168 protein-coding genes and 1 pseudogene are annotated in these 207,603 nt (G+C 58.6%); 87 read left to right on the top strand and 82 right to left on the bottom strand.

Features of this window, described 5'->3' with window-relative positions:
* The coding region (locus tag VFQ24_10455; GenBank protein ID HET9178763.1) for an MFS transporter at positions 1-474 on the top strand (474 nt) is incomplete at its 5' end.
* A gap of 496 nt (positions 475-970) precedes the next feature.
* Here the strand turns inward: VFQ24_10455 and VFQ24_10450 are convergent.
* The 14 genes from VFQ24_10450 to VFQ24_10385 form a co-directional block, all read right to left on the bottom strand.
* Positions 971-1,270, bottom strand: coding sequence for a hypothetical protein (locus VFQ24_10450; protein ID HET9178762.1), 300 nt, complete (start codon positions 1,268-1,270; stop codon positions 971-973).
* 74 nt (positions 1,271-1,344) lie between these two features.
* Positions 1,345-1,551 carry a cold shock domain-containing protein gene (locus tag VFQ24_10445; protein HET9178761.1) on the bottom strand — a complete coding sequence of 69 codons (207 nt, stop codon included), beginning with the start codon at positions 1,549-1,551 and terminating at the stop codon, positions 1,345-1,347.
* Between the two features lie 290 nt (positions 1,552-1,841).
* On the bottom strand, positions 1,842-2,504 hold the full coding sequence (phoU, locus tag VFQ24_10440) for a phosphate signaling complex protein PhoU (protein HET9178760.1): 663 nt from the start codon (positions 2,502-2,504) through the stop codon (positions 1,842-1,844).
* A 17-nt stretch (positions 2,505-2,521) separates the two neighbouring features.
* A complete protein-coding gene (gene pstB, locus VFQ24_10435; protein ID HET9178759.1) occupies positions 2,522-3,358 on the bottom strand; it encodes a phosphate ABC transporter ATP-binding protein PstB in 837 nt (278 codons plus the stop codon).
* A gap of 7 nt (positions 3,359-3,365) precedes the next feature.
* On the bottom strand, positions 3,366-4,214 hold the full coding sequence (pstA, locus tag VFQ24_10430; GenBank protein ID HET9178758.1) for a phosphate ABC transporter permease PstA: 849 nt from the start codon (positions 4,212-4,214) through the stop codon (positions 3,366-3,368).
* A complete protein-coding gene (pstC, locus tag VFQ24_10425) occupies positions 4,211-5,212 on the bottom strand; it encodes a phosphate ABC transporter permease subunit PstC (GenBank protein HET9178757.1) in 1,002 nt (333 codons plus the stop codon). The genes pstA and pstC overlap by 4 nt, the downstream gene beginning before the upstream one ends.
* Before the next feature lie 225 nt (positions 5,213-5,437).
* Positions 5,438-6,493 (bottom strand): phosphate ABC transporter substrate-binding protein PstS, encoded by a 1,056-nt coding sequence (gene pstS, locus VFQ24_10420; GenBank protein ID HET9178756.1) that lies wholly within the window; start codon positions 6,491-6,493, stop codon positions 5,438-5,440.
* A gap of 120 nt (positions 6,494-6,613) precedes the next feature.
* A complete protein-coding gene (locus VFQ24_10415; GenBank protein ID HET9178755.1) occupies positions 6,614-8,344 on the bottom strand; it encodes a hypothetical protein in 1,731 nt (576 codons plus the stop codon).
* Positions 8,345-8,844: 500 nt separating this feature from the next.
* Complete coding sequence (locus VFQ24_10410) at positions 8,845-9,975, bottom strand: mandelate racemase/muconate lactonizing enzyme family protein (protein HET9178754.1); 1,131 nt, start codon at positions 9,973-9,975, stop codon at positions 8,845-8,847.
* Positions 9,976-10,308: 333 nt separating this feature from the next.
* Positions 10,309-12,087: an ATP-binding protein gene (locus VFQ24_10405; protein HET9178753.1), complete on the bottom strand. Its 1,779-nt coding sequence runs from the start codon at positions 12,085-12,087 to the stop codon at positions 10,309-10,311.
* Positions 12,088-12,117: 30 nt separating this feature from the next.
* Entirely contained in the window at positions 12,118-12,831 is a 714-nt protein-coding gene (locus VFQ24_10400; protein HET9178752.1) for a response regulator, read from the bottom strand.
* Positions 12,832-12,967: 136 nt separating this feature from the next.
* A complete protein-coding gene (locus VFQ24_10395) occupies positions 12,968-15,379 on the bottom strand; it encodes a beta-N-acetylhexosaminidase (GenBank protein ID HET9178751.1) in 2,412 nt (803 codons plus the stop codon).
* A 49-nt stretch (positions 15,380-15,428) separates the two neighbouring features.
* On the bottom strand, positions 15,429-16,139 hold the full coding sequence (locus tag VFQ24_10390; protein HET9178750.1) for a formylglycine-generating enzyme family protein: 711 nt from the start codon (positions 16,137-16,139) through the stop codon (positions 15,429-15,431).
* A 134-nt stretch (positions 16,140-16,273) separates the two neighbouring features.
* Positions 16,274-17,197 carry a dihydrodipicolinate synthase family protein gene (locus VFQ24_10385; protein ID HET9178749.1) on the bottom strand — a complete coding sequence of 308 codons (924 nt, stop codon included), beginning with the start codon at positions 17,195-17,197 and terminating at the stop codon, positions 16,274-16,276.
* A gap of 212 nt (positions 17,198-17,409) precedes the next feature.
* On the opposite strand from VFQ24_10385, the gene VFQ24_10380 reads away from it, so the two are divergent.
* The gene (locus VFQ24_10380) at positions 17,410-18,198 is read left to right on the top strand and encodes a class I SAM-dependent methyltransferase (protein HET9178748.1); all 789 of its coding nucleotides are present in this window, start codon (positions 17,410-17,412) and stop codon (positions 18,196-18,198) included.
* Positions 18,199-18,210: 12 nt separating this feature from the next.
* Here VFQ24_10380 and VFQ24_10375 read toward each other — a convergent pair whose 3' ends face one another.
* The 6 genes from VFQ24_10375 to VFQ24_10350 all read right to left on the bottom strand — a co-directional run bounded on the left by VFQ24_10375 (position 18,211) and on the right by VFQ24_10350 (position 24,195).
* Positions 18,211-19,590 carry an APC family permease gene (locus VFQ24_10375; GenBank protein HET9178747.1) on the bottom strand — a complete coding sequence of 460 codons (1,380 nt, stop codon included), beginning with the start codon at positions 19,588-19,590 and terminating at the stop codon, positions 18,211-18,213.
* Positions 19,591-19,768: 178 nt separating this feature from the next.
* Entirely contained in the window at positions 19,769-19,996 is a 228-nt protein-coding gene (locus VFQ24_10370; protein HET9178746.1) for a hypothetical protein, read from the bottom strand.
* Entirely contained in the window at positions 19,978-20,559 is a 582-nt protein-coding gene (locus VFQ24_10365) for a sigma-70 family RNA polymerase sigma factor (GenBank protein ID HET9178745.1), read from the bottom strand. The genes VFQ24_10370 and VFQ24_10365 overlap by 19 nt, the downstream gene beginning before the upstream one ends.
* Before the next feature lie 124 nt (positions 20,560-20,683).
* Positions 20,684-22,057 (bottom strand): Gfo/Idh/MocA family oxidoreductase, encoded by a 1,374-nt coding sequence (locus VFQ24_10360; GenBank protein HET9178744.1) that lies wholly within the window; start codon positions 22,055-22,057, stop codon positions 20,684-20,686.
* Between the two features lie 147 nt (positions 22,058-22,204).
* Positions 22,205-23,572, bottom strand: a complete 1,368-nt coding sequence (locus VFQ24_10355; GenBank protein HET9178743.1) for a Gfo/Idh/MocA family oxidoreductase — start codon at positions 23,570-23,572, stop codon at positions 22,205-22,207.
* Positions 23,573-23,703: 131 nt separating this feature from the next.
* Entirely contained in the window at positions 23,704-24,195 is a 492-nt protein-coding gene (locus VFQ24_10350; protein HET9178742.1) for a GNAT family N-acetyltransferase, read from the bottom strand.
* Between the two features lie 169 nt (positions 24,196-24,364).
* Between VFQ24_10350 and VFQ24_10345 the strand changes: the two genes are divergently transcribed.
* Positions 24,365-25,237: a sugar phosphate isomerase/epimerase gene (locus tag VFQ24_10345; GenBank protein HET9178741.1), complete on the top strand. Its 873-nt coding sequence runs from the start codon at positions 24,365-24,367 to the stop codon at positions 25,235-25,237.
* Between the two features lie 122 nt (positions 25,238-25,359).
* Here the strand turns inward: VFQ24_10345 and VFQ24_10340 are convergent.
* The 4 genes and pseudogenes from VFQ24_10340 to VFQ24_10325 all read right to left on the bottom strand — a co-directional run bounded on the left by VFQ24_10340 (position 25,360) and on the right by VFQ24_10325 (position 27,686).
* Positions 25,360-25,710, bottom strand: a pseudogene (locus tag VFQ24_10340) (septal ring lytic transglycosylase RlpA family protein).
* 531 nt (positions 25,711-26,241) lie between these two features.
* Entirely contained in the window at positions 26,242-26,622 is a 381-nt protein-coding gene (locus VFQ24_10335; GenBank protein ID HET9178740.1) for a VOC family protein, read from the bottom strand.
* 166 nt (positions 26,623-26,788) lie between these two features.
* A complete protein-coding gene (locus tag VFQ24_10330) occupies positions 26,789-27,289 on the bottom strand; it encodes an SRPBCC domain-containing protein (GenBank protein HET9178739.1) in 501 nt (166 codons plus the stop codon).
* 13 nt (positions 27,290-27,302) lie between these two features.
* On the bottom strand, positions 27,303-27,686 hold the full coding sequence (locus tag VFQ24_10325; GenBank protein ID HET9178738.1) for a metalloregulator ArsR/SmtB family transcription factor: 384 nt from the start codon (positions 27,684-27,686) through the stop codon (positions 27,303-27,305).
* A 547-nt stretch (positions 27,687-28,233) separates the two neighbouring features.
* Here VFQ24_10325 and ggt point away from each other — a divergent pair.
* From ggt to VFQ24_10290, 7 genes are all read left to right on the top strand, one after another.
* Entirely contained in the window at positions 28,234-29,868 is a 1,635-nt protein-coding gene (ggt, locus tag VFQ24_10320; GenBank protein ID HET9178737.1) for a gamma-glutamyltransferase, read from the top strand.
* Positions 29,868-30,689 (top strand): sugar phosphate isomerase/epimerase family protein, encoded by an 822-nt coding sequence (locus tag VFQ24_10315; GenBank protein HET9178736.1) that lies wholly within the window; start codon positions 29,868-29,870, stop codon positions 30,687-30,689. The genes ggt and VFQ24_10315 overlap by 1 nt, the downstream gene beginning before the upstream one ends.
* Before the next feature lie 2 nt (positions 30,690-30,691).
* Positions 30,692-32,008: an asparagine--tRNA ligase gene (asnS, locus tag VFQ24_10310; protein HET9178735.1), complete on the top strand. Its 1,317-nt coding sequence runs from the start codon at positions 30,692-30,694 to the stop codon at positions 32,006-32,008.
* 512 nt (positions 32,009-32,520) lie between these two features.
* Entirely contained in the window at positions 32,521-33,270 is a 750-nt protein-coding gene (locus VFQ24_10305; GenBank protein HET9178734.1) for a carbonic anhydrase, read from the top strand.
* 275 nt (positions 33,271-33,545) lie between these two features.
* Positions 33,546-34,622, top strand: coding sequence for a prenyltransferase/squalene oxidase repeat-containing protein (locus tag VFQ24_10300; GenBank protein ID HET9178733.1), 1,077 nt, complete (start codon positions 33,546-33,548; stop codon positions 34,620-34,622).
* A gap of 337 nt (positions 34,623-34,959) precedes the next feature.
* Positions 34,960-36,909 carry an FAD/NAD(P)-binding protein gene (locus tag VFQ24_10295; protein HET9178732.1) on the top strand — a complete coding sequence of 650 codons (1,950 nt, stop codon included), beginning with the start codon at positions 34,960-34,962 and terminating at the stop codon, positions 36,907-36,909.
* A gap of 240 nt (positions 36,910-37,149) precedes the next feature.
* Positions 37,150-38,037: an HAD family hydrolase gene (locus tag VFQ24_10290; protein ID HET9178731.1), complete on the top strand. Its 888-nt coding sequence runs from the start codon at positions 37,150-37,152 to the stop codon at positions 38,035-38,037.
* 65 nt (positions 38,038-38,102) lie between these two features.
* Here the strand turns inward: VFQ24_10290 and VFQ24_10285 are convergent, their stop codons facing one another.
* The 3 genes from VFQ24_10285 to VFQ24_10275 all read right to left on the bottom strand — a co-directional run bounded on the left by VFQ24_10285 (position 38,103) and on the right by VFQ24_10275 (position 41,553).
* Entirely contained in the window at positions 38,103-38,762 is a 660-nt protein-coding gene (locus VFQ24_10285; protein HET9178730.1) for a hypothetical protein, read from the bottom strand.
* Positions 38,763-38,932: 170 nt separating this feature from the next.
* Positions 38,933-40,408 carry an NADH:flavin oxidoreductase gene (locus VFQ24_10280; protein ID HET9178729.1) on the bottom strand — a complete coding sequence of 492 codons (1,476 nt, stop codon included), beginning with the start codon at positions 40,406-40,408 and terminating at the stop codon, positions 38,933-38,935.
* A 2-nt stretch (positions 40,409-40,410) separates the two neighbouring features.
* Positions 40,411-41,553, bottom strand: a complete 1,143-nt coding sequence (locus VFQ24_10275; GenBank protein ID HET9178728.1) for a site-2 protease family protein — start codon at positions 41,551-41,553, stop codon at positions 40,411-40,413.
* A 225-nt stretch (positions 41,554-41,778) separates the two neighbouring features.
* On the opposite strand from VFQ24_10275, the gene VFQ24_10270 reads away from it, so the two are divergent.
* Positions 41,779-42,966 (top strand): pyridoxal phosphate-dependent aminotransferase, encoded by a 1,188-nt coding sequence (locus VFQ24_10270; GenBank protein ID HET9178727.1) that lies wholly within the window; start codon positions 41,779-41,781, stop codon positions 42,964-42,966.
* Positions 42,967-42,973: 7 nt separating this feature from the next.
* The gene (locus tag VFQ24_10265) at positions 42,974-44,080 is read left to right on the top strand and encodes a D-glycerate dehydrogenase (GenBank protein HET9178726.1); all 1,107 of its coding nucleotides are present in this window, start codon (positions 42,974-42,976) and stop codon (positions 44,078-44,080) included.
* A gap of 352 nt (positions 44,081-44,432) precedes the next feature.
* On the opposite strand, the gene VFQ24_10260 is transcribed toward VFQ24_10265, so the two are convergent.
* Together VFQ24_10260 and VFQ24_10255 are read right to left on the bottom strand one after the other, a co-directional pair.
* Entirely contained in the window at positions 44,433-47,417 is a 2,985-nt protein-coding gene (locus VFQ24_10260; GenBank protein HET9178725.1) for a protein kinase, read from the bottom strand.
* Entirely contained in the window at positions 47,410-47,997 is a 588-nt protein-coding gene (locus tag VFQ24_10255) for a sigma-70 family RNA polymerase sigma factor (GenBank protein ID HET9178724.1), read from the bottom strand. Before VFQ24_10255 ends, VFQ24_10260 begins: the two co-directional genes overlap by 8 nt.
* Positions 47,998-48,238: 241 nt before the next feature.
* Between VFQ24_10255 and VFQ24_10250 the strand changes: the two genes are divergently transcribed.
* Positions 48,239-48,742 (top strand): hypothetical protein, encoded by a 504-nt coding sequence (locus VFQ24_10250; GenBank protein HET9178723.1) that lies wholly within the window; start codon positions 48,239-48,241, stop codon positions 48,740-48,742.
* 180 nt (positions 48,743-48,922) lie between these two features.
* Here VFQ24_10250 and VFQ24_10245 read toward each other — a convergent pair whose 3' ends face one another.
* Positions 48,923-50,881, bottom strand: a complete 1,959-nt coding sequence (locus VFQ24_10245) for a mechanosensitive ion channel domain-containing protein (protein ID HET9178722.1) — start codon at positions 50,879-50,881, stop codon at positions 48,923-48,925.
* Between the two features lie 34 nt (positions 50,882-50,915).
* Complete coding sequence (locus tag VFQ24_10240) at positions 50,916-53,573, bottom strand: alpha-amylase family protein (GenBank protein HET9178721.1); 2,658 nt, start codon at positions 53,571-53,573, stop codon at positions 50,916-50,918.
* A 412-nt stretch (positions 53,574-53,985) separates the two neighbouring features.
* Here VFQ24_10240 and VFQ24_10235 point away from each other — a divergent pair, with 412 nt between their 5' ends.
* Entirely contained in the window at positions 53,986-55,128 is a 1,143-nt protein-coding gene (locus VFQ24_10235; protein HET9178720.1) for an amidohydrolase family protein, read from the top strand.
* Between the two features lie 259 nt (positions 55,129-55,387).
* Complete coding sequence (locus VFQ24_10230) at positions 55,388-55,882, top strand: isoprenylcysteine carboxylmethyltransferase family protein (protein HET9178719.1); 495 nt, start codon at positions 55,388-55,390, stop codon at positions 55,880-55,882.
* A 142-nt stretch (positions 55,883-56,024) separates the two neighbouring features.
* Here the strand turns inward: VFQ24_10230 and VFQ24_10225 are convergent, their stop codons facing one another.
* The 9 genes from VFQ24_10225 to treS all read right to left on the bottom strand — a co-directional run bounded on the left by VFQ24_10225 (position 56,025) and on the right by treS (position 64,925).
* Positions 56,025-56,432, bottom strand: coding sequence for a hypothetical protein (locus VFQ24_10225; GenBank protein ID HET9178718.1), 408 nt, complete (start codon positions 56,430-56,432; stop codon positions 56,025-56,027).
* 391 nt (positions 56,433-56,823) lie between these two features.
* Positions 56,824-57,795 carry a hypothetical protein gene (locus tag VFQ24_10220; protein HET9178717.1) on the bottom strand — a complete coding sequence of 324 codons (972 nt, stop codon included), beginning with the start codon at positions 57,793-57,795 and terminating at the stop codon, positions 56,824-56,826.
* Positions 57,796-57,808: 13 nt separating this feature from the next.
* Positions 57,809-58,078 (bottom strand): hypothetical protein, encoded by a 270-nt coding sequence (locus VFQ24_10215; protein ID HET9178716.1) that lies wholly within the window; start codon positions 58,076-58,078, stop codon positions 57,809-57,811.
* Between the two features lie 48 nt (positions 58,079-58,126).
* Positions 58,127-58,420, bottom strand: coding sequence for a hypothetical protein (locus VFQ24_10210; protein HET9178715.1), 294 nt, complete (start codon positions 58,418-58,420; stop codon positions 58,127-58,129).
* A gap of 182 nt (positions 58,421-58,602) precedes the next feature.
* Complete coding sequence (rpiB, locus tag VFQ24_10205; GenBank protein HET9178714.1) at positions 58,603-59,073, bottom strand: ribose 5-phosphate isomerase B; 471 nt, start codon at positions 59,071-59,073, stop codon at positions 58,603-58,605.
* Between the two features lie 248 nt (positions 59,074-59,321).
* Entirely contained in the window at positions 59,322-60,956 is a 1,635-nt protein-coding gene (locus VFQ24_10200; GenBank protein ID HET9178713.1) for an Hsp70 family protein, read from the bottom strand.
* 273 nt (positions 60,957-61,229) lie between these two features.
* Complete coding sequence (locus tag VFQ24_10195; protein HET9178712.1) at positions 61,230-61,937, bottom strand: hypothetical protein; 708 nt, start codon at positions 61,935-61,937, stop codon at positions 61,230-61,232.
* 8 nt (positions 61,938-61,945) lie between these two features.
* Positions 61,946-63,220: a glycosyl transferase family 2 gene (locus tag VFQ24_10190; GenBank protein ID HET9178711.1), complete on the bottom strand. Its 1,275-nt coding sequence runs from the start codon at positions 63,218-63,220 to the stop codon at positions 61,946-61,948.
* Between the two features lie 46 nt (positions 63,221-63,266).
* The gene (treS, locus tag VFQ24_10185) at positions 63,267-64,925 is read right to left on the bottom strand and encodes a maltose alpha-D-glucosyltransferase (GenBank protein HET9178710.1); all 1,659 of its coding nucleotides are present in this window, start codon (positions 64,923-64,925) and stop codon (positions 63,267-63,269) included.
* Positions 64,926-65,240: 315 nt separating this feature from the next.
* Here treS and VFQ24_10180 point away from each other — a divergent pair, with 315 nt between their 5' ends.
* The 4 genes from VFQ24_10180 (at position 65,241) to VFQ24_10165 (ending at position 71,014) form a co-directional block, all read left to right on the top strand.
* The gene (locus tag VFQ24_10180; protein HET9178709.1) at positions 65,241-65,606 is read left to right on the top strand and encodes a nuclear transport factor 2 family protein; all 366 of its coding nucleotides are present in this window, start codon (positions 65,241-65,243) and stop codon (positions 65,604-65,606) included.
* 219 nt (positions 65,607-65,825) lie between these two features.
* Entirely contained in the window at positions 65,826-66,635 is an 810-nt protein-coding gene (locus VFQ24_10175; protein ID HET9178708.1) for a class I SAM-dependent methyltransferase, read from the top strand.
* Positions 66,636-67,006: 371 nt separating this feature from the next.
* Complete coding sequence (locus VFQ24_10170) at positions 67,007-69,946, top strand: carboxypeptidase regulatory-like domain-containing protein (GenBank protein ID HET9178707.1); 2,940 nt, start codon at positions 67,007-67,009, stop codon at positions 69,944-69,946.
* Between the two features lie 549 nt (positions 69,947-70,495).
* Positions 70,496-71,014 carry a hypothetical protein gene (locus VFQ24_10165; protein ID HET9178706.1) on the top strand — a complete coding sequence of 173 codons (519 nt, stop codon included), beginning with the start codon at positions 70,496-70,498 and terminating at the stop codon, positions 71,012-71,014.
* 216 nt (positions 71,015-71,230) lie between these two features.
* Here VFQ24_10165 and VFQ24_10160 read toward each other — a convergent pair whose 3' ends face one another.
* From VFQ24_10160 to VFQ24_10150, 3 genes are all read right to left on the bottom strand, one after another.
* Positions 71,231-71,455 carry a hypothetical protein gene (locus tag VFQ24_10160; protein HET9178705.1) on the bottom strand — a complete coding sequence of 75 codons (225 nt, stop codon included), beginning with the start codon at positions 71,453-71,455 and terminating at the stop codon, positions 71,231-71,233.
* A 387-nt stretch (positions 71,456-71,842) separates the two neighbouring features.
* Positions 71,843-72,469, bottom strand: a complete 627-nt coding sequence (locus VFQ24_10155) for a cytochrome P460 family protein (protein ID HET9178704.1) — start codon at positions 72,467-72,469, stop codon at positions 71,843-71,845.
* 35 nt (positions 72,470-72,504) lie between these two features.
* Positions 72,505-73,563, bottom strand: coding sequence for a sensor domain-containing diguanylate cyclase (locus VFQ24_10150; GenBank protein HET9178703.1), 1,059 nt, complete (start codon positions 73,561-73,563; stop codon positions 72,505-72,507).
* Positions 73,564-73,800: 237 nt separating this feature from the next.
* Between VFQ24_10150 and VFQ24_10145 the strand changes: the two genes are divergently transcribed.
* Together VFQ24_10145 and VFQ24_10140 are read left to right on the top strand one after the other, a co-directional pair.
* Positions 73,801-74,631: a helix-turn-helix domain-containing protein gene (locus tag VFQ24_10145; GenBank protein HET9178702.1), complete on the top strand. Its 831-nt coding sequence runs from the start codon at positions 73,801-73,803 to the stop codon at positions 74,629-74,631.
* A 219-nt stretch (positions 74,632-74,850) separates the two neighbouring features.
* Positions 74,851-75,663 (top strand): hypothetical protein, encoded by an 813-nt coding sequence (locus tag VFQ24_10140; GenBank protein ID HET9178701.1) that lies wholly within the window; start codon positions 74,851-74,853, stop codon positions 75,661-75,663.
* Between the two features lie 192 nt (positions 75,664-75,855).
* On the opposite strand, the gene VFQ24_10135 is transcribed toward VFQ24_10140, so the two are convergent.
* The 4 genes from VFQ24_10135 to VFQ24_10120 form a co-directional block, all read right to left on the bottom strand.
* Complete coding sequence (locus VFQ24_10135; protein ID HET9178700.1) at positions 75,856-77,025, bottom strand: nucleoside transporter C-terminal domain-containing protein; 1,170 nt, start codon at positions 77,023-77,025, stop codon at positions 75,856-75,858.
* Between the two features lie 196 nt (positions 77,026-77,221).
* On the bottom strand, positions 77,222-78,262 hold the full coding sequence (gene aroF, locus VFQ24_10130) for a 3-deoxy-7-phosphoheptulonate synthase (GenBank protein HET9178699.1): 1,041 nt from the start codon (positions 78,260-78,262) through the stop codon (positions 77,222-77,224).
* A 336-nt stretch (positions 78,263-78,598) separates the two neighbouring features.
* Entirely contained in the window at positions 78,599-79,189 is a 591-nt protein-coding gene (locus tag VFQ24_10125; protein ID HET9178698.1) for a hypothetical protein, read from the bottom strand.
* The gene (locus VFQ24_10120) at positions 79,186-79,692 is read right to left on the bottom strand and encodes an RNA polymerase sigma factor (protein ID HET9178697.1); all 507 of its coding nucleotides are present in this window, start codon (positions 79,690-79,692) and stop codon (positions 79,186-79,188) included. The genes VFQ24_10125 and VFQ24_10120 overlap by 4 nt, the downstream gene beginning before the upstream one ends.
* Before the next feature lie 431 nt (positions 79,693-80,123).
* Between VFQ24_10120 and tdh the strand changes: the two genes are divergently transcribed.
* From tdh to VFQ24_10080, 8 genes are all read left to right on the top strand, one after another.
* A complete protein-coding gene (gene tdh / locus VFQ24_10115) occupies positions 80,124-81,152 on the top strand; it encodes an L-threonine 3-dehydrogenase (GenBank protein ID HET9178696.1) in 1,029 nt (342 codons plus the stop codon).
* 1 nt (position 81,153) lies between these two features.
* Entirely contained in the window at positions 81,154-82,338 is a 1,185-nt protein-coding gene (locus tag VFQ24_10110; GenBank protein HET9178695.1) for a glycine C-acetyltransferase, read from the top strand.
* 139 nt (positions 82,339-82,477) lie between these two features.
* Entirely contained in the window at positions 82,478-83,461 is a 984-nt protein-coding gene (selD, locus tag VFQ24_10105) for a selenide, water dikinase SelD (GenBank protein HET9178694.1), read from the top strand.
* Between the two features lie 49 nt (positions 83,462-83,510).
* Entirely contained in the window at positions 83,511-84,188 is a 678-nt protein-coding gene (locus VFQ24_10100) for a hypothetical protein (GenBank protein ID HET9178693.1), read from the top strand.
* Between the two features lie 117 nt (positions 84,189-84,305).
* Positions 84,306-85,523 carry a bifunctional glutamate N-acetyltransferase/amino-acid acetyltransferase ArgJ gene (argJ, locus tag VFQ24_10095; GenBank protein HET9178692.1) on the top strand — a complete coding sequence of 406 codons (1,218 nt, stop codon included), beginning with the start codon at positions 84,306-84,308 and terminating at the stop codon, positions 85,521-85,523.
* Between the two features lie 274 nt (positions 85,524-85,797).
* On the top strand, positions 85,798-87,672 hold the full coding sequence (glmS, locus tag VFQ24_10090) for a glutamine--fructose-6-phosphate transaminase (isomerizing) (protein HET9178691.1): 1,875 nt from the start codon (positions 85,798-85,800) through the stop codon (positions 87,670-87,672).
* Positions 87,673-87,886: 214 nt separating this feature from the next.
* Positions 87,887-90,199 carry a DUF5916 domain-containing protein gene (locus VFQ24_10085; protein ID HET9178690.1) on the top strand — a complete coding sequence of 771 codons (2,313 nt, stop codon included), beginning with the start codon at positions 87,887-87,889 and terminating at the stop codon, positions 90,197-90,199.
* A 107-nt stretch (positions 90,200-90,306) separates the two neighbouring features.
* A complete protein-coding gene (locus VFQ24_10080; GenBank protein HET9178689.1) occupies positions 90,307-91,227 on the top strand; it encodes a histone deacetylase in 921 nt (306 codons plus the stop codon).
* A 15-nt stretch (positions 91,228-91,242) separates the two neighbouring features.
* Here the strand turns inward: VFQ24_10080 and VFQ24_10075 are convergent, their stop codons facing one another.
* From VFQ24_10075 to dnaA, 8 genes are all read right to left on the bottom strand, one after another.
* A complete protein-coding gene (locus tag VFQ24_10075) occupies positions 91,243-92,181 on the bottom strand; it encodes a polysaccharide deacetylase family protein (protein ID HET9178688.1) in 939 nt (312 codons plus the stop codon).
* Between the two features lie 126 nt (positions 92,182-92,307).
* Positions 92,308-93,132 (bottom strand): ATP-dependent sacrificial sulfur transferase LarE, encoded by an 825-nt coding sequence (gene larE / locus VFQ24_10070; protein ID HET9178687.1) that lies wholly within the window; start codon positions 93,130-93,132, stop codon positions 92,308-92,310.
* A 66-nt stretch (positions 93,133-93,198) separates the two neighbouring features.
* Positions 93,199-95,712, bottom strand: coding sequence for a DNA gyrase subunit A (gyrA, locus tag VFQ24_10065; GenBank protein ID HET9178686.1), 2,514 nt, complete (start codon positions 95,710-95,712; stop codon positions 93,199-93,201).
* A 186-nt stretch (positions 95,713-95,898) separates the two neighbouring features.
* Positions 95,899-96,348: a hypothetical protein gene (locus VFQ24_10060; GenBank protein HET9178685.1), complete on the bottom strand. Its 450-nt coding sequence runs from the start codon at positions 96,346-96,348 to the stop codon at positions 95,899-95,901.
* Between the two features lie 438 nt (positions 96,349-96,786).
* Entirely contained in the window at positions 96,787-97,524 is a 738-nt protein-coding gene (locus VFQ24_10055; GenBank protein HET9178684.1) for a TIGR04255 family protein, read from the bottom strand.
* Between the two features lie 133 nt (positions 97,525-97,657).
* Positions 97,658-100,066: a DNA topoisomerase (ATP-hydrolyzing) subunit B gene (gene gyrB / locus VFQ24_10050; GenBank protein ID HET9178683.1), complete on the bottom strand. Its 2,409-nt coding sequence runs from the start codon at positions 100,064-100,066 to the stop codon at positions 97,658-97,660.
* Between the two features lie 98 nt (positions 100,067-100,164).
* Entirely contained in the window at positions 100,165-101,280 is a 1,116-nt protein-coding gene (gene dnaN / locus VFQ24_10045) for a DNA polymerase III subunit beta (protein ID HET9178682.1), read from the bottom strand.
* A 205-nt stretch (positions 101,281-101,485) separates the two neighbouring features.
* Entirely contained in the window at positions 101,486-102,808 is a 1,323-nt protein-coding gene (dnaA, locus tag VFQ24_10040) for a chromosomal replication initiator protein DnaA (protein ID HET9178681.1), read from the bottom strand.
* 793 nt (positions 102,809-103,601) lie between these two features.
* Here dnaA and VFQ24_10035 point away from each other — a divergent pair.
* The gene (locus VFQ24_10035; protein HET9178680.1) at positions 103,602-105,080 is read left to right on the top strand and encodes an ATP-binding protein; all 1,479 of its coding nucleotides are present in this window, start codon (positions 103,602-103,604) and stop codon (positions 105,078-105,080) included.
* A gap of 34 nt (positions 105,081-105,114) precedes the next feature.
* On the opposite strand, the gene VFQ24_10030 is transcribed toward VFQ24_10035, so the two are convergent.
* The 4 genes from VFQ24_10030 to VFQ24_10015 form a co-directional block, all read right to left on the bottom strand.
* Positions 105,115-105,423: a hypothetical protein gene (locus tag VFQ24_10030; GenBank protein HET9178679.1), complete on the bottom strand. Its 309-nt coding sequence runs from the start codon at positions 105,421-105,423 to the stop codon at positions 105,115-105,117.
* Between the two features lie 36 nt (positions 105,424-105,459).
* On the bottom strand, positions 105,460-108,318 hold the full coding sequence (locus VFQ24_10025; GenBank protein HET9178678.1) for a protein kinase: 2,859 nt from the start codon (positions 108,316-108,318) through the stop codon (positions 105,460-105,462).
* A complete protein-coding gene (locus VFQ24_10020; GenBank protein HET9178677.1) occupies positions 108,308-108,565 on the bottom strand; it encodes an ECF-type sigma factor in 258 nt (85 codons plus the stop codon). The genes VFQ24_10025 and VFQ24_10020 overlap by 11 nt, the downstream gene beginning before the upstream one ends.
* 351 nt (positions 108,566-108,916) lie before the next feature.
* Positions 108,917-109,609 (bottom strand): hypothetical protein, encoded by a 693-nt coding sequence (locus VFQ24_10015; protein ID HET9178676.1) that lies wholly within the window; start codon positions 109,607-109,609, stop codon positions 108,917-108,919.
* A 316-nt stretch (positions 109,610-109,925) separates the two neighbouring features.
* On the opposite strand from VFQ24_10015, the gene VFQ24_10010 reads away from it, so the two are divergent.
* On the top strand, positions 109,926-112,046 hold the full coding sequence (locus VFQ24_10010) for a winged helix-turn-helix domain-containing protein (protein HET9178675.1): 2,121 nt from the start codon (positions 109,926-109,928) through the stop codon (positions 112,044-112,046).
* 238 nt (positions 112,047-112,284) lie between these two features.
* Here VFQ24_10010 and VFQ24_10005 read toward each other — a convergent pair whose 3' ends face one another.
* Positions 112,285-113,307: an AIR synthase family protein gene (locus tag VFQ24_10005; protein ID HET9178674.1), complete on the bottom strand. Its 1,023-nt coding sequence runs from the start codon at positions 113,305-113,307 to the stop codon at positions 112,285-112,287.
* Here VFQ24_10005 and kdsB point away from each other — a divergent pair.
* Positions 113,238-114,173, top strand: coding sequence for a 3-deoxy-manno-octulosonate cytidylyltransferase (gene kdsB / locus VFQ24_10000; GenBank protein HET9178673.1), 936 nt, complete (start codon positions 113,238-113,240; stop codon positions 114,171-114,173). The genes VFQ24_10005 and kdsB overlap by 70 nt on opposite strands.
* 39 nt (positions 114,174-114,212) lie before the next feature.
* Here kdsB and VFQ24_09995 read toward each other — a convergent pair whose 3' ends face one another.
* Positions 114,213-114,479 (bottom strand): cupin domain-containing protein, encoded by a 267-nt coding sequence (locus VFQ24_09995; GenBank protein ID HET9178672.1) that lies wholly within the window; start codon positions 114,477-114,479, stop codon positions 114,213-114,215.
* Positions 114,480-114,685: 206 nt separating this feature from the next.
* On the opposite strand from VFQ24_09995, the gene VFQ24_09990 reads away from it, so the two are divergent.
* The 7 genes from VFQ24_09990 to VFQ24_09960 all read left to right on the top strand — a co-directional run bounded on the left by VFQ24_09990 (position 114,686) and on the right by VFQ24_09960 (position 119,637).
* On the top strand, positions 114,686-115,300 hold the full coding sequence (locus tag VFQ24_09990) for a hypothetical protein (GenBank protein HET9178671.1): 615 nt from the start codon (positions 114,686-114,688) through the stop codon (positions 115,298-115,300).
* Positions 115,293-115,682 (top strand): transcriptional regulator, encoded by a 390-nt coding sequence (locus VFQ24_09985; protein HET9178670.1) that lies wholly within the window; start codon positions 115,293-115,295, stop codon positions 115,680-115,682. Before VFQ24_09990 ends, VFQ24_09985 begins: the two co-directional genes overlap by 8 nt.
* A 31-nt stretch (positions 115,683-115,713) precedes the next feature.
* A complete protein-coding gene (locus tag VFQ24_09980) occupies positions 115,714-116,136 on the top strand; it encodes a hypothetical protein (GenBank protein ID HET9178669.1) in 423 nt (140 codons plus the stop codon).
* 75 nt (positions 116,137-116,211) lie between these two features.
* Positions 116,212-116,955 (top strand): polyprenyl diphosphate synthase, encoded by a 744-nt coding sequence (uppS, locus tag VFQ24_09975; GenBank protein HET9178668.1) that lies wholly within the window; start codon positions 116,212-116,214, stop codon positions 116,953-116,955.
* A gap of 162 nt (positions 116,956-117,117) precedes the next feature.
* The gene (locus VFQ24_09970) at positions 117,118-117,609 is read left to right on the top strand and encodes a transposase (GenBank protein ID HET9178667.1); all 492 of its coding nucleotides are present in this window, start codon (positions 117,118-117,120) and stop codon (positions 117,607-117,609) included.
* Between the two features lie 102 nt (positions 117,610-117,711).
* Positions 117,712-119,202, top strand: a complete 1,491-nt coding sequence (locus tag VFQ24_09965; protein HET9178666.1) for a DUF4173 domain-containing protein — start codon at positions 117,712-117,714, stop codon at positions 119,200-119,202.
* A 204-nt stretch (positions 119,203-119,406) separates the two neighbouring features.
* Positions 119,407-119,637, top strand: a complete 231-nt coding sequence (locus VFQ24_09960) for a hypothetical protein (GenBank protein ID HET9178665.1) — start codon at positions 119,407-119,409, stop codon at positions 119,635-119,637.
* 199 nt (positions 119,638-119,836) lie between these two features.
* On the opposite strand, the gene VFQ24_09955 is transcribed toward VFQ24_09960, so the two are convergent.
* Positions 119,837-120,379, bottom strand: coding sequence for a hypothetical protein (locus tag VFQ24_09955; protein HET9178664.1), 543 nt, complete (start codon positions 120,377-120,379; stop codon positions 119,837-119,839).
* 6 nt (positions 120,380-120,385) lie between these two features.
* The gene (locus tag VFQ24_09950) at positions 120,386-121,684 is read right to left on the bottom strand and encodes an HD domain-containing protein (GenBank protein HET9178663.1); all 1,299 of its coding nucleotides are present in this window, start codon (positions 121,682-121,684) and stop codon (positions 120,386-120,388) included.
* 612 nt (positions 121,685-122,296) lie between these two features.
* On the opposite strand from VFQ24_09950, the gene VFQ24_09945 reads away from it, so the two are divergent.
* The 4 genes from VFQ24_09945 to VFQ24_09930 all read left to right on the top strand — a co-directional run bounded on the left by VFQ24_09945 (position 122,297) and on the right by VFQ24_09930 (position 126,161).
* On the top strand, positions 122,297-122,869 hold the full coding sequence (locus tag VFQ24_09945; GenBank protein HET9178662.1) for a DUF1442 domain-containing protein: 573 nt from the start codon (positions 122,297-122,299) through the stop codon (positions 122,867-122,869).
* Between the two features lie 247 nt (positions 122,870-123,116).
* Positions 123,117-123,587, top strand: coding sequence for a hypothetical protein (locus tag VFQ24_09940; protein ID HET9178661.1), 471 nt, complete (start codon positions 123,117-123,119; stop codon positions 123,585-123,587).
* 171 nt (positions 123,588-123,758) lie between these two features.
* Entirely contained in the window at positions 123,759-124,856 is a 1,098-nt protein-coding gene (locus tag VFQ24_09935) for an MBL fold metallo-hydrolase (GenBank protein HET9178660.1), read from the top strand.
* Positions 124,857-125,084: 228 nt separating this feature from the next.
* Complete coding sequence (locus tag VFQ24_09930; protein HET9178659.1) at positions 125,085-126,161, top strand: YXWGXW repeat-containing protein; 1,077 nt, start codon at positions 125,085-125,087, stop codon at positions 126,159-126,161.
* A gap of 160 nt (positions 126,162-126,321) precedes the next feature.
* Here VFQ24_09930 and uidA read toward each other — a convergent pair whose 3' ends face one another.
* Positions 126,322-128,271, bottom strand: a complete 1,950-nt coding sequence (gene uidA, locus VFQ24_09925; protein ID HET9178658.1) for a beta-glucuronidase — start codon at positions 128,269-128,271, stop codon at positions 126,322-126,324.
* 260 nt (positions 128,272-128,531) lie between these two features.
* Between uidA and VFQ24_09920 the strand changes: the two genes are divergently transcribed.
* The 4 genes from VFQ24_09920 (at position 128,532) to VFQ24_09905 (ending at position 131,937) form a co-directional block, all read left to right on the top strand.
* On the top strand, positions 128,532-129,881 hold the full coding sequence (locus tag VFQ24_09920; GenBank protein ID HET9178657.1) for a hypothetical protein: 1,350 nt from the start codon (positions 128,532-128,534) through the stop codon (positions 129,879-129,881).
* A 249-nt stretch (positions 129,882-130,130) separates the two neighbouring features.
* Positions 130,131-130,916, top strand: coding sequence for an ADP-ribosylglycohydrolase family protein (locus VFQ24_09915; GenBank protein HET9178656.1), 786 nt, complete (start codon positions 130,131-130,133; stop codon positions 130,914-130,916).
* Between the two features lie 59 nt (positions 130,917-130,975).
* Positions 130,976-131,227: a DUF433 domain-containing protein gene (locus VFQ24_09910; GenBank protein HET9178655.1), complete on the top strand. Its 252-nt coding sequence runs from the start codon at positions 130,976-130,978 to the stop codon at positions 131,225-131,227.
* Positions 131,228-131,307: 80 nt separating this feature from the next.
* On the top strand, positions 131,308-131,937 hold the full coding sequence (locus tag VFQ24_09905; protein HET9178654.1) for a hypothetical protein: 630 nt from the start codon (positions 131,308-131,310) through the stop codon (positions 131,935-131,937).
* Between the two features lie 3 nt (positions 131,938-131,940).
* On the opposite strand, the gene VFQ24_09900 is transcribed toward VFQ24_09905, so the two are convergent.
* Complete coding sequence (locus tag VFQ24_09900) at positions 131,941-132,639, bottom strand: hypothetical protein (GenBank protein ID HET9178653.1); 699 nt, start codon at positions 132,637-132,639, stop codon at positions 131,941-131,943.
* Between the two features lie 297 nt (positions 132,640-132,936).
* Here VFQ24_09900 and VFQ24_09895 point away from each other — a divergent pair, with 297 nt between their 5' ends.
* Together VFQ24_09895 and VFQ24_09890 are read left to right on the top strand one after the other, a co-directional pair.
* A complete protein-coding gene (locus tag VFQ24_09895) occupies positions 132,937-133,131 on the top strand; it encodes a hypothetical protein (GenBank protein ID HET9178652.1) in 195 nt (64 codons plus the stop codon).
* 211 nt (positions 133,132-133,342) lie between these two features.
* Positions 133,343-135,571 carry an FdhF/YdeP family oxidoreductase gene (locus tag VFQ24_09890; GenBank protein ID HET9178651.1) on the top strand — a complete coding sequence of 743 codons (2,229 nt, stop codon included), beginning with the start codon at positions 133,343-133,345 and terminating at the stop codon, positions 135,569-135,571.
* A 55-nt stretch (positions 135,572-135,626) separates the two neighbouring features.
* On the opposite strand, the gene VFQ24_09885 is transcribed toward VFQ24_09890, so the two are convergent.
* The 5 genes from VFQ24_09885 to VFQ24_09865 form a co-directional block, all read right to left on the bottom strand.
* The gene (locus VFQ24_09885; protein HET9178650.1) at positions 135,627-136,298 is read right to left on the bottom strand and encodes a hypothetical protein; all 672 of its coding nucleotides are present in this window, start codon (positions 136,296-136,298) and stop codon (positions 135,627-135,629) included.
* A 59-nt stretch (positions 136,299-136,357) separates the two neighbouring features.
* Entirely contained in the window at positions 136,358-137,209 is an 852-nt protein-coding gene (locus VFQ24_09880; protein ID HET9178649.1) for a ParB/RepB/Spo0J family partition protein, read from the bottom strand.
* A complete protein-coding gene (locus VFQ24_09875) occupies positions 137,157-137,963 on the bottom strand; it encodes a ParA family protein (GenBank protein ID HET9178648.1) in 807 nt (268 codons plus the stop codon). The genes VFQ24_09880 and VFQ24_09875 overlap by 53 nt, the downstream gene beginning before the upstream one ends.
* Positions 137,964-138,114: 151 nt before the next feature.
* Complete coding sequence (rsmG, locus tag VFQ24_09870) at positions 138,115-138,741, bottom strand: 16S rRNA (guanine(527)-N(7))-methyltransferase RsmG (GenBank protein ID HET9178647.1); 627 nt, start codon at positions 138,739-138,741, stop codon at positions 138,115-138,117.
* Positions 138,742-138,995: 254 nt separating this feature from the next.
* Positions 138,996-139,958 carry a site-2 protease family protein gene (locus tag VFQ24_09865; GenBank protein ID HET9178646.1) on the bottom strand — a complete coding sequence of 321 codons (963 nt, stop codon included), beginning with the start codon at positions 139,956-139,958 and terminating at the stop codon, positions 138,996-138,998.
* Positions 139,959-140,336: 378 nt separating this feature from the next.
* On the opposite strand from VFQ24_09865, the gene VFQ24_09860 reads away from it, so the two are divergent.
* The 5 genes from VFQ24_09860 to VFQ24_09840 all read left to right on the top strand — a co-directional run bounded on the left by VFQ24_09860 (position 140,337) and on the right by VFQ24_09840 (position 143,642).
* Complete coding sequence (locus tag VFQ24_09860) at positions 140,337-141,017, top strand: cytochrome c oxidase subunit 3 (protein ID HET9178645.1); 681 nt, start codon at positions 140,337-140,339, stop codon at positions 141,015-141,017.
* A gap of 332 nt (positions 141,018-141,349) precedes the next feature.
* Positions 141,350-142,285 (top strand): heme o synthase, encoded by a 936-nt coding sequence (cyoE, locus tag VFQ24_09855; GenBank protein HET9178644.1) that lies wholly within the window; start codon positions 141,350-141,352, stop codon positions 142,283-142,285.
* Between the two features lie 5 nt (positions 142,286-142,290).
* Positions 142,291-142,710 carry a DUF420 domain-containing protein gene (locus tag VFQ24_09850; GenBank protein HET9178643.1) on the top strand — a complete coding sequence of 140 codons (420 nt, stop codon included), beginning with the start codon at positions 142,291-142,293 and terminating at the stop codon, positions 142,708-142,710.
* Between the two features lie 202 nt (positions 142,711-142,912).
* On the top strand, positions 142,913-143,347 hold the full coding sequence (locus VFQ24_09845; protein HET9178642.1) for a CopD family protein: 435 nt from the start codon (positions 142,913-142,915) through the stop codon (positions 143,345-143,347).
* Positions 143,348-143,399: 52 nt separating this feature from the next.
* On the top strand, positions 143,400-143,642 hold the full coding sequence (locus tag VFQ24_09840; protein ID HET9178641.1) for a CDGSH iron-sulfur domain-containing protein: 243 nt from the start codon (positions 143,400-143,402) through the stop codon (positions 143,640-143,642).
* Between the two features lie 68 nt (positions 143,643-143,710).
* On the opposite strand, the gene VFQ24_09835 is transcribed toward VFQ24_09840, so the two are convergent.
* The 3 genes from VFQ24_09835 to VFQ24_09825 form a co-directional block, all read right to left on the bottom strand.
* A complete protein-coding gene (locus VFQ24_09835) occupies positions 143,711-145,735 on the bottom strand; it encodes an amylo-alpha-1,6-glucosidase (GenBank protein HET9178640.1) in 2,025 nt (674 codons plus the stop codon).
* A gap of 183 nt (positions 145,736-145,918) precedes the next feature.
* Entirely contained in the window at positions 145,919-148,564 is a 2,646-nt protein-coding gene (locus tag VFQ24_09830) for a glucosidase (GenBank protein HET9178639.1), read from the bottom strand.
* An 85-nt stretch (positions 148,565-148,649) separates the two neighbouring features.
* Positions 148,650-149,288: a hypothetical protein gene (locus VFQ24_09825; GenBank protein HET9178638.1), complete on the bottom strand. Its 639-nt coding sequence runs from the start codon at positions 149,286-149,288 to the stop codon at positions 148,650-148,652.
* A gap of 297 nt (positions 149,289-149,585) precedes the next feature.
* On the opposite strand from VFQ24_09825, the gene VFQ24_09820 reads away from it, so the two are divergent.
* From VFQ24_09820 to VFQ24_09785, 8 genes are all read left to right on the top strand, one after another.
* The gene (locus tag VFQ24_09820) at positions 149,586-150,563 is read left to right on the top strand and encodes an aldo/keto reductase (protein ID HET9178637.1); all 978 of its coding nucleotides are present in this window, start codon (positions 149,586-149,588) and stop codon (positions 150,561-150,563) included.
* Positions 150,564-151,018: 455 nt separating this feature from the next.
* Entirely contained in the window at positions 151,019-154,276 is a 3,258-nt protein-coding gene (locus VFQ24_09815; protein ID HET9178636.1) for a carboxypeptidase regulatory-like domain-containing protein, read from the top strand.
* A 350-nt stretch (positions 154,277-154,626) separates the two neighbouring features.
* On the top strand, positions 154,627-157,950 hold the full coding sequence (locus tag VFQ24_09810; protein ID HET9178635.1) for a TonB-dependent receptor: 3,324 nt from the start codon (positions 154,627-154,629) through the stop codon (positions 157,948-157,950).
* Between the two features lie 187 nt (positions 157,951-158,137).
* On the top strand, positions 158,138-159,604 hold the full coding sequence (locus VFQ24_09805) for a tetratricopeptide repeat protein (protein HET9178634.1): 1,467 nt from the start codon (positions 158,138-158,140) through the stop codon (positions 159,602-159,604).
* 71 nt (positions 159,605-159,675) lie between these two features.
* Positions 159,676-161,661 carry an acetylxylan esterase gene (locus VFQ24_09800; protein HET9178633.1) on the top strand — a complete coding sequence of 662 codons (1,986 nt, stop codon included), beginning with the start codon at positions 159,676-159,678 and terminating at the stop codon, positions 161,659-161,661.
* Positions 161,662-161,804: 143 nt separating this feature from the next.
* Positions 161,805-162,110, top strand: a complete 306-nt coding sequence (locus VFQ24_09795; GenBank protein ID HET9178632.1) for a panthothenate synthetase — start codon at positions 161,805-161,807, stop codon at positions 162,108-162,110.
* A gap of 139 nt (positions 162,111-162,249) precedes the next feature.
* Positions 162,250-163,200, top strand: a complete 951-nt coding sequence (locus VFQ24_09790; protein HET9178631.1) for an NmrA/HSCARG family protein — start codon at positions 162,250-162,252, stop codon at positions 163,198-163,200.
* Between the two features lie 13 nt (positions 163,201-163,213).
* A complete protein-coding gene (locus VFQ24_09785) occupies positions 163,214-163,720 on the top strand; it encodes an OsmC family protein (GenBank protein ID HET9178630.1) in 507 nt (168 codons plus the stop codon).
* A gap of 79 nt (positions 163,721-163,799) precedes the next feature.
* Here VFQ24_09785 and VFQ24_09780 read toward each other — a convergent pair whose 3' ends face one another.
* Both VFQ24_09780 and VFQ24_09775 read right to left on the bottom strand, forming a co-directional pair.
* Positions 163,800-165,044 carry a Gfo/Idh/MocA family oxidoreductase gene (locus VFQ24_09780; GenBank protein HET9178629.1) on the bottom strand — a complete coding sequence of 415 codons (1,245 nt, stop codon included), beginning with the start codon at positions 165,042-165,044 and terminating at the stop codon, positions 163,800-163,802.
* Between the two features lie 258 nt (positions 165,045-165,302).
* The gene (locus VFQ24_09775; GenBank protein ID HET9178628.1) at positions 165,303-166,214 is read right to left on the bottom strand and encodes a TlpA disulfide reductase family protein; all 912 of its coding nucleotides are present in this window, start codon (positions 166,212-166,214) and stop codon (positions 165,303-165,305) included.
* Positions 166,215-166,358: 144 nt separating this feature from the next.
* On the opposite strand from VFQ24_09775, the gene VFQ24_09770 reads away from it, so the two are divergent.
* From VFQ24_09770 to VFQ24_09760, 3 genes are all read left to right on the top strand, one after another.
* The gene (locus tag VFQ24_09770; protein ID HET9178627.1) at positions 166,359-167,990 is read left to right on the top strand and encodes an MFS transporter; all 1,632 of its coding nucleotides are present in this window, start codon (positions 166,359-166,361) and stop codon (positions 167,988-167,990) included.
* Between the two features lie 543 nt (positions 167,991-168,533).
* On the top strand, positions 168,534-169,184 hold the full coding sequence (locus tag VFQ24_09765; GenBank protein ID HET9178626.1) for an aspartyl/asparaginyl beta-hydroxylase domain-containing protein: 651 nt from the start codon (positions 168,534-168,536) through the stop codon (positions 169,182-169,184).
* A gap of 342 nt (positions 169,185-169,526) precedes the next feature.
* Positions 169,527-170,441 (top strand): pirin family protein, encoded by a 915-nt coding sequence (locus VFQ24_09760; GenBank protein ID HET9178625.1) that lies wholly within the window; start codon positions 169,527-169,529, stop codon positions 170,439-170,441.
* A gap of 91 nt (positions 170,442-170,532) precedes the next feature.
* On the opposite strand, the gene VFQ24_09755 is transcribed toward VFQ24_09760, so the two are convergent.
* A complete protein-coding gene (locus VFQ24_09755; protein ID HET9178624.1) occupies positions 170,533-171,390 on the bottom strand; it encodes a GNAT family N-acetyltransferase in 858 nt (285 codons plus the stop codon).
* A gap of 154 nt (positions 171,391-171,544) precedes the next feature.
* Here VFQ24_09755 and VFQ24_09750 point away from each other — a divergent pair, with 154 nt between their 5' ends.
* Genes VFQ24_09750 through VFQ24_09735 form a run of 4 tightly spaced genes read left to right on the top strand, consistent with a single transcriptional unit; the run spans position 171,545 to position 175,624 of the window.
* Positions 171,545-172,345 (top strand): menaquinone biosynthesis protein, encoded by an 801-nt coding sequence (locus tag VFQ24_09750; GenBank protein HET9178623.1) that lies wholly within the window; start codon positions 171,545-171,547, stop codon positions 172,343-172,345.
* A 57-nt stretch (positions 172,346-172,402) separates the two neighbouring features.
* On the top strand, positions 172,403-173,440 hold the full coding sequence (gene mqnC / locus VFQ24_09745; GenBank protein HET9178622.1) for a cyclic dehypoxanthinyl futalosine synthase: 1,038 nt from the start codon (positions 172,403-172,405) through the stop codon (positions 173,438-173,440).
* A 48-nt stretch (positions 173,441-173,488) separates the two neighbouring features.
* Complete coding sequence (galT, locus tag VFQ24_09740; GenBank protein ID HET9178621.1) at positions 173,489-174,457, top strand: galactose-1-phosphate uridylyltransferase; 969 nt, start codon at positions 173,489-173,491, stop codon at positions 174,455-174,457.
* Between the two features lie 24 nt (positions 174,458-174,481).
* A complete protein-coding gene (locus VFQ24_09735) occupies positions 174,482-175,624 on the top strand; it encodes a galactokinase (GenBank protein ID HET9178620.1) in 1,143 nt (380 codons plus the stop codon).
* Here VFQ24_09735 and VFQ24_09730 read toward each other — a convergent pair.
* The 4 genes from VFQ24_09730 to VFQ24_09715 form a co-directional block, all read right to left on the bottom strand.
* A complete protein-coding gene (locus VFQ24_09730; GenBank protein HET9178619.1) occupies positions 175,582-176,289 on the bottom strand; it encodes a zinc ribbon domain-containing protein in 708 nt (235 codons plus the stop codon). The genes VFQ24_09735 and VFQ24_09730 overlap by 43 nt on opposite strands.
* A gap of 39 nt (positions 176,290-176,328) precedes the next feature.
* Positions 176,329-178,362, bottom strand: coding sequence for a PIG-L family deacetylase (locus VFQ24_09725; protein ID HET9178618.1), 2,034 nt, complete (start codon positions 178,360-178,362; stop codon positions 176,329-176,331).
* A gap of 276 nt (positions 178,363-178,638) precedes the next feature.
* Entirely contained in the window at positions 178,639-180,000 is a 1,362-nt protein-coding gene (locus tag VFQ24_09720; GenBank protein ID HET9178617.1) for a cytosine permease, read from the bottom strand.
* Positions 180,001-180,160: 160 nt separating this feature from the next.
* Complete coding sequence (locus VFQ24_09715) at positions 180,161-180,880, bottom strand: hypothetical protein (GenBank protein ID HET9178616.1); 720 nt, start codon at positions 180,878-180,880, stop codon at positions 180,161-180,163.
* A 320-nt stretch (positions 180,881-181,200) separates the two neighbouring features.
* On the opposite strand from VFQ24_09715, the gene purF reads away from it, so the two are divergent.
* The 5 genes from purF to tyrS all read left to right on the top strand — a co-directional run bounded on the left by purF (position 181,201) and on the right by tyrS (position 186,739).
* Positions 181,201-182,631, top strand: a complete 1,431-nt coding sequence (purF, locus tag VFQ24_09710) for an amidophosphoribosyltransferase (protein ID HET9178615.1) — start codon at positions 181,201-181,203, stop codon at positions 182,629-182,631.
* Positions 182,632-182,636: 5 nt separating this feature from the next.
* Positions 182,637-183,467, top strand: a complete 831-nt coding sequence (gene lepB, locus VFQ24_09705) for a signal peptidase I (protein ID HET9178614.1) — start codon at positions 182,637-182,639, stop codon at positions 183,465-183,467.
* 58 nt (positions 183,468-183,525) lie between these two features.
* On the top strand, positions 183,526-184,569 hold the full coding sequence (gene purM / locus VFQ24_09700) for a phosphoribosylformylglycinamidine cyclo-ligase (GenBank protein HET9178613.1): 1,044 nt from the start codon (positions 183,526-183,528) through the stop codon (positions 184,567-184,569).
* 112 nt (positions 184,570-184,681) lie between these two features.
* Positions 184,682-185,284 (top strand): phosphoribosylglycinamide formyltransferase, encoded by a 603-nt coding sequence (gene purN, locus VFQ24_09695; protein HET9178612.1) that lies wholly within the window; start codon positions 184,682-184,684, stop codon positions 185,282-185,284.
* Between the two features lie 213 nt (positions 185,285-185,497).
* A complete protein-coding gene (gene tyrS / locus VFQ24_09690; GenBank protein ID HET9178611.1) occupies positions 185,498-186,739 on the top strand; it encodes a tyrosine--tRNA ligase in 1,242 nt (413 codons plus the stop codon).
* A gap of 97 nt (positions 186,740-186,836) precedes the next feature.
* Here the strand turns inward: tyrS and VFQ24_09685 are convergent, their stop codons facing one another.
* Together VFQ24_09685 and VFQ24_09680 are read right to left on the bottom strand one after the other, a co-directional pair.
* A complete protein-coding gene (locus VFQ24_09685; protein HET9178610.1) occupies positions 186,837-187,136 on the bottom strand; it encodes a carboxypeptidase-like regulatory domain-containing protein in 300 nt (99 codons plus the stop codon).
* A 136-nt stretch (positions 187,137-187,272) separates the two neighbouring features.
* The gene (locus VFQ24_09680; GenBank protein HET9178609.1) at positions 187,273-187,479 is read right to left on the bottom strand and encodes a hypothetical protein; all 207 of its coding nucleotides are present in this window, start codon (positions 187,477-187,479) and stop codon (positions 187,273-187,275) included.
* A gap of 229 nt (positions 187,480-187,708) precedes the next feature.
* Here VFQ24_09680 and VFQ24_09675 point away from each other — a divergent pair, with 229 nt between their 5' ends.
* The 13 genes from VFQ24_09675 (at position 187,709) to VFQ24_09615 (ending at position 207,400) form a co-directional block, all read left to right on the top strand.
* A complete protein-coding gene (locus tag VFQ24_09675) occupies positions 187,709-188,890 on the top strand; it encodes a PLP-dependent aspartate aminotransferase family protein (GenBank protein ID HET9178608.1) in 1,182 nt (393 codons plus the stop codon).
* A 123-nt stretch (positions 188,891-189,013) separates the two neighbouring features.
* Positions 189,014-190,384 (top strand): alpha-L-fucosidase, encoded by a 1,371-nt coding sequence (locus VFQ24_09670; GenBank protein HET9178607.1) that lies wholly within the window; start codon positions 189,014-189,016, stop codon positions 190,382-190,384.
* Between the two features lie 720 nt (positions 190,385-191,104).
* On the top strand, positions 191,105-192,046 hold the full coding sequence (locus tag VFQ24_09665; protein ID HET9178606.1) for an energy transducer TonB: 942 nt from the start codon (positions 191,105-191,107) through the stop codon (positions 192,044-192,046).
* A 682-nt stretch (positions 192,047-192,728) separates the two neighbouring features.
* A complete protein-coding gene (locus VFQ24_09660) occupies positions 192,729-192,998 on the top strand; it encodes a type II toxin-antitoxin system HicA family toxin (protein HET9178605.1) in 270 nt (89 codons plus the stop codon).
* A complete protein-coding gene (locus VFQ24_09655; protein ID HET9178604.1) occupies positions 192,979-193,194 on the top strand; it encodes a type II toxin-antitoxin system HicB family antitoxin in 216 nt (71 codons plus the stop codon). The genes VFQ24_09660 and VFQ24_09655 overlap by 20 nt, the downstream gene beginning before the upstream one ends.
* A gap of 1,110 nt (positions 193,195-194,304) precedes the next feature.
* Positions 194,305-194,484 (top strand): hypothetical protein, encoded by a 180-nt coding sequence (locus tag VFQ24_09650; GenBank protein HET9178603.1) that lies wholly within the window; start codon positions 194,305-194,307, stop codon positions 194,482-194,484.
* A 1,473-nt stretch (positions 194,485-195,957) separates the two neighbouring features.
* Positions 195,958-196,863: an amidohydrolase family protein gene (locus tag VFQ24_09645; GenBank protein ID HET9178602.1), complete on the top strand. Its 906-nt coding sequence runs from the start codon at positions 195,958-195,960 to the stop codon at positions 196,861-196,863.
* 540 nt (positions 196,864-197,403) lie between these two features.
* Entirely contained in the window at positions 197,404-198,639 is a 1,236-nt protein-coding gene (locus VFQ24_09640) for an efflux RND transporter periplasmic adaptor subunit (protein HET9178601.1), read from the top strand.
* Positions 198,640-198,727: 88 nt separating this feature from the next.
* Positions 198,728-201,904, top strand: a complete 3,177-nt coding sequence (locus VFQ24_09635) for a multidrug efflux RND transporter permease subunit (protein HET9178600.1) — start codon at positions 198,728-198,730, stop codon at positions 201,902-201,904.
* 27 nt (positions 201,905-201,931) lie between these two features.
* Positions 201,932-202,543: an FUSC family protein gene (locus VFQ24_09630; GenBank protein HET9178599.1), complete on the top strand. Its 612-nt coding sequence runs from the start codon at positions 201,932-201,934 to the stop codon at positions 202,541-202,543.
* A complete protein-coding gene (locus tag VFQ24_09625) occupies positions 202,540-203,937 on the top strand; it encodes an efflux transporter outer membrane subunit (protein ID HET9178598.1) in 1,398 nt (465 codons plus the stop codon). Before VFQ24_09630 ends, VFQ24_09625 begins: the two co-directional genes overlap by 4 nt.
* Before the next feature lie 323 nt (positions 203,938-204,260).
* Complete coding sequence (locus VFQ24_09620; GenBank protein HET9178597.1) at positions 204,261-204,617, top strand: PadR family transcriptional regulator; 357 nt, start codon at positions 204,261-204,263, stop codon at positions 204,615-204,617.
* Entirely contained in the window at positions 204,614-207,400 is a 2,787-nt protein-coding gene (locus tag VFQ24_09615; GenBank protein HET9178596.1) for an ABC transporter permease, read from the top strand. The genes VFQ24_09620 and VFQ24_09615 overlap by 4 nt, the downstream gene beginning before the upstream one ends.
* Positions 207,401-207,603: the final 203 nt, after the last annotated feature.

The following is a 207,603-nucleotide window of genomic DNA, read 5'->3' as shown; positions in this document are numbered from 1 at the left end:
GCCATTCCCTTCACTTGCGGGGTTGTGGGCAGCTTGATCGGAGGCCGAGTTTGTGATGCCCTTTCGCGGCGCGGTTATTCCACGATCCAAAGCTGCAAGATTCCCCTGGTCTGCGCCTTGTCCGGAGTGGTCCTCTGCACGGTGCTGGCGGCATACAGCTCAAGCAGCTTTCTGGCGGTGGTCTATATCTCCATATCCATGTTTCTCATCATGGCTGGAAGCACTGCCGCTTGGGCTATGGCCACCGTCGCTGCACCACAAAACTACGCCGCGTCGCTGGGCTCCATCCAGAATTTCGGCGGGTACCTGGGGGGAACTCTGGCCCCCACGGTAACGGGCTATATGGTCCAAGCCACAAAATCCTTCCAGTCGGCACTATTGGTGGCCGCCGGGGTCGCCCTGTTAGCGGGTTTAGGGCACCTGCTCCTGGCGAGGAAGCCTATTTCGCTGGCAGAGGCCGAAAAATCGCACTGAAAGGAGCTAACATCTGCGGGCTGGGGGCATCTAAATAAACGGAGGATAGTTCAGGAAGAAGTCAGGCTCTGAAGACCCGTTGAACCTGATCGCAGCAGGACAGCCAGGATCCGGGCTGTAGCGGGCAGGACGGAGAGATAGCCAAAGTTGCCCAGCAGCATTGGGTGAGCGGCTCCCTAACACTGGGGAACTCCCCTGAGGCTCGATCACCGGGTCTCCGATAAAAAACGGGAAGGCCAAAAAAGGCGTCGCGAGACGCCTTTTGTTTTGAGTAGCTGATCGGCTGAATGGCGATAGCTGCCGTAGGACATCAGCATCACACCAACCCGTGCAAAGGGGACCGCCTGCCCTCAACCTTACGCCGGTTCAACACCCGATTTTCGGTGAGCGCTCACCCGCCCGCCGGCGGGATGAATGTCATACTCTGCAATACTGATAAACGCCGATAAGCGCGTCGGATCCAGGGAAACAAGAGACCCGCCCGGCGGCGCCGGAGCTACCAGGTGCGCTTTTTCGCGGGGCGGCGGCGCACCATGTACTCGTCGAGTTCCTGGTCAGACGGAACAGAATGGTGGGGGAGTGGTTGCTCGGGGCATTCCTCGTCCAGCGCCTTTTGCAATTTCTGATAGCAGAATGCGGCAGCATCCTGATAAGGGAAATGGTGTTCAGAAAAAGCACGGTTGGAAATACTTAGGACGAACTCGCGGTTCCCTTGTTTGTGGTCGACGAGACGGTAAGAGTACTCCCGTCCGCTCGACTTTAACTGGAATCCCAGGTATTGAATTTGGATGGACATTTTCCGGTCCGGGAAAGGCTCAGGCCCGCGCCTGGCCTGCCAGCCGGGACGCGGGCCTGATGGAAAGGTTCGCTCTAGAGCTTCGTTACGTTTTCCGCCTGGAGCCCCTTGGGGCCCTTGGTGACCGTGAATTGCACGGATTCACCTTCGGCCAGCGACTTGAAGCCTTCCGCCTGGATGGCGGAATGATGCACAAATACATCATCACCCGTCGCGCGCTGGATGAATCCATAACCTTTCGAGTCATTAAACCATTTTACGGTTCCTTGTTCTTTGTTCATAAATGTCCTGCTTTTCCTTTGTTTGCATTCAAATCAACTTGTTCTGCTCTCGCAACCACTCTCCAAAAACAAGAAACGCCACAAAATCGGAGATTCTGTGGCCAAGGTTCAATGGTGTTCGGTCACAAAAACTGATCAAGCATCTTTTAGTATATCACCTTAGCGCCAAGTATCGAGAAAAGGATTTTGCCGATCCGCGGCGAAGCGGCCCGACGTCAGGAGGATGGACCTGCCATGACCGCTGGTTTGGCTTGTCGAAGGGAACAGGGCTGGTAATCAATTACCGGCAGCTACTTGAAGGCTTCGGCATGATGGCGCACATCCGCGCCTTCTACAAGGAACACGACGTCTTCAGCGATGTTGGTGGCGTGATCGGCAATGCGCTCCAGGTTACGGGCAACAAACATCAGGTGGATGCATCCGCGAATGGCAGAGGGTTCCGCCTCCATATAGTGCACAAGTTCGTCATAAACGGTGTCTCGCATCTGGTCAACTGCGTCATCGGACTTCATGACATTGCGGGCCAGGCTCCCATCCCTTTTGATAAATGCATCGAGGCTCTCACGCAGCATGGACTGCACCAGGTTAGCCATCTGCGGCAAATCGATTAACGGCTTGATCGTCGGTTCGTGCATCAGCGAACTGGCGCGCTCCGCGATGTTCACGGCGTGATCGCCCATTCGCTCGAGGTCGCTGTTGATCTTGATCGAGGAAGTAATAAAGCGCAAGTCGGTGGCCATGGGTTGGTGCAAAGCCAGCAGGCCCGTGGCCAGATCGTCGATCTCGATTTGCATGCGATTGACGCGGCCTTCATTTTCCATGACCTGGCGGACCTGCGCCTCGTCCTTTTCCACCAGGGCAAGCACGCTGCGGTAGATGGACGACTCAACCAGACCGCTCATTTCAAGCAGCTTCTTCCGCAGCTCGTCGAGTTGGATTTCAAAATGGCGCAATGGCCGCTCCCCCGCCGTTAACCGAACCGGCCAGTAATGTAATCTTCAGTCTCTTTCCGCGCAGGATTCTTGAAAATGACATTGGTCTTGTTGAACTCGATGAGCTTCCCCAGCAGAAAGAATCCCGTCTGGTCCGCCACCCGCGCCGCCTGCTGCATATTGTGGGTAACAATTACAATGGTGCAGCTCCCCATGAGAGCAAAAAGCAATTCCTCAATCTTTGCCGTGGCGATGGGGTCGAGCGCCGAACACGGTTCATCCAACAACAGAACTTCCGGATCGATTGCAAGGGCACGCGCAATGCAAAGTCGCTGTTGCTGCCCGCCCGACAGCGCGTAAGCCGACTTGTGGAGATGATCTTTGACTTCGTCCCACAGGGCGGCGCGCATCAGGCTCCTCTCGACCACTTCTGCAACCTGCGCCCGGCGGATCGTTCCGTTGATCTTTAAACCATAGGCGACATTTTCAAAAATCGATTTTGGGAAAGGGTTCGACTTCTGGAAAACCATCCCGACGCGGCGCCTGAGATTGACGACGTCCATATCAAAGATGTTCCGGCCGTCCAGCAGGACCTCACCTTCTGCGCGGGTGCCGCGGACGGCTTCGTGCATTCGATTGAGGGTCCTCAGGAAAGTCGACTTACCGCAACCGGATGGCCCGATGAGGGCAGTAATTTTGTTCTCAAGGATCTGGAGGCTGACGTCAAAAAGGACCTGCCGAGGCCCGTAGTGGAAATTCAGCCGGTTGACAGCAATCTTCAGCCCGGACTCACGAGCCTCTTTCTCAGACTCCTCAAGCGGCCGTTCGTGCCCCGGCGCTCCGATCATCACCTCCGGCTCAGTCACCTTTCCCATAGCATTATCACCGCAGCGCCGGACTCTTTCTAGACAATATCAGTCGCGCCCCAACATTAGCAATAAGCACCAGCATCAGCAGGATGAAGCCGGCAGCCCACGCCTGCCGGTGCCAGTCTGGGTAGGGCGATATGGCGTATTGGTAAATCATGACTGGAAGCGAAGCTGTGGGCTGGTTCAGCCCATGGCTCCAGAACTGGTTGTTGAAACTTGTAAACAGCAGCGGTGCAGTCTCTCCCGCCACCCGGGCAAGCCCCAGCAGAGCGCCAGTGGCGATGGCGCGAATTGACGCAGGAATCACAATCGTGGCGATTGCTTTCCATTTGCTCGCACCCAGGGCCAGGGCGCCTTCGCGCAGAGGGTTGGGCACGGCCCTCAGGAAATCCTCCGTACTGCGCAGCACGATGGGAATCAGCATCACCCCCAAAGCCAACCCGCCGGCCAGCGCTGAAAAGTGGTGCATCGGCAGGACAACCACGGTGTAAGCGAAAATACCCATCACGATGGAGGGAACTCCGTTCAATAGGTCTGCCGAATACCGCACCAGGAAGCTAAACGTCCTGCCACCGAATTCAGCCAGGTAAATGCCCCCGAGCAGGCCCGTGGGAATACCCGTAATCGCCGCGATCAGAAGCAGCTTTGCGCTCCCCACGATGGCGTTTGCCATCCCGCCGCCCGACTCGCCCACTGGCGCAGGCAGATGGGTGAGAAAAGTCCAGGTCAGATACTGCCATCCGTTCCAGGCAAGATACCCGAGAACAATCAGCAGCACAGAGACGGACAGCAGGGCACATAACCCCGTGAGGGTAAGCATGAAGGCGTTGACGAATTTTCTCCAGCCAAGCCGGGAATTCATGGGTGCCCGGTTCCTCGTCTTGTGGTCACCACAATCAGCACACGTGCTAGGGCATTGATTATGATTGTCACCAGGAAGAGCACCAGTCCAAGTTCGATCAAGGACTGGAGGTAAAGGTTTCCCGTAGCCTCGGTAAACTCGTTGGCGATGACGGCCGCAATCGTATAGCCGGGGGCAAACAAAGAAGAGCTGATTCTTGGGTCATTTCCAATCACCATGGTGACTGCCATCGTTTCGCCCAGGGCCCGGGCCAGCGCCAGGAAAATCGACCCATAGATTCCCGTCTTTGCATAGGGCACCACCACCCTCCAGGTGGCCTCCCAGCGGGTTGCCCCCAATGCCAGGGCTGCCTCACGCTGGTCAACCGGTACAGCCAGCAGAACTTCTCTCGATATCGAAATGATGAAGGGGATGATCATGATGGTCAGGATTACACTTGCGGCAAGCAACCCAATCCCATAAATCTGGCCCTGAAATAATGGCAGAAAGCCCAGCGTAGCCTTCAGAACGGGTTCGACTTCCGTCCGGAGAAATGGTACTAGCAGGAAAATGCCCAGCAACCCGAGGATCACGCTGGGTACGGCGGCCAGAAGTTCGATCACAAAGGCCAGGCGCTGCGAAATCCGTGGAGGGGCAAGTTCCGCCAGAAATATAGCTGCTCCAACTCCCAAAGGCAGCGCAAGCCCCAGGCTCACTGCAGAGGTAACCAGTGTACCAAAAATGAACGGTAGCGCCCCAAAGTTCTCAAGGACGGGGTCCCAGGTGCTCGTCACAAGAAAGCGCCACCCGAAACGCTGGCGGGGTAACGCCGAATGGGTCCACAATTCATAGACCAGCAGGACTGTAATCAGAACAACGGCAGCGGCGAAGGCTAGGGTGATCAGATGAGCAATCTCGTCCCCGCTCCGGAGCCTCTGAATGTAGGAGCTTAAACGGCGTCTGGGTGCTCGGAACCGAGGCGGGATCGGAGTTTCGGCCGAAACAGGTATGATTGACATACTACGTGACCTGGCACAAGGATGAACGGCCCAACGGCTAAACACCTACCGCGTGCGGATTCGCGATGACGTGTCCCATTCATGGGAACCTGACAGGACGACTGCTGGCAGGCCGCAGCAGATTTCGAAAGCGGAGCCGCTGCTTCGAAGCTCACTAGGTTCCATGCAGCCACGTTCCGGCAATCCGGGCAAGCACACGCACTCCCTTCTCCAACCGGCGGTTGATTAATTGATCAGGGAAATGTGCTGCATATCGAGCTGCTTCACTGAGTCGGGCAATTGAGCGTAATCGAGACTCTCCACCATACCCTGGCCGTCAGTCAGCATCCAGCGCAGGAAGTCCTTAATCGCGTCCCGCTTGGTTGCGTCGGGAATGTGAATCGGGATCAGCAGATACGTAAAGCTGCAGATCGGGTAAGCGTTCTTCCCCGGTGGGTTGGTAATCGAGACCCGGACATCTTTCGCCATTTCACTCGCAGCACCTGCTGCCGCCTGCCCGGCTGTTTCCATACTGGCTTTAACGAAATTTCCCGAAGAGTTCTGGACAAGGCCGAAGGACATCTTGTTTTGGAGCGCGTAGATCAGCTCCACATAACCAATGGCATAAGGCGTCTGGCTGACCAGACCGGCCACACCTTCGTTGCCTTTGCCGCCCAAGCCGACCGGCCAGCGGACCGAAGTATTGCTGCCCACCTTTGATTTCCAATCCGGGCTGATCTTCGAAAGGTAGTCGGTCCAGACAAAGGTAGTCCCGCTGCCATCGGAGCGATGAACGACGGTGATATCTTTGGGTGGAAGCGCTACTCCGGGATTGTTCTTTTGGATCTCTGGCGCGTTCCATTTGGTGATCTTGCCAAGATAGATGCCTGCCAGGGCCACCGGCGTGAACCTCAACTGCTTGTCGATTCCTGGAATGTTGTAGCTGGGCACTACTGCACCCAGCACTGTGGGGAACTGTACGACGTGCAGGTTTAGTTCCCGCAGCATTTCGTCCGTGAGGGGAACATCCGATGCTCCGAAATCCACCGTGCCTTCGTGGAGTTGCCGGATCCCGCCCCCGGAGCCAATGGACTGGTAATTGATAGCCACGTTTGGATGAAGCCTTTGGTATTCGCTAAACCACTTGGAATAGATGGGATAAGGAAAGGTGGCGCCAGCGGCATTCAGCGTGAGCATACCTGAAGCTGAGCCGGAACCTGACCCCTGCCGGTTACAAGCACTGAGCAGCCCCATCAATGCCAGCGTCACAGCCAAGCCTGCGATAGTGCCTTTAAGTCTCATTTTGATATCGGTTCCTTCCATGAGATTGGTGGTCAATTGTTACAGGAATGTTAAGGCCGTGTTACGAGTTCATTAAAGTAGTGTGGCAGACTGGAACCTCTTCATATTGCACCCCAAGCTCTAGTAGTTGAACTGGGTCCAGATCACAATTCCGTTCGTGTCTGGCCCCGTCTGCCCCTGGGGATGGATCCAGTGAAAACTCTGGTCGCCGAACGCAACATCGAAGTGGTCGTTGACCTTGTAGGCGATGCCACCAACGGTGCGCTGGAAATCCAGCGGGTTATCCGCCAGGCCGACCGAAGAAGGCTGGAAGTTTGTGTTCGGCTGAATGTACTGAAAGAGGCCCCACAGTGAAAACGGCGAGTGGCCCAGGCGCGCGTGGCCGAAGACGTTGAAGCCTTGCTGCCGTGTGTGAGTTCCACCGAGAACGGTTCCCGCCAGGGTGTTGAAGGGGTCGCCTGCTGCCGGGCCGGCGCCTGAGAACACGTTGCCCGTACTCGTCGCGTTGCGCCCGAGCTGATACTCGAAGGCGATCTGGTATGCCTTGTCATGGCTCTGATAATGCACCAGCAGCGACAAGCGGTTGAGGGGTGTGCTTATCTGTGAGGGCAGCTTCGTGTTGTAACCGTAGTTTTCAAACGCCGTGAATCCCAGGCCCGTCCGGTCCTCGGTTGTGCCGAACGGATAAAAGGTCAGCCGGCCCATGACCTGCTTTTTGTCGCTCGTTTCGAGCGAGTGGAAGCTGGCCGTATTGAAGACTCCCAAATCGTAGTCCAGGTACTCTTTTCCATTCCATTCGAGGGGACCGTGCAGCTTGACTCCGTCATAAGTCGAGCTCAAGCTCAGGTAGTTCCAAGGCACGAGATACGTGTATCGGTGGCTGCTGAGAGCCTCTTCCCAGTCAACAAGGGGTTCCGTCGTCTGACCCAAGGTGAGCTTGGCCTTCTTGAATGCGCCATTGCCAAAGATATTTTGCAAGTCGACGAAGCCATATTTCAGGCGGAACGCGAGGCTGCCGTCACTTGCGCGATAGATGTCGGGAGTGATGCGCAAGGTGACCTTGTCATTTGGCGAGTAAAAGAAGTTGATGTAGCCCCGCGTTAATTCAAAGGCGTTGAACCCATCGTTTCCCGGGGCAAGGTGGGTAGTGGGCAAGTCCTGAAACGCTGGACCGAAGCCGGTCTCATTGTAGTGCGAGAAGTTACCGTAGAACGTAGCGCCGAGCTTGATGTCCTGCGTGGCAACGGGCCCCAGTTTTTCATGCTTCTCTGCTTGAGCCGGCACGGGTTGCGCGGCATTTGATGCGTTCAGAAGATTGCTGGATGACGTCTTCGAGGCCGTTTCGCTCTCCACTGTTTCGGAGTCGGTGGGAACTAATGGACTCAGGCTTGCCACCTCTGCCGCTGACGGGAATTGCGGAGCAGCTTCTGATGCTGAGGCCGTCGTCGCCGTGTTCGCTCGTCGTGCGGCTGATGCCGCCGCATTCGGCGCCGGCTGGGCGACGGGCGCTTCCGCAGTGGAATGCGCAGTGATTGCAACCTGCGCCTGCAACCGATTCATCGCCTGGAAAAGCTGTGCAATCTGTTCCTGCTGGAGCGCCAGTTGCTTCTTCAATTGGGCGATCTCGTCCGCCCGGCCAGCCGGACCTTTCTGACTTGCTTTCGCCGTGTTCTGGTCCCGCTTCTTCGATTTCGCGCGTTTGCGATGATTGAGAGGCTTCGTGGGAGCCTTTGGTATGTCTCCGGCCGGGCTCGGCTTTTCCGCTGCCCATGTGAGGACCGCGCCTGACAGGCAGGCGGCGAGGAGTGCAGCGCCCACGCGCGGCCATGACTTGTTCACTTTGGAATGCATGTCTGCTCCTTGTCTGTTCTCAGTACTCTCATATGGGCCGAGGCCGAAGAAAACTGAAAGTTTGTTGTCAGCACATGACTCGGCCACGCGGTGAAGGTGTAGAAAGGGTCGTTTCTGTGGTGAACCAATAGGGCGGTAATTTCACGCTTCGAAGCAAGGCCTCCTGGTACGTTAGTTCTTTTCACGCTCCCATCATGAAGGATGAGTGTTAAGGCTTGATGACAGATCGATGAACGTGCCGTTACATTCCAGGCCTGGGCTGCAGCCAGGGTTGAACCAAAGCGACGGCCTCGTGCGAGCAGGAGCAGAGAACCTGGAATCTATGCAGGTTGCAGGATTCCAGAAGGCACTTTAGAGCGAAAGCTGGCGCGGCAAAACAAAACACTCGAAGATGCGTTCTCGACGCGTCGTTTTTGGCCGGTAGCAACGGAGATCGTTCCGCGCTCGTTTCAGGCGGATCAGCCACTGACGCGAATTTCGTATTCTGGCGGGGTCCCGTCTTACCAGTTGGTAATCGATCCGTCAGGACGGCGGAACATGGGAATGGGACGCGAATTCTCCGTGATTTCAGCCGCCAGCCTGAGCGGTTTCGTGTCGAGCTCCACTCCAAGCCCCGGCCGGCGGTTGGGCCAGAGTTTACCGCTTCGAAAATCGTAGAATTGCGGCAGGTGGTCGTAATTGTGGACGCCGTTGCCCAGCATCTCCATCATCACTGGCCCGGCGAAAACTCCGCAACAATGGACCAATGCCGCTTCTGAAACCGGACCTGTAAAGTGGGGGATGAGCCCGACGTAATGCGCATCACACAGTGCGGCGATTTTCATATATTCGGTGATGCCGCCGACGTTCGGCAGCGTCACCCGCGCATAATCGATCAACTGGTTTTCGATGAGCCATCGGACGTCCCACTTGCTTCCAAACTGCTCGCCGACGGCGATGGGTACCTTGACGTGCGCGCGCAATTCGCGATAAACGCCGGGGTCCTCTGACCGCACCAGGTCCTCCGCAAAATACGGTTCCAGAGGTTCGATCAATGTGGAGAGACGGACCGCGTCCGGGAAATCCAGCCGGGTGTGATAGTCAAGCGCCCAGTCAGCGTCAGGGCCGACGCCGTCGCGAATTTCGACGCAGTCCTGATAGGTCTTACGGACCGCTTGGTGCGAATTGAAGGGCTGGCCGCTTGGCGGGTCAGCGGTGGCGTAGCGGAAGGCGCGGAACCCGGCTTCCACACAGGCGCGCGCAGTTTCCTTGAGGGTTCCCTGCTGAGGGAAACCGGTTGAGTAGCACTCCACGTGGTCACGCGAAAGGCCGCCGAGTAACTCATACACCGGAACACCCAGCGCCTTGCCCTTGATGTCCCAAAGCGCCAGGTCGATGGCCCCCAGGGCGTCCAGCTTTTCGCGGCCGGCAGGATAGAAGTAACCACGAAACATCATCTGCCACAAGTGCTCGATGCGCGCGGGGTCTTCGCCGATGAGCATGGCGGCGCATTGTTGGATGGTGTCCGGCGACCCGCCTTCGCCAATCCCAGTGATTCCCTGGTCAGTCTCCACGGTCACGATGTGGAAACTTTGATTGAAGGACGGCGGCGACTGGGGATTATGGTAAAAACGAATGCGCGTGATCTTCATTCCGGAACTCCTTGCCGGCGATGATGAGGAGGAAGGGCCCGCGGGCTTTGGTGTATCGGGCGCCGGTCCCGCACCTGCACTCCCGGCCACCGCAGCCGCACCGCCTAGTCCCGCTGTCTGAAGAAAAGTTCGGCGTTTCATCATTCGCCTCCCAGCTTCCAATGTGTAACGCCGCGCAACCCGTGCAGTCCTCCGAGTCGTCCATGCGTGCTTCCTCAGATAGCTGGCGGCACTGGCGAAAGCGACCTTAACCTTCTGCGAAGAAAATTGCAAGTCCGCGGGACAATGCCCCGGTTGACCCGCTCGAAGCGTGGGCCGCGGCGCCGGTCAGCACTAGGAGGTTTTAGGTGCCTGGGGCGGACAGGTGGGCAGAAGAATCGTGAACGTGGATCCTTTTCCCAACCGGCTTTCCACGCTCACAGCGCCGTTCATTCGCTCGACGGCATGCTTGACAATGGAGAGTCCCAGGCCTGTACCGCCCATTTCACGCGATCGCGCTTTATCCACCCGGTAGAACCGCTCGAACACCCGCGACAGATCAGTGGAGGGTATGCCAATGCCAGTGTCCGCGACGATGATGCGAACATGGCCACCGGCTTCTCTTCTGACCTCCACACGAACTTCGCCGGAGGGACGGTTGAACTTGACGGCGTTGTCGAGCAGGTTCACCAGCGCCTGTTCCAGGCGCCCTCTTTCCGCAAGCACTTCGGCTTCATCCAGTTCGCCGCTGGTAAGGGCAACCCCGCGAAGCCGGGCCGCTGGCTCGATCATCTTCAGGGCCGCATCAACAGCCGAGCGCACGGAAACGGGCCTTGATTCAGCGGCGGGCCTTTCCGATTCAAGCTCCGACAGCGCCAGCAGATCTGACGCGATGTTGCTCAGGCGGGTGGCGCGGGACTTGATGATCTCGACAAATTGTCTGTTGTTTTCCTCGTCTTCCAGCGCGCCGTCCAACAGAGTTTCGGCATAGCCGCTGATGGCGGTCAGGGGAGTGCGCAGTTCGTGCGAAACGTTGGCGACAAAGTCCCTCCTAACGCGCTCTAATCGCTCCAGGTCGGTGATGTCGTAGAAAATCGCAATGGCGCCGCCTTGAACCGTCCCTGCGAGCGGGGTCACCTGCACTTCAAAGGAGCGCCCTTCTGCGCCGGCAAGCCGGACCCGCCGCTTCAAGGGCTGGAAGGATTCCAGCACATGCGTAAACATACTCAGCAGTTCGGGGTCGCGCAAGACATCCAGCAGAGACTGGTTCTCCGGTATGGAGTCTGAAGTCCCCACGACGCGGCGGAACGCATTGTTGCAGAACGTGACCCTGAGCTTGCTGTCCACGGCCACCACTCCTTCCACCATGCTGGCAAGAATGCTTTCGCGCCGCGCGGATTCCAGACTCAGGCGGTCAACCAGCTCACGCAGCCGGGAGCCTGTCCGATCGAGCGCGCGCGCGAGGTCACCCAGTTCGTCGTTCCCGTACACCAACGAGCGCTGGGCGGAAGGCGTTTTGTCCAGGTCCTCAGCAAACGTTTTGAGGCTTTTGACGCGACGTGTAAAAGACCGCGAGAAGAAATATGCAATTGCCAGCGCGAGAAGCAGAGCAACCAGCGAGGCAATCCAGATTTCATTGTGCAAGGCCGCGGCCGCGGACGTGGCATCCGTCAGCGGGACTTGCAGTTGCAGAGCATATGCCGGTTTCCCCTGGTAGACAAGAGGTATCGCCAGGTAAAACTGCTCCTGGTTAAGCTCAGGGTCAGGCCGCACCGCCATCCCCGGCGTTCCCTGGAGGGCCTTTTGGACTTCCGCAAAGTCGGCGCGGCTGGCGAACCCCTTCGAGATCCCCTGCGAGTCAGCGAGAACGATACCCTGAGGATCGATGATCGCCACGCGTGCATGCGAACGGACCTGTGCTTCACGCGACCAGTTCTCGAGGGCCGACGGCGGGACCGTTGCCGCCTCCCCTGCAAGGACCTCCGCTTCCACCTGCAACCGGCGATGGATATTCTCAGTTTGAAGCTGGGCGGTGAAACGGATGAAATAAATATTCATGCCCAGCAGCGTTCCTGCCATCAGGAGAAAAGAGGCGATCAGCAGTTTGCGGAATATCGGGCTGGTCAAGGCCATGCGCGTCCGGAATAGGGGCCGGCTGTAAGCTCAATCCTCGCGAGAGTCTGCATCGCCGGGAAAGAACCGGTATCCGGACCCTCGCACGGTCTGCACGTACTGAGGCGACCCTCCACTTTTTTCGATCTTCTCTCGGAGACGCCGAATGTGGACGTCCACCGTGCGAGGGGTCACAAAGCGGTCCGCGCCCCAGACGTTGTCAAGCAACTGCTCGCGGGTGAACACACGCCGGGGCTGAGAAGCCAGAAAGTGAAGCAGCTTGAATTCGAGCGCGCTTAATTGAATGAGACGGCCGCGAACCTTCACTTCGCGCGTCCCCGAGTCCAGCCGCAACTCTGGCAGTTCAATGATCTCCGCCTTGCCGGGCACGGCCTCCCGGCGGCGCAGGACGGCCTTTGCACGAGCAACCAGTTCTCGCGGGCTGAAAGGCTTCACAACATAATCGTCGGCCCCAAGCTCCAATCCAACGACACGGTCAATTTCTTCACCTTTGGCCGTCAGGAAAATAATAGGCAGCCCTTTCAGGCGTTCATCCGCCCGCACCCGCCTGCAAATCTCCGTGCCGTCAACATCGGGCAGCATCACGTCGAGGAGGACCAGGTCAACGGAATTATGGCGGATGTATTCCAGTCCGTCCCTGCCGCTCGAAAAACTCTCGATGTCAAATCCTTCCTTCCGGAAATTGTACCGGACGAGATCGACAATATCTTTTTCGTCTTCTATGATGACAACTCGCTGACGCACGGAGGGATTATAGCATCCGCTACTTCTGCCAGATTGGAACTTGATAAAGCAAAGCCCGATGCTCGCGATCCGCGTAAACACATCCGGCGAAAAACGGGCGGTGGCCTGGCATGGCGCGCGGACACGTCACCACGTATCAGCTTCGTTTTTTCGCGAAGCTGATCGCTTTCAGCATCACCCCGTTGCTGGGGATGACATTCCCAAAATGGTTTTCAAATCCCTTGACCGCACCACGAAATCCTGTTGATCCCTTCAGATTGACTTCTCGGATCACTTGGCCCAGACGCGGACTTGGCCATTCGAACGCAAAAAAACTGATGGAATCTGTATCCTCTCTGCCGCAAGCTACTTCATCGGCTCCGTAGCAGTAGGCTCCCCGGCGGGGATGGCTACGCCAGTTCCATTCGAGAATGTTGACGCCGTAGCGAATGGGGATAACCTCAGGCAAGCCGTCGTCATAAACCACTTCATACCATCCCAAAAGGTCCGCGGAGTCGCGCATGTCCCAGATCAGGCGGTAGGCTTCTTTGTTGGTGGCGGGCCGAGCGCAGGCGTGCAGAAAAATCAGACCGGTGGCGTCTTCTCCAATTCGGATGCCTTGAACCTCGCGTGGTAATGGGTTCGGCGTTTCACCTTCCGCGCCCACCATCACGAGAGCATTGCCGCTGACAGCGCCAGGTGATTCCAGATCAAACACCCGGTTGCCCATCGTTATTCTTCCGCCGCGCATGCCGCTGAGGTCAACTGAGAAGACCAATTGCCGGAGGGGCGTGTTAAACGAGGGGGAGATGTTGATGGGCGACGCGGGATCGCCTGCTTCGCTGGGCGTTGTATCTCCGCTGAGGTCCCGCCGCAGACCCGGAATGGAGGCCTGGACGGTGGAAGAAAGTTGCGCAGGTTCCATAACGCCGGTTGACCAGAGAAGACTGCTGCAACCCAAAAAGCTATAAATCAGATCTTTCCCGAAGTTGAACTCGTTAGTCGCTTCCCAGGCTGACGGAGCGCCACCGATGATCGTGGAACGCTTGATGCGCTCAGGGTAGTTCTGTACGTCCGGCTCCATATTTCCATAAATCTGGCGAAATCCGAAATCATCCAGTTGTGCTTCGTTACTCCTGCCGTTCTCCTTCTCGGACCAGAACCAGTTGAAAATCAGGATGTCTTTGGGGACCAGTTCCTTCACCTGCTGCGGAGTCATAGCGCCGGGCGAGTGGTAAACCCATCCGTCGTGGGTAACGTGCCTGCGCAGCCCTTTGCCGCGTACGCTCTCCAGCAGATAATCGCCCCAGATTGCCATCTTGGTGTTCTTGTTTGCCAGATACTCATGGACCTTGATGAGATCATTGCCATAGACTTCTCCAGGATTTTTCGATTTGCAGCAGGGGCACAAGCCGAAAGGAGCGAACCATTCGTCATGACCTGCGTGGACCAAGCTGGGTTTCATCACCTCCAGAAATTCGTCCATCACTTCAAACAGGAGCTTGTAACTTTGCGGGTTCGACGCGCAGTACGTATCCGGCCATTTGTCGCCGGGAACCTCCGACAAATCTTTGTGCCGGGTCAACAGGTAGAAGGCATGGGTCAGCGACGGGATGGCAGGAATGACTTCAATCGAGTGATGCCGGCACCATTCAATCAGGTCAGCCACTTCAGCCTTCTCAAGGAATGCTCCGTCCCCGCAGTCCTGATGTGAAGAATTCTGTTCCCTGCCGTGCAAGGGGCCCGGCGGGTAATTGCGGCGGCTGTAGTTGGTGTCGCGCGTAAACTCCACCCAGCCTTCATTCAACTCCGGGTGGCTGTCGAAACGCATACAGGCGTTCATTTCCATAACAACTGTATTGAACTTGTACCGAGCCATGAACTCGCGCACAAAGCGCTTGAACATGGGAAGGTTGTCCCGGCCAGGCACGTAAAGGTAAATCCCCCGAAATGGCTTGTCAGGCCAATCCCGTACCTGCACGCAATTAACCTGGAGTTGGCCCTCCCCTTTCCCGATCAATTGCCGGAGTGACTGCAGGCCGTAGAAAGCTCCGCGGTCGTCAGACCCGGCGACCACGATTGAATGGTCATCAACCTGGAGGTAATATCCTTCGGGACCCGGACTGGTAGCGCTAACGTCCGGTCGATGCTGACGGCAAAACTCACGCACCAGGGGATTGTTAATCGATCCCATCAGGATGAAGCGATTGCCATTGGGCAGAGAATTTTCATTCCGGACACGAGGCTGGACTCCGTAGCGGTCGCTCAATTCCTCGACCAGATGACGCGCCAGGCGCTGATCATTTTCGGAAGCTGCGCCGGGAAGGATGATCGTGCTCTCCTCGTTCAGCAGGAAACGTCCAGTTGATTCGGTCATCTCATGGGGCTTGGGAAATATCCCTACCGGGTCCGCAGGGCCCATCGAATCTCCGCCTCCAAGTTGTGCGTCCGGCATTTCGCCCTCAAACGCGCTACCAGCGGCCCGGCTGGCGCCCGGAAGAATCGAGGTCGCCAGCAGCGAACCCGTCGTGCGGCCCAGGAATGAACGGCGATCGAATCTGTTTGGCATAGTGTCTCCTGCTCTTCGTGAGTTGTTTTACGCCGCCTTCTGAGTCGGGTTACGAGATGTTGCGGACCACTCGAAAGCCGTAATCCGTATACCGGAAATCTGGCGGAATGCTGGAGCGCGCGGCGCAACGGCTCGCCTTGATGTGGTGACGCCAGGCGCCTCCTCGCGATGCGCGCCGCTCACCGGACGGCGGACCCGCGGGATTACACTTCGGCGAGCAGGCATAGTATTCCTTCGAGTACCAGTCTGCACACCACTCGTGGACGTTCTCGCCCACATCATAAAGGCCAAATGGGTTGGGCGTGCCCTGGCCTACCGGCAGGGGCCCGGAAATCCTCCCTGCCCAGCGGCGAATGTATTCGCTGTGCGTCTCGGGCAAGTCATCGCCCCACGGATACCGCGCGCCCTCTTTCCCGCCTTGCGCGGCTTTCTCCCACTCGGCCTCCGTGGGCAGGCGATACTGCCGGCCACTCACTCGGCTCAACCAGCAGCAGTATTGATTGGCTTCAAGCCAGTTTACAGCCACCACCGGCTGGTCAGGATGGCTAAAGTCCCGACTCCGCCATTCGGGAGGCCCAGGATGGTCCGTGGCATCCATGAACACCGCCCAGTCGCGATTTCGGACCTGGAAAACCGCCATTTCAAACGGGTCGATCCAGACTCGATGGACGGGTTGCTCGTCGTCCCGACCGGCGGCGCAACCCATCTGGAAATCACCGGCAGGGACCAGGACGCAGCAAGGCTCAGCGAATTCGCTCATGCCTGTACACATCGTATTCGTTTCATGGACGTCTACGCATTTTGCGCCCTCACCTCTGGGGGTGCCGGCATCGTTTCAGCAGGACCGGAAATACAAATCCGGCGGTCAGCCGTTTAAGGGCCGGCGGTCGCCATTCACTTGAGTGCGGCCTCGCCCTTCAACAGCCCCAAGCCAGTAAGGATGGACCGCAACTCCTGGCGGTCTGCTTCAGGAAGCGGTGCAAGCGGTGGCCGAACGCGACCAGCATTCAGTCCGCAAAGATTCATGGCTTCCTTGATGACCAGGGTCCTGTAACCGGGTCTTTTGACGCGAAGGTCATAAACTCTCATCGTCTCCCGATCAACTACGCGCGCGGCGGTTTCCAACTCTCCCGCGCGAAGGTGCGCCAGAATCTTCCGGCAGGTCTCGGGCATAAAGTTCACGATGCCGCTGGTAAACGCTTTGACGCCCAGGGCGAAATAGCTGGGAGCGAGAATTTCTCCCACGCCGCAAAGCAGCGCCATCCGGTCTCCAACTGCTCCCCACTGGCGGACGAACTGGTCCATATCTCCGTGCTCGTCCTTCATCCCGACAATATTCTGAACCTTCGCCAGACGGCGGAGCAGCGAAGGGCTGAAATTGGTGGTGTGCGTCTGAAACAAGATCACTCCCAGCTTCGTCGCCGCCGCGATGGAGTTGTAGTATTCAAAGAGACCATCTTCGTTGGCGTGCGTGAAGTATGGTGGAAGCACCAGGACACCGTCGGCGCCATAGGATTCCGCGGCTTGCGCCAGATCGCGGGCGATGGGCACAGTGAACCCGACGCCCACCAGCACGGGCTTTTCGCCTTGGACCTCTTCCACCACGGCCCGCCCGATTGCTTTGTGCTCCTCGGGCGATAGCGCATAGATCTCGCCGTTGCCCGCCAGCGGGACCACCACCTCACAGTGCTCGGCCAGGTATGCCGCGTTCTGCCGCAGCGCCTCGAAGTCAACGTTGAGGTCTTCGCGGAACGGAGTCACGCCAAACCCGACGATTCCTTGCAGCGCTGATTTTAATTCTGTACTTTCAAGTGGCATTCTGGGCCTCCCGCTAACAAGAGTAAGGTCTTCTTAAGGTCGCATTGTCTGGCGAGGAAAATACTTCCTCAAATTCAAACGGCGCCTGGCCGTCCGCCCTGTGGCGAACAATTTGCTGCCCGTGGTAGTGAATTGCGTTAGTATTTCCCAAAGAAAGAGCATTCTATTACATTCAGGAAAGAAAGAGGAGCATCGGGGGAGCTGAAGAAAGAATGTCGAAGAAACACCAGGCAACGGTCCAGAAGCAATTTACGGACACAGCAGAAGCTTTCGCAAAGTTTGCCGTGCGGGACTCACCCGAGATCATTGCGGAGAAAGTCCGGTTCCTGAAGCCCCAGCCCGAAATGCTGTTCCTCGATGTGGCCTGCGGGCCAGGAGGCCTGGTTGTCGCCATGGCTCCGGGGCTTCGATATGCATATGGAATGGACCTGACGCCCGAGATGTTGCGCCACTCGCGCCAGTTCCAGGCCGAAAAGCAGGCCGGAAACGTGGCTTTTGTTCGCGCCGAAGGAGAAGCGATTCCTTATCCCGACGCCAGCTTCAGTCTGGTGAGCTGCCAGTACGCGTTCCACCATATACCCAAGCCCGAACTTGTCCTCCAGGAGATGCTGCGCGTGACCAAGCCGGACGGGAGCATATTTGTGGATGACACTCTGGGCCCGGAAAGCGACGATAAGTTCGACCTGCACAACCGGATTGAAGTGGTTCGCGATCCCTCCCACACGCGATCGTTGCGGCTGACCACCTTCTTAAGAATGTTTGACAACTTCGGCCTCGAAATCGTTTCCCAGTCCTTCAAGCGGCACCGGCGTTCGTTCGACCAGTGGATGCTCCGCGCGGGGCACAAGCCCGGCGACAAACGGTACCTGGAGACCCGCAGGCTCATGGAGAAATCCGCGGCAGGCGATAAGGCGGGCTTTTCACCTCAGGTCCAGGGAGATGACATCGAGATTACCCACAACGAAGGGATGTTTCTGGTCGCCCGGCGCGCGGAGTCGTGAACAAAACCGTCGTCACGATCCGTATTCATTCTTCACGCTGCCCGCCTTAAGGAAAGGCCACTCGCCGTTGGCGCGGGCCCGGAAAAAGTAAGCGGCGGTGCCAAGCACGAACACCACAAGCGCAAACAACAGCGCTCCCCGCGCTGAAGTAGACAGAATATACAGCCAGCCAAACAGAGAAATAACGCCTGGGATAGGATAAAACCACATCCTGAATGGGCGTTCCATGTCGGGCCGCCTGAAGCGGAGGACAAAGAAGCCAACCGCTTGCGGCAAATACTGCAGAAGCACGCGCGTCGCCACCAGGCTGACAATCACCTCCGGCAGTCGCAGCAGGCTGAAGCCGGCGGCGATCACGCCGAGCGTCACCAGCGACACGTGAGGAAAATCGTGCTGGGGGTGCAGCCGGGCAAAGACTTTGAAGAAATTGCCGTCGGCCGCGGCGGCGTAGGGAATGCGCGAATACCCCAGCAACAGCGAAAAAGCGGAAGCGAAGGCGATCCAGAGCATCAGCAGAGTCATCACCTGGCCGGCAAAACGCCCCTGGAGCTTCTGGATGTACTCGGAAGCGATAAAGTGGCTGTGCTGCGCCTCTCGCCATGGAACCACGCTGAGAATCGAGGTGTTCATCAGAATATAAACGATGGCCACAGCCGAAATGGAAAACAGTATGGCCAATGGAATAATGCGTCCCGGCTCGCGAATCTCCTCAGCCAGATAGCAAACGTTGTAATAGCCGAAATAGTCGTAAAGCGCGTAAAGGGTAGCGTGTCCGAGGCCCGCCCAGAACAGCACATTCAGGTGGAAGGCGCCGGGCGGAAAATCAAAAATATGCGAGGCGCTAAGGTGAGGCAGTCCGGAGATGATGACCCAGAAGCAGCCGATCATCACGCCGCCCAACATCACCACTGACAGGTTGCCGACCGCGCGGATCCGCCGGTACAGCAGGAGGATAAGAAAAAGGGGAATGGTGGACGCAAACACACGCACTTCCCAGGGCGTCATGCTGGGGACGAGGTAATGGAAATAGTTGGCAAATCCGATGCTGCCGCTCGCCACCGACAGCGGCGCCGAAAACATGATCTGCCAGACGACCAGGAAGGAAATCCAGCGGCCTGCTCCGGCCGGGCCGAATGCTTCTCGCAAGTAGTGGTAACTTCCGCCGGCTCTGGGCATGGCGGCGCCCAGTTCCGCCCACACCAGGCCGTCGCAGAAAGCCAGTGCCGCCCCGAGAAGCCATCCCAGCATGGCCTGTGGACCGCCCATTGTCGCCAAAAAAAGCGGGATGGTGATGAACGGGCCGATCCCCACCATGTCCGTAATGGCGAGAGACGTGGCATGGAGGAATCCCAGGTCGCGCCGCAGGCCCGTTTTGTGCCCAGGTTCTGCCATTGTTCGTCCCGCAACCATCTGAAAGCGGCTGCCTGCTCAGGATTCGTGGTCAGTTGCGCGCTCTTTGGAAGGTCATGGGGCCTGTTCAGGAATTTTCAAGTTCGGGACGGTTCGCATCGTCCTCGTCCACGGACCCGATCTGTTCCCACGGCCGTCAGGGACGGGGCAGAATTCCATCTCATTCCCGGTGGAGGCTGCGCAGAATCTCAGACTTTACCTGCTGCGGAGGCTTGCGGCTTTTTGACCCCGAGAGGAGGAAATAGACGGACTGGGCGGCCTCACGAAGATGGTCCATGCAGTACGGGCAGCCACGCTCAATGTGGTCCTTCACCGGCGCTGCCTCCTTCGGCTTCAGCAGGCCCAGCAGGAACAGTTCATAAACGTCGTCTAGATACTGACACTCCATGTTCCCATCACGGCGCGCAGGCGGTGCCGCAAAAAGCGCAGCCCGGCACGCAACTCATGCTCAACCCGCCCCGGCGGCTGCTCAACCTGCCGGGCTATTTCGGTCTCCGTAAAGCCTTTCACAATCGCCAGTGTCAGCAACTCGCTTTGGGGCCTGGGGAGACGGCGAACTAACTTCTCCAGAAGGTGCCGTCGTTTTTCAACGTACTCAATGTCAACCGGGCGGGGCATCCAGGAATTCGACTTCATCAGCCATTGCACGCGGGTATGGGCAGTGGTCCGCAACCCTGCTTTCGAGCGTTGCCAGTCGACAGCTCTTGCGCGGGCCTCCAGTACCAGCCAGACCCTGACGCTGCCTCCTCCCGCCTCGATCCGCTTTGCATCGCGCCACAGACGGATGAAAACGTCTTTAAGGATTTCCTGCGCAGCCTCGCTTTCAGAGATGATTTCGGTGATCAGCCCAAAGAGACCGGGCGCTGCCACGTCATAGAGCTGAGCCAGCGCCGACTCGTCGCGCTGCGTGATGCCTGCCAGCAATTGCCGAACTGTAGGATCCTGGGCCATGTTTTCCAACTCGCGGAGCCCAAGGTAGAGACGTGATTCGTGGGAGATATCTTGTTCCAGCCCGTCCGAGAGAGAGCGGTTGACCTAGCTCTCGCCAATGCCAAGTCGTGCCGAAGCCGCCCTGTCATAAACCCTTAATCGTCCTGCCCCCGGCATCCCACATAGCCTCTGCCTTGTGGAAATAAGAGTAATTCGCCAGGTGGCATCCGATGGCGGTGTTGTTCCCGAAAACCGGGTCCTCCACCGACGGCCGCCGCGTCCTGACCGACTGAAAGAAATTCCAAAGGTGCTGTGCGTCTTCATTATAACCGGGTGGAGTGTGGTAGCTGGCGCCCTCAATCGGCTGTGCCGTGCCCGGCGCGGTTTTATGCTCGGCTTCCCACTGCTTCACATATTCGGCGTGCAGTTTGGGAGGGAAGCTCGAGGCATAGTAGCAGGGCGCATGGTCCTTTCCATCCTGGGGTGAAACGGTGAGCCCGCGCCCCTGAATTTCAATGGTTCCGCGAGTCCCGAGGATCTTCACCACCTCATCCTCATCATTGTCGAGGGTGACGCGGATCATACAACGGAAATTCGGATATTCATAAACCGTGGACATCTGGTCAGGGTAGTCACGCCCATCAACATTCCACTGGAAAAGTCCTCCCTGGGAGTAGGCGCGCTCCGGAGGAGCGGTCACGCCCATGATGTAGTGGATCCCGGTGAGCAGATGCACGTAAAGGTCGCCCGGAATGCCTTCCCCATAGTCACGAAATGCTCTCCACCGGGCGAAGCGAATGGGAGAGAAAGGATGCTTGGGAGCCGAACCCTGCCACGTTTCCCAATCCAGGTTCTCAGTGGAAAGGCCGGGTGGCGGCGGATACACCCAGGCGCCGCAAGGGGAATTCCTGCCCATCGTGTCTTCAACCAGCCGGACATCTCCGATGGCCCCTGAGTCGATGAGTTCCTTGGCCTTGGCATAGATGATGGAACTTCGGCGCTGGCTGCCGATCTGCACAATGCGCTGGTTCTTGTTCGCGGCCTCGATGATGGGAAAGCCCTGGCTTACTTCGTGCGTCATGGGCTTTTCGCAATAGATGTCCTTCCCTGCGCTGCAGGCGTCCACGATGATGCGCTCGTGCCAGTGGTCGGGAACCGCCGCAACAATGCAGTCTATGTCCTTGTTTTCCAGCAGCTCCTTATACTGCCGGGTGGCGGGGACTGTTTTGCCGGTTTCCCTTTGAATAATTGCATTGGCAAGGGTGTGCCGCCCGTCGTATAGATCGCAGGCCGCCACGCATTCAACGCCGGGAAGCCTGATGGATGTACCCAGCAAACCCGAGCCCTGCATGCCGATGCCGACCATGCCAAAGCGCACCGTGTCGCTGGGCGGGACAGGACTGGGCGAAGCGGCAGGATTTTCAGCTTCGAGCAGGATCGATTTGCCAACCAGCGCCGCGCCGGCAGCAGTGGAAGTTCTGCGCATAAAATCCCGCCGCGATATCGACTCATTCCTCATGTCGATGCACCTCCCCTTCGTATCATTCAAATTATGACGATGCTTTGTCACTTGCCGGAAAACCGGCGCGCGCCTCGGTTGCGCGGCTGCGCTCATGCTGGCCGAAACGCAAGCCAGAGCCGCCGCGCTGACATCTGGTCTCCCGCGCTAAGTGCGGATGGTTTTTGCCTGTTCGTCCCAGACGGCCTCAGCCTTGTTGAAGTAGGAATGATTCGCCATGTGGCTCGCAGTAGCTGTCCAGTTGCCGAAGACGGGTCCCTCATCGTTGGGTTTCCGCGTCCTGACTGCGTTCAGGAAATTCTCCATGTGTACCAGGTCCTCATCGTAACCATCAGGCACGCGGAAGGTCTGAGACTGTTCGACAGCGGTCAGCGAACTCAACGGCGGGGCAGGATGCTCCTCCTTCCACTTCGCCCAGTACTCCTCGCGCAGCTTTTTCGGCCATCCATCCACGGAATACCGTTCGGGCTGGGGACGTGTATCCTGCGGGGCAAAAGTCACCGATTCCTCGCCACTGAACATCAGCGTTCCCTTGGTGCCATAAATGCGGGTGTCTCCGCCCTGCGAATCGTTATTCAGATTGCAGCGGACGGAAACCGTCGTTCCCGGAAAGGTATAGAGCGTCCAGATCAGGTCGGGCTCGTCACGGCCGTCTTTATAGTGATATAGACCGCCGCTGGCCACAGCCTTCTGAGGTGGCCCCTCGAATCCCATGGCGGTGTAAATTCCGGTCAGGATATGGACATACAGGTCGCCCGGCAGACCTTCACCATAATCCGAATAACCGCGCCAGCGGAAGAACCGCTTGGCGTCAAAAGGCCGCTTGGGCGCATCGCCGAGGAACTGCTCCCAGTCGATTGTCTGCTCGTTGGCGTCAGGCGGGATGGGATAGACCCAGGCGCCGCTCGGATCATTGCGATCGATCCAGCCCTCGACGGCGGTTATCTGTCCCAGCGCACCGCTCTCAACAATCTCTCGCCCCTTGGCAAAGACTATGTTGCTTCGCCGCTGGCTGCCCACCTGAACCATTCGTCCGTATTTCTGCGCCGCGTCAATGATTCTGAAGCCTTCCGGGACTTTGTGAGTCATCGGCTTTTCGCAATAAACGTCCTTGCCGGCAGCACAGGCGTCTTCCACAATCTTTGAATGCCAATGGTCCATGGTGGCCACAATCACAAAGTCGATGTCCTTGCGGTCAAGAATTCTGCGGTAATCTTTGGTGGTGTCCAGCTTCTTACCGGCGTGCTCCTGGGCAGCGATCAGTCGCCCGTCATAGAGGTCGGAGACCGCCACCATATCGACGCCGGGTGCGCGTAGCGCCGTCGATAAATCTTCGCATCCCCGCACTCCTGTCCCTATCGAGGCAAACCGCAGCCTGTCCGACGGTGGCACAGGCCGGGGCGACGCCATGGCGTGCGCCGGCTCCAGCAAGGTCACCTTGGCCGCCGAACCGACTGCGGCAGCCCCCGCTCCTACTCGCATAAAATCACGACGTGTCATTGAATCTCTAGACATAGAACACCTGCCCTCCTCGTGTAATTCTAAAAAAGAATCGATACAATTGAGATAACGGGCAAGTTTGACAGAAACGGGCGCAGAGGGAAAGGCTTTTGTTCACAAAACTTTCGCGGCGTCCGCCTCAGCCGTCAGGTGTGCGATTTGCTCAACAAAGCCAGCTTCCTGAGCGGTTCGCCTGTGATGCGCATGGTGGACCACTCCTCCATCACGCGTGCGCCGAGCGCCTTGTAAAACTCAAGCGCCGGAGTGTTCCAGTTGAGCACCTGCCATTCAAACCGGCCGCAGCCTTCGTCAACCGCCATCTTCGCCAGATGCGTCAGCAGAGATTTGCCGATTCCCCTGCCGCGAAACTCCGGCCGCACAAACAGGTCTTCCAGGTAAAGACCGGCACGGCCCATCCAGGTGGAGTAGTTATAGAAGAAGAGCGCGAAGCCTGCCGGATGGCCGCTCCATTCGGCAATGATCACGCGAAATTTCGGATTCGCGGAAAAACCGTCGCGCCGGATGTCCTGCTCCGCAGCTATGGCCTGTTGCGGCTCCCTCTCGTATTCGGCCAGCTCGTGGATGAGCTGGACAATCAGCGGAATGTCTTTGGTCACCGCCGGACGTATCCGGAGCATTGGATCCTCAATAAGAGTTCCAGAAACCAACCCAGGCTGAACCTTCACAATCGTAATTCATGACCCAGAAAAGACTCAAGCAGGCCGAGACCCGGCTTCTCCGGCTACCCACGGTTGACACAGGGTCGAGTCTGATATTAAATGACGGCCACAGACTGGGAGGTGAACAATGTTGACGCGGCGCAGTTTTCTTGGAGCGGTGGGAGGAGCGGCGGCAGGGGTGGTGATGCCCATTCGGGACGCTTGGGCTGCCGGAAAACCGGCATGGCCAGGTCCCATTGGGCTTGAGCTCTATACGGTTCGCGACCGCTTCGCCAAAGACCCTGCTGAAACTTTGGAGAAAGTTGCCGCTGCCGGTTACCGGGAGGTCGAGATCGGCCCCGGCAGCAAACCCGCCGCGCTGAGGCAAGACCTGCGGGCCGCCGGCCTGACCGCCCCAAGCGGCTATTTTGATGAACCCAAGACTCTTGAAGACTGGAAGAAAGCCGTCGGCCAAGCCCACGATTACGGCCTGCAGTACATCGTGGTCGGTGACAATCCTGTTCTAAACGCCGAAGCCTGGAGGCGCCGTGCCGATTTCTACAACCAGTGCGGGAGGGTGTCAAAGCAAGCCGGAATTCAGTTCTGCTACCACGCTCATTTCCATGAATTCGCCAAAGTGGGCGGCACCACTGGCTACGACATCCTGCTGAAGAACTGCGACCCTGATCTTCTGAAGATGGAGATGGATATCTTCTGGGTCACCTATGCCGGGGCTGATCCGCTCCACTACTGGCGGCTCTATCCCGGGCGGTTTCCCATGCTGCACATCAAAGACTTGCGCAAGGGCGTCAAGATCAGCCCTCAGAAAGACCCTGGAACAAGCGGCCCAAATCCCTTTGCTCCTGTGGGCCAGGGCCGCATTGATTGGCAGCGCATCTTTGCCCACGTGCATGAAGCCGGAGCCAAACATATCTTCGTCGAGCAGGACCGTTGCAATCTGCCGGAGTTCGAGGCCATCAGGATCAGCTACGAGTACCTCCGGAATCTCCGCCTGAGTTGATCGCCCCGCGCGCTCTAATGCGCTGCGGGCTGGCCCTTTGGAAAGCGCTTCTTTCAGTTTCGGTCAGGAAGGTCGAGGCTTCGTGCCGGTAGCCGCTACGGCATTACGGAACTGGCGCCTGGTTAGTTCGCTTGGGGCATTAAGGCCTGGGTAGCTGCCTGGCTGGCGGGCGAACCGGTCGCCTGAGGATACGACACCACCTGGATGCGGACAGGGGTCACCCCTGCGCCCATAAATCCCAACCGTTTTGCGGCCCCCATGCTGACGTCCAGCAGCCGGTTGGCCACCCATGGACCACGATCAGTCACTTCAAGCACCAGTGTCCGGGCGTTTAACAGGTTGGTCACCTTGATCCGGGTGCCCAACGGGAGCTTGCGATGGGCGCAGGTCATGGCCTTCATGTCGAAGGGATGCCCGCTGGCAGTTGGAAGTCCATGAAACTCCGGGCCATACCAGCTTGCCACGCCAAATTGCACCTTTGCACCTGCCGTCGTGTTTGACTGCAGCACTCTCAGCTCAGGCGACCTGGCTTCCGAGCGAGCAGAAAGCGCTACCAGAGCTGCCACTGCGCAGCCCATAACGAGGTTCCTCAATCCGCGACTCCCTTCAGTCCCCCCCGCCAGGCGAACCCGCGCCTAACGTACCCCGTCGTACCCGGTCTGTCTATGATGGCTCCAGCCTAGGAGGGTAGCAGTCGCATGTCAAGACGAATTATCGTTTCTAATTACCGGACGGTAGGTCGGCTAATTCGAAGATTATTAGGCTGAACGGACTGTAATTCGGATGGCAATCCTCGTATGTGGCCCACACTGAGCCCCGGATAGGGTGCGGGCAGCGGCCTGGTTCAATCGGTTACAATTTCACCAAGCGAGGGAATCTGATGTCCCTCGCGCCGTGGCGGACAAAGTCGCTCCTGAACTCACCCGCTGGTGCGTTGAAGAGAACCGCAGCGGTGGCAGCCCCGCGTCTGTGAGAAAGTGACCGCGGCTGGCAGATTCAACTTTTCAGCGACCTGATTGGAAAAGCTCTATCGGGTTTCCCGAGGGATCATTCAGCAGTATCTCCGATCCGCCCGGCCCGCTGACGATATCGTTCCGAAAATGTAAATCTGCCTTTCTGAGACGAGCGACTTCCGCTCGAAGGTTATGCACGTTTATGATGATGCGATTCCATCCGCCTGGTTCAGGCTTGCGGCCATCTGGCATGGGTTTTGCCGCTCCTCCTGGGCCAAACGGCGTGCTCAGCGCCAACTCCAAGTTTCCTCGGTTGAGCAACGCAAAGTTAGGCCTTGCCTCTTGCTCCACTTGAAAGCCCAGGTAGGTCGTATAAAACTTTACCGCCGGGTCAAGATCGTTGACCATATATCGAACCCTTACCGTATCCATATTCGTTCTCTCCTTTGATTGTCCCCGCATCGCAAGCTGTGGTGGACCAAACAACCCGATAAATAGAAATAACAACATTTTCTTTACCATCGCGTGGTAACCTCCTCCCATTCGGCTTGTCTGAAAATTTCCGCGCCAGCCGTACTCATCAGCGGTGAGCGCAGCGTTAACTCGATGAGTCCGGTTTCCGATCGCCCACAGTCTCGCCGCGCTCTAACAATGCCTGCAGCCACCCCAGCATCCTTGGCCAGCCCCGGTAACTCTGCGCCAATTCCGGGTGGGCCAGGAAGCCGCTGTGCTGAATTCTGACCAGCGTTCCTCCATCCGTTGCTTCGAGCTCCCAGCGGATGGTGGTTTTCGCAGGGCCGGTCCAGCTTGCGGTCCAGGTGGAAACCAGCAGCCGCGGACGGTCGATTTCCAGGTATTCGCCGGCCACCTCAAAGTTGTTGCCGGCGCCGTCCAATCCCGTGCTTTTCCACTTTCCTCCCACGCGCAGGGCAGCCTGGAAATTCGTGCAGCGGTAGATGCCTGGCTCGCCCCACCACTCGACCACCAGATTGGGGTCGACCAGCGCCTGAAACACCTGCTCCGGTGGCGATTCGATAAGAATTTCGCTGATGATGGCATCGGCGTCTGGAGTGACTCTTGATGTCGCCTTGGATTTCATTCTCACGGCCTCCTTATCGCGGACGTTTTTTCTTCTTCTCTGCCGGAGGGCGGCTGGCTTTCTTCTTGTGCTCGGATTCCGCCACTGCCTTCAGCCCGGTGAGGCTTGCCTGCCAGAACCTCTGATATTGCCTGATCCAGGAATCAACGGCCCGCAGTGGGGCGGGGTTCAGCTCGTAGAGACGGCGCCGGCCCTCGCGCCGCTCGCGCACCAGACGGGCGCGCCGCAGCAGGCGCAGGTGTTTTGAGACGGCGGGTCTGGAAACAGGGAAGGCCTCGGCGATGCGGCCCGCAGGCAGGCTTCCGCGTCGCAAGAGGTCCAGGACAGCGCGGCGGGTGGGGTCGGCGAGGGCGCTGAAGATGGCATCCGGAGAATATGTAACCGAGCGGTAACTCATAATATGTAATCATAAGGTTACATGTTCGGGCCTGTCAAGGCATTTTTGCCGAGGGCCGCGGTCCAGCATTTGAACTTTTCGTCGGAAATCGCTCGCGTCGCACACCCCGCGATGAACGCGCCATCCGCCGGAGGCCGAGCCAGAGAAAAAATCCTGGTGCTTGGTTTTCAACGGCGGAGCAAGCTTACGCTTCACCCGCCGTCGGACCTCCGGCACCCTCTCCCCGCGCTTCACCGTTATTTGGCGCCCCCCATGGCCGCCCGTCATTGGAAAATCAGACGGACGGACGCGCGCCGGTGCAGACGCTGCTCGTGCGAGCGGCCGGGCGAAAAACCGGAGAAGGTGGCGCCGCACAGTCGCTCGCTGCCAGTTGACGCTTGGCGGGTTTTCGCTTACATTACAGGTTCAAAAAACAGCGCCTTGAACGGTTGCTTCAGAAGCGCTGCCGGAGGGGTCCCGTTCCCGGTATGAACCGTAGTTCGCTTCTTTGACGCGAGGTTGCGTGCGCCTTCCATCCTTTTGTAAACTTTTTCTGCTGGCGATCCTTGTGCCTGCCGTTCCAGCCGTGGCGCTTACGCCCGTTGCCGCGCAGCACGGAATGGTGGTTTCGAGCGAACCACTGGCCACTCAGGCGGGAGTTGAAATCCTCGAGGCCGGCGGGAACGCCGTGGATGCGGCCGTGGCCGTGGGATTTGCGCTGGCCGTCACCTATCCCTTCGCCGGGAACATCGGCGGGGGCGGATTCATGATGGTCCGAATGGTGGGTGAACCGCCGGCGATGATCGATTACCGCGAGGAAGCGCCCGGCCATGCCACGCGCGACATGTATCTGGACAAAAATGGCCGCGTGATACCCGACGCTTCCATTGTGGGCGCCCTGGCGGCAGGCGTCCCCGGCACCGTGGCAGGACTCTCGACGGCCGAGCAGAAGTACGGCAAGCTGGGCCTTCTGCGCGTGATGCAACCGGCCATCCGCCTGGCCAGGGAAGGCTTTCCCGTCAGCTATTACCTGAGCCAATCGCTCAAAGCCCACCAGAAGCTGCTTTCGAAGTTTACCGGGAGTAGCCGCATCTTTTTGCGCTACGGGAACCTTTACCAGCCCGGAGAGATTTTCAAACAGCCCGACCTGGCGCGAACGCTGGAACGGATTGCCCAACACGGGCCCAATGCGTTCTATCTGGGCCCGGTTGCCGCCTTCATGATGTCCGCCATGTCGCAGTATGGCGGCATCATCGGCAAGGAGGACCTCTCGCAGTACCGCGCCAAGGTGCGCGAGCCGCTGGTGGGACATTTCCGCGGGTACGACATCCTGGCGCCGCCGCCGCCGAGTTCGGGAGGCGTGGCGTTGATTGAGATGCTCAACATTCTCGGCCCGCTTGACCTGGGGCCGCCGGAGTCCTACGACTCGATGCACCTGGTGGTCGAAGCCATGCGCCGCGCCTACGCCGACCGGGCTGCCTACCTGGGCGACGCGGATTTCGCTTCCGTTCCGGTGAAGGGGCTGACCAGCCCGAAATACGCCGACGAGTTGCGGAAAGACATCCTGAAATCAAAGCCTGACGCCGTGGTGAAACAGGGCAACCCGGCGCCGTTTGAGGGCCCGAATACGACGCACTTCTCCGTGGTGGACGCGGAGGGCAACGCGGTTTCAAATACCTACACGCTGAACAGCGGCTATGGGAGCGGGTTGCTGGTGGACGGCGCGGGCTTTCTGCTGAACGACGAGATGGACGACTTCACCTCCAAGCCCGGAACACCCAACATGTTTGGCCTGATCCAGAGCCAGGCCAATGCCATTGCGCCCCGCAAGCGGCCGCTTTCGTCCATGACGCCGGTGATCGTGCTGCAGAACAACAAGGTGCGGCTGGTGCTGGGGTCGCCGGGCGGCGGCACCATCATCAACACGGTGCTCCAGGTGTTGCTGAACGTGGTGGTTTACCACATGGACGTGTTGCGGGCAGTCGAGGCGCCGCGTTTTCACGACCAGTGGATGCCGGACCAGATAACGCTTGAGAAGTGGGGCTTTTCTGCCGACACACTTGATAAACTGAGAAGAGCCGGATACAAGCTCCAGGAGACGGACAGCCTGGGCGAATGCGAAGCCATCGACGTTAATCCCGAAACCGGCTGGCGCTTCGGCGCGGCGGACCCGCGGGGAACGGGAAAGGCGGCCGGCTACTGATGAAATTTGCGCTCTCCACTCACCTTTTTGCCAACGACCGGCTTTCCTCACACATCCTGGACGGAATTGCGGGCGCGGGCTTCCGCCAGATTGAAATCTTCGCAGCGCCCCAGCACCTGGATTATCGTGATCCCAACCACGTTCGCGACGTGGCGGACTGGTTCAGCGACCACGACCTTGAACTGTTTTCTCTGCATGCGCCGATCTACGCTGACAAAGAGTGGGGACGCGCCGGCGGGCTGCCCATCTCCGTGGCCTATCTGGAACGCCGCAAGCGCATTGAGAGTATGGACGAGATCAAGCGGGCCCTCGATGTGGCCGAGAAGGTCCCCTTCCGCTATCTGATCCTCCACTTGGGCCTGCCGAAAGACGAATTCAACCTGGAAAGGTTTGACGCCGCCTTCACTTCGATCGAACATTTGAACATTTATGCCAGGGAGCGGGGCGTCAGCATTCTGCTGGAAAATATTCCCAATGAACTCACGGTGCCCGAGCGGCTCATCCGCTTCATGCATTACACCCACATGGGAATGAAGGTCTGCTTTGACACCGGCCACGCCCACATGACCTGCGGCGTTGACCATGCCTTCCAGGTGTTGAAAGACCACATCGCCTCTACGCACGTCCACGACAACTGGTTTGAAAATGATGATCATCTGGTGCCGTTCACCGGGGGCATTGACTGGCAGCGGGCGGTGCGCCGCTTCCAGGGCCTCAACGGCCACGTTCCCATCATGTTTGAGCTGCGCAATTTCGGGCCCGCCGCCACCTGTTTCGACAAGCTGCGCGAAACCATGAAAAGGATGGAGGAAATCCGCTAGGCATGGGAACCTCTTCGCCGCCAGTCGTTGAGATCCGCAATCTGAGCCGGCACGTGGACCAGGAAGTCACGGTGGAAGGCTGGCTTTACAACCTGCGGGAGAGCGGCAAAATTCTCTTTCCGATTTTCCGGGACGGCACGGGCCTGGTGCAGGGCGTGGTGGTTAAAAGCGCCGTGCCGCCAGAACTGTTTGAAAGGGCGCGCGCGCTTACGCAGGAATCGTCCCTGCGCGTCACTGGCAAGGTTCGCGCCGAGCCCCGCGCTCCCGGAGGCTACGAACTGGGTGTCACGGGCCTCGAAGTCCTCCAGCTTGTTCCCGCCGACCAGCCGTATCCCATCACACCCAAGGAACACGGCGTGGAATTTCTGATGGACCACCGCCATCTGTGGCTGCGCTCCACGCGCCAGCGGGCCATTCTGGGCGTGCGGCACCAGATCATCCGTGCCTGCCGCGACTTCTTTGACGACCGCGGATTCGTTCTGGTGGATACTCCCATCCTTACTCCCAGCGCCTGCGAAGGCACCACCACGCTGTTTGAAGTGGATTACTTTGAGCAGAAAGCCTACCTGGCGCAGTCAGGCCAGCTCTATAGCGAGGCCGCCATCATGAGCGTGGGAAAGTCCTACTGCTTTGGGCCCACCTTTCGCGCGGAGAAATCCAAAACCCGCCGACACCTTATGGAATTCTGGATGGTTGAGCCGGAGGTCGCCTTTGCCGGGCTCAATGAGGTGATGCAGCTCGCTGAAGACCTGGTGGCAAACGTGGTTGCGCACGTGCTCGAAAAGTGCCGGCCGGAGCTCGAAACCCTGGGGCGAGACGTTTCAAAGCTTGAGCGCTGCACGCCCCCCTTCCCGCGAATTTCCTACGACGATGCCATCAAAATCCTCAAGGAAAAAGGAAGTGAAATCGAGTGGGGCGGCGACTTCGGCGGCACGGATGAAACTCTACTGGCCAAAAATTTTGATCGTCCTGTGCTTGTCCATCGCTACCCGAGCCAGGTAAAGGCTTTTTATATGAGGCCCGACCCTGGGCGCCCCGAGCTCGCCTTGTGCGTCGATATGCTGGCTCCTGAAGGCTATGGCGAGATCATCGGCGGCAGCGAGCGTCTGGCGGATTACGATCTGCTGGTGAAGCGCATGGAAGAATCGAAACTCCCGCGCGAAGCCTTCGAATGGTATCTCGACCTGCGCCGCTACGGCACCGTCCCGCACGGCGGATTCGGCATGGGCATCGAACGCGTCGTGGCGTGGATATGCGGCCTGGAACACGTCCGCGAAACCATTCCCTTCCCCCGCATGCTCTACCGGCTGACGCCGTAGCGGTCGTCCAAGGCGAGATCGCTCAGTTCGGCTTCCGGAGGGCCGGGTGCATCGGACGCGAAGAGGGCTTCGGGAGTTCGCCTGGCAAACCGGATACGGCGCCTTCAGCGTCAGCCAGTCGAGTGCCGCCTCGGTGGCGAAATACATTCGCGAGCAGGAGGAGCACCACCGGCGGGTTTCGTTCCAGGAGGAATTTAGCAGAATTTATCAGCTTTCCCATGGCTTACGCCATCTCCAGGGCTGGTGCAGGCGGGACAACTTTGCAGTACCAAACTTCTGCTTGCGGGTCTCCGAAGCGCGAATCTTCGCCGCGTCTTCCACCCAGAGCTCGTGCCCGCAAACTCGCAGAGTCTCAGAAAACGAGACTCTATGCTGCCCGCTCGGGTGAAAAATAAAAATCAAGGGCGGGTGCGATCCAGGTATATAGTAGTGGCTCAACCCATCTATCACAGATCCCGGTCTGGTTCCTGGACAATGGTCTTCGAGAGACGCTTCGTCAAGGAGGAGACACTATGGGAGCATCCACGAAATCACTGGTAAGCAGAAGAAACGTGTTACGGATTGGTGCATTCACGGGGCTCGGAACAGCTCTATGGCCCGCGTTTCGGACTGGTCAGGCGCGGCCCGCCGATTGTACGGAGGCGGACCCATGCTATGGAACCCGGCCAGCCACTCCCGCGGCCGCGCTCCAGGCGCTGGTAACGGGAAACCAAGAGTGGGCGGCGTTTACGCAGTCGCATCCGCACGAGGATGCAGTCCGCCGCGAGTGCGTGTTTAACCATGGGCAATCGCCTTTCGCGGCGATTATCTCCTGCTCGGATTCGCGTGTCCCGCCCGAACTGGTCTTCGATCAGGGAATCGGCGATCTGTTTGTGGCGCGTGTGGCGGGCAACGGCGCAACAGCAACGCTGGCCGAGTCCCTCTATTACGGGACAAGCCATCTTTGCGCGGGCCTGATCTTTGTGCTTGGCCACTCACAATGCGGTGCGGTCATAGCGGCGGTAGAATCCTTCCCGACCGGCCACAAACTTGAATTTGTCAAACTGATCTACCCGGCCGTCAAGGCGGCCAGAAAAATTGTGGGGCCTCCCTTCCCTGAGCAGCAGGTGGTTCAGGAAGCTATCAGACAAAATGTCCTGAATGTCGTGACGGGTCTGCGAAACAGTCCGGACTTCAAGCCAAGCGTTGATAACGGTACCCTGCTGATCGCGGGAGGCGTCTATAGTCTCGCAACATATCTCGTCGATGTAGTGATCCAGTAAGCGAAGCACCGATGCCCGCATCGACACCATTCTGAATCAGAGCCTCTCACTTCGCGGCTGGCGCATACATCGTGCCGTCTGCGATGTGTGCGAGGAACCGTAACAATGGTCCGGCTTCAGCCGTGGCAGGTATTCTTGTGCTGTCTGTGGTCTCCGTGTCAGGAAAAGATGCAACACAGAGCTCTCCGGGTGCTCTGTTAAAGCTTTTAACCCACAGAGAACACAAGACCCGCGGCACAAAAAAAGTTTGCCGTGGTAACCTGGGGAAAGAACTCATGATCCTCCCCATCTCACGACGCAAAGCTCTCCCCAAAACATTATTGGCCGCGGGCTCGTTAGGCGCGGCGGCGCTCTGGGGTAAAGCCCGCGCGCCGGAACAGGCATTCACTTCTGCCGAGGGCGCACGTATTCGGGACGAAGCCTTTGCCTTCCTTCAAAAGTGCGCCCGCAAAGACGGCGGTTACAATCCTTCCCCTGACCCTCGGTATCACGGCAGCTCTGACACGGCGGAAAGCGATCTGGCAGCCGTAACGTACGCCGCGGTGCTGACGAAAACTTTCCAGCGCAAGCTGCCCGCGGGTGCTCGCTCGGTTGAATTCATCCAGAGCCATCAGCAGCCGGACGGCGTTTTTGCCAACCGCGAAGGAAACCTGGACCCCAAAGCCGACCTCGCCATTCTCTACAACACCGTGCAAGGAGCGGTGGGCTTGCGGGCGCTAGGCGAAAAGCCCCGGATTAATCCCATCCACGCGCTTGACCGCTTTTTTGAGAACGGACGGTTCCGCAAGCTGCCGTTGTACACCATGAGTTTTTATCCGCTGTTCTACGCGGCACTGGGAGCGCATTTCCCCGACGATCACCGCAACGCGATCGAAAGCTGGCTGCAGAGCCATCAGGCTTCCGATGGCTACCTGGGCGATCATGTGGCGTCCACTTTCCACCTGGTACACTTCTTCCGATTGATTGGCCGGCCCGCGCCGCGCTCTTCGGCCCTTGTTGCGCGCGTGCTCAAGGATCAGCGCCTCAACGGCGGATGGCACCTGAAACCTCCCGACTGGGACGTCCACGCCTGCTTTGACGCGGTTTTCCTTCTGCGGCAACTGGGCGGCAACACGGCACAGTGCCGGGCAGCCATCAGCCGCGGAGCCGACTGGGCGCTCACCTGCCGCACGGCGGATGGCGGATTCAGCCACTATTCCGGCGAGCACTCGGATGTTGACGCGGCCTATTTCCAGTTGGGAACGCTGATCCAGGCGGGCCGGATTCCCGGCGCTGACTTCAACCTGCCGGATGCCGAAACGCTCGGCTGGGGCCACGCCATGAAGCCCGGCAAAATCTATTCGGCTGGCTAGCAGATCCGATAGCTGAGATTTGAGCGCTCTGGCAGTAAATCTTGCCCACTGTATCGGGAAGAAGCAGCTCTGTCGGCAACGCGGTTTGCACACGCCGTTGCGAACTTGTGAGTGGCTGATATGAGTAGTCGCCAGCTCTCACCCATGTGCAGGCTGGCCGCGAGCACGTCAATCAAACCTCTAAGCTGCCATGTTCTCGATTACAAAATCGTGGTTGCGATCCAACCAGCGGGGTGTAGACTGTGGCGGACAGCCGCAGCACGATAGCTACATTGCGGTGAAAGTGACTGAACCATTTTCCTGAAGCCTGGGAAGCCTGTGGAAAGGACCGAACAGCATGAGCAAATGTCCTCACCTCGATAAAATCCTCGGTATGAACGAGCCAATCACTCGCCGTGATTTTCTGGACGGAGCGCTGGTTGCGTCCACAGGGATGCTGCTGGCCGCCGCGTGCCCGTTTCCGCTCGGCGCCCAGGCAGCGGGAAGCAACCAGGCCGATTGGGCTGCATGGACCGGCTACACGGGTGAGGGCGACTATAAAAGTTCGGCCGGAAACACCGAGCAGGTGATCCATGACGCTCACGAAGTCCGCGACGGTGAATTCGACAAAGCTCCCGCGGGCGTCACGGACACAGGCGAAACCTACGACTGCGTGGTTGTGGGAGGCGGGTTCTCGGGTCTCTCGGCTGGATTGTTCTTCCACCAGCGGACGACTCTGGACCGCACCTGCCTGATCCTGGACAACGCAAACATATTTGGCGGCGTCGCAAAGAGAAATGAGTTTGTCGTTGACGGCCATCGCCTGTTCGCTCCCCAGGCGTCCGTTCATTTTCAGCCGCCGTATCCAGATAGTTTCCTGGAGCACGTCTACGATGCCATGGGCCTGGATTGGGACGCCTTCAAGTCCTACCAGACGTGGCAAGGCCCATCGCCGCAGATCGATTTGCCGCGCAGCCCTTACGGCGTCGGGCACATCAACGGCAAACCGGCCGAGGGATTCTTTTTTGGCGCGAAGTTTGGAAAGAAGCCTGGAATATGGATCAAGGATCCCTGGGGTAAGGGCCTCGCGGGATGTCCGTTTTCTGACTCGGTCCGGAAAGAACTGCTGGCCATCCACGGCGACCGTTATGTGAAGGCGCCGCTGGTTTACGATTATCCCGGCGACGCCGTTTCGCGCGAGCTCGACGGCATGACCATCGAGGATTATTACGTGCGCAGCTACGGCGTGAGCCGCGAAACCATACGCCTGCTGGTTACCCCGGAAACCTCGGGAGGATTCGGACTTGGCCCCGACGTCCTCTCCGCATTTCTTCAGTACATGTGGTCCAAGGTGATTCCGACGGTTGATGACAGCATGGCAACCGGGCTCCAGATGTTTCCCGGCGGCAACTCCGGCATGACCCGGCTGATCGTCAAGACACTGATTCCCGACTCGGTTGATGGACCGCGGACCATGGCCGCCACCCACAATGATCCGGTCAACTTCCAGGCGCTCGACCGGCCCGGCCAGCCGATGCGCATTCGGCTTGGATCCACAGCAGTCCGGGTGGAGCACATGGGGGAACCGGACAAAGCAGAGTTTGTTTCAGTCATGTATCTGAAGGATGGCAAGGTGTATCGCGTTAAAGCCCGAACCGTCGTGATGGCCGGAGGCGGCTGGATAACCAAGCACGTGGTGCGTGACCTGGACGAAACTCGGCGCAAGAGTTACGACCAGTTCCTGTACTCGCCCTACATGACGGCCAACGTGGCGGTCCGCAACTGGCGCTTCATGTACAACCTGGGCATTTCAAGCGCGTCTTGGTTCGAGGGTTTTGGCCGCTACGTTAACGTGCGCAAGGACGCAACGTTTGGCGTCGATCTGCCCACAGTCGGTCCCGACCTGCCGACAGTCCTGACCTTCTTCGTGGATTTCGCAAAGCCGGGGCTTCCGGCGCTTGCCCAGGGGCAGATGGGCCGGGCGGAACTGCTGTCCACCCCGTTCGCGACCTATGAGCGGCAAATCCGCGAGCAGATGATGGAAATGTTCGGCGCTTCCGGCTTCGATGCCAAACACGACATTGCCGGGATCGTCCTGAACCGGTTTGGTCACGCCTTCATCAATCCGCAGCCGGGCTTCTTCTTCGGGCTTCAAGGGAACCCTGCCGCCCGCGACGCGCTGCGCGATGGCCCCTTCGGCAGAATCGCTTTCTCGCATGCTGACCTGGCCGGAGCCATGGACCACCGCAACGCCTTTATGGAATCAGACCGCGCCGTCAATCAGCTCCTGAACCGGGTGCTGACTTAGCCGAATGTCCTTGCGCGTGCACAGTCGATGATCGGGATTTGCCGGTAGCAGTCCTTTTTGATGTAGCGGCGGCTTCATGCCGGCATCTGGCGAGATGAACTCGCCGCTACGGAGGATAATGCGGATGGACTCGGAGTCAATGCGTTTCAAACTATGCCGCGACCTATTCACCCTTCCCACTCCAGCGCGATTGCGCTAAGATGCACCATTCGGCAAATTCCACACTGGAAAGATGGCGCAATGACCTCACCCAAAGACCAGCTTCTTGCCTTCAAGCCACAGCACAAATTCTTTGTCGGCATCGATTCCGATGGCTGTGTGTTTGACTCGATGGAGATCAAACACAAGGAATGCTTTATTCCCAACATCATCAAGTACTGGAAGCTCCAGGCCATCTCCAAGTACGCGCGCGAGGCGGCGGAGTTTGTGAACCTCTACTCGAAGTGGCGGGGGACCAATCGCTTCCCTGCGCTGACCAGAACTTTCCAGCTTCTGCGCGAGTGGCCGGAACCGATGCGGCGCGGCGTGAGGATCCCGGAGGTGCCCACGTTGCAGGCGTGGATTGATTCCGGCGCAGCGCTGGGCAATCCCGCACTCGAAGCCGAAATTGCCAGGGCGCACGATCCGGTGCTGCAGCAGACGCTCGAGTGGAGCCTGGCCGTCAACCGTTGCATTGCCGACATGGTGGAAGGCGTTCCACCTTTTCCGTTTTTCCGGGAGAGCGCGGAAAAGCTGCAAAGCAAAGCAGACATCATCTGCGTATCCGCCACGCCCGGCGAAGCCCTGGAGCGCGAATGGCGCGAGCATGACATCGCGAAGTACGCCGAGGTGATTGCCGGGCAGGAAATGGGAAGCAAGAAGGAGCATCTGAAGCTGACCACGGGAGGAAAATACGAGAAAGATTGCGTCCTGATGGTGGGAGATGCTCCCGGCGACCTGGCTGCCGCTCGCGCCAACAACGCGCTCTTTTATCCCATCAACCCCGGCCACGAGGAAGGATCATGGCAGCGATTCCACGATGAGGCCATCGACCGGTTCCTCAGCAAGAGATACGCCGGCGACTACGAGACCAGGTTGATCGAGGAATTCCAGGAACTCCTGCCGGAAACGCCGCCCTGGAAGAAATAGCCATCACCTTCAAAGTACGGGCTGGCGCCTCACCGCGAGCCGGCCAGCCACGTCGCCGTGGCCCGTCAGGGAGCCCGCCAGATCAGATGGTGCTTCTGGTCGTTCCCAAACATCACAATCGAGTCGGCGGTGGTCTGAGAACTCTGGCCTGAGAGCACGGTCGTTAGGTCAACCGTCCCCAGGTCCATCACATAGCCCTGGGCGTCTTTAAGCTCAACGCTCGGAGAGTTTGCATTGGCGAGAACGTAGCCACCGTCTCTGCCCGCGAGTGATAGCAATCCACCGCCGCCGGTTCCGCTTCCAACTTCGGCTGTGACACGGGGCGCGCTTCCTTTGACGGCTACACTGAATTGCAGATGATCGCCCAACAACGAAGCCGCCTCCCCTTCACTGGAAACAGTTACTGCGCCGGCGCGCATGGAGGTAACCTCCTTCCCATCCTGGTCAAACATCTTGATGGAGGGCCAGCAATTGGTCGCGGGAAGGCACGTCACAGCCATCTGGATCCGCAGTTTGCCGGCACTGTCCACTACGTCGAACTCGCGCGCCGCCACCTTCTCCGCGCCTGGCTTGACGACACGTGAATTTCGGTCCGAAGAGCAGGCCACCGCATAAACGACACCCACGGCCGCAGCCAGAGCAAGACCGGCGGCTGCAAGGCGCTTAAACCGCCTGTTGTCGCGCTCGAGGATTTCCAGCCGCCGTGCAAATTCCTTTTCAGTCATAGTAAACCTCCGGGCCCGGATGACTGAGCCTCATCCAAGCAAGTTTACAACCTTCGGCAAGTACCATGGGTCCCACGGTACAGGTCGGCGTCGATTGGTCTGCGGGTTTTATTAAGGGGGGGCTGTTAGTAACCGACAACTGCTGCGAACCATTGAAACCAAGTCCCGCGCTACTGTCCTTTTGCGGCCGCCCGGTTGGCGGCGCGTGCCTGCTTCATGATTTCGCCGTAACTTTCTTTATCAAAGGGCGGGCAGCCGGCAGGGAATTGCCCAAGTTCATTCTTCTTTGAGCGCATGAGATAGGTGCAGTAGGAGAGCGTTTTGCAGGTACGGAGCGGATTGAGGTCGGCCTTTTCGAACGTCACCCGTGGAAGATCAGGATAAGCGAGGGCCGCGCGGCCCAGGCCCGCGAGCGTGGTTCGATGCAGCTTCACATTGGCCGCCGCCGCGTGGATGAGAAAGTGGCGCAGCCACGTATAGCCGGTGCCAACCACGGCCAGGTCGGGGTAGGCGTTCTGGATCTGCGCCGTAGCGGAGAAATGGCGGGCGACTCCCAGCAACGGATGCTCAGGCGTTTCATAATATCCTTCGTTCGATTTGTCAAACGGACGTCCAAGATGCGGATTGGCATACGGAATTCCGAGCGAAACGTTCAGCAGGCGAACGCCAGCCTGCTGCAGCCAGCCGACAAGCTTGATGGGCTCCGAGAGGTCCATTCGATACGGATCTTTTGGGTCAGTGCCGAAGCCATAGTTGTAAGGAGTCGGATAGTCGCGCGGCACTCCCACGGAATCCTTACTGCCGACGGCGTATGGGATGCCATCGTAGACGCCCAGGCGCACCGCGAGAAGGAAATCGTCGCCCACCCGGCGGCGAATTTTCCCGGCAACACTCAGAGTAAACCGTGCCCGGTTTTCGAGCGAGCCTCCGTAAGTCCCAGCGCGAGTGCGCGCGCCGATCAGTTCAGACAGCAGATAACCATGGGTCATCTTGATATCGACGCCGTCGAAGCCAAGCTCACGCGCCAAAGTTGCGGCCTGTACATACCGGTCTTCAAGGGCCGCAAGATAATCATCCGAAGCAAGCTCGGGCAGATTTTCTCGCGGCGGCTGACCCTCGCGGTTGACCAGCGGATACAAATCCAGCACGGGATGCCGCGACGCGACCTTCTGCTTCTCGAAAGAGTAGCGGCCGGAGTGCGTGAGCTGCAGGAGCGCGACGAAATCGTGGCAGGTGCCGAACTCTTTTTGATGGGCTTCGCGGCAGGTTTGCAGAAGCTCTTTCAATTGCTTTGCGGAGCCTGGATGGATCCAGAGCTGCCGGGGATTGGCCCGGCCTTCAGGAACCACCGCGCAGGCCTCAAACCAGATCAGCTTGGCCCCTCCGCCGCCAAAACGTTGGTAGCGCCGGAAAGTTAGTTCGCCGGGATTGCCGTCGGGATTGCCGTCGCAGCCTTCCATGGGATGGATGGCAAAGGAATTCCCAATTGTCCAGGTTTTGCCGCCGGGGCTTCGGACTTTAACGGGCCGCGCGAGAAGGCTGCGGATTTCCTCCTTGTCCTCGACCAATGGAACGTCAACGCCCAGCTCTGCGGCGTGGGCGCGAAGGTCGGCGAGACTCCTGTAGTGAAAGTATTGTTTGGGCATTTTTAGCTTATCGCGTCAGGAGATCGGCGCCCGATGTCTTCTTCCTTTTTCTCCCGTGATTTGCGGTCCGCCTGAAGCAAGGCAGAGTGGATGGATAGAAACTCGCCCACATTATCCAGGGTCAGCAGGCCCACCAGCCGTCCCTCGTGGACTACCGGGAGTGACCGGCTATTGCATTCGCGAATCATCACCAGCGCCTGCTCAAGCCTCAGGCGGAGATCGATGCCGGAGATGTCGCGTCGCATGGCGTCGCGAACCCGGGTTTCGGGCCCGGTCAGTGCAATGCCGCGGGTCATGCCCTCTCGCGTCAGCAGACCCAGAACATGATCGCCGAAAACCACCGGGAAATCCTCCCGCCATCCCGACAAAATCTGGTTGACCGCATCTCCCAGCGTATCGTCAGGCCGGAGCGTGCGAACGTCATGCAGCATAACGTTCTGCACGGCAATATCCCCGGCCGGTGAGTGCATTCTGGCAAACGAATCCTCCTCGCCAGCGCCTGTCCAGACGAACAGACCGATAAAAATGAGAAACGGATCGGTGAACAGCCCCGCCAGCGCGAACAGGCATGCGATGCCACGGCCGATGCGCGCAGCAATGCGAGTGGCGCGGCGGTAATCAAGCCGCGTGGCAAGCAACGCGCGCAGGACGCGCCCTCCGTCCATGGGAAACGCCGGGACCATGTTGAACGCGACGAGCCAGAAGTTCACAATCAGCAGCCTGGTCAGAAAATCTCCATCGAAGGCGATCAGTTGATCGAGGCTGACCCCGCCTCCGGAGGACGCAATCGCGCCATAGAGCAATCCGGCAATGGCGAGGTTCACGGCTGGCCCGGCGAGCGCCACCCAGAGTTCCTGAATGGGATCATCCGGCATGCGCTCAAGCCGCGCCAATCCTCCGATGGGCAGCAGAGTGAGGTCACGCGTTCGAATTCCAAAGTGGCGGGCGGCGGCGGCGTGGCCGAGTTCGTGGAGCGTAATGCAGCCAAAAATGACAAGGATGAAACCGGCAGCGTAAAAAGCCGTTAGAAGACTGTGCCCATCTGACCAGTTCAGGAAGAGAACGAAGGCGATGAGGAGCCAGAACGTGGCGTGAATGTAGAGGCCGATTCCCGCGACCTCGCCAATTTTCCAGGACCAACGCATATTTTCGATGTTTGCCCGCAGGGACCAGGCAGGAACTGGGGCGCCAAGTCCCTACCTAAAGTTAACATTGCCGAGCGGCTCGCGGCAAGCGATGGTTGTGATGTTAGGCATAGGCAGAGATGATCCGGCAAGAATGGCATCGAACTCGGTCGTGTTGAACTATTTTGTTGATGTTCTTTCGTTCACGTCGCAAACGGTTTACACTTGCCCGTTCAGGGGATTTCAATGTCTACGGAAACGCAAAAGCTGCGATTTGCTGATTGCATGTCTCGTCTGGGCACCGAAGGCGCTTTTGATGTGCTGGTCCGCGCGCGCGAACTTGAGGCGCAGGGCAAAAAAGTGATCCATTTGGAAATTGGAGAGCCGGACTTTCCGACGGCGCCCAACATTGTTGATGCGGCGAAGCGCGCCCTCGACCAGGGCTGGACCCATTACGGCCCTCCCGCTGGTTTTCCCGAACTGAGGCAGGCCGTGGCGGAGGATGTGAGCCTCCGGCGCCGAATCTCCGTCGATCCTGCCGAGGTGGTGATCACGCCTGGCGCAAAGCCCGTCATGTTTTACACGATCCTCGCGCTGGCTGGACCCGGCGACGAAGTTCTCTATCCCGATCCGGGATTTCCTATTTACTCCTCCATGATCAACTTTGTCGGCGCCACGCCTGTCTCCTACTCGACCCCCGAAGAGCGTGGGTTCGGCATTGATGTCAAAGAGATCATGAGGAAGATCAGCCCGCGCACGCGGTTGCTGATTCTGAATTCTCCCAATAATCCCACCGGCGGAATGATCAGCCGCCCGGAAATGGAAACGCTCGTTGAGGCGTTGAAAGATCGCGACGTGATGGTGCTTTCAGACGAGATTTACAGCCGGCTGAGCTACGGCGGCGAGCACGTGAGTCCGGCGGCGTTTCCGGAATTGCGTGACCGCGTCATCATTCTCGACGGATTTTCAAAGACCTATGCCATGACGGGATGGCGGCTGGGTTATGGCGTGATGCGCGCGGATGTGGCGCGGCAGATCGCGCTGCTGCTGATCAATTCGAATTCCTGCACGGCGAGCTTCACTCAGGTGGCGGGCGTGGAAGCGCTGCGCGGCGACCAGAGTTCAGTGACCGCGATGCTCGAAAGATTCCACGAGCGGCGTGAAGTGATCGTGGACGGATTGAATCGCATTCGGGGATTTCGTTGCCAGAAACCCCGGGGAGCTTTTTACGCGTTCCCGAATATCAGAGGGACCGGAAAAAGCTCACGCGAACTCGCCGATGCACTGCTGAATGAAGCCGGCGTGGCGTGCCTTTCCGGTACGGCGTTCGGCCGGCAGGGCGAAGGCTATTTGAGATTTTCGTTCGCCAACTCCGTCGAGAATATCCGGATAGCTCTTGATCGCATCGACGGTTGGGCCAAAAACAATCTGTGAGCTCCTGATGAACGAAACGAAGCGCAGTATCCGCGTTTTTGCCACCTGCGACATCGGCCGGGAGGCGCTGGACCGGCTGCGCGAGCGCGGCTATCAGGTGGAAGTTTACGACCAGCTCGAAGCGCCGCCAAAAACCCTGATCATCGAGAGAGTCCGATCCGGAATTGACGTGCTGATCACCACCTTGCGCGATCCTATCGACCGCGAGATTTTTGAGGCGGGCAAGGGAACTCTGAAAGTGGTGGCGCAGGACGCGGTTGGTTTCGACAACATCAACCGCGCGGACGCCAATGAGTACAGGGTTCCTTTTATCAACACGCCGGAGGTGCTCACGGAAGCAACGGCGGAGTTCGCGCTGTTTATGCTGGGCGCGGTGGCGCGCAAGCTGTATCCCAGCGAACGCCTGGTGAGAGAAAACCGTTGGGGCGCCTGGCATCCTTATCTACCTTTTCTCGGGGACGAGGTCACGGGCAAGACAATCGGGGTAGTCGGCCTGGGACGCATCGGGCAGGCCTTCATCAAAAAGGCGCTTGGGTTTGATGTGAATTTCCTTTGCTACGACTCGAACTTCACGCCATCAGATTTCCTCAAGGGTGTTCAGGAAGAACTGGACCTGCGGCACCGCAATGGCTTTTCGGACGAGCGGCGGACCGTCCGTGTGGTGGCGCTCGAAGAAGTCCTGTCGGGAGCCGACTTCGTCTCACTCCATGTGCCGCTGGTGCGCGAGGGCGCAACTCCGACGTTTCACCTGATCAACGAGAAGACCTTGCGCACGATGAAGCCCACGGCTTACCTGGTGAACACGTCGCGGGGGCCGGTCGTGGATGAAGCGGCTCTGGCACGCGCGCTGAAGGAGCGTGTGATCGCGGGCGCGGCGCTCGATGTCTTTGAGAAGGAGCCGCTGCCATCGGACTCGCCGTTGCGCGATCCGCAGCTCGAAGACCGGGTGCGGCTGTTCCATCACTTTGCCAGCGCGGGCCGCATCACGCGACTTTCGACGGATCCCAAGCGCGGCATGGCCGGGCGTACCGTCCAGTCGCTCATCGATGTGCTGGAAGCCAGCGGCAGCCTGGCGGAGGTCGCGTGCGTGGTCAACAAGGAAGCCTTCCGTTGAACGTGAGCAGCAACGATGCAAATTTTACTCACTGTTCGGGAAATGAACAACAATCGAAAAACTCGAATCGAAGCGGGCCTTCTTCAAAATTCAATGGCTGTATTTTCAATAACTTAGAAAAGACGATGAAAAGGAGAAGGAAAATCCCAAGCGTCCCATTTTGGAGGTTATCCCTGAATGTAGGCTAATAAAATGAGCTAGAGACGCCCACCTACGCGCCGGCTGCGCTCCTTTCCCGCTCCGGCGCCGCATGATAAAGCTGTTCAACATCCTGCCAGCGTTCATCCATGTTGTCTATTCCCGCTCAGCTACGGTATAGCCACGGCATGGCCGGCTTCGACTCCCGCTGCAACTATGGTGCGACCCAATCCATGGCGACAACGTCCTGCGTGCCTGTATCCTTTACCAGTAGAGGAGAACCGTCGGGGGCGAGCCCTATCCATCCCCCAAGAAGCCCTGGAGCCTCTTGGAAATCCTTCAGGCTGACCACCTTTTCGATTTTGCGGTCGCTGACTCGCATGCGATATATTCCCGGTTCACTTTGCCCGTTCGTTCCCCAGAAGAATATGTACTGCCCATCATGTGACCATTCTTGCCACCCCTGTTGGGCCAGCGACGACAGCTCGGTCCAATTCCGGGTTTTGTAATCGAAGAGCAGCATTTTCTTGTCATCGAGGGTGAGGGCTGTCACGTAGCGTCCGTCGGGAGACCGCCGTGGAGACCAAAGCCCGTCGGAGCCGGGCAACTTCGTCTCTTTTCGGGTCTTCAAGTTCAGCTCATAAATCCCGCCAACACCCGATTCGATTGCCCACACCGCAATACCCAGAACCAGAGAAGCTCCATCGGGTGACCAAGTCGGGTCAACATAGTCGCGGCTGCCGTCGGTCACTTGCCCGGGAGAGCCGCCATCGGCGGACATGACATAGATTTGCATTGGCGTGTTCGGGAGTTCCCCCGCGAAAGCGATCTGCTTGCCATCCGGCGACCAGCGGGGAGCCGCGACGCTCATCGGCGGGAATGTCAACTGGAGCCGCTGCCTGCCGTCCGCTTTGCTCAGCCACAAATTGCCCTCTGGATAACTCACGTAGGCAACCCGCTGATGGTCACGGGAAAAACTCACGCCACCGGCTGAAATGCCTGAAAGAAACGGCAAGAATTTTTGAGATTTCGTGTCATAACGCTCGAGTTCCGCCCGTGAGAACCCCGCAACGGCGAACAGCCTCCTCCCATCCTTGCTTGGCAGTGGAGTGGAGTACTCCACCGCTCCGGAAGTTATCTGCACGGGCTCATGGCCGGTCTTGCGAAGAAAGCTGCCGCTCTCGCGTCTGGCCCAAAGCTGGCCTTGAGATTGGAAAACGAAATATTTCCCATCGGGCATCCACTTGCCGCAACACTCGCCCGCGCTGGGGTGCCAGCCGGGCAGTAACTGGTGAAGGTTTGTGCCATCAGCCGAAACCTGCCAGATTGATTCGCTCTGGGTCTTGGCGTCGATAATGGTAAAGCGGATCTGACGGCCGTCGGGCGACCACGCGCCAGACACGTAACGTGTGCCCGTCTGCGGATCCGCCGATAAGGCGCCCGGTAGTGTGACGATTTTTCTGGCCTTTGTCCCATCGCCGTTTGCCACGTAGAGATCAGTGCTCCGGAAGTAAACGAGACTTTTTTTGTCGGCAGACCATGCCCCCTCGTACCCAATGGCATCGGTCAGCCGGCGGGGTGATCCGCCCAAAATCGGCACGGCCCAGAGAGCGCCCTCTGTGGAGTCGCTCGGTGAATTTACAAACAACAAGTCTGAGCCGTCCGGCGAGACGTTAAGCGCGTGCAAAACAGGTGATGGAACGCGTATCAGGCCAACCTCTCCCCCCGCGACTGAAACCTGGGCGATATTGCGAAGCCTTCCTGATGCAGTCTCCACCAGGTAGAGTCTTGAGCCGTCAGTACCAACTAATTCCTTGGGAAGACCGTTATGGGTTAGCTGGAGGTAGCCTGATACCCTTGGTGGCGGAAGAATTGGCATCTGCCAGTAAGCCACGATCAAAGCAATCAGTATGCCCGCCGCCAGCCCCCCGAAGAACCCGTTCGTGCCGGGCCTGCGTAGTGTCGTCGCCAGCCACGGCAGGGCGCGGCGCAGGGGTGACACCTGTGGTGGCACGTAGGGGAGGGCTTCGCCCTCCCGCGGGAGCGCGGAGCGCTCCCCTACATCACCTGCGAGGGTTTCTTCAATCGCGATGCGGGCTTCCCCAATGTCGCGCAGGCGCTGCTTCGCATCTTTCACCAGGCAGCGGCGGAGGAGTCTTTGAATCCCGGAGGGAGTTGTTGGCGGCAGCGTGGCCAAGTCCGGCTCTTTCGTGAGCACGGCCGCAAGCACGTCTGAAATCGTTTCACCGTCAAATGCTTTCCGCCTGGAGAGCATTTCATACAGCACGCAACCGAACGCCCAGATGTCGCAGCGCCGGTCCACCGGTTGCCCCCTGGCCTGCTCCGGGCTCATGTAGGCGGCCGTGCCCAGAATCATGCCCGGCTGGGTGGCCAGCGTGGGCGAATTCTGATCCGTGGCATGGGCATCCTGCCCATGCACGGGCGAGGCGCTCGTGCCACCGAGAACCTTGGCGAGGCCGAAGTCCAGCACCTTCACGGCGCCTTCGGGCGTGATCTTCACGTTGGCGGGTTTCAGATCGCGATGGATCACGCCGCGCTCGTGGGCATATTCCAGCGCTTCGGTAATCTGCTTGGCCATTGATAAGGCGTCCGTGTAGGGGAGCCCTTTGGGCTCCCGCGGGAGGGCAGAGCCCTCCCCTACGATTCTCTCCGCCAGGGTCTCACCTTCCACCAGCTCCATCACCAGCGCGCGGATGCCGTTTGATTCTTCGAGACCGTAGATCGCTGCAATGTTGGGATGATTGAGCGACGCCAGCACCTTAGCTTCACGCTCGAAGCGCGCCATGCGGTCGGCATCGCTGGCCATGGCGTGCGGCAGAATCTTTATGGCCACGTCGCGCTGGAGCTTTGTGTCGCGCGCACGATAGACTTCTCCCATTCCGCCTTCGCCAATCTTTGCTGCCAGGCGATAGTGGGCAATCATGGCGCCGATTTCAACCGATGGTTTTGCGGGACCTGACAAGTGCTCGTCCTTCGCCAAAGACTCCGCCACTACCTCGATGGCAGGCGACTCCAGGAAGTCTCCAGCCTGTTCGTCCTGCGCCAGCAGGAATTCCACTTCGCGGCGCAGGCTTTCGTCTCCCGCGCAGGCTTTCGTCAAAAACTCGGCCCGCGCATTCTTGTCGATCTCGCAGGCCGCGTGATAAATCCGTTCGATCTCCTGCCAGCGTTCATCCATTTTGTCTATTGCCGCTCAGCTCGCCATAAAGCCACGCCCGGGCAAGCTTCCAGTCACGCTGCACGGTTTCCTGTGAAATCTTCAGCGCTTCCGCGGTTTCTTCGACGCTCAGGCCCCCAAAAAAGCGCAGTTCAATCACCTGGCTCTTTCTCGAGTCGAGCGCCGCCAACCGGTTGAGCGCATCGTCAAGCTCCAAAAGGTTTGCCTCGGGCGACGAATCAGCCGCCAAACCCTCTTCAAGCTCGATTGCGACCTGGCCGCCGCCGCGTTTCGCGCTGTCCCGCCTGCGCGCATGGTCCACGAGAATCTGCCGCATGGCGCGGGCACAGAGTGCAAAGAAGTGTGCGCGGTCTTTCCAGTTGGCCTGCTGCGTGTCCACGAGGCGCAGATAGGCCTCATTGACGAGTGCGGTGGCTTGCAGGGTGTGGTTTGGGCGCTGGCCTGCCATCAGGCGCCCGGCAATGCGGCGGAGCTCGCGGTGGACCACGGGGGCCAGGCGGTCAAGGGCTTCTTTGCTTCCTTCGCCCCAGGCCCGAAGCAAAAGCGTGACGTCGCTGCTTCGTGAGGCTGCCGGCCCCATGTTTCACACCCCTCGGCAGGACGATGCCAGTGGCTCAAGAATACCACGCGGGTTAGTGGCAATCCAGCAGCCCCAATGCCCCAAACAATTTTTGGACCCACCGTGACAGTTCCGCCTGCCATTTTGCGTTTTCCTTATTGAAGGCGGCAGATCAACGAAGCCGCAGGGGAACAGGACAGGAAGCTGGGGGGGTGCTGCGCCCCAAGGCCGCCTGCGGCAAATCAAAATTCGGAGGTGTGTGATGAAATCGATTCGAAGCTTGATGACCATGGCGGGACTTTCTCTGGTGCTGTTTGCCTTGGGCGCGGTTGGGACCAGGGCGCAGTCAGCACCAAGTCTTTCCACAACCAACTTTGCCGGAAGCATGACGCTGCCCGCGGATGCCCAGTGGGGAAGGATGACTCTGCCGGCAGGGGACTACAATCTGTACTACGGAACTCTGAACGACCAAGGGCCCTTCGTGGTGGAAGTTGTCGGGAAAGCGAAAGGAGCTCCACATGGCCTGATTGCTCCCTTGGGTAACGACACAACTTCTGCCTCTAAAAGCTCTCTGATTTGTGTCCGGGCAGGCGGCGCGCTCATCGTCCGTACGCTTGAGATGGCCAGGATCGGCAAGTCGGCAAGCTTTGCGATGCCGCGCGGTGCGCAACTCGTAGCGCACAACGGAAAGCACAACGGCTACACTCAGCTTGCCGAAGCTCCCATGCTGATTCAGCGGATTCCGGTCTCAGTGAATGCAAAATAAACTTGTGGCCAGACCTGCCCGCCGCTGGGGCGGGTTTCACGCCCGCTCCAGCATCCCTGCATGAAAATTCCAGAGTCGAAATGAATCCAGTACGTCAGCAGTTTGCTGCGGGCCTGCCGGTGTGATGTTCATTGGCTGCCTGAGGCCTGGACTGCGGCAATCGAGCTCGCCGCATTCTATTCAATGGCTGTCGGGTGCCGAGGCTTCGGAGTCAAGCACAACTTCGGCCCCGGAAGACACAAGTTCTTCCGTGCTGTGGAACAGCTTGACGATCTGATGGTTCAAGCCATACCGCGTGGCAGTGCGCTCGTCAGCTCGAGTAATGTAGCGGACGATGGCAATCACTCCGTTATCGGTGGGTTTGACGTTAACGGAGGGCTGGGCGGAGAACGAACGCGTGCCGTAGCGGCTTGACACTCGCTGCCAATCGCGCTCGGCCAGTTGCGTATTGCTCTCGGTTGCCTGGGCCACGATGGCGCGGATTTTTTCCACCAGCGGATAAGGATTCTGGCTGTGCGGAATGGCTACTTGCAGTTCGTCCCAGAGCCACTGGCCGGAGGTGCTGAAATTGAAGTAGTAGCCGGTCACCGCGTACATATTCATAAAAGCGACCTGGCGGCCGGTGAGGTGGCCAGGCTCATTCCAGTTGCCCGTTTCGAGCAGCACCGTGCGGAACAGTGTGATCTCGACTACCTCGCCGCGCACACCGGTGAAGGAGTTCGGATTGATTTCCACCCAGTCGCCCACCCGAATGCCGTGCCGGCCCATCAGCACGAACCAGCCCAGGAACGAGAGCAGGAAATCCTGCAGCGCCACGGCCAGGCCGGCGCCCGTGAGCCCCACCACCGTGGATAAGTTGTCAGGCTTTCCAAAGATCACCATCAGAATCACAACCACAATGATCAGCCTTGCGCTGATGCGAAGCACGGCCTGCAAGGTCGTCTTCTGCTTCCGTTCCAGTGACAGCCCGGCGAAAAAGTGCTCAATCAGGCGATTCAGGAACAGCGCGACGGCCATCATCAGGACAATCCACAGGCCCCCGGCAATCAGGCTGTGCAACGCGGAGCGCCTGGCCGTTTCCACCAGACTGCCCCACTTCCCGTAGGCGGCGGCCAGATCATTCATCATCTCGATTCGCCGCTCGAGGACCCGAAGCGACGTCCGGTCGGTCGAAAGATGCTGGATCACCGCGACCGAAGCATTGGCTGAATTCGGCGCCGCAGGTTCCTGCGGCGCTTGTGCGCTGGCTGCGCCGGCAGGCGCCTTGCCTTTGCCGGCCGCGGCCGGGCTGCCCCGGCGCGAACCCGCCAGCGCCGCAATCTGCTCCGGCGTCAGATCGTGTGCCGCCAGGGCTTTCTGTTGCGCTTCTTCGGCTGAAATGCGGTCTTCGAGCGGCTTGTGTTGCCGGGTCAGGCTGGCAGCAGCGTCAACGGCCTCCTGCTGCGCCTGGAGAATTTGGAATCCCTTGCGGCGAAGGGTCCTCCAGCGCGACCATTTCGCCAGCACGCTGCCTGAAGGGCCCGGCGGCTCGAGCGGAGCGAACTTGAAAGTGTCGCGCTCTCTCGATGCCGACTCATGCTCAGCCTTCAGCTTGTCCAGGCGGCCCTTCGGGTCGCCTCCGGCCCGCGCCAGTTGATCTTTGGCGTCGCCCAACACCTCTCTGGAAAGATTCAGCTCAGCTTCCGCCGCGTCCAGTTGCTGTTCGAGGGCCGCGTGCCGCGCTCCGCCCACCCGCTTGAGGGCGCTCTTCAGCTCATCAGCTTCCGCCTGGCGTTTTTTGACGGCAGCGCTGATCCTCCCGATCCGCTCCTGAATCGCCTTGATCTCGGGTGTTTGAGCCACAGGCTGGCTGGCCGCCAGTTGCAGGTCGTAAGCGTATTCCAGGTCCAGCTCGCGGTCGGCGGCATCCATGGCACTGGTGGCCGCCTGCTGTTCCTGGGGCGTAGCGGCCATCAGCGCCAGCCGCCGCGCCGTGTCCAGATAGCGCGTGTTGATGGTCAGCGTCTCACCCGGCGACGAAGAGGCCCCTTTGCCTGGAGGGGCCGGGTTTGTGGGACCCGAGGTGAGATATAGTCCCGCCAACGCCGTCGCCAGAAGCACCAGCAGCGCCACCTCCGTCAATCTTTGAGCAATCTTCATGCTTCCCAACGGTGTCGCCCTGGTGCGCCACCCATCAATCCACCTGCAGGGTGCGGGTAACGGTCTGACCACTCATGATATCGCGGATGGTGATGGTCCAGTTGCCGGCTGGATCGTTGGCGGCGAGCGGAAGCAGCCGGACGCCTCCGCCGTTCGTGGCAATGATGTTTCCCGAATAGAAGATTTTGCGATTGCCCTGCGGATCGCGAACATCCACGTGGAAGATGCTGACGGCCGCCGGGCTCCGGGGCGCGTGGACCGAGACGCTGACCTGCGATCCGCGCCCGGCTTGTTCCGGCATCGAGACCTGCATCGCCGGAAGCGGCGCGTCACTTGTAGTCAGAATCGTGGGACCATACGTGTCAACCGTCAGAGTGAGCTGGTCATGACGGCCGAGAGGTTTGCCGGTCCGCGTGTCATAAATATACATCTCGCCCGGCAGACGCAACTGAACGGTGGCCGGCTTGTCGAAACGCGCGGTGTAGTCGAAATCCGGCGGTCCGAGGCGGTCAGCGCCGATCGGGGGATTGTTCTGCAAGGTGACGACGCGGACGCCGCCGTTCGCAAAGACGTGCGTGTCGATTCCGACAACGCTGTTGCCCGAAGAATCCGTCACCGGGTAAGCAGGATTGACGCCAATCGACTGGAAGAGCTTCTGCATCATCAGGTGCATTGGGCCCTCCTGCCGATTGTTGCGCCTGGCCACATAATCGAGAATATCGGCATTCACCAGGACCGCCTTGCCTTGTCCGAAATTGTGGACGTTGATCTCCTCCGAATTGGGTCCAGGGAAGAGATCGGCAAGCGAGGACTTCGGGAGCTTCTTGCTGTGCTCGTCATAGGCGCCGGGCATCATATCCGCAATGACCACGCCACCCTGAGAGACGAATTGGCGGATGGCATCCGCCTCCGCCTGCGAGAGCGAGCTGGAGCCCGGAAGGACCAGCACGCGATAGCCATCCCTCAGCAGGATTCCGTTCGGAATCTGGTTGTAACCGACGAACCGATATTGAAGCCCTTCATCTTCGATCAGCTCGCACCAGGAAACGCGCCGCTGGGTGAATTTGCTGTGCTTCGCAAGATAGCCGGGCGGATGGCGCACCCACGCGTCACCTTCCGGGATATGATTCAGCATCCACTGGGTGCGCCAGCTTGGCTGGGAGTATTCGATGGCGATGCGATCATTCACGAGATGGCTGTTGATGATGAGCGCGCCCTCGCCGTCGCGGATTTCCTGATAGTACTTCGCAGCTTCTTTGCCGGCGTCGCTCGGCTGGCCGTTCGGAAAGACGTAAGGCTCCGGCTGACTATCGCGGCGCTGAGGCGTGGCTGTCTGAGGATTCCGCTCGTCATCAAATCCCTGGTCCCAGAGAATCAGCCCGCGATTGCCATGCAATAGTTCCCACCAGACCCGGTGCCTCTCCCAGGGTCCGGAACGGAAGCGCGTGGTGACAATCGCCATCGAAGGGTCGAGGGAATGGACCAGATCGACGCTGTGGCCGATGTCGTAAGGCTCGATGGCGGTGATCGCCTTCACAATCCGAGTGTAATCATAGCCGCCCCAGCCCGGCATCTGGCCGCCGCCGATGCCTACGTAAGCGCTTGGGTCGCCTTCCCGAATTGCGTCCGCGCCCATCTGGAGCGCCTCGGCGTAAGAGATGTCCATCCAGGTCTTGAAGTCCGCCCAGGATGAGAAATTGCCGTCCGTGTTCTTCATAGCCTGATTTGTGGTCTGCGGCATCACGAGATTCCAGCTTGTGAAATCCGTGCCCCATTCTTTATTGAGAGCGCCGAGCGAGCCATATTCCTTCTGGAGCCAGCGCCGCATCGGCACGATTGACTGATCGGAAAAATCGAAATCCCACTGCGTTGCCAGCTCAGCGAGACCCTCTTCATCGCCCAGGCTGTAGAAGAACGGGCGGTACGGCGCGTAGAGCTTTCCGGATGCGACGCCGCGGTCGTGCACCATCCTGCGCCAGTAAGGGTCCCAGAAGCTGGGATGCCGCTTGAAGGCTTCGAGGCTGTCCGGATGCTCTTCATAGAGCTTCTTCGCCTGAGTAAAAGCAAAGTCCTTGCGGCGGTCCGGTCGCCAGAGGTGATAGGCGGAATAGTAATCCGTGGCAAGGCTCTCCGCATACCACCGCATGTTGTTATCAATGAAAGCTTCGGGCGGCGTCTTGCTGAGAGAAGAGAACTGCGCGCCGTTGATGCCAAGCTTTTGCAGGGCCGGAAGCAGGTTGGCCGGATATTGCTGCCACATCATGATGACGTAATCGTTCCATCCGGAGGGAGGCTGGGCGATGAAGTCGGCGGAGGCTGTCTCCGTCTTCTGGACTGGCTCTCCATTAATGCCTTTGCCATCGAGCGTCACGTCGGCCTGCAAGTGGTTCTCCATCGCAATCGCGCGCGACATATCAATGTAAAAGGTGATCGAGGTCTCGTCGATCAGGTCCTTTGTTTCGCTCCGATCCTCGACGGTGCGACCGAGGCTGTCCGTCCAGACGATGTGGAGCGTCGCCTGGCCCGTGAAGCCGCGGTCCATGGGATAGACGACCGCGACCTGGCCAGTGCGGCTGAGGGTCGTAGAGGGTAGCAGCAGGCTGCCGGTGTGATCAGCCCCGCGGGCTGCTTTGACCGACAACAGGGCAAGAGCCAATCCTGCCATTGCCATGCAGACGATTACTTTTTTCACAGATCTCCCCAGGTTAGTTGTCTTGTTCGAACCGTGGACTAATCTCTCCCGGTCCTCTGGAGCTTGCGAATCTCCAGCCCCCCGCACAGCCGGCTAAGCCGACGATGATTTTGACCGACTTGCCGCCATATGTAAATCCCCGACATAAGGCAGGAGCCAGAGGTCGGGAGTCAGCAGGCAGAAGGCGGTGAGACGATGGATGAAAAGCGCTTGACAGCATGAGTGCCTGGTGTACCATCGCACGTGAATGCGGGAGCAGGCGATGGCCGCTTGGTTCCGGCTCGCGGATGGATTCCGGCGCCGCAAGATGCTCTCAGGGCGCCGCAGGATTTTGACAAGGGCACGCCTGGCGCAGAATGGTCCAGCGCCGGCGCCGCACACAAACACCATGAACAGAAGACAATCATTGGCAATGCTGTCCGGGGCGGCAATCGGGATTCCCGGCGCGTGGGGCCAGGGGCAAGAGGCTGCGCAGGGAACTTCCCGTCCAGAGGGACAGAGCACGCCAGACACCCTGCTGCTGAAGGATTACCGTCCCAAATCGATTTACAAGGTTCCGGAGACGAGGGTGACGAAGGCGAAATACCCGGTGATCGATTGCCACACGCACCCGTACGCCCGCACATCCGCGGAAGCCGATCAGTGGGTCAAGAACATGGACGCCGTTGGCCTGGAAAAGGGAATTGTGATGACCATGGCGAGCGGCGACCGATTCAAAGAGATTCAGCAGCGATTTTCAAATCACAAGGACCGCTTTGAGATGTGGTGTGGATTCGATTTCACGCAATACAAATCGGCCGGATTCGAGCGGCAGTCAGTGGAGGCGCTGGAAAGGTGCCATGACGCGGGAGCCACTGGGGTTGGAGAGCTGGTGGACAAAGGGCGCGGCATTGGAGCGCGCATCGGGACGGAACCGGCGAGCTGGCACGTTCCGCCCACGGGCCCGCGGCCCCACCCCGGCGACGCAAGCATGGACGCTCTGTTCGACCGATGCGGAAAACTGGGAATGCCGGCCAGCATCCACGTGTCTGACCCTCCGTGGGCGTACGAGCCGATGGACCATACCAACGACGGGCTGATGAACGGTTACAAGTGGCGGATTGACGTGAAACCGGGCGTCATGGGGCACGAGGAATTGATCGCGAGCCTGGAGGCCGCTGTCAAGAAGCACCCCAGGACGATCTTCTTCGCCTGCCATCTGACCAACCAGTGCAACAATCTTTCCCGCCTTGGCGAGATGCTGGACCGCAATCCCAACCTTTACGCCGACATCGGCGCCCGCTACGCCGAAACCGCCTGCATCCCTCGCGCCGTCGCGCAGTTCTTCAGCAAATATCCCGACCGCATCCTGTATGGAACGGACATGGGATACGACGAGGAAATGTACCGCACAACTTTCCGAATCCTGGAGACGGCCGACGAGCACTTCTACCACTTCCAATTCGGCTACCACTGGTACTTGAACGGCTTCAACCTGCCCGACGATTTGCTGAAGAAAATCTACAGGGACAACGCCCTGGCGGCATTCGATCGGGCACGGCAGAACATGGCCTGAGCGAAACGGAGAGACACGGCTCCACGCCGCGGGTTTGACCAGGCATGATGGCGACGGAAAGTCGCCGCTGCGAAAACGCTCTCGCGTGCGGGAACCTCAAATTTGAATTCTCAGATTTGAAACCCTGCGCCGAGGGTGTCTCGGGGCAATTGCGAAAGCCGCCTAAAAACTCAGAAATGCTTTCCAGGAATTTGTGAGTTCAGGGTGTATAGTTGTCGGTTGCTTTGGCGGTGATGCGTCTGGCTGCGGGGGATGGACTATGGACCAGCAACTACTCGAAAATGCCGGGGGGTTCTCCCGCGCTTTGATGCGGATTCCGGTGCCATGGGTGTTCGTCCTGGCGTATCTGGCGGGTGCGGGGCTGGAGGCGCTGTGTTTTCAAAGTCACTTTTTTTCGGCCACGCCTCTGCTCAGTGAAATCGGAGGCCTCTTTTTTCTGGCTGGGGCTGCGCTGGCCGCCTGGGGATGGCTGTTGTTTCGCAAGGCGCGGACCACAAGGGTCCCCGGCCAGGCTTCCAGCGCCATGGTGACCTGGGGACCTTATCGCTTCACCCGGAACCCGATGTATCTGGGTCTCACGATTGCGTATCTTGGCGAGGCGGGGATTCTTCGCCAGCTTTGGCCGGTGCTTTTGCTGCCCTTCGTTTTGGTCTATCTGAATAGGATTGTCATCCCGGTTGAAGAAGAAAAGCTGCGCCAGGTTTTTGGAACGCGATACGAAGAATATCAACACCGGGTGGGCCGATGGTGGTGAGGGCGGAAGGCAGGAGTCAGAAGGCAGTGGCGAGTGGAAATTACGAATTACGAGTTGCGAATTAAGAGGGCTTCGCTACTATCCGACGCGGCAGCGTTTCCCGCGCGCGAACCCCCAGGCTGCTTTTGCTGGCAAAAATCGCCTATGCCGCTTTGCGATAGAGTGCCGCCGCAGTAATTCCCACCAGCAGCATCATGATGAGTTCCAGTCCGATCTGGAGGGCCATCACGCTGCCCGACCAGGGCTGGACGGCAAAATATATAAGGTAACGGCTGACGGAAGCAATCAGCCACACGGCCGCGCCGTATCGCAGGCCCTGTCCCAGCCAGGGCTTCGGCTCCAGTCCGCGCGAATAAATCCACACGAAGGCAACTGAGAAAACCAGGAAGGCCAGCAGCATAAAAGGAAAGTGGCTCTGGGCATCCTGCTGGGTTCGCAGCATCAGCGGCGACTGCTGGTAGAGCGGCTGCAGCAATACGCCGTGAATGACATAACTCAACGCTGTGAATACCAGAAACACCACGATGATGGTGAGCCACATTCTTTTCATTTCGGAAATCCTCCTTCGTTTTGCTGGGCCGACCGTACGATCGCAAATTGCAGATTTGGCTTTCCAGCGGTGGAAGCCGGCAGCAGCCACGGCCGTACCGTAACGAACTCGCCGCGCCGCTGCTGAGACTTGCGGCGTGGCCGTTCATTTAGATTCTTTCGCCCCTTGCCGGGGCTTTCTGGTGGTTGGTGATCGGCTTTCCCATCCCGCAAGGCGCGATGGGCCAAAGTCTGTCGCCGCTTGGCGGCTCGTCCCGCCCGCTAACTCTGATGCCATCGGCAAGGCAGGGCGGCATTCAGCCTGCTGGAATTGCAGGCATCGGCAACAACCACATCCGCGAAAACCCACGACGGCCGCCAGCTTGCTATTCAGGCGACAGCATCACCGGGTCTCAATGAATGAGCGCGGCGCTATAGGCGCCGGCCGACTCGCTCGTCCGGGAGCGCGGAGCGGGTTGGGGCGACGAGACGCGTATGACCGGCGCGGGCCTGGGACCCAGATGGCGCGATTGCGCGGTAGTCGCAGGCGCGCTGCGAGCGCGTGCTGGCGCGTGCGCTTGAGAGACCCTGGCCATTTGGGGAACGCGTACCACCGCGGCAGGTCCGAAGCGATGCCACTGCCCGTCCGCTATGGCGGCTGTGAAGGTGTTTGCCGGGCTGCTTGTTTGAGTGCGCGGCGCCGGCCGGACCGCAGCCTGGCGCACTGCGGCCGCCTGCTGCGCGCCAAACCGGTGCCACTGGCCGTCTGCGTCCAGAGCGCGCGTTGCAGGCGCTGCGGTTGTCTGGGAATACGCGTATGCCGAGGGCGACGGGTCAGGCGAACCATAAGCCGCACCATACCCATTCCCGTACCCGTAGCAATCGTACGGGCCGTAAGGGTAGCAGCCGTTGGGTGAGTAAGCGGGATAGTACGAGTAGTACGGGTAGTATGTGTAGTACGGATAGAAGGGATATCCGTAAAATGGGAAAAACCCGAAGTTAAAGAGAAAAATGTTCCGGCCATGGAACCCGCGCCCAAATCCACCGCGACCGAAGAATCCTCTGCCAAAGCCTCCGCGGCCAAAGCCGCCACGACCAAAAAATCCGCCGCCTCCGAAGCCTCCGTGTGACCAGCCTCCACCACCATGGAAGCCTCCACCGCCGCGAGACCAGCCGCCTCCACCGTGGAAACCGCCTCCGCCGTGCGACCATCCTCCGCCGCCGTGGAATCCGCCACCTCCACCAAAACCACCACCATGGAAACCACCGCCTCCACCGTGAAAACCGCCACCTCCAAACCCACCGCCTCGTTGAGCCCAGGCGCTGGCGCCAGAGGCAAAGAAAGAAATTGCCAGGGACAATAAAAGGATATGCAAGCTGCGCATAGGGTCCTCCCGTTTACACAAGCGTAGCACCGTTTCCGGCCAGAACCAAGCGGTCGCGCGGCGGCGCTGAATCAATCAGGCGATTGGCCAGCAATCGAATTGGCGGGATGGTTTGCACAAAAGTATTTCCGCGACTCGCGGTGAAAGGCCCGGATCTAAGTGCAGCGGCGATTGCGATGAGGAATGGATCAACAGGCAGAATGTGACGAAGGCCGATGTCCAGGTTGGAAGTCAGGCTGGCAGCGCCGAAGATCGAGCCTGGACCTTCAGATGTCTGTTCCATTTCGCGCAACGCCCGGTCGGCGCGTCTGACGGCGTCCTATACGCCGGCCTACTGGGTGCGACTGACAAAGTCAGCCAGGCAATAGCCCTCAAGGGTGCTTTCGTCCAAACCGTCGCTGTCCGGAAAGAGCATGGGCGGTTCGCGGTCCATGCGGGGAACCTGCCCTCTCCGGACTTCGTAATCGCACACATTCACTTCGCCGCTGTTCATGATCCTGACGTTCGCGTAGATCGTCCTCGGAGTGCCATCGGAGAGTGTTTCGCACGTAAATGCAAACGTTAAGCCGTCGCAGGCGGTGACCTCCGCTCCGGCCAGGCGCAGAGTCGAAGAAGGATCCGGCATTCTTTTGGCCATCCCATACCCCCGTGTGGATAAACTAACCACACCCTTTTGAGCTGCATTTGACACGATTCTACCGTCCTGGCTCCGCGCAGTTGTCAGGATTTTGTCTTGGGGCTGCAAAGAGTGTGTTGTGGGCCGCCAGGATGGGCGGGCGGGCCTGCCGAGTTGCCGGCCAGGGGAGATCAGGGGGCTGATTTGGAAGCAAGATAGCGGTGTTCGATATCGTCCACTTTCGCCAGGCGGCGGCAGTGGCGTTCTTCGCCTGAGAACCGGGCGGCGAGATAAGTTCGAACGAGTTCGCGGGCGAGTTCCGGGCCGATGATGCGGCTGCCCAGCACCAGCACGTTCATGTTGTCATGCTCGACTCCCTGGTGGGCCGAATAGGCGTCGTGGCAGACCGCGGCGCGGATTCCCGGCATCTTGTTGGCGGCCACCGAGACCCCGACGCCGCTGCCGCAGATAAGCACCCCGCGCTCGGCTTTGCCCTCCATGAGGGCCCTGCCGACCGCCTCGGCAAAGTCGGGATAATCGTCCGATGGATCGGCGTGGCGCGCCCCTACGTCAAGGAGGTCGTGGCCGAGTTTGCGAACCTCGGCGGCAAGTTCTTCCTTCATCATAAAGCCGGCGTGATCGGCGCCAATGGCTATTCGCATTTTGTTTTCCTCAGAGAGCAACCGCGGACCTCAAATGCGGAGGTCCGCGCTAGAGGGCTAGGTGATTGGCTCGATGATGGCAAAACCCCCTCACCCGGTTCCGCCAGGCGGAACCACCCTCTCCCCTGGGAGAGGGCTTGTCATTTACTTGAGACGGCGCGGACAGTACGTAAACAAGTTCGAGCCGCCTGAAACGCAGACATCGCGAATAGCGCGATATCTGCGCCACCCACCAGCCATTAAATTAATCACTGCCCGGGTCTTTTTTCTTTTCGGCTGCGCGGCTTCTTACGGCCTGGCACCACCAGCGCCTCTGAAGTTGCCCAGCGTCCCAGCCGGTAACTTCGGTTGTAGCCTTCCGGCAGGTTGGCGATGGTCACTGTCACTGTCCCGCCGCGGTCGCAGGCGTAGCTTTCCTCCGTCTCGCAGCGATGGCCATTGGTGAGGTATCCCACGGTTACCTGGTCCAGCGCAGCATTATCGCGCAGCGACGGATCGAAGGGAAAGCGGATGTCGTCCCAGATGGTGATGTCTCCCGCCGGGCGGCCGTCATCGGTAAGGTGCGTACACTCGAGATACCGGAAATGGCCGATGTTGTGGACAGGATAGTAGCGCCGCGAATTGAGCAGCGGAGGATCGGACGGGCCGGGCAGCGGCGTGCCTTTGGCGAACAGAGGATCGAAGATGATTCGATGGCCCGCCTCAGCCTCGCGCCACACGCCGAAGTGGCGGGTGAATCGGTCGCGCAAAACGTAGCCCTGGGTGGCGTCCGCCTGGATGGCCAGTCCGATGGCCGTGGCGGCCCGCGTATGAGCCGATCGCCGAACGCGACGGCCGAAAGTGTCGCGGAGCATGCGGCCAATCAGCGGCAGCTCACTGCCTCCGCCGGTCATATATAAGGCTTCCAGCCGCGGCTGCTCGCCTTGCTTCGCGCCGTCGCCGCCGGAAGCGAGGCCCTGCGCCTCGAGCAGATCTTCCGTGGCGTGCAGCGTTTCTTCCACCAGCGGCCGGCTGCGTTCATAAAAATCGCCGATGGCAACCGTCACCTGCGGCCAGCCGGGACGCACGTTGCCGAGATCGAGCACAATCCGCCGCGTGTTCGGGTGCAGGCCCTCCTTCTTCTGGCGGCACTCTTCGTGCAGGCGGAACATTTCGGCCTGCGAGAGGCTGTCCTGGTCGATGACGCTGATCTCGCCTGCCTCGAGAGCGAGCCCGGCGAGCACTTCGTCAAAATCGTCGCCGCCAAGCGTGGGAATTCCTTCAGAAGCAATAACCACGTGCTCGCGCTCGTCCAGTTCCACCAGCGAGGCGTCAAAGGTCCCACCGCCCAAGTCGTACACCAGGATGCGCATTTTTTCACTGAATTGGTGCGAAGTGCGCTTATGGTGGCCGAACTCGATGCTGGCGGCTGAAGGTTCATTCAACAGGCCCAGCACGTTGAAGCCCGCCTGGCGGAAGGCTTCCGCCGTGAGGAAACGCTGGTTGCTGTTGGCGTTTGCGGGCACGCCCAGCATCACGTCGAGGGTCTCGTCCCCGCCAGACGGCAGCGTGGAGCTTTCGAGCAGCGCCTTTCGGAGGGCCAGCGACAGCTCGTGGAGCAAGTTCCACATCGGGATTTGCTGATCGCCAATCTGGACCAGCGTGCCGGGGCCGGCATAATCGAGCCCGCGCTTGAGGGAACGGACCACCGTCCAGCCCGGCTCTTCCTGGGCGGCCCATGCCTCCCAGCCGTAGCGCCGCTCGCCACCCTTGACGGCCACCAGGGGCGGAAACCATTCCAGCGAATTTCCGTCCGGCGCTTCGAAGACGACCACAGGATAGTTGCCGCGGTCCACAAATGCGGCCACAATCCGGGTTGTCCCGAAATCAATCCCTAATTTCATTTCTCGATTGAATGCCTCCGCCGAACCATTATATCAGGTCGAGAGAGCAGCGAAATGGGGCAGTTACCCTGCGGTAGTGATTCAGTTTGATTCGTGGCACGGGCGTCCTCGCCCATGCTTCCGTGAAATGACACGGCCAGGCCCGCCCTGAGCGCAGCGAACGGGATGGCCGTGCCACAAGGCCGCAACCAAACTGAGTCACCACCTGCGTTGCGCGCATGGGAAGAGGCGCGGAGCGTGAGCCGTGCGCGGGCCCTGGATTCTGCGCGGGCCTTAGAGCGGGGAAATTTCTTCGTCCTTCTCGGTGGGTTCTTCTTTATCCGTAAACTGCCTTTCCAGAAATCGCCTGGCCACATCGCGGCCGCCCAGTCCAAAGGCGATGGCAGTACCCATCATGACGGCGCCGAAGGCGATGGAAAAGGCGATGAGGACCACTCGGCGCCCCAGGCCGATCTGTTCCAGCGCCATCGTGACAAAGAAAATGATGATGAGCAATCGGACCAGGGTGGCGAGCAGCCTTGCCGAAGGATAATTGGCATTGGCGGCGGCCAGCAAGGTGGCCCGCGAAAAGAAATTGGCAATCAGCAATCCAATGAACAGAACGACCAGCGCCACGAAAATCTGGGGCAGGAAGAGAAAGAACCTGGAAATCTGCTCGCGAAGGGCCCCGATGCCGAGAGCATCGACACCCAGAACGATGAAAACAATCCAGACCACCCAGAAAATGAGCTGGCCCAGCAAGTCGACTGGAGGGGGCAAAGCAGCCTTGCGCATCATCTGGGTGAGGCCCGCCGAGTCACAGTATTTCCGGAAGCCAGCGATGCCAAAGATTCTGCGGACGATCAACTTGAGGACGAGGGCGATCAGGAAGCCTGCCACGATGACGACCACCATCGAGAGGACCCGCGGCAGGAACAAGGTGAGCGCGCTGAAGAAATTGCCCAACGTTTGACTCAGGGTATTCAGAATAAGCTGTCCCATAATTCACCTCACGGTTTCCGGGTCCAGTTCTCCACCAGATAAGGGCGCTGCTTTTCGTACTCCTCGCTCAGAAGTTCACGCCTTTTCTCGATCTGCTCACTGTCAGCTCGCTGGTTTTCCAGGACCACCGAATAGATCCGGCCGCGATAGAGGGGCGTCAAGGCCTGGAGAAGGTGCTCCCGATTGATGACCGAGTGATGGTAAGAAGCGGCGAATTCATAAACGATCTTCACCCAGAGTTCGTCTGGGAAGCGGAAGGGCGTTCCATTCTGTTGCGCAACATCGCGGACCTGCGCGAGCGTCTCTGCCGAAAGGATGGATTCCAGCACCGGAGTCAACTGGCTGACGCCGTTCTGGAACATGGCGAGCAGCTTTTTCCTGTTGAAGCGCCGCGGCTCGACCCCGGAACTGTATTCGAAGCCGAAGACAGGCACCGGCTGCGGGGCCTCGGTGCGCGGAAGCCAGTAGTCCTCCTGGCTCTCCATGCAGCGGAAGAGCGTACCCAGGGCCTGCTGAATGGTGGCGACAATATTCTGGCTGGAAGCTTCCGGGGCATGGATTTTGGGCCCGAGAAACGACTGACACAGCTTGCAGCCGTCCGCAATCGCCCGAGTGATCATCCAGATTTCGGAATGGGCCCGCACAAATTCTTCATGCCAGACGTCCTGTTCCAGGAACCGGCACGCCAGCCGACCGGAGAACCCAATTTCGCCGCCCACGGGCTCGCGGACCCTCACGCCATAAACCGCGCTGATAACCGGCGCGATGATGTTGTTGACCAGCATGCCATCGTATTTATGCCGATGGTAGATGGGTGTGACCATGTCACAGTGTTCCTTGTAGACGGGACGGACCAGGGCTTCGATCCACTCGGGAGAGATGCTCTCGAGATCGGGCGATACCACGGCGCAGGCTTTGGCGCGCAGCAGGTCTGCAGCGGCCATGATGATGCGCCAGGCGCTGCCGCGGCCGTCCACGCCGCCATACGTGGTGGTGATGCGGTGGATGGTACGCAACGGGCTTAAAGAAAGCAGGGTGCGAAAGTCCAGGATGGAGGAGTTTCTGACCGCCTCCGGAGTTCCGTCGTTGGACCCGCCGTCCGGGTTGATCAGCACCACGCGCTCGCGAGGGAAATACTTCACCAGCCCCAACTGGATGGCATTGACCACCTGTTCGATGGTGCGGCGATTGTTGAACGTGGGCACTCCGACGAGGATGTCCACCTCGCCCACGGCCGTGAGCTTGCGGATAAACTCGTCGGAGAGAAAAAGTTCCTCGGCCAATGCTGCTCCTTAAGGACCCTTTGCAACGCTGCCGGCGTCCGGGGCCCTAGAACCGGCGCAAGCGAAACCAGTAGAATTGGTACGGGCCCAATGTCAAGAGGTAAGGAAGCTCTCCGATTCGGGGAAACGGACTGCCTCCGAACAGTTCAATAGGGATAAAGCCGCGCAGAGGTTTGAGGTCGAGCTCGGCCGCCTGGGCGCTACTTGAGAGGTTGTTGACGATCAAGATGCGCTGGTTTTCCCACTGCCGGATGTAGGCAAGCACCCGGTGATTTTCGGGATCCAGGAATTCGATGGTTCCTCGTCCAAAAACCGAGCTTATCTTTCGCAGTTTTACGATCCGCCGCATCCAGGACAACAGGGAATGCTCAGAACGCTGCTGCGACAGTACGTTGACGCCCTGGTAGCCATAAACGGCGTTGGAGATCAAAGGAGAAAAAAGGCGTTCCGGGTCGGCCATCGAAAAGCCCGCGTTCCACCCGCCATTCCACTGCATCGGCGTGCGGACGCCGTTGCGGTCTCCGAGATAGACGTTATCGCCCATGCCGATTTCGTCGCCGTAGTAGATGATCGGCGTGCCGGGCAGCGACAGCAGCATTCCGTTCATCAGTTCGATGCGCCGCCGGTCATTGTCCAGCAGAGGCGCCAGCCTGCGGCGGATTCCCACGTTGAGCTTCATCATTCTGTCCATGGCGTATACATCGTACATATAGTCGCGTTCTTCGTCCGTCACCATTTCAAGCGTCAGCTCATCGTGGTTGCGAAGAAAGATGCCCCACTGGCAATTCTCGGGAATCTGCGGGGTGCGCTGGAGAATTTCAATGATCGGCTTGCGGTCCTCCAGTTTGATGGCCATAAACATGCGGGGCATCAGCGGAAAATGGAATGCCATGTGAAATTCGTCGCCGTCCGCGAAGTAAGGACCCAGGTCCTGCGGCCACTGGTTGGCTTCCGCCAGGAGCATCCGGTTGGGGAAATTTTCGTCGAGCCGTTTGCGCAGCGTCTTGAGGATCTCGTGGGTTTCGAGGAGGTTTTCGCAATTGGTCCCTTCGCGCTCCACGAGGTAAGGCACGGCATCCAGCCGGAAGCCGTCCACGCCCATCTCCAGCCAGAACTTCATGGCGTTCCAGATTTCCTCGCGGACTTCGGGATTGTCATAATTGAGGTCGGGCTGATGGCCGAAGAAGCGGTGCCAGTAGTACGCCCTGGAGACAGGGTCCCAGGCCCAGTTGGACATTTCCGTGTCCACAAAAATGATCCGCGCGTCGCGGTAACGGTCATCCGTGTCGCTCCAGACATACCAGTGACGATAAGGGTTGTCCGGCGAACTGCGTGACTGCTGGAACCAGGGATGCTGGTCCGAAGTGTGATTCACTACCAGCTCCGTGATCACCCTTAAGCCGCGCGAGTGGGCTTGTTCCATGAACAGCTTGAAATCATCCAGCGTCCCGTAGCTGGGATGCACGCTGTAGTAATCAGAAATGTCATATCCGTCATCTTTCAGAGGCGAGGGATAAAAAGGGAGAAGCCAGATGGCCGTGGCCCCCAATTCCTGAATGTAATCAAGCTTCTGCGTCAGGCCCCTGAAATCCCCGATGCCGTCGCCGTTGCTGTCGCAAAAAGCTCGGACATGGAGCTGATAGATGATGGCGTCCTTGTACCAGGTCTGGGCAGCGTCACCCTGCCGGCCCTCCAGGTGATTCACAGGTCTTGCCTCAATCCTCAGTTTTTCTGGGCAGGTGCGTACCGCTCGCCGGACGCGGAGTTTATATGCGGTCACGAACGAAATGTATCCCGGCCCCATGTCATGTTACCAAAGTTTTGACCGATTCCGAATTGTGGGGGGACGGCGCTTATGAACCGGCCCTCTATAGGTCCGCTCCGGCACCTGCAGCGGAAATTTCCACAGCAGAGGCCGCCGTCTTGTGCTAAAAAGGAAAGCTTCCTGTACCTTCAGATGAGGAAACTCTCCGCTGCCGCAAAAAGCGCGATAATGTCTGAATCGGGGAGGCTACCAGACATGACCAGGAAAGAAATCGCCGAGTCATTTCTCAAGCTGGCTTCATCGGGCAGAGTGCAGGAGGCTTATGCAAAGCACATACATCCGCAGTTTCGTCATCACAATGCATACTTCAAAGGTGACCGGCAATCGCTGCTTAAGGGCATGGAAGAAAATGCAAAACAGTTTCCCGGCAAGACCTACCAGATGTTGCGCGCCGTCGAGGAAGGAAACCTGGTTGCCATCCACGGAAGAGTGGCGCTCGCGCCGGACTCCCACTGGTCGGTGATTCACATTTTCCGGTTCGAAGGCGATCTGATCGTGGAGGAGTGGGAAGCTTCTCAGGACGTGCCGGACGAATCCCCCAACGAGAACGGGATTTTCTAGCGGGGCTTCACGCCGGGTCCGTGACAATGCGCAGGGCCTCGCTACCCCCTCACCCGGCTCGCGTCGCTCGCCACCCTCTCCCCCAAGGGGGCGAGGGAACCGTGATATTCGGAACGGCGTGCGTTTCTGGCGTGACCTCTGAGCCAGGGAATGAGGGAAGCGTGCCGGGGAGCCGCAGCCACCCCAAGGGATCTTGACTCTCCTCCAGGGGCAAGAGGAATGCCAAAATCAAGCGGGACAGGAAGCCGGCCAGCGCAGCCGGGCGCGGACATTGCTATGGCTGATTCTCCTTACCAGCTGCTGGCGGTTTACTACGACCGGCTGTTCGAGCCGCTGCGGGCGCCGATGGGGCGCGTGCGGCGGCATCTGCTGGGGGACGTCGTGCGGCGCGCGGAGTCGGCGTGCGACCTCGCCTGCGGGACAGGAACCACGGCCGTTGCGCTGGCCCGGCGTGGCATCCGCATGTATGGCGTTGACGCCTCACCGGCCATGTGCAGGCTGGCCCGGCAGAAGGCGCGGCAGAAGGGCGTCCGCCTGACCGTGCTGCACGGCGACATGCGCAGCTTTCGCCTGCCGGAAGCCGTGGACCTGGTGACGTGCGAATTCGACGCGGTCAACCACGTGCCGCGAAAGTCCGATCTTGATCGCGTGGCCCACGCGGTGGCGAGGGCGTTGCGCCCGGGCGGCTGGTTCTTTTTTGACGTGAACAATCGGCTGGCGTTTGAGAAGGCCTGGACGGGTACCTGGCGGCTGGGGCTGGCTGGAGTTGTCCTGGTGATGCACGGCGGCTACGACCGGCGTCGCCGCAAAGGTTGGAGCAACGCCGAGTGGTTCATTCGCAAGGGCAAAAGCTGGCAGCGGACTGTTGAGCGCGTGGAGCAGGTGGCCTGGACCGCAGCCGAAGTCCGCCAAAGCCTTCGCCGCGCCGGCTTCAGCACCATTCGAGCCTGGGACCAGGCCGCCTTCGCGCGCGAATGGAGGATCTTTCCCGGCCAGCGCACGGTTTACCTGGCCCGCAAAGCACGCTAGCCGCCGGAAGGTCCTCTTCCCCGGTAGAAAGACTTATTTCAGTCCATGTTTTGCCTTGTCTTGCCCACCACCGACTGGCCCCTGGCGCCGTTAACCATAGGGCAGGACCCTACGGTTCGCCTCGGAGTCACAGCCCGGTTTTACATGGATTTAACAATTCGAGCGCAACCGCCATCCCGGCTACACCGTCTTAGGCCAACAGTAAGAGCAGTTCGGCAAGTAGACCCATGAAACGGGTTGCACAGCCAAGGGCCGGGCGTCACGGACAGGTCAGGGTTCGGCTTTCCATAGCTTTAGTCCCCAGGCACAGCCAGACATTCCGCAAAGGGCGGGTTGATGCAGTTGTTCGAGAGCGTTTGTGGAGGTTCACGATGGTAATCGGGTTTTCTAGAAAATTCAGCCGGCCCTTTTTGACACTGCTGGCGTTGTTCTGCCTGTACGCCGCAGCTTTTGCGCAGTCGGGAAGCGGAACTCTGAGCGGCCAGGTTACGGACCCGTCCGGGGCGGCAATCCCTGCGGCGACCGTCACCCTCACGGGCCCGGACCACGCGACGAAGACGGCACAGACCAACGAACAAGGGCGCTACGCCTTTCACAATCTGCCGCCGGGCGCATATTCGGTGGCCATCAGCACCCAGGGCTTTTCAACCTTCACGAAGGCCGGCATTCAGGTGGCTCCGGGCCACCCGCAGCTTGTGAACGCTCAACTCGCCCTCACCATGGAAAAGCAACAGGTTACCGTCGAAGGCGAAGGGGAGCAGTTAAGCGTCAGCCCTGAGAACAACGTCGGCGCGGTGGTGCTGAAGGGCGAGGCCTTGAAATCGCTTTCCGACGATCCCGACGAATTACAGACGGAGCTCCAGGAACTGGCAGGTCCCGCGGCGGGACCGAATGGAGGGCAAATCTATATCGACGGGTTCTCCGGAGGCCAGTTGCCGCCCAAAGACGCCATCCTGGAAGTTCGCGTCAACCAGAATCCTTTCTCGGCGCAGTATGAAAGGCTGGGCTATGGACGGATTGACATCACCACCAAGCCGGGATTCCAGAAATATCATGGCGGCATCTTCAGTTTCGGCAACACTTCGGCGCTTAATTCCAGAAATCCCTTTGTGGCGGAGCAGCCGGACAACCATTCCGACATGATAGGGGGCGATTTCGGCGGGCCGCTCAGCAAGAAAGCCTCATTCTTTTTCTCGGTGTTCCGCCGCAGCACGGACAACTCATCCATTGTGAACGCGGTCGTCCCGGCCCCAAACTTTAACCCGGCAGGGACCGCCTTCACCGAAGCCGTCCCCAGCCCCTCATCGAGATTGAACATCAGCCCGCGCGTGGACCTGCAGTTGAGCAGCAGCAATGTGCTGTCCATTCGTTATCAGCGCTGGTCGAACGACAATACGAATTCAGGCATCGGGCAATTCCAGCTTCCCTCAGTGGGCCAAAACTCGACAGGCGCCGAGAACATGGCGCAGATCAGCGACACCCAGGTGATCAGCACGCGCACCGTCACCCAGGCCCGCTTCCAGTATCGCCATTCCGAAGATCGCCAGGCTCCCTTGAGCACGGACCCGTCTCTCGACGTCATCGGCGCTTTCACCGGCGGCGGCAGCAGCGCCGGGACACAGTTGAGCACGGGGAACCAATACGAATTCCAGAGCCTGACCTCGACAAATCTTGGCAAACACGCGTTGACCTATGGCGGCCGCGTGCGCTATATGAACGAAGCGGTAAACACCACCAGCGGCTACAACGGCAGTTTCACCTTTACGGGAATTGACAGTTATTCAGTTTATCAGCAAGGTCTCGCGGCAGGTCTGACGGACGCTCAGATCATCGCCGCAGGAGGAGGCGCCCGGCAGTTTGCCATCACCGCAGGAAACCCGGCTGCCACGGCCAACCGAATTGACTTTGGCCTTTACGCCGAGGACACCTGGCGGATGCGCCCCAATGCCTCGCTGACGCTGGGCCTGCGCTTTGAGGGACAGAACCACATCAGCGACCATTTTGACGTGGCGCCCCGCCTGGGCTTCGCCTGGGGAATCGGCAGAAACGGAAGCGCTCCCAAAACCGTCCTGAGAGCAGGCGCGGGAATCTTCTACGACCGGTTTGACGTGGGCAACATCCTTCAAGCAGAGCAGTTGAACGGCATCAACCAGCAACAATACATCGTCAATTCGCCGGACTTCTTCCCCGGCGATATCCCACCCTTGAATACGCTGGCCGGTTCCGCGACCTTCCCCACCATCTACCAGATTGCTCGGAACTACCAGACGCCTTATGTGATTGAGGGCGCGGTGGGGCTGGAAAGGCAGCTAACCCGGAACATCAAAACCTCGGTCACCTATGTCACAACGCACGGAATCCACCAGCTCCTGGCACGCAACATCAACGCGCCGCTGCCCGGCACCTATGATCCCGCGGACCCGTCCAGCGGCGTCCGGCCTTTCGGAGATGTGGGAAATATTTATCAATATGAATCCGCTGGTCTGTACAATGAGAACCAGTTGATTGCCAACTTCAACATCCGAATGGGACCTGCGCTTTCGCTCTTCGGCTTTTACACGCTCAGCTATGCGAACGCCAATGCAGGATCGGGCGGCTCTGGCGGACCCGGGTTTGGCGGCGGATTAGGAGAAAGCGCGGGCGCCAGCTTTCCGATGAACCAATATGATCTTTCTCAGAGTTACGGAACGGCTGCATGGGCGACCCGCAACCGATTTTTCGTGGGCGGGTCCGTCGGATTGCCCTATGGGTTCAGCTTCAGCCCCTTTATGGTGATGACTTCCGGCCGTCCTTACAACATCACCCTCGGACAGGACCTGAACGGAGATTCCATCTTCAACGATCGGCCAGCCCTGGCCACAAGCATGTGCGCTACCTGTGTGCAAACGTCACTGGGGATTTTTAACATCGATCCGGTTGCCGGCGATCAGCTTGTGCCCGTCAATAATTTCTTTGGCCCCAGCCAATTTTCGATGAACGCGCGGCTTTCCAAGACCTTCGGGTTTGGCAAGGAAACCGGAGGAGGCCGAGGCGGGTTCGGCGGTGGCCGCGAGGGCGGTCGCGGAGGGTTGGGCGGCCGCGGGCTGAGCAGCGGAGGCGGCGGGCCCCGCTTCGGCGGCTCCAGCAGCCGCCAATATCAGCTTGAGCTGGGCGTCATGGCCAACAACGCCTTCAACAAGGTGAATCTTGGGACGCCGGTGGGCAACATCACGTCTCCCCTGTTCGGCCGTTCCAACTCGCTCGCGGGCGGATTCTTCAACAACCAATCAGCCAATCGCACCATCAACCTGTTTTTGAGGTTCAGCTTCTAGTGTAGTGCGTCTAGTGAACCGCTGCATACCTACGCGGTATGGAGTGCGGCGGCTTGCGGCCGCTTTGTGCCCGGCCTCTTCGTTGGCGCTCCAATTTTCGGCCTCTCCCATGGGGCCTGCAGCGGGCAGAAGACGGGATCAAGCTCCCGCACTCCACAATGGCTTCGCGATACGTAATGGAAACTACGGCGCGGATCGATACCTCGCAATAGGTTTATGATTTTCTCTGTCGTATCTGCTTGTTGACCCAACAACGAACTCTCGGTTGGATCAAACCGTGTGGCATACTCCCACTACAGAAAGGGCCATGAGGCCGCGGCCCGATGTCCCGCATAATATTCCAGCAAGTGACAGAACCATCATGGTTTATCCTCTATACCACCAACGGGGGATGGGACTGGTACGATAGTTCTTTGACAGTTAATAACCTTCTGGTGCAAATTGGGAACCTGGGGAGGGGGCAGGGAGCATTCGCTCCACGATATACCTGGCCATTCACTGCCCTTTTCCCGAAAAAGGCTTCCATGGCGGGTCGAAGGAGAGACAGATATGAAGAAATTTCAGCGGCTTTTGATGGTGGCGTTGGTGGGCGCGGGCGTGGCGCTGGGCTCCGGCTCTATGGCAGGCTGGGCGGCGCAGCCGTATCGCCCGTATGACCAGCATGACCACGGCCACGGCCACGACAAGGACAAGGACAAAGATTGGAAGCACCACGGCAAACACGAGCACCATGACAACGGCCTGCACCGGGGCTGGGACCACGATCGCGCTGGACATTACCGCTTTTATGACAACGACCGGCGCGGCTTTGTGGCCTACGTGCGCGAACACAACGACGAGCACTGGTTCCGTGGGCCCGCGCCACGCGGAGTGGTCGTCGGTTACGGGTACGTCGTGGAGCCTCGCTACCGGGCATATTGCCATCCGGTGCCCGTAGTCATGCTGGAAGAGCTGCCGCCGCCACCGCCCAGCTATCGCTACTTCATCCTTGGCGAGAACGTGGTGCTGGTGGACAACGGCTACCGCGTGCAGGACTTCATTTCACTGAATTTCAATTTTGGCCGATGAGGGACAATCGCTGGCGTCGCATGGATCGCGGGCAACCGCGATCTGTGCGGCGGGGACTCTGCGAAGGCAGTGGACCGCCGGTGGTCCCGTGTTGACGTTTCAGGCGGCGCATCTCCAGAAAATAATCAGGGCGTCTAAGGCGGCGAAATTGCCGGTCCTGCCGAAGACCCCCCTTGCCAGCCTGTGTCCGGCGGCGCCCGCGAAAAACCCTGAATCCTAAATGTCAGGCGGGCGAACGGAAGAAGTGACCAGCCAGACCATCTGGTTAAAAGGAACAAAGATGATCGGCTCCTGCACACCGGCAGGGAATTCCGGCACTGAGGTATCCTCACCCGGCGTGAGCCACAACCCCTGGGTTTCTTCTCCACGGACCACCGCGTTGAGCAGATTGTGGTCACTCAGCTTGATGGTTACGTGCTTGCGTCTGACCTCGAAGAGCATCTCGATCCTCCTTTTCTGAGCGGTTGCCTGCGCGCTCAGTCTTTACCCCTCCCCTGGGGCTCGAGCCATTCCTGCCGCCCTCAAACACGCGGCGCATTGTCATAAGGCACCAAATTATCATTTCGATGGGCTGCCGTCTACGGTAGGGGTTGCAGACCAGGCGCGCCGGATTAGTGCCAGAGCCGTCACGATGGCCGAGTCATCCCGGCCAGCGACGCTTGTGATGTCCGGTTTCATGTCCACTTCTCCGAACGATCAAAAGTATTGACCCGGCTCGCACTTAGCTTTGCCGATGTCCTTGACAATGTCCGCTTGCATGTCCGGTTTTATTGCCGTGCATAGTGCAGGCGATCACCGAGAACTTGTCGGTAGCGGGGCTGGCAGGTGTTAGTGAGAAGCTTGGGTTTCTGAAGCGGCATTGGTCTGGTTGAAGGTTCCGTACTTTTCTGCCACGGGCTTGAGAGTGGGATAGAACTGCACGAAGGTGTTGTCCACAGCGCCGTTCGAGTTGTGGCACTGGAAGCAGTGGGCGGGAGGGTTGGCGCGCGCCTGTTGCGCCGCCCGGTTGAAGGAAAAGTACGCCCACGTTTTCGGGAAGCGCTTCACGTCCTTGACGGAAGCGGCCAGGCTGCGCAGCTCGGACTGGTAATGGCCGCCGCGGTTGATTGAACCTCGAGTAGCCGAGGCGCGCTCTTCCAGAACAAACATCGTTCTGTCGGGCCAGCGGCCGGTGGCGACAAAAGCGCGGTAGGCGGAAGGCTTGACAAACACGTTGGTGAATTCGGTGCCGGGCTTTCCGTCGGGGTTGTATTCCATTCCGAGGCCGGAGGAGAGATAGATCCACTCCCGATAATCGCGCGGCAACATGAGCTGGCCATCGGCGGTGTACTGTGGGGCGTCGGATGGAGCCGGAGCGGCCGGAGAGCCATCGCCCCGCAGCAGCACAACGGCAGCAATCGCCGTCCCCGCAATCGCCATGAGCCTGGCAGCGTAAGGGCCTGCTAGAAAGCGCATCAGGCTGATTATGCCATGGAAATCTGCCACCGGCGCTAGTTCATCACGCCTTCGCCCACCAGTGCGATGTTGTCGCGGGTGGTGTTCTTCACCAGGTACATGGCCTCGTCAGCCAAAGAAAGAAGCTCTTTGCGCGTGCGGGCATCCGAGGGAAAGCCTGCCACGCCAAAGCTGGCGGTCACCTTGACGTTCAGACCTTCCTCCTCGAGGAACACTTTGGAATTCAGGATTTCGCGAAGCCTGCGGACCACGCTCAGCGCGTTGTGTTTGGACGTCTGCGGCAGCAGCACGACAAACTCGTCTCCGCCGTAGCGGAAGGCGTAATCAATCAGGCGCAGATGGCCCTTGATGAGAGCGCCGACGTGCCAGAGAAGTTTGGAGCCGGCCAGATGGCCGTGGCTGTCGTTCACCTGCTTGAAGCGATCAAGATCAATAAAGATCACCGAGAACTCATAACCGTAGCGAATGGAGCGATAGACCTCCGCGTCGAGCACGAAGTTGAGATGCCGGGCGTTGTAGAGCGCCGTGCAATCGTCCGTGATGGTCAGTTCCTGGATGCGCCGGACGTAGCGCGCATTTTCCAGCGCGATGGCGGCATAGTCAGCAAGGTTCGCAAGGATCGGAACATCGTCGTCATGGAAGTGCTGGTTGTTCGACGTATTCATAAGCTCAATGGCGCCCAGCACGCGGCCCCGGCCTTTCACCGGCACGCAGATGATCGATTGCGCCCCGGCGTGCCAGGATTGTTTGTCCAGGCCGAAACGGAGCTCTTTGGCAACATCCTCGATCAGGATCACCTCGCCATGCTCGGCAACCCAGCCCGCAATTCCCTCGCCCAGCCTGATCCGGACATCCTTGAGGCTGGCGGCGTTCGCGCCTGCGGCGATCTCATAGTGAAGCTCGCCGGTCTTTTCATCGAGCATCAGCAGGGCCCATGTGTCGGGCCGCAGAAAGTCGCTGATCTTCGTCATGATCGTTTCGAGCACCTTCTGCAGATCGAGCGTGGAGGCAACCGCTTTGCCCACCTCATGAAATAGAGACAGCCGCGCAATCTGCTGCTCCAGCTCGCGAATTCTGTCAGTCCGTCCTGCCATTGGGTTGCCAGCCTGCCCCGTGCAGGTTTCCCCGATCCTGCAAAATGCGACTTCTCTTTTTCAGTATTTCTTTCGGCCGTTTCCTCAATTTGTTTATGTGAATTTCGGACTGATTCAATTCCTGGGGACTCGAACCGGTACTGGGGCGGAGGGTGCCCGTGAAGGAATTGACACGGTTGCGGCTCGGAAATATGATGGAAGACATTAACGGGGGAGGGCGGCAGGAAGAGCGGGTTGATGGGCTCATTTGGCGAGAACCTGAAGCGCGAGAGGGAAATGCGCGGCATTACGCTGGAGGAGATCTCTGCCGCCACCAAGATCAGCGTCCGCTTCCTTAAATCCATTGAAACTGACGAGTTTTCTGCGCTTCCGGGAGGGATATTTCGCCGCAGTTTCGTGAGGGCTTACGCTCGCTACCTGGGCCTGGATGAGGACCCGCTCATCGAAGAGTACCAGATGGCTGCGAAGACCAGGGCTGATGTCGATCTCAGCCGCTTCTCTCCTCCTAATGTCCATTCCCGACCGGAACCGCCGACCCGCCACACGTTATGGGCAGTGGTCATTGTTGTCATCCTCCTGGTGCTTGGCGTCGCCCTCTGGAGGCGCTCGCATCGGCCGCTGCAAGCACCCCCGGGAGCGAAAATTTCCACGGCCGCAAGCGTCCGCCCCGCCCTGGATCCCCCAAACGCGAACGGCAGCAGTTCGCAACCGGCCAATTCCAAAACCGCAGGAGCAGGCGTACTGGCGACATCTGCAGTCGTGACGCCCGACGTTCCCAAGCTGCCGCCCGTCGCGGATGCCGATGGCAGGCTGGTCCTCCAAATCGCCACGACTGAGCGGTCCTGGATCGCTATCGATGCTGACGGCAGCATGGTGATGCAGGGCATCATGGAACCGAACACGGTGAAAACCTTCAAAGCCACCACCTCTTTCGACGTTCTCACCGGGAACGCCCAGGGAGTCATCCTCACGCTCAACGGCCAGACACAGAAATCGCTGGGCCGTGAGGGCGAGGTCAAGCAGGTCCATCTTACCTGGGACAGCCTGAAGAACCCGACTTCCCAATGAGGCCGCTGCCATTTCTGACCCGCTTGTGGATATCCTGCGCTCGGGTAAAGCACCCTCTCGAATCCGCCGCAAGGCTGCGGAAGGCAACCTGCCGGTTTCTCTTGAAGATAAGCTGGGAATCCTGATCCCACTCTCCTGCGACGCGTAAGATTCCACGCGGGTCGAGCAGCCAGAGTGGGATTTTTGGATTAAACTGTCGGGGTTACGACGGAGGCCTGAATGGTTGCAGTTATCCTCCGCATTCTCTCAACAGTCCTTGTTTTCTCGATGGTGCGGGGCGGGCGGGCGCCGAATTCAGCCTCTCCGCCGCAGGGCACAAGTGCCACGGTCCACGCTGGAATTTCAAAGGAAGAACTTGAAAAGGAGACCCGAGTCGACGAATTTCTGGAGGGTGCCAGCCAGGAGTTGAGGCGAAAGGACTATCCAAAAGCTATCAAGCAGGCCGAATCCGCTCTCGATTTTGTGTCCCAGGTACAGGATGCATATCGGCGGAATCGAGCTACGGATGATGCCCTCGATTATTTGGGCAAATCCTACATATACCTGCGGGAATTTCAACAGGCAGAAGAGGTTTATCATCGGAGGCTTGCGCTTGAAAGGAAATATGAGACATTTGAGAGTTCAATTGCCGGGAATCTGCAAATGCTGGGCATGATCGAGGGCGCTCAGGGGCGCTGGGGACCTGCCATCTCGTTCTATCTACAGTCAAGCAGGTACCTTGACGAATGCATCCAGCATTATAAGAAGTCAGATGACTACGACCCTCAAGATATCGTGGCTAATAACCAAAGGCGCCAGAAGTCGGAGCTCTTGCTGTATCTCGGTGCTGCCTACTCGCAAGAAGGGAAGATTGTCGAAGCCCTGAGGTCCTGCGACGAGGCATATCTTCTCGGGGAGAAATTCCACGCGCAGCCAGCGTCTCTTATGAGAATTGCGGAGGCAGCTATCGGTTTGCTAAAAGGATCGGGACAATCCAACGGACTCGACATGTGGCAGGCTCGGGAGAAATCGCTGCGCTCCCGGATTCCCTAATCCGGCTCTTGTCTGTGCGCATACGCACCGAGGGTGGTAAAGATTTAAGGCCGTCGTCTGGATCGTTGGACTTGCTCGGGACTCCGTGGGACGTACATGGAGGGCTTCCACGTGGAAGGCCAACAGCAAAGTCTTGAGAGAACGGGGTGAGGGGTCGGACAAGGCTGTCCGCGCCCGCCGACACCTCTCTCCTCAGTTGATGAACAGGCCGACAATAGCTGCAGAAAGGTAATTTGCCAGGGTGCCGCCCAGCAGCGCCCACAGCCCCAGCCTTGCCATGTCGTGCCTGCGCGAAGGCACCACCGCGCCGATCGCGCCAATCTGCACCCCGATGGAGCCGAAATTCGCAAATCCACAAAGCGCGAAGGTGGCAATGGTGAATGAACGCGCAGCGATGTGCCCTTTCAGCGGGCCCAGCAGGGAAAACGCCACAAATTCATTCAGAACGACCTTTGTAGCCAGCAGATTTCCCACGGCCATGGCGTCGTGCCACGGCACGCCGAGAAGCCAGGCCACCGGCGCCAGAAGATAACCGAACACGGTGGGCAAGGTGGTATGGGCGAATCCCAGAATGCCGTTCGCCAGGGCGATGAGGGCGACAAAGGCGATCAGCATGGCTCCCACGTTGAGTGCAATGAAGAGACCGTCAAGAACACCGCGCGTGATGGCGTCCAGAAGATTGACCTCCACTTTCTCAAGCGCCAGCTTCACCTCGCCGGCAGTTTCCGGCTGGCCCGTTTCCGGAATCAGCATCTTCGACACCAGCATCGTTCCCGGTGCCGTCATGACGACGGCGGTCAGCAGGTCCCGCGCCTGCGCGCCGAACAGGATGTAGGCGCCCAGCACCGATCCTGCGATGTGGGCCATGCCGGCGGTCATCACGGTCATGAGTTCTGATTGGGTCAAAGTCTCCAGGTGAGGACGGATGACGAGCGGGGCTTCTGCCTGTCCTATAACGATGCTGGCGATCACTTCAAGGGATTCGGCGCCGCTGGTTCCCATCAGCCTAAACACCGCCCTCGCCGCCAGGGACACCAGCGCCGGCAGGATGCCGATGTAGTAGAGAATTGAAATTGCTGCCGCCACGTAGATGATCAAGGGCAGCGCCTGGAAGGCGAAGACCATGCCCAGATTGCCTTTCGGGTCACCCAGCGGGCCGAAGACGAATCGGGAGCCTTCAAACGAAAACTGCAGGAACCACTCCACGCCGTGTGAGGCTTCGTCCAGGAGCCAGTAGCCCGGCCCCGTGCGAAGCACAAACAGGGCGATCAGGAATTGCAGACCCAGGCCCCAACCCACAATCCGCCAGCTAATGGCATCGCGGCGCCGCGAAAGCGCGTAACAGGTGGCGAGGATTGCCAGAATGCCCAGTAGCGACGCAGAATGGTTCAGTTGTTCCTCCAGGGTCAGAACCCAAACGGCACGCAGTCCATTGGTCCCAAGAGGATATAGCAGAACTCGCGGAAAATTGATACAAGCTTCGATGGGTCCGCATTCACTCGGCTTTAGTGAATCGGCGGAGGTGGCGATGGTCCGATACGTAATGCAGCGCTAGACGCTAGACCGAGGCTGCAGCGGCTGAAACGCGGCTCTCCTTCCAGAGCCGGATGTAAGGCTCCAGGTCCGCCATCATGGTTGCGAACTGTTCGGTCCTGAGCGATTGCGCGCCGTCGCTCATGGCCTTTTCCGGCTGCGGGTGGACCTCAACGATCAGGCCGTCTGCCCCAATGGCCACGGCAGCGCGGCAGAGAGCAGGCACCACGCTCCGCTTGCCCGTCGCGTGGCTGGGGTCAAGAATCACCGGCAAGTGTGTGAGCTCGCTGAGCACAGGGACGGCGGCGATGTCGCAGGTATTTCGCGTAGCCGTCTCGAACGTGCGGATGCCACGTTCGCAGAGAATGATGTTGGGATTGCCGTGCGCCGTGATGTATTCGGCGGACATCAGCAGCTCCTTGATAGTCGAGCTCATGCCGCGCTTCAGCAGCACCGGCCGCGGGCATTTGCCCAGCGCCTTCAGCAGCGAGAAATTCTGCATGTTGCGCGCGCCTACCTGCATAACATCGGCGTACTCCGCCACCGTGTCCACGTCGCCTTCGCTCATCACTTCCGTCACAATGGCAAGCCCGGTGGCCTGGCGCGCTTTGGCCAGCAGCTTAAGCCCTTCGAGCGCCAGGCCCTGAAAATCATAAGGCGAGGTCCGCGGCTTGAAGGCGCCGCCGCGCAGTACTTTGGCGCCGGCGGCGGCCACGGCTTCCGCGGTTTCGAGAATCTGGTCCTCGTTTTCCACCGAGCAGGGCCCGGCCATCACCACAAACTCGTCGCCGCCGATCTCCGAGCCGTTCACGCGAATCCGCGAGCGCTCCTGCTTGAATTCTTTGCTCACAAATTTGTAGGGCGCCGAGATTCGCACCGCGTGCTCCACTCCGGGAGTCGCTTCCAGGGATTCCAGACAAGCCGTCACATCGCCTACACCAATCACGCCAATCACCACCCTTTCTTCGCCCTCGATGGAATGCACCTTGTATCCGAATTCGCGTATCCGCTCGCAAACGTAGTCAATTTCTTCCCTGGTGGCATGCGGCCGCATGGAAATGATCATGGTTTATCTCCCCTCGCCAACAAAAAAGCCCACTCGGCTTGAGTGGGCTGGCTTTTCTTAAAACTCGTTTTTCCTGGTCAGGCCAACGCCACTCTAGCGGATCGAGGCAAAAAAGCCCCAATACCAGTAGCTAAAGCTAAACGCGTTGGTAAAATTCAAACTGACCATCGTGCATCGACTATATCTTAAATCTTCAGGCTGGGCAAGCAAATGTTAGGGTTCTGGCGATGGTGAAGAGAATGGGGGCCTCGCGGAAAAAGGCGAATTGACCCGGGCGCGACTTGCGATTGCCTGACGATCGTTCCTGCCGAGCGCGTCTGCCCCAGGCGTGACACGTCACCGCCGCACCGGCGCTCGCCCGCGAAAATACAAAAACCAGAAAAACGCCGCACCCACGCAGATAACGATTATCTCCAAGTCGGTGCCTTGCACCGCTGGACTTGTGATGATATTCAGCTTATTCAAAACGGGCGCCAGCGCTACTGAGCTCACGAAGATTGCCCCCGCCAGCAGCACTTTGCGCCGTGACATCCGTGTGATATATACGAGCCAAAAAAATGCCGCGCAGACCAAATCTGCAACTCTCCCTCCCCAGGTGTGGGGTCCCCCAATCCACCCAGCGAGTTCTCCGCCGACCAACGGCACGAGAGGCAGGAGCGTGTAAAACAGCGCCATGACAAGCCATACTCTTCGTGACCTCAATTCCCATCCAATGCGCTCCAGGTCGCGCTTTTCCCTTTCCGCTTCCGGCGCAACCGACGAAGCCGCCTTCAACGTTTCAAGTGGTGTCGCTGCACTCCGGGCGACGCGCTCGAAATCAGGGTCCTCCCGAAAGTAATCCTCGACCAGCTTACGTGTGTCGTCGCTTGCCTCCCCGGAAAAATATACTGGCAACAAATCAATCACCACGTTGCGCGTAATGCTCATAGCTTTTCTCCCGAACCAGTCAACTTCTCGCTCGCAGGCTCTCGAATGGCCATTAGCTTCGCCCGCGCGCGGTGCACTTTCACCTTGGCGGTAGTTACGGACACATCCAGGGCGGAGGCAATTTCCTCGTAGGGCATTTCATCCACAACACGCATCAGCAGAATGGCGCGATCTGTCTCCGGCAATTCCTGCAACGCCGCAAGCACCGCGCTCAATTCCTCTTTCTGTTCAAAATGTGCTTGAGCGGTGATTGCTGTGTCGGGTCTTTTCTCGTCAAGCTCTGTCTCTCGGTGCGACCGCCTCCGCAGGTCACGATACGCATTCTGCGCAATGGCGAAGAGGTAGCTTCTCACCGTCGGCTGGCGAATTTCTCCGTGAGCCTGCAATGCACGCAAAAAGGTCTCCGAAGTGATGTCGTCCGCCATCTCCGGATTGCCGCATAAGAACAGGGCGAACCGCCGCACTGCCGGAGCATGCTTCTCGTAGAGGCTTTGAAAATCCATCGCTCTAATTGTCACGCTGATTACGCGGGAACAAGCGAAAGGTTACACCAAAAATTGGGCGCTCCTGCAAACATCCGAGGTTCTCCCGCCGGTCCGTTCTCGAAATAGGCTATCGGGACGCAATCAGATCGTGTCCAACCAGGCAAGCGCCGCCCAGAGGTGAAGGCGGCAATCAGTCAACTCTTTCGTCAAACGGGGTCGCGTCCCTTGTCAGAGGGCACACGGTCGGGACCTCTCTATCAGAGGCTGCCACCCCTGCCTGGGCTGCGGATGACCACAGGTACGTTCATAGCGGAACTGTACAGAAGCCGGGAGGGACGAAACCTGCCTGTGTTTTTCATGAGATAATCAAAAGCTCTTAATGTGCCATAGACGAGAGACCCGCAGGCCGCCAGCATAAGGTCCGCGCGATTCGAATTCCGGAGAGACTGATGAAAGCACTGGTAAAAAGCCGGGCAGATAAGGGCCTGTGGGTTGAAGATGTTCCCAAACCGGCGATTGGGATCAACGACGTCCTCATCCGCGTGCAACTGGCGGGCATCTGCGGTACCGATCTGCACATTTATGACTGGGACGACTGGGCCCAAAAGACCATTCCCGTGCCGCTCGTGATCGGCCACGAATTCGTCGGCGAGATCGCCGAGGTGGGCTCGAACGTCACCGACTTTGAGCCCGGCATGGTGGTGAGCGGCGAGGGCCATGTGGTTTGCGGCCGCTGCCGGAACTGCCTGGCCGGTCGGCGGCACCTATGCGCGCATTCCAAGGGGGTGGGCGTGGGACGTCCCGGCGCTTTCGCTGAATACGTCGCTCTGCCGATGACCAACATCTGGCGGCACAGTCCCGTTGTGCCGCTGGAAATTGCCTCGATTTTTGATCCCTTCGGTAATGCCGTCCACACGGCGCTGCAGTTTCCTGTGCTGGGTGAGGACGTGCTGATCACAGGCGCTGGGCCTATCGGGCTGATGGCCGCAGCGGTGGCGCGCCATGCCGGGGCGCGCTTTGTGGTGATCTCAGACCTGGTTCCGGAGCGCCTGAAGCTGGCTGAGAAGATGGGCGTGACACGGGCCATCGATCCCAGGAAAACTCCGCTTGAGCAGGTGCAGAAAGAGCTGGGCATGCAGGAGGGATTCGACGTGGGCCTTGAAATGTCCGGCAATCCGGCGGCCTTTCGGAGCATGCTGAGCAACATGAGCCATGGCGGCAGGATCGCCATGCTCGGCATCCCCAACCAGGAAATGTCCATCAACTGGAACGAGGTGATCTTCAACATGCTGACCATCAGGGGCATCTACGGCCGCGAGATGTACGAGACCTGGTACAAGATGACCGTGATGCTGGAATCGGGCCTGGACATCAGCTCCGTGATTACGCACCGCCTGAAGTGGCAGGAGTACGAAAAAGGCTTTGACGCCATGCGGGCCGGCAATTGCGGCAAGGTGATTCTGGACTGGAGGGCATAAATTGTACGGAAGCATCCGCGAACATTTGACAGTACGTCTCGATGAAATCCGGCAGGCCGGCCTCTACAAGAACGAGAGAACGCTGAATTCCCCGCAGCAGACGCGGGTGGAACTGCAGAGCGGCGAAAGCGTGCTGAACATGTGCGCCAACAATTACCTGGGACTGGCCAACCATCCGGCCATTGTGCAGGCGGCGAGGGAGGCGCTCGAACGCTGGGGTTACGGTCTCTCGTCGGTTCGATTCATTTGCGGCAAACAAGCCATCCACCAGGAACTGGAAGAGGCGCTGAGCCGCTTTCTCCGGACCGATGACGCCGTCCTCTACAGTTCCTGTTTTGACGCCAATGGCGGGCTGTTTGAAACGCTGCTGGACGCCGATGACGCCGTGATCTCCGACGAACTGAACCACGCCAGCATCATTGACGGCATCCGGCTGTGCAAAGCAAAGCGGTATCGCTATCGCAATGGCGACATGAGCGACCTGGAAGAAAAGTTGAAACAGGCCAAAGCGGAGGCTCGCTACGCGCTCGTGGCGACGGACGGCGTGTTCTCCATGGACGGGTACGTCGCGAAGCTCGACGAGATCTGCGATCTCGCTGAAAAGTATGGCGCGCTGGTGATGGTGGACGATTCGCACGCCGTGGGATTCATGGGCGAGCACGGGCGTGGCACACCGGAACATTGCGGCGTCGAGGGCCGGGTGGACATCATTACAGGGACGCTGGGCAAGGCGCTCGGCGGCGCGAGTGGCGGCTACACCACGGGGCGCAAAGAAATCATCGAACTGCTGCGCCAGCGCTCGAGGCCTTACCTTTTTTCCAATTCCGTGTCACCCTCCATCGTAGCTGCGTCACTGAAAGTGCTCGACCTGCTGCAGGGGTCAGGGGAGCTGCGCGAGCGATTGATGGAAAACACGCGCTTCTTTCGCCAGCGGATGACGGCGCTGGGGTTCTCTATTGTGCCGGGCGAGCACCCGATTGTGCCCATCATGATCGGCGATGCCGCCAAGGCCACGCGCATGGCCGATGCGCTGCTCCAGAAGGGCATCTACGTGGTCGGCTTCTCCTATCCCGTGGTGCCACAGGGCAAGGCGCGCATCCGCGTGCAGATTTCCGCCGCGCACACACGAGACGACCTCGAGTTCGCTGTGCAGAGCTTTAAGGAAGTGCAGGCCTCGATAGCGTAAGGCATTCGTATACACTTCCTCAATTGCACGCGCGAAGCATCACCCCCACATCAATCTCGGACTTCATCCTATAATGCCAGTTATGGACGAACGAAAGCGCCTCACAGCGATGGTGAAGGCGGCGGGTTGAGCAGCCAAGTTGAGTCCAAGTATTTTGGACTCGGTGCTGCCCAGGCTGCCGAAACAGTCTGATCCCAACGTTCTCGTCGGCTTCGATACCGGCGACGATGCGGGCGTGTATCTGATCGCACCTGACATCGCGCTGGTGCAGACGGTTGACTTCTTCACGCCCATCGTGGATGATCCGTGGACGTTTGGCCAGATTGCCGCCACAAACTCCCTGAGCGACGTTTACGCCATGGGTGGACGTCCGGTTTCCGCGCTTTCGATCGTAGGTTTCCCAAACACGGGCCGCGACCTGGACATGCTGGAACAAATCCTGCAGGGCGGCGTGGCCAAGATGCAGGAGGCGGGCTGCACGGTGATTGGCGGGCACTCGATCGGGGATGACGAAATCAAGTTCGGATTCGCTGTCACAGGAGTGGTGGACCCCAAGCGTGTGCTGGCCAACCGGGGAGCGCGCCCGGGCGACCGGCTGGTCCTCACCAAGCGTCTCGGCACCGGGATCATCGCCACGGCGCTGAAAAAGCGGAAAGCGAGTGAAGCCGCAGTCAGCGCCTCCGTTGAATCGATGCGGACGCTTAACCGCGTGGGCAGCGAAGTGGCCCTCGAATTCGATGTGCATGCCGCCACGGACATCACGGGCTTCGGGTTGCTGGGCCACCTGCACGCCATGGCCTCGGCCAGCAAGGTCAGCATGGTGATCGACCATACCGAGATCGAGTTCCTTCCCGGCGCTCTCGACTATTCGCGCCAGGGCTATCTTCCCGGTGGGCTGAAAAGAAACGCCGAGTTCGTGAGCGCCTGCGTCGAGTTTGACCCGAAGGTCCCGCAGGAAATCCGCAACCTGTTTTTCGATCCGCAGACCAGCGGCGGACTGCTGCTGGTGGTAGGCGAAAGCGATTCAGCAGCGCTGGTAAAGAAGCTCACAGAACGCGGAGTTCGCGCCCGGCAGGTGGGCCGAGTGGTGGAAAAAACCACCCCCTTGCTGCGGGTGGATTAAGGCGCCCCGAAGAATTGCGCAAGCCCCTTTCTCAGGCTAAGATGACCCCATGAAGAAGCTCTCCATGCAAGCGAAGTTTATGCTTGGAATCATCCTGATCGGGGGTGGAGCGCTCGCGGCTGAATACTTTCTGGTCAAATGGTATCCGTACTATCAGGGTCACAAGGCCAATAAGGTGCTCGCAACTCTTCCTTACCAGAACGCCACGCTGGGAATCGACATGCAGGTCGCCGCGGGCATCTATGGCAAGGTGGATGATTTTCCGGGAGGCGTGAGGATTTACCGTTCCCACCTGTTCAGCCGAGGACCGGCGCTCATCATAACGTCGCAATCAAACCCGAATAACGCCGAAGAGTTTTCGCCGCAGCTTTTGGCGAAATGGCAAACCGCCGGGACCTACCAGCAGATCCCCGATTATCGCTTTGAGCATATGAAAATTCAGGGCCGCGATGCCGCGATGACCTGGCAATCCGCCGAACATGCCAAAGTGCTGCCGGCTATCAGCTTTGACGTGTCAAGCTCGGAAAACGCGGATCTGGTGACGGGACACATCATTTCGCCCGACCACATTGTCGAGGCCAATTGCCGGCCCGGATCGAGCGACCCGACGCTATTCCTGCGGGCCTGCGAGGAAAGCATCCAGTCCATCAAGGTGAGCGGGCCCCCGCCCCAGGAAAAGCCCGGACCCGGAGTACTGGAACTGAAAAACGTCAAACCCATCCATTAGAGATTTGGGCGTGCCCGCGCTGGCAAGGGACCCTGAACACTCTCTCCGCGACCGCGCGAATTTCTGCTACACTGTGCAACTCTAAAGTGCCACACGAACAAGGAGTGTGACTGACCCATGCCCAGTTGGAATGCCGTTGAAGGAAGCCTTGCTACGCCCAAAGGCTTCCGCGCCGCCGCGGCTGCCGCTGGAATCAAGAAAGCCCCCGGCGCACTGGACCTTGCGCTGATTGTTTGCGACGCTCCTGGAGCAAGCGCCGCCGCGGTGTTCACGACGAACCGGGCGGCCGCCGCGCCGGTGCTCCTGTGCCGGCAACATCTGAAGAAGAACCGGGGGCGCGCGCGGGCGATCATCGTCAACTCAGGCAACGCCAATGCCTGCACGGGGCGCGCGGGGCTAGCGGTGGCTGAGCAGACGGCCAAAGCCGTGGCCAAAATGCTGGGAGTGCGTCCCGAAGAGGTTTTTGTCTCCTCCACCGGCGTGATCGGAACACCCTTGAACCTGGATTTGATTCTGCACCAGCTTCCGGCCTTGATTGAGATCCTCTCCGTCGAAAGCGCTCCGGAAGTTGCGCGAGCAATCATGACCACTGACAGCTTTCCCAAATCTGCAGTGCTGCAATCAACGATCGGCGGCAAGACCGTGACGCTCGCCGGAGTAGCCAAAGGCGCCGGCATGATCCATCCCAAAATGGCCACCATGCTCTCTTACGTCACGACGGACGCCGCTGTTGCCCCCTCGGCTCTGCAAAAGATGCTGCGCGATGCTGTGGATGCATCATTCAACCGCATCACCGTTGACGGAGACACTTCAACCAATGACAGCGTGGTGGCGCTCGCGAGTGGCCAATCCGGAGCCGCCATCCGGCCCGGCGGGCCTGAGGCAAAAACGTTCCAGCAGGGACTGGCCGAACTCTGCCAGACGCTTGCCCGGATGATTGTCAAGGATGGTGAAGGCGCCACAAAGATCGCGCGAATCGACGTTCGCGGGGCCGGGAGCCGGTCTGACGCCGAGCGCGTGGCCCGGGCGGTGGCCAATTCGCCACTGGTGAAAACGGCGCTTGCAGGAGGCGATCCCAACTGGGGGCGGATTGTATGCGCCGCAGGTTACTCCGGCGCCGCCATCGATGCCTCAACGGTGGACGTCTCTGTCAACGGCCTCTACCTTTGCCGCCGCGGCGTCCACGCAGGCTTTGACGAAGCCGCCGCGAAAAAGGAACTCGACAAGAGCGAACTCACGATCAGTATTAATCTGCACCAGGGCAAGACCAACGCCTGGGTGTGGACCTGCGACTTTACCCACGAATATATTCGAATCAATGCTTCAAGGTCATAGGTCTCGGACTGCAGCGGCTGCAGGGTAGGTGTCGCGGTGGTAGTCCAGCCGATACCACATAAACCCTCCTCACAAAATTGCCTTGAAGGCGGACCCGACAACCGGACACATCGCAAACAGCGCGATTGTATGCGCCACGCCGTAGCTCGTCGGTTTGGACACTCTGCTGTCCATTGGCTGTCCTCCTTTGGACGGTCTTCGTGGCCGTCCAAGTGTGTTATCCTCAGGGTTCCCCTCTGAAAACGCGGGGTTTGGTGGGCGGGAGTCCAAACAGATGTCAGGAATAATCGGATACCTTGGAAATAAACGCGTAGTCCCTGTGCTGCTGGAAGGGCTGCAGCGGCTTCAATATCGCGGGTATGACTCCGCGGGCCTGGCGGTGATGAAGGACGGCAAGCTGACCATCCGGCGGGCTATAGGGAAACTTCGGAACCTCGAAGACGTCATTCGGCTCAATCCACTGGACGGCACGTGCGGCATCGGTGAGACGCGATGGGCCACGCACGGAGCGCCGACGGAAGAAAACGCCCACCCGCATCGCGACTGCCATGGCACGGTAGCGGTGGTGCATAACGGCATCATTGAAAACTACATGGAGCTGAAGCAGGAGCTGGCGGAAGAAGGGCATACATTCACCACCGAGACCGACACCGAGGTGATTGCGCATCTGATTGAGAAATATCTGGACGGGCCTTCGCCGCCTGCGGGGCGCGTTACGCTGGACGATGCGGTGCGGGCCGCCGTCGAGCGGCTGACCGGGTCATTCGCCCTGGCGATCATGTCGGCAGGGGACCTGGACAAGATTGTCGTCGTCCGCCAGGGACCTCCGGCTGTGATCGGGCTGGGAAAGAACGAATACCTGGTTGCCAGCGACGTCCCCGCCATCCTTTATCACACTCGCGATCTGTTTTTCCTCGCTGATGGCGACATTGCGGTGCTGACACCGAACGGCGTGAAGCTGATGGATTTTCATGGCGAGCCCGTCACCCGCCGCGTGCAACACATCAGTTGGGACCCGATTCTGGCGGAAAAAGGCGGATTCAAGCACTTCACGCTGAAGGAGATCTACGAGCAGCCGCGCGCCGTGCGCGATACGGCGCTGGGCCGTGTTTCGTCGGAAACGGGCCAGATTTTCCTCGACGAAATGGAAATCACCGAGGACGAATTCTGCGCCTTCCGGGAGATCAAGATCGTGGCCGCCGGCACGTCGCGCCATGCCGGGCTGGCAGGCAAGATCATGTTTGAGCGGCTGGCGCGAGTACCCACAGAGGTGGATTACGCATCGGAATTCCGCTATCGCGATCCGCTAGTAGACTCCCGCACACTGACGGTGCTGATCACGCAGTCGGGCGAGACGGCGGACACCATCGCGGGCCAGCGCGAGGCCCAGGCCAAAGGCTCCAAGACCCTGGCCATCTGCAACGTGCTCGGCAGCATGGTGCCCCGGGAAGCCAACGGGACCATCTATACGCATGCGGGGCCGGAAATTGGCGTCGGTTCCACCAAAACCTTTACCTCGCAGCTCATTGGACTTTACCTGTTCGCGGTTTACCTGGGCCAGCTTCGCGGCCTCGTTCCGCCGGCCGAGTCCAGGGAATTGCTCAGCGCTCTAACGGCGCTGCCGCGGCAACTTGAGCACGTCCTGCAAAAAGATGAAGAATACGAGGAGCTGGCCCGCCACTTTGACCGCGCTTCAGACTTCCTCTTCCTTGGCCGTGGCGTCCATTTTCCGGTGGCCCTGGAAGGCGCGATGAAAATGAAAAAGGTATCCTATATTCACGCGGAAGCCTATCCAGCCGGCGAACTGAAGCACGGACCGATCGCTCTCATCACGGAGGGCCTGCCCGTGGTGGTGATGGCGACGTGCGACAACAAGTCCGCCGACTCCAGGCTTCGCTACGAAAGGACAGTTTCGAACATCAAGGAAGCCAAAGCCCGCGGGGCCGTGATCGTCGGCCTGGTTACGGAGGGCGACCGCGAAGTGCAGGAGATGGCAGACCACCTGATCACCATTCCACAGACCAATGAATACCTTTCCGCGGTCCTTGAGGTCATACCTCTTCAGTTGCTGGCTTATCACATCGCGGTCTTGCGCGGCTGCGACGTTGACCAGCCCAGAAATCTGGCGAAATCGGTGACCGTGGAATAGATGAGCACGACTTCAAAGCTCGCATTCAAAAAAATCCAGTCCCACCCATTGAATGAGGCGTAGACCGGTCCGGCTGATGAAGCAAAGAAATCGACGTCGTAGCTTCTTGCATCCCAGCCGGGCGTGTTCCTGCGGAAAGATCGTCCGGCCTTGCACGGTCGGGGCTTGGCTCGGTCGCGTCCTATGGCCCGCTCTGGCGCTGGGCCTGGGGATCATGGCTGCGGGACGAACGGCCTTCGCCCAAACCTCGATTTCGTCGGACCTCGCCGGGCCCCGCCCGACCGTCACCATCCCTCGCGTCAGTTCTGCGCCGAAGCTGTCTGACTTTCTCGAGATGAAGCCGGACGCTGCGATGGCCGGCAAGATGCTCAGGATCGATGGGTTCATCCAGCGCACGCCAAAGGACGACGTCGCGCCCAACCAGCGTACCGACGTCTATCTGGGCTACGACAGCAACTACCTCTACGCGGTTTTCGTCGCTTTCGATGAGGATCCCAGCCAAGTGCGGGCCCATATGACGGTGCGCGACCATCTGTCCGGCGACGAACGGCTGGACCTGTTTCTCGACACATTCCACGATCATCGCCATGCCTACGTCTTCACAGTCAATCCGTTTGGGCTGCAGCAGGACGGCAGCTATGATGAAAACGCAAGTCCGAACTATGACAGCTCATTCGACACCGTTTGGAAATCCAAAGGCCAGCGGACCCGGCGCGGCTTTGTTGTGTGGGAAGCGATTCCCTTCAAGAGCTTGCGTTTCCCGGCAACTCAAAAGCAAACTTGGGGAATTCTTTTCATCCGCTGGATTCCGCGCAACAACGGCTCCGACACGTGGCCGCGCGTTTCAACTCGCATTCAGGGACGCCTGGGGCAGGAGGCCACTCTGGAAGGTTTGGACTCGATATCGCGGGGACATAATGTGCAGTTTATTCCTTACGCCTTTGAACGTTCCTACCGCGCCCTGGATACGCGCGACCCTAACGATCCACGGTTCGTCTCGAGAGCGTTTGATCCGCAGGCAGGGATCGACGGCAAAACGGTCCTGAAAGACAGCCTGGTGCTTGACGCCACGGTTAATCCCGACTTCAGCCAGGTGGAATCCGATCAGCCGCAGGTAACGGTCAATCAGCGGTTCGCGGTCTTTTTTCCAGAGAAGCGCCCGTTTTTTCTCGAGAACGCAAACTTTTTTCAAACGCCCCTCGATCTGTTTTTCTCCCGCAACATCGCCGATCCGCTGTACGGCGTCAGGCTGACCGGCAAGGTAGGACATTACGCCATCGGGACCCTTTTCTCTGATGACCAATCGCCGGGAGAAAGCGTCGCGCCGAACGATCCGCTTGCGGGCAAGAACGCGCGTTTCAGCGTTGTAAGAATCAATCGCGACGTCGGGAGGCAATCGACGATCGGCATGATTTATACCGATCGCGAATTCGCCGGCTCCCATAACCGCGTAGGAGGTGTTGACGGCCACTTCAAATTCACGCCCAATTGGACGTTGGACTGGCAGGGAGTCACCAGCGCAACCACCTTGCCCGGCAATCTGCGATCCGCCGGCCCGGCGTACAAATTCCACTTGCAGCGCACCGGCTATCAGTTTTATTACGACCTCAATTATGAGGACCTCAGCACCGGCTTCAACACCGAAACCGGGTTCCTGGGCGAAAACACAGTGGACCGGTTTGTTCCCTACAGCCGAACGATTCCAAGGCCGGCGTTGCGCCCGGACTTCAGAGGCCTGGGGCAGTTCATCACCTACCGCTTTCGGCCGGAAGGAAAAACGCTGATCTCCTGGGGGCCCAATCTTTACGTCGATCCCGTCTGGGACCACGCCGGCAACCCGCTGGACGAGTACTACGACACCGGGCTGACCTTTGAACTGACCGGCCAGACCTACTTTGAACTCTATCAGGCCGGGGACCATGAACTGCTGCGGCCCCAGGATTTTTCCGTGCTGCCTTCCAACCGCACTTATGTCCACCAGCACAAGGGCGTCTATCTGGGCAGCCAGTACTATCAACCATTCACCTTCAGCGCGCAATACGAGTGGGGCACGGACGTGAACTTTGTGCCGCCTTCAGGCCAGGCTCCTGTGCTGGCCAATCTCACTCATGCCCAGGCGCTGTTGACCCTTCGGCCTCTCACCAAGCTGGAGGTTGATAACACTTACATCCTGGAGCGGCTCACCAGCCGCCAGGGCGGAGCGAGCATCTTTGACAACCACATCATCCGCTCCAAGTGGAACTGGCAATTCAGTCCACGTCTGGGCGTGCGGACAATTTTCCAATACAACAGCATTCTTCCCAACCAGGCGCTCACCTCCCTGCAACCGACAAAGCAATTCAACGCCGACTTCCTGGTTTCATACATCGTGAACCCCTGGACGGCCCTCTACGTGGGATATAACAGCGACCAGCAGAACATCAATCTGATTCCCACATCCACCGGCTCGGAACTGCTCCGCACCAACCGTTTCCTGAACGATGGACGGCAGTTTTTTGTGAAGTTCTCATACTACTTTGGGTTCTGATTCCGTGGAGCGGCCCACGAGTGCCGCGGTGAAGACAGGAGCGGCGCCGACGGCAGTGCGGGGATACTAGAGCTGGTAGAATTGGTGGGAATGGAAGCAAGCGCGATATGAGAGTCGTTTATTCGGACCAATACGACCTGAACCTGGGCGACCACGTCTTTCCTTCCGCGAAGTATCGCCTGGTGAAGGAGCGCCTGCTTCAGGAAAACTTAGTCAGGGCTGAGGAGATTGTCGAGCCCTCTCCTGCCTCGGACGACGATGTGGCCCTGGTACACGATAGCGATTACATCTGGAAACTGAAGAATGCAAAACTTTCCCATGTTGAAATCCTGCGGATGGAAATTCCGTATTCCCCCGAACTCGTCCGGGCCGTCTGGCTTTCGGCGGGCGGTTCGATTCTTGCAGGACGATTGGCGCTTGAGGAAGGCGTCGGCGTCAACATTGGCGGCGGCTTTCATCACGCCTTCCCCGACCACGGCGAAGGGTTCTGCGTAATTCATGACGTTGCCGTGGCCATCCGGCGGCTGCAGAACGATAAGCTCATCGAGCGCGCCATGACCGTCGATTGCGACGTCCACCAGGGCAATGGCACCGCGGCCATTTTCGGCGGTGACGAATCCGTCTACACCCTTTCAATCCACCAGGAAAACAATTACCCCTACCCCAAGCCACCCAGTAACCTGGACGTGAACCTCCACAACGGTGTCCAGGACGCGGAGTACCTCGCCGTGCTTGAAGATAGTCTGGACAAGGCGCTGGCGGAGTTTAATCCACAGGTCGTGTTCTACCTTGCAGGCGCCGATCCGTACCGTGAAGACCAGTTGGGCGGGCTGAAGCTCAGCCTGCAAGGCCTTGAACATCGCGACCGCATTCTGTTCGAGAAGATGCGGGTTAAGAACATTCCAGTGGTGGTAACCCTTGCGGGTGGCTATGCCCGCCAGGTGCCGGATACCGTCCGCATCCACTGCAATACGGTCAAGGTCGCGAGAGACTTTGCCGGCTCAGCCGCATTCCCGGCTGAGGCATAAGGCGACAGCGCCCTCTTATTCTTGCACCAGCTTGTCTAACTGTTTCCAGCCCACCAGGACAATGTGGTTCCTGCTGAGCGCTCGCTTGAACTCCGGACTGCTCACCGCGTTGAAATCGCGCTGCCGCCACGCCGCTCCGTAATCGGGATGGTCCACCGTGATGGCCCGCATTTCGGAATCATCATACGCCAGATGGACAATCATTTCGGTCAAACCGGGTTTGAGAGATTCAATGGCTTTTACATAATTTTCCGTCCAGCGGCCGGCAGGGACCTGCGGAGTGAACATCACCAGATGGTTGAGAACAATGTCGTTCGGTGACACCAGTTTCAGCATCTCTTCGCCTTGCCGGCCTGGCAGTTTGACCGCCATATAAGGCAAATGATATTCATGAGCCACCTTGATAAGGACGGAGTAGAGCTGCGGCGTCGCAGCGAGTGTTCCCATGTGGATGTCCAGATGGGTGGGACGAATTCCCATCGCGAGCGCGCGCTTGATCTGGGCGCGGACCTCAAGCTCGGCTTCTTCGGGCATGGCATGGGCCGCAACCGGGCCATTGTCACCATAGAAATAGCCGTTCGGATCCAGCAGGCTAGCCACCTGATCTCTGGGCGCCACAGGGCCCCAGCGATAGGTTTTCCATTCGCTCGTCAGCGTCAGGTGCAGGCCCATATCCACGCCGGGATGTGACTTGGCAAAATCAGCGACTTCCGTGAACCACGGGCACGGGACCATCACGCTTGCCGCGGTAACGTACTTCTCTTCCAGCGCCTTGAAGCTGGCCACGTTTTGTGAATGGGCCACGCCCAGGTCGTCAGCATGGATGATCAGCAGTTTCGAATCCGGCGGATAACCGAGCTTTTCGGCGATGTGCTGCATCTGCGCGCTGGCAACGTCTCCAAAGAACACGACTGGGAGCAGGATCAGAAGTGAATGGACAACTATTCTCTTCAATGCAGCACCTCCGGGATATGGCTGGAGCAACATGGCGATCGAGCCACGACAGAATACACCCGCCCGTTAGTTTTTGTCTTTGTTCAATTCGATTCAGGGACCGGCGAAAAATGGAAGCTGCGGAAGTCAGCCGGCAAGCTTCACAAGGTGGGTGTTGAGAGACCCGCTGCGATAGCCTTCCAGATCCAGTGTTACGAAGTTGAATCCCAGGGGCTTGAAGATCTCCACGAACTTCACAGCCATCTCCGGCGTTAAAGCCCGGGGCAGCTCGTCGGGGGCGATTTCCAGGCGCACCAGAGTGTCATGATGCCGGACGCGGAACTGGCGGAATCCGAGGGCCCGAAGCGCCTCTTCGCCTTTTTCCACCACCGCCAACCGTTCCGGAGTGACTTCAATCCCGTAGGCGATACGCGAAGAAAGGCAGGCCGAAGCCGGTCGGTCCCAGACGGGTAATTCCGCTCGCCGCGATAGTTCACGAATGTCAGCCTTGGTGAGGCCCGCGTCGAGCAGCGGGGTGAGAACCTTGTGCTTGCGGGCCGCCTGCTGGCCGGGCCGCCAGTCGCCCTGGTCATCCACATTCACGCCGTAGGCGACCGCTGAATAGCCGCGCCGGGCGGCAAGCTGGTCAAGCTGGCTGAAAAGCTCGTCCTTGCAGAAGTAGCAGCGGTCAGGATTGTTGGCGCGATAGTCGGGATTTAAAAGTTCGGAAGTGTTGATGAACTCGTGCGGCACCTGGAACCGTTCGACGCAGGCCTCAGCCTCTCGCCGGTCGCGTTCTGAGTAGCTGGCGCTGAGGGCCGTTACGGCGAGCATGCGATCGCCCAAAGCCACGTGCGCCGCATAAACCAGATAGGCGGAATCGACGCCGCCTGAATAGGCAACGATCAGCGAAGGCAGTTTCTTCAGCTCGCCTTCCAGGCGTTTCTGCTTGTTCTCCAGTTCGCCTAACATACGCCCCTCATAAAACCAGCATAGCAGGTGGACCGCAGGCCCTCAACCCGCGTCGCAGCAGAAGGTTTACTGGATTAGCACGCCCTGCGTGTCATCCTCGGTGTCCTCGGCGCGGATGAGGCAGGCGGCGGCAAGCTGGTCCTCTTCGCCAAGATTGATCAGCTTGACCCCCTGGGAAGAGCGTCCGCATTCGCGAATCTTGGCGGAGTCGAGCCGCGCGATTTTGCCCTGCTGAGTGATCAGCATGACTTCCGAATCCTCGGTAACGCTGAGAGAGTTGACCACTTTGCCGTTGCGCGCCACCGTCTTCACGTTAATGACGCCCTTGCCGCCGCGCGATTGCAGCCGGTATTCGGTGATAGGGGTGCGTTTGCCGTAACCCTTTTCAGTGGCGGAGAGGATCAATTCCTTTTCTCCCACGACTTCAACGCCAACAATGTAGTCGCCTTTCTTAAGCGTCATCGCGCGCACGCCGCGGGCCTGGCGACCCATGTCACGGACGTCGCTTTCCGGGAAGCGAATGGCCATGCCTTCGTGCGTGGCGAGGAAGATGGTGTCCTGCCCTGTGGTCTGCTTGGCCCCAATCAACTCGTCATCGTCATCTACGTTCATGGCAATGATGCCGCGCGACATGGGGTTGGAGAAATTGGCGAGGCGTGTCTTCTTGATGACGCCGTTGCGGGTCACCAGCGTGACGTAGCCTTCGGCGGCGTAGGTTTCGCCTTTGACCTCGACGTCTTTCCGTTCGTCGGGGAGTTCCTTCAAAGTCACCAGCGAAGCCACCTTTTCGCGCGGGTTCAGATTCACAAGGTTGAGAATGTGCTTCCCGCGGCCGGCGGCGGCGACATCGGGAATCTCATAAACCTTCAGCCAGTGCACCCGGCCGGTGTTGGTGAAAACCAGAATGTAACTGTGGGTGGAGGCGACAAACATTCCCTCCACAAAGTCCGCCTCGCGGGTTTTCATTCCCAGGCGCCCCTTGCCGCCGCGGGCCTGCTGGCGGTAGGTGGATAAGGGAGTGCGCTTGAGATATTGCGAGTGCGAAAGCGTGATGACCACGTCTTCAACGGCGATCAGGTCCTCGAGGCCAATCTCCGCCTGCTCGTCGATGATGGCCGTCTTACGCTCGTCACCGTACTCCTTCTGCACCTCTTTCAGCTCTTTCACAATCACCCGGCGCAGCACCTTCTCATTCCGCAGGATCTCTTCATATTCCGCAATCTTCTTCTGGAGTTCGTCGTACTCTTCCTGCACCTTGTCGCGCTCGAGCGCCGTCAGGCGCTGCAACTGCATTTCCAGGATGGCCTGTGCCTGCCGCTGCGAGAAATCAAACTGCTCCATCAAGCCCGTGCGGGCGTCTGACGGCGTCTTGGAACCCCGGATCAGCTTGATGATGGCATCGAGCTGCGACAGCGCCTTCAGGAAACCTTCCAGAATGTGGGCACGCTCCTGAGCTTTGCGCAGATCGTAAGCGGTGCGCCGCCGGACCACGTTGACGCGATGGTCAATGAAGTGCTGGATGGCCTCCATCAGCGGCAGTTCGCGCGGCTGGCCGTTCACAATGGCCAGCATGATCATGCCGAAGTTCTCCTGCAACTGGGTATGCTTGTAAAGGTTGTTCAGAATGATTTCCGGCTGCTCCCCGCGCTTAATCTCGATCACAATGCGCATGCCTTCGCGGTCCGACTCGTCCCGGATGTCCGAGATGCCCTCGATTTTCTTGTCCTGCACCAGGCTGGCGATGCGCTCAATCACCCGGGCCTTGTTCACCTGGTAGGGAATTTCCGTGATGACGATCTGCTCTTTTTCCTTGGTCTGGCGCTCGATGGCCGCTTTGGCGCGCATGGTGAACTGGCCACGGCCGGTTTCGTACGCGGCCTTGATGCCGCTTCGCCCGTAAATATACGCGCCGGTCGGAAAATCAGGACCGGGAACGAGCTGCAGAACGTCGTCGAGGGTCGCCGTGGGTTTCTCGATCAGCAGGATGGTGGCATTCACCACTTCAGTAAGGTTGTGCGGCGGAATTTTGGTCGCCATGCCGACCGCGATGCCGTCGGAGCCGTTGATCAGAAGATTGGGGACCCGCGTGGGAAGGACCAGCGGCTCCTCAGTTGACTCGTCGAAGTTTGGAACAAAATCCACCGTATCTTTGGCAATATCGGCCAGCAGTTCTTCCGCCAGCGCCTCCAGGCGGCACTCGGTGTACCGGTAGGCCGCGGCGGGGTCGCCGTCAATCGATCCAAAATTCCCCTGGCCGTCAATCAGCGGATAACGCAGGTTGAAATCCTGCGCCATGCGCACCAGCGCGTCATAAACGGCGGAATCGCCGTGCGGATGGTATTTTTTGATGACTTCGCCCACCACGCCGGCGCACTTGGTGTAGCGCTTGTCGGAGGTCATTCCCTCCTTGTGCATGGCGTAGAGAATGCGCCGGTGGACGGGCTTCAAACCGTCGCGCACGTCAGGCAGCGCGCGCCCGATAATCACGCTCATGGCGTAATCGAGATACGATTTCCGCATCTCATCTTCAATGTTCACAGGCACTTCGTTCGCCGGCCTGATCAGTTCCTGGTCACCCATAAGTACGTCCCGTTATGTTTTCTTGCTGCTTACGTTTCGTGTGGTATCTGCCCACAATTTGTGGTTTGCACCCGGAGTAAGAATAACTTCCATTCTAACATGCGGATCGCCACGGTACAGGTCAGCATACTCCCTCGCGGACGGCGTGCTTATAAAGCATGGGGGTGTCCAGGAGGTCTGTAATCCCTAGGGTTTCGGCCGAAGAACAAGGGCAGCGGCCTGTGCCAATGCCGCAGCTTTGTCCTTCTGCTCGGCCTTGTCCTCGGGCCAGCCGATTAGATTAGCGTGACGAGGATGAGGGCCCAGCGAAGGGCGAATGTTGAGACCCTCATCAAATACAATTTTGGAGCCCAGATCCGCTCGGCCCAAAATTTTGACATTGTCTCTACGTTTGCGCTCCACAAAGAGAAGGCCTAAGAGCCAGACCCTTTTCTCGGCGCAACCAGTGGTTCGATAAACAGAGGTACATCCAGTCCTTGGCATGAATGCGGCGGGTGATATGCGCTTTTTCATGTGATGCTTATTAACAATATATCGGGATATGCGCTCGTCCAGGGAGACGACCCGAGAGGTCCAATCAATCCGAAGGAAAATGCCGAGCAAGAATATCCAGAATTGTTCGAGGTATTGCTCCAAAGAACGGCTCCTCTCCATACTGCCTGGATGATCCCCCAAATCTCCCGGCGTACACCAGCGTTGCCGTTGTCACGCTCATGGAAAAGAGACGATTGTCTTCGGTCTGCCATTCGAGCGCAATGTCTCCGTCAGGTTCTGGCACGACGGTTGGGCATTGAATCCCTTCAGGCAAACTTCTGACCACCTCAACTGCCCGATGACCTGAGACGTGCGAAACGGGCTCTCCACCATAACCATCCCAATCGCGTACGGAACAGGTCTGCAGAATCTCCGCGATCTCCTCGATTAGTAAGTCCCTCCATGCAAAAGATGCGGGAGTTTGCCGATCCGGACCATATTCCTTCGCGCGTTGCCTAGTAGTCTCTTCCGCCTCGCTGCTGATGCCCACTGGCAACCACAAGTTTCCTAGGTCGTAGGGGGTGATTTCTAAAGGGGCGTTCATCGAAAGAGCTCCTTAGTCTTGGGGGTTATACTTCCAAAGAAAATCGCATTCTTGACCTTCCTCAGTATAGCAAGTATCTCATCGATCTTTGCATCTTCCGGCGAGAGACTTACCTCCTTAAAGACATCTATATCGAGAATAACAGACGACTTGATCGGGTCGGGCTTCTCGGACGGGGTTTGGGCGATTATCGCAGTAACTCCCTCTTCGGGGAAGGGCACCACGACACGCGTGAAGAAGTGTGTGAGCACCTGCGGTAGGCCATTAGGCATTTTGGGAGCCATTGTGAAGTAGTCATCATAGTCGAATTTCTTAAATGGAATCTCAATGGAATTTATGTACCGCGTAGCAAGTCGATTCACACGAACAGGCTTCGCGTGGACTCTGTAGATGTCCCAAAGCCTTTTTGCCTCACTAAACACTTGTTCCCATCGAGTGTATGGTCGAAGCCGACTAAAAGTGAAACCATCAAGGCGAAACTGGACTGCCTGGGTCCCATCCGCGCTCCTGAACAAATAGCCGACAAGCTGATGTCGAGACGTAGTAAGGGGATCCTTCTCGTTCTTTAGCTCAAAAAGACCCTCCCACATTGTGCGTTTTTGCTTTTCGGGATATTCAACCCTGACCCAGTCATGCAGTGCCTCTAGTTTATCTAGTGAAACATCCTGAGGAAGTTGGGTTCTGACGTCGATGAGCGCTTCGGTGATTGGTGCCTTAGGGAAGACTTCAGTCATGAGCGAATGTTAGTCTCCGTAAGCTTGTGGCAAAGGATGGATCAGTCTAGCACAGAAGGCAACAAACCGGCATACACGGAAACCCAAATCAATCGACCTTGATTCTCTGCGAGAGCCGGAACACTCATACTTGCTAAATATCCAAATTCTTCACATCGAGGGCGTTTTGTTCGATGAATTCGCGGCGGGGGACCACAGCGTCACCCATCAGGATGGTAAAGATATTTTCTGCCTCGGTCCGGTCTTCGACCTTCACCTGAAGCATGGTCCTCTGCTCGGCGTCCATGGTGGTTTCCCAGAGCTGGTCGGGATTCATTTCTCCCAGGCCCTTGAACCGCTGTACGGTGAAGGCTTTTTTACCGAGCGTCATGATGTGCTCCAGCAGTTCCTTGCGGTCCTCGATGGTCAACTGGCTTCCGTTGGTTGAAACCAGGAAGGGCGGCTTGTCATTGGCGTGGACGCGCCGGTGCAGGTCGAGCAACCGTTTGTAGTCGGCGCTCGAAACCAATTCCCAATTGATGACACGCTCGCTCAGGTTCTCACTGGAAAAGGCCAGCGTATAGAGGTTGTGCTCTTCGTCGAGCTTAATCTCCGGCTTGAATCCTTCCGCCTTCAGGTCGTTTGCCACCTGCTTCAGTTTTTCCTGGTTTTCGAATTCGGCCTTCTTTGCGAACTCCACGCGGAGCAGGGCATCAACGGGCCGCGGGTCGGCCATCTTTTTTTCCAGCTTGTCAAAGAGCTCGATGTACTCGCCAAGCGCCATCAGGAAGTTCGTCAATTCCCCACCCTGCAGGCGCACCTTGTCCTTGCCCTCGCCGGCCTCGACCGCGTGGTCTTCCGTGGCGCGCCGCAGCACCTCGCGCCGGAATTCCTTTTCGTCGTGGATGTACTTCACGCTCTTGCCTTTCTTGATCAGGTAGAGGGGAGGCTGCGCAATGTAGACATGGCCGCGTTCAACCAGTTCGGGCATCTGGCGGTAAAAGAAGGTGAGCAGAAGGGTGCGGATGTGCGAGCCGTCGATGTCGGCGTCGGTCATGATGATCACTTTTGAATAGCGCAGCTTGGTGATGTCAAAATCATCCTTGCCGATGCCGGTGCCAAGCGCCGTGATCAGGGCGCGAATTTCCTCATGCCCCAGCATCTTGTCAAACCGCGCCTTCTCCACGTTCAGGATTTTGCCCCGCAGCGGCAGGATGGCCTGATAACGGCGGTCGCGCCCCATCTTGGCCGAGCCGCCGGCCGAATCACCCTCAACCACGAAAATCTCGCAACGCTCCGGGTCTTTCTCCTGGCAGTCAGCCAGCTTGCCGGGCAGGCCGCCGGAATCAAGTGCTCCCTTGCGGCGTGTAAGTTCGCGGGCCTTTCGAGCCGCCTCGCGGGCGCGCGCGGCATCAATCGCCTTGGCGCAGACCTTGCGGCCCACGGTAGGGTTCTTCTCAAAGGTTTCCATCAGCTTCTCATAGACGAAGCTTCCCACCGCGCTCTGGATGTCGCTGTTCAGCTTGCCCTTGGTCTGGCCTTCAAACTGCGGCTGCGGCAGTTGGACGCTGATAACTGCCACCAGGCCCTCGCGCACATCCTCGCCTGAGAGGTTGTCTTTGACGTCCTTGAAGAGGTTTTGGTTCTGCCCGAACTGATTGATGGCCCGGGTGAGACCCGAACGGAATCCCGAAAGATGAGTGCCGCCGTCCACGGTATTGATGTTATTGGCGAAGGTGAAGACATTTTCCGCGTAACCGTCGTTATACTGCAGCGCAAACTCGACGTGCATGTCGTCCTTGTCGGCCTCCGCAAAGATGGGCACGGGATGCAGGGTTTCCTTGTTTTTGTTCAGATGCTTGACGAATTCCGCGATTCCGCCGTTGTAACGGAATTCTGTCTCTTTGCTGAGACGCTCATCCTTCAGTACGATCGTAAGGCCTCTATTCAGGAACGAAAGCTCCCGCAGCCGCTGGGCCAGGGTGTCGTGATTGAACTCGATGGAAGTAAAAATCGTAGCGTCCGGCAGGAACCTTATTTTTGTCCCGCGCCGCGTCGTCTTTCCGGCCTGCTTCAGGCTGCTGGTGGGTTTGCCGAACGCGTAGGACTGCTCCCAGGTGTAGCCGTCGCGCCAGATTTCCAGTTCCAACGATTCGGAGAGAGCGTTCACCACAGAAACTCCCACGCCGTGCAAGCCGCCGGAAACCTTATAACTCTTGGTATCAAATTTCCCGCCGGCGTGCAGGACGGTCATCACAACTTCAGCCGCAGATTTCCCCTCTTCCTTGTGCAGGTCAACGGGAATTCCGCGCCCGTTGTCAACAACCGTCACGGAATTGTCGCTCTGCACGGTGACTTCAACCCGGTCGCATTCCCCTGCCAGCGCCTCGTCCACAGCGTTGTCAACAACCTCCCACACCAGATGATGCAGCCCGGTCGGCCCGGTGGATCCGATATACATGGCTGGCCGCTTACGGACCGCGTCAAGGTCCCGAAGGACCTTGATGCTCCCTGCATCATATGTGTTCGTTTCCTGCTCAAGCACCTGTTTAGTGTTACTCAATCGCTATTCCTCTCTACTGCGGGACCCAACTCGCCATGGCTTCGCGCAGCGACACCAAAAGCTATCTCCCAATAATCGGCACGCGGTATGTAAAGCACTCATACCCTCATCGGCATCACGACGTACCGGTATCGAAAGTTTTTTTCTTCTCCAGAGCGCATCTGGCCCGCGCTCTGCTCGTCTTTCAATTCCAGCCGGACTTTTCCCTCCTCGTCAACGACGTTCAGAAAATCCAGCAGATACTCATAGTTAAAACCAACCTGCATGGGCTCGCCTTCGTATCCCACCTCCAGCACTTCATGGGCCTCGCCAAATTCACCGCTGGAGGAAGAGATTTCCATCTGCCCGTCAGCAAGCTTCATCCGGACGGCCCTCGATCGCTGGTCAGCCAGCAGCGCCACGCGGCTGATGGCTGTGGACAGCGCGCCCTTGTCAATCTCAATCACCAGCTTGTTTTCCCGCGGCAGCACGGCCTCGTAATTGGGAAACTGCCCGGTCAGCATCCGGGAAATCAGCACGCGGTGTCCCATTGAAAAGTAGAGATGGCTGTCGTCTTTCGACAGCCCGACTTTTGCATCCTCTTCGGCTTCAGCCAGCAGTCTTTGCAGCTCCGCCATCGCTTTTTTGGGAATCAGTATCCGAAGCTCATTCTTCAGTCCATCCACTTCCATGTCACGCTCAATCAGCGCCAGCCGATGCCCGTCGGTCGCCACCATGGCCACGTTGTCCGGCTTCAGGATCAGCAGAGCGCCATTCAGTGTATAGCGCGACTCTTCGCTCGAAATGGAAAAGATTGTCCGCTTGATCATCGTAGAAAGCACATGGGCCGGCAGTGAAACCAGAGAATCCGGAAGCGAAGGCAGAGTGGGATAATTGTCCTTCGCCATTCCCACCAGCTTGAATGACGCGCGATCGCAGGTTACCTGCACCCAGTGATTTTCAAGAAGCTTGAGCTTCACATCCTTTTCCGGCAGGGACCGTACGATTTCAAACAATCGCTTCGCCGGAATCGTTCCCGATCCTGGTTTTTTGATCTTGGCCGAACAACCACAGCAAACGCCAAGCTCCAGGTCAGTGGCGCTGATTCGAAGGGAAGAATCCGCCGCTTCCAGAAGAAGATTTGAAAGAATTGGAATGGTGGTCTTTCTCTCAACAACACCCTGGGTCAGGTTCAGTTCTTTCAGGAGGAGGCTCTTTTCTACTGAGAATTCCATTTAATTAAATTCCTTCTCTATAGAGTCTTAGTAGTAGTGGCTGTGGACTTGTGGAAAAAGCCATAACACCGCTACCGGCGCCTGTAATCGCGGCCCGATGTCTGTGGATACCTTAGCTCTTTCTGTGCATTGCTGTGCATGCTTTGGCCGTGTTTCTAAATTCACAAATAGATTTTTGACTTCGCCTGTTGAAAACGCCATAAGCCTAACTCAATGTGTCCCGAAGCCTGTTGAGGATTCTGTTCAAATCTCTGTCAGTCTTCCTCAACAGGTCAATTTTCTGTATTGAATGCAGCACGGTCGTGTGATGTTTTCCGCCAAACTCCCTGCCGATCTGAGGCAGAGAGGCGGGTGTCAATTCTTTTGCAAGATACATGGCCACCTGACGCGGGAAAGCAACCGCGTGGCTGTTGTCCCTGGCCTTCAATTGCGTCAGCGAGAGTCCGTATTCCTGGCATACCAGGCGCTGAATGTGCTCGATTGAGACGCGCCGCTGGTCCAGATCGATGATGCTTTTCAATACCTGCTGGGCCATGGGCAGTGAGATTTCAGCGCCCGTCAGCGACGAGTATGCAATCAAACGCGTCAATGCTCCTTCCAGGTCCCGGATGCTGGTTTTGATTCGCGTGGCGATGAATTCGCCGACCGCCTCCGGCAGTTTAACGCCCTGCTCCTCGCTCTTTTTATCCAGAATCGCGCGCTTGGTCTCCGTATCAGGAGGTTGCAGGTCTGCCGTCAAACCCCACGCAAAGCGCGAGCGCAACCGTTCTTCAAGCCCTGCAATATCCTTCGGCGGCTGGTCGCTCGAGATCACCACCTGCTTCTGGGCCTCGTAGAGAGTGTTAAACGTATGGAAAAACTCTTCTTGCGTGCGTTCCTTCCCGGCGATGAACTGGATGTCGTCCATCAACAGGACATCAACGTTTCTGTACTTGTCGCGGAAAGAGACCATCCGATCGTACCGCAGGGAGTTGATGACATCGTTGGTGAAAGCCTCCGAGGAGACATAGGCCAGGCGCATCTCCCTCTGGCGCTGCTTGATCACATGCCCGACAGCCTGCATCAGGTGCGTCTTCCCCAGTCCCACGCCTCCGTACAGGTAAAGCGGGTTGTAAGCCTTGGCTGGAGTTTCCGCTACGGCCCGGGCAGCGGCGTTCGCGAACTGATTGCAGGAACCCACCACGAAGGTTTCGAACGTGTACCGCGCATTCAACTGATGATCGACTGACTCGAAGTCAAGCATGGCCTGCCTGAGTTTTGTCTCCCCATTTCCCGAAGACTTCTTTTCCGGCAGGATCTCCATCTCATACCGGACCCCGCTGAATCCCAGCCGGAGCTTTTCGAGCGCATCCTGAATTATCGAGTTGTAGTGGTCCTGTATCCATTCCTGAAATTCCTGGTTGGGAACGCGGATTACCAGAGTTTCCGCCTCAGAATGGCTGTACCGCGTGGGCTTCAGCCAGGTCTGGTAGCTTTGAGGGTTTACCTTCGTCTTCAGGTAATTCAGAACTTCTTGCCAGGCATTCATAGCAGTTTAGTTGGTGAGAAAGACCCACGGATCGGCCACATCGCTATTGCGCAAACAGGGCCTCACTTCTTCAACCTCGCGCGTTCCAGGGGTTCCATTCTATGGTTAAATTCCCCAGATCTTCTCCTGCGTTTTAAGCGTTTAGAAGTTTTCGACGCGGGTGCCCTGTAATGTCGGTTATGGCCTCGTTCAGTCAGATAGTTTAGCACAGAAAGGTGGTTCAATTCCAACCCATCTTTCCCACTTGGAATGTGATGCTTACAAGGATTTCCACAGGGCAGTTCGGGGGCTGCTGAACGAAAAGCCGGAATCGGCCCAAAAATCCCTTCCATCGGCTCTTGCTTAGGCACGTAAACCGGCGTCCTCTGACCTCCTAGGGCCGCGCACGCTGATGCCTGCAACCACATCCAGGATAGTCTGGTGCCGATGTGTCAAAAACTCCTTCCCGCCAGAACTGCGTGAGCATGTTGCCTGCGCGCACCCGCTAAGCTGGCGTTTCGGAGGAGCGTCTCTCTCATGCGGTTGCTGGGGTTTCTCCAAATTTTGCGCAGCAGCTTGCCGGCGCCCAAGCTTTCCGCTTGATTCGCACGCGTCTCCAATGGTATACAAACGAAGACAACAAAAATCCTGACAGAGGATGGGGAACGTGGGGGGAGTTCGCCTGTCTCGGTGTTTCAGCCTTCCCAGTTGAGCGGTAGAAAGGCGGGGCCTTGAAGCCCAAGGCCAGGTTGCCCCCGGTCTGCTAAAATAACAAATTCGCGTGACAACAATTTTTCAGCAATTTGGGATGCCGATGACACCCTACGAACTGCTTGGGCGCCTCCCGGGCTTCGTGGAGCGTTTGCGTGCTGCTCCGCCCGTCCATGTGGAGAGAGGTATTCTTGAGGTCAAAGGGTGGTGCGAGAGCAGGAACCAGCTTGAGAAAGAGGCCGCCGATGCCGCCGTCTGTCTGGCCAATGCGGAAGGCGGAATTGTCCTGCTAGGCCTTGATCCGGAACGCCTGATCGAAGAGGCGGCGCCGTGCCCGCACGAAAATGTCACCCCGGAGTGGTTGCAGGAGTCGGTTCGAAGCCACAGCCATCCTGCAGTGGAATGCGCCGCCTGCCGGCTGGGTGAAGCAGTGCCGGCCACGCCGGCTGCCGCGCAACAGTGCGTTGTCCTGCTCGTGCCCAGAAGGGCCATCGCCGGCATGCACCGGACCGATCAGGGCGTATGCCTCATCCGGCGCGGCGGCCGCTGCGAGGTGGACCATCTGGCATCCCAGGAAGACTACACCAGCGTTCTGCTGGACGGCGCAGGCATCGAGAGCCTTTCAGAGGAATCACTCGACTGGGCTTTTACCAACCAGGTCGTGCGCCCGCGGCAGCCGCAGCGCTGGCGGGAATCCGGGCGCTCCATTGAAGACCTGCTGGTGGATTTCAATCTTGTCAGCCCGCGCGGAACAGGCCCCGCGCTTACGCTGGCGGCGGCGCTGCTGTTCGGCGCCAGGGAGTTCCTGTCCCGAGTGTCGGGATCCGCATTTCTGCGGGTCACTGTCAATGGCTCAGGCAGCGCTTCTCCAGAGCCGTACACCACCCACATCCAGCAGAACATTGCCGACACTTTCCGGGATTTGTGGACGTGCCGGGGAGACATTACGGCCCTCACGGCATCGTCACTTCCCGAAAGGTGCCTGCGCGAACTGATGGTGAACGCGCTGCTCCACCGCTCCTATCGCTCTTCGGAGCCCGTCAACGTACGAATCACGCCCGACCATCTGCTCGAAATTCAGAACCCCGGTGGCTTTCTCCGCAACCTCGGCCCTCGAAACCTCATCAACGCCAGCCCTGTGCACCGAAACCCCTTGCTGACCGAGGCGGCGTCCCTGCTCGGCTTCTGTGAGAAGAGCGGCAGCGGAATTGACATCGTCTACCAGGAGGCCGTGGCCTCCGGGCACGACTTCCCCTATTTCGACGGCAATCCCGAAGCATTCACCGCCCTGGTTCCGCTCGAGACAGACGCCAACTTCGCCCAATTCATCCGCTACCGGGGAACAGAATTCACGCGGCTCGAAAGCCTGCTGGTCCTCAAACACCTGCACAGAACGCCCCAGGCGGACGTCGGCCAACTGGCGCGCGTCATCGAGCGGCCGATAGAATTCACCGAAAGCCTGCTCCAGGAGCTTTCAAGACGGCTCGTCATCCAGGAAGACCACGCCCGCTTCAGCCTCAGCGGCCCCCTGCGCGACGAAATCGATTATCCCGCCGACCGCGACCAGGGAAATTTGTTTTAGACCCCGGCAGGCGCCTGGGGCAGGCGCCAGCGTCTCACGGCCTTACGATAATGATCGGGTCGGCTCCTTTCTTTCCATCGACGTAGACTGTGTACTTGTACTGATGGTCGTCTCCCGCGACCACGATGTCAGTGTTTCCGGGGTGTGCAGGATCGAAGTGATCGCGCTCAAAGGGGCTCGGGCCATCGAAAACAACCAACCAGTCCCCTGGACCTGACCACTCAACCTGGTCTCTATTCTTCTTGGATACCTCCACGGGATCATTATCCACATTGGATGGGTTTCCCTTCTGAATCTTGACGTGCTTTACCTGTGGCTGTAACTGCGTTTGTGGCTGTGGCATAGTACCCCTCCTTATTTTAGATTTTTGACACTCTCCCTAATGCGACTCGGTTTGGACAAGTTCTTGAAATTCCGGATCAACTTTCAGCGCGCTCCATTCAGGGTCAGAACGGATCGCTTGGACAGGATATCCGCTTCTGATGGCGCGCCGGAGGTATTCGAGAGCCCTGGCCCGCTGACCTGCCAAGCGGTAAACAAGCGCAGCGTTGTACATTAGTTGAACATCTTTTGGCGCAAACGAAAGGGCCCGTCGCAGGTCATGCATTGCCTGTTTAAAGTTCGAGCTTTGGGCTTCATAGGTTGCTAATTCCCCCAGCTTGTCGTAAGACTTGGGATTCACACGCAGGCCGTCTCGTGTAAGGGCAGCAGCTCTCTGATAAGCGGTGACGGCCTTGACCCGGCCATGGGATGACCACTTGTAAGCGTCGGCCAGGTTGCCCCATAGCATCGCGTCCTTTGGGTTGAGCTGGACGGCCTTCTCCAAATACCCGGCCGATTGCCCGAAGTGCCCCTCAGAGTATTGCAGTGTGCCGAGATTTGAATACGCCACTTCGCTGGGATGGTTGGCGATGGATTTCTTGAGTACTTCTTCCGCTTCGGGCCATTTTCCGAGCACATAGTACGCCGCACCCAGGTTGTATAAGCCAACGTGGTTGCCTGGCGCGAGATCGTTCACTTTTTTGAACATCACCGCGGCCTTCTCTGATTGGCCGGTATTGAAATAGAGCACTCCCAGCCAGTTATAGGGGGCCCAGTAATTGGGCCGCATGCTGATGGCGCGCTGGTAGGTCGCTTCAGCCTCGCTGGTCCTCTTCAGGTGGTATTGAGCGTCAGCCAGGCCCTGATAGGCAGATGTGTTGGTCGGCTCGGCTTCGAGCACCTTTTGGAATTGGCCGGCCGCTTGAGCATATCTGCCGGTACCGCTTTCGAGAATGCCAAGGCAAAGGTGTGAGGCAGGGAGCTTTGAGTCAAGTGTGACGGCGTGGCCGCACGATTCCTGCGCCTTATCCACCCAGCCGGTGTCTGCCGTTGCAGTGTATTTCAGCCAGTAGGCCTGCCCGAGTCCCGCATGGGCGAGAGTGTAAGCACTGTCAACGTTGAGCGCGGATTGAAAAGAATCTACGGCTTTGTCTATGTTTTCGGCCCTTTCGTAGTTCTGCAGATAGCCAAGCCCCTTGAGGTATTCCTCAAACGCGCCGGCCACCTTTGTGCCATGCAATTCGACAGACTGGCGCGCGGCGGGCGGAACGTCCAGCCGAAGCATTGCGGCTGTACCCTGCACGACGCGGTCCTCGATGCCGAACGGATCTGAGGCGGCAAGGGTGAGGGTCTCAGCCCGCAACTGGCGTATTGAGGAGGGATCAACGAGCGCATACGAGATGCGAACTCGGTCGCCCACCCGCTCGAAACTCCCGGTGAGAACGAGGTTCACCCCGAAGGCTTTTTGCGCTTCCGTCGCGGTCTCGACGTGTCGCGCTGAGAGGTCGCCAACCGGAACCACCTGGAGCGAGCGATCGGGTGAAAGCTCCGTGAGCTTCGCGGCCACTGTCTCAGCAAGGCCACGGCTGAATGCGTTGTCATCCGGCATCCCGCCACGAACGGAGAAAGGCAGGACGGCAAGTTGCTTTTGGTTGGGAAGACTCCAGGAAGACGATGACAGTTTGAGGTGGCGTTGCAAGGCCGGGACCGCAAGAAAAAGTATCGCTGCTAATGCGGCAGTGACGGTTCCCGCAGTGAGAATAAGTGTCGCCCGCCGGCGCGATGAGGTCGGACGCCACCAGGCTTCGCTCGGCGCCGCCGCAAGGCTCGCGACCTTATTTGAATAGCCAAGATCTGCAAGCAATTCCTGCGCAGTTTGGTACCTCTTCTCCTGTTCTTTAGCAAGCGCCCTAAGGATGACTGCTTCCAATTGTGGGGTAATCCGGGGGTTCAGTTCACGCGGCGCGCGAGGCGCCTGTGTCAAAATGGCTACGATCAACCGGGTTGTATCCTCTTCAGGGAACGGACGCACGCCCGTCGCCATTTCATAAAGAATTACTCCCAGAGCATACAAGTCGGTGCGTCTGTCTACCGCTTCCCCGCGCAATTGCTCCGGCGCCATGTATGGAATCGTGCCCATGATGGCGCCCGGCCGAGTCTGCGAGAGGCTTTCCTCGGTGGATGCGTCTGCTTCGACAGGCCGCACCCACTTTGCCAGTCCGAAGTCCAGCACCTTGACCCGGCCCTTTGCAGTCACCATAACATTGGCCGGCTTCAGGTCACGATGGATGATGTTGCGTTCGTGAGCTTCTACGAGGGCTTCAGCAATCTGACGGGAAATTCCCACTGCTTCCTCAGTCGCCAAAGGTCCACGCCTCACCACCTCCGCGATGGTTTGCCCCTCGATCAGCTCCATGGCGATGAAGGGCCGGCCGTCGTGTTCACCGATATCGTATACCGTGCAGATGTTGGGATGGCCCAGTGCCGAAGCCGCGCGCGCCTCGCGGTGAAAGCGCTCGAGCGATCTTGCATCCGCTGCGGCGTCGATCGGCAGGAACTTGAGGGCGACACGACGGCCGAGTTGGGTGTCTTCGGCTTCGTAGACGATTCCCATCCCGCCTCCGCCCAGTTTTTTCAGAATGTGGTAGTGGTAAACCGTGCTACCTGCCAGTTGCAAATCATCACTGTGGTGCGATTCAGACTCTGCCCTTGCCAGGGCCTCGGCAGCCTCTTCGATGGCCGGAGTCTCGAGGAAGCTTCCCGCCTGTTCATCCACCTCCAGCAGTGATTCCACTTCCCGGCGCAGGTCTTTGTTCCCCGCGCAGGCGCTCGCTAAAAAGGCGTGCCGCTCGTTCTTCTCGCGCCGCAGCGCCGCGTGGAAGAGCCTGTCGATCTCCTGCCAGCGTTCAGGTTGCATCTCGTCTATCTCCGCGCGGTTCGCGATAGCGGACGTGCTGCACGTCTATCAACAGTAGATGTGCTTCATTGATGAAAGCCGTGGGCTGCACGGTTTGGATGGAGTATTCGCGGGCCAGGCACCGGTCCGCGATTCGGCGAACATTACGGTCGGCGAAACCCACGATCCGATTCAGGACTTGAGCGTCTCCCCGGCTCCAGCCCCGGAGTAGCGGGGTGACGTCGTGGGCAAAAATCGCCCGCCGCATGGGTTATTCGCCTCGGAGTAAGGACTAGAATGTCTGAATTCTAGCACTTTCGCAAAAGGCAGTCCAGAGGATCGAATGGTGGGGGCCCAGGTGGGGTTACTATTTCGTAGCATGGCCATCCCGTTCGCTTCGCTCAGGGCGGGCCCGGCCGTGTCTTCTACCGCAGCACGGCCTGCCTCCCACCTGCTGACAGCCCCCTGCCCATTGCCTCCTGCCTGCTTTTCGCCGGCTCCCATGCACCCATCGCTTTCGCTCTGGAATCTTGAATCTGAAATCCCGAGGGCAGTGGACGCGCAAGCGGCCGGGTGAGGGGCGTTTTCGCGCGTGCGAATGCACACCCCGTCCGGCAAATCAGTTCGGAGCGGCGGCCATCGTTGAGAGATTTTGCGGCAATGACCGCGCCGCGCGCTGAATTGCCGCCGTCTCTGCCGAGCAGAACCAAAGTTTGCCGCTTTTTGCCATTTCCAAATCCTCGACACTCCAGAGTGCTTTCATGATGCCCTGGTCCGAATGGTTAGCGCCAAGCAGCAGATGGCCCAGTTCGTGCGCGATGGCATCACCCAGAATTTTCCCAGGGTCGAGGTCCCATAAGGAAGAAATGTGCTCCACTCGATCATAGAACACGTTTGCAGTCCCCCCTGGCAATGGTCCTTCGGCCGTCGGTGAAATGACCGACTCGCCCAGTGCGCCGGCTCTGCGATTCCCTCGCCTTGCCATGGAGCCAGGAAGTATCCGAACGAAAAAATCCGCGTCCGAGTTTTCAGGCTTGGCCCTGCCCGTTCCCGGTCTCAGCGAGTAATCCGTCCACGCGATGCGCACACCCACTTTCGCGAAAATCCCTGCGGCATGGCCTTCGGCCTGCCCAAGGTGGGTCCTGCCGACATTTGCGTAGTCGTAAATCGCTACGCTAACCACAGCCTGGTCCTGGACCTTGCGTGACCTTGCCAGGCTACTTCCCACCGGTCCGATGAAAACGCAGGTTGCCAAAAGCAGCTTGCATGCCCGCCTGGAATGCTTCAACACCTCCGAAGCTTTTGTTTTCATGCTCCCCTCCTTCCCTGTGCAGCGCAAGGCTGGCGTCTCGGCTTCGCTTTCTATGGAGGGCAAGTCCAAACAAGTCGAGCAGTGAAAGGGGAATCCCTGAAGTCATCGCCCCGGTTGGCTGTCGCCCCAAACGCCTCGACGCAGCGCCAGCCTGGGCCTGAAGTGTGAGGAGATCAATGGACGGCGTGTCCTTTCTGGTGGAAATGCATTTCCCCTGGCAAACTATGCTGAATCAACTGCCTCCCGTGCGAGTTTCCCTACTCGTCTTGATCAACCGGCACCGCCGCCGTATAATCGGGGCACTCAGGGGAACCCCATGAAAACAGATCCGGCCCCGGGAACGCGGGTTCGGTTTGGGATTTTCGAGGCAGACCTCCGCTCGGGAGAACTGCGCCGCGATGGGCTGAAGATAAAAATTCAAGAGCTGCCCTTCCAGGTGCTGGTGTCTTTGCTGGAACGGCCGGGGGAAGTGGTGACGCGGGAGGACCTGCGCAAGAGGCTGTGGCCAGCCGATACCTTTGTGGATTTCGAGCACGGATTAAGCAAGGCCATCAACAAGCTGCGGGAGGCGCTGGGCGACGACGCCAGCAATCCGCGTTTTGTTGAGACCCTGACGCGGCGGGGGTACCGTTTTCTCGGCCCGGTAGAACGCACTGATCACACTTCATCTACTGGGAATGAGGAGCCAGTACATGTACGCCAAGGGGCGCCATCATCACGACGATGGGTCATGGTAGCGGCCGGGGTGCTCGCCGCGTTGCTGGCAGGCGCTTATTGGCTGTCTCGACCTTCTACTAGACCCGAAGTCACGGGAATGGTCCAGCTCACCAACGACGGACAAGCCAAGTCCGGCCCGCTGCTCAGCGATGGCTCGCGCATTTATTTCGGCGAGGGGAATATCCCCTCCTTGGAAATGGCGCAGGTCTCCGTGCATGGTGGCGAGGTTGCGCCCGCTGCCGCGATTTCAGTCCCGCAGGCATTTCCGCTGGATATTTCTCCCGACGGCAGCGAGTTCCTCATGACTCAGTTCACAACGACGGCCGACATGGCGCCAGTTTGGGTTGTGCCCGTCCTGGCAGGATCGCCACGACGTGTTGGCAATTTGATGGTAAACCTGAACCCGCAAACTGCTGCGTGGTCGCAGGATATGCAACGAATCGCTTTTGCAAGGGGGGACGACCTCTACACAGCCAGCCCGGACGGCACGGATGCAAAAAAACTTGTGAGCCTCCCTGGCGATGGCTTTGGCTTTCATTGGTCGCCGGATAGCTCCTGCCTGGATATCAGCGTTCTGAACAAAAAGACCGGCGCCCAATCCTTGTGGGAGCTGCGGGCCGACGGTACAAATCTCCATCAGCTTCTCCCGGGTTGGAGTAATCCCCCGGCTGAGTGCTGCGGTGTTTGGACGCCGGACGGGAAATACCTCGTCTTCCAGGCAACCCGCAACGGCGTCACCGCATTGTGGGCGCTGCCGCAGACGACCGGCTTATTCAGCCGAGCTTCGCGCCAGCCCATCCAGTTGACCACCGGGCCGATGGACATGCTGTCTCCGGTCCTGAGCAGGGACGGCAAGAGGATTTTTTCGCTGGGTATTCAGCCTCGGGGGAAACTGGTTCGATACGACGCGCGGTCGAAGAGTTTCGTTCCCTATCTTGGTGGTGCGTCCATTGAGGACGTGGATTTCTCGAAAAACGGTAAATGGATCGCGTATCTTTCTTATCCCCAAAACAGTCTCTGGCGCAGCAAGGCGGATGGAAGCAGCAAGCTTCAACTCACCTTCCCCCCACTTCAGGCGCTTCTGCCCCGCTGGTCGCCGGATGGGAAACAAGTTGCGTTTATCGGCCTGAAGCTCGGAGAAGGGGAAGCTGTGAAGATTTATGTCGTGCCGGCCGATGGCGGCGAACCCGAGCGAGTGTTGCCGCAGGATACGGGCGAAGAGACTGACCCCGTCTGGTCGCCAGACGGCAACCGGCTGGTTTTTTCGAAGAATTCTTTTGTGGAAGTCCGCTCGCTCCAGGAGCGAGATATTGAGGTCGTAGATCTGAGAACCAGGCAGGTTACGCCGGTGCCAGGATCGGAAGGTCTGTATTCCGCGCGCTGGTCGCCCGATGGCAGGTACCTGGTGGCGATGCCGCGCGATTCCACACGCCTGACGCTCTTCGATTTCAAAAGTCAGAAGTGGCAAGAGCTGGTGAAGATGGCGATTGGCTTCCCAAGTTGGTCGCGAGACAGCAAATACGTTTACTTCAATGACGCCAGCAACACAGCCTTCTACCGCGTGCGGGTGAGGGACCGAAAGGTCGAGCAAGTCGCGAGTCTCGCGGGAATGACCATGGCTGGCGAACAGTGGACGGGGCTTGCGCCTGATGACTCGCCGATGCTTCTGCTCGACACCAGTATCGACGAAATCTATGCGGTTGACTGGACTGCGCCGTAACGGCGCCGCTGAAGATGTCTCTGGAAACGTAGATGCAAGAGCAGGCGCGGGGATCCCGCCGGGGCGCGATCGCCATCATGACGTGTTAATCCCGCCGCTAGCGAAACTCAAAGAAAATCCATCCGCTATCCAATGAGCAGTTCCTTCCCGTAGTAGAAGGTCGGCGCCAACACCCATTCTCAGGAGGATGGCGCATTGAAGTAGCGTCGATCGGCGCGTCGGAGGTCGCCCCAGCGGCTCACTCCAGCAGGCGGGCGATTTCATCGCTTTCGGGAACTCTGATCGGTCGGGCGCGACCGTTTTCCACCATCGTGATGCCATCGCTTGGCCTGCAAACCTCGCCTATTATTTGCGCGGCTACCCGGTTGCGCCGTAATGCCTGGACGATTCGCATCGCGCTGCGAGGTCCAGCGACAATCAGCAAAGCCCCGGAAGCGAGCATAGCGAGCGGATCGAACCCGAGCAGGCGCGCCAGCAGCCGCGTTTCATGAAGCACCGGAATCTTTTCTTTCCACACTCGCATGCCCACGCGGCCTGCACGCGCCAGTTCAACGAGCCCGGTGAGCAAGCCGCCTTCGGTGGGGTCGTGCATCGCGTGGACTTCCCCGTGCGCGACCGCCACCTGTGCGTCACGCACCACGCTGATGCCGGGCTTCGAGAGTAATCGCTGCGCGTGTTTGAGATGCTTTGCCGCAATCCTTCCCCGCAATTCGTGCGCTTTCTCTAGCGCCAGGATGGCGGTGCCTTCAATGGCCACGCCCTTAGTGAGGATCACCTGGTCGCCCAGCCTCTGCCTTTCCTTGCGCACCAGTTTGTCCAGCTCGACTTCACCCAGCATCTGGCCCACAATAATCGGACGGTCGAGACCTATGGTGATCTCGGTGTGACCGCCGCACAGCGTGATGCCAAGCGCGCGACAGGCCTTCAACGTTTCACCAAAAACTTTCTTGACCAGGGCGTCCGTGGTCTTCTTCTCCGGAAAAAGAAACGTGGCGAGGAACCACCGCGGGCGCGCGCCCATCGTTGCAAGGTCGTTGGCATTGATGTTGACCGCGTACCAGCCGATGCGGTCAGCCGTGAAGGTTATGGGATCGGTCTTGGCAACCAGAAGCTTCCCGCTGGTCTCGAGCACCGCTGCGTCCTCGCCATAACGCGGCCCGAGAACAACTCCGGAGGACGCTGGGGCTGCGCATGATTTCAACAATTGTTCGAGCAGGCGCGGCGGAAGTTTTCCAGCCGGAAGCGGTTTTGATTGCGGCATTGCAGCCGAGTATATCGCGCCGCGCGCCGGCAGAACAGTCGGTCCGGGTAAGCCGCAGCAGCAGAGGCTTGTCAGGACCCGCGCAAAAGGGTAACCTCGCTCTCTTGGCGACTATGAACAAGGTGATCGGCGTTATTCCGGTGCGTTTGGAATCAACTCGCCTGCCTCGCAAGGCGCTCCGGCTGATTTGCGGGCATTCCATGATCGAGTGGATCTATTGCCGCGCGCGCGCCTGGCCCGGCTTTGCGCGACTGGTGGTGGCGACCGATTCTGAAGAGGTGATGGCGCATTGTGGCGCGCTCGGGATCCCGGCCACGCTGACTTCATCCGCGCACCGCTCGGGTTCAGATCGCGTGATCGAGGTGATGGGCCGCGAGCCTGCGGATTTATACGTCAACATCCAGGGCGACGAACCCATGGTGACCGCGCAGCACATCGAGCTGCTCATCGCGCCTTTTCGCCAGCAGAAGGTCACGACGGTTACAACGCTGAAGGTGGCGATCACTCCCGAAGAGGCCGCGAATCCGAATGACGTCAAGGTTGTGACGGACCATAGCGGCCGCGCGCTTTATTTTTCGCGCTCGTCGATCCCATATGACCGCGCCGGCGCAGGTGGTGTGCGATATTCCAAGCATCTGGGATTTTACGCTTACACGCGAGAGGCGCTCGCGACGTTTGGCAAGCTGGCGCCGTCAGAGCTGGAATCGGCAGAGGCGCTCGAGCAGCTTCGGTTTCTCGAGAATGGAATCCCGATTGATGTGGTTGAGACCGCGAACGATACGGTGGGAGTGGATACGGAAGGCGACCTGCGCAAAGTGGAGGAGTACTTCCAGCGGGAGAACATCACTCTGCCCGTTACACGATAAGGATTCTTGCGTCGTGCGCGATAGTCGAGCGTCACGTGCTTACTGCTCCCCGATCAAGTATCGGCAACCCTGCGGTCCCATGCGAGCGGAATGGATCGTATCGGCGGCAACATCACAGCGATCACCAGCCTTGTAGGTGCGCGTCTCGCCCTCGGAAGTCAGCGTCATCTCCCCATCGAGGATCACATGCGCGGTGATCATTGAGTGGGTATGATCGGGATAGTAGGCTCCAGGACCATCCTGCCAGACAAAGGTCCTGCCAAAACCCTCCTCGTGGAGTTTGTTCTCCCAATCCTTGAGCTTCATGGCGCCACTCTCTTGGTCGATCTCGCTCTGACGCAGCAATGGCATTTCTGGAGTTAAGTCCAACATAATGCTACACCAATGGAATTTCTTTGAAGCAGAAAAAGCGAAAATGTGCCAAAATTGCACACATTTCCGCAGGGCAGAGGGGTGGTACTTTGTGATACAAAGTACTTGACAACGCTAATCAGCAGGTGTATTTCTTCTTTATGGCTGGAATTCGTCCCATCCGCCCCGGCTCATCCGACCCCCTGGCGCTCGAAGCCCGCGCCATGGACAATCTCCGTTACATCCGCGAGACGATGGAAGGCGCGGCATCGTTCACGGCGGTTCCGGGCTTTGGCGGCATGTTGATGGGCGTAACGGCGCTGGTGGCGGCTTACATTGCCTCCGCGCAGCCTGACGCTACCCTCTGGCTGGGCGTCTGGATTATTGAGGCGGCGGTTTCCTGCCTGATTGGCGCCGTCGCCATGCTGCAGAAGGCGCGCAAGGCAGACACGCCGTTGCTCTCCCAGCCGGGCCGTCGTTTTGCGCTGAGCCTTTCTCCTCCGCTGGTTGCCGGAGCCCTGCTCAGTCTATTTCTTTTCCGCGCCGGCTCCATCGCCGTTCTCCCGGGCCTGTGGCTGCTGCTTTACGGAGCGGGAGTGGTCACTGGCGGAGCGTTCTCCGTCCGAGTCGTTCCGGCGATGGGCGTGGCCTTCATGGTTCTGGGCACGGCCGCACTCTTTTCGCCCGCCGCCTGGGGAGAAATTTACATGGCCGTAGGTTTTGGCGGCCTGCATCTCATTTTCGGCGCGATTATCGCCTGGAGGCATGGTGGGTAAGACAAACGCATGGATACGCGAGCAGGGCGCGGAAGCCGCCAACGACGCTCCCGAGGAACGGAGCGTTCGAGTGGAAAAGGTCAGCCGCGCGTCTCGGCTTGACCGCCTGATCCATGAGCGCATTCGCCTGGGCATTGTGAGCGCGCTGGCGGTGAACACTTCCCTCAGCCACAACGAGCTCAAGCAGTTGCTCAAGACCACTGACGGCAATCTCAGCGTCCACGCGCGCAAGCTGGAGGACGCCGAATATATCGAGTGTGTCAAGTCGTTTGACGGGCGCCTGCCCCGCACCGTCTATCGCCTGACGCCCGCGGGCCGCAAGGCGCTTGAGAATTACCTTGACCACATGGAGGCATTGATCCGGGCCACGCGCGCGCAGTGAGCACGGCAAAATTTTTTTCGCAGGCAACTTTATGATGCAAAGTGCAATCGTTGAAATTCAGGGCAGCCGCCGCCCGAAATTGTTTCTCGCCGCTCTTGCCGGATGGTTGCTGGTGTTGCCGGCAGGCTTTTTCCTGGCAGGCGCAGTGGCTCGCCAGCTTCAGCCCAGGCTAGCTCAGCCGGGCAGCGCGGGTTGGATGATCTTTGAATGGGCCAGGACGCACGTCTCGCATCTGGATGCGGCGCTGATGTTCCTCGCCCTTCCCCTGGCCGCTTTGGTGGTGGGCGGCTCGGCGCTTTGGCGCGAGTGGTGCAGAAGCCAGGCCCTTCGCCGTGACGCAGCCGCGGCCGTTCAACTCCTGGCGCGGCAGCTTGGGACGGTGCTTCTTGCGGCGGCGGTTCTCGCGGCAGGAGGCATTCTCACATTTGCAGTCCATCAACTGATCGTGGGCTGAGGCCCTCGCAGCGGGGAGTGCGGGGCCGGCCCCGAGGCCCGGAACGAGTCGTAAATGCCCGGAGGTTGTTTCAAGATGCAAAGTCCTTCCCAGTCTGATCGCACCGGTCTTCACGTGGCCATCATCATGGATGGCAGCGGACGGTGGGCACGCGAGCGTGGCCTGGAGCGCCCGGAAGGCCACCTGGCCGGCGTGGAAACCGTGCGGCGGATGATTGCCGCCGCGGCCGATGCGGGCGTCAGCACGCTCACGCTCCATTCCTTCAGCTCGGGCAACTGGCAGCGCCCGCCGGAAGAAGTGGCGCGCCTGTTCGGAATTTTTGAGGATTTCCTCTTCACCGAGCCCACGCTCTGGATTTTGAGCGGCGTCCGCTTGAGCGTCATCGGCCGGCGCGACCGCCTGCCCGCCTCGCTGCTCCAGACCATCGAGTACGCCGAGAGCGCAACCAGCGGCTGCACGCGATTCCACCTGCGCCTGGCAATTGATTACTCCGCGCGGCACGCCATTCTCGAAGCCGCCCAGCGGTGGAATGCGGCGGGCCCGCAGGGGTCAAGCCCCGAAGATCAGAAGGCAGAATTCGAGCAGCTATTGGCCGGCACAGAGGGCGAAGCGGTTCCCGAAGTCGATCTTCTGATTCGCACCGGCGGCGAGCAGCGGCTCAGCGATTTTATGCTGTGGGAATGCGCCTACGCCGAGCTCTATTTTACTTCCGTGCTCTGGCCGGACTTTACCGGCGAAGACCTCCGCGACGCCCTCAAGGAATTCCATTCGCGCGACCGCCGCTTCGGCGCCGTCCCCGCCGCGGTAGAGCAATTGTAGAGGAGGGCTCCGCCCTCCCGTTCTTGATTCAAGTCAGTACAGCGGGAGCCCAGGGGGCTCCCCTACGAAAACCGCGGTTTGTAGGGGAGGGCTTTGCCCTCCCGCTTTTGGTCCAAAGTGAATACAACTACGAAAACCTGCAATCAACCGAGGCGCCGCTATATGCATGATGAGGCATCAGACGACAAAAAAACTTCCTTACCAAAGCGCAAGCCCATCCGCCTGCCTCGGATCGACTACGCGAATCCCGCGAGCGTATTCAACCTGACAATCGATGCCGAACAGCGCCAGCGATACTTCGTGAAACCGCAATTTAATGACGAAGTCGTTGCTGTGTTGCGCGGGGAGGCTGTGCGGTGCCGATGCCCCATTCGGATCTATTGCTTGATGCCGACGCACCTCCACCTGCTGGCGAACCCCGGGTCGCGTTCGCTAATCGACCTTGTTGGCGCGTTCAAGAAGAAGACAGCCGACCTCGCGCGCGAGACCTGCGGGATCAAGAAGCTCTGGCAACGCAGCTTTTTCGATCATCGGCTTCGCTCGTACGAGAGCGAGATGGAGCAGTACGAATACATCAGCATGAATCCGGTACGGGCCGGCCTAGTTGACCATCCAGATGATTGGCCATGGACCGGTAGCGTGCAGATCAGTTGACGTTCGGCCTTGTAGGGGAAGGCTCCGCCCTCCCGTTCTTGATTCAACTCAGTACAGCGGGAGCCCGAAGGGCTCCCCTACGAAAAGCGGAGAGGAAATCCCATGGGCGACAAAACTGTTTTGGCATTGCGTGTACTCGCCGGGGCGGCGGTGATGGGAGTTCTCGGCGACCTTCTACTTCGGCAGTTTCCCTGGGGCCTGAACGTCTTCCTGTGGCTGACAGCGCTGGCGGCGACGGTGGCCATCATTCTCCGGCTTCACCCTTCCGCCGGTGCCCGGGTAAACCGCTGGATGCTGGCGCCCGTGGTCGTTTTCGGGGCGTGTTTTGCCTGGCGGGCCTCCGTTCCTCTCAAGCTGATGGATGCCCTGGCGATTCTGGTGGCGCTGGCGCTGGCTTCTCCCCTGCTGGGCCGGGTGCGAGTGCCGCTGGCCAGCCTTTTCCATTATTTTGCAGCCGCGGTGGCAGCAGGCGCTTATACGGCACTCGGAACTTTGGCACTGGTTTTCGGCGACATCGAGTGGAAAGAAGTCTCGCGCGAAAACCAGGGGCGGCCGGCGCTGGCGGTGGGCCGTGGCGTGGCGCTGGCGGTGCCGCCGCTGCTGGTTTTCGGCGTGCTGCTGATGTCGGCTGACGTCGTGTTTGACAACCTGGTGCGTACAACGTTCCACATCAATTTGGAGCGGCTGTTCGTGCACGCTTTTACGATTCTCTTTTGCGGCTGGATCGTGGCAGGCTGGCTGCGCAGCCTCTTGATAGCAAACGCACTGCCCCAGCAACCGGGCGAACTTCCCCGCCTGTTTTCATTGGGCATCACCGAAGTGGGCATCGTGCTGGGACTTCTCGATCTGCTGTTCCTGGCCTTCGTCGCCGTCCAGGTGCGCTACCTGTTTGGAGGCGCGTCGCTGGTGGGAATCACCCCGGGGCTGAGCTACGCCGAGTATGCGCGCCGTGGGTTCTTTGAGCTGGTTGCCGTTGCCGCGCTGGTCTTGCCACTGCTGCTGGCGGCGCATTGGCTGCTGCGGCAGGAAAATCCCGCGCAAGCGCGCGTCTTCCGGGCGGTGGCGGGGGTGCAGATCATTCTTCTCTTCGTCATCATGGCCTCGGCGCTCGAGCGCATGCGGCTTTACACGGAGCAGTTCGGATTGACCGAGCAGCGCCTTTACGCCACCGCCTTCATGGGCTGGCTGGCGGTGGTGTTTGTGTGGTTTGCCTTCACAGTTCTGCGGGGCCGCCGGGAACGCTTTGCCTTCGGCGCCATGCTTGCAGGCTTTGCGCTGATCGGCGTGCTGCATGTTGTAAGCCCCGACGCGCTGATCGCACGGGTCAACGTGGAGCGTGCCCTGGAAGGGCGGCGCTTTGATGCGGGCTACGTTGTCGAGTTGAGCGCCGACGCTGTGCCGGCGCTGGCGGCGCATCTTTCGGAACTGAAACCACAGGACAGCCGCACGATCGCCACACGAATCCTGAAGCAATGGCCAGCCGGCCAGCGCGGCGACTGGCGGTCGTGGAGTTGGGGCCGCGCACGTGCCGCCGAAGCCGTCGAAAGCCATCGGGCCATGTTGGAACAGGTGTCCGGCACGGGCAGGCGATGATCTTGTAGGGGAGGGCCCTGCCCTCCCGCGCCAAAAAATAAAGCCCTCTCCCTCAAGGAGAGGGTGTCACGACTTGGCGTGACAGGTGAGGGGTATTTCGAAGCGCCGGGCGTCAGCCCGGCATGCCGCCCTGAAGGGCGGCGCTACAAGTACCCGCAGGAGCTTCGAGAGCTCTCCTTCAAGAACAACGGAAGGGATGCACCCATGAACAATCGAATCTGGTTCAAGCCCTGGAGATGGATTTACGCGCCGGTTTCGGCGGCGGGATGGCTGGCCGTGGTTCTCACGCTCCTGTTCTGCGCCAATACTTTCCTGGCAATTGACCGCCATTCGCATTCCGTGAGCGACACGCTCTACGGAATTTTCCCCTATTGGGTCCCGGCGCTCGGCATCCTGAACTGGATCGCCAGCCGCACGTCGGAAAAAGCCCGGTAGGAACGCGTAGCTAAGCCCGTGGCGGTCTGGTCTCGGGATGCGTGGCTTCAGCCATGCTGCAACCGGCGCCCGAAACCAGTTACCTCTAACTCGTGTATTCGTTGGATTAGCTACCGGCGGCCGGCCCGACGTTCAGGTGCGTGCTGCGAGATAAGCACGCCTGCCGACAACAGCGAAGAGAGGACCAAAACGGTAGCTGTCAGGCTACCGCACGCCAGTTTCTTCGCATGTTACAAACTTCATTGATCGCAGCATCGGCATCTTGCGATGAAACGTGCGGTTTCAATTCGCGCAGACGACCAGCCTGGTCAGATCCGCAGAGTTCGGCATCCGCTAACGTAACCATCAGAGCCGTAGAAAGCCTTTCGAGTTCTGCGACGCCCTTCCCCCCCAGCCATTTAGCGATAAACTGCACCTCGTCCCTATAGCGAGAGATTGTCTTCTCGTAGGCTGATTTGAAAGTTCCGCTGAGCTCGCCGGGAACCAAGGACGGACCGTATGGCATCTGAGGCTTGAGGCTCAACAGCAGGTTTGCCTGCATTCCGGTCAACTCATCCCGCAAATCGAATGAGAAGGGGCCGTACTTATAGAGAATGAAAGTGAAGCCAAGCGGAACACGCGCAAGCTCTTGCAGAAAATACGTAGCCTTCTGCAAATGGGTCTCCCCAGTCCAACTCCCGTTCGCAAGCAACTCTTCAGCCAGAGACAACAGAATGGCGTCCTGTTGAAATTGTTTGAGCATAGAAGCTCACTCTTCCTCCCTTGTTTTGATTATCGTATCACGGTTTTGACCAAGCCAGCGCAACGCGTCCTGACGAGCTGAAGGCTCAATGAAAACATAATCCACTGCAAATACGGGGATTTTTTTCAGGGTTTCCGACATTGAGACGGACGAGACAATGCGTCCGTCTCTTGTGTAGACTGGAAAATCGATTCCGCGTCCTTTTTGGCTGTATGAATCGCGCCTCACCCGCTCAGGGCCGAATTCCTTTTTCACCGCCTCAAATATCAAATCTACACATTCTATATTCTTAGCCAGATCGTCCGGATTCCTTTGATAGAGAAGGCGAAAATGTTCACGCCCGATTATCCGCCGTGCGGCGTCGTGTTGAGGACTGTTCGAATCAGCCGAACTCTTTAGCATGGCGGTTGTGACTTCGTTATCCGTGATTTCGAGGAGCTTGTCTATGTCGGTGGGAAAATGTCCACCCTGCAACCATGCCGTCAAGAAATCCTTGAGATGGATATCGTAGATTCTCCGGATGGGATGAAAATAAACTTGCGTGTACATGAAGTAACGGGCCCAAAGCAAAGCCTCGGCAGATTGGAGCCCACCTTCTTCGACGCCCAGCTCGGGTTCGTCAGATTCGCCGGGTTTGGGGAGAATTCGCAAAGTGTCAATGAGCCGGTAATGATCAAACCCGCCATACGGGACCCCGGTGTGTTTTGAATCCCGAAGCAAGTAATCCATTCGGTCAACACCGAACGCGTCGCCGCAAATAATCTCTGAGAGAATCGACTCCCACGGATTCAGTGAGTCAGGATACTTCGCAGGCCCAACAGCCAACTTGGCGATGTCTTCAGGTTCGACCTTAAGATTATTCCAGAGGGGTGCCATTTCATCGGAACGAATTATTTCAATAGTAAGGCGTTCGTGATCCCAGCCGTCAGGAAGAAGCTCCTTTTCGGCCGCGTGTGAAAAGGGCAAGTGGCCCAAATCGTGGCAAAGGGCCGCGAGCCGAAGGACTAATCGCCAATATTGGTATTCGTAGCCCTGTTGCTGCGGTACAAACTCCCGGACAACTTCGTGATAGATGTTATCCGGACGGCTAACGACATCGTAAACGCGACCCGCAAGTTCCATTACCCCCAAGGAGTGCTCGAACCTGCGATGGGTGGCCCCCGGATACACCAGATAACTCATCGCTAGCTGATGAATATGACGCAGCCTTTGCACCGGAGTGCTGTCGATCACCCTCCGCTCGCCGGAGTCGAATTTGATGAAAACGTGTAAAGGATCGCGAATTTCGTGAAATTTATTGGCCATCAACTTGTATCGCCCAGCTGGTTGGCGCGGACAATTTCCTCCTGTCCGTGGGCTACTCGTTTCGAAAAAGGCCACCGTCGGCAAACCGCTGACGGCAGTAACCCGACCAGGGGCCAATGCCCATGTTGAGAACCTGTTCAGCAAAACGAAATGAGAAATTCTGAAGTCTCGGCCGCAAGCGCATTGGGCTCGATCATCGCACGGGGCTCGTGAAGTGCGATGACACGCGCAAATTTATATACCTCAGTAACGCTAAATGCAAAGGAAATTATCGAAGCGCGGGTAAATGGTTACTGACATGCCAAGAACAAAGCGACAGATTTTTCGGCTTCTGTCTGCGTATGACGCAGTTCGCGAACGCTGGGCGCTGATTCGCACGGAAATGGCCCCTCACCCGCCCCGGCGCTGCGGGGCACCCTCTCCCCTCGGAGAGGGCGAGGATCTTTTGCTGCGTACCCGAATCCCACCGCTTGCGCGGTGGGCTAAAATCTATCGGCCCTCCGGGCCTCAGATTGTAGCGCAGGCCCTTGTGGGCTGCGGTCCTTGTGTGTTTTTCTAAGAGAAGGGCCGCGGGCCGTAAAGGACCGCGCGACAAGAACCGCAGGAGGTTTGATGCTAGGAGAAAAGGAGCGGGCGGCGATTGACCGTTTGTGGCAGAGGAAGCTGGAGCAGGATGCGAAGAAGCTGCCTCAGGCGGAGCGGCACCGCAATCTGGAGCCCGCAAGCGCGGAGTTTATTTGCGCGCTGGCGGCTGGCGCGGGCGCACAGAGGCTGGTTGAGATCGGCGGCTCCAGCGGGATTTCAACCATTGCCCTGACCGCTGCGGCGAAAGATGCCGGCGGCAAACTGATTTCGATTGAGATTGAAGCCGAGCGCCAGGCCGAGTCGCGCGAGACGTTGAGCTCCCTTGGTCTCGAGCAGGTGGTCGATTATCGCCTGGGAGACGCCGCTTCGCTGCTGCCGCAGCTTTCCGAAGTCGATTTTGCCCTGATCGATTGCGAGAAGGAAGATTACATCCGCTTCTTCGACATGCTTCAGATCGCCAAGGGTGGAATCGTGGTGGCAGACAATATTCTCTCGCACGGCCTCGAAGACTATGTGGCGCACGTGAGACAACGCCCGGGAGCCGAGTCCATTACGCTGAACATCGGCAAGGGCCTGGAAGTGACACGATTTCCGCAATAATGTAGGGGAGGGCTCCGCCCTCCCGTTATTGATTCAAATGAATGCGGCGGGAGCCCGAAGGGCTCCCCTACGGCCTGCGGTTCTCAATGAGGATTGCATAATAGAATGACGGATTTCCGTAGCGCCGGGACGGCGGCGCTACGCGAGCTTGTCATCATATTTTATTTTGCGATCCTCAGTAGGCGTTTTATTAAAGCAAGGGCCGCGGGACGTAAAGACCGCGATACAAAAGGCGAGGAATTGCATTTTGAATTCATCCGAGACTGGCAAGATTCCAACGCGCGTGATTGTTGTCCAGCTTGTCTTGCTGGCGGTAGTCACCGCGATGATCGCCTTCGTCAAAGTTTACGAGCCGCGGGCGGAGAAGGCGCAGGCAGCCGCGCGAATCGCTGAGCGCGACACTCGTATCCAGGATTTCTTCAACTCCATGGTGGCGGAGGATTACGGCCGCACGGTGGAAGCGCCCGGCGTCGGCACGACGCACCCGCAAAGTTTGAGGAGCACTCCCGCGGTCGCGAACGTGCAGCAGACGCTCGGCGCGGCCGACACCAGCACCACGGATTTTGCCGACGGGCTCCATCTGACCTGGATCGGCACGGACCACACCCTCGAAGCCAGTTTCAATCGAGGGCAGCTCTATTGCCTGTCGCTCAAAGACAACAGCACCGGCCACGGGCAGAGCGTGTACGTCTCAAGCGCCAACTGGCAGCCGTTTTAAGAACGTAGCGCAGGGTCCTCACTGCCTGCGGTTTACGTGCTTTTCGACCAAAAGGCCGCGGACCTCCAGACCGAAGGTCCACGCTACCAGAACAAGAGCCACGAGCCATACCGATCCGCGCTACAATGCATGGCGCGAGAGAAAGCCAATCCACACCCGGAGAGGGCCATTATGCGAATGAAATCCGCATTCACCTTTATCGCTCTTTTTGCGCTGGCCGCGTGGCCGGGCTTGCGACCTGTTTTCGCCGCCAGCCCTGGCGCGCGCGCGCAAGCAGCCGCGAATCCGGCGAACCTGCAGATCTACGTCATCGATGTTGAGGGTGGGCAGTCCACGCTGATTGTGACGCCGGCTCACCAGTCGCTGCTGGTGGATGCGGGCTGGGCGGGCTTCAACGGCCGCGATGCGGACCGCATTGTGCAGGCTGCGAAGCTGGCGGGAATCAATCGCATCAATTTTCTGCTGATCACGCACTATCACGCCGACCATGTCGGCGGAGTGCCGCAGCTCGCCGAGCGCATCCCCATAGACAACTTCCTGGACCACGGCCCGGACGTAGAGAAAAGCGCGGATGGCCCCAAGCTTTATTCCGCCTACCTGAAGGCCACGCAAAAGGGGCGGCATCGAGTGGTGAAGCCCGGCGACACAATCCCGCTACGCGGGGTGAAAGTCGTGGTGGTTGCGGCGGCGGGCAGGCATCTCGAACAGCCGCTCGACGGCGCCGGCCAGGCGAACCCGTATTGCAACGAAACCAGGCCCATGGAGATGGATCCTTCGGAGAACGCCCAGTCGTCGGGCATAGTGCTGACTTATGGGAAATTCCGTTTTGTCGATCTTGGTGACCTCACCTGGAACAAAGAAATCGCGCTGATGTGCCCGGTGAACCGGCTGGGCCGGATTGGCGTCTTCCTGGCCAGTCATCACGGGGAATCCATCTCGAATTCCAAGGCGCTCGTTTGGGCGATCGAGCCGCGCGTGACCCTTATCGACAATGGCGCGACGAAGGGCGGCACGCCCGAGGCGTGGCAGCGGATCTACGAAGCGCCGGGCCGCGAGCGCATCTGGCAGCTTCACTATTCGGAGGCAGCCGGCAAGGACGCCAATGCCGGACCGGACTACATCGCCAACGCGCACAAGCAGCCGGACCAGGGCCACTATCTCGAGGTTTCCGCGCGTCCGGATGGTGGCTTCACGGTGATCAATTCCCGCAATGACTTCAAAGTGGATTACCCGTCCCCAAGGTTATCTTCACGATCAATAACTCCGTAACTCTAACCAGTCTTGAAGTACTTGCGGTGAGGTAAGTTTTACTTCGCCTCGGAGAAATTTGCCGTGCCAGGTTCTCAGGCGTGCGCTCCATTATCACTATCATTACTTGTCGAATCAGTACCTTGCCAAATCCCGGTCGGAATGGAGGGAGGCTTGCGAAGGAGCACGGCGGATAAATTTGCCGGGGCCGGGGTCAAACGCTGGAGGTGCGTGGTGAGAAAACACAACATGAATGAGATCCGACTCGAAAGCATCAGCCATGCGGGCAGGCGGCCTGTTGTGGCGGGACTGATTGGGGCGCTGCTGCTGATGCTGGCGATGGCAGCGGCCCCTGCGCCGTCGTTTGCGCGGATGAGCGTGGGAATCTTTGTCAACTTCGGTCCGCCGGCGCTGCCGGTTTATGTGCAACCGCCCTGTCCGGCTCCTGGATATATGTGGACGCCTGGCTACTGGGCCTGGGACCCGGCTTCGGGATACTACTGGGTGCCGGGCACTTGGGTGACTGCGCCCTTTGTCGGCGCGCTTTGGACTCCGGGCTATTGGGGCTTTTATGGCGGCGGCTATCGCTGGTATCCCGGTTATTGGGGACTCTCGGTCGGGTTCTACGGAGGGATTAACTACGGGTTTGGCTATACCGGCCACGGCTACTACGGCGGCTACTGGCGCGGCGGAAATTATTATTATAACCGCGAGGTGAACCATATCACCAACGTCCACATCACAAACGTTTACAACCAAAGGGTGGTGGTGAACGAAAGGGGTCCCCGCGTCAGCTATAACGGTGGCCGGGGTGGCATCAATGCCCGCCCCACGCGCGAACAACTGTCGGCTGAGCGCGGCCGGCGGTTTGGTCCCGTTGGCGAGCAGATGCGGCAGCAGCAGTTTGCGCGGTCAGACCGCATGCAGCGGGCCTCCGTTAATCACGGGCGTCCGGAAGTAACGGCAACGCCGAGGGCGGGAGAGTTCCATGGACGCGATGCTGTTCGCGCCGACCGGGCCGGAGCTCCGCATAGCGGGCCTTCGCCAACAACGCGCGGCCGCGAAATTTCGCGCCCCGCAGAACAGAATGCACGCTTTGATAACCGTGCTCCCGTTGAGCGGGTGAACCAGCGGCCCGCGTACACCAACAACCAGCAGCGTTCTTTTGAGCGCAACCAGCCACAGGCCCGGCCGCAGGAAGTGCGCCGGGTTGAGAACCGCCCCGCGCCGCAGCAGCATGGCAATTCTGCGCCGCATGAAATGCGCGGCGGAGGAAACGGCCACGGTGGGGGAAACAACCACGGTGGGCGAGGCGGTCGCCACTAGTTGCGCGAGCGCAGCGACGCGGGTTGCCATGCCTGAGCCCGGCACAGCACCCGCGCGCTCGCGCACAAGCAGGACCTGCCCATGCAGCGCCGAGCTCTAGCTCGGCACGTGCCCACCTGAAGGTGGGGGCCACAAGCGCCAATATCGCTGACGCACTACACTAAACGCCTTCCCCTCGCCACCGCTCGTGGAGCATGTTCGCGGCTTGCTTGGGGTGCCGGTCGCGCGTAAAGACGCCTTTATTGTTCATGCCGTTGGTGCGGATGATGCTCTGTGACGTTTTAAAGTCCGCAAAGCACCACATCAGGGTCCCCGCCATCGAGCGCTGGGCCGCAACGTCGAGGTAGCGGCTGATGGTTTCCGCCTGATATTCTTCCGACCACATTTCCGCCGGCGTGCCGTGCGAGCCCGGCAGGGCCTCCGCCCCGAACTCGGTAAAGATCGTGGGCTTTGGATAGGAAGCGTGCAGCGCGTCCAGTTCTTTGGCAAGCGCCTGGATCGCTGCGTCGAGCTGGCCGCCCAGGGTGTACCAGCCGTAATAGCGGTTGAGCGCCACCACGTCCACGTGCGCCAGCCATTCCGCCGGTCCGCCCTGCACGGCGGCGAAGGTGACGGGACGCGTGGCGTCGAGCTTATGGGCCAGCCCCACCAACTGGTTAAAGTAACCATCGCCGGCGGCGACGGCGCTCTGGCCAGCCGTCTGGCCAGAGAGCGGACGGCCCGCGCCGGGCTCGTTGGCGACGGACCACATGATGACGCTCGGATGGTTCTTGTCGCGCGCGATCAGGCTGCGAAGCTGGCTGCTGGCCATCTTTGTCCAGGCCTGGATGTACGCTTCGTTCTCAGAGAAGTTCAATCCCACGGCCGGGATTTCATCAATAATCATAATGCCGTAGCGGTCGGCCAGTTCCATGGCTTCTTCGGAGTAGGGGTAGTGCGACGTGCGGTAAGAGTTCGCGCCCACCCACTTCAGCAGCTCATAATCCCGAACGAGTTGCGCGTGGTCGAGTCCCTTGCCGTGCAAGGGAAAATCTTCGTGCTTGCCAAATCCCCGCAGCTCTATAGGCTTACCATTCAGCAGCAGTTGCTCGCCGCTGGCGGTGAAGGTGCGGACGCCGATTTCAAGCTGGTAAGCATCGGCCGGCTTTCCAGCCTCCAGCAATTCCAGGGTGAGCGGATAGAGATGGGGATGATCGGGAGACCAGAATCGCGCCGCCGGCAGCCTCAGTTCCGCATGCGCTTCGCCATTTGAGTACTTCATGTCTGCCGTGGCAGGGGCGCCGCCGGACCCGGTTTCGACCACGGCACGCCCGTTGCCGCTCCAGCCGTCACTCGCCCGCGCAGCTATCTTGATGACGCCGTCCTGGCCGCTAATTTCTGTGGTTATCGTGATGTCTTCGATGTGCGTCTGGGGGCAGGTGTAGAGCGCCACCTGCCGGTGAATGCCGGCATAAGGAAAGAAGTCATAGGTGGTGTCGGGGAAACCGTTGAAGAAGCCGCGACGACCAGGCGGATTGGCGGGCGGAACACGATCGGGCTTCTGCAGATTCTCCACGCGGATGACAATGCGGTTGGGAGCGCCGAGGCGCGCGTGGCTTGAGACCTCAAACGCAAAGGGCAGATGCCCGCCCAGGTGCTCGCCCAGCAGGACGCCATTCATCCATACTTTGGCAGCGTAGTTGACGGAATAGACCCGCAGGAAAATCCGCTGGCCCTGCCACGCCGTGGGAATCCACGCCTCATGCGAGTACCAGGCGTAGCCGAGGTAGTTGGCGGCGTCGTCAAACAAGTCGTTCCAACTGGCGGGAACCGGAATCACGCGCGGCGAGGGCAAACCGTCCTTCCAGTTGGCCTGCTCGCCCTCGCTTTTCGGGTCAAGCTGAAATTGCCAGAAGCCCGAAAGATCCATCAGGTTGCGAAACTGGTTCTGCTGCGGCCGCATGGCGCCCAGTAAGCCCGATTTTTCGGCTTCTGCCGGCGCGTCGTCTTGCGGCGCTTCTGGAACAAGACTTGCGGCTGACAGTGGTCCTGTACCGGCCGCCGCCGCGCCCCCGGCAATCCCAACGCTCATCAGAAAGTCCCTTCTGCTGATGCCCTCCACATTGTCCATGGCTCCTCCTCGGTGCCGGAAGTGTACACCGCGAAAGAGACGGATGCAAAGTGTCTTGTTTCAAATAAGGAGGGATTTTGAATGTAAATTTTACGTTAACCGTGTAATCTGACCGGACGGTTTATGAAACCAGGCTCCATACATCTACGTCTACCAGTCTGGGAACTGGCAGGTAGCCCGATTGGCTCGGAAAGTGGGCACAGGGTTGCTTACAGATGGGGAGAGCATGAATTCAAGGAAGTGCCTTAGGAGGTGCTTCGATGAGAGAAGAGAAGATCACCATCGGCGAGTTTAACTTCAGCGCAGTAGCGCCGGATAAAACCCTGGGCACGCCAGGTGTCACGGCTGAGCCCAGCAAGAGGGCGCATAGCGTGTGGATGCGGCGGTCAATGGTTTCGGGCCTGATCGGCTCGCTGCTTTTGGTGCTGGCAATGCTGGCGGCGCCGGCAAAATCGTCCGCTTCGGTCGGTATTTTTGTCAGTTTCGGCCCACCGGCGATCCCCGTTTATGTGCAGCCGCCTTGCCCGTCGGTTGGCTATATCTGGACGCCGGGGTATTGGGCCTGGGACCCGGACTACGGCTACTTTTGGGTGCCTGGCACCTGGTTGGTTGCGCCCTTTGTAGGCGCGCTTTGGACGCCGGGGTACTGGGGCTGGTATAACAGCGGCTACATCTGGTATCCGGGTTACTGGGGGCCAGAGGTCGGCTTCTACGGAGGAATCGACTACGGCTACGGCTACCCGGGCCGCGGCTACTACGGTGGACAATGGCGCGGCGACCGGTTTTTCTACAACCGCGAAGTCACCCACATCACCAACGTTAACATCGTGAACGTGTACAACGAGAGGGTGGTTGTGAACCAAAACGGTCCACGCATCAGCTACAACGGCGGCAGAGGCGGAATCGATGCACGTCCCACCACTGCGGAAATCTCGGCCGAACGCAGCCGGCGCTCCGGGGCCGTGAACCAGCAAGTGGACCAGGAACAGTTTGCCCGGAACGATCCCGGACAGCGAGCGCGTGAAAATCACGGGCGTCCGGCTGTTGCAGCGACGGCAAGGCCGGGCGAGTTCCAGGGCCAGGGGGCGGTGCGGGCGAGCCGAGCCGGAGCTCCATATAAGGAACCGCCTCGCCAAGTGAATAACGGGCAGGTGGGCAGGCGGTCCCAGCCGGCTCCTGTCGAGCGGGGTCCTGTGGTTAACAGTCCGAGCCCTGCGCCCGCAAACCCGCGGATGGAAAACCGCGCTCCAGCGCAGCCACGGAATGAACCTTCCATGAACCGGAATGACCGGCCGCCAGAGGTTCAGCGCAATCGGCCGGAAGCACAGCCGCCTCAGGCGCGCCCGAATGAAGGCCGCAACGCTCCGGAGCAGCCACGGAACGAACCTTCCATGAACCGGAACAATCGGCCGCCAGAGATGCAGCGCAATCCCAGCGAGTCGCAGCCGCCTCAGGCCCAGCGAAATCAGCGTGAATCCCGCCAGCCTCAGGCTCGCCCCAATGAAGGCCGCGGCGGGCAGGAGCGGCAGTCCAATCCAAATGAAGGCCGTCGTGGGGGCGGAAACGACAACAAAGACAATAACAACCATCCTCCCCACTTTCGGCGGTAACTGAAAAGGCTTGGCGCGGGCGGCAATGCTCAAGTTCGAGCAAAGCCCCCGCGCCAGGGCCTTCCCACCAGCAAATTCCTGAAGAACGCCCGCAGACCCTGAAAATCACGAAAATCTGAGTCTCCCCGACAAGTTCGGAGGACGCATCTGATCGTGAAAAGCGCAACGTGAGCGCCGCAGGCTGGTACCAATACGCCCGTGCTACGCGCTGTCGCCGTGGTATTCTTTTGCTCCTGGAGGCCGCCGCGGATGCTTGGCGCAATTGTTGGAGACATAATTGGTTCGGTTCACGAGTTTAGCGGGACGAAGACCAAGGACTTTCCTCTTTTTGTTACCCTGTCAACTTTTACAGACGACACTGTCCTCACCGTGGCTGTTGCTGACTGGATCATGAGCGGGCGTAATCTGACCGATATTCTGCACGAATACACTCAGGCCTATCCAGGGCGTGGTTACGGAGGCATGTATGGGCAGTGGGCCCGCAATCGTCTGCGCGAACCCTACAACAGTTTTGGCAATGGCGCCGCCATGCGCGCCAGCCCCGTGGGCTTCGCATTCGCGGCAATGGAGGAAGTGCTGGGCTGGGCTGAGCGCAGCGCGGCGGTCACCCACAATCACCCGGAGGGAATTCGCGGAGCGCAGGCGACAGCCGCAGCCGTATTCCTGGCGCGGATGGGGAAAGGAAAGAAACAGATCAGGGGTGAAATCGAGTCGAGGTTCGGTTACGACCTTGGCAGAAAGCTCGACCAGATCAGGCCGTCATACAAGTTCAACGAAACATGCCAGGGGACCGTCCCGGAGGCCCTGATTGCATTTCTGGAATCGATAGACTATGAAGATGCCGTCCGTAACGCCATTTCTCTTGGCGGGGATGCTGACACGCTGGCTTGCATCACCGGCGGAGTGGCCGAGGCGTTCTACGGCGGCGTCCCTGACGACCTGGTGCAGCAAGCCGCGTCCAGGCTCGACGGCCAACTGGCGGCAACAGTCCAGCAATTCCGCAAGCAGTTCGCTCTTTCGACTAACCGTGGGTGAACGCGGCAGGCAAGCAGTGGAAGGTGTGCTATATTGTGCCCAGGGAAAGATAGGATCCTATGGCCCGTGAAGAACTGGTTTCGAGATTCACGATCAATCCGGATGTCTGTTTCGGAAAGCCATGCGTCCGGGGACATCGACTCTGGGTGTCACTCATTCTTGACCTGCTGGCCGGCGGGATGAACACCAGCGAAATTCTCCAGGAGTGTCCCGGACTCGAAGAAGTCGGCGTTCTCGCCTGGATCGTCTATGGTGCCGAGATGTTGCGCGACGGTTCGGCGTGGTGGAAGCAACTACACAGAATCCCATAATATCTGGACGGTTGCCATCCTCCCGCGGGATGTTCTTTATGCTTCTTCCTTCAGATGTGGCTTGATACAATGCGGCGGTTATGCCGAACCACCACCGCCACATCTTCACCGCGGACTTCATCGTAACCCTCCGAGGGCTGATCGGCGTACACCAATCCATCTACCCGCAAACTCCGCCACAGGGAATCTATTTCGAGGCGTTGGTTGAAGAGGCATTTAAGCGAATCAGGAAGCCGGTGGCCGTCATCGAGCCAGGAGGCAAAAATCAGCCCCGTCACGATTTGTTAGTAGAGAACGTGAGAATTTCCCTCAAGACTGAAACCGGCGACAGCACAAAGCTGGACCAGATTACGATCGCGAAACTCTGCACAACTGAGCGTGAACCATGGGAGGCGCGCGTGCTGGTCGAGCGGGTGATGGATCACCTTTCGAGGTACGATGTCATCCTGATGCTTCGTGCTGTATGGGACCCGCAGGCCATACAATACCAACTTGTTGAAATACCAGTGGAGAAACTTCGGCTGGTTGCTGCTGCCAATCTGGGGCCAGTTGGCCACCGAGCGGGCAGGCAGAGCCTTGGAGCTGATGTTCTAGACCAGGGTGGAAAGATTTGCCGAGTTCATTTTGACGCTTCTGACGGTAAGTGCTCGATAAGAGGACTTGGCGTTCGGCATTGCGTTCTGCTGGAATCGTGGGAAGTGCGTCGGTAGGGCCTATTCGCACTTAGTGGACTTCCGAAACACCAGCCAGTAGCAATGCTGGCGGCGGCTGTGATGGGCCACCTTCCACTTGGGATCAATGATCGGGCCCTTACGAATTTTGACGATGCAGTCACACGGCTGGAACCCTGCATCTTTCGCCGACCGAACCAACTCGACATGAGCCCACTGGTAGCGGTGGTGGTGGACGTAATCAGCAATCTTGCAGAATAGGACGCCCTCATCCTTCAAAATGCGATAGGCCTCTTCAACGAACGGCGGGTAGGTGTGTGTGAATGTGTAGCCTTGTTCTTTCGGTGATCTTCCACCCAAACCAAAGCGGTGTTGAAAATCCTTCTGCTTGTCGCGTCCCTGGTTAGGGATGTGCGGAGGATCATACACCACCACGTCAAAGAATCTGTTCCTGAACGGCATGGCTGTATTGTCAGCCACAATGGACGGCCTATGCTTGATTTCAAGATCGATGCCGATGACGGGACGTTCGCTGCCCCTCCAGAAGCGGCCGCCATTCACGGTCGCATCTAAGATCCGCCGTGGCCGCTTGCGAGGATAGAGCTCCAACATCCTTTCGAGCAGTTCAGCATCTTCGCCGTCCCACACGGATGGAATCGGATCGTATTCCCTCGCTTTCGGGCTTTCGGATATCAGTAGAGTGGCCATTGAATTGTCGAACCCAAAGTATTCTAACTCCATCTGTGTCATGATTGTTAATACTATCGACCGGTTGTAGGTTCGGCAGGATGCCTATTCAGTCCGGAACACCTCTGAAGCGATGACCCGCCGAATTTGCTTGACTTTTGTCGGCTAGCGTGATAGTCTCAATAGTGCTTCCTGGTAAGGGGCGGGGCCGGGTCGCGTCTTGTCGAGGGGCGGGCAAAACCTGCCAGGTTAAACAGCGAAGGTTGCGATGCAGGATCAGCGATTGAGGCGCGGTGTTTGTGGCGTGCGGTCCGTGGTTGGCCCGGCGGTCTTCTCAGTGGCGGGTGACGAATGGGTGCCGGTAAAGAGCCAATTTTTGAGGTCAAAAAAAGCCATTTCCTACACTGGTTTTTGAGACGAATGGGACAAAAAAATACGTTTTTTGAAAAACGAACCGGAGAGGTTGTTGAAAACAAAGGGAAATTGCCAAAAAACGAACCGGAAACGAACCTAAAACGAAGCGGAGAAGTTGTTGAAAGCACGTAGCAGTGGAAAAAACGAACCGGAACGAACCGAAAAACGAAGCGGGCCATGTTATTGAAAATAAAGAAGTGCCAAAAACGGGCCTGGTGAGAAATTTAAGCTGACCATCCGACCTCGATTGGGGGCCAACCACCCTTGCGGCTGCCGCTCACTTCCTGGGCGGTGCAACTCCTGCCAATCTATGGTTTAATGTGCGGTCAACCTGGGCAAGTCCATGGGAAGAGAGCGTCTGAAGGGTTGGAATCCGAAGGATTGGGTCAGCCTGGTGCCATACGGGCTGAACCAGCAACATCCGAACGGCTACAAGGACATTCTGGAGGCCATCTGGGAGAACCGCGCCAGCCTGCCGTACGCCTGGCGGATCCTCAACGACGGCTGCTGCGACGGTTGCGCGCTGGGAACCACAGGGATGCGCGACTGGACCCTGAGCGGCATCCATCTGTGCGCCGTGCGGCTGCGGTTGTTGCGGCTGAACACCATGCCGGCCATGGACTGGCGCCTGCTGGAAAATGTTGGGGCGCTTCAAAACCAGAGCGAGCAGGATTTGCGGCGCCTGGGGCGGCTGGCCGTGCCGATGGTACGGCAGCGGGGCGAGAAAGGCTTTCGGCGAGTCACCTGGGACGAGGCCATGGCGGTGATCGCCAGCAAGCTGCGCCAGACCGATCCGCGCGGCCTGGCCTGGTATCTCACTTCCCGCGGCCTTACCAATGAGGCTTATTACGCGCACCAGAAAGTGGCGCGGTTTATCGGGACCAACCATATCGACACCAGCGCGCGCATCTGCCACGCTCCGAGCACCTCAGCGCTGAAGGCCACCGTGGGCTGCGCCGCCACCACGTGCAGCTACAGTGACTGGATTGGCAGCGACCTGGTGGTTTTTGTGGGGACCAACGTGGCCAACAACCAGCCGGTGGCTACCAAGTATCTTTACTACGCGAAGAAGGCGGGCACCAGGATTTTTGTGGTGAATCCCTATCGCGAGCCCGGCATGGAGCGATATTGGATTCCCTCGGTTACGGAGAGCGCGCTGTTTGGAACGCGCCTCGCGGACGACTTCTTTCAGGTCCTGCCCGGCGGTGATATTCCTTTCTTTTACGGCGTGCTCAAGCTGCTGATTGAGAACGACTGGGTGGACCGCAACTTTGTTGACGAACGTACGACGGGTTGGCGCGCGCTTGAAAAGAAAACCCGCGGCCTGCGCTGGGATGATCTGGAACGCGGCTCCGGGCTGACGCGGGCGGACATGCTTCGCTTTGCCCAGGCTTTCGGCACGGCCCGGCATGCGATTATCGTCTGGAGCATGGGCGTTACGCAGCATCGCTATGGCAGCGACAACGTGCGCGCCATTGTAAATCTGCAACTGGCGCGCGGAAACGTGGGACGGCCGCAGACCGGCCTGATGCCCATTCGGGGACACAGCGGCGTGCAAGGCGGGGCGGAAATGGGCGCCATGCCTTCCGCCTACGTCATGGGATTTCCGGTGAATGAGGAGAACGCCGATCGTTTTGCTTCCCCAGATCTCTGGGGCTTTCGGCCGCCCGCCTGGAAGGGCATGGGCGCAGCGGAAATGGTGCTGGGCGCCGAGCGGGGCGAGATCGATATGCTGTGGCAGAGCGGCGGGAATTTCATGGACACTCTGCCGGAGCCGGAGCGCGTCCGGGAGGCCCTGGCCCGCCTGCGGCTGCGCGTTCATCAGGACATCTTGGTAAACCCCACCATGCTGGTCGATCCCGGAGAAACCGTGGTGCTGCTGCCCTCGCGCAACCGGTATGAACAACGCGGCGGCGGCACCGAGACCAGCACCGAGCGGCGCGTGATCTACAGTCCGGAAATTCCCGGGCCGCGCCCGGGTGAGGCGCGCGATGAGTGGGAAATTCCGGTCCTGCTGGCGCGCCATATGGACCCCGAAAGCGCCGCAAAAGCCTTCCCGTGGAAGGACACGGCAGATATCCGCGAGGAAATCGATCGCATCTGTCCCACCTATCACGGCATCGGTAATCTCAGGCGGAAGGGCGACAGCTTCCAGTACGGCGGGCCGCGCCTGCTGGCCGATAGCTTTGGGACGCCGAGCGGCAAGGGCTATTTTTCAGCCGTGGACTTGCCTCAGGACCAGGTCCCCAAGGGAAAGTTCATGGTGAGCACGCGGCGCGGCATGCAATTCAACAGCATTGTCCATGATAATGCCGACCCGCTGACCGGAGCGCGCCGTGACGACGTCCTGATGGCAGCCGAGGACGCCGCTCGGCTGGCGCTGCGGGCCGGCGATAGGGTGGTCCTGAGAAATGAATACGGGCGGCTCCGCGGCCGGGTGAAGATTGATCGCGTTAAGCCTGGAAGCCTGCAGGTGCATTGGCCCGAAGGCAACGCGCTGGTCCCTTCCGGGCGGCTGGACGAGAGCGGCGTGCCGGATTACAACGCCGTGGTGGAAGTATCAAGGAGGTAGACCGAGGCTAGGCTACGGCAGTTAATCACAGCGGGTTCGTTGCCAGCAGACAGTTTCAGTTCGGGCTGGAGAGCGCAGCACCGTCCAGATTCAGCTTCTGCCGGACGAAGCGTATGAGATCATCACTGGTCTCGTCGGGATGCGCCAGGTGAAAGCCTGGTTTATTGCTGAGCAGACCGGCGTCAATATCGGGCCAGGGGTGATTGAAAAGCGAAGATCCAATTGTGACCAGCGCATCAGCTTTTTCCAGGTATTTCCGTGCCGAGGCTTTGAAATCGCTCCGCGAAGGGTCGAGAACAAACAGATAAAGCGCAGGATCAATATGGCCCAGGATGCTGTTGCTTTCGATCATCACCCACTCCTCGCGGCGCAATGCCCGCAAAAGCGCTGGGACGGCGCGATGAAGCTGTCCCTGGCGGACGCGCAGCCACAGCGAGCGCCGGGCCCCAGCCTGGAGGAACCGCCGCGTGTCGCTGCGTCCGTTACGCTCGCGCTCTTCGGTGAGCACAAATCCGTGCTCTCCCGGGTCGCAGGAGCACGGCTCGCCGTCAAGAGAGCAGACGCCGTGCCCGAAGTGCGTGATCTTTACGGCGGCCCACTCAGGCGGCCGCACACGCCGGATCAGTTTTGCCATCACCGAGGTCTTGCCGATGTTGCGTGAATGTCCGCCGATGACGACAGCCCTCATAGCTAACCCGGCTTCAAAGTCAACGACCCTCGGTTCCATCGCGTAACTCAGCGCAGCCTTGGATCAAGAATTATCATTATCTAATTTATCATCATATCCTAAACTCGCATTATGTAATCATAAATACGTGTCAGGTCATCGGCTGAGAAATAGCTGATCTCAATTTTCCCCCGCCGCTCACTTCCCACAACTTTTACCCGCGTTCCCAGAGCGCGTTCCAGTTCAACGACAGCCGATCGCAGGTTCGGATCGACCTTCGGCGATGGCTTTTTCTCCTGCCTTTCAAGTGGGCGAGTACGGGAGGCAACAAGCGACTCCAGGTTTCGGACCGAAAGATTTTTTTCGATCACCTCCTCTGCCAATTGTTTTTGAGCATCCGGCGAGGTCACGGCCAGAAGAGCACGCGCGTGTCCTGCGGAGAGCTTGTCTTCTATCAGGAGGGATTGTACGGCCGGTGGAAGGCCCAGCAGCCGGAGCGTGTTGGTTACCGTCGAGCGATTGACACCCAGCCGCTCGGCGATCTGCTCGTGAGTCAGATGGAATTGTTGCTGGAGCCGTTCATAGGCCCGCGCGATTTCGATGGGATTGAGTGCTTCGCGCAGGAGGTTTTCAGCCAGCGCCAGCTCAAGCGCCTCGCTATCGTCGATATCTCTGACAATTGCCGGGATCTGCTCAAGGCCGGCCTTGCTCGCTGCCCGCCATCGCCGTTCGCCTGCAATCAATTCGTAGCGTTCGCCGACTGGGCGAAGAACGATCGGTTGGATCAGCCCGCTGGAGCGGATAGAGTTGGCGAGCTCGTCCAGACCGTCCGCTGACAACAGGGTGCGTGGCTGAAAGGGATTGGGATCGATGAGATCCAGCGGAATCTGCTCAAGCCCCGCGGAAGCTGGCGGCGGCTCAGTTTCCCGCAATAGAGCGTTCAATCCTCGCCCCAACGCCTTTCTGGTCATGGCTTATAACCTCTTTAGCTAGTTTAATATAGCTCTCTGAGCCACGACAATCCGGGTCGTACAGCAACACCGGCTTTCCGTGGCTTGGCGCCTCAGCTAGTCGGACATTTCGGGGGATCATGGTCTCGAAGACCTGATCGCCAAAGAAATCCTTCAAATCGTCGCGAACCTGGTGTGACAGATTTGTCCTGTCGTCGAACATTGTCAGAAGTATTCCTTCGATGGCCAGTTTAGGATTATGCATCCGCCGAATCCGTATCAGCGTATCAAGCAGTTCCGAAACACCTTCCAGAGCAAAGTACTCACACTGAATGGGAACCAAAACCGAATCCGCAGCCACGAGGGCATTGAGCGTAAGTAGGTCGAGTGCGGGAGGGCAGTCGAGCAAAGTATAGTTATGACGGTCACGAAGGGGAGCAAGTTTTTCGCGAAGGACCTGTTCCCTGCCAGATCTGGAAACCAACTCGACGTTGGCGCCAACAAGGTTTTTGTCCGACGGCACCAACTGTATGCCCTCGGAGGGCCCGGGCACGATGAGTTCTATCAGAGGGGCATCCAGAACCAGCGAATGGTAGAGGGAGCGCCGCGAGGGATCCTTTGGAAATCCAAAGCCGCTGGTTGTATTTCCTTGGGGATCGCAATCGATCACCAGCGTCCACATGTCCAGGGAGGCGAGTGCCGCGGCGAGATTGATTGCGGTCGTTGTCTTACCGACGCCGCCCTTCTGATTGGCAATAGCTATGACACGTCCCATGGTTCTCTCGTTTCAACCCGCGTGGGATAAAAGCTATCAGACCGGAATAGTGAGAGCAAGCAAAATCCACTGTTTCACGTGGAACTATGGATGGTTGGCTCCGCCAATCTCGATGCATCTCCAACAAACCACGGTGCGAAGGGTCTCCTGCTCACCTTCTGATTCCTGTCAGAATACATCTTCCATGACTCATCGGGATCGCGAGCGGCTCCTGCCATTGAAAATCAGGAGTGGCATCTCTTATTTTTGTAACCTGGTGCCGCCCAACCCAGAGGCAAAAATGGCCTCCGGATTTCAGCAGCACCTCAGCATTACGAATCAGGGATCCTAGACCACCTACTGCCCGTACTGTTATCACATCAAAAGATTGCGACTCTTGCGCGAGCGCAAACTCCTCAATCCTGGTGCCTAGAACCTGAACCCCTGTTATGCCGCAGACTCTGGCGGCCTCTTTCAGGAAGGCCCTCTTTTTTGCGACAGGTTCCAGTAGAACTACGTCGAGGTCGTGGCTGATCAGCTTAATAGCAAGTCCAGGGAAACCTGCACCGCTACCAATATCGAGCAGGCGTCCGCTTAACTGGACTGTCTTCGAAGCCAGAAAGCTTTCCCCGAAATGCCTTGTAACACACTCCTCAGGAGCCTCGACGGCGGTCAAATTAATCTTCCGGTTCCATCGGATGAGCAGGTCAAGATAGACAAGGAGTTTGTTTACCGCTTCCGCGGAGAGAGAGAGGTCAAAGGGTGCCAGCAACTCCCGAACACGAACTTGATCGAGCATTGGGAGATATTGTAGTTTAGGCCAGGACGTCTGACAACTTACCCGACTCCTGTCCGACTGAAGGACAGGGCTACGGCTTGGCGCCCTGCGGAGCAGTAAGTGGAGACATGTGTTTCACGTGAAACATTCAACCGCAAACGCTCTTGGGCGGGAAATGTGGCCGCGACCGAGAGGCTAGAATGCTAGCTTACTCACTGCCGGCGGTCCTGCCGCCACGCTTCCAGACAGCATCTGCCCTCGGGCAATCACAGCGATTAATCCGCACTGTGCGCTAACCTCGCTCGGTGTGAAGCATCGAATGGCGACGGCTCACTCGAAGCTGGCATTGCCCACGCGCTGAACGGGTTGGCGGCGCCGCACTCGAGACACGATGTCTTGGGGAAGCGCGTCTGGCAATGTGGGCAGACGGCCCCTCCCTGGAAAGTGTCAAATGCTTTCTGGCATCGGCTACAGAGCCAGTAGGGTCCCTGCGGCGGCGCGGTCTTGCACGATGGGCAGGCAAATCCCTCACGGCGAGGGGCGCTGTTAACTCGCGAAAGCGCCTGGGCCTGGCGTAGCCCGCCCCAGCAGTAGATCAGCACAAAAGCAGCGATGGCTGCGTTCCAAAGGGAATGCGTCCAGTACGAGAACAAGAACAGCCCGGCGACACCTACCATCCCGATCGCCGAGGCAGCCATCAGGCTGCGGGCGCGCCCCAGCCAAAACCAGAGCACCGACCGCAATATCTGTCCTCCGTCCAAGGGATAGATCGGCAACAGGTTAAAGATAAGGAGGACCCCGTTGATGAGCGCAAGCGTCGACAGAAATGTATGGACATCAGGGGCGGACCGGGACCAGCCCAGGACGGAGCTCATCATCACCAGCGCCCACAGGACCGGCACCAGGGCAACGTTGACCAGGGGACCTGCGGCGATGCTCCAAAGGGTGGCTCCCGGCCGCTGCGGTGGCTGCACATACGCGATCCCGCCAAGCGGCCATAGGAGGATTGTATTGGCTCTTCCTCCCACTTGCCGGCAGGCAAGAGCATGGCCGAATTCGTGCAATAAAACGATCACGAACAGTGCGAGATACTCAAGCACGTTCCAAGTGATCGATGAATAGGCCCTTGATCGAGACTCGATTTCAAGCAGAGCAATCAGAAACCATGACCAGTGGAGAAATACATCAATTCCTTTGAAACTAAAAAGATGGAGAGAACGGTCCTGAGTGCCTGCCATCAGTCGCCTCCTTTCAGCCTTATGACCTCAACCAGGGATTTTCCAGGCCCAACCGGAGCCAAATGGCACGGACCCAGGCAGCTTGTTCGATCAACGAGGCCGCCCTGATTTGATGGGCCAGCCCGCTGGAGAAGGATCCTGCTGCTTGTGCCTGCGCGCTTGCAGCAGGGGTGTGTGCAGTGGCGCGAAGCGCCCGAGACCCGGCCAATTCAGGGTGCTGGGCGCACGGCGACAGGATAGCATTGAATTCGATTGCCGCAACCAGATTTTGCGGCTTCCGCGCTGGAGCCGGCCGGATTGGCGCAAACTGCAACGCCTGAAATTTCCGCAGTCGAACGCCGTTCCGTCGTGTTAACCTAATCTGCACGGGGCAACAAGATGGGATCAGCAGTTTTGACGCCGCCCAAGCCCAAGGAGCCGGGGCACTGTGCTCCTCCTCCGGGACGAGGCGATGACGGCCGCGGCGGGGGTGAAGGCCGAGGGGGACACGGTGGTCCCGGCCCTTCGAACTCGCCTCTTCCTGTGGGTGCGTACCGGATCGCCATTTGGATCGCCATTACCTCGATTGCGACGCTTTTCCTGGCGCTGACGCTGGTCATGGTGGCGCGCGCAGCGGAGTCACGCGACTGGGTCCATACGGCCGTCCCACGCCTGCTTTATTTCAACACGATTGTCCTGGTCACCAGCAGCTTTACCTTTGAGCTCTCAAAAAGGGCCTTGAAGAGGGAATCTCCGGCCCAATTTGTCCGATGGCTCTACCTCACTGTCGCACTGGGCGTTACCTTTATCGCGGGGCAACTGGTGGCCTGGAAGGAACTGGCCTCTCAGGGAATATACATCACCACCAATCCCAGCGGCGCATTCCTGTACGTTCTTACCGCTGCCCACGGCTTGCATTTGCTGGGTGGAATTCTGGCATTGCTGTATGTCGTTTTTCGCAGGCGCAAGATCATCAATAATCCCCAACGGCGTATCGCTGTGGATATCACCGCCACCTACTGGCACTTTATGGATGGTTTGTGGATCTATCTGCTCGTTCTGCTCGCGGTTAAGCTGTAATACAGCATGGTGGCGGGCGCTGTCCTAGTTTGAGCGTAGCGGCGGCTTTACGCCGCCAAATGGCGAAGTGAACTCGCCGCTACGATTCGAAAACAGGACGGTACCTGGCGGCGCTACCGTTCGGTGAAAGTACGGCAGGCATAGTAAAAGCAGGCAGGGATGCCACAGATCGATGGAAAAGTGGTAGAATAGCTGATTTCGATCTCAGGCCGATCGTGCGCCACAACGAGGGCCCCCATACTTTCCGTATAGCTGAAGGTTCGGGGAGTGCGAGCCTGCACAAGCTCTGGGGCGGTATCACCACGGGTCAGGGTCCGGCAGCAGGTTGCAACATGGGTATGTCAGCAGAAAGTAAAAATCAGGAGTTGCGCCGGAGCGGCGCCTCCAGGGACTTCCGCGAAGTGGTGTGGGGCAGAGTCAGTGATTACTGGATATTGACCAAACCCGAGGTCAATTTCCTGGTGGTCATCAGCACGCTGGCAGGATACTACGTCGCCTTGCGCGGTCCGCTGAACTTCTTCGTGTTGATGAATATGCTGATGGGGACGCTGATGGTCGCCAGCGGCACCGGAACCCTCAACCAATATATTGAGCGCAAATCAGACGCATCAATGCGGCGGACAGCCCGTCGACCGTTGCCGTCCGGACGCATCAAAGCTGTCGAAGCGCTGGTCTTCGGCATTCTGTTAGCTGTCGGCGGGGGGCTGCTGCTCTGGGTTACGGTCAATCCGCTAACCAGCATTCTGGCTTTGTTGACGCTCACGACTTATCTGCTGATCTACACGCCGCTCAAGAAGCGAACCGCTCTCTGCACTCTGATCGGCGCTTTTCCCGGCGCCATGCCTCCACTGATTGGGTGGGCTGCGGCGCGCGGGAGCCTGGATGCCGACTCAGTGGTTCTCTATGCCATTCTCTTTCTTTGGCAATTTCCCCATTTTCTGGCGATCGCCTGGATGTATCGCGAAGATTACTCGCGCGCGGGATTGCGCATGCTGCCGCCCGAAGATGGGGATGGCCTTCTGACCAGCATACAGATCATTGCCTTCCTTGTGGCGCTGGTGGCGGTAAGCCTGGTGCCAACGCTGACGGGCCAGATGGGGAAGGTTTATCTGTTCGGCGCCGCCGGCCTGGGCGCTTATTTCCTGCTTCACGGCGTACGCATGGCCCGAAGCCGAACCAATGCCCTGGCAAGACGCCTGGTGCTCGCCTCGGTCCTCTACCTCCCGCTCGTGTTCGGCCTGATGATGTTTGATAAAATTGGCCTTTGAGCGGCATGGTTCCCTACTTTCCAGCCATCGAAGCTTGTCTCAACACGGTCAGCGCCGTGTTGCTGGCCACGGGATATGTTTTCATCCGGAGAAAGCAAATTCAGGCCCATAAGGCGTGTATGGTGTCGGCTTTTGTCACCTCTGCTGCTTTCCTGGTTTTCTACCTGTCAGACCACTACCTGCGCGGTATTGTCTATTTTCAGGGTCGCGGAGCAATTCGGACGCTCTATTTTGGGCTGCTGGGGACGCACTCCGTACTGGCAGCCGTCATTGTTCCGCTTGCCCTTGTCACTCTCTACCGCGCCTTGCGCCAACGCTTCGCTCTTCACAAGCGAATTGCCCGCTGGACGCTGCCCATCTGGCTCTACGTCTCCGTCACGGGCGTGGCGGTTTACTGGATGCTTTATCATCTTCACACCGTTTGATGAGACCCGATCTAACAGCCTTCGCCGATTCAACCGCCGGCCCGCGAAGTTTGGCGACCCTGCACTTTTGCAGTCCGTTTATCCGCTTCGCATCGAAACGGGTTTTGTGTTTCAATAGGGGGTTGCGCCGTAATGGAGCAAAGGCGCTGCGGATCTCAGACTCGTTATCCGAATTCAATCAAAAGCCCTGAGGCGAATGCTCATGAGTACTGTAACGACGTGGACCTTGGTCTTTCACATTCTTGGCATCGTTTTCTGGCTCGGAAGCCTCCTGGTGGTCACCCATGTTCTGGCGAGCGATGCCGAATCGGAATCTGCCGAAGTCCACGAAGTTCTGAGCAGACTGGAAGTGAAGCTGTTCAATGGCATTGCTCATCCGGGCGCTGCTATTACGATAATTTCCGGCGTGATTCTGATTTACGGGAATGTGGACTATTATCTACACGCCGCATGGCTGCACGTCAAACTGTTGCTGGTGATCATCCTGATCGTGCTGGATGCCGTCACGTACATTCGCGCCAAGGCCTTTCACGCCGGCAGGACCACGCTGCGGCGGAAGGAATGCATGATGCTGCACGGCGGCATCGCGTTGATCTTTATCGGCATTCTGATTATGGTCCTGGTCAAGCCTTTTTAGGGGCGCCAGCAATTCATGGACAGTCTTTGTCGCAATCCGGTTAGGAGGAACCTTGGCAGCAACAAGAATTACGGTACGCAGCAACGGCTCAATTCGTATCGAGGGAGATTTTGAAATCGTCGATTCTGACGGCGCGGTCTTTGACCTGGCTGGGCGCACGACGATCGGCCTTTGCCGTTGCGGGCATTCGGAGAATAAGCCCTTCTGCGATGGGTCCCATAAGAAAGTGGAGTTCCAATCTGAGATCAAAGCGCGCGCACTACCGCCTCCAGTGCCGAAGCCAACCACAACGTAAACGGGCCGGGCGCCGGCCTGTGCCAGGGGCCCATAGAGCGGCAGCGTTGCAGCGCGCTTCGCAATGGCCTATTTCCCCACGGACAAATCGTGCATCGCCGCCTTCTCCCAGGCCTCGAGGATTCCGCCCACTGTCCACGCCTGGGCAATGCATCCGCGCGGTACGAATGGCGGGTCGGCGTCATAAATCTCCCCAACAGTGCCGAGACCCCGTGCCTGGATCAGGTGAGCCACAGGCGCCAGAAATGATAATGCGGCCGCCGGGTCATTGTGGATCCGAAGATACGCTTTCACAAAAGGCCCCAGCAGCCATCCCCACACGGTCCCCTGGTGGTAAGCGCCGTCGCGGTCTTCCTGGCTTCCGCCATAAGTTCCCTTGTAGTGGGGATCATCCGGCGCCAGGGTTCTTAGTCCCGGGGAGGCCTGTAAGATACCGGCCACTGCATCGAGGATGTCCCGCTGCCGTTCAGGCTCGAACGGACTTTCGGGTAATGCCACTGTAAAGATCTGGTTGGGCCGCAACGAAGGGTCATTGCCCTCGGGCCCGTCCAGCACATCGAAGCAGTATCCCTTCGGAGCATTCCAGAACCGCTCAAATCCCTTTTTTGCGTCCTGCGCTGCAGACCGGAAATCGTCTGCGGGGCTTCCCAGCTCATCCGCAAACTCGGTCATGGCCGATAACGCATTCAGCCACAAGGCGTTGATCTCCACCGGCTTTCCGATCCGCGGCGTCACCACACGGTCACCCACTTTGGCGTCCATCCAGGTAAGTTGCAGGCCTTCCTGCCCTGCGTAGAGCAGCCCGTCGCTTCGGTCAAGATGAATGTTGTATCGAGTGCCGCGCATGTGGGCGGCGATGATGTCGCAGAGCGCCGGGAACACCTGCTTGAGAAAGTCCTTGTCGCGCGTGCAACTCCAGTAGGAACGCACCGCACTGAAATACCAGAGGGCGGCATCCACACTATTGAAGTCAGGGTTCTCGCCCGATTCCAGAAATCGGTTGGGAAGCATGCCGCCATCCACCAGCCCGGACCACGCCAGCAGGATATCGTGGGCAACTCCTGCGCGACTGGTTGCAAGGGTCAATCCGGGGAGTGCTACGAATGTGTCGCGGCCCCAGTCGCTGAACCAGTGGTAACCGGCGATCACCGTGTAGCCGTCCGTGTCCTTCACCTTTCTCTTGACGACAAATTGGTCCGCAGCCAGGGCAAGCTGGTTAATCCACTCTGGCACTGGAACGCCACGATGCAGGTCGTGAAACTGTCCCAGAACTGTTTTCTCGCGCTCCTCAAGACGATCAAGTGCCGATTGGGCGTCCAGGCTCGTGTGCGCATCGGTGCTGATAACCATCAGTACCGATCCGCCTGGCTTCAGTTCCACCTCAAAAGTTCCCGCGTGAAGATGGTCTTCCTGATGGCCCATGCCGCGGAACGCCTCGGCAGACAGCTCGAAAGCCCGGTACCACTGGTGGCAGGGCTGCGCACTGGCCGTAGAACTGAGCAGATAGAACGGGACCGCCCCGTCAAAAGCATTGATGCGCAGGCCGCGCTCCATCTGGCTGACGTCCATCCGCCAGGCGCCTGCGCGCGTCAGGCTGTGGAAGTCACGATAGTTGACCAGGGCCTTGATACTCAGGGTTGCGGGTTCGCTGGCACGCACCAGGCGGTAGAGGATGTAAGTAGTATTGGCGCCCTGCTCCATCCAGATTTTTTTGCTCAGCAGCGCGTCGGCGCAGGCATAGGTCCACACGGGGCTCATGCCTTCAAGATGAAACTCCTCAATCTGCCGGTAGCCCTGCGGTTCGATGACTCCGCTGCGCCAACGGTTTGTCGAAAGAGGATACGGCCTACCGTCATATTCAACAATCTCCTCGAATTTCGGCACCAGAAGAGTGCGTCCGAGCGGCGGGCGCAGGGCGGCAATCAGCAGCCCATGATATCGTCGCGTGAGCTGCCCACCCACAGTGCCGGACGCAAACCCGCCGATCCCGTTGGTCACGAGCCATTCGCGCGATTCCGCCGAAGCCAAATCGCCGCAGATTTCCCGGCCGAAACTGATGAGGGGACTAGATGTGGTCGCGTTGGGCCCATTCATGAGGGCACCTGTCCAGTTTCCGCCGCAACGCCCGTAGCACTGCGGCCCTCCACATTAAGCTCAACCTTCATCCCCGCACGGGTTTACGGTCAATCGCCGGAATGGGCCAGTTCTAAACCTGCTTGCAGGCATTCAGCAGGCGAAGTTGTTCGGCCACCAGCCCTGGGGCGCGGCGCCAACCTTTCAGGAACCTGCGCCGCTCTGCTGGAGCAGCTTGGCTACAAGCCCGGTCCAGCCGGTCTGGTGACTGGCCCCGATGCCTGCGCCATTGTCGCCATGGAAGTATTCGTTGAATAAGATCAAGTCACGCCAGTGGGGATCAGTCTGGAACATTGTTGTTCCACCATAAACCGGGCGGCGCCCGTCCGCGCCTCGCAGAAAGATCCGGCACAAGCGCTGCGAGATCATGCGAGCTGCCTCCCAGAGCGTCAACATATTGCCGGAGCCCGTCGGGCATTCCACCTTCAGACTATTGCCGTAATAGTAATGATACTTTTGCAACGATTCGATGATCAGGAAGTTGACGGGAAACCACACGGGTCCGCGCCAGTTGCTGTTGCCGCCGAACAGCTCCGTTGTGGATTCTGCAGGTTCATAATCCACATAGTGCGAGTCGCCGTCCAGCCTTAAAGAGTAGGGATGCGCCTCGTGGTACTTTGAAAGCGAGCGAATCCCATAGGGCGAGAGAAACTCGTTTTCGTCCAGCAAATATTTGAGCACGCGCAGGAGCCTCTCGCGCGTTGGGATCGAGAGCAGCCGCCGTTCGCCGTCCTTGGATCTCCGGCTGGTATCCATCAACTCGGCCATGTTGGGGTGAAAATCAATAAACCACTGCAGCCTTGCCTTAAAACCGGGAAACCGGTTCACCATTTCCGGCTCCAGCGATTGCACTGCGAACAGCGGTATCAAACCGACCATGGAGCGGACTTTCATGAAAACGTGACGCGAATCAGGCATGTGAAGCACGTCATAATAGAAGCCGTCCTCTTCGTCCCACAGCTCAATCCCCTCGCCGCCCCGATTGTTTATGGCGTCCACGATGTAGACAAAATGCTCGAAAAATTTGCTCGCCACATCCTCATAAGCAGAATCATCCTTGGCCAGTTCAAAAGCCATAACCAGCATGGTCAGGCTGTACATAGCCATCCAACTGGTTCCGTCGGATTGCTCGATTGATCCACCCATGGGCAGCGGCTTCGAGCGGTCGAAAATCCCGATGTTGTCGAGCCCAAGGAAGCCTCCTTCGAACAGGTTATTTCCCTGTGGGTCTTTCCGGTTCACCCACCAGGTGAAATAAAGCATCAGCTTCTGGAATACTCGTTCAAGAAAATTCCGGTCAGCCCTGCCGCAACGCTTCTTCTCGATCTTGTAAACTCGCCACGCCGCCCAGGCATGCAGAGGGGGATTCACGTCCCCAAAAGCCCACTCGTACGCCGGCAACTGCCCGTTCGGATGCATGTACCATTCGCGCAGCAGCAGGATGAGCTGCTGTTTGGCGAAATCCGGGTCCACCAGCGCCAGCGTAATGCAATGGAAGGCAAGGTCCCATGCCGCATACCACGGATATTCCCACTTGTCAGGCACGGAGATGACGTCATTGTTATAAAGGTATACCCACTCGTGATTTCGGCCCTGCCAGCGCTCCGGCGGAGGCGCGGGGTAGGCGGGGTCGCCCTCCAGCCAGGTCCTCACGTCGTAGTGATAGTACTGCTTGCTCCATAACATTCCAGAGAGTGCCTGGCGCATCACGCTTTTGGAATCGTCATTAAGTCCGTCCGGCACAATCCTCCGGTAATATTCGTCGGCCTCCGCGATACGCTGTTCGAACAGGCCGGTGAACGGCTCCCCGAGCATCTCTGCGGCAGGCGCTTCGGTCGTAAAGCGCAAACGAACCTCCGCGCTCTTGCCGGAATCAATGGTCAGGTGATAGTGGGCGGCGCCCTTGGTCCCGTCCGTCGAATTCGCCGCGGACTGGTTGCCGTGGACAATCGCGTCGTTTATGCCGTCCTTTACAAACGGCGTGCGGTTCGCGACGCCGAACAGCCGCTGGAAATTGGTTTCATTCTCGGTAAACAGCAGATTGGGACCGCCCCCAGCAACAAACCAGAGTGTGCCGTAGTGTTCTTGCTCAACTTTCATAACGGCTGCGCCGTCAATTGGCTGGCCGTTCGAAACCCTGGGGCGATGGTCGCCGCGACCCCACGACCAGCGGTTGCGGAACCAGACGGTCGGCAATAAATCCAGCGGCGCGGCTTCCGGCCCCCTGTTCCATACCGTCACCCTGGCGAGAATGTCTTCGTCACTGGCCTTGGCGTATTCCACAAAAACGTCGAAGTAGCGGCTTTCGTTGAAAATCTCCGTGTCCAGCAGCTCAAACTCAGGATCGCGGCGCGCGCGCCGGCGGTTCTCCTCAACCAGTCGCGTGTAAGGAAACTCCTGCTGAGGATACTTGTAGAGAAACTTCATGTAGGAATGCGTCGGAGTGGAGTCGAGATAAAAATAGTATTCCTTGACGTCTTCTCCGTGATTACCTTCGTTTCCCGTCAGGCCAAACAGGCGTTCCTTCAGGATGGGATCGCGGCCATTCCAAAAGGCAAACGCGAGACAGATGTATTGGTGGCGGTCGCAGATGCCGCCAATGCCATCTTCGCCCCAGCGATAAGCCCGGCTGCGGGCGTGATCGTGCGGCAGGTATTCCCACGCCGTCCCGTTGGCGCTGTAATCCTCCCGCACCGTGCCCCACTCGCGCTGCGAGAGATAAGGACCCCAGCGGGTCCAGTAGCGTTCCCGCTGGTTCGATTCTTCGATTCGTTTTTCTTCTGCTGTCATAGTAGAATTCTCGTTAACGTGGCAGTCCTTGACTGCCACAGCCTGGGCCTCGCTTGCATTCGCGGCAATTTCAACAGACAACGAGTTACATTTCGCTTTCTATTGCGAGGTACTGCTGAACCTCATATGTTGCCTCAGCGGCGAGTCGGAAATTCTCTTCGATGAGGTCTGCCGCCCCCTCGAGATAATCGAGCAGTGCATCCATGATTTTGGCAAAAGAAATGACGTTGATCACGTAATGCTTGGGCAGGGTCGCTCGGCCTCCTGAGTTCACGGGGTAGCGGAACGCATACGAATCAGAGTCTATGGAATCGAGGGATTCAATGAATTGCGCGAACTCATCGAATGTAGCGAACTCGGAACCCTCAAATTCGAAACCCCATTTCATGGCGTCGAAAACCGCGCGGACCGCAGGAACCAGTGGAGGAAGCTTATGACTCTTAAACAATCTGGCAACGTCCGGCTTTTTCTTTCCCAGCAGACCCATCAATTTCGCGCTTCGATAGACAACCGCCTTCAAGTACAATTCCAGCGAATGGCGGTATAGATATAGTATTGGATACCCCTCGTAGTCCGGGCGTGGGGCAGACTTGGAGAACTCGATCACAAGGTGCTTGGCGGCTTCCCTGTAACCTAGGGCGTATGCAGTAAGGTCCCTAAGTGGATCGTCGGTGAAATTGAAAACCACATTCCCAGGATTGGAGATATTGATAAAATCACGCATTGTAGATACCCGGAAGTTAAGTCTGCCACTATCTTAACCGCGACATCCCGTCATTTTACCGCAATGTCCGGGTTAATAACTTCGCGCGTTTTAGGCTCATCGTTGCCAAGCGAGGGGTAATGCGCGAGTCCTGCCCAATATATGGAGACCCGATTGACTCCGTACTCTGGCGGTGCTACAAGCAAGAGGTAGAGCAAGGGCAGCGGAGGGTGCTTCTTGGCAGCCCATGATCTGCAAGCCTTCCTGCAGGGCGAAGAGGGCCTCCACCCCGGCTGCGCTGCCCGAAGGAGTTGGAAGATGAAACGACGAGATTTCCTGAAAAGAAGCACAGCCGCAGCGGCAGGTCTGGCGTCCACGCAGAGTTTATTGCAGCCGCTTATCGCTGATGAGGCGGATGCGGCTGCGGGAAGGACGATTCCCCGCCGCCCGCTGGGAAAAACCGGAGAGAATCTCTCCATCATCGCCATGGGCGGTATTGTGGTGATGGATGTTGCCCAGCCTTTCGCCAACAACATCGTTGCTGAAGCCGTCGATCGCGGCATCAACTACATCGATATTGCGCCCTCATACGGCAACGCGCAGCAGCGCCTCGGCCCCGCGCTCAAGCCTTACCGCAACCGAGTATTCCTGGCCTGCAAGGAGCTTGCCCGCGACAAGGCTGGCGCCCAGCAGGAACTCGAAGAATCTCTCAGGCAGCTCCAGACCGACCACGTCGAGCTCTATCAGCTTCACGCTCTGACCAAAGTGGAAGAAGTGCACAAGGCCCTCGGCCCAGGCGGCGCCATTGAGGCATTTGTGGAAGCCAAAAAAGCCGGCAAGGTGCGCTTCCTTGGCTTTTCCGCACATTCGGTTGAAGCCGCGCTCACGGCGATGGATCAGTTCGATTTTGACACAGTGCTCTTCCCCATCAACTTCGTCATGTATTCGCAAGCCAACTTCGGACCTCAGATCGTCCAGCGTGCCCGTGAGAAGCAGATGGGCATGATGGCTATCAAAGCCATGGCCAAAACGGTGTGGTCAGCTTCCGAAAAGAAACACCATCCTTACGACAAGTGCTGGTACAAGCCGGCCGCGCTCCCGCAGCAGGCTGAGCTGGCATTGCGCTGGACGCTCTCACAGCCTGTTACCGCCGCCATCCCTCCGGGCGATATCGACTACTTCCGGCTGGCCATGGACGTGTCCGAGCGATTCACACCCGTGAATCAGGCGGAAACTGCAACGCTCATGGTCCAGGCTAAGGGTCTCGCGCCGCTGTTTCCCCGAGGCTCCGGGTAGCGGCAAATGCTGGAGCGCCAACCCAAATAGCTTCTTTTGCCGAGCCATCCAGGGCAGCGTCAACGTGTGTGTCTCGCCCCACGCCAATGCACTCGCGATAGTCATCTCCCCGTGGCGGGGCGATCATGGCTCTGGAGTGGTTTCTGATAGTTTGCAATGTGGCAATCTTAACGGGTTGAGGCTGCGCCGTTTGCAATGCTTCGACCCACTCTGCCGATTAATGCCTCGCCAAGAAAACGCGTGTAAAATTGATGACAATTTTCTTGACCGGCCTGTTAGTTTTATGGTAATCATTGGCTTCGAATGACACTTTGAAAATGCTTCGCCGTCGATTGATGCGAGTTACTGTGCCTATAGGTCAATTCAGCAAAGAGCCTTTGCCCTGTAGAGCTTTATTCGAACAGAGATTTCCTTAGTCACGCATTGCCGATCGGCAATTGCCACCGGAGGCATCGATGAAGAAACTGGTTTTGTTGTGCGCGCTCAGCATAGCGTTCTTTCCTGCTCAGCTAATGCATGGAGCCGAGCCGACAGGAAGCATCAGCGGAACAGTGGTCGATCCCAGCGGAGCGGCCGTACCCGGTGCCAAGATTACAGCAACCAACGTTGACACCGGCGTGGCGCGCCAGACAACGACCTCCGGCGATGGCAGCTATGTGTTTCTGGGTCTCCGGGCGGGCTCGTACTCCCTCACCGTTGAAGCCAGCGGTTTTCGGCGTTCTGTTCAAACAGGCATCAACGTCAAGGCTGATCAAACGCTGACGGTGCCGATCAGTCTGCTGCTCGGCGCAACGACGCAGTCGGTAACGGTCGAGGGCAACACCGCACTGGTGCAGACTCAGCAGGCAACACTCGCCCGTGGAATCTCGACGCAAGAGGTTAGCAACCTTCCACTCCAGGGCCGGCTTACGGCCCAGCTCGTAACGCTCTCTCCAGGCATGGTCAGTCTGGGAAGCAAGACGGTCAACGAGGGAGCAAACTCCAGCACTGACACCAACGCGCGCGGGTCAGGAGACTCATTCCAGGGCGTTACCTACCCCGGGGCGCAAGCCGTCGCGGGCAACGGCGCCAGGGCTGATTCGGTTGAATACAATCTGGACGGCGCTAGCAACCAGGACACGTATACCAATGTCAACGACCCTTATCCTAATCCGGATGCAGTGCAGGAAATCAGCGTCCAGACCAACTCATACAGCGCCCAGTACGGCCGGGGGGCAGGAGGGGTCGTCAACGTCGTAACCAAGTCCGGAACCAACCAGCTTCATGGCAGTGCGTTTGATTATCTTCGCAACGGGGCGCTGAACGCGCGCAATTTCTTCAACCCGGGTCGCGATTTACTTAAACGGAACCAGTTCGGAGGCACGCTGGGCGGGCCCATTATTCATGACAAGGCTTTCTTTTTTGGCAGCTACCAGGGGACCATTATCCGAAGCGAGTCCTTCGGTAACTCTGTCAATTTGCCCAGCCAGGCATTTGCCCACGGCGATTTCTCCTCTCTGCTCCCGGGTACACAATTGATTGATCCGTTTACGGGCGATCCCATCCCCGGCAATATGATGACGCCGGACATGATGGACACGGCTGCCACCAATCTGCTGGCCAAAATTCCTCTTTCGACGGCAGGTGGCGTGACCATCCTGCCACGTTCGCCAGTTCGTCAGAGCGAACATGAGGCGATGGGCCGCGTCGACTACAACCTCTCCGACAGGAACCATTTGTATGGACGTTACTTCTTTACGCGCTACCTAAACGACCCATTTGTCGGAAAGCAGAATCCCTTGCAATCTTCCTCGGGATTCGATGACCGTGTTCAGGACATTGGGGTGAGTGACACGTTTAATTTCACTTCCTCGCTGGTCAATATCTTCACGTTCGCATACACGCGCAATCACAGTACGATTCTGCCCGGCACGCCCTTCAGCCTGGCCGATATCGGTTCAAAGGTTTCTGTGACAAATCCGCCTGAACTCCGGCTGAACGTCAGCGGCTTCTTCAGCATGAGCACAGGCGCCCCCGGCCAATTTGACCGGGACAACTTCCGGTTTACGGATGACATGAACTGGGTGCGTGGGCACCACATTGTTATCTTTGGTGGAGACTTTCTGCGCCCGTCCGTCGTGCTTAACAACGATTATAAGCAGAACCCGCGCCTCACTTTCCGCGCTCACAGCGGGAATGCTTTTGCCGACTACCTGCTGGGATACGTGGACAACTTCCAGCAAGGTGGCGGTGAGTTCGGGTCGCACCGGGCGAACCTCGTCAGTCTCTATGTTCAGGACAACTATCAATTCCGCCCAAATCTGACCCTTAATTTCGGATTGCGGTGGGATCCGTTTCCGGGATATACCGACTCACTCGGCAGGACGGAATGCTTCCGGCCCGGGCAGCAATCCACGCGGTTTCCTGGCGCTCCTCCCGGATACATTTTCGCGGGAGATGCCGGCTGTCCTGATTCAGGCTTTGACACGACATGGGCGAATTTTGCCCCGCGCTTCGGGTTCGCCTACAGCCTGGGCAGCCACCGCAACACCGTCATTCGGGGCGGCTATGGAATGTTCTATCAGGCTCCCTTCCTTGAGTCCTTTAACCATATGGTGGACAGCGCTCCCTTCAGCCCGCAATACCTCTTCCGGCGCGTTTCTTTCACCGATCCTTACGGCTCCGAAGGCATTCAAAATCCATTCCCTGCCCAGTACGCCCCAAAAATTCCAAGCGCAACCGACGCATTCTTCCCCAGCCCGCTCGACCTGGCTGTATCTTTTGCGCCTGATTGGAAACCCGCCAACATGATGCAATGGAACCTGACGGCGGAGCACCAGTTTGCAGGCAATTTCCTGGCGCGGGCAAGTTACGTTGGTTCCAAGGGTACGCACCTTTCGTACAACACCGATGTTAACGCCCCGCTCCCCAGCCCTACGGCGACAGCGGACGATGAGGATGCACGCCGCCCCTACCAGGCTTACGGCCAGATCACCATGGATATCTCAGGAGCCAATTCAAACTATAGTGCTCTCCAACTCGTTCTCCAGAAGCGCTTCTCGCACGGTTTGCTGCTTGACGCCAATTACACGTGGGGTAAGAGCATGGATTGGGCTTCGAGCACCAGCGACATGGATACGATTACCATCATCAATCCCTACGACATCGCGGCCTACCGCGCGGTGTCCGACTTTAACGTTCCCCACCGGTTCATCCTCGACTATGTCTGGCAGTTGCCTGGTGTCGGCACTGGCATCAAGAACGCCGTGCTGGGTGGATGGGCTACTTCCGGCATCTGGACGTGGGAAAGTGGGTTCCCGCTAAACATCGACACAGCGACCGATACGTCCTTCAGCCTCCCCGAGGTCGGAGACGATCAGGCCAGCCAGATTTGCACGCCCCAATACACCAGCGGTTCTCCCAGAGACAGGGTCTACCCACAAACTCCGTGGTTCCAGCCGGGGTGCTTTGTGGTGCCGGCCGACAACACGTTCGGCAACGTCGGACGCAATACGCTGAGAGGACCCGGTGTATTTGGCATCGACTTCGCGGCGTACAAGACCTTCTCCCTTACTGAGCGTCTGAAGCTCCAGTTCCGGACGGAGTTCTTTAATGTTTTGAATCACGCCAACTTTTTGAATCCGGACACGACGGTAACCGACGATACGTTTGGGTTCATCACAGGGGCCCAAGCCCCGAGAATTTTGCAGATGGCCCTGAGACTGCAATTCTAAGACCACGGGTCAAGGGCAAAACCTGTCAATCCGGGTGGCTGCTGAGGTTATCTGCCAGGCTTCCTCGGAATGCCTGTTTCGGTTGTTATCGGCACCGCCACCGCAATAAGTGTTCGCAGCAGGGATCTCCAGGGTTGACTTCGCAGCGCTTACTCTAGAAAAGAGGTTGGTCCCTGGCTTGGCTTCTGGTCATACCTGCTCCCCCTTCTTTTTCGTAAGCTTACGTAAATGAGCCTAGTTCAGATGATAATTTTCTGCTTGATTGTCTTGTATCCTCGGTGCTAGATTAGGCCAATTAGCGTCGAAGCAATCCTTGGGCGGATCTCCATGAACGACAGGGAGGCGTGATTATGGCATTCGGTTGTGCTATTCGTGTTCCGTCGTTTTCTCCTCGACCTTTAGGCTACCTGATTAAGCTTTTCACATTAGCCGTACTGCTTGCCGCGCTTCTAGGGGGAACCCGCGCGGCGGGGCAGTACACCACCGCCAGCCTTGGGGGAACTGTCGAAGACCCTGCGGGTGCGATTGTCCCTGAAGCCACCGTTACAGTGCAAAATGAGGGTACCGGCCTCACGAGAACTGTAATGACCCAGCCAAACGGAACATTTCTATTTCCCGCCCTGACCGTTGGTAATTACAAGCTGACGGTTACTAAGCAGGGCTTCACCACCTACGTCCAGACCGGCATTGTGTTGACTGTAAACCAGGCGGCAACTCAGGTTGTCAGTTTAAAGGTCGGCGCCGTAACACAGGAGGTCACGGTCGCCGGCAATGCGGAGGTATTAACCACGCGGACGGCAACCATCAGCCAGCTTATTGACCAAAAGAAGATTGTCGATCTCCCGCTAAACGGCAGGCAAGCGCAGGAACTGCTCTTCCTGGCTGCCGGGACGGTCAATGAGACCGGCGTCGGTCCGGGTTACTGCCTCGCCAATTGCGAAGGCGGAGTCTATCCGGGAGAGCAAGACGCAAGCGTGAGCGGTTTGGGAACCAGGGGCGTCAATTACCAGATGGATGGCGCCGGGCACAATGACACGTATCTGAACGCCAATCTTCCTTTCCCTAACCCCGATGCTGTTCAGGAGTTCAGTGTTCAGGACCAGAACCTTTCGGCCCAGTACGGACGGGGTGGGGCCGTGGTGAACATTGTTACGAAGTCCGGCACCAACGAGTTCCACGGAGACGCGTTTGAGTTCCTCCGCAACGGGGCTTTGAACGCCCGAAACTTCTTTGCGCCCACCCAGGACACCTTGAAGCGCAACCAGTTCGGGGGCAGTGTTGGCGGGCCGATCGTCAAGGACAAGTTGTTTTTCTTTGGCACTTACCAGGGAACACGCTTTCGCAGTGCCGCGCAGGGCCAGATTGCTTTCGTTCCCACGGCCGCCGAACGAAACGGAGACTTTTCAGATATTCCGGACCAACTGGTGAATCCTTCGAACAATGTGCCCTACGCGGGCAACCAGATTCCCACAAACGATTTCAGCGCACCATCAAATTTCTTCCTGCAGCACATCCCGCTGCCCAACGGTCCCGGCCGGCAGTTGACCTATGCAGGCCCGTCGGTGGTGCAGAACGACGATCAGTGGATGACAAAGATTGACTGGATTCACGGCAAGAACCAGTTGAGCGGGAGCTACTTCTGGACCAAGTTCAATGAACCACCGGACATTTCGGCTGCGCAGAAGAACATCCTGGCGGCAGACGGCAGCGGCAACCGTGTCAAGGTCCAGAACCTCTCTTTGAACCACACCTATTCCTTCTCGCCAACCCTATTGATTAACAGCTGGTTTGGCTGGGATTCGCAAACCGGCGGCTCGCTTTCCGGGGCGCCCTTCGGCTTTCCGGATGCAGGCGTGCAAATCGCTGCGCCAAACCCGCCGGAGATGTCGCTCGACGCTGGGGGATTCTTCAGCTTCGGAACCAACCATAAGGGAGACTTCGGCCGAGGCGATTGGACCATTCACGAGGATGTCACCTGGCAGCGCGGCTCGCACGAGCTGCATTTCGGCGGCGACATCGTGCGCCTGAAAAACCATCTCGTCAATGAGTTTACGATGTCGGGGGAATTTGGATTCGACGCCGGCAACCATCTCTCCGGCAGCAACCTGACCGATTTCTTCCTCGGTCATGCCTCCCATTTTTTGCAGGGAGGTGGCGAGTTCAAGGATATGCACGGTGTCCTATACGCGCCTTACGTGCAGGACAACTGGCGAGTCAACCAGAAGCTGACCGTGAATTTAGGTCTCCGTTGGGATCCCTACTGGCCCTATACGGAAGAGAAAGGGCGCGTGGTCTGCTATCACCCGGGAGCACAATCGTCGCGGTTCCCCAATGCGCCGGTGGGAATGCTTTTTGGCGGTCCAAACCACGATCCGGGGTGCCCGGCAGGCTTCGGGTCGAACAACAATCTCGCCAATTTCTCCCCTCGAGTCGGTTTTGCGTACAAAGTTGATTCCAAAACCGTGGTGCGTGGCGGAGCAGGTTTCTATTACATTCCGCCGTCGACGGTTGCCTCGAATGGATTCGTCGATACAGCGCCTTTCGGACCCCGTTTTGATTTCGAAGGCAATGTCAGTTTCGTCGATCCTTTTGGGAGCTTCGGTATAAGTCCCAATCCTTTCCCTGCGCAGTACGGACCGTCCTTACCGGGGACTGACGCTACATTTACCCTTCCAGTGTCGATCTACGGAACATTCGCCCTCGATTGGAAAATGGCGCAGGTTGCCACATGGAACATGACGGTTGAACGGCAGTTCGGAAACAACTGGCTTGTGCGCGCTGCGTACGTCGGCAACAAAGGGACGCACCTCTCCACGGCCGTCGACGGGGGTGCCAATGAGGGTAACTCCGCAATTTATATTCCAGGAACGTGCAACGGCGAACCCTGTTCGACGCCGGACAATACCCAGCAGCGGCGCATCAACCCCAATTTTGGCGCCGTAGGACTGTACGGATCGCTGTACAACTCCAATTACAACTCCTTGCAGCTCAACATGGAGAAGCGCTTCAGCCATGGCCTGTCTCTGCTTGCCAATTACGCCTGGTCAAAAATGATTGATAATTTCGGGCCTTTCGGTGGCGAAAACACAGATCCATTTGATCCCAATTTTGACTACTCCGTTTCCAACGACGATATTTCTCACGTTATCCACGTTTCCGGGATTTGGGGGATTCCAAAATTTCAATTAAGCGGATTAGCCGGAGCATTGGCCAATGGCTGGCAGGTGACCGCAATAGGTACCTGGCACAGCGGCTTTCCGTTCCAGATTTACAGCGGAAGTGACAATTCCTTCAGCGGCATTGGCCTCGACCGCGCGGACTTTATTGGCACCGGCTTTAGCCAGGTGAAACTCGACCCCAACAGGTCCCACGGCCAGTTGATCCAGGAGTATTTCAACCCAGCGTTTTTCGTCCCGAACCTGGATGGGACATTTGGCAACACGGGAAGGAACATCCTCCGGGGTCCCGGTTTCTTCAACACGGATTTCGGACTGACCAAAGATACTCGTATGACGGAACACACCACTCTCCAGTTCCGGGCGGAATTTTTCAACCTGTTCAACAATGTCAATTTTGGTCAACCGGACAACAGCGTTGCAGACTCGACGATTGGCCAGATCACGTCGGCACGTGATCCTAGAATCCTTCAGTTCGCGCTGAAGATTTTGTTCTAGCCGCGTACTTCGCAGAGGTTCAGCCTGAAGGAGATCCCGCGAGCAATCGCCGGGATCTCCTTCGAGAGCTGAATTCGCTTGTACCGCCCGTGTGGCTTATAATCGATTCTCCGTTACCCATTTCGTGAATTCTATTTGATCAAGTGCTGTGGGCTGTCTGCCGCCGTCATCAGCCTGCTGTGTGACAATGTGGCATGGGATTTTATTGGCCGGCCTCCTATTTTTCTCGCAGGGATCAAAGGTCCCATCGGCCTCTGACTTCGATTCTGCGGCGGCTGCTCTGATGGCCAAGGGGCAGTTTACCGAGGCCGAGGCGAAATTTCGAGAGGCGCTTGAAATCAATCCACAGGATGTGGATGCCTTGAACAATCTGGGCGTAATCCTCCGCCGTCAGGGGAAGCCCAGCGAGGCCATCGAGTTCCTCCGGCGGGCTGCGAACGCACGGCCGCACGATCCTCGCGTCCGCAGTAACCTCGCTCTCGCTTTACAGGAGGCGGGTCGGTTGAACGAGGCGATTGTGGAGCTTCGCCAGGCAGCCACCATTGCCCCAAGGGACGCAAGCATCCATCGAAATCTGGGAATCCTTTTATTACGGGCAGGTGAACACTCGCCGGCGGAGGAGGAACTGCGCAGATCGCTCGAGATAGACCCGACCAGCCCCGGAAGTCACCAGGAACTGGGGCGGCTGTTTGCACTGCAACGCCGAACGGATGAGGCGGAGAAGCAATACATTGCCGCGCTCAAGTTGGCCCAGACGGGCTCGCTCCATTTTGAACTGGGAGAACTCTACAGGAACAACAGCCTGTTCGATAAAGCAATTCCTGAATTTGAGGCTGCGGTACGTCTGGAGCCAAACAACGCCAGCTATTACCAGATTCTTGGTTCCACTTTGTTGCAGGAAGGAAACCTTTCGGCCGCAGAGACTAATCTGCGGAAGGCCATCCGGTTGGACCACAAATCGGGAGAAGCCTGTCGCGACCTTGGCTCAGCGTTGCAAAGGCAGGGAAAGCTCGAAGAGGCTCTGGTTCAACTACGCAAGGCAACGGAATTGCTCCCGGAGGATAACCAGTCGCGGTTCATGCTGGCCCGCGTTCTGCAAAAAATGGGGAAATCTGACGAGGCGGAAAAGGAAATTCAGGTGGCTCAAGAGCTGACTCATCAAAAGGCGAGCGCGCCGCTGGAAAAGGCTTATAACAATGAAGGGACCAAGCTGCTGCAGCAAGCGAAAACAGCGGAAGCCGAAGCAAAATTTCGCCAGGCTTTGCAACTGAATCCCAACGACGGATATGCGCATTACAATCTGGGCGTGGCGCTGTTCCTTCAGAAGCGTTTTCAAGAGGCGATCCAGGAGCTGCGAACCTATCTACGTTCAGTGCCGGATGATCCTGACACACTGTATTATCTTGGCCTGGCGCTGCTGGGTGAAGGCCAGGCGGGAGAAGCTGTTGCGAACCTGGAGAAGGTTATCACCGTGTCGCCGAATGATGCTCAGGCCCACAACGCTCTTGGTGTCGCCCTGGCAAAGGGAAACCAGTTCAGCCACGCGATCACGGAACTGGAAACCGCGCAGCGACTGGAACCCGGCAATTCCAAGTATGGAAAAAATCTGGCCTGTGTGCAAACAGGTTTGCAGCGCTGCACCTTGTCGCTTTAGAGCGGAATTCGGCAAGTTAGAGTTGAATAGCGATCTGACTGTGGAACACCAGAATATCTGACGGAGGAAACATGAGTCCCAAGCGGCTTCTCGTCTTTGCGTTCATTCTCTCAGTTGGCTCCGCCTGTGCGCAGACCGAACCCTCGCAGGTTGCCGAGGTGCTGCATCGGCCCGTTCAGGTCCATCAAACCGTTGCCTACCAGCTCCAGGAATATCTTTCCAAGAGCATTCCAAACCTTCCTGCTCCCACAAGCGCCCGGCAATGGACGGAGGAAGAGGCACGCTTCCGAAAGCAGATTCTGGACGACGTGGCCTTCCATGGCTGGCCCAGAAAGTGGGTGGATTCGCCGCCAAAGTTCGAGGACATGGGTGAAGTTCCCGGCGGCAACGGGTATCGCATGCGCAAGCTGCGATTCGAGATCGTGCCGGGGTTTGATTCCACCGCAATTCTCTATGAGCCGCTCCATGTGAGCGGAAAAGCGCCGGCAATCCTCAACGTGAACGGGCACGATCCTCTGGGCAAAGCCGCAGAGTACAAGCAGAAACGCTGCATCAATTTCGCCAAACGAGGCATCTACGCGCTCAGCCTGGAATGGATTGGTTTTGGCGAGTTACATGACCCGGAAAATGCGCACGAGGTCGGCGCCGATCTTGATCTTGTGGGATCGAATGTGCTGGGGGTTTTTTATCTTGCCATGCGCCGCGGTCTCGATTATCTGGCTGGCCTGCCGCAGGTTGATCCAACGCGCCTGGGGGTCACCGGACTTTCGGGCGGCGGATGGCAGACCATCACTCTCAGTTCGCTCGATCCGCGCGTCAGCGTCATGGTGGAGGTAGCGGGCTTTGGCTCTCTCCAGTCCAACATCACTCACCCGGCAGACACCGATTGCGACGAGCAGGACCCGCCGGACCTCGCCCGTGGGCGCGATTACACGTTCTATGTGGCCATGCGCGCACCCCGGCCGACCATGCTGATCCATAACGCCGAGGACAATTGCTGTTTTCGCGCGGACCTGGTAAAGCCGTACACGTATGAGCCAAACAAGGCGTTCTTCAAACTGTTCGGCGAGCCTGACAATCTTGCTTGGTACGAAAACCGTGATCCCAGCACGCACAACTATTACATTGACAACCGCGAGCACGCTTACCGCTTCTTCACCGAGCATTTCAATCTGCCTGTGGCCGAACACGAAATTCCCAGCGGCGCGGAGATCAAGACTTACGATCAGCTCGAAGTCGGCCTGCCAAAAGATAACCTGACCTTGCTGGGCCTCGCCAGGCAGTTTGCCAGCCAGATCCGGCGCCAGCCCATCCCTGCTGAAGGAGCGGCCCGTGCGGCCTGGGCTTCCAGTGAACGGCCCAAGCTGACCTCGGTCATTCGCTACAAACCGGTTGAGGTCAAGGACGCCTGGCGAATGTGGAACACCAAGAACCACCTGCTGCAGTCGCTCACTTATCGGTTCGATTTCTCGGACGGCCTGACCGCCGCGGGCACGTGGCTTAAGGCCATTGCCACTTCTCCGGATGCGCCTGTGACGGTTGTGCTGAATGACAAAGGAAGAGAGGCGGCAGGCGCCGTGGTTTCCGATCGCATCAACCGCGACGAGCAGGTCCTGGCACTCGATCCGATCTTTGTCGGGGAATCCATGCCGCTGGTCCCCGATTCCACTCCTTACGCCCTGATGGTTTCAACCACCGGCGGCCGGCCGCTGGGCCTGGAGGTTGAGCAGTTGCTGGCTGTGACCAAATGGCTCGAACAACAGTCGGGACAAGGCAAGGTTCGCCTTGAAACAACCGGCATTCGAAGTGAAGTGATGGGCCTGGCCGCGGCGGCGCTCGATCCCAACCTGTTCTCCGAAGTGGTCAGCCACGAGGCCATGAAGAGCCTGGGCTATCTGCTGGATGCGCCGGTCCCCTTCCGCTCCGCGCCCGATCTGTTCTGCCTTGATCTCTACAAAGATTTCGACCTCGATATGATTGCCGCCGTGGCTGGGCCAACAAGGTGGGAGCCACATTACCTCGGCAAACCTCCCGCTGATTCACCGCCAGAGCATTGAACTCGAGGCAGCAGCGGGTTTGTTGTCACGGGATGCCGCGCCATGGGCTGCCGCCTCATGCTATGCTTGTTGTCGCGCCATTAAACAAACTGCAATTAGCCTGATTCAAAAAACAACGGCTCACATTTGGGCCAGGAGGCACCATGAAAATGCTTCTTCAGGTCAAGCTCCCGCACGAACCTTTCAACGTCGCTGTCAGGGACGGAAGCGCGGGAAAGAAGATCCAGCGCATCCTCGAGGACATCGAGCCGGAAGCCGTCTACTTTACAGAGATGGACGGGACTCGCGGCGTCATCATGATCGTCGATATCGACGATCCATCCAGGATCCCGGCGCTTGCAGAACCGTGGTTTCTGCATTTCAACGCCGATGTTAAACTCCGCATCGTGATGACGCCCGACGTCCTGGCCAAGGCCGGCCTGGAAGAGTTGGGCAAAAAGTGGGCGTAGCTCCGCCCCTAAGTGATGGCGGTGGCCCGGCTGCAACAGGCGGTGTAACCCCTCGTATGCCTGCCGCATCTCTCAGGGACATGCGGCAGACAGGTCCTCAGTTAACACTTAGTCTTTGAGCTGGGCAAGGAGACGCAACATGGCAGAAAAGAAGATTATCGCGGTCGTGGGTGCGACGGGCGCTCAAGGCGGCGGACTGGCCCGGGCCATTCTGGCCGATGCACATGGCGGTTTTGCGGTGCGCGCATTGACGCGGGATCTCAATTCGGAAAAAGCCAAAGCCCTGACCCGGCACGGCGCTGAAGTTGTTGCCACCGACCTGGACGACCGCGAAAGCCTGATGAAGGCCTTTGACGGAGCCTACGGAGCGTTTTGCATCACGTTTTACTGGGCGCACTACTCGCCGGAGAAGGAATTAGCCGAAGCCATCTACATGGCGCAGGCCGCGAAACAATCCGGCCTGAAGCATGTCATCTGGTCCACCCTGGAAGACACGCGCAAGTGGGTACCCCTCGACGACGATCGCATGCCCACGCTGATGGGCAAGTACAAAGTGCCGCATTTCGACGCCAAAGGCCAAGCCGAAGGCATATTCACCAGTATGGGCCTGCCGGTCACGCTGCTGCTCACCTCGTTTTATTGGGACAACTTTATTTACTTTGGCGCGGGTCCGAAGGCAGGCCCGGATGGCAAGCTCGCCATCACCTTTCCCATGGGCAATAAGAAGCTCCCAGGTATCGCTGCTGAAGACATTGGCAGGTGCTCTTACGGCATCTTCAAGCGTGGCGGCGAGTTTATCGGCAAGAAAGTAGGCATCGCCGGCGAGAACCTTACAGGCGCCCAAATGGCGGCGGCAATGTCCAAAGCTCTCGGCCGGGAGGTTCGGTACAACGCGGTGACGCCGGAGCAATACCGCAGCTTCGGCTTCCCCGGCGCCGACGACCTCGGAAATATGTTCCAGTTCAAGCGCGACTTCAACGATTATTATTGCGGAGCCCGCAGTCCCGAGCTCGCCCGCAGCCTGAATCCCGAACTCCAGACGTTCGACGCCTGGCTAGCCAAAAACAAGGACCGGATCCCGCTCGACTAATCGGGAGGCATGCATGGATGCAAACGAGATCAGGGAGCTGCAGGCGCCGTTGAAGCAAAAGTACCGCGATGACCCTGAATCAGCCATCGTGACGCTGCGGGCGCAGGCTCGGCTGGGCGAAGGGATCACCTGCAAGGTAGAAACCGGAAAGGCGCTGGTTGAGGCGGGGCTGCACCCGGCCACGGGCGGCGACGGCCTCTCCGCCTGTTCGGGAGACATGCTGCTGGAGGCTCTCGCGGCATGCGCGGGCGTCACGCTGCGGGCCGTGGCAACCGCAATCGGCATCCCGCTTCGTGACGCAACCATCACAGCAGAAGGCGACATCGATTTCAGAGGGACCCTGGCCGTCGCTAAAGATGCCCCAGTAGGGCTTCAGCGGATTCGCCTGAAATTCGAGCTCGAAAACGACGCAACCCAGGAGCAACTGGAGACTCTGATCCGCCTGACCGAGCGCTTCTGCGTTGTCTACCAGACGTTGTCAAAGCCTTCCGAAATCACCGTCACCTGTGAAGGAAAGTAGGGGAGGGCTTCGCCCTCCCGCTTTCCCAGCAGCTCTCTGCAAAAGTTCGAAGAGACGGCAGCAGCCGTGGCGGCGCTGCTTATGCCGCCTCGCCCCACGCCGGATCCCAATCCAGTTTCTTTCCAGCCTTGAGCGCCAGATTGCCAATCCAGGAAGTCCGCGCGGCCTCAAATCCGGCTTCCACCGGAGCATTCGGGGTTTTGCGCGTACGGAGGCAATCGAGAAAGTTCTGGATGTGTTCAATGGTTCCATCGTGAAGGGATTCCGCCAGAATTTCAGGCCTGGGCTCCATGGTGCCCGGCTCCCATTTGCTGCCTTGGGGATAAAAGGCCAGGCGCGAGCGGTCCACTTTGAGCGCGCCGTTGGTGCCGCGGAACGTGATGCCGCCATCGTCAATGCCATCGCAGAGCGCGCCGGTAAACGTCACCATGAACTTCTGAGGAAATTCGTACGCTGCCGTGATGGTGTCCGGACACTGCCAATTCATCAAGTAGAGATCGCCAGTGGTGGTGGCGGTCCTGGGCGCGGGCTGGTTGGTGTACCACTGGATGACGTCAATCCAGTGCGTCAGCAGGTCGGTGAGAATGCCGCCGCCAAAATCCCAGTAGAAGCGCCACCACGCAAACTTCTCTTTATCAAACGGCTGCATGGGCGCGGCGCCGAGCCACTGCTTCCAGTTGAGCTGCGCCTGGTCCACACTGGGCAGGGCGTTCCATCCCTCGGCGGAGTAATAGTTCTGATACCAGTAGGTGTGTACAAAGGTCAATTTTCCGAGCTTGCCGGAGTCCACCAGTTGCTTGCCCAGCACATAGTGAGGCCAGCTCCGCTGCTGCATGCCCACCTGCACAATACGGTTCGACGCATGGACGGCGCGCAGGATTTTCGCGCCTTCGGGAATGGAGTGGATCAGCGGTTTTTCGCAATAAGCATCCTTGCCGGCCCCCACGGCGTCCATCAGCATCTGCTTGTGCCAGTGGTCGGGCGCGCCGATCACCACCGCGTCGATGTCCTTGCGGTCGAGCACCGCGCGGTAGTCCTCCGATCCTGTGGCCTTTGTTCCGGCCACCCTGAGACCCGCACGTCGATGCGGTCCGTAAACATCACACATCTCGACAATCTCCACTGAGGGCTGCTTCACAAAAATCGACGCCAGATAGCGCGCCCGCTGGCCGCAGCCCAGAACGGCCACCCGAAGGCGGTCATTCGCGCCCAGCACACTCGCCGGAGCAAGTCCTCCCAGCGCGGCTGCGCCGGCGGCGGTGAAGGCCGTCTGCTTCAGAAAGCCGCGCCTCGATATCCTTCTCTTTGCCCTGCCCTGTTCCATCGTTTTCCTCCTGACCGGATGAAGACATACGGTCGGTGATCGCAAAGAGAAGTAACACAGAAATTCCCGTGCTGCAACTCATCCATCGGCAGAGGGTTTCACCGCCGCAATTCAATTGAATATGGCCGCTTCTGTGCCAAAGGAGAGCTGGCAGGAATGCCAGGTCAGTCCAATCCGCCGGCACCTGAACTTGTGCCGGGCGTCGCGGCAGTCCGCCGGCTGTCACTACAGCCGGTGAGAACAGCCACGCAAGCCGTGCTACTTCAATCCCGCTTTGGCCAACATGGCGAGAAACTGTTGCCTGGTCCGCATGTCCATCGACTCGGCCACCAGCTTTCCGCTGCGGTCATAAACAAAGCTCATCGGGATGCCTGAAACCGAGTAGAGACCATTCACCTTTCGTCCCAAGTCAAGCAGCACGGGGTAGGAAATCTTCTCTTGGCGGACGAAAGGTTGTACCTTTGTCGCGGGCTCATCGGAGATTCCCAGAACCACCAGGCCGTCGGCTTCGAATCGCTTGTAAAGCGCCTCAAGATCGGGAATTTCCTTCCGGCACGGCGGGCACCACGTGGCCCAGAAGTTTACGAGCACCACCTTCCCGCGCAGGTCCTTCAGAGTCCAGTCACGACCGTCGAGGTCGGCCAGAGAAAAGTCGGCCTGCTGTCGGCACCGGTCCTGTTGTTGCAGTTGGGTCAGTGCGGTTGCAAATTCCGACGAGTCCAAAGAGACATTCACGTGCTCAAAGTGTACCATCGCCGCGAGTACAGCATAGGGCATGGCGGGCTGCTCGTTTTTTGCGAGGACCGGATGTTCACCGAGCGCGCCAGCCAATGTTGTCGCCACCTCTTGCACCGTTTCTCGGCCGCCCGGGTCGCCCTCCGTCGAAAGCGTCGCTAAGCCTGTTGCGAGGCGCACCTTGTTCTCTGAAGGCGACAACTGGCGAATCTCAAGTGCAAGCTTCCTGGTCACTCTTCCCCTGGTGCTGTCGGGCAACTGACGCAGCCCCTGAATCTGCTTGACGATGGGTCTTTCCGGCGGCGTCCACGCGATCTGCTGCTGTGCGCAAATACTTTGGATGGAGACAACCGCACCCAACAGGTAAACCAGCGTAAGCAGAACACCAACACGCAATGAGCCTGATCGCGATAAATTCAGCTTCTCACGAATCATCGTGTTCTCTCCTCACAAGGCTTGATGCAACAATGCCCGCGGTGCCAGCATGAAGCCGCACACATTTTACCGCCATGTCGCCGCGCGGCGCACGCAGATGCTTTTCCTTCCGGCTTCCTGCTATCATCACCGTTTGGGTGCCACGTGACGACAGTAACTGAAATCGAAAAACCCTCTGCCTGGGGAACGCTTCGCCATCCGATTTTCCGCAACTGCTGGGCTTCCTCCGTCGTCTCAAACGTGGGGAGCTGGATGCAGGACACGGCGGGCACGTGGCTGATGACCTCGCTCACCACCTCGCCTCTGCTGATCGCCCTGATGCAGACCGCAGCGGGCCTTCCCGTGCTCCTGCTGGGTTATCCTGCCGGAGCCACCGCCGACATTGTTGACCGCCGCCGCCTGCTGATTTTCTGGCAGGTCTGGATGCTGGCCACGGTGGCCGGTCTCAGTGTGCTCACCTTTGCCGGAATGATTTCTCCCTGGACGCTGCTGGCGCTCACTTTCCTGCTGAACGTCGGCGCCGCCATGAACAACCCCGCCTGGCAGGCCATCGTGCCGGAGCTTGTTCCGCGCTCAGAGCTCCCCAGCGCCATCGCCGTGAACAGCGCCGGTTACAACTTGGCGCGCGCGGTGGGACCTGCGATCGGCGGGCTGATGGTGGCTGCCTTTGCCACGGTAATGCTCGGAGCGGGGGCGGTGTTCCTGGTGAATTCACTCTCCTTCCTGGCGGTAATCCTGGTTCTCTATCAGTGGCGCAGCACGCCGCTTTACAAGAGCGCACTTCCGGCGGAGCGGTTGTCCGGTGCGCTGATGTCCGGGTTGCGTTACCTGCGATACACGCCGGAGCTTCGCGCGACATTCGTTCGAGTCTTTGTGTTTGCAAGCTTTGCCAGCGCCGTCTGGGCCCTGCTGGCGGTGGTGGCAAGCCAGGATCTCCGCCAGGGCGCCATGGCCTACGGTATTCTGAACGGCTGCCTCGGTGCCGGCGCTGTGGTCGGAGCCTCGCTCCTTCCCCGGCTTCGGCAGCGCCTGTCAGCAGACATGATTGTCGCGGGATCGTCCGCCGTTTTTGCCGGAACGCTTGCGACTCTGGGCCTTATGCGCAGCGTACCCCTTATCGTCGTCTCGCTGCTGGCGGCGGGATTCGCGTGGACCAGCGCTCTCTCCACGATGAACGTGACCGTTCAGATCTCCACGCCGCCCTGGGTGCAGGCGCGGGCACTAGGAACGTATCAGATGATCTTCTGGGGAGGCGTGGCTTCAGGCAGCGCCTTCTGGGGATTTGTAGCGGAACATATTTCCACCCCAGTAGCACTGCTGGCGGCAGCCGCGACCGCACTGGCCAGCATTCCTCTGGTGCGCCGTTTTCATCTTTTGGAGGAAATCCCGCCGGACCTCAAACCTTACCGACTTAACCGCGCTGCCCCGCAGGTGGTGGTCGAGCCGCATCCTGACGACGGCCCCGTCCTGGTGACCATTGAGTTCAATATCCGTCCCGAAGATTACGCCGATTTCACCCGAGCGATCCACAAGGTCCGAGACATGCGCATGCGCAACGGCGCCATTCGCTGGGGAGTGTTCCAGGATGCGGGGCAGCCAGAGCGTTTTGTCGAGACTTTTGTCGTAGACTCCTGGATCGACTTTCTGCGCCAGCGCGAACGGTACTCTGCGCCTGACCGTACCCTTCGCGACTACTCCTGGAGCTTCCACCAGGGCGAGTCACCTCCCGCCGTCTCCTACATGTTGTATGCGCGCGAGGCGGTGGACAGCAAATAGCGGCGCTCCCTCCTGGTATTTGGCTCATTCGATGCTGCCGGTATGCCTGGAGGAAATCAGGCATTCCGCGCGCCGGAAAGAGCTTGCGCAGTCGATAGACTGGCCACATCCGTCTCTGGTTCAACGTGTTGCAGAAAACCGTGGCCCGCCACACCCAGCGAAACATCCAGGACTTGTCGAAAGCCCGGAAACAGCTTGCGCACCTAGGCTGACGGCAACCCATTGAGAAAGACAATAAGCAGGGAAGCAGACCTCACGCCGATCCCTGTAATGTATTGAATAAGCGTGGTTTTTCGCCTCCCCACAACTCCGGCCGCGCCATTCCCTGCAAGACTCGTGTTTGGCAAATAGAGTGCTATCTGCCCGGATACCCAGAGGTGCGGGGACATACTGCGCGACCCAATTTATTGGATTTTGACTTACGCGGACCGCCGACTGTCCTTGGATCCCCTGAGGAGGGGTAAGTCCGTGCTCATTTGAATGGGCATATCGGTTCTACGGCTGGAGTCTTCCCGCTGGCCACACAGGCCTGGAGGAGGAAGGATGATAAAACAGACAAAAAGGGCCCTGAAGGGTCTTGCGGAGGACTACATGTTCTACCGCGATGCCGAGCGCACGTTTTTCGAGCCGGAAGAGTTTCCCTGGGTCGCCAATGTTGAGGCGGAATGGCAGGCGATTCGCAAGGAGTTGGACGTTTTGATGCTGAAGCGCGAACAGATCACGAATTTCCAGGATTACTCTCCCCCGCAGAAGAGCATTACCAACGACAACAACTGGAAGACATATTTCCTTTATGCCTTTGGGCGTGTCGAAAAGGAAAACTGTTCGCGCTGCCCCGAAACGGTCCGGATCCTGAAAAAGATCCCCCAGATGAACACCGCCATGTTTTCTATTCTATCGCCCGGGAAGTACATTCCTCCGCACCGGGGACCCTACAAAGGTGTGCTTCGCTACCATCTCGGATTGATGGTTCCTGAACCAGAAGGCATCTGCAGGATTCGGGTGGGAAACGACATCAGGTCCTGGAAGGAAGGAAAGAGCCTGATCTTCGATGACAGCCACGAGCATGAAGTCTGGAACGACTCCGACTCCTATCGTGTTGTGCTGTTCGTTAATTTCGCGCGCCCAACCATCTTTCCGTTTTCTACTATCAACCGTTCGATTCTCTGGATGCGCAGTTTCCGTCCGCTCTAGCAAGAGTTGGGAAGGGAAGATTGCCGTTCGGTGAATACACGGCGGCGCAGAGAACCAGGGCTCCGACTATGTCCGTCTCCGGCCCCACTGGGGGCTGTTAAGGGAGCAGTACCTGCCGGAGCCGTGCGCAAACCGCGCGTGGGTCTGACTCTCATCCATGACACTGGCCGATACCCTGCTTTGTTGATATTCGCAGCGACTTACATTCTTTAACCACGATCGTTCCTTGGTTTTTGAGTAAACCATGTAAGCTTTCTTTGTGACAGACAGCCGCCTTGTTAACTGGAACGTAGTTTGCCTCAGCGCATCTCAGAGGCTACACTTGCAGTACTGGAGGCACACATGTCACTTCGACCTGTAAAGCGGCTGATTAAGTCCAAGCCGACGCTGGAGGGTGCAGGTGTGCATCTTCGCCGTGCGTTCGGTTTTGGCAACACGGCTGACTTTGACCCGTTCCTTCTTCTGGACGACTTCCGCAATGAGCGTCCGGAGGATTATCTCGCCGGTTTCCCCTGGCACCCGCACCGCGGCATTGAGACCATTACTTACGTGCTGGCAGGCGACGTCGAGCACGGGGACAGCCTGGGTCACAGCGGCACCATCGGTGCAGGCGACGTGCAGTGGATGACGGCGGGCAGCGGCATCATTCATCAGGAGATGCCCAAAGGAGACCCCTCCGGGCGCATGCACGGTTTCCAGCTCTGGGGTAATTTGCCGGCCTCGCTCAAAATGACCGCGCCGCGCTACCAGGAAGTTAAATCCGCTGAAATCCCCGAAGTTACGGACGACGACGGAACGCTGGTCAGAGTGGTCTGCGGGAATTTCTGGGGCAAGAAGGGTCCCGTTGAGGGCGTCGCCGCCGACCCGGTATACATCGACGTCACCGTCCCGCCCGGCAAACGGAAGACCCTGCCAGTTGAAACTACACGCCACGCCTTCGCCTACGTTTTTGACGGCGCAGGCAAGTTCTGCAATGCTTCAGGCCCCCTGGAAGTGCCCACGGAACCGGCTGGCTGGTTAGACACCACTCCGCCCACCGAGGCCGACAATCGCTCGCTCATCCTCTTCGATCGTGGCGACGAGGTCACTATCCAGGCCGACGAGGAAGGCATCCGTTTTCTTCTGGTCTCCGGCAAACCGCTTGAACAGCCAGTGGCGTGGTACGGCCCCATCGTGATGAACACCCAGGAAGAGCTCCGCGAAGCATTCAGCGAGCTCAAGAACGGCACGTTCCTGAAACACAAGATGTCAGAGTGAGGGCAGCGGGCCGGCGGTTAATGCGGTGATGAACTGACCCACCTGAGAGCCGCCGGTCTTTCGCCTTCAGCCTTCGTTGCCTTTGGGGCTCTCAATAGATGATCGACGGCAGGTAAGCTCCAGCGGGTTCGTTATACAAGCCCATCGTCATCAGCGTCATCGGCTGCGTAATACGCAGGCCGTGCCGCAGGCACCAGGCCAGCATTTCCCCGTTGCGCGAAGGCAGCAGGATGCCAGGCCCGCGGAACTCTTCAGCCGCGCCGATCAGGGCCTTGAGGTCGTCATTCGTGGCCGCCACGGCATGCCCGAAAAATCCAACCTCGGTTGCGTAACCCGTAATCTGGCCGCCGCGTTCTACCACCTGGGCGCTGCCTTGCTTCACGTCGTCGGCGAGTTCGCTCGCCCGATCGTATCCGTGGACAGCGAAGCAGAGGCGGTTGCACGCCGGGATGTCCGCTCCCGTGGCCGCCCGGACGCTGCATCTCGCAATCGAGGCCTTAATGGATGGCCCTTGCATGCAGCTCAGCGGCTCACGCACCTGAAAACCAAGCTTGGCATAAAGAGAAAGCGAGCGGCTATGGAAAGCGGCCTGGACCAGCCGTACTCCGGCAAGCCTCTTTTCGCGCGTCCGCTGAAGGACCGCCTCCATCAACTGCCGCCCGGCCGACCGGTCCTGCCAGGCGGGATCAATCGTGATGGGTCCGATGCCGCCAATCGGCGAACGTTCATCCAGAAAATTGCTGCCGATCAATCGGCCGTCCAGATCAGCCGCGACCCCGAAAAAGCCGGGATGTGAGCTGAGCATGGAAATAATCTCCGCGGCCATTTCCGGAGAAGGAAGATCCGGCGGAAAATTATGCGCCTCGGAAATCGTTTTGAACGCTTCGTAACAGATCCGTCCCAGTTCCTCAGCGTCTTCAGGCCGGGCGCGACGAATTTGAATCTGCATTTTTCCTCCAGCAGAGTAATTCGTGTCGTTGGCCGGATTGTAACAGAATTTTCTTCCACAAACAGCGCCGCATCAATGCAAAATCCCGCGCGAAGCCCTCAGCCCGGCGCGCTGATGGCCTGATGCGCTAGAATGAAAACTCTACGGCGAACACATGGACACCACCACGCGACCCAGGGTTTCGGTTGTCAAATACCTGAACACCGTCCCGTTGATCTGGGGGATGTTGAAGGGCGATCAGCAGGGAAAATACGACCTCGATTTCACCACTCCGGCAAATTGCGCGGACGGACTGCGCCGGCGCGAAGCGGTCCTCGGCATTGTGCCGTCTATCGAGTACCAGCGCATGGATGGCCTGCGAATCCTGCCCGGATGTTCCATCGCCTCAAAGGAAACCGTCAAGAGCGTTCTGCTGCTCAGCAAAGTGCCTATCGAAAAAGTGGAGACCGTCGCGCTTGACAATTCCTCGCGAACTTCGGTTGCGCTGGTTCGGGTTTTGCTGCAGAAGTTTTATTTGCGAACCTTCAGCGCGACCACTGTTGATCCGGAACCGGCCAAGATGCTGCAACAGGCTGATGCGGCGCTTCTGATTGGCGATCCGGCGCTCACATTTGATGGCCAAAACCTGCTGGTGTATGATCTGGCGGCCGAGTGGAAAAAATTTACAGGGTTGCCTTTTGTGTTTGCGGTGTGGGCGGGTCACAAAGACATGGGGCTTGGCCGCTTCTGCGCGGACTTTGAGGCCTCGAGAGACTATGGACTCGCGCACATCGACGAAATTGCCTGCGAGTACGCGCCCAGGCTGGGGCTGGCGCCGAAGGCGGTGAAGGTTTACCTGAAAGAAAATATCGATTATTCTTTGGATGAGGAAAACCGCAGCGGTCTGGAGCTTTTTTACCGCCTTGCGCGCGAAATCGGCCTGGTCCCAGCGGCAAGGAAAATTGAATTAGTCTAGAAAACCGCGGCTTCCAGGACTGCTCCCGACGGGATTTCCATCGAAGGCCAGGGTGGTATGGGTTTAACTGAGGCACAAGCTCTCGAAATGCTGCACTCCGACGACCTGATCGGCATTGGCATGGAGGCTGACGCCCAGCGCAGGAAGCTGCATCCTGGTAACATCGTCACCTACCAGATCGATCGCAATATTAATTACACTAATATCTGCACGGAGTACTGCTCCTTCTGCGCGTTTTACAGGCCCGTCGGCTCGCCGGAAGGATACGTTCTGCCGCTCGAAACCATCTATCTGAAGATCGAAGAAACACTGGCGCTGGGCGGCACCGGAGTGCTGATGCAGGGCGGCCTGCACCCCGACTTGAAGATGGATTACTACGAGAACCTCCTTTCCAGCATCAAGGACCGTTATCCCCAGGTCCATCTGCACTGCCTTTCGGCGCCGGAAGTTCTGAACATTGCCGAAATCTGCGGACTGACCGTTCGAGATACGCTGATGCGCCTGAGGGACGCGGGTCTCGACTCCATCCCCGGAGCAGGTGCGGAAATCCTTGACGACGAAGTCCGACGACGAATTGCCCGCCTGAAGTGCAGCACCGATGAATGGCTCTCCGTGCACCGCGAGGCGCACAAACTGGGCATGCGGACAACCGCCACCATGATGTTCGGCTGTGGAGAGACCCTTCAACAACGAATGACGCACCTGGAACGCATTCGCCGGCTGCAGGCGGAGACGGGCGGATTCACCGCGTTCATTCCCTGGTTTTTCCAGCGTGAAAACACCTCTCTGGGGCGCTTCATTAAAGAAGAAGTCACGGCAGTGGAATATCTAAAGACCCTTGCCGTCAGCCGCCTTTACCTGGACAACATTCAGAATGTTCAGGCATCCTGGTTGACCCCGGGACACAAGGTCTGCCAGATCGCTCTTCGTTTTGGTGGCAATGATGTTGGGAGTATTCTGATTGAAGAGAATGTCGTTTCCGCCGCGGGCTGTGGGCGCACCTCTTCTGAAGAAAAACTTCGCCGGATGATTCGCGACGCCGGCTTCCGCCCCATCAAACGCGACACGCTTTATCGCAATTACTTCCTGAATTAGGACCGCCTTGCTTACAGCCAACCGGGTGCTGACTGGGGCTCTACCCTGATGACCGAGCTTCGATGGAATCCGACGGTGCGGGAATGGGTGTCTACCGCTTCGCACCGCCAGCACAGACCGCAGATGCCTCGGGACTGGTGTCCTTTCTGCCCGGGTTCAGGGCGCGTGCCGGATGACTACAGCGTCTATATCTATCCCAATGATTTCGCCGCCTTCACCATTCCCGCCCAAACCCCGGCCATTGAAGGTGACGACTTCTATCCGGTCAGGCCCTCGCACGGCAAGTGTGATGTGGTGCTTTACCACCCGGACCACAACACTTCCATTCCCCAGCTTACGGTGGAGCACCTCACCCGGCTGGTAAAAACCTGGCGCAAGCGATTCGAGGAACTCAAAGCGACGCCGGGCATTCGGTACGTGTTGATTTTTGAAAACAAGGGAGAAGTGATCGGTGTCACCATGCCGCATCCGCATGGGCAGATTTATTCCTTCCCGCTGGTGCCGCCCATCATCCAGCGGGAGCTCGCTGCTGCACGCGCCCATCACCGCAAGCATCACCGCTGCCTGTTCTGCGACGTTCTCCAGAAGGAACGCAAGCAGAGGCTGCGGATTGTGGCTGAGAACCGGGCGTTCACAGCCTTTATTCCTTTCTATGCGCGCTGGCCCTACGAGGTGCACGTTTATCCCCGTCGACACCTGGGGGCGCTCGATGAGTTCAAACCATCGGAAGAAAAGGCACTCGCGGAGATACTGAAGTGGGTGACCGGCAAGTACGACAACCTTTTTAGGATGTCATTCCCCTACATGATGCTGCTGCACCAGGCCCCAACACGTGGCCGCCATCCTTATTATCATTTTCACATCGAGTTCTATCCGCCACACCGGAGCAAGGAAAAACTAAAGTACCTGGCCAGCGTCGAAACGGGTGCGGGAACCTTTCTGAATGATTCGCTGGCTGAAGAAAAGGCAGCCGAGCTGCGCCGGGTAGAACCCACGACTCTCCGTGAAATCGGCTGATTGAACCGGAACGGGTAACACAGCATGGTCAAGGAAGCCTTTCAAAAAATCTTCGGAATGGCGCCTGACGTTACGGCCCGCGCGCCCGGGCGCGTGAACCTGATCGGCGAACACACCGATTACAACAACGGATTTGTGCTGCCCGCCGCCATTGACCGCACCATCGAATTTGCGGCGCAGCCGCGTAATGACGACGTTGTACACGCTTACTCCATCGACTTCAGGGACCAGGTCGAGTTCAGGTTGGACGCCATTGAAACTGATGAGGAGCACCCGTGGAGCAACTATTTGCGCGGCGTACTGAAGTTCCTTCAGGAGGAGGGGCACCGGCTGGCCGGAGCCGACATTGCGTTTGGAGGCAACGTGCCGCGAGAAGCCGGCCTCAGCTCATCCGCGGCGGTTGAGGTCGGCGCGGTGGCGCTGGCGATGAAGTTGTTTGAAATTGAACTCGATCCGTTGGAGGCAGTTCGCCTTGCCCGCCGTGCCGAGAATGACTTCGTCCACGTGCCCTGCGGAATCATGGACCAGTTCGCCTGCGCGATGGGCAAGCGCGACCACGCGCTGTTCCTCGACTGCCGCGACCTCTCTTATCGGCACGTCCCCTTGTCCGGGCGTGTCAAGATCGTGGTGTGTTATTCGGGAGTCCGCCGGGCGCTGGCCGCTTCAGAGTACGAAATCCGGTTGAAGCAATGTCGTCAAGCCGTCGCGCAACTCGGGACCACGGGGCTGGCAGTCAATTCTCTCCGGGAGATCGACCTGACAGACCTGGAAATTGCAAGCCACAGCCTGAGTGAAGTCCTACTGAAGCGCGCGCGGCACGTGGTGAGTGAGAACGACCGGGTGCTTAAGGCCGTCGAAGATTTGGAGAAGGATGATCTCGAGAGCTTCGGTAGGCTGATGGTCGCATCGCATGAAAGTCTGAGGGATGACTACGAGGTCAGTTGCAGGGAACTCGATATTCTGGTGGATCTGGCCCTGGGGCATCCGGGCGTTTTGGGAGCACGCATGACCGGCGCCGGCTTTGGAGGCTGCACCGTAAATCTGGTTCGCGCTGATGCCGCTGAACCGTTTGCGGAAGCGGTCAAAAAAGGCTACAGCAAAGCGACGGGACTGGATGCGGAAGTCTACGTCTGCAAAGCTTCTGAAGGCGCTCTGGCCAGCGCCTGAACGGGAATGGAGTTTGTCAGGGCCGCGATTTTACCCCCGGGCGCCGCGGTGCGATGCGTGCCAGGCGTTTTGCCACCCGAGGAAGGCTTCCGCGGGCCTCTCAGCAGCATCATCAGGAAGCTGAGCAGGAGGAAAAAGAGCAGGATCAGGAGCCATATACGAGCGACACGGCCGGCCTCACCTTCGATGAAAGGACAGGCTGCGCCGGGTTTTCTCCGCCGCGCCAGGTACCAGGGGAAAATAATAATCCACAGCAGAATCGAGCCCAAGCTCCAGCGGAATGGTGTGGGGATATTTTTTTTGCGAGCGTCGCTATACACCCAGGCGGAGGAAAGGACCACCAGGCCAGCCAGAACGAACTGGCTTTTTTCCATTCCGAGCAGGCTCTGGGAGATCAGCGCAGCCGCCAGCCAGATTCCAAGGGTGACGAAAAACATACCCCAGGAAAATCGCGCGTACTCTTTGGGTGGCGGCAAAACAGCCTGTGCGGAAACGGGTACAACGGCCGCTGGTGGCGCGATATCAATCGGGTCAATTTCCATTTTGCAGGAAGGACAAACGCGGACGGAAGCGGCAAGCATTTGGCCGCAGTGAGGACAGGCAAAAGGCTCGTCAGGTAAAGGGGCCTCCTGGGTGAAGTCGGATGCGTGGGAATCCTCAACCATGGGCTGCGGCTTCCTTCCCGGGATTGTCCAAAGCTCGTTTCATGGCGTGGAATTCCACCCCTGATGCTCTTCCCAGTCTAACATCTGGCGATAAACAATTCTGCGGGAAAGCCGGTCGAAGCCGCGGATGTGTCCCACGGCGTGATTGCCGCCTTGCGATTGATAATACCAGCCCGCTTCCTGATGGAGTGCCATCACTTCGCCAGAAACAAACAAGACATGTTCTAAATAATGATACGGCGTCGAAGGAATTTCTTTTGGATTATAGACCCTGTCAACGTAAAGCTTAATGCTCTGAGGAGATAGTTCCTTCGAGCTGACCATTTCCTGAAGCGCCTTCACTACAAAATAGTTGTTCACAACGTGGTCAATGTGCCCTTCGGCGGGCGGGTGCGCCGTCACCACTACTTCCGGACGGAACTCCTTCAGCAACCTCTTCGCCGCCGCTACAACCGACTCGCGCGCATAAGGCAGGTTGGGCTGGAAGACGTTCTGATAGGGAGCGTGATCAGAGGCCAGCAGGACTGACAAATAAGGATGGTCAGGGTCGGGATGGTGGTACCAGATTTCTCCCGATCCACCATCCGGCATCCCCAGGAAAAAAACGCTGCTTGAGCGTACGCCCATGTGTCCCAACACGGCGCGTGTTTCGTCCATGCGCAGCGTGCCGAAGCTCAGCGCCTCCGCTGGGTTGCACGAGTGCTGATAATAGCGGTCACATGATCCCGCATCGCCGCCGGTAAAGTAGACAAAGTGGATAGGAATGTCATTCTCGATGGCCGCCCGCGTCAATCCAGCCCACCCGCCCTCGTCATCCTCGTGAGCGCAGAAAATCAGAATGGATTTGGGTAGCGGATTCACGCCCAGTTCCAGATCGTTCTCGGCAACATTGTTTCCAGATGGATCACTCAGCACAACTTTGACCTGGTAGAGTCCCGGACGGTCTGGAGGAAGCTTGAATGTTTCCGATTCTCGTCTTGCGACCGATCCCGGCTGCAGGTCAAGCTGGTTTGCGACCATTTTCTTTTCAATCGATTTTCCATCCGGATCCAGCAGGAGCGCGGCAATGGATATCTGCTTCCAGACGCTCTTTCCCGGATTCACAATCGAGAAGTGAACGGCTGCGTCCTGGCCAGGAATAAACATTGTGTGACTTGTGTCGAACTGGATGGCGCCACGGTCAAGGCCCGGAGGATAAAAGTGCCGGTAATCTTTGGTATCAACATCGCTTAGCTGAGGATAAATGAATTGCGACGGATAAGTCTCGGAGGATACCGTGCCGGGCGGCCTGATCAGGACCAGATCACTGAAGGCAATGTCCAGAACATTCTTCCTGTCATGGTCCCACACGACAACTCCGTACTGGTGGATCGTCGGCTGGTCAACATTGCCCGCAATGGCGGCTTGGTTGGAGTGGATTTCCTGCTCGGCGCCTCCTGACAGCGTCAGTTCATCATTCAGCGTCACGATGCTCGCAGCAGCCTGCTGTGCAGGGCCGGCAATCCACGGCCAATAGCGGTTTGAAAATTCAACCCGAAGGCCCTTAAGCGGCCGGTCTGTCAGGTTCTTCACTGCGATGTCGCACTCGACCGGATCACCCGTCACGTAGAAGGTCTTTCCGAGGCTGATGCGCTCGATCTTGACCAGTTTGCGATGCACGGCAAAAGATCCTGCCCCGCGAATCTTGACCGTGAGCTGCGCTGAGATTCTGTCATGGCCCAGGAGGTCAACCTCATACCTTCCCGTGCGCGCATCCGCAGGGATTTTCCAGAGGAGCGAATAGGGACCCGCAGCCTGTCCGTCCTGGCAGGTCCAAACCTGCGAGGGTGAGGTTGTGTGTACCGCGTTCGAATCGCCTTCGTAGCGTACCGTAGCTGAAAAAGCCGTGTTGTCGCACACCGAAGTACTTTGTGCCGGGGCCAGCCGCAGCAGGACTTCCTCACCCGCGTTGTAGCTGATCCGGTCGGTGACACCCAACACACGGAATTGCGCCCGAGCCGCTACCGGGAGCAGTAAAATTCCAGCCATCAACGCCAGTGTTTTCCAGATGGGCTTTCGCGCGTGGTTTGGCAATAGTATTCCCTCCGTTGCGGGGTGGACAGGCGCGACAGCTCGCGCGGTCGATCTCTCCGCCACTCTCGCCCCGTGGCTCCCTGCACACCGGGGTCTGTACGCAAGGGCAATTAATTTATCACGACGCGGGAGCCGAAGCGCGCGCCTGCCCGAGGTGCTGCAAGGCGAACTCACGGAAGAGGCCGCAGCCTCCGGTCCTCGAGAATGGGTGAAACTTGGTTCTCGCGCCGCTTGACGGTTGCTGCACGCGTGCCTGGTAAAACAAGGCCGCCAGCGTCATTGCCCAGTCGGGACACCAGCTCGCAGCTTAGCGTGCGACTTCAGTTCCGCTTGAGGAATCAGTTCGGGCAAGGCGCCCGCCTTCGCAAGAATGAGGTAAACCACAAAACCCACAATGAAGGAGAAAAGGACGGCAGGCCGGTCAATCTTTACCCAAGTTGCGGGAACGCCAGGAATTTTGTCGAGGATTCCAACCACAAAGCCCACCGCCCACGCCACGTATCCTGCCCAGTTGACGCCCCTGCGCGGCCCGGACCACTTTTTCCCGGCCAGGAGATAATCGGCTGCCATGGCCCCGCAAATCGGTCCGAATGAAGCACCTACAATCGAGAAGAAGACGATCAGATTCTGAGCCACGCCCGTGATGGCCAGAATGACTCCAATAGTCGCGCCCACCATGGTCGAAACAGCCCGTGGGATTTTGGGCAACATGGTTCCAAAGCTGTTGCCGGCGATGAAGGTACAAAATGTCGTGGGCACCATGGATGCTGCCGCAAACAAAAAAAACATCACAGGGGCAAGCGCGCCTACACTCTTGATGGTCCCCGCATAGGTAAAGTCCGAAGCGTTTCCCAGCGTCCCGAGGTGGCCGGCAACGGAAAGTACCGGCAGACCACCTGCCACCAGGATGGCCAGGGCGATGCCGGTAAGGCCACCCCAAAACACGTCGCCACGGTTTCGGTTGTTCAGACCGAAATCAGCGCCTGCCGCACCCGCGGTCGCGAAAAACCCGATGACGATGGCGAGCATCGCTAGAAATCCGCCCCAGGAATCGTGTTGCGGTGGTTGATAGCTGGCTAAGCCGCCTTTATTGGCCCAGAAAACGATGATAATCATAATCAGAGGCACCCAGTTTAGAAACTGTGCGATCCGCGCAACATAGGAAATCCCTTTGATAGCTACCCAAGCCAGCCCGTACGCCCACAGCAGCGCAATTGCGATAAACAGGGCTTTGGAGTGGCTGCCGAGCCCCTCCATGATGTAATCGACGGCGAAATAAGTCGCCACGGCAAACCACCCGATCTGGAGACAACCCATGAGTAGGCCGGGCATCAGGTAGCCGCCTTTAACCCCGAAAGTGGATGTTCCCACGATGTAAAGCGGTCGGCCGGTCTGCATGCCCAGCATGGCCGGCGCATAGTAGAAAAGCGCGAAGCAGAGCAAGCCGGCCACAAAGAGTCCAAGCAGACAAACGGCGGGACTTGCCAGGCTCAGGGTTGGCGCTGCAAGACCCAAATAGAAAGCCACCCACAAGAAAATTCCCGCGTAAGAAGGAAACGTGCTTTTGTACCAGGGGACCCGCTTGTCCAGGGGATTGGGAACGGACGATTCGACGTAATTTGGTAGTTCGGCAGCCATATTACCCCCAATCGAGTAGGCGCGATAGAGAGTGGTCGGGGACAAAGAATAGTCTGTGCCGGGCCTTTATGCAAGATCAAAAAGAAAAGGGCCGAAGGTGTTAACGCGCGCCTGACACTCTCCAAGGCAGGCCAGGTGGAGACATGCAGGCCCCGTCCCGCTACGCTTTCTCGCCCTCGGCGAATAATTGGTAGCCGGGATTCGGTGGGAACATTTGGGCCATCAGAATCATGCGCTTGCGCAGGGCAGGAACAGGCAGGCGTTCGGGTCCAACCCGGATCTGGACGTCGTGCCAGAGTCCGTGGATGTATTCGGCGCACGTACTGGTGAAAGAGATATCCCGATACTTCTGGAATTGAGGACTTGTTTTCGACAACCGGCTGCGCCGGCGAAGAGGCTGCTTTGCCTCGTGGGCATCTTCGTCAATTTCGCCATCGAATCCCTGGCGCAATTCCTCCTGCACGAGGGACGTGAAGCGCTCCATCTCTTCGGACGTGAGTCGCGACCGGAGAAGCTCGGCGACACTGGCCAGGAATTCCCAGCCGGTGTCATGAGGATCGAGGTCTCGGCAGGCGAGGACCAGGTCAATTCGGTTGCTGCTTTCAATCCATACTGCGGAATGCTTTTCTCCTTCCGGATTGCAAAAGGCCGCCATGTCGCCGGTAGGTTGGCACGCGACAAAAGGAACCAGAAGAACTCTCAGTTTTCCGAGCCGTTGGGCGATGGCCTGAGGCACGGCCCGCGCAGGCTCGCGAACCATCGTCCGCTCTTCCGAGGGACTCAGCGCAACAGCCGAGTGCATTTCCCACTCATGCGCGAGCTGCGAGAGCGGCACGAACGTCTGCTGGACGTATTCACGCACCGGAATACTCTTCGTCACAGAAGCCTGCAAAGTGCTCAATTGATCCTCGTGAAGGAAATCCGAATTCTATTGTGGAGGATAAACTTGCTCCGTGTCCAGCCTCCTGGTCGCGGCTAGGGGCCACAGTTCGGCAGCGGTCCACGAGCGCCCAGGATTCCGTTCCCAACGGCGGCGCCAGAAAAGAGTTGCGCTGGGCATTGAGGCGGGGCAAAATAAGTAGGTAACGGCTTTGTAAGCCCAAGGGCATACGCCTCCAGGCGCAATACGCTTCGAAGACTAAGGCAAGAGAATCCATCAGTAAAGTACTTTGACAGGCGTGGGGGCCGCGGATAACAGCTTTGCAACTACTCCCTGAAAAATTCCCAGTACTCTCACTCCCTGACGAAAAGTTCCATGACCATTGCGGCGTGTTCGCCGTTTATGGCCATCCTGAAGCTTCCAAGCTGACCTATCTGGGCCTTTATGCGCTCCAGCATCGCGGGCAGGAGAGCGCCGGGATGGTCGTGACTGACGGCGAGCGGCTGATCGGCCGCAAGAGCATGGGACACGTTGCTGAGGTTTTCAACGAGGACGTTCTGAAAACCCTTTCCGGACATGCCGCCATTGGCCACACGCGATATTCAACAGCGGGCGACACCAATCTGAAAAATGCGCAGCCTCTCAGCGTGAGCTGCCAGAAGGGCCAGGTGGCCCTTGCCCACAATGGGAACCTGGTGAACGCAGCGAGCATCCGGCGCGAACTGGAGGCCCGCGGAGACATTTTTCAGACCACCAGCGACACGGAAGTCATCCTTCACTATTTCGCGCGTTCGCGGCACACCGGAATTCCGGAATCGATTGCCGAGGCCTTGGACCGTGTCTCCGGCGCTTACTCGCTGGTGATGCTTTTCAAAGACAGCGTTTACGCCATTCGCGATCCGCGCGGGTTCCGGCCGCTCAGCCTTGGCCAGTTGAACGGTGCTTACGTTGTCGCCTCCGAGACCTGCGCGTTTGACATCATCAGCGCCAGCTATCTGCGTGAAATCGAGCCGGGTGAAATGGTAATTCTGGACAAGCGCGGCGTCACGTCACTCCGGTTTTCGCCGCCGGCCAAGCCGGCAAAATGCATCTTTGAGCATGTCTATTTTTCACGGCCGGACAGCATCGTGTTTGGCCGTTCCGTGCAGAGCAGCCGGGATAGGCTGGGACGACGCCTTGCGCAGGAACATCCGGCGGACGCCGACATCGTGGTTCCGGTTCCTGATTCCGGAGTTGCCGCGGCCATCGGATACTCCCAGGAATCCGGAATTCCATTGAAGTTTGGCCTGATCCGCAACCACTACATCGGGCGCACCTTCATTGAGCCTACGCAGGCCATCCGCGATTTTGGAGTCAAGCTGAAGCTCAATCCGGTGCGCAGCCTGCTGGAAGGCAAACGGGTCGTTCTGGTGGATGATTCCATCATCCGCGGCACCACCAGCCGGAAGATCGTGCAACTGGTGCGCGAGGCCGGAGCGCGCGAAATCCACTTCCGGATCAGTTGCCCGCCCACCGTCTCGCCCTGTTATTACGGAGTGGACACGCCAACGAAAGAGGAATTGATTGCATCGAACCATAGCGTGGAAGAAATCCGCCAATACGTCGGCGCCGACTCACTCGGCTATCTTTCTCTGGAAGGCCTCCGGGACGCTATGGGCAGTGACAAAGACAATTACTGTCTGGCCTGCTACACGGCCAGCTACCCTACGGCCATCCAGGAGCCGCTGATCGCTTTGCGAAAACGGGACTAGCAATTATGGAAACGTCCGAGCCCTTGAATGCCGGGGAACAAACCCAGAATCTTCCTGAGCAGATTTCTGCTCCTCCCCAACGTGCCTCTCGCCACGATGGCCTCTGGGAAACCGTCCGGTCTCTTCTGATTGTGTTGGTCGGCGTGTTCTGCATCCGCACCTTCGTTGCCGAAGCTACTGTGATACCGACCGGATCGATGGAAAGCACCATCCTGATCGGCGACCACGTTTTCCTCAACAAGCTGCTCTATGGTCCCCAGTTGCCTTACACCGATGTGCGTTTTCCGCGCCTGGCGCCCATTCACCGCGGCGACATCGTGGCGTTTCACTACCCGGTGAACCCTACTCAGATGTTCGTCAAACGCGTGATCGGCGTGGGTGGAGATGTCGTCCGGATCACGGACAAGAAGGTTTACGTTGACGGAAAGCTCTTGAACGAGCCGTATGCTCAGTTTGTCTCGTCCGCCATGTTCCCGCTTCGCGACAATTTTCCGCCGCCGTTGCAGGAAATCAACGAGCTTCCGGCGGCGTGGGGCCTGGACCCGCACTGGGCGCGCGAAATGCCCAATTATATCCACAAGGATGGGCTTCACGTCCCCGCCGGACATCTTTTCGTGATGGGTGACAACCGCGACAATTCTCTGGACAGTCGGTTCTGGGGGTTCGTGCCCGTGCAGAATGTGGTGGGAGAGCCGCTGTTTGTCTACTGGTCTTACAACGCGCCCACCCGCGAATGGCTTGACGACCGGCTCTCAGACCGGCTGAAATTTGACGCTTCCATCCTCTGGAATTTTTTCGCCAAAACGCGCTGGTCCAGAATGGGCAAGATCTTCTGACGGTTTCCGTCCTTCTATTTTCTTTTTTTGATTCCGCCAAAGGAGTCCAGCACAATTTATGCGCTATCGAGACGCGGGCGTCGACATCACTGCGGCGAGCCGCGCCAAATCGCAGATTAAAGAGCTGGTCAGCAGGACCTTCAATCCTCGCGTCCTGAGAGGGTTCGGGGCCTTTGGCGGCTTCTATTCACTGAAGGGCTTGCCCTCAGACGCCGTGCTGGTCTCCAGCATGGACGGCGTGGGAACCAAGCTCAAGATCGCTTTCGCCGTCAATCGCCATGAGGGCGTTGCTCGCGACCTGGTTTTCCATTCGGTCAACGACATCGCGGTCCACGGCGCGCGGCCGCTCTTCTTCCTGGATTATCTTGCGACGGGGAAAATTCGCGGGAAAGTCGTCACCGGCATCGTGCGCGGGCTCTCCGACGCCTGTCGGCAGGTGGGCTGCGCTCTCATCGGCGGAGAGACCGCACAGATGCCAGGCTTTTACGCTGAGAATGAATACGATCTGGCCGGCTGCATTGTCGGATGGGTGCGACAGCGCCAAATTCTGGACGGAAGCCGAATCCGCCCCGGTGACGTCATCCTGGGCCTGCTCTCGCTTGGCTTGCACACCAATGGCTATTCCCTTGCCCGGAAGGTATTGATTGAGCAGGCGGGCATCGGGCTCTCGCAATACGTTCCGAAACTTGGGCGCAGGCTCGATGAAGAACTGCTGGCGCCGCACCGCTGTTACGCGCCGCTGCTCCTGCCGCTGCATCAAAAGGGATGGCTCACGGGCTTGGTCCACATCACGGGCGGCGGCATTACGGAGAACACACCGCGCATCCTTCCCGCAAATTGCCAGGCGGAAATCCATCTGGGATCGTGGCCCGTCCCTCCAGTTTTCACCATGATTGCCAGCCTCGGAAGGGTGCGCCAGCCAGAAATGCTGCGCACTTTCAATATGGGTCTGGGCATGCTCCTGATTGTTCCGAATAAGAACGTGGAAGACGTCTCCCGCGCGCTCCGAAGGAAGAAAGAGAAGTTTTGGACGGTGGGCAGGGTCGTTCGCGGCAAGGCTGAGGTAAAATACCTCGCTGGTTCTCCCGAATCTGCCGAGTAGCGTGATGCAAGTGTTCGGGAACCGCGCAATTCAAGGGCGCGCCGTCATTCCGATCCCGCAGAGCGGGAGAGGAATCTGCTTTTCAGCGGTTGACTTCTTTGGCAAAACTTCCATGAAGAACATCGGCATTTTGCTTTCCGGGCGAGGGTCGAATTTTGAGGTGATCGCGCGCAACACGGCATGCGAGAAAATCCCCGCGAAAATCGCTCTGGTCATCAGCAACCGCGAGCAGGCTCCGGGCCTTGAGACCGCCCGCAGCATGGGATTGAACACACTTTACATTCCTTCCAAGGGCAAAGATCGCGAAGCCTATGACCAGGAAGTTGTCGCCGCCCTCAGAGGTGCGCATGTGGACCTGGTGTGCCTGGCGGGATTTATGCGTATCCTCAGCCCGGTTTTTGTCCGGGCATTTCCCGGGCGCATCCTCAACATCCACCCGGCGCTTCTTCCAGCGTTTCCGGGTCTCGACGCGCAGAAGCAGGCCCTCGAATATGGCGTCAAATTCACCGGCTGCACCGTCCACATCGTGGATGAAAGCATGGACACCGGCCCCATCGTTCTCCAGGCCGTCGTACCCGTGCTCGCCGATGACACGGTTGAAACGCTCTCGGCACGCATCCTGAAGGAAGAACACCGCATCTATTCCGAGGCCATTTGCCTGATGCTCGAAGATCGGGTCCGAATCGAGGGGCGGCGAGTGTTTTCGGCGAGGTGAACCGCAAACGAACTGCGCGGGCCGTGACGTGCACTATGGAAAACAAAAAGGTCCGTACTTTCTTCTATGCCGATGAGAAGACACTGCGTCAACTGGACTGGCTGGCCCGCGAGCTTAAACTTTCGCGAAGCGAGGTTGTGGAGCGCGCTCTCCGCCTGATCACGGGGCGCAGGCCGGCACATCGCGCAAGAAGGCAAACCCGACAATAAAAGCATGACGATTAACGAACAACTCGCTTATCTCACCAAGGGCGCGGAAGAGACTATCCGCGCTGAAGACCTTCGTACCAAGCTCGAGCGCGCCGCGAAGGCGGGCACGCCTCTCCGCGTCAAGGCAGGTTTCGATCCCACGGCACCGGATATCCACCTCGGCCACACTGTCCTGATCCGCAAGCTGAAACATTTTCAGGACCTTGGCCACACGGTGATCTTTTTGATCGGCGACTTTACGGGCCTTATTGGAGATCCCTCGGGACGCAACGTCACGCGGCCGCCGATGACCCCAGAAGAAATTGCTGCCAACGCCGAAACTTACAAGAAGCAGGTGTTCAAGATCCTTGACCCGGAAAAGACGGTGGTGGACTTCAACAACCGCTGGCTGGGAAAGCTGCACAGCCAGGAGTGGATGAACCTGCTATCGAAATACACTGTCGCCCGCCTGCTGGAGCGCGACGATTTCAGCAAGCGGTTCAAGGAGGGACACCCGATCACGCTGCTGGAACTGGTCTACCCTTTGGCCATGGCATACGATTCGGTCGCGCTTAGGGCCGACGTCGAACTGGGCGGGACGGACCAGAAGTTCAACCTGCTGGCGGGCCGCACCATCCAGCAGGAATACGGCCAGGAACCCCAGGTCATCATGATGATGCCCATCCTCGAGGGGCTCGACGGCGTGCAGAAAATGTCGAAATCGCTGGGCAATTACGTGGGCATCAACGAGGCACCGCAGGAAATGTTCGGTAAGCTGATGTCCATTTCCGACGACCTGATGTGGCGCTACTATGATTTACTCACCGACATGACGCCCACGGATATCGCCGGACTGAAGAAGTCGGTCAGCGATGGCGCCACTCATCCGCTGGAAATGAAAAAGCGCCTCGCCAGCCGAATCGTTTCCGATTTCCATGGAGCGGAGTCCGCCGGTCAGGCGCAAAAAGATTGGGAAACGCAATTTCAGAGGAAGGGAGTTCCGGCAGAAGTCCCCACATTGACATACTTCATCCCCATTAAACTCACCACGTTCCTTGCGATGCACGAATTGGCCTCGTCCAAAGCAGAGGCCGCACGCAAGATTAAAGAGGGGGCCGTTTCAATCACGGTGGGTGAGTCAGAGGATCCCGCTTGGGAGCGCATTTCGGATCCCACTTGGGAATTTTGCCCAGCGAAGTATCATGATTCCGGTTGCGTAACCTTTCGCGTCGGACGAAAGCTGCTGAAGGTCAGCGTCAGGCCCTGACAAGAACCCTACTTTGCAATCTACAACCTTAAATTATCCAGCCTGCCTGGTGAATTTTTCGTCCATTGGATAGTGGGCAAGTCTTGCTCAGCATTGGTCATTCGCTCGGCGCCGGAATGTGGAGGTTCAGCACCAGGTCGGTGCGAGTGTCCCAGGAGCTGACCTTGCGCACCTCAGAAAATTGGCCCTTGTAATGAGCCTTGAGCTGGTAATCCTGCGTCAGCTTCAGGTCTGTGAAGGTGAATCGCCCCTCGGGCCCGGTGTAAATGGCAGACGTCTTATTTGTTGACAGATCGGTGATTTCCACTGCCGCGCCTGCAATGCCATTGTCCTGGCCATCGAACACCTGGCCCACCACGGTCTTTGAAGTGGGAGGTCCCTTTTTTTTTGCCGTCAATGGGGCTGCGCCAAACCCCAGCCACAACGCTGCGATGGTCAGCGCGATGGCGCAACTCCGGATAGCCAGCGCTGGAACACGTCTTTGGCTTCGGCAAATTGTACCCGTTTGAAATGTGCCGGACCTGCCTTGGGTCCTACGCATCCTCTTTATCATCAATATCAACATCCTCGTCGTCTTCTTCGTCGTCTCCCTCACCCCGACTCAAGGTGTCGAGTTCCACCGGGTCCGTGCCAACCACTTCGAGTTCCGATCCGCACTCCGGGCACTCGATGGTCTGGCCTTCTTCAAGCTGGTCCTCATCGATGTCGATCATTGCTTCGCACTCTGGACAGGTCGGCATCGTTTACCCCCGATTATCAATCAATATCAACAGTAAAAAGTCTATTCATTTCTGCCAGCGGTGTCCAGAGGGTCACGCCTGGAACGCCTCCGTCTGACGCATTGTGAATCCGAGCCGGCCAAAGGGCTTTTGCCATCCCGCCGCAGACACGATAGGCTTAACCGAGTATTGGGCGGGACCTTTGTAAGATAATGATGGGCGTCGCGAAGGTCCCAACCCGAAGAGGTGAATGGTGGAGAAACCATTGGATTTCGCTACGCTGGCCGTGCACGCTGGGGAGGATCCTTGCCCGGCGACGGGGGCGCTGGACACGCCAATCTACCAGTCAACTACCTTTGTCTCCGCGGATGCGGACGAGATGGCCGCGGTCTATGGCGAGCAGAAGCCCGGTTACATGTACACGCGCTACGGCAATCCTACCATTCATGCGCTGGAATCCAAGCTGGCGGCGCTTGAGGGCGGCGAGGCCGCGCTGGCCACGGCTTCCGGAATGGCGGCGGTTTCAACGGCGATTCTCGGTTACGTCAAGACGGGCGATCACGTGGTGGCGGCGCGCTCGCTGTACGGAGCAACCTACAACTTCCTGAACAGAAAACTACCTCGCATGGGCGCCTCGGCAACCTTCGTGGATTCGGCCCGCGTGGAGGATTTCGAGAAGGCGTTAAAACCTAATACGCGCCTGATCTATTTTGAAACACCCAGCAACCCTGTGCTGGAAGTGGTGGACATCGCCGCCGTCGCTGCCCTGGGCCTCGCCCGCGGAATCCCCACCATGCTGGACAACACGTTTGCCTCGCCCGCGCTTCAACAGCCGCTGCGGATGGGAGCCACAGTGTCGGTCCATTCGGCCACCAAGTATCTCTGTGGGCACGGCGACGCGATGGGCGGAGCCATCATCGGTCCGCGCGATTACATCTCGCTGCTGGTCCATGAAGTCATTCGCGACTTCGGAGGCGTGATCAGCCCTTTCAACGCTTGGCTGATTCTGCGTGGCATCCGCACGCTCCACCTGCGCATGCCTGCCCACTGCTCGAACGCCCGGCAGATCGCGGAATTCCTCGCGGCGCATCGCAATGTTGAACACGTCTACTATCCCGGCTTGCCCCATCATCGCGGTCACGAGGTCGCAAAGAAGCAGATGAGCGATTTTGGGGCCATGATCAGTTTTGAAGCGAAGGGCGGCTACGAAGGCGGCAAGCAAGTAATGGACCGCGTCAAGCTGTTTGCGCGCGCCGCCAGCCTGGGCGATACGCGCTCGCTGATTTTGCATCCGGCTTCCACCAGCCACCGCGCCGTGCCGCCGGAAGATCGCCGCGCCATCGGCATCACCGATGGACTGGTGCGATTGTCAGTGGGCATTGAAGCAGCCGCTGACCTGATCGCTGATCTCGATCAGGCGCTGCAATTCTGATGAGGCGTTGCCTGCGCGCCCCCTTCACCGGTTTGATGACGTAGTGACGCACCGGCCAGGTCAGCCGGGAGTGTGCCTCAAAAACTGTTCGCATATTTCCGCGAGTGTTGTAGAATCCCCCGCATGAAAATCAAACTTCTTGCTGTGGCCTTTTTCTGCACCATTCCGTTTGCCGCATGGGCGCAGGATGCTCATTATCAGCCCAACTGGGCCTCGCTCAACCAGCGCCCGATTCCGCAATGGTATGACCAGGCCAAGTTCGGCATCTTCATCCACTGGGGAGTTTATTCCGTCCCGGCCTTCGCGGACCCGCACGCCCAGGGCGGCGAGGCTTACGCCGAGTGGTACTGGAACCACATGCACGACAAGAACGGCCCGACGTGGGCTTTCCACGTACGCAACTACGGTGCGAACTTCCAGTACCAGGATTTTGCGAGCCAGTTCAAAGCCAGGTTGTTCAATCCCGACCAGTGGGCCGAGCTGTTTGCTGAGTCCGGAACAAAGTATGTAGTGCTGACATCAAAGCATCACGAAGGCTTTTGCCTGTGGCCGTGTCCGGCAAGCTGGAACTGGAACAGCGTGGATGTGGGTCCGCATCAGGACCTGGCGGGCGAACTGAGCAAGGCCGTTGTGGCCCACGGACTGAAGATGGGGTTCTACTACTCGCTCTACGAATGGTACAACCCGCTCTATCTTCAGCATTCCCCGAGCTACGTTACCGAGCACATGATTCCACAGATGAAAGACCTGGTGGAGCGCTACCATCCCTCGGTGCTGTGGACCGACGGTGAGTGGGAGCAGCCGAGTTCCTACTGGCACTCCACGGATTTTCTGGCGTGGCTGTTTAACGATTCGCCGGTGAAGGATGATGTCGTCATCAACGACCGCTGGGGCAAAGAGACGCGCGGCGTGGACGGCGGCTTCTACACGTCGGAGTACGGCCTGCGGCACGGCCAGCAAATAGCGTACACCAGCGTTCACAAGTGGGAAGAGTGCCAGGGCATCGGGAAATCGTTCGGCTATAACCGCATGGAAACAGCCTCCGATTACAAGAGCACGGAGCAGCTCATCCATCTGCTGGTAGACAGCGTCTCGACCGGCGGCAACCTGCTGCTCGACATCGGGCCCACCGCCGACGGCCGCATCCCGGTGATCATGCAGGAGCGGCTGCTGCAGATGGGCCAGTGGCTCAAGCTGAACGGCGAGGCCATCTACAACAGCCGGCCATGGCGCCAGGCGGAAGAGGGCAACGTCCGCTACACCGAGCGCGACGGTAACGTCTATGCCATCGTCTACGGCTGGCCGGGAAGCGAGCTGACGCTTGCTGCTCCTCGGCCAGGCTCGGGAGCAACGGTCACTCTGCTGGGCCTGGGCACAGAGCTCAAGTGGCACGAGGTTGACGGCACGATGCGCATCCAGGCGCCGCAGCCGACCGCAGGCCTGATCGGCTCGCCGGCGGCGACGTACGTGTTCAAACTCTCGGGTGTGAAGTGAAGGAATTCGTCTTCAAATCGGCAAATTGTAATTTTTACCCACTGTGCGCGTATTGAACAACTTTTTGAAAACGGGCCGTTTCAAAAAGTTTTGGATTGAATTAAATCGTTCGGTTTCAACAACTTATAAAATTTTGATTTTCAGGTCCGGAAAATCCCATCCGTCCCATTTGGGGCCTTTTGCAGCCGTAAACTAGCCTAGATAAAGAGGCCTACTGAAGTCGACCTGAGCGCCATCAGGTGGGGCGTGGTTGCCTTTGCAGCGCCGACCTTCAACCCGGCTGACGCTTTTGGCTCACATCGGATACGCGGAAAACTCAGCGCGGGAATCTTACCCTTGTTGCGCCTTCGAATTCTCAGGCAATGGTGTGACCGTTGTGCCGGACTGATGCCGGCGATACGAGAGCGGGCCGCCATTCCATGATGGCGAGCAATGACGGCAGCGGGTTTGTGCGGTGGGCTCGCTGCGCGCCACATGCCACACCACCGAGTCGACGTGCCGCGGCGATCCCTTATGCCGCAGACGGCAAATCAGGCCATTCAGCGCTGAAAAAAATTTGAGGTCGCATGGCCACTGCGCCGCCCCTGCGCGGCGCGAGCAAGCGAAGATTCGCCGGCTGGACATTCCGCAAACAACAGGCCGCTCCCGGGCCGCGCGCGGGCGCAAAAGCCCTGCCCCTCGAATCGTGCTATATTTGTCCGGCATTAACGGAGCCTCAACATGAAGCACGTGCAACGCTCAATCTTCCCACTCTTCATTCTGGCCTTTGCGAGGCATGCACCGCGCGCAATGCTGCCGCTCCTGATTCTGGCCGTTGCGGCGCCTCTCCGCGCTGCCGACCGGCAACTCATCGCCTCGCTTCTCGAAAAAGCTTACAAGGGCCAGAACATGGTGCTGCGAACCTCCAATAGCGGCACGATGCTCCGCTACTCTGCGGACGGCCGCCTCATCAAAGGCGGCCAGCCGGGACCGTGGACGCTCGACGCCGACATCCAGTGCACCGGAGTCGAGCTCAAACGCAACGACCTCGTCATCAAGGGCAAGCGCCTCTACTTCGTGTACGACAAAAAGCTGCAAGCCCTGCGGCCCTATTTCGGTCCAGACATCGACGTTGAAATCGCTATCGGCCACGATTCCCCCAGCATTTCCGCTCTCCAGCAGGCCATAGGGAAAGTGTTTGTCACGGGCAGCGAAAATTCTGTGCTTCTCGTGCCCGACTACTGGAAGGATTACCTGCTTCATCACCCCGAGGAATCCCCAAAGCCGGTGCAGCAGCAGATGTCCGCGATTCCCGCCTCCACGCAAAAACCAGTGGGCGAAAGCAGCAAACAGGCATTGCCCAAGTCGCCCATTTTCCAAGTCGGGGCTTTCACAAACCCCGAAAAAACTCGCAAAGTAACCGCGCCAGTAGTGACTTACAAGCCGGAACCGCCTTTCACCCCTGAGGCGCGAATGGCTCACATTGAAGGATGGGTCGTTCTTTCCATAGTGATTGATGCAACGGGTCACGTCACAGTGGAATCCATCATCCGGCCGCTCGGCATGGGCCTGGATGACATCGCCGCCCAGACCCTTCAAACGTGGAGGTTTAAACCCTCCATCGTTGACGGCAAGCCTGTTCCTGTTCGCGTTCTAGTGCAGGTCGGCTTCGGGACTCACTGACGCCCGCCCCCGCATTGAGCGATCGGGTGCCCCCGGCCAACGAACCAAGGCGAAAGGGCACGGATTCATCCGCGCCGGAAACGCCTCCCCAAAACCAAAGCCCTCTCAAAGGGGAGAGGGTGGCGGAGGTACGACGCCGGATGAGGGGTGTTTTGATAAATTGGCGAATGGCCGAGTTGTGATTGGGTGATTGAAGGGAAGGCTTTTCGTAGGGAGGGCTTTGCCCTCCCGTTTTTTGCCTGAGCTGGACTGCGCGGGAGCCCGGAGGACTCCCCTACAAACCATTCCCGCCGGCCGGTCTTGCAGCCCCGCCGAGGGGCGGAAGATTTTAGCCCCGGGCGCAAGCCCTGGGAACAGGCCATTCCCATCCCGCCACGGCGGGATCCCCCCTCTCCCGCCGCGAGAGGGCCGGGGTGAGGGGACGGCATTCGTTCTCCCATCCCGCAAGGCGGGATGGGCTAAAGTCTGTCGGCCCTCCGGGCCTTAAAAACCGCGTTACCCCCAATCCCGTCATTCTGAGCCCGTCGAGGAATCCCAGCATTTACCGGGAGAGCCTTTTTCGTAATTTTCTTTGCATTTCAAGCCGATAAGCTTTATATATTGGCACGCTGTATTGCGGTTATCGTCGGCCCCACAGATTGCAGGAGGTGCGACCGATGCGCACTTGCAGGAGGAGAGACGGTTGGCGGCGAAGAAGACCCTTGAAAAGATTCTGCGCGGAACCTCTGACGCCAATATTTTCTTCGATGATTTGCGGCGCGTACTGCAAGGCCTTGGGTTCAGCGAGCGGATTCGAGGGAGTCACCACATCTTCTCCCGCGATGGAGTGGACGAGATTCTGAACCTGCAGCCCAGGGGTAACAAGGCGAAACCGTATCAAGTGAAGCAGGTCCGCCATGTTATACTGAAATACCGAATGGGAGGCGAGCTGAATGTCAAAACCGAGGTATGAAGTGATCCTATACTGGAGCGAAGAGGATCAGGCTTTCATCGCCGAGGTTCCCGAGCTTCCCGGCTGCGCCGCCGACGGAAAAACCTACCGGGAAGCCCTCGCCAGCGTTGAAGTCGTCATCCAGGAGTGGATCGAGGCGGCCAGGAAACTGGGGCGTCCCATCCCCCAACCCAAAGGGCGCCTCGTCTTCGCCTGATCCGCCCGGTCGCGGAACCCGCTGCCCGTAAACCCGAACCCGTTTTTCGTCACCCGTAATTCGCAATTTGTAATTCGTAATTGCTTTCCCTCGTCACTCGTCACTTATCACTCATCACTGCCCTTCTAACGGGCAGAGGGTGCCGGAGGTACGTCGGGGCGGGTGAGGGGTGGTTTGAGAAATTGGCGAATGACCGATTTTTGATCGGGTGATTGAAGGGAAGGTTTTTCGTAGGGGAGGGCTTTGCCCTCCCGTTTTTTGCCTGAGCTGGACTGCGCGGGAGCCCGGAGGGCTCCCCTACAAACCATTCCCACCGCCGGTTCTTGCAGCCCCGCCAGGGGCGGAAGATTTTAGCCAAGGGCGCAAGCCCTGGGAATAGGCTTCACACCCGCCGCTCCGCGGTCCCCCCTCTCCCGCCGGGAGAGGGTTGGGGCGTGGGGTGGGCGTTCGTTCTCCCATCCCGCAAGGCGGGATGGGCTAAAGTCTGTCGGCCCTCCGGGCCTTCACCGTGTCACCCCCAATCCTGTCATTCTGAGCGCAGCGAAGAATCCCAGCATTTACCAGGAGATCCCTTTTTCGTAATTTTCTTTGCATTTCTGGCCGATGAGATATATAAATTTGCACGTTATATCGCGGTGTTCGCCTGCCGCCCAATTGCAAGACGCAAGACCCAAGCACCACCCTAGCAAGACGTAACAAAGCAAGTTACAAGTGACCGCATCGCTTTTCCAGGCGTGAGTCCGTGAATTCAAAATCTGTGTAAAGCACATGGTTCAGGCCCGGTACCGCGGTTCGCCGCTTGAGTCGTGATATCATGTGCTGCTGTCTTTCACGGAGCCATAGGCAGAATGCTTTTAGAGGAGCTAGAAAAGAAGGGATTCGACATCAAGTTTGTGTCGCACGCTGCCGCGATCCTTGAAAAGGATTTCCCGTCCGCACTGGAAGAGCTTGAGCGGGTTCTTTTGGGCGTGCGTGTCCCAATCGGAAGAGATTATCGGCTCGGGCGGCGGTGAATCACAGGGCATACAACGCTTGCGGCGCGCCCTTAATGCGCGCGATCGAAATGGCCGATAAGGTGGTAACGGAAACTAACTGTTGGAGGCTGAAAGAATGCGAGTCAAACTGCTCTTGGTAGCGGAAATCGAAGTAATGGACGGGTCCGACCCGGAGAGCGCAGCGCTTTCGCGCATTCAGGGTCTGGGACACTCGGCCGACATTGAGTTTTATCCGCCTGCAATTGGCCGCAGCATTGAGACCGGGGGCAGCAGATCGGTGGAAGTTTTCTATTAACTTCTATCCGCTGTCTTGGGCCTTGAGTGTGTACCTGCCTCGCCCTTCAAATTCCACGAGGCCCAAATCTCGCAAACGTTGCAATTGCTGCCGAATCTTCTCCCGAACATGGCGGTTGCGAGGGTACAGGCGCTGGAGCAGAAGGCTGCGCGCGTACACGTCTGCAAGCGTGAAGCGAGACCGCCCCAGTGACCGAACCAAGTTGAGCACGTCGAGCGTCCAGCCCCGCCTGTAGTGAGGCCAACCTTCCAATGGTCTGAGCCTTTCATATAGCTCGCGCGCGCGACAAGGAACGAGAATGTTCCCCTCCGAAACGAGAAGGATTCTCGCATCCGATGGAATATTCGTCAGCAGAATGTTACATCCGACCCAACCCTTCCTACGCGCCTGGGCTCCGAGGGGCCTCCGCTTCTCAAGGGTGGATAGGGTCAATGCAACGGCTGGAACAAATAAGAGGTTCCGCACCATCCAGCCCGCAGGGTCATAGTGCAACGCGAACAGATTGGGCGCTCGGTTTTGCTCGATTGCACGGCGCATCGGCTCAAAAGCCGAGTCGCAGATGCGCGTCGAGAACGGGCGCGACTGACTTTTAAGCTGAAACGTCCCCTCACATCGCGCACAGACGAAGTCAACTACGTGCGCGTTCGGTGGAGAGGGTTGGAGGGCGGTCGACGCGCACCGCAAACAATAAAGGTTGTCTCGAGCCCACGCTTCACTTATCACGCGAGCGCGCTGGCTGGGGCTCCTGTAACGCGTCGCCAGGGATACGGGCATTTGAAGGTGCATCCTAGAATCCAGGTGTCGATGAAGCATGCGCCGCCTGCGGCTATGCGGTCATTCGCGCGCACCATACTATAGTTTCTAGCGGCTACACACGGCAACGGTTTTGTGCGGTGGACCTTTGTGGGCGGAGTTTGCGGGACGGCTGCGCGGCGAAGGACTACTCTCGGTGCTCGAGCCACAGGACTACTAAAGCCAAGAAAATAACGCCGGCTGGCGCAGATGCTCGCCTTCGAGTATCTGCATTCTCGCGAAGCGAGAGGCGTTGGCTTGCTTTCATTCCACGCGATCCATTGAATCAGAGAGGCGTACTGTAAAAAATAAAACCGCCAACTCAGAGCTCCCACCCCGCCCAGACCCCTCCCTTCGGGATCGCAGAGACAAAAACCGCCTCTGCATCAGCCCCGACTGACAAGATCGTCCTTTCGCGGGTTGTCCGGCATTCATCCAATAAACAACGTGGCAAAACTCTGCGAATAAGATCGGCGAACGTATCAAAGACACTCCATCCGTTTATCGTCCCTCGAATCCACACTCGTGGCACAATACGGCATGTATCCGCCATGCGTCGAAAGCGGGTGGCGCAGAGTTGTTCTTCAACTCTGCGGCCGTTGATCTTGAATAAAAGAACCGCATCCCGCAGCGCGGGACCGCGCGGCGGGACAACGCCGCGCTACCGGCTCAGGAGGGAAGATGAAAAAGTACAGTCTGCTGTTCGTTACGCTGGTGTTTGTGCTTGTTTGTGGCCCGCTTCGGGCGCAGTCGGCGCGACCTAAAATCATCGATGGACACCTGCACTATGATGGTGACCCGGCCTTTCTTCAGAAGCTGCTGGCCAAGCTCGATTCGGTGGATGGGATGGCGTTCCTGCTGGTTCCTGCTGCCGATCTGGACACCGCCGCGCCTTTCATCCATGCGCACTCCAATCGCCTGATAGGGTTCGGGGCGATCAAGCTGGACGATCCCGATGCGCTCGAACAGGTTGACCGCTTTCACGCGGCGGGTTTTCGCGGCCTTGGGGAGCTGAGTTCGTCATTGCACAACTACGATGACCGCGCCTACTGGCCGATTTACGAGCGCGCTGCGAAGTACCACATGATTCTGCTGTTCCACACCGGCGTGGTGGCCCGTGGAAATCCGAACAAGCCCCAGGACGTCAGCTTTGAGCGCATGCGCGCCACGCGCCTGGACCTGATTGCGAGGCGCTTTCCCACGCTCACCGTGATTGGCGCGCACATGGGGAATCCTGATTATGCGGAGGCTGCGGAAGTCAGCCGCTGGAACCCCAATCTCTACTTTGATCTGTCGGGCTCGTCGCTGATCAAGAAGCAGAACGATTACACCTTCTTCAAGTCCATCTTCTGGTGGTCGGGAGTGGTGAGTCCTCATACGCCCCAGTCCGGGCACAGTGCTTTTGAGAAACTGGTCTTTGGCTCCGACACATTTGGCGGAGATCTGGAGGAGTTTGACCGGGAAGTGAAGCGCTATCACGCGATGCTCGATGCCTGCGAGGTGCCCATGCAGGCCCAGGAAAATATATTCAGCGGCACGCTGTGGCGTATTCTCAATCAGCAGAAAGAATCCGATGCCTCGAAATAAGCGAGAGAGCCGCTGGCCACGGCGCCGGGATTGTGCCGTGGGCTGGGTGCGCGCGGCATTTTACAAACCTCACGGCATCGCAGCAATGCTTTGGCAACCCATTCGCGCGCGGTAGCGGCGAGTTTAGCTCGTCATGTGCGGGCCCAAATGGCAGCGCAAAGCCGCCGCTACAAAACAACCCTCAGCCGCTGAAGCGGTGTCGGGCGTCTTGAAAGGACTCAGACACAGGCAAGAGTGCCCGTGCTACGCGCCATGGGCTAAAGTCTTTCGGCCCTCCGGGCCTTGGATGGCAGTAGGCAGAAGGCAGTGGGCAGTAGGCTGAGGAGGAAAGCTGTCATCCAACGGAGCCGCATACATCGCACACGCCGCGATCCCGCAGTGCGGGACGCGACCCGCTAAAATGAAGGTCAGTTTCCGGTTTCAATGATCCCGCCTCACGCCTTGATGTTCCGCGAGTTCGAGGCCTTCGAGAAAAAGGCATCGACTGGCCCGAACCCCGGTATCATATAGTTTACATTCCCAGCGAAGCAGGAGGCGACCATGTTGCGGAAAACCAACCGGTGTTTTTCCGCCCGCCTGGTCTTTCGGTCTGTGTTTCTTGCAGTGCTGCCAGGGTTGCTCCTTCTATTCTCCTTTGGCTGTTCTTCCAAGGGCCGTGGCAATGACCAGCAGCAGGCATCGGCTCCAGCTCCGGTGGTGGTGGTAGCTGCGGTCGTTCAAAAAACAGTACCCATATACAGAGAATACGTTGGCCGGACGGTAGCGAACTTCACCGTGGAGGTCCGTCCGCAAGTCACGGGTATCCTGGAAACGGCGCCTTTTGCGGAAGGCCAGGCGGTGAAGAAAGGCCAGATTCTCTTCACGATTGACCCAAGTGAGTACAAGGCGGCGCTCCAGTCGGCACAGGCGCAACTCGCCAAGGCCGAGGCGGACGTAGCTCAGGCCCAGGCGAGTCTCCTGAAAAATCAGCAGGATGTTGCCCGGTACGCGCCGCTGGTGAAGCAGCAGGCCATCCCTCAAGAACAATATGATGACGCGGTCGCTGCCGCAGCCGTGGCAGAGGCGCAGGTCAAGCAAGCACAGGCGGGAGTCAAAGGGGCCCAGGCGGCGATCAACCAGGCCGAGATCAATATGGGATATACGGTCATCCGCTCTCCCCTTGACGGAATCGCCGACCGCCGGCAAGTGGACCCCGGCAACCTGGTGAGCCCAGGCATGAGCACACCTCTGGTGACGGTTTCATCGCTAACTCCCATGCGAGTGGACTTCAACATCAGCGAGACGGACTACCTCCGGTTTGTCACGCGGAACAAGAACCCGGCAACACGGAAGCAAGAAGCACAAAAAGTCTCCTTTGGGCTGCTCCTCCCGGATGGCAGCGCTTATCCACGCCAAGGCAGTTTCTATATGGCAGGCAGTGCGGTGAATGCGCAGACAGGCACTCTGTTGATTGAGGCGCAGTTTCCCAACCCGCAAGGTTTCCTGAAGCCCGGGCAGTTCTGCCGCGTGCGTTTTTCAACCGAGCAGACGCCGAATGCCATACTGGTGCCCCAACAGGCGGTCATGGAACTGCAGGGCGCGCAAACGGTAATGGTGGTAGACGCGGAGCACAAGGTGAAACTTCACACCGTCACCACCAATGGCACTTACGGAAAAGATTCCGTTATTTCACAAGGATTACAGGCTGGCCAGCAGGTGATTGTGGAAGGACAGCAAAAAGTTCGTCCCGGGATGACGGTGAAGCCGGAGAGAGAAACAAGCCCGCCGGGAACGTAGGGGCGGGGCTTGCCCCGCCTAGGGCCTCTTGTAGGGGCAGGGCTTGCCCTGCCTTGGGCGCCGCAAGCAGCGCCCCTACGGTCGCACCATGAACTTCTCGAAATTCTTTATCCGGCGTCCGATTTTCGCTATCGTTATCTCCCTGCTCATTGTGCTGGTGGGCGGGCTCGCCGTTCTTTCCTTGCCCATCGCCCAGTATCCTGAGATCACGCCTCCCACCGTGCAGGTTTCGGCCACGTATCCTGGCGCCAACGCCGAGACCGTCGAGCAATCGGTCGCCATCCCGATTGAAGGGACCGTGAATGGGGCTGAGAACATGATCTACATGTCTTCGCGCAGCTCCAACAACGGCGTCTATACACTCACTTGCACCTTTAAGGTGGGCACTAACGTGGATATCGCTGCGGTTGACGTTCAAAACCGCGTGCAGCAGGCCCAGGGCCAGCTTCCGGCCGAAGTCATCAGCAATGGGATCACGGTGAAAAAACGCTCGCCCAGCATGCTGATGATCATCACGCTCTATTCCCCGGATTCGAGCTATGACTCGCTCTTCCTCTCAAACTACGCGGCGATTCACGTGATCGACCCGCTCTCGCGCGTGCCCGGCATCGGCGATTACATGCAGATTGGACAGACCTATTCGATGCGCGTCTGGACCAATCCGGGCAGGATGGCCAGCTTGGGCGTGACTGCGACCGACGTTGCCCAGGCCATCCAGGAACAGAATGTCACGCTGCCCGGCGGACAGATCGGAGCGCCGCCCGCCCCCAAGGGAACGCAGTATCAATATTCCGTGCTGACGCAAGGACAGCTCATCACGGCGCAGCAGTATGACAACATGATTATCCGCACGCTGCCGGACGGCTCGATTCTCCGCCTGAAGGACATCGGCTATGCGGACCTCGGCGGGCAGGACTATAGCACCTATTCACGCCTGAACGGCGCGCCTTCCACCACCATCATCCTTTTTCAGCTTCCCAGCGCCAACGCGCTCACAGCGGCTAAAGGCGTGACCGAGGCCATGGACCGCCTGGCAAAGGATTTCCCACCGGGCGTGAAGTACAACGTCACGATGGACTCGACGCTCTTCATTACGGCATCGCTCAAGGAAGTTCTCAAGACGCTGATTGAGGCGCTGCTGCTTGTCCTCCTGGTGGTTTACCTGTTTCTTGGCACGTTTCGCGCCACGCTGATTCCCATGCTGGCAGTCCCAGTCTCTTTGATCGGCGCCTTCGCTGCTTTCACCGTTCTGGGGTTTTCCATCAACACGCTTACCATGTTCGGCCTGGTGCTGGCCATCGGCCTGGTGGTGGATGATGCGATTGTTGTGGTCGAGGCAGTGCAGCACCACATCGAGGAGGGAATGAGCGCTCTCGAAGCGGCTGAAAAGGCCATGAGCGAAGTCTCCGGGCCCGTCATCGCCATCGCGCTGGTGCTGACTTCAGTCTTTGTCCCGGTGGCGTTCATTGGAGGAATCACCGGCCAGCTTTACAAGCAGTTTGCGCTGACGCTGGCGGTCTCCATCATCCTTTCCGCGCTGGTCGCTTTGACGCTCACGCCCGCCTTATGCGCCACGATGCTCGGTCCTCCGAAGCCGGTGCGGGGGCCGCTCGGATGGCTCACGCGCGGCTTCGCCAGATTTTTCGAGCGGATAACCGGCGCGTATATGAAAGGCGCGCAGCGAGTGATTCGCCGCTGGGGTTTGGCAATCTGTGGTCTTGTCATCATCATCGCCTGCATCGGCGTTCTACTGAGATCACTGCCCAGCGGTTTTGTGCCTAATGAAGATAATGGTTATTTCTTTATCGGATTCATCCTGCCGGATGGCGCTTCGCTCCAGCGGACGAGCGCCGTGACGGATCAAGCGGAGGCGATTCTGAGGAAGATGCCGGGAGTCGCAGATGTGCTCAGCATCGGCGGATTCAGTTTCCTGACTCAGGCTACCCAGTCCAACACCGCCAGCCTCGTCGTGAAGCTGAAGCCCTGGGATGAGAGGACTGGCAAAGGAATGGACGTCTCCTCGATTATGCGGCGCGCCGCAGGAGCGCTCAACAATCTTCCCCAGGCGCTGGTGATTCCGTTTGCCCCGCCGCAAATTCCCGGGCTCGGCATCTCCGGCGGATTCCAATTTGAGCTGGAAGACCGAAGCGGGACCAGCACCGCGCAGCAGTTAGCCGAGGCCGCGCAGCAATTCTCCGCCGCTGCCAGCAAGGAACCGGCCCTGGCGAACCTCTACAACAGCTTCCGTACCAGCGTTCCGCAAGTGAAGGTCAGCGTGGACCGCGACAAGGCCAAAACACTCGGCGTTCCCATCGACAGCGTTTACGCCAGCTTGCAGACCTTCCTGGGCGGCTTGATCATTAACGATTTCAACCGCTTCGGCCGCGTGTACAAAGTGATGCTCCAAGCCGAGCCTCAATACCGCTCAACCCCTCAGGATATCAGCGACATCTACGTCAGGACGGCGAGCGGCCAAATGGCGCCGCTGAGCACGCTTGTCTCGGTGGGTCCCGCGACCGGCCCGGATATTATCCAGCGCTATAACCTCTACCGTTCGGCCGAAATCAGCGGAGCTTCCGCGCCCGGTTATAGCTCTGGCCAGGCGCTCAACGCCATGGAAGCGGCCGCGAAAAAGGCGCTCCCTTCCAGCATGGGTTACGACTGGACCAGCACGGCTTATCAGGAAAGAGAATCCAGCGGCCAGCAAGGACCGATTTTTCTCCTGGCGCTCGCCTTCGTGTTCCTTTTTCTGGCCGCCATGTATGAAAGCTGGGCCGTGCCGCTGGCGGTGATCCTCGGTATCCCTCTTGGGGTTTTGGGAGCGTATCTCGGGGTGTGGATGCGCGGCTTGCAGAATGATGTTTACGCCCAGATCGGCGTGGTGATGCTGATTGGTCTTACGGCCAAGAACGCCATCTTGATCGTGGAATTCGCCAAGATGCGCCACGATCAGGGCCACAAGCTCGTTGATGCGGCCTTGGAGGGCGCCCAGCTTCGCTTTCGGCCCATTCTGATGACCTCGCTGGCTTTCATTCTGGGCTTGTTGCCGTTGATGATTGCCGCAGGAGCGGGAGCGGCCAGCCGGCACTCGCTCGGCACCACGGTAGTTTGCGGGATGATCTCCGCCACCATTCTCGAGGTGTTTTTCATCCCGGTGCTTTACGTGGTCATTCAAGGAATGTCCGAAAGGTCAAAACGCCGCGTGGAGGTCTCCGTCCCGGTTCAATCGGACCCGGCGCCGGAGGCCGGCGCAGGAAAAATATAGCGCGTCACAATGCTGAAGAACGGGTCAATGAACGCCAAGGAGACAGATCCAGCCTCCGGAATTCAGTATGCTCTCCGGGTTGCGGTGGGGACCAGCATCGTCTGGTTCGGCTTGCGCAGCTTTCCGGGCGTAAATCCGCTCTGGGCGGTGATTCCCGTGATCGTTATCTCCGAGACGGGATTCCGTGGCACAATTTCCGCGTTTAAGTCTCGCCTGCTGAACACAGCCGTTGGATGCGCAGTTGCGCTGGTTTTTCTGGCGTTGTTCGGCTTTACGAGCTGGTCCATATTGCTTGCCATGACTCTATCGGTACTGGCGGGATCCTATTTAATCAGCTTTCATGTGAGCTGGAAAGTCGCTCCAGTAACGGTTGCCATCATCATGGTTCCCGGATTCGTCAACCCTGGGAGCAACGGCGCACTCAGCGCAGCCTTCTGGCGGACCGGCGAGGTCCTCCTGGGCGGCGGCGTGGCCGTCGGCGTGGAGTGGCTGCTCACAGGAATCGAGCGGCGTTACAGACCGGATGAGGCCGTTGCTGAAACTTTGAATTCGGGCGGCAATGCAAATGAATACGAGACTGTCCGGAGGCATGACACCGTAAAGCCGGAAGCGCAGAAGGCTGGAGGTGAAAACACATGAAAATCCGGCTAATGGCCATCACGATCTTGTTGGCGCTGTCCAGTGGTTGCGTGGTGGGCCCGAATTACAAGCGCCCCGCAGTTTCAATCCCTGCCTCCTATCATGGCACGGAAACGCCAGCTCCAGGCGCAAGCGCTCAAACCGGAGCAGCTTCTTTCGGCAACCTGGAGTGGTGGAACGTCTTCCATGATCCTGTTTTACAGGACCTCATCCGGACTGCCCTGAAACAGAATTATGATCTGCGCATCGCCGCTGCCCGCATTCTGCAGGCGGAAGGCGAACTACGGATTACGCGCTCGCAGCAAGTCCCCCAGGTGAATGGCGCCGCCAGCGCAGCGCGCCAGAAGACGCTTTTTTCACCTTCTTTCCCGAGCTTTGAGAACAACTCGTTTCAGCTTGGAGGGAGCGTCTCCTGGCTGCTGGATTTCTGGGGAAAATACCGGCGGGCCACCCAGGCCGCGCGGGCCAGCCTTCTGGCTTCCGAATACAACCAGCAGGCGGTGAAGGTCACCCTGGTTTCGGAAGTTGCCAGTGGGTACTTCCAGCTTCGCGCGCTGGACCTTCAGCTCCAGATTTCTCAGGACACTCTGAAATCCCGGCAATCTTCACTCCGGTTAACTCAGATCAAGCAGCAGGGCGGCGTCGCTTCGATGCTCGATGTCCGGCAGGCGCAGTCTCTCGTTCAGACCGCCGAAACCACCATCACGGATACGCAACGCCTCATTTCGCTTCAGGAGGACGCAATCAGCATTCTGCTGGGAGAGAATCCCGCAGCGATCCCTCGCGGAAAACCGCTGGATCAGGAAACGCTGCTTCCCACGCTACCGGCCGGATTACCATCCTCTCTCCTTGAGCGGCGGCCTGATATCCGCCAGGCGGAGCAGGTATTGATCGCCGCAAACGCGGAGATCGGAGTTGCACGCGCCGAGTTTTTTCCCCAAATCTCACTGACAGGGTCGGGTGGGACGGAAAGCTTCCAGCTTTACAAGCTTTTCTCTGACGGCATCTGGAGCTTCGCGGGCGATCTGGCGCAACCCATCTTCACCGGCGGTCGGCTGAAGGGTAATTTGCAGGCCGCGCGCGCTCAGGAGCAGCAGGCTTTGCTCGCGTACGAGCAAATTATCCAGGGAGCGTTCCGCGAGGTTTCGGACGCATTGATCGGCTATGACCGCAATCGGCAGTTTCTGACTCAGCAGCAGGCCCTCACCGAAACCCTGGCCGAGGCGGAACGCATCGCCCGCATTCAATACCAGGGAGGCGTAACGGCGTACCTGAGCGTTCTTCAGCAGGAAACCCAATACTTCAGCGCGCAGCTCCAACTGACGCAGGCAAAGCTCAGTGAGCTCGACTCGGTCGTCTCGCTCTATCAGGCCCTCGGCGGCGGCTGGCAGTAAACAGGCCCCGATCCAGATGCTATTTCAAAGCCCTCCGTAAGGCGATCATGTAGCGCAGAGTTGTTCTTTAACTCTGCGGTTTTTGATCTCGCAAATGGTTGTTTCTAACGTATTACAATCCTTGACAACGGGCCGACTGTCGAAAGGTTTGGGCTCACCGGAGAAAAAGCCGCAGAGTCTCTGGGATTCGAGACTCTTCACTACCCGCTCCTAAGACGCATACATCGCACACGCCGCGACGTATGCGCGACCCGTCTCGCCACTGCTTTTCGTTCCTGTTGCTTTCCCAATGAAGATGTATTATCCTTCCTGTTGGAAACCCAATGGTCGAGAAGAAACAAAAGAAGGACGTCTTACAAGGTACGTTGGCGCTGATGGCGCTCAGGACCCTTGACGTGCTGGGGCCGATGCACGGTTACGGGATCGCGCGGCGCATCGAGCAAATCAGCGGAGAGCTGCTCTCGGTGAACCAGGGGACACTGTATCCCGTTTTATTAAAGCTCGAGCAGGAGGGATCCATCACTTCGGCGTGGGGCGTGTCGGAAAGCAACCGCAGGGCGCGCTTCTACCGGCTAACGCGACAGGGACGCAGGCAATTGCAGGCCGAGAAGGACGACTGGGACCAGACCGCAGCCATCATCGAACGGTTTTTTGCCCTAAGGGCGGAGGAGCTGAAATGAAGAAGCTCAGGCGGTTCCTTAATCGGCTCACCTCATGGGCGAGGACCGGCCGGGATGAAGATCGCTTGCGGGTGGAGATCGCAGCGCACATCGCCTTGCAGACGGAGGACAACCTTCGCGCGGGTATGCCTCCGGACGAGGCGCGCCGCCAGGCGGCGCTGAAGTTCGGGGCCGTGGAGTCGATCAAGGAAGACTACCGGGACCAGCGCGGGCTGCTGTTTGTAGAAACGCTGTTGCGGGATACCCGATATGCTCTGCGCCGGTTGAGGAAGTCACCGGCGTTCACCGCCACTGTCATTTTCACGCTGGCCCTGGGCATCGGTGCAACCACTTCCATCTTTACACTGGCGCACGCAGTCCTCATGAAATCGCTGCCGGTCGCGGATCCCGGCGATTTGTACCGCGTGGGAAAACAACCGTATTGCTGCGCGTGGGGCGGGTACACACAGAGTATGGACTTTTCGATTTTCTCGTATGATCTGTACAAGCACCTCCGGGACAGCACCGAAGGCTTTGCAGAATTGGCAGCGTTCCAGGCGGGCCCGTCGCTGTTTGGTGTCCGGCGCCTGGGCAGTCCGGAAGCGGCTGGAAGCTATCCCGGCGAGTTCGTCTCCGGCAACTACTTCACCATGTTCGGCATCATTGCGTATGCCGGACGTATGCTTACGCCTGCGGACGATCGGCCCGGCGCTCCACCCGTCGTAGTCATGAGCTATCGGTTGTGGCAGCAAAGGTATGGGTCGGATCCCTCCGTCATCGGCAGCGCCTTCAATTTCGATGCAAAACCATTTACCGTGGTGGGAATCACCCCGCCCGGTTTTTTTGGCGACACGCTGCGTAACGATCCACCCGATTTCTTTCTGCCGCTCAACACCGAACCGCTTGTGGAGGCCGATGCCGACCTCAACAAGGTCGATTTGCACTGGTTAGACTTGATCGGGCGCATCCGGCCCGGCGCGGCGCCCTCCTCCATCGAAGCCCAAATGCGGGTGGAACTCAAGCAATGGCTGCGCTCGCACTGGGGTGACATGAGCGCCAACGATCGCGCCAGATTTCCCGGCCAGACCCTGTTTCTGAGGCCCGGAGGCGCCGGGATCTCGAGCATGCGCGGCCAATATGAGCACTGGCTTCAGGTCCTGATGATGGTGGCGGCATTGGTGCTCCTTATCGTGTGCGCCAATGTGGCCAATCTCATGCTCGTTCGCGGCATGGAACGCCGGCAGCAGATATCGCTAAGCATGGCTCTGGGCGCGCCGGCGTCGCGACTTGTGCGGCAGGTCCTCACGGAAAGCGTCCTGCTCTCACTGGCCGGAGGCGCGGCGGGTTTGGGTGTCGCATATGCGGGCACGCGCCTGATCTTGCATTTTGCATTCCCCCACGCTGCCGGGCTTGCCGGCATACCCATCAGTGCGTCGCCCTCGACGCCGGTACTGCTCTTCGCCTTTGGCGTTTCGTTGATTACAGGCGTTGGCTTTGCCATCGCGCCCGCATGGATGGCTACGCGGGTGGCCCCGATGGAAGCCCTGCGCGGGGCAGGCCGCTCCATTGTCAGGACCGCGTCACTCCCCCGGAAGACGCTGGTGGTGTTCCAGGCGGCACTCTCGCTGGCGTTGCTGGCTACGTCAGGACTTCTGACGCTTGCCTTGCACAATCTTCAGAATCAAAACTTCGGCTTCACCCAGGACGGGCGCATTATCCTGAAAATCGACCCCCGGTTTGCCGGCTACCAGCCCCGGCAACTGACGCCACTCTATGGACGCATTCATGATTCGCTCGCGAGACTTCCCGGCGTCTCGGCGGTGGCGGTCTGCACGTACTCACCGCTGAGCGGCAACAATTGGGGTACTGGCGTGTGGGTGGATGGCCGTCCGGCTCCGGGACCGAGTGACGACAATTCTGCTTCCTGGGACCGGGTCACGGCGGGATACTTCGACGCCGTCGGAACTCCCATCCTCAAAGGACGCGGCATTTCCGAGCAGGACACAGCAACGTCGCGGCACGTAGCAGTCATCAATCAGGCGTTTGCGCGCAAGTTTTTCAAACGCCAGGACCCCATCGGAAAGTATTTCACACAGACCGGAGTAGGGACCTCCCGCCAATACGAAATCGTCGGCGTCGCCCAGGACGCCCGCTACCTGGCTTTCGATCTCGCCAAACCGATTGGCCCGTTCTTCTTTCTTCCGGAGTCGCAGCATGACTTTTCGTCGAATGCCGAGTCGACGGACTCCACTCCCGGGTCACATTTCCTGCACGACATTGTCTTAGTGGCACGACCGGGAGCCAGTCTGCGCTATCCGCAACTGCGCGAGGCCCTGGCTTCGGTGGACCCTGATCTGCCGATCATCTCGGTCCAGACCTTGAGAGAGCAAGTCGCCGGCCAGTTCACGCAGCAGCGGCTGATTGCACGACTGGCATCGCTGTTTGGAATTCTTTCGCTGGTCCTGGCATCCGTCGGACTGTATGGCATCACTGCCTATAACGCCGGATGCCGCACCAACGAAATCGGCGTGCGGCTGGCGCTGGGAGCCACTCGCATGCAAGCGGCTGCGCTCATCATTCGGGGCGCCTTCGTAGTGGTGGCGGCTGGCCTCGTCCTTGGAATACCGTTAGCCCTCGGAGCCGGGCGCTTCCTTGGCAACCAACTTTACGGATTGAATCCGTATGACCCCGGGGTGATTATCCTGGCTGTCCTGACTCTCGGGCTATCGGCGCTGGTTGCAGCCCTGATTCCTGCGCGGCGGGCGAGCCTGATTTCACCATCGGAAGCGCTGCGGGCAGAGTAGGACCGCCTCGTGCCGCAAAGTATTTGGCGCTGGCTGGCGCTACCTTTGCGGACTTGATAAGCGGGTAGATTCTCTCTTGAATTTCAAGGGTATTTTTTCTTTTGAAGGTGCAGGAATCTTTTCTTTTTTGCATTAGGCGGCGGCCTCTGCTGTGGAAATTTGCGCTGCGGGGAGCGGGTACAGCTTGTGGCCGTCGAAGGCGG

This window comes from Terriglobia bacterium (assembly GCA_035712365.1).
Lineage (GTDB): Bacteria > Acidobacteriota > Terriglobia > UBA7540 > UBA7540 > SCRD01.
This window is presented reverse-complemented; position numbering and strand designations above follow the sequence as displayed.

Excerpts from the sequence above, each read along its gene's own strand:
- VFQ24_10410 (HET9178754.1), bottom strand. The coding sequence starts at position 9,975 with ATGAAGATCACGCGCATTCGTTTTTACCATAATCCCCAGTCGCCGCCG.
- VFQ24_10330 (HET9178739.1), bottom strand. The coding sequence starts at position 27,289 with ATGAAATCCAAGGCGACATCAAGAGTCACTCCAGACGCCGATGCCATC.
- VFQ24_09755 (HET9178624.1), bottom strand. The coding sequence starts at position 171,390 with ATGCAGATTCAAATTCGTCGCGCCCGGCCTGAAGACGCTGAGGAACTG.
- VFQ24_10335 (HET9178740.1), bottom strand. The coding sequence starts at position 26,622 with ATGGATACGGTAAGGGTTCGATATATGGTCAACGATCTTGACCCGGCG.
- VFQ24_09955 (HET9178664.1), bottom strand. The coding sequence starts at position 120,379 with ATGCTCAAACAATTTCAACAGGACGCCATTCTGTTGTCTCTGGCTGAA.
- uidA (HET9178658.1), bottom strand. The coding sequence starts at position 128,271 with ATGGACAATGTGGAGGGCATCAGCAGAAGGGACTTTCTGATGAGCGTT.
- VFQ24_09675 (HET9178608.1), top strand. The coding sequence starts at position 187,709 with ATGGTGGAGAAACCATTGGATTTCGCTACGCTGGCCGTGCACGCTGGG.
- VFQ24_10375 (HET9178747.1), bottom strand. The coding sequence starts at position 19,590 with ATGGCAGAACCTGGGCACAAAACGGGCCTGCGGCGCGACCTGGGATTC.
- VFQ24_09620 (HET9178597.1), top strand. The coding sequence starts at position 204,261 with ATGGTCGAGAAGAAACAAAAGAAGGACGTCTTACAAGGTACGTTGGCG.
- VFQ24_09635 (HET9178600.1), top strand. The coding sequence starts at position 198,728 with ATGAACTTCTCGAAATTCTTTATCCGGCGTCCGATTTTCGCTATCGTT.
- purN (HET9178612.1), top strand. The coding sequence starts at position 184,682 with ATGAAGAACATCGGCATTTTGCTTTCCGGGCGAGGGTCGAATTTTGAG.
- VFQ24_09625 (HET9178598.1), top strand. The coding sequence starts at position 202,540 with ATGAAAATCCGGCTAATGGCCATCACGATCTTGTTGGCGCTGTCCAGT.
- aroF (HET9178699.1), bottom strand. The coding sequence starts at position 78,262 with ATGATCATTTCCATGCGGCCGCATGCCACCAGGGAAGAAATTGACTAC.
- VFQ24_10390 (HET9178750.1), bottom strand. The coding sequence starts at position 16,139 with ATGAGCGAATTCGCTGAGCCTTGCTGCGTCCTGGTCCCTGCCGGTGAT.
- kdsB (HET9178673.1), top strand. The coding sequence starts at position 113,238 with ATGATTTCAACAATTGTTCGAGCAGGCGCGGCGGAAGTTTTCCAGCCG.
- VFQ24_09820 (HET9178637.1), top strand. The coding sequence starts at position 149,586 with ATGAAACGACGAGATTTCCTGAAAAGAAGCACAGCCGCAGCGGCAGGT.
- VFQ24_09945 (HET9178662.1), top strand. The coding sequence starts at position 122,297 with ATGCTAGGAGAAAAGGAGCGGGCGGCGATTGACCGTTTGTGGCAGAGG.
- uppS (HET9178668.1), top strand. The coding sequence starts at position 116,212 with ATGCAAAGTCCTTCCCAGTCTGATCGCACCGGTCTTCACGTGGCCATC.
- VFQ24_10220 (HET9178717.1), bottom strand. The coding sequence starts at position 57,795 with ATGCGCAGCTTGCATATCCTTTTATTGTCCCTGGCAATTTCTTTCTTT.
- VFQ24_10360 (HET9178744.1), bottom strand. The coding sequence starts at position 22,057 with ATGAGGAATGAGTCGATATCGCGGCGGGATTTTATGCGCAGAACTTCC.
- VFQ24_09835 (HET9178640.1), bottom strand. The coding sequence starts at position 145,735 with ATGAATGGGCCCAACGCGACCACATCTAGTCCCCTCATCAGTTTCGGC.
- VFQ24_10170 (HET9178707.1), top strand. The coding sequence starts at position 67,007 with ATGGTAATCGGGTTTTCTAGAAAATTCAGCCGGCCCTTTTTGACACTG.
- VFQ24_09810 (HET9178635.1), top strand. The coding sequence starts at position 154,627 with ATGGCATTCGGTTGTGCTATTCGTGTTCCGTCGTTTTCTCCTCGACCT.
- purM (HET9178613.1), top strand. The coding sequence starts at position 183,526 with ATGCGCTATCGAGACGCGGGCGTCGACATCACTGCGGCGAGCCGCGCC.
- VFQ24_09630 (HET9178599.1), top strand. The coding sequence starts at position 201,932 with ATGAACGCCAAGGAGACAGATCCAGCCTCCGGAATTCAGTATGCTCTC.
- VFQ24_09795 (HET9178632.1), top strand. The coding sequence starts at position 161,805 with ATGAAAATGCTTCTTCAGGTCAAGCTCCCGCACGAACCTTTCAACGTC.
- VFQ24_10445 (HET9178761.1), bottom strand. The coding sequence starts at position 1,551 with ATGAACAAAGAACAAGGAACCGTAAAATGGTTTAATGACTCGAAAGGT.
- VFQ24_10175 (HET9178708.1), top strand. The coding sequence starts at position 65,826 with ATGCCAAAATCAAGCGGGACAGGAAGCCGGCCAGCGCAGCCGGGCGCG.
- pstB (HET9178759.1), bottom strand. The coding sequence starts at position 3,358 with ATGGGAAAGGTGACTGAGCCGGAGGTGATGATCGGAGCGCCGGGGCAC.
- VFQ24_10290 (HET9178731.1), top strand. The coding sequence starts at position 37,150 with ATGACCTCACCCAAAGACCAGCTTCTTGCCTTCAAGCCACAGCACAAA.
- VFQ24_10280 (HET9178729.1), bottom strand. The coding sequence starts at position 40,408 with ATGCCCAAACAATACTTTCACTACAGGAGTCTCGCCGACCTTCGCGCC.
- VFQ24_09670 (HET9178607.1), top strand. The coding sequence starts at position 189,014 with ATGAAAATCAAACTTCTTGCTGTGGCCTTTTTCTGCACCATTCCGTTT.
- VFQ24_09900 (HET9178653.1), bottom strand. The coding sequence starts at position 132,639 with ATGGAGTTAGAATACTTTGGGTTCGACAATTCAATGGCCACTCTACTG.
- rpiB (HET9178714.1), bottom strand. The coding sequence starts at position 59,073 with ATGCGAATAGCCATTGGCGCCGATCACGCCGGCTTTATGATGAAGGAA.
- pstC (HET9178757.1), bottom strand. The coding sequence starts at position 5,212 with ATGTCAATCATACCTGTTTCGGCCGAAACTCCGATCCCGCCTCGGTTC.
- VFQ24_09640 (HET9178601.1), top strand. The coding sequence starts at position 197,404 with ATGTTGCGGAAAACCAACCGGTGTTTTTCCGCCCGCCTGGTCTTTCGG.
- VFQ24_09915 (HET9178656.1), top strand. The coding sequence starts at position 130,131 with ATGCTTGGCGCAATTGTTGGAGACATAATTGGTTCGGTTCACGAGTTT.
- VFQ24_10370 (HET9178746.1), bottom strand. The coding sequence starts at position 19,996 with ATGGAGTGTCAGTATCTAGACGACGTTTATGAACTGTTCCTGCTGGGC.
- VFQ24_10010 (HET9178675.1), top strand. The coding sequence starts at position 109,926 with ATGAAAACAGATCCGGCCCCGGGAACGCGGGTTCGGTTTGGGATTTTC.
- VFQ24_09860 (HET9178645.1), top strand. The coding sequence starts at position 140,337 with ATGGGATCAGCAGTTTTGACGCCGCCCAAGCCCAAGGAGCCGGGGCAC.
- VFQ24_09845 (HET9178642.1), top strand. The coding sequence starts at position 142,913 with ATGAGTACTGTAACGACGTGGACCTTGGTCTTTCACATTCTTGGCATC.
- VFQ24_09965 (HET9178666.1), top strand. The coding sequence starts at position 117,712 with ATGGGCGACAAAACTGTTTTGGCATTGCGTGTACTCGCCGGGGCGGCG.
- VFQ24_09775 (HET9178628.1), bottom strand. The coding sequence starts at position 166,214 with ATGATTCGTGAGAAGCTGAATTTATCGCGATCAGGCTCATTGCGTGTT.
- larE (HET9178687.1), bottom strand. The coding sequence starts at position 93,132 with ATGTTAGGCGAACTGGAGAACAAGCAGAAACGCCTGGAAGGCGAGCTG.
- pstA (HET9178758.1), bottom strand. The coding sequence starts at position 4,214 with ATGAATTCCCGGCTTGGCTGGAGAAAATTCGTCAACGCCTTCATGCTT.
- VFQ24_10395 (HET9178751.1), bottom strand. The coding sequence starts at position 15,379 with ATGCCAAACAGATTCGATCGCCGTTCATTCCTGGGCCGCACGACGGGT.
- VFQ24_09680 (HET9178609.1), bottom strand. The coding sequence starts at position 187,479 with ATGCCGACCTGTCCAGAGTGCGAAGCAATGATCGACATCGATGAGGAC.
- VFQ24_10275 (HET9178728.1), bottom strand. The coding sequence starts at position 41,553 with ATGCGTTGGTCCTGGAAAATTGGCGAGGTCGCGGGAATCGGCCTCTAC.
- VFQ24_09910 (HET9178655.1), top strand. The coding sequence starts at position 130,976 with ATGGCCCGTGAAGAACTGGTTTCGAGATTCACGATCAATCCGGATGTC.
- VFQ24_10405 (HET9178753.1), bottom strand. The coding sequence starts at position 12,087 with ATGGCCTTGACCAGCCCGATATTCCGCAAACTGCTGATCGCCTCTTTT.
- VFQ24_10145 (HET9178702.1), top strand. The coding sequence starts at position 73,801 with ATGGGCTCATTTGGCGAGAACCTGAAGCGCGAGAGGGAAATGCGCGGC.
- VFQ24_10030 (HET9178679.1), bottom strand. The coding sequence starts at position 105,423 with ATGCCACAGCCACAAACGCAGTTACAGCCACAGGTAAAGCACGTCAAG.
- VFQ24_09960 (HET9178665.1), top strand. The coding sequence starts at position 119,407 with ATGAACAATCGAATCTGGTTCAAGCCCTGGAGATGGATTTACGCGCCG.
- VFQ24_10160 (HET9178705.1), bottom strand. The coding sequence starts at position 71,455 with ATGCTCTTCGAGGTCAGACGCAAGCACGTAACCATCAAGCTGAGTGAC.
- VFQ24_09615 (HET9178596.1), top strand. The coding sequence starts at position 204,614 with ATGAAGAAGCTCAGGCGGTTCCTTAATCGGCTCACCTCATGGGCGAGG.
- tdh (HET9178696.1), top strand. The coding sequence starts at position 80,124 with ATGAAAGCACTGGTAAAAAGCCGGGCAGATAAGGGCCTGTGGGTTGAA.
- VFQ24_09935 (HET9178660.1), top strand. The coding sequence starts at position 123,759 with ATGCGAATGAAATCCGCATTCACCTTTATCGCTCTTTTTGCGCTGGCC.
- tyrS (HET9178611.1), top strand. The coding sequence starts at position 185,498 with ATGACGATTAACGAACAACTCGCTTATCTCACCAAGGGCGCGGAAGAG.
- VFQ24_09785 (HET9178630.1), top strand. The coding sequence starts at position 163,214 with ATGGATGCAAACGAGATCAGGGAGCTGCAGGCGCCGTTGAAGCAAAAG.
- VFQ24_09720 (HET9178617.1), bottom strand. The coding sequence starts at position 180,000 with ATGGCTGCCGAACTACCAAATTACGTCGAATCGTCCGTTCCCAATCCC.
- VFQ24_09805 (HET9178634.1), top strand. The coding sequence starts at position 158,138 with ATGTGGCATGGGATTTTATTGGCCGGCCTCCTATTTTTCTCGCAGGGA.
- VFQ24_10025 (HET9178678.1), bottom strand. The coding sequence starts at position 108,318 with ATGCAACCTGAACGCTGGCAGGAGATCGACAGGCTCTTCCACGCGGCG.
- VFQ24_10140 (HET9178701.1), top strand. The coding sequence starts at position 74,851 with ATGGTTGCAGTTATCCTCCGCATTCTCTCAACAGTCCTTGTTTTCTCG.
- VFQ24_09645 (HET9178602.1), top strand. The coding sequence starts at position 195,958 with ATGAAAAAGTACAGTCTGCTGTTCGTTACGCTGGTGTTTGTGCTTGTT.
- VFQ24_09930 (HET9178659.1), top strand. The coding sequence starts at position 125,085 with ATGAATGAGATCCGACTCGAAAGCATCAGCCATGCGGGCAGGCGGCCT.
- VFQ24_09655 (HET9178604.1), top strand. The coding sequence starts at position 192,979 with ATGTCAAAACCGAGGTATGAAGTGATCCTATACTGGAGCGAAGAGGAT.
- asnS (HET9178735.1), top strand. The coding sequence starts at position 30,692 with ATGGGAACCTCTTCGCCGCCAGTCGTTGAGATCCGCAATCTGAGCCGG.
- VFQ24_10265 (HET9178726.1), top strand. The coding sequence starts at position 42,974 with ATGAACGAAACGAAGCGCAGTATCCGCGTTTTTGCCACCTGCGACATC.
- VFQ24_10035 (HET9178680.1), top strand. The coding sequence starts at position 103,602 with ATGACACCCTACGAACTGCTTGGGCGCCTCCCGGGCTTCGTGGAGCGT.
- VFQ24_10230 (HET9178719.1), top strand. The coding sequence starts at position 55,388 with ATGGACCAGCAACTACTCGAAAATGCCGGGGGGTTCTCCCGCGCTTTG.
- VFQ24_10305 (HET9178734.1), top strand. The coding sequence starts at position 32,521 with ATGGGAGCATCCACGAAATCACTGGTAAGCAGAAGAAACGTGTTACGG.
- VFQ24_10100 (HET9178693.1), top strand. The coding sequence starts at position 83,511 with ATGAAGAAGCTCTCCATGCAAGCGAAGTTTATGCTTGGAATCATCCTG.
- VFQ24_10450 (HET9178762.1), bottom strand. The coding sequence starts at position 1,270 with ATGTCCATCCAAATTCAATACCTGGGATTCCAGTTAAAGTCGAGCGGA.
- VFQ24_10215 (HET9178716.1), bottom strand. The coding sequence starts at position 58,078 with ATGGAACAGACATCTGAAGGTCCAGGCTCGATCTTCGGCGCTGCCAGC.
- VFQ24_10355 (HET9178743.1), bottom strand. The coding sequence starts at position 23,572 with ATGTCTAGAGATTCAATGACACGTCGTGATTTTATGCGAGTAGGAGCG.
- mqnC (HET9178622.1), top strand. The coding sequence starts at position 172,403 with ATGGGTTTAACTGAGGCACAAGCTCTCGAAATGCTGCACTCCGACGAC.
- VFQ24_10415 (HET9178755.1), bottom strand. The coding sequence starts at position 8,344 with ATGCATTCCAAAGTGAACAAGTCATGGCCGCGCGTGGGCGCTGCACTC.
- VFQ24_10165 (HET9178706.1), top strand. The coding sequence starts at position 70,496 with ATGAAGAAATTTCAGCGGCTTTTGATGGTGGCGTTGGTGGGCGCGGGC.
- VFQ24_10015 (HET9178676.1), bottom strand. The coding sequence starts at position 109,609 with ATGAAAACAAAAGCTTCGGAGGTGTTGAAGCATTCCAGGCGGGCATGC.
- glmS (HET9178691.1), top strand. The coding sequence starts at position 85,798 with ATGTCAGGAATAATCGGATACCTTGGAAATAAACGCGTAGTCCCTGTG.
- VFQ24_09920 (HET9178657.1), top strand. The coding sequence starts at position 128,532 with ATGAGAGAAGAGAAGATCACCATCGGCGAGTTTAACTTCAGCGCAGTA.
- VFQ24_09765 (HET9178626.1), top strand. The coding sequence starts at position 168,534 with ATGATAAAACAGACAAAAAGGGCCCTGAAGGGTCTTGCGGAGGACTAC.
- VFQ24_10380 (HET9178748.1), top strand. The coding sequence starts at position 17,410 with ATGTCGAAGAAACACCAGGCAACGGTCCAGAAGCAATTTACGGACACA.
- VFQ24_10085 (HET9178690.1), top strand. The coding sequence starts at position 87,887 with ATGGCTGCGGGACGAACGGCCTTCGCCCAAACCTCGATTTCGTCGGAC.
- VFQ24_10245 (HET9178722.1), bottom strand. The coding sequence starts at position 50,881 with ATGAAGATTGCTCAAAGATTGACGGAGGTGGCGCTGCTGGTGCTTCTG.
- VFQ24_10055 (HET9178684.1), bottom strand. The coding sequence starts at position 97,524 with ATGACTGAAGTCTTCCCTAAGGCACCAATCACCGAAGCGCTCATCGAC.
- VFQ24_09825 (HET9178638.1), bottom strand. The coding sequence starts at position 149,288 with ATGCGTGATTTTATCAATATCTCCAATCCTGGGAATGTGGTTTTCAAT.
- VFQ24_09875 (HET9178648.1), bottom strand. The coding sequence starts at position 137,963 with ATGGGACGTGTCATAGCTATTGCCAATCAGAAGGGCGGCGTCGGTAAG.
- VFQ24_10250 (HET9178723.1), top strand. The coding sequence starts at position 48,239 with ATGAAATCGATTCGAAGCTTGATGACCATGGCGGGACTTTCTCTGGTG.
- VFQ24_09970 (HET9178667.1), top strand. The coding sequence starts at position 117,118 with ATGCATGATGAGGCATCAGACGACAAAAAAACTTCCTTACCAAAGCGC.
- VFQ24_10210 (HET9178715.1), bottom strand. The coding sequence starts at position 58,420 with ATGCCGGATCCTTCTTCGACTCTGCGCCTGGCCGGAGCGGAGGTCACC.
- pstS (HET9178756.1), bottom strand. The coding sequence starts at position 6,493 with ATGAGACTTAAAGGCACTATCGCAGGCTTGGCTGTGACGCTGGCATTG.
- VFQ24_10345 (HET9178741.1), top strand. The coding sequence starts at position 24,365 with ATGTTGACGCGGCGCAGTTTTCTTGGAGCGGTGGGAGGAGCGGCGGCA.
- gyrA (HET9178686.1), bottom strand. The coding sequence starts at position 95,712 with ATGGGTGACCAGGAACTGATCAGGCCGGCGAACGAAGTGCCTGTGAAC.
- VFQ24_09665 (HET9178606.1), top strand. The coding sequence starts at position 191,105 with ATGAAGCACGTGCAACGCTCAATCTTCCCACTCTTCATTCTGGCCTTT.
- argJ (HET9178692.1), top strand. The coding sequence starts at position 84,306 with ATGCCCAGTTGGAATGCCGTTGAAGGAAGCCTTGCTACGCCCAAAGGC.
- VFQ24_09950 (HET9178663.1), bottom strand. The coding sequence starts at position 121,684 with ATGGCCAATAAATTTCACGAAATTCGCGATCCTTTACACGTTTTCATC.
- VFQ24_10080 (HET9178689.1), top strand. The coding sequence starts at position 90,307 with ATGAGAGTCGTTTATTCGGACCAATACGACCTGAACCTGGGCGACCAC.
- VFQ24_10020 (HET9178677.1), bottom strand. The coding sequence starts at position 108,565 with ATGCGGCGGGCGATTTTTGCCCACGACGTCACCCCGCTACTCCGGGGC.
- VFQ24_10235 (HET9178720.1), top strand. The coding sequence starts at position 53,986 with ATGCTGTCCGGGGCGGCAATCGGGATTCCCGGCGCGTGGGGCCAGGGG.
- VFQ24_09730 (HET9178619.1), bottom strand. The coding sequence starts at position 176,289 with ATGGTTGAGGATTCCCACGCATCCGACTTCACCCAGGAGGCCCCTTTA.
- VFQ24_10300 (HET9178733.1), top strand. The coding sequence starts at position 33,546 with ATGATCCTCCCCATCTCACGACGCAAAGCTCTCCCCAAAACATTATTG.
- dnaA (HET9178681.1), bottom strand. The coding sequence starts at position 102,808 with ATGAATGCCTGGCAAGAAGTTCTGAATTACCTGAAGACGAAGGTAAAC.
- VFQ24_09790 (HET9178631.1), top strand. The coding sequence starts at position 162,250 with ATGGCAGAAAAGAAGATTATCGCGGTCGTGGGTGCGACGGGCGCTCAA.
- VFQ24_09890 (HET9178651.1), top strand. The coding sequence starts at position 133,343 with ATGGGAAGAGAGCGTCTGAAGGGTTGGAATCCGAAGGATTGGGTCAGC.
- VFQ24_10155 (HET9178704.1), bottom strand. The coding sequence starts at position 72,469 with ATGCGCTTTCTAGCAGGCCCTTACGCTGCCAGGCTCATGGCGATTGCG.
- VFQ24_09850 (HET9178643.1), top strand. The coding sequence starts at position 142,291 with ATGGTTCCCTACTTTCCAGCCATCGAAGCTTGTCTCAACACGGTCAGC.
- VFQ24_10125 (HET9178698.1), bottom strand. The coding sequence starts at position 79,189 with ATGAGCATTACGCGCAACGTGGTGATTGATTTGTTGCCAGTATATTTT.
- rsmG (HET9178647.1), bottom strand. The coding sequence starts at position 138,741 with ATGCTCGATCAAGTTCGTGTTCGGGAGTTGCTGGCACCCTTTGACCTC.
- VFQ24_09830 (HET9178639.1), bottom strand. The coding sequence starts at position 148,564 with ATGACAGCAGAAGAAAAACGAATCGAAGAATCGAACCAGCGGGAACGC.
- VFQ24_09865 (HET9178646.1), bottom strand. The coding sequence starts at position 139,958 with ATGGCAGGCACTCAGGACCGTTCTCTCCATCTTTTTAGTTTCAAAGGA.
- VFQ24_10225 (HET9178718.1), bottom strand. The coding sequence starts at position 56,432 with ATGAAAAGAATGTGGCTCACCATCATCGTGGTGTTTCTGGTATTCACA.
- VFQ24_09980 (HET9178669.1), top strand. The coding sequence starts at position 115,714 with ATGATGCAAAGTGCAATCGTTGAAATTCAGGGCAGCCGCCGCCCGAAA.
- dnaN (HET9178682.1), bottom strand. The coding sequence starts at position 101,280 with ATGGAATTCTCAGTAGAAAAGAGCCTCCTCCTGAAAGAACTGAACCTG.
- VFQ24_10005 (HET9178674.1), bottom strand. The coding sequence starts at position 113,307 with ATGCCGCAATCAAAACCGCTTCCGGCTGGAAAACTTCCGCCGCGCCTG.
- VFQ24_10200 (HET9178713.1), bottom strand. The coding sequence starts at position 60,956 with ATGAAATTAGGGATTGATTTCGGGACAACCCGGATTGTGGCCGCATTT.
- VFQ24_09650 (HET9178603.1), top strand. The coding sequence starts at position 194,305 with ATGCGAGTCAAACTGCTCTTGGTAGCGGAAATCGAAGTAATGGACGGG.
- VFQ24_10150 (HET9178703.1), bottom strand. The coding sequence starts at position 73,563 with ATGGCAGGACGGACTGACAGAATTCGCGAGCTGGAGCAGCAGATTGCG.
- VFQ24_10270 (HET9178727.1), top strand. The coding sequence starts at position 41,779 with ATGTCTACGGAAACGCAAAAGCTGCGATTTGCTGATTGCATGTCTCGT.
- VFQ24_09905 (HET9178654.1), top strand. The coding sequence starts at position 131,308 with ATGCCGAACCACCACCGCCACATCTTCACCGCGGACTTCATCGTAACC.
- VFQ24_09800 (HET9178633.1), top strand. The coding sequence starts at position 159,676 with ATGAGTCCCAAGCGGCTTCTCGTCTTTGCGTTCATTCTCTCAGTTGGC.
- lepB (HET9178614.1), top strand. The coding sequence starts at position 182,637 with ATGGAAACGTCCGAGCCCTTGAATGCCGGGGAACAAACCCAGAATCTT.
- VFQ24_09815 (HET9178636.1), top strand. The coding sequence starts at position 151,019 with ATGAAGAAACTGGTTTTGTTGTGCGCGCTCAGCATAGCGTTCTTTCCT.
- VFQ24_09990 (HET9178671.1), top strand. The coding sequence starts at position 114,686 with ATGGCTGGAATTCGTCCCATCCGCCCCGGCTCATCCGACCCCCTGGCG.
- VFQ24_10295 (HET9178732.1), top strand. The coding sequence starts at position 34,960 with ATGAGCAAATGTCCTCACCTCGATAAAATCCTCGGTATGAACGAGCCA.
- galT (HET9178621.1), top strand. The coding sequence starts at position 173,489 with ATGACCGAGCTTCGATGGAATCCGACGGTGCGGGAATGGGTGTCTACC.
- VFQ24_10120 (HET9178697.1), bottom strand. The coding sequence starts at position 79,692 with ATGGATTTTCAAAGCCTCTACGAGAAGCATGCTCCGGCAGTGCGGCGG.
- VFQ24_10285 (HET9178730.1), bottom strand. The coding sequence starts at position 38,762 with ATGACTGAAAAGGAATTTGCACGGCGGCTGGAAATCCTCGAGCGCGAC.
- VFQ24_09995 (HET9178672.1), bottom strand. The coding sequence starts at position 114,479 with ATGAAGCTCAAGGATTGGGAGAACAAACTCCACGAGGAGGGTTTTGGC.
- cyoE (HET9178644.1), top strand. The coding sequence starts at position 141,350 with ATGGGTATGTCAGCAGAAAGTAAAAATCAGGAGTTGCGCCGGAGCGGC.
- VFQ24_10315 (HET9178736.1), top strand. The coding sequence starts at position 29,868 with ATGAAATTTGCGCTCTCCACTCACCTTTTTGCCAACGACCGGCTTTCC.
- VFQ24_10365 (HET9178745.1), bottom strand. The coding sequence starts at position 20,559 with ATGGCCCAGGATCCTACAGTTCGGCAATTGCTGGCAGGCATCACGCAG.
- VFQ24_10195 (HET9178712.1), bottom strand. The coding sequence starts at position 61,937 with ATGGGACAGCTTATTCTGAATACCCTGAGTCAAACGTTGGGCAATTTC.
- VFQ24_10260 (HET9178725.1), bottom strand. The coding sequence starts at position 47,417 with ATGGATGAACGCTGGCAGGAGATCGAACGGATTTATCACGCGGCCTGC.
- VFQ24_09885 (HET9178650.1), bottom strand. The coding sequence starts at position 136,298 with ATGGAACCGAGGGTCGTTGACTTTGAAGCCGGGTTAGCTATGAGGGCT.
- VFQ24_10325 (HET9178738.1), bottom strand. The coding sequence starts at position 27,686 with ATGAGTTACCGCTCGGTTACATATTCTCCGGATGCCATCTTCAGCGCC.
- VFQ24_09895 (HET9178652.1), top strand. The coding sequence starts at position 132,937 with ATGGGTGCCGGTAAAGAGCCAATTTTTGAGGTCAAAAAAAGCCATTTC.
- VFQ24_09735 (HET9178620.1), top strand. The coding sequence starts at position 174,482 with ATGGTCAAGGAAGCCTTTCAAAAAATCTTCGGAATGGCGCCTGACGTT.
- VFQ24_10385 (HET9178749.1), bottom strand. The coding sequence starts at position 17,197 with ATGCCACTTGAAAGTACAGAATTAAAATCAGCGCTGCAAGGAATCGTC.
- VFQ24_09760 (HET9178625.1), top strand. The coding sequence starts at position 169,527 with ATGTCACTTCGACCTGTAAAGCGGCTGATTAAGTCCAAGCCGACGCTG.
- VFQ24_10350 (HET9178742.1), bottom strand. The coding sequence starts at position 24,195 with ATGCTCCGGATACGTCCGGCGGTGACCAAAGACATTCCGCTGATTGTC.
- VFQ24_10180 (HET9178709.1), top strand. The coding sequence starts at position 65,241 with ATGACCAGGAAAGAAATCGCCGAGTCATTTCTCAAGCTGGCTTCATCG.
- VFQ24_09880 (HET9178649.1), bottom strand. The coding sequence starts at position 137,209 with ATGACCAGAAAGGCGTTGGGGCGAGGATTGAACGCTCTATTGCGGGAA.
- VFQ24_09780 (HET9178629.1), bottom strand. The coding sequence starts at position 165,044 with ATGGAACAGGGCAGGGCAAAGAGAAGGATATCGAGGCGCGGCTTTCTG.
- VFQ24_10255 (HET9178724.1), bottom strand. The coding sequence starts at position 47,997 with ATGGGGCCGGCAGCCTCACGAAGCAGCGACGTCACGCTTTTGCTTCGG.
- VFQ24_09750 (HET9178623.1), top strand. The coding sequence starts at position 171,545 with ATGGACACCACCACGCGACCCAGGGTTTCGGTTGTCAAATACCTGAAC.